This is a genomic window from Portibacter marinus (assembly GCF_021533195.1).
Classification (GTDB): domain Bacteria; phylum Bacteroidota; class Bacteroidia; order Chitinophagales; family Saprospiraceae; genus Portibacter; species Portibacter marinus.
Genome location: NZ_JAJNKB010000003.1, coordinates 1 through 230,686 on the forward strand (window position 1 = coordinate 1; position 230,686 = coordinate 230,686).

The window sequence follows — 230,686 nt, forward strand, 5'->3', positions numbered from 1 at the left end:
AAATATCAGAAGACTGTACTCCGGCAAAGTTCGCTAACCAAGCCTGGTAATCAGTATTGACTGCTGGATCACTACCCTGGCACTCTGCAGTACCATCTGCACCTTCATCATCAATGGTTGGTGGTGTAGTATCTGTTATGGTGAAGATTCTAAACACTGAATTGGTCAGTCCACACTCATCTGTAGAAATAAACTCTACTTGTATCTCATCCACACAATCACTGCTGTTCCATGGTCCTTCAATATAACTCAACGTTATCTCGCCGCATATGTCTGAAGACTGAACGCCTGCAAAGTTCGCTAACCATGCTTGGTAATCAGTATTTGCAGAAGGATCGCTGCCCTGACACTCTGCAGTACCATCTGCTCCTTCATCATCAATCGATGGTATCGTTGTATCTGTAATCGTGAAAGTTCTGAAAACTGAGTTGGTCAATCCACACTCATCTGTAGAAATAAACTCTACCTGGATCTCATCCACACAATCACTGCTGTTCCATGGTCCTTCAACATAACTAAGTGTTATCTCTCCACATATATCTGAAGGCTGCACGCCTGCAAAGTTGGCCAACCATGCCTGGTAATCTGTATTAACTGCTGGATCGCTGCCCTGGCACTCTGCAGTTCCATCAGCTCCTTCATTGTCAATGGTTGGTGGTGTTGTATCCGTTATGGTGAAGATTCTGAATACTGAATTGGTCAGTCCGCACTCATCTGTAGAAATAAACTCTACCTGAATCTCATCCACACAATCACTGCTGTTCCATGGTCCTTCAACATAACTCAACGTTATCTCGCCGCATATGTCTGAAGACTGTACTCCCGCAAAATTAGCTAACCAAGCCTGGTAATCTGTATTTGCAGATGGGTCACTACCCTGACACTCCGCCGTACCATCAGCTCCCGGATCATCAATCGATGGGATCGTTGTATCTGTTATCGTGAATGTTCTGAATACTGAATTGGTCAATCCACACTCATCTGTAGAAATAAACTCTACTTGTATCTCATCCACACAATCGCTGCTGTTCCATGGTCCTTCTATATAACTCAAGGTTATCTCGCCGCATATGTCTGAAGACTGAACGCCTGCAAAGTTAGCCAACCAAGCCTGGTAATCTGTATTGACTGCTGGATCGCTGCCCTGGCACTCTGCAGTTCCATCAGCTCCTTCATTGTCAATGGTTGGTGGTGTAGTATCTGTAATCGTGAAGATTCTGAAAACTGCATTGGTCAGTCCACACTCATCTGTAGAAATAAATTCAACCTGAATCTCATCCACACAATCACTACTATTCCATGGTCCTTCTATATAACTAAGTGTGATCGCTCCACATATATCTGAAGATTGTACTCCTGCAAAGTTAGCTAACCATGCCTGGTAATCTGTATTAACTGCTGGATCGCTGCCCTGGCACTCTGCAGTACCATCAGCTCCCGGATCATCAATCGATGGGATCGTTGTATCTGTAATCGTAAAAGTTCTGAATACTGAGTTAGTCAGTCCACACTCATCTGTAGAAATAAACTCTACCTGAATCTCATCCACACAATCGCTGCTGTTCCATGGTCCTTCAACATAACTAAGTGTTATCTCTCCACATATATCTGAAGACTGTACGCCTGCAAAGTTCGCCAACCATGCCTGGTAATCTGAATTTGCAGATGGGTCACTGCCCTGGCACTCTGCAGTTCCGTCAGCTCCCGGATCGTCAATCGATGGGATCGTTGTATCTGTAATCGTGAATGTTCTGAATACTGAATTGGTCAATCCACACTCATCTGTAGAAATAAACTCTACTTGTATCTCATCCACACAATCTTCAAGTCTCCAAATGCCTTCAATGTAACTAAGTGTTATCTCTCCACATATATCAGAAGACTGAACGCCTGCAAAGTTCGCTAACCAAGCCTGGTAATCTGTATTTGCAGAAGGATCACTGCCCTGGCACTCTGCAGTTCCATCTGCTCCTTCATTGTCAATGGTTGGTGGTGTAGTATCTGTTATGGTGAAGATTCTAAACACTGAATTGGTCAGTCCACACTCATCTGTAGAAATAAACTCTACCTGAATCTCATCCACACAATCACTGCTGTTCCATGGTCCTTCAACATAACTCAAGGTGATCGCTCCACATATATCTGAAGACTGTACTCCGGCAAAGTTGGCTAACCATGCCTGGTAATCTGTATTAACTGCTGGATCGCTGCCCTGGCACTCTGCCGTACCATCAGCTCCCGGATCGTCAATGGATGGGATCGTTGTATCTGTAATCGTGAATGTTCTGAATACTGAATTGGTCAGTCCGCACTCATCTGTAGAAATAAACTCTACCTGAATCTCATCCACACAATCACTGCTGTTCCATGGTCCTTCAACATAACTCAACGTTATCTCGCCGCATATGTCTGAAGACTGTACTCCCGCAAAATTAGCTAACCAAGCCTGGTAATCTGTATTTGCAGATGGGTCACTACCCTGACACTCTGCGGTTCCATCAGCACCTTCACTGTCAATGGTTGGTGGTGTTGTATCCGTTATGGTGAAGATTCTGAATACTGAATTGGTCAGTCCACACTCATCTGTAGAGATAAATTCTACCTGGATCTCATCCACACAATCGCTGCTGTTCCATGGTCCTTCAACATAACTCAAGCTGATCGCTCCACAAATATCAGAAGACTGTACTCCGGCAAAGTTCGCTAACCAAGCCTGGTAATCAGTATTGACTGCTGGATCACTACCCTGGCACTCTGCGGTACCATCTGCACCTTCATCATCAATGGTTGGTGGTGTTGTATCAGTTATGGTGAAGATTCTGAATACTGAATTGGTCAATCCACACTCATCTGTTGAGATAAACTCTACCTGGATCTCATCCACACAATCACTGCTGTTCCATGGTCCTTCAATATAACTAAGTGTTATCTCTCCACATATATCTGAAGACTGTACACCTGCAAAGTTCGCTAACCAAGCCTGGTAATCTGAATTCGCAGAAGGGTCACTACCCTGGCACTCTGCAGCACCATCCGCTCCCGGATCATCAATCGATGGGATCGTTGTATCTGTAATCGTAAATGTTCTGAATACTGAATTGGTCAATCCACACTCATCTGTAGAAATAAACTCTACTTGTATCTCATCCACACAATCACTGCTGTTCCATGGTCCTTCAATATAACTCAACGTTATCTCGCCGCATATATCAGAAGACTGAACGCCTGCAAAGTTAGCTAACCATGCCTGGTAATCAGTATTTGCAGATGGATCGTTGCCTTGACACTCTGCAGTTCCATCTGCTCCTTCATTGTCAATGGTTGGTGGTGTTGTATCCGTTATGGTGAAGATTCTGAATACTGAATTGGTCAATCCACACTCATCTGTAGAAATAAATTCTACCTGAATCTCATCTACACAATCACTGCTGTTCCATGATCCTTCAACATAACTCAACGTTATCTCGCCGCATATGTCTGAAGAATTAACGCCTGCAAAGTTGGCTAACCAAGCCTGGTAATCTGTATTGACTGCTGGATCGCTACCCTGGCACTCTGCAGTTCCATCAGCTCCTTCATTGTCAATGGTTGGTGGTGTTGTATCCGTTATGGTGAAGATTCTGAAAACTGAATTGGTCAGTCCACACTCATCTGTAGAAATAAACTCTACCTGGATCTCATCCACACAATCACTGCTGTTCCATGGTCCCTCAACATAACTAAGCGTTATCTCGCCGCATATGTCTGAAGACTGTACTCCCGCAAAGTTCGCCAACCAAGCCTGGTAATCTGTATTTGCTGAAGGATCACTTCCCTGACACTCTGCTGCGCTGTCTGCACCTGGATCATCAATCGATGGGATCGTTGTATCTGTAATCGTGAAAGTTCTGAATACTGAATTGGTCAATCCACACTCATCTGTAGAAATAAACTCTACCTGAATCTCATCCACACAATCACTGCTGTTCCATGGTCCCTCAACATAACTCAATGTGATCGCTCCACATATATCAGAAGACTGTACTCCCGCAAAGTTCGCCAACCATGCCTGGTAATCTGAATTTGCAGATGGGTCACTGCCCTGGCACTCTGCAGTTCCGTCAGCTCCCGGATCGTCAATCGATGGGATCGTTGTATCTGTAATCGTGAATGTTCTGAAAACTGAGTTGGTCAATCCACACTCATCTGTAGAAATAAACTCTACCTGAATCTCATCCACACAATCACTGCTGTTCCATGGTCCTTCAACATAACTCAACGTTATCTCGCCGCATATGTCTGAAGAATTAACGCCTGCAAAGTTGGCCAACCAAGCCTGGTAATCAGTATTGACTGCTGGATCACTTCCCTGACACTCTGCAGTACCATCCACTCCCGGATCATCAATCGATGGGATCGTTGTATCTGTTATCGTGAAAGTTCTGAACACTGAATTGGTCAATCCGCACTCATCTGTAGAAATAAACTCTACTTGTATCTCATCCACACAATCACTGCTGTTCCATGGTCCTTCAATATAACTCAACGTTATCTCGCCGCATATGTCTGAAGACTGAACGCCTGCAAAGTTCGCTAACCATGCCTGGTAATCAGTATTTGCAGAAGGATCGCTGCCCTGACACTCTGCAGTACCATCTGCTCCTTCATCATCAATCGATGGTATCGTTGTATCTGTAATCGTGAAAGTTCTGAAAACTGAGTTAGTCAGTCCACACTCATCTGTAGAAATAAACTCTACCTGGATCTCATCCACACAATCACTACTATTCCATGGTCCCTCCACATAACTAAGCGTTATCTCGCCGCATATGTCTGAAGACTGTACTCCTGCAAAATTAGCTAACCATGCCTGGTAATCTGTATTAACTGCTGGATCGCTGCCCTGACACTCTGCAGTACCATCTGCTCCTTCACTGTCAATGGTTGGTGGTGTAGTATCCGTTATGGTGAAAGTTCTGAATACTGAATTGGTCAATCCACACTCATCTGTAGAAATAAACTCGACCTGAATCTCATCCACACAATCACTGCTGTTCCATGGTCCCTCAACATAACTCAATGTGATCGCTCCACATATATCAGAAGACTGTACTCCCGCAAAGTTCGCCAACCATGCCTGGTAATCTGTATTAACTGCTGGATCGCTGCCCTGGCACTCTGCAGTTCCGTCAGCTCCCAAATCGTCAATCGATGGGATCGTTGTATCTGTAATGGTGAATGTTCTGAAAACTGAGTTGGTCAATCCACACTCATCTGTAGAAATAAACTCTACCTGAATCTCATCCACACAATCACTGCTGTTCCATGGTCCTTCAACATAACTCAACGTTATCTCGCCGCATATGTCTGAAGACTGAACGCCTGCAAAGTTGGCCAACCAAGCCTGGTAATCAGTATTGACTGCTGGATCACTACCCTGGCACTCTGCAGTACCATCCGCTCCCGGATCGTCAATCGATGGGATCGTTGTATCTGTTATCGTGAAAGTTCTGAACACTGAATTGGTCAATCCACACTCATCTGTAGAGATATATTCTACCTGAATCTCATCCACACAATCACTGCTATTCCATGGTCCTTCAATATAACTCAACGTTATCTCGCCGCATATGTCTGAAGACTGAACGCCTGCAAAGTTCGCCAACCAAGCCTGGTAATCTGTATTTGCTGAAGGATCACTTCCCTGACACTCTGCAGTTCCATCCGCTCCCGGATCATCAATCGCTGGGATCGTTGTATCTGTAATCGTAAATGTTCTATATACTGAATTGGTCAGTCCACACTCATCTGTAGAAATAAACTCTACCTGGATCTCATCCACACAATCACTGCTATTCCATGGTCCTTCAACATAACTAAGTGTGATCGCTCCACATATATCAGAAGACTGCACACCTGCAAAGTTCGCCAACCAAGCCTGGTAATCTGTATTTGCAGAAGGATCACTTCCCTGACACTCTGCAGTACCATCTGTTCCCGGATCGTCAATCGATGGGATCGTTGTATCTGTAATCGTAAATGTTCTGATTACCGTATTGGTCAATCCACACTCATCCGTGGCAATGATCTCTACTTGAATCTCATCCACACAATCGGTACTGTTCCAGGAACCCTCGTTCACAGACAGAATTACATCACCACAAACATCGGTGGCCACTGCACTGGCAAATTGAGAAAGCCATGTCTGATATGCTGTATTCAATGCAGGATCATCTCCCTGACATTCTGCACTTCCATCACTACCCGTGTTGTCAAATGAAGGTGGCCTTGTATCCGTAATCGTAAATGTTCTAAAGACTGAATTGGTCAATCCACACTCATCTGTAGAGATAAATTCTACTTGTATCTCATCCACACAATCACTACTATTCCATGGTCCTTCAATATAACTAAGTGTGATCTCTCCACATATATCTGAAGACTGTACACCTGCAAAGTTCGCTAACCAAGCCTGGTAATCAGTATTGACTGCTGGATCACTACCCTGACACTCTGCAGTACCATCCGCTCCCGGATCATCAATCGATGGGATCGTTGTATCTGTTATCGTGAAAGTTCTGAACACTGAATTGGTCAATCCACACTCATCTGTAGAGATAAACTCGACCTGGATCTCATCCACACAATCTTCAAGTCTCCAAATGCCTTCAATATAACTAAGTGTTATCTCTCCACATATATCTGAAGACTGTACTCCTGCAAAGTTGGCTAACCAAGCCTGGTAATCTGTATTTGCTGAAGGATCACTTCCCTGACACTCTGCAGTTCCATCCGCTCCCGGATCATCAATCGCTGGGATCGTTGTATCTGTAATCGTGAAAGTTCTGAATACTGAGTTAGTCAATCCACACTCATCTGTAGAGATAAATTCTACCTGGATCTCATCCACACAATCACTGCTATTCCATGGTCCTTCAACATAACTAAGTGTGATCGCTCCACATATATCAGAAGACTGCACACCTGCAAAGTTCGCCAACCAAGCCTGGTAATCTGTATTTGCAGAAGGATCACTTCCCTGACACTCTGCAGTACCATCTGTTCCCGGATCGTCAATCGATGGGATCGTTGTATCTGTAATCGTAAATGTTCTGATTACCGTATTGGTCAATCCACACTCATCCGTGGCAATGATCTCTACTTGAATCTCATCCACACAATCGGTACTGTTCCATGATCCCTCGTTCACAGACAGAATTACATCACCACAAACATCGGTGGCCACTGCACTGGCAAATTGAGAAAGCCATGTCTGATATGCTGTATTCAATGCAGGATCATCTCCCTGACATTCTGCACTTCCATCACTACCCGTGTTGTCAAATGAAGGTGGCCTTGTATCCGTAATCGTAAATGTTCTAAAGACTGAATTGGTCAATCCACACTCATCTGTAGAGATAAATTCTACTTGTATCTCATCCACACAATCACTACTATTCCATGGTCCTTCAATATAACTAAGTGTGATCTCTCCACATATATCTGAAGACTGTACACCTGCAAAGTTCGCTAACCAAGCCTGGTAATCTGAATTCGCAGAAGGGTCACTACCCTGGCACTCTGCAGCACCATCCGCTCCCGGATCATCAATCGATGGGATCGTTGTATCTGTAATCGTAAATGTTCTGAATACTGAATTGGTCAATCCACACTCATCTGTAGAGATAAATTCTACCTGGATCTCATCCACACAATCACTACTGTTCCATGGTCCTTCAACATAACTAAGTGTTATCTCTCCACATATATCTGAAGACTGTACTCCGGCAAAGTTGGCCAACCAAGCCTGATAATCTGTATTCAATGCAGGGTCGCTGCCCTGACATTCTGCTGCATCATCTGCTCCCGGATCATCAATCGATGGGATCGTTGTATCTGTAATGGTGAAAGTTCTGAAAACTGAGTTAGTTAGTCCACATTCGTCTGTAGAGATAAATTCTACCTGGATCTCATCCACACAATCACTGCTGTTCCATGGTCCTTCAACATAACTCAACGTTATCTCGCCGCATATGTCTGAAGACTGAACGCCTGCAAAGTTTGCTAACCAAGCCTGGTAATCAGTATTGACTTCTGGATCACTACCCTGGCACTCTGCCGTACCATCAGCTCCCGGATCATCAATCGATGGGATCGTTGTATCTGTAATCGTGAATGTTCTGATTACCGTATTGGTCAACCCACACTCATCCGTGGCAATGATCTCTACTTGAATCTCATCCACACAATCGGTACTGTTCCAAGATCCCTCGATTACGGACAGAATTACATCACCACAAACATCGGTGGCCACTGCACTGGCAAATTGAGAAAGCCATGTCTGATATGCTGTATTCAATGCAGGATCATCTCCCTGACATTCTGCACTTCCATCACTACCCGTGTTGTCAAATGAAGGTGGCCTTGTATCCGTAATCGTAAATGTTCTAAAGACTGAATTGGTCAATCCACACTCATCTGTAGAAATAAACTCTACTTGTATCTCATCCACACAATCACTGCTGTTCCACGGTCCCTCAACATAACTAAGTGTGATCGCTCCACATATATCTGAAGACTGAACACCGGCAAAGTTGGCTAACCATGCCTGATAATCTGTATTCAATTCAGGGTCACTGCCCTGACATTCTGCTGCATCATCTGCTCCCGGATCATCAATCGATGGGATCGTTGTATCTGTAATGGTGAATGTTCTGAAAACTGAGTTGGTCAATCCACACTCATCTGTAGAAATAAACTCTACTTGTATCTCATCCACACAATCACTGCTGTTCCATGGTCCTTCAACATAACTCAACGTGATCGCTCCACATATATCTGAAGACTGTACTCCGGCAAAGTTGGCCAACCAAGCCTGGTAATCTGTATTTGCAGAAGGATCACTTCCCTGACACTCTGCAGTACCATCTGTTCCCGGATCGTCAATCGATGGGATCGTTGTATCTGTAATCGTAAATGTTCTGATTACCGTATTGGTCAATCCACACTCATCCGTGGCAATGATCTCTACTTGAATCTCATCCACACAATCGGTACTGTTCCACGAGCCTTCATTGACCGATAAACTTACATTACCACATACATCGCTAACACTGACATCTGCAAATTGAGTTATCCAAGCCTGGTAGTCTGTATTTAAAGCCGGATCACTTCCCTGACATTCTGCACTTCCATCGCTGCCCGTATTATCAAAAGAAGGTGGTCTTGTATCCGTAATCGTAAATGTTCTGATTACCGTATTGGTCAACCCACACTCATCCGTGGCAATGATCTCTACTTGAATCTCATCCACACAATCGGTACTGTTCCATGATCCCTCGTTCACAGACAGAATTACATCACCACAAACATCGTTGGCCACTGCACTGGCAAATTGAGAAAGCCATGTCTGATATGCTGTATTCAATGCAGGATCATCTCCCTGACATTCTGCACTTCCATCACTACCCGTGTTGTCAAATGAAGGTGGCCTTGTATCCGTAATCGTAAATGTTCTAAAGACTGAGTTAGTTAGTCCACACTCATCAGTAGAAATAAACTCTACTTGTATCTCATCCACACAATCACTGCTGTTCCATGGTCCCTCAACATAACTAAGCGTTATCGCTCCGCATATATCTGAAGACTGTACTCCTGCAAAGTTAGCCAACCAAGCCTGATAATCTGTATTCAATGCAGGGTCGCTGCCCTGACATTCTGCTGCATCATCTGCTCCCGGATCATCAATCGATGGGATCGTTGTATCTGTAATGGTGAAAGTTCTGAAAACTGAATTAGTCAGTCCACACTCATCTGTAGAGATAAACTCTACTTGAATCTCATCTACGCAATCTTCTAGTCTCCAAATTCCTTCGACATAACTCAACGTTATCGCTCCACATATATCTGAAGACTGAACACCTGCAAAGTTCGCCAACCAAGCCTGGTAATCTGTATTTGCAGATGGGTCACTTCCCTGACACTCTGCAGCACCATCTGCTCCCGGATCGTCAATCGATGGGATCGTTGTATCTGTAATCGTAAATGTTCTGATTACCGTATTGGTCAATCCACACTCGTCTGTGGCAATGATCTCTACTTGAATCTCATCCACACAATCGGTACTGTTCCACGAGCCTTCATTGACCGATAAACTTACATTACCACATACATCGCTAACACTGACATCTGCAAATTGAGTTATCCAAGCCTGGTAGTCTGTATTTAAAGCCGGATCACTTCCCTGACATTCTGCACTTCCATCGCTACCTGTATTATCAAACGAAGGTGGCCTTGTGTCTGTTATTGTAAATGTTCTGATTACCGTATTGGTCAACCCACACTCATCCGTGGCAATGATCTCTACTTGAATCTGATCCACACAATCGGTGCTGTTCCAAGACCCCTCGATTACAGACAAACTTACATCCCCACAAACGTCGCTTACTTCTACGTCCGCAAATCGCAAAATCCAATCTTGATAGTCTGTATTATCAGCTGGGATCTCACCCTGACACTCTGAATTTTCATCATTTCCAGTATTTTCAAATTCCGGTGCTGTACTATCTACAATTGTCAATGTGGCTTGTCTTGTCGTAACTTGATCACATTCGTCGGTAATGAAGTAAGTTACTGTAATGGTAGAATTACAAAAATCAGAAAAATCAGAAAAATCATAATCACTGGTAACCGTCAATTCACCACAGAGGTCATTACTACAATTTTCCAATCTGGTAATATTAGTCTGGTTCCAGAAATCAGCAAATGTTTCATTGAAATCATCTTCACATTCAAAAACATCGTCCAAAGGATCGCAGGTGACTTCTGGTGCCGTGTTATCAACAACACTCAACGTAGCCTGCCTCGTGGTCACATTATCACAATCATCTAAGATGCTATAGGTCACAACCAAATCTCCTGTGAAGCCACAACCATCTGTCAGATTTAAATAATCATAATTACTTTCCACTCTTATATCACTGCATTCATCAGAACTACAATCGATTAGAGTCTGAATATTAATAGCATTCCAATTATCTGCATAAGCCTTATTTGCAACAGGGCCATCACATTCTAATGTCTCACTTACGGGATCACAATCGACAGTAGGTGCAGTATTGTCCGTTATTGTAATGTTTGCCACAGTTTGAATAAAATATCCGCAGTCATCCGTCGCTGTAAACGTAACGTCGACGCTTCCTGCACTCCCACAAATAATATCTAATCCACTATAATTATGTGACCAGGTAATTTCACTACAATCATCATCAGCCGTTGCACCTCCATTCATATTCAGCCATGATTGAATATCTGCATCCTGTGTAGAGTCGTTACAATCTAAATTCAAATCAAAAGGAGGGGTTGTAATTGACGGAACTGAAGTATCCTCAAATTCAATAGTCGCTACGAAAGAAGTGAAGTTTCCACAATCATCTGTAATGGTATAAGTCACTGAGATATTGAATTCATTTCCACAACCTACAGGAGTATCATCAAATACATAGTCATCAGTAATTACATAAGTGCCACAAAAGTCTATTAAACAGTTATTAAGTGTTTGTAGATTGTCAGCATGCCATTGGTCAGCAACATTTTCATTAATAGTCGATCCTTCACATTCAACTGTTTCACTAAATGAAGTCAGTGGACAAAAAGTGAGGCTAGGAGGTGTATTGTCTTCTACGGTAAAAGTAGCAGTTGTGCTTGAGCTGTTGCCACACTCATCCGTCACAAAGAAAGTGACTTCAACAGATCCAGTCTCTCCACATTCATCACTCAAAACAGGGTTCGCTGGAAAATAAGTCCAAACAAGGTCTGCTTCATCTGTACAATTATCAGTAGCAGCAGCTCCGGCATGGTTATCAAGCCAATCCTGCAATTGATTGTCAATCTCTTCAGCATCACATTCTAGAATTATATCATTGGCTTCAGGGTCAATAATAGGATTTGTGGTATCATTTATCAATATGGTCTGCTCACAAGTTGCCGTATTTCCGCATCCATCTGCAATTTCATACACTCTTGTTATGGTCTCCGGACAAGTTTGATTATCGGAATCTTCATCAATAAATGCAAAGCTACTGGGATCTACAGGACAATTGTCTGAGTATATCCCACCACCATTTAAAAAGTCATCCCATACAGTGTATTCAGGAACCTCTGAAATGTCACATTGGCCAGATAAAGTAGGTGGACAAGTCAATATTGGTGGGTCAGGATCAAAGGTTATTTCTATTTCAGTGTAATCCTCATCACAATCTACCACTACATCTGGATCCGTTACTGTCAGGCCAATGGTGTAAGTACCACAATCGTCATATCGATAATTCCCTACTTCAAAATTATCAGAACTTCCATCTCCAAAGTCCCACTCATATTCTAAATTCGAAGTGCCAGTGTTATCAGAAGATCCACTGGCAATAAACCAAACATTTAAATCACATTCATCAAATATGATTTCAATATCAGCCACTGGTTGGTACTGTTCAATCACATTGAAATTGTATGTAAAACTTCTTTCACAATCAAATATCATTCTATTGTCTAAAACATAAAGCGAATATTGACCCGGACCTGGTGCATCGAAAAAAGGTTGATTGCCAGTCCTGATAATGCTACCTGAGCCTAAAGGTCCATCATAGGCATCGTACCAAGTATAGCTAAAGGTTGGCTCCTGCGGATCAATCTCTGCAGTCACTCTTTCTGGAAAATCCCCTTCACATACTGTGACATCATCTAAATCCACAATGATCTGAGGGATTACTTGGATATTGACCGTGTCACAAACTAGTATGCCCGTGTTGCCACAGTTTTCATCGACGAATTCTCCACAAACTTGATATTCATAATCTTCAACCTGATCTAAATCACCTGGAGGTGTAAACGTAGGATTTAAACAATCCAATGTGGGAGTTCCACAGTCTAAATAATCTAAGTCACCGTAAATTTCAGTCCACACAATGTTCTCCAGGACCACTGTGCTGGTGACATTCAATTCATAATTACAGCTCACTTGATCATCCAGAAGTACTACTTGATCACCAAATGATTCTGCAGCGATCCCTTCTATCGTAACGCAGTAATCATTTTGACCTGGTTTACACACAGGAATATAGAATGGTCCCGCACCCGTAAGACACAATTCTCCTCCATCACCAATAAAATCATTCATGCTATACTGAGTGCCACCACACACATTGTTGGGATCATTGGTAAACTTTATATCACCGGACTGTGCATTAGCTCCCGATATGATGATTCTAATTCCAACGGTCTGAGGATGTGTTGTTACTTCTATGATACTACAACCTGCATTGTCATTAAGCTCATCTCCACAACATGGAACTTTCTGCTTTCCTAAAATTTCTTGAGAGACAAAGGCTTCTGGTCCAGAGGATAAGTCAAATTCATAGAACTCAACTGTATTGAGGGGACAGGGGTAGATATCTGTAGGTCCAACTTCAGGACAAGGCTGTGCCTTAAAATCGACGGGGATAACAAATAGTAGAACAAGGAATAGAGATAGCTTAACTGCAAACTTCCAATAACTTATCCGATACTTATTTTTTCTGCCAAAGTACTCAATTGTTCTTTGTAAAAATTTTCTCATTCACTAAGGTGTTCTCATTATGTAAAATGGAGTTCACCAGGAATTAATCAGTAGGTATAGATTAGATATACCAATAGAAAGACGATAATGTGCTTAGGTTCTAATACTTTCTAAGGGTTCCAGGCTCATTCCAGCATGGTTTATCGTCTTTATGACGCTTAACCACATATAGATAGAACCCATTATGAAAAGCTTCCCCCATCCCAGTTGATATTCGGGAGTCATTTTAGTTAAATTTAACACATTTATATATGTCTTTATTTTATAAGTGTTACATCTCCTTTGAGCACTCTTTCGCTTCCATCAACTAATGTTACAGTGGCATACCAAACGAAGACTGCAGGATCTACAGGAAATCCTTTAAAAGTGCCATCCCAACCAAACTCTTCCGCTCCTGGTGGGAAGTTTGCATTTTCATAGATTAATTCGCCCCATCGGTCAAATATTTTCAGATCATCAATAATATCTACTTGATTTCCTGAGTACAAGGTGAAAAAATCGTTCTTCCCATCATCGTTAGGAGAGAAAATATTGGGTGCATAAACCTTAGATCTGCGGTCCACAAAAATCCGAACATCTGCTACTTCTGTACAACCATCAATATCAGTAACAGTAGCTGTATACAAAGTCGTCTCAAAAGGCCATGCAAGCGGTGAAATACATTCAACACAACTAAGGTTTGCATCAACTGGTGACCAAACGATGGATTCGACTAATGATAAATCAATATTGATCTCAGCTTGAAGTTGAACAGTATCGCCTAAATCTATTCTTTGGTCTTCTCCTGCGTCAATTTGCAAATCACGTCCTTCAGTTATTTCGATGTCTCTGCTTAGACTACAACCATTAGAACCCATAATGGTAACTGTGTAATTACCAGCCCTAAGATTATCCCAAACTGACTCTTCAGTAAATGAACCATTGTTTAAGGAGTACTGAAATGGTCCTATACCGCCGACCACATTGGTTACTGCAATCAAACCTTCAGTGTCTCCAAAACATGGATTTATCTGATCCAAATCAAAATCAACAATCGGTACAATATCGTCATCTACTATGACACTGTCTAGGGAAGAACACCCGTTTCTCGTATTGATTATTTCTAAATAATAAACACCAGTCGCATTTACTGTAGGTGAACTTGTATTTGATCCTGATATGATATTGCCTTCCGCCGTTGTCCATGAATAACTAAATTCTGTTCCAGTAGAAGAATTTGCTCCATTAAGATTTACTTCTGTGGTTATACAGTCTATAGTAAAGTTTGATCCTGCATTAGCGGTAGGATCTTCTCTATCCATTGTCACTGTTACTGTATCCAAAGTACTACAGAAATTTACGGTATCCAGGACTTCAATAACATATTGACCCGCCTCTGATACTGAAACTGAATTTCCCCTTGCGTCACCTGTGATTATACCGCCCTGTAGTGCTGTCCAATTATATACAATGTTAGAATTAAACGTTGAGCCACTTGCATCTAAAACAACCTCTTCATTGTAACAATTCAGAATATCAGGATTGGCAATTGCAGCGATTGGATAATTGACCAAACCTTCTACCAATACCGTATCAGTATTAATACATTGATTTTCTACATCCTCAATGATCAAAATATAAGAGCCTGGAACGTCTGTTTCGAATAAGAAATTATTAGCCAATGACAATGGGTCTCCATCAGGACCAATCCACGTATACTGATAATCTCCTTCACTACTGTTCGTTGCATCGATGGTTACTTTGAGCTGCGCACAATTCAAAGTCTGATTCGGCCCAGCGTCTGCATTCGGGAAGCCCGGATCAATGGTTACCAAGACTGAATCGATCGTTCCACAACCACTAGCTCCATCCATCATTTCTAAGTAGTACCATCCCGGCTGATCTACTAATGGTGTCGCGGAGTTAGCACCAGATATAATATTTCCATCTTGTGTAATCCACTGGAATTGTGTTCCTACAGATTGCGTTCCATCTAATCGCCCTTCCTGCATATCACAATTCAGCTCAAAACCTTGACCGGCTTCTGCTATCGGAAGTGGATTAATAATTGCAGTGACTTCTGCCCCTTCGTCATTACATGGAGCGATGGAAGAAATGGAATATCTAAATCTATATGTTCCACTACTCAATTCAGAAGTTGAAAGTAGACCTACCGTTAGATCTAATGCAGTTCCTGGATTGCCTTCTAAAAGCTCCCATTGACCTCCTACATCTTCATCTGACAATAAATCATACAGATCGATCTGCATATCTGTGAATTCACATAATTCTACTGGAGGCTCTGCTGTTCCCGCTCTCAATTGATCCATAATTTCTACGAAAATAGTAGTGTCAGAAGTACAAAGGGGATCTACAACTTCCAAACTAAAAGTCAATCCATAAGTTCCAGGATCTGCACCCAGAATTTGAAGTATTGATCCATTAATCTGAGCCGCATTACTACCTTGTGGTGTTTCTGATATACTCCAACTACCTTCATCGGAATCATTCTCTAATGTAGAAAGGTCAAAATCCAGTTCAGTATTACAGAAAGGCCCAGCCTCACCTATATTAATCTCTGGACATGCACATTCCAGAACCGTTATGGTTAAGATGTAGGTATTGACCTCACATAGTCCTCCTGTATTGTCCAGTTTATACTCAAACTGATATTCACCTGGTTCTACACCGTGAAAATCCAGGATGTTATCGACGAAGCTGGCACCTGAATTAGAAAGGTCTGTCCAGGTTCCTGAAGAAGATCCAGAAATAATCATCGTATCCAGGTCTATTATCGATCCTTTAAAGTCAAGATTGCAGATCTCCGTAAATTCTACGATCTCAGCTGCTTCAGATTCAAATACATTCACAAAAGCCTCACCACTCGTTTCACCTGTGCAATGTGCGTCCATGACACTATTGATCGAAATGGTTACATCTTCTGTTACATCTATCATCAATGTAAATGTACTGGAGTTAATGTCCGTAAAGTCAAAACTCTGATCATTGACCTGCACCTGGAAAGACCAGGGTGCCACGCCTGTCAACTCAATGTCTATAGAAGTTTGCTCGCCCAAGCATAAATCGAAATTGCCACCAATTTGAGCCGTCGGAGTAGTATACCATACGACCGGTTGACCTATCGCCACTGCCAGGCATTCGTCCGTTAAATCTACAAAACCATCTCCCAAGTCATTACCCACGACAGCCGAAATATAATAGGTCTGACCGTAGTTCATTTGATTAGGATCAAAACTAAAGTTGGCATCAAGACTTTGAGACAAAATATTGATTAAAGCCGTATCTGAGCCCTCATGTAACACAAACATCAGTGCATCATTAAAATCAAATTGCTGTGTTGCATCGTTATACACCCCGGAACCTGTCAGGCTTTCTCCACATAATTCAATGATATCGCTATTCATCACTCCGACCTCCGTAATACATCCACAATCCTCTCCTGGCCCTGCAACCTCTATGATTTCGCATCCATTAATGTCAGTTACTTCAAATTGATATGCAGTACCAGACTGCAAAGTTTCGCTAGTGAATACATACGGCTCAATTCCAGAAGGATTATTGACCAGATTACCGTTAATCAAATAATTTGTAGGATCGCCACCCGATATCTCAAAGGAAACTTTATAGCCAGGCTCCAATGGATTGCATTGAGAAACTATATTTGTTACTCGTGGAGATCCATAAACTTCCACGATGGCATTTCCATCGCCAGGGCTTGCACAACCAGAAGCATTTGAAACATTTCCTATGGTATATTCTCCAGCCTCTGTAACGACTATTTCAAAGACGTCTTGATCCGTGTTAATAGATTCATACAACTCCCCATCCTTAAAAACATCAAGTATCCAGTTGTTTCCATTCGCAAAGTTTATGGTCAATGTCTGACTCTCACCAAGATCAGAGCAAATTCTACCTCCACCTGTCATTACCGCTTCAGGCACATCCTGACCTATTATTGTAAACTGTTGCTCATCACTACATGCCCCGATACCGTCATAGATATAAACCGTCGTTCCAGGTAATATCACATCTCCTACATTAAAGGTTCCTCCCGTTTGGTTAGGTCCTGCATAGTAAGATTCATTTCCAGACAGTTTATTTCCTGTGATATCGCCCAGGATATATTGATCACAGACGAATTGGTCACCTGGATTATCAATCGAAGGTGTCAATTCAATCACCACTTCAAAGGATTCTTCAACGGAACAATCACCAGCATCTATATAAACATACACTGTCATAGATTCACTAATGGCTTCTCCAGGGCTCATGGTTGATCCCGTACCCAACGGTCCGGTAAAGAATTGAGCATTATCAACTGCTGTTCCTGTAATTTCCGGGAGAACAAATTGGTCACAGGTGGAGACATCGCTTATTTCATCAATGGCAGGTGTCACACCAATGGTGATATTGAATGATTCTTCAGCAACACAAGCACCTTCATTCACATAAATGTACAAGGTCATAGATTCGTCAATCACTGTTCCTGGCTCGAAGGAATCACCCTGGCCCTCTGACTCAGTGTAGTATCTAGCTGAGGCTACTCCTGAACCCGAAATTTCTGGCAGCACATAACTATCACAAACTTCAATATCATCTACTGGATCAATAATTGGCGTCGAGAGAATTTCTATGCTCAATATTTCCTCATCTGAGCAAATACCAGAAGCGTCAAATAAGTACAGTATTATACTGTTTTCGATTATCTCACCAGGGAATAGTCTGGTTCCATTTCCACCAGGCTCCGTATAATAAGATTCATTGCCAGATAATCTCTCCCCTTCTATTTCAGGCAATTCAAAAACATCACATAATGAAACGTTAGAAATAGGCGTAATGTCTGGCGTTTCTAAAATAGAAACACTAAACATTTCTTCATCACCACAATCTCCCGCGCTGAGGTAAATATAAAGTGTTGTGGATTCATCGATTACTTCTCCTGCCTGGTATTGATTACCTGCACCACCAGGCTGAGTATAATAGGCCGCGCCTGATACACCAACTCCCTGAATTTCAGGTAATGTATAAGAATCACAAATTGTTAAGTCCTCAATAGGCGTAATATCGGGCGTTTCAACAACCTCTATTTCAAAACTTTCCTCATCGAAACAGATACCATCTTCATCATAGATATAGACCGTCATTGATGAGTTAATCACCTGGCCCTCGTTTAAAATAGTGCCATTTCCACCTGGTTCAGTATAGTAGGCCTCATTACCCGTTAGATTGGTTCCAGTAATCTCTGGCAATGTTAAGGCATCACACCCAGTCATTCCAGATACAGGATTAATGTCAGGTGTAGTCATTATTTCTACATCAAAACTCTCCTGATCACCACAGTCTCCTGCACTCAAGTACATGTATAGTGTGGTACTGGAAGTAATTGCATCACCTGCCATCAATTTGTCTCCCTGTCCATCTGGCATAGTGAAATAAGACGCACCGGATACACCTACACCTTGAATTTCAGGAAGAATAAACTCATCACAAATGACGACGTCATCATGCGGTTCAATGTCAGGTGTCTCAACAATTTCTATGACCAAAATCTCTTCGTCAAAACATTCACCGTTGTTATCGTATACATATATCGTGGTAGAAGAAGAAATTAAGTCTCCTTCAGCTAACACATCGCCATTACCACCAGATTCAGTAAAATACGATACATTATTGGAAAGAGCCGTACCTGTAATAGCTGGTAGTGGGACCTCATCACAACCTGAAATGTTGGATGGTGGGTCAATATCAGGCGTTTCGAGAATTGTTATATTAAAACGCTCTTCGATGCTACAATCTCCCGCATCAACGTACATATAGATCGTAATCGATTCTGAAATCTGTTCTCCTGCTGAATAAGAAGTGCCATTGCCTCCAGACTCCGTGTAGTACAACGCACTCCCGACCCCTACTCCTGTTATAGGCTCAAGGGTGTAGAAGTCACACTCAGTTCTGTCTGGCTGTGGATCTATTTCCGGCGTTTCGACTATTTCAATCGTAAAACTGACCTCCGTAGGGCAATCCAAAGCGATATCATAAGCATACAATGTAGTCGTTTCAGATATAAAATCACCTGGATCAAATGAATTTCCAGTTCCACCAGGACCATCATAATAAGCCTCATTTCCTGTTAAATTCGTTCCAGTTATAGTCGGTAATTCGAAAACATCGCAGTTTGTAAAATTAGATATTGGATCCAACTCAGGAACAGGTAAAATGGAAATATTGAACTGCTTTTCATCAAAACAGGATCCTGCCTGAGTATAAATAAACAGTTGGATATCTTCATTTATGATGTCTCCAGGATTGTAACGTGTACCTCCCTGATTGGTTTCAGTGAAATAAGCTGCATCTCCGCTGATCCCTATTCCAGTGATGTCCGGAAGAGAATACTCGTTACATGCATTTACATCATCCGGTTGATCAATTTCTGGAGTCTCAACGATGGAAACCACAAATTCATCCTCGCCTGAACAGCCATTGGCTATATCATAAGCATATAAGGTAATGTCATCGTTGATGATGTCACCAGGTAGGTATTGATCTCCTTCACCATTAGGTTGCGTGTAATATGCTTCGTCTCCTGATAAATTTGTCCCTCCTATTGGCGGGAGCGTATAAGCATCACAACTTGCAGCATCCGGTTCTGCAATGGGATTAGGCGTCTCGAAAATAGTAATTTCAAATTCAGTCTCGGCTACACAATTGGGTTCTGTACCCGACTCATCATAGATATACATGGTACCACTAAAGTCTATGATATCTCCTGGTTCATATTGAACTCCTGTTCCTTGTGGGCCAGTATAGTAAGCTTCATTTCCTGAGAGATCGTTACCGTCTATAGCCGGCAATATTAATTCTTCACAATTCTCTAGTGGACCTGGATTAAAGATTTCAGGGTTATCGAGAACACGTAAGGTTACTTCTGCAATATCTGAACAACCATTAAAGTCAGTTACGGTCACAAAGTAAGTATCCTCCTCTGAAATTGTAATGGTCTCTTCAGTGGTAGTAGGGGCACTCCACTCATAGGAATAAGGCATCACCCCTCCGGATGCTACTGCTGTAAGGATTACTTCTCCGTCTATGCATATTACCGGGTTTTGAGGACCAAGCACCACATTTAATGCATCATCAGTCTCAGCAACTACTATATCTCGGATTAACTCACAACCTATGTCATCAGTAATGGTGACAGTGTAGGTTCCCGCGAATAAATCGGTAAGTTCGGTTTGATCATCATTACCCGCATCAGACCAAGTCGTGCTATAAGGTTCTGTTCCACCTGATATGGTTAGGAATATTTCTCCAGTGTTCTCACCAGTACATAAAATTTCTGTTATTTCTTCTTCTGCCTCCAATGGTTCAGCTTCAACTGTTATCTCCTGGTCTACAGCAAACGAATTGTCTGAACAATCGACAACGCTATACGCTCTGGTGATGATCAATGGATCTCCTGCACAACCAGATCCACCATTATCCGTTTCACCTACAAAAGTTACCAATGGATTAGGATCGCAAAGATCTGCTTCTCCTAAAACTACTTCCACATTGACGTTTGGAATTTCCGATAAATAAGTCAGTGTCAAATCAATAATCTCATCAGCTACTGGTGGTGTTGTATCTTCAATAGTGATGGTAGCTTCGCATGTAGATTCCCTGCCGCATTCGTCCCTTGCTACAAAGGTAACTGTTGCACTTCCAATGCCCTCGCAAGGTCCATTAATTCCATCAAAATCGTCATCTAAAAATACCAATGAACAATCGTCTGAAGCAGAAACATCATCTAGCCAATTCACAATATCTGAAGTATTACCGTTACCATCACATTCCACAGTTAAATCGTCTGGGCAACTAATAGCAGGCGGTGTCTCATCCACCACAGTAATAATTTGAATACATTCGGCTGTTTCTCCACAGTTGTTGGTAGCTGTCCAGGTTCTGGTAATGATGGCATTTCCGGGACAAGTTTCATCTACTTCATCTTCATAAGTTACCGATTCAATACCACAATTATCAAATCCTTCTGCGAATCCAGTTACAGAGGGGTCTGTATCAGCGGGGCAATCTAATGTAACATCGTCAGGACAAACAATCGTAGTTTCACTATCGTCTATAATAGTAATACTTTGAATACATTCCGTTTCATTGCCACACACATCTGTGATGGTCCATATTCTTATGATTTCTCCGGCTCCATTACATGGATCTAATCCACTTAAGTCATCTTCATATTCTACCAATGGATCCTGATCACAATTATCTGTAACAACAGGTAGCCCAGTTATGGTGGGATCTGTATCAATGGAACAATCCTCATCTAATGCCAGGGTTATATCTGGAGGACATTCAACAATCGGATTAGTATTGTCTTGTACAACAATGGATTGAACGCAAGTAGTGACATTGCCACATACATCTGTGACTGTCCAGGTTCTGACGAAAGTGCCCGTTCCATTACATTCGGTCAATGGTGAGAAATCATCTTCGTATGAAATTTCCGGATTAGCATCACAATTGTCTAACACCGTAGGTTGTCCGGTAAAACTAGGGTCGATGTCAAAGCTACACTGACTGTCAAAGGTAACGGTCACTTCATCCGGACAGATGACTTCAGGTGCAGTTATATCTTGAATGATAAATAGTTGCTCACATGTAGAACTGTTACCACATGCATCTGTCACAGTCCAGGTCCGAATAATGGTACCCGTTCCATTACATCCATCCAAACCAGTTACATCATCTTCGAAGAAAATGGTCGGTGATACATCACAGTTATCTGTGATCGTCGGAACCCCTACTATTCCAGGATCAAGGTCTATTTCACACTGTGTATCATAGTTGATGGTAGTGATGTCTGGACATATTATCTCCGGAGCAATAACATCTATGACTGTAATATTTTGTATGCATATGGTTTCGTTTCCACAAGCATCAGTGATGGTCCAGGTCCTAACGATTAAACCTGTTGCATTACATTGATCTAAACCGCTGACATCATCTTCGTAAATGATTTCGGGATTCTGATCACAGTTATCCGTGACAGTAGGTGTTCCTAATACACCAGGATCCAAATCCAGATCACAATTGTTATCGTACTCCACAGTTACATCTGCTGGACATGTCACCTCTGGTTCCGTAATATCTATCACTGTGATGATTTGGTCACAAGTGGCCACATTTCCACATTCATCTTCAACTCGCCAGGTTCGTGTGAAAAATCCTGTCCCATTACATTCAGACAGATCATCAAGGTCATCTGAATATGTTACATCCAGGTCGCTACTACATGCATCGGTTACCACGGGTTCTCCCAAATCAGTTGGTGTAGATTCTAAACCACATGAATTATCAAAAGCAATGGTCACATCAGCCGGACAAATAATTTCAGGTTCAGTAATATCCTCCACTGTAATCACTTGAATACAAGTTGAAGTTAAATTACACTCGTCTGTTGCTGTCCAAGTTCTTGTGATCACATAAGAGCTTCCACATCCGGGAGCGACATCATCATCATAAGTAATCACCACCCCTCCACAATCATCGGTTCCCGTGGCTACTCCAGTGTTAGAGGGATCAGTATCTGCAGGACAATCTAATGTAATATCCTCTGGACATTCTATTTCAGGAGGTGTATTATCTACAATGGTCAGTGTTACTGTAAAACTTACAATAAATGCACAATTATCTTCAATAGTGTACGTCACATCAAGAGTTCCGCTAGATCCGCATGTATACTGCAGTTGACCATAATCGAAACTACTATTTACGGTAACCGTACCACAAGCATCTGAACTACAATCTATTAAAAGTGCTAAATTATCATCATTCCATTGGTTTGCCTGCGCTTGATTGTCCAGTGCACTACACTCAAGGGTGATGTCCTCCGGTGCACAAGTGACCACTGGGATTGAATTATCTACAAATGTAATGGTTGCTGTTCTCGTTGTTACATTTCCACAATCATCGGTAATTGCATATTCAACTGTCAAAGTCCCTGCATCACCACAACCAGGGATGTAGTTAGCCCAGTCATAGTCACTTGTCACTTCGAAACTTCCACAAGGATCAGAACTACATGTGATAAGGTCATTGATGTTTTGGGAATCCCAGGCTTCAGCCATTGATTCATTGTTGTCTAATCCATCGCATTCAATGGTAGGGCTTGTAGGATCACACGTTACAGTAGGTGCTGATCCATCGATTACAGTTACCGTTGCGATAGTGGTTGTAAAATTACCACAAGCATCAGTCACTGTGAAAATGACATCTCTTGTACCTGCACCTCCGCAATCTACTGTAAATGGCTCATAGTCATTTTCCCAGGTCATTTCATTACATTCATCAGTAGCTGTTGCACCTCCATTATTAGTGAGCCAGGCTTGAATAGCCGTTTCTTGAGTGCTTAGATCACATTCTAAAGTTAGGTCCTGAGCAGCCACAACAACCGGAGGTGTATCATCTATAACAGTGATTATCTGAACACATTGGGTAGTTTGTCCACATAAGTCTTCAGCTGTCCATGTTCTTTCTATTTCAAATGTATTTCCACAGCCAGGATTCACGACGTCGAGATAAGTTATCTCAACGGTTCCACAATCATCACTTCCTGTCGCTACTCCTGTATTAGAAGGTTCCGTATCTGCCGGGCATTGAAGGACAACATCGGGAGGACAAACGATTTCCGGAGCAAGATTGTCTTCAACTGTCAAAGTGGCCTCGCGTGTTACTACATTTCCACATACATCTGTGATCGTGTAGGTTACAGTAATACTTCCAGTTGCTCCACAGCCATCAGATAAGTTTGCAAAATCATAATCATTCTCGACAGTGACATCGCTACAGGCATCACTACTGCATGCAATTAATAATGCCATATTGTCTGCATTCCATGCATCCGCAGCTGCATTATTATCTACTGCATCACATTCTAAAACTATACTTTCTGGATCACAATCCACAATTGGAATAGAAGTGTCCTGGAAAGTGATGGTAGCTGTTCTTGTAGTAACATTTCCACATTCATCTTCAATGTAGAACTCAACATCGAAAGAAAGTGTCTGGCCACAAACAATCGTATAATTCCACGCATAGTTACTCGTTATTTCCAGACTTCCACAAGCATCAGAACTACAATTGGTAAGTAGGTCAATGTTATCCGCTACCCACTGATCGGCTATGGTCTCATTATCAATAGCATTACATTCAAATGTCTGGCTTATGGGATCGCAAGAAACAGTAGGAGCAATATCATCTATAACTGTTAATGTAGCACTTGTCGTACTGATATTCCCACAATCATCCTCCACTGTGAAGGTCACTAAAACAGTTCCAGTCGCTCCACAGTCATCTGAAATATCAGTATAATCATTATCCCAATTGAAACCGTTACAAGCATCGTTGGCTGTAGCCCCTCCATTATTATCTAACCAGTTTTGTATGACAGCATCCTGATTGTTTGCATCACATGGGATCAATAAATCCTGAGCCGGGGTAATGGTAGGCGGTGTGTCATCAATAACGGCAATAATTTGCACACATTCTGAAGTCAATCCACACTGGTCTTCTGCAGTCCAGGTTCTTTCGATTTCAAATGTATTGCCACAACCATTGGTTATTACATCCGTATAGGTAATTGAAACCGCACCACAATCATCTGTCCCTGTTGCCTCTCCAGTATTAGATGGGTCAATGTCTGCAGGACATTGCAATACTATATCAGGTGGACAAATGATTTCAGGCTCTAGATTGTCTTCAACGGTTAAGGTTGCTTGTCGAGTAACTGTGTTACCACAAACATCTTCAATGGTATATGTAACAGTAATTGAACCTGTTCCCCCACATCCATCTGACAAGTTACCAAAATCAAAATTGTTGGTCACTGTTACATCACTACAAGCGTCACTACTACATCCAATCAATAATGCCATATTATTATCATTCCACGCAGTAGCAGCAGAAAGATTATCCGTCGTACTACATTCCAGTACAATATCCTCCGGATCACAATCCACGATTGGATTAGATGTATCTTCAAAGGTGATTGTGGCCACCAGAGTAGTTATATTTCCACAGATGTCTTCAATATAGAATTCTACGTCAAAGGATAGCGTTTGACCACAAACAATGGTGTAATTCCATGCATAATTGCTGGAGACCTCCAGATCACCACATGGATCAGAACTACATCCCTCAAGTAAAGCAATATTATCTGCTACCCATTGATCGGCAATGGCTTCATTATCTAAATCCTCACATTCATAGGTCTGACTCACAGGTGTACAAGATACTACTGGAGCAGAATCATCGATAACAGTAACCGTAGCACTTGTCGTACTGAAATTTCCACAGGCATCCTCCACAGTAAAAACTACAGTAGCGGTACCAGTGGCAGCACAATCATCAGATATATCATCGAAATCATTGGTCCAGTCAAAGCTATTACAAGCATCACTGGCAGTCGCCCCACCATTATTGTCTAACCACGCTTGTATAATGGCATCCTGATTTGTTTCATTACACTGTATGATTAAATCTTCAGCAGGTGTGACTGCAGGAGGAGTATCATCGATAACTGCAATAATTTGTACACATTCTGTAGTAAGTCCACAAAGGTCCACTGCAGTCCATGTTCTTTCTATTTCAAATGTATTTCCGCATAGATCAGTTCTCACATCTTCGTATGAAATCGATACTGGGCCACAATCATCACTTCCAGTTGCAACACCCGTATTGGATGGATCAATGTCAGCGGGACATTGCAGAACAACATCAGCCGGGCAGATGATTTCAGGTTCCGTGTTATCTGTTATGGTAATGGTCGCTGTTCTTAAGATCTCATTTCCACAATCATCAGATATTGTATAATTGACCGTCAATTCACCAGTACCTCCACATTCGTCCGAAAGAGAATTGAATGAATAATCACTCTGTACAGATATGGTACCACATGCATCTGAACTACAAGCTTCCAGCAGTGCAATATTATCTGCATTCCATTGATCTGCAATTCCCTGATCTAAGGAAGCGTTACACTCCAGATCCAGGTCTTCCGCATCACAATCAACAATAGGAACACTTGTATCTTCAAATGAGATCGTTGCAGGTAATGTGGTTACATTTCCACAAACATCCCTTACATAAAACTCTACAGTAAAATTTAAAACCTCACCACAATTGATGTTATAATTCCATAGATAGTTACTCGTAACTTCGAGGTCTCCGCAAGGATCTGAACTACAGCTTTCTAACAAAGTGATATTATCAGCCACCCATTGATCTGCAATGCTCTCATTGTCTGTTAATTCACATTCATAAGTTTCACTTATTGGCGTGCATGATACATTTGGTGCTGAATCATCTATCACTGTGACCGTAGCACTGGTAGTATTGGTATTGCCGCAAGCGTCTTCGACTATAAAAGTCACCAGGGCAGTACCCGTTGCACCACATTCATCTGAAATTCCATTATAATCATGGTCCCAGAAAAAAGTATTACAAGCATCTGTAGCCGAGGCTCCTCCATTATTATCCAACCATGCTTGAATGACGGCATCCTGATCGTTTTCATTGCATGGTATAACCAAATCTTGTGCAGGCGTCAGCGCTGGTGGTGTATTATCAACGACTGTTATCAGTTGAACACAATCAGTGGTAAGTCCACATTCATCTTCAGCTGTCCATGTTCTTTCAATTTCATAGGTATTGCCACAATTCTGCGTGACCACATCTAAATAAGTAATCGTAACAGATCCACAATCATCAGTACCTGTTGCTGTACCGGTATCTGAAGGGTCTGTAGCGGCAGGACAATCCAGAATGACATCAGGAGGACAAACAATATCCGGAGCCGTATTATCGGTGATGGTAAGCGTTGCTGTCCTTGTTACCTCATTACCACAGTTATCACGAATGGTATAGTTAACAGTGATTTCCCCTGATACTCCACAATCATCCGAAAGACCTGTAAATACATAGTCGCTGGATACTGAGATGGTTCCACATTCATCGGAACTACATGCTTCTAATAGAGCAATGTTATCAGCATTCCATTGATTGGCTTCTGTTTCATTGATGGATCCATTACACTCTAGTGCAATATCTACCGGATCACAGTTTACTATCGGATTAGAAGTATCTTCGAAGGTAATCGTGGCGGGCAATGTTGTAACATTTCCACATTCATCTCTCACATAAAACTCGACTGTAAAATTTAAAACTTGACCACAATTGATGTTATAATTCCATATATAATTATTATCGAAGATCAATCCTCCACACGCATCTGAACTGCACCCTTGTAACAAGGCCATATTATCCGCCACCCACTGATCAGCTATTGATTCGTTATCTCCAGAGTTACATTCAAAGGTCTGGCTGACAGGTGTACAAGTAACTGTAGGTGCTGTAATATCAATAATGGTAATCGTTCCAGTTGATGTAACTGTATTTCCACAATCATCTATAATGGTATAGGTAACAGAAGCAGTTCCGGTTCCACCACAATCTTCAGTGAGACCCGTATAATCATTGGACCATGAAATGCCACTACATCCATCACTTGCAACAGTAAAACCGTTATTACCTAACCAATTCTGAATTTGAGCATCTCTATCAGAAAGATCGCATTCAATGGTTATGTCCTGGGCTTGTGTTGTAACTACGGGTGGGGTATTATCAACTACTGAAATTAGCTGCACGCATGATACGCTTAAACCACAATCATCGGTAGCTGTCCAAGTTCTTTCTATTTCATAGGTTCCACCACAACCATTAATGACCACATCATCATAAGTAATGTCTAAATCATCATCACAAAGATCCGTTGCTGTAGCAAATCCAGTTGCAGTAGGCATGGTATCTGCCGGACATTCAAGTGTCAAATCCGGTGGACAAGTAATTTCAGGATCAGTATTATCTTCTACTATAAATGAAGCCGTTGTGCTTGAACTGTTTCCACATTCATCCGTCACATAAAAAGTGACTTCTACTTCTCCTGTCACTCCGCAGCCACCATCAACCATTGGGTTCGCGGGATCATAAGTCCACACAAGATCTGCCTCATCGGTGCAGTTATCTGTCGCTTGAGCATAGCCTCTGACACTTAACCATAAATTTAGGATGCTATTGATATCGCCTCTCTCGCATTCAAATACTTCATCTTGAGCTTCCGGATCGATTACCGGAGGTATGGTATCTCTGATCTCTACCTGTTGAATACAAGTTGTGGCATTGCCACACATATCTTCAACGTAGTAAGTTCTCTCCCACATCATTGGACATGGCAGACCATCTGGGTCATTATTATCTGTTTCACCTAAAAATTGAAAACTGCTTTCATTGACGGTACAGTTGTCAAAAAAACCAGCGCCTGTAGCAGAGATAAATTCGTTCCAGTCCGCATAAATGGGAACATCATCAATGCTACACTGGCCTAAAACCACATCTGGACAAGTCAGAACAGGTTCTTCGTCATCAAAGTTAAAATCCAATTCGATTTCTGCCCAGTAACAATCGCCGGTAACATCCGGATCTTCTACATACAGATAAACTGTGTAAGCATCACATTGATCATAAGTGTGTGTGACAAGGTCAAGCCCTGATCCAAAATCTACTGCACCATCACCAAAGTCCCATGCATAGTCCAGATTATCAGCCAGATAATTATCCTGAGAGTTCATTCCGGAAAATGTTACCGTCAGATTACATTCATCAAAATCAATGATATCTATAACGGCTACAGGATCGAATTCTTCGATCACGTCAAAATTAAATGTAAATGTCCTCGTACAGTTGTACGCATCATCGTTAGTATCGAGAACATATACTGAATAGCGCCCTGCGGCTGGTACATCGTAATCCGGACTATTGGTCACAGCCAATAAATTTCCACCTCCCGCTGGTCCATCATATTCATCATACCAATAATATTCAAAGGTGGGTTCGTCTGGATCCACATCAGCATTGACTTCCCAGGGAAACTCCCCAGTACACACAATGACTTCCTCTAATTCTACAATGATCTGTGGAATAATTATAATATTTACAGTATCGCAAATCAGGATTCCCGTGGGACCACATTGTTCGCTATAAAATTCTCCACATACTTCGTAGATGTACTCATCATCGGTATTCAGGTTCCCCGGGGGAGTAAATACCGGACGCAAACAATCCAACCCCGGTCCAGGGCAATATAGCAACATGGTGTCATTGTCTTCACCCGTTAGAGATCTCCAGGTTATATTGTAAAGTGTGTCTGTAGAGTTGACATTCACTTCGTATTGACAGTTGACGACATCATCCAGTAAAACTACCTGATCTCCAAAACCGTCAGCTTTGTTGGCTTGAATATCCACACAATAGTCTGCCGTTCCTGGCTTACAAATGGTAATGAAAAATTCTCCCGAATTACCATCGACACAAAGACTGTCTCTATCAAAATCATTTAAACTTTCTACACCCCCACTACAAACATCATTTCTGTCAGAAGAAAATTTAATACTACCGGATGTACCCAGATTACCGTAAAATTCAAAACTTAGAGATGTAGTCTGTGGGTTGAGCAACACTTCTACTACATTACATTTAGCATTCGAATTTAATTCGTCACCACAGCAAGGACTTCCGGAAGAACCTTCAATCTGTTGTGCATCGGTTGCTGTAGCGCTTGATGAGAGATCAAACGTGTAGTGAGCAACGTCACCCAATGGACAAGTATGCAATCCATCTGGAGCTGGAGCAGGACAAGATTCTGCACTTTGACCCCAAGCAGATATACAAATTGTAAATAGTAAAAGACAGAGAAAAAATTCCCTGACTTTCTGTCTTCTGTTTTTAATGTAGAATTGCTCCAACTTCCTAACGATCTTTTGGTATTTAAAAAAATACACCTCATTGATAGCAAACGAAGGGATATAACTAGGGCCTATTGCCAGGGTGAATGCATAGTACAAGTATTATAATATCCAGGTCCAGTCTCTATCTATAAAAAGCGTTACTCAGATAATAAGAAACGTTAAAATGTAAGCCCCCCTACATATTTATGAGCGTTGAAACATATAGTTATTTCAGTAATGTGAATTGAAATACACATTCTATATCGAGATTGATATAATGATGATTAGAAAACGCACATTCAATGGTGCAATTATAAAATGAAAAATCGGGATCAAATGGGAGATGGCAAAATTCTTAAAGATCTGATTACCTAAGAATAGTAAGGCTTCCAGTCTGTAAGTAATCTTCTCCCTTGCAAGAATAATTCACCTTGTAGAGAAATACATTAGGATTCAATTTTTGATCTTGAAGGGTACCGTCCCACTGATCTGTCCTAACGTTCGTAGAAAACACTCGTTCTCCCCACCTATCAAAAATTTCGAAAGATCGAAGTTCTTCAATGATGAAAGCATTACTGATGCCAATTCTGTCATTAAGCCCGTCGTTATTGGGCGTAAACGCATTTGGAATTAATAAATTATCACACTCTACTGCATCAGAATCTATGACTGCTATGGAAATAGTATCTCGACCACGACAAATGCCGTAATTGTAATTAATTCCATACATGGTTGTCGACGAAGGAGAAATTATCGGCTCAAGCTCTAATGGTTCATTTACGCTGGTCGTCGGGAACCAGGTAAGGTCATCTGAACACGTTTTGGTTTGATTAATTTGAACTGAAGTTCCAGAGAAAATGGTGGTATCACTGGTAAGAATATGATCAAGCTTTCTGTAATCAGCGAAAATTTCACCGACTGTCAATGCTCTATCATAAATCTTAAACTCATCTATTTTACCCATGAAGGGAGTTTCTCCGAAAGATTGACAAGGACTTTTGGCAAATGCCATTGTTCCGCTGGAATCCAATCGAATTTGACCATTTGTAAAGTCATTATCAAAAAATTGACCATCCAGATATAAGGCATAATTCTCATTGTCGCGAACTACCACTACCTGATGCCAACATTGATCTGTATTGACTTTAGCGTCCATTTCTACAAACAAATCAAAATCTCTTGCCATCTGCACTCGTAGGGTGGATTCTTGAGCTAAATACTTGATCGTCAATGTACTATCCACGCGACATCGAGAAGAAACGGAGAAAATGTCAGTAATTCTACTGGCATCGTCAGGAATCATAAAATAAAAGCTAAGGGTAAAATCTTCCTGAAACAAATCTGTGTATGACGAATCAAATTCTAGGGCGCTATCGCTATCTTGTAAAGAGATGGATTCCCCTTCTACACCACAATCACAACCTACATCACCCAAAACTTCGGGGTCCACCAGATTACCCGAATTTATAGCCAGACAATCATCAAAGCTGATATAAACGGTTTGACCTGAAAGTAGGACACTTCCAAAAAATAAAAGGCAAAAAGCTATTCTTCTCATTATCCACCAAATAATCCTCCCAGTCCAGGAGGCAACATATCGCTTATCATCGATTGAGATTCAACTTCAGCTTTTTCACCCGCAAGTTCCAAAGCACGATTTACTGCGACTAAAACCAAATCTTCAAGTTCTTCAACATCTTCAAGAGTGATTTTATTTTGGTCGATTTTAATATTTAACACTTCTTTGTTGCCATTGGCCTTCACCGCCACTGCTCCATCACCTGCCTCGGCCTGCACTTCGATTTTTGCTAATTTCTCCTGAAGTGCTTTTTGCTTCTCTTCCATATTACCCATCAAATCTCCAAACATGACCTATAATTTTAATTTAAACATTGCTAGAATTGCTCTCAAAACATGTCCTTAGAGAGCGTGAAAATAAAATAAACATAAAAAATGACCAACATCACGCCTTCCCATCTGCTTAATTTTTTACTGATACAACCTACCGCAAACATAATGGTTATGGCCATCATAAAAGGCAAACTGAAATCATTTGTACTTTCTGGAATGACCAAATCACCTATTAAGCTTGGTATACCTACAACTGCATATGTGTTGAAAATGTTAGATCCTAATACATTACCTACTGCAATACCTGGTTTACCCTTTCTTGCAGCCGCTATGCTGACCACAACTTCAGGCAATGAAGTTCCCAAGGCCAAAACCGATAAAGCGATAAAATCTCGATTGACACCCAATTGAAGAGAAATTCTCTCTATGGCAAAAATTGTGTAATAAGCCCCGAAATAAACAACCACTCCGGATATCAACAATATGATTAAATCTTTGATTTGAAATTTGGGTTTCTCTACATCATCAACCCGTTGACCGAAAGAATTCAAAAGAAAAACAACCAGAGCAACAAGGAATAAAATAGATTCCATGACGGTCACCTGATTATCTGCCAAGACAAAATAAAGAAAGAACGCAGAAGCAAGTAGTAGTGGCATTTCAATATCCATAATATCAAAATCCATCACTATCTTTTTGGCGACAATGGCGGTAAGGCCGAGAACCAACAAAATATTCGTGATATTTGATCCTATTACGTTACCTATGACAATTTCTGAGGAGCCTGCAAAAACTGCGGCCATCGACGTTGCTAGTTCGGGTAAAGATGTTCCAAATGCGACAATTGTTACACCAATAATGAAAGGTGAAATACCAATAGACAAACCAATTCTCTCAGCTGCTTCCACAAAAAAGTCAGAAGCTTTTAGCAAAGCAGCCAGGCTAACGACGAAGATGAGAATATTGACTAATAAGTCCACAAGGCCATTTTAGTCGCGAAAATAGAGTAAATAATCGGAACAAATTATAGAAAGCGTTTTTTTAGGACACTGTGTATACAATATTAAAGTTATAGATGTAAATTTGCCGTCCGATGAAAAAACTATTTAAGAAGAAGGAAAAATCCACAGAAGTCAAAAAGGCGGAAGTAGAAGCAGAAATGGGATTTTTAGACCATCTCGAACAATTGAGGTGGCATATTCTCAGATCCTTTGCCGCCGTTTTCGTTATTGGCATTGCTGTTTTCATCGCTAAGGACTTTGTATTTGGTACCATTATTTTTGGGCCACTAAAAGAGAGTTTTCCTACATTTCAAATGTTTTGTACGCTGGCAGAGAGTATGTGTTTTGGTCCACCGAAAATGCAATTGGATACTATCAATATTGGAGAGCAGTTCATTATCCATATCAAGTCATCCATCATGATTGGCTTCATTTGCTCCTTTCCCTATGTCTTTTGGGAAATTTGGAGATTTGTGAAGCCAGGATTGTATGATAAGGAGAAAAAGTACACCAGAGGGGTGGTAGTCATTGCCTCACTACTATTCATTTCCGGAGTGCTTTTTGGATACTTCATTATATCACCATTTGCACTCAACTTCTTAGGTAACTATACCGTGGCAGAAAATGTAGAATCCGGAGGTACACTGGCATCATACATTACTTATATGTTTATGTTCACACTGCCTACAGGAATTATTTTCCAATTACCCATAGTGGTTTACTTCCTGTCTAAAATAGGGCTGGTCACACCAGAATTTATGAAAAAATACAGGAGACATGCCATAGTAGTCATTCTGATTCTGGCTGCTATCATAACACCACCGGATATCATAACACAGTTTTTGATTGGAATCCCAGTTTACTTTCTTTACGAAATCAGTATTATTATTTCTAAACGCGTACAACCCGATCCAGACTTTTGACCAGGGTTTCAAATAACATAACATTATTTTTAAAGCTTTTCATTCCCACTTTCTGGGTTGTTTTTTTCACGTCGTTTCTGTTCGCTATCTTTTTAATTGACCCTGATAGTATTCCCCTTTTAGGTTCGTGGCAATTCAGAACTGCTTACCTAATGATGTACTTCATATTCGGATTATTTCTTTATTTCACAGTATTCCAACTCTTACGGGTAGATATGGGTCCTGAGAGATACTTTGTAAGTAATTACTGGAAGACTTATGCTTACCATTATGATGACATAGAACGCATCGAGGAGAAGAACTATGGTCTTTTCAAATTAATAACCATACATCTTCGCGCAAAAGGAAAACTAGGACGACGCATAACATTCATTCCGAGCTATAAGAATTACGAACACTTCATTTCGGAACACCCTGATTTATTTGCCCACTTGACGTAAAAGGTAATCTAGTGCAATTACTTGGAACTCATTGTCACAACTGGACAGATAATTTCTTCTAATGAAATACCTCCGTGCTGAAAGGTGTCATTATAGAAATTATTAAAGTAATTATAGTTGTTGGGATACAAGAAGAATTTATCCGCCTTAGCAAAAATAAATCTTGAACTCACGTTTGGTTTTGGCAATCCAAATGCGTGAGGATCGACGGATTCCAGCACATCCTTTTTGTCATATTTTAGATTTCTCCCTACTTTATACCTTAAATTTGTAGTGGTTTCCCTATCTCCTACCACCTTAGACGGTTGACTAACCCTTATAGTGCCATGGTCGGTAGTGACGATCAACTTCACATCCTTATCCGCAATTTTTTGAAGCGCAGTCCACAAAGGAGAATTCTTGAACCAGGAAACCGTCAGGGACCGATACGCTTTTTCATCTCTGGCCAGTTCTTTAAGCACTTCCATCTCTGTTCTTGCGTGGGACAACATGTCTATGAAGTTGTAGACAATCACAGTCAAATCATTTTGAACATAATTCTGGATATTGTCATTCAGTACTTTGCCATAATAGGTGTTCGTGACTTTTATGTATTCAGATTTGACTTCCTTTCTCATCACCCTTTGAATCTGATCTTCCAGCAACTCTTTCTCTTTTAGGTTTTTGCCACCTTCTTCATTGTCGTTCAGCCACCAATCTGGATGCATGCGCTCAATTTCTAGCGGCATCAACCCTGAAAAAATGGCGTTGCGAGAGTACTGAGTGGAAGTAGGCAGAATGGAAAAGAAATAATCTTCTTCGTCTTTCTTAAACAAATCACTTAGAATAGGTTCTATCATTCTCCACTGATCATACCTAAGGTTGTCCAGTAAAAGCATGATGGTAGGTCTATTATCCTCCAATTGCGGAAAAATCTTTTTTCGCATTAAGGTATTGGACATCACCGGGCCATTGCCTTCTAGCCAATCTTCATAGTTTTTGACTACATATTTGGAAAACTCACTATTGGCTTCATTTTTCTGCATGGAAAGAATGTCCTGCATTTGATCTACCTCGGATTCATCCAACTTGAGTTCCCAGTTTATAATTTTCTTATAAGTATCAACCCAGCCTGGTACATCCAAACCACTATTGATATCCATCAGGATCTTGCGAAATTCCTGCTGATAATCTGAAGCCGTCTTTTCACTCACCAGCCTTTTGTTATCCACTATCTTTTTCAGCGTGAGTAAAATCTGGTTAGGATTTACAGGTTTGATCAGGTAGTCGTCTATTTGGGAGCCAATGGCCTCTTCCATCAAGTTTTCTGCTTCATTCTTAGTGATCATTACAACTGGTATGTTAGGAGAATCTGCTTTTATTTTAGTTAGGGTTTCCAGTCCGGTAATGCCTGGCATAGATTCATCCAGAAATATAACATCGATGTCATTATTGTCTTTGAGCTCATCCAGTGCATCATACCCATTCGAAACCGTCAAAACCTCATATCCCTTTTTCTCTAAAAAAAAGAGTTGTGGCTTAAGCATTTCTATCTCATCATCTGCCCAGAGTATCTTAATTTTCGACATCTATTTTATTTTACTTATTTGTTAATGGTCCAAAGTAGGCCAAGTTCGAAACGTTAAGAAATATCGATATATTATTTTTTTAAGTTTTATTAAATAAGTCCTGGTAATTTTGCCGAGAATTTAAAGTTGATGTCCATTTGAGTAAGAAGAAAATTTTTAATGACCCGATCTATGGCTTTATAAGTTTCCCTCATGAGATTTTATATGATCTTATCGATCATCCTTATTTTCAGCGATTGCGTCGTATTGCACAAATGGGCCTGTCTCACTTTGTTTATCCAGGAGCTTTACATACCAGGTTTCACCACGCTTTAGGCAGTTTGCACCTCATCACACAAGCCATCCAGGTTTTAAGAGAAAAAAACGTCATTGTTTCAGCGGAAGAATCTGAAGCAGTCAGTATTGCTATTTTACTTCATGACATTGGCCATGGTCCTTTCTCTCATGCATTAGAGGGCTTATTTGTCAATGTGTCACATGAACAGCTCTCATTGGCCTTTATGGAAACGCTGAATGAGGAATTTAATGGGCAATTAAGTCTCGCGATGGAAATTTTTAAAGGCAATTATCCCAGGAAATTTTTACATCAATTGGTCTCCAGTCAATTAGATATGGATAGAATGGATTATCTAACCAGAGACAGTTTCTTCACTGGAGTAGCTGAAGGTGTAATTTCGTACGACCGGATTATAAAGATGCTCAATGTTAGAAATGATGAACTGGTAGTAGAACAGAAGGGCATTTTTTCCATCGAAAAATTTCTGTTATCCAGAAAATTGATGTATTGGCAAGTATATCTACACAAGACCTCTATCATAAGCGAACAAATGTTACGAAGATTTGTACGGATGCTAAGAGATTACCTAAAAGTAAGTAATCATGCGTTTTACAATGACAATTTAAGTTACTTTTTAACAAAAAACGTTGATGTCTACAACTTGACAGCAAACCGCAACAACGTAATTAGCAAATATGCTGATCTAGACGACTTTGATATTTATGTTTTGATTAAAAAGTTTGTGAAAGTCGATAACTTTTCACTGAACTTCATCGCTAATGGCTTATTGAATAGAAAGTTATTCAAAATTGAGCTATCAGACCATGAATTTACTTCACACCATATTAAAAATGTTCGTGATAAAATTCAATCATATTATGATGTAGATGCTCATATTGCTGAGGAGCTGACTCTTGTTGGCACAGAAAGCAATCTAGCCTATCATAAAGGTAAAGATGAAATAAAAATTTTGACAAAAGAGGAGGAAGTTATTCCATATTCATTAGGTGAAAATAATTTAGTTCAGACGAAGAGCATCCGGAAACACTTTCTTTGTTATCCAAAAGAAGTCTATTAAAATCAAGGACTTACGCAATTAAAATTATGTTTAACACAAAATAGCTCAACCCTATTTTATTTCTAACTTTCTAAAATTCTTATTATACTATGAGAAAGACTAATTACATCATTACAACAATACTACTGCTTGCAGTGTATGTGGCAGGTGCTCAACCGGGTGCTGATATGCCACCAGCTGAACCAGGTAAGTGTTTTGCCAAGTGCTTGATAGCAGATCAGTATGAAACTGTGACTGAGCAAGTTCTTGTAAAAGAAGCCTCGCAAAGAGTAACAGTTGTGCCAGCGCAATACGAGACAGCAACAGAACAGGTTTTAAGAAAAGAAGCTGCTACACAATTGAATGCGCAGCCTGCTACATTCGAAACAGTTTCAGAGCAAGTTTTGGCCAAGGAGGCCGGCACGACTATTTCCATAAGTCCTGCAACATTCGAAAGTGTGAGCGAACAAGTACTTACCAAGGAGGCGGGAACTCAACTTTCTGTAACTCCTGCTCAATATGAAACGGTGACTGAGCAAGTGCTCGCTAAGGAAGGTACTGGATCTCTACGAGTGATCCCGGCTAAGTTCGAAACAGTGACTGAACAAGTCATGGTAAAAGAAGGATACACTACACTTAAAGTAATACCAGCTCAATTCGAAACAGTCACAGAACAAGTATTAAAGCAAGCCGGTTACAGCACCATTGAAATCACACCGGCTCAGTACGAGACCGTTACAGAACAAGTGTTAACTAAAGAAGCTTCTTCGCAGCTAAAGGTTGTTCCTGCAAAATACGAGACCGTTACAGAGCAAGTTTTGACCAAGGAGGGTTATACTGTACTTACGGCAACACCAGCTCAGTATGAGACGGTAACAGAACAAGTGTTGGTAAAAGATGCCTATCAGACATTAAAAGTAGTACCGGCAAAGTATGAGACGGTAACAGAACAAGTTTTGATTAAAGAGGCTTCAAGCAGGATTGAAAGGAAGCCTGCAAGATATGAAACAGTGACTGAACAAATAGAAGTTTCTCCTGCGGATACAAAATGGGTTAAGAAAAAAGCTGACCCTAGTTGTTTATCTGCAGATCCTGAAGATTGTTTAGTGTGGTGTTTGGTAGAAGTTCCTGCTCAATATAGAACAGTAAGCAAGCAAGTGAGACAGCCATGTGAAGATGGCTGGACTGATAACGGTGCTGACTGCATTAGGACTATTGAAGTACCTGCTCAATATGATACAAGATCTTATCAAAAGTTGGTTTCTCCTGCGACTACTGAAGTAGTAGAGGTACCTGCTGAATACCAAACCAGGTCTTACCAGAGATTAGTTACCCCTGCGTCTACAACTTCTGAGGAAGTTCCAGCAGAATACGGTACAAGATCTTATCAGAAGTTAGCATCACCTGCAACTACTGAAAGAGTAGAAATTCCTGCTCAATATGGTACAATCTCATATGAAAAACTGGTATCACCGGCAACAAGTACAAAGACGGAAGTGCCTGCTCAATATGAAACCAGATCTTACCAAAAGTTGGTGAAAGATGCGACCACTGAATCTGTTACTGTTCCAGCCGAATACACTACAAGAACAATCAGACAATTAGCCTCAGATGCTATGGTAGAAGAAGTTCCTTGTGGTAAAACCATGACTTTGGATAACGTAAATTTCCAAACTGGTTCAGCAGTGCTAACTCAAACATCATATGTTGAAATAGATAAATTGGTGGTTATGTTGGAAGAAGACGGTGACGTCACTGCAATGCTAGTAGGCCACACTGACAGCCAGGGCGGAACTGAGGCCAATAGAGTGCTTTCAGAAGCCAGAGCGAAAGCGGTATATGATGCCTTGATCGAAAGAGGAATAGATGAAGATAGATTGAGTTATGAAGGTAGAGGAGAATCTTCTCCAATCGCGAGCAATGACACGGCTGAAGGTAGAAGACAGAATAGAAGAACTGACTTCGTCACCTATGGTGGAAGTGAGGAAGTTACAGATTGTAACGAGTATAAAACCAGAACTTATCAGAAACTGGTTACCGACGCTACAGTCAACACGACAGAAGTTCCTGCTCAATATGAAACAAGAACTTATCAGAAACTGGTGAATGATGCCACAGCTAATACCACTGAAGTTCCTGCTGAGTATACTACAAGATCATATCAAAAATTAGCCAATCAAGCGGCTACCAATACTGATGAAATGGAAGCTCAATATGAAACCAGATCTTACCAAAGATTGGTATCCCCGGCTTCGACTCAAACTACTGAAATTCCTGCTGAATACAAGACAGTGTCTAGAAGACAGTTGGTAAAAAAAGGTGGATTCACAGAATGGAGAGAAATCGTTTGTGAAAGCGATATGACTTCTGATTTGGTCAGAAAAGTACAAAATGCTTTAATAGCAAGAGGTTATGATCTGGGGCCAGCTGGTGCTGATAATCAGATGGGACCATCTACTAAGGCTGCTTTGATTAAGTTTCAGAGAGAAAACAATTTACCAATAGGTAATCTTGATTATGAAACATTGGAAGCACTTGAAATAGAGCAATAAAATTTTTAAGTAAATAATAAGAAAGGTTGCCTCCGAAAGAGGTGACCTTTTTTTATGTATACAAGTCTTTTATTTCACTTATTTGATGATGTGACTTTTCTCTATATTTTACCATTTAGCTTGAACAGCTTGCGAAACTTTTCGTTTTTACCGAGCAAGTATTTCTGCTATCTCCTCAAACATTTATTACATTTGCGTTTTTCTAATATAAACCGACCACATGGCAGATAAAGTATTCGAACTGATTGGGCAGGAATTACAGCGACAAAGAGAAGGTGTCGAATTGATTGCTTCCGAAAATTTCACTTCTGCAAATGTTCTCAAAGCCATGGGAACATGCCTTACCAATAAATATGCAGAAGGATATCCCGGCAAAAGATATTATGGTGGATGTGAGGTAGTGGATGAGATAGAAAATCTTGCCATTGATCGTCTTAAAGAATTATTCGGGGCTGAGTATGCTAACGTCCAACCACATTCCGGTGCCCAGGCCAATGCGGCCATCTTTCTGGCTTGTTTAGAAGCAGGGGATAAAATTCTTGGTTTCGATCTTAGTCACGGAGGACATCTTTCTCATGGTTCGCCTGTTAATTTCTCTGGTAAAGTTTATCAGCCATTCTTTTACGGCGTAGAAAAAGACTCCGGTTTGATCAATATGGATAAAGTCGAAGCCACAGCAAAGAAAGAGAAGCCCAAACTAATCATCTGTGGAGCCTCAGCCTATGCTCGTGATTGGGATTACGAAAGATTTCGGGAAATTGCTGATGAAGTAGGCGCTCTGCTATTAGCAGACATTGCTCATCCAGCTGGTTTGATAGCAGGCCAACATTTAAACGATCCATTGCCATATTGCCACATCATAAGCTCCACTACTCACAAAACATTGAGGGGACCAAGGGGAGGTATTATTATGCTTGGTAATAATTTTGATAATCCGTGGGGCAGAACAACGAAAAAAGGAACGGTCATCAAGATGTCGTCCATTCTAAACAGCGGTGTATTTCCAGGTATGCAGGGCGGGCCTTTAGAGCATGTCATTGCAGCTAAAGCGGTGGCATTTAAGGAAGCTTTGGAGCCTTCCTTTAAAAAATATGGTCAACAAGTAATCAGTAATGCACAAGCCATGGCCAAAGCGTTTATAAAGAAAGGTTATAATCTTATCTCAGATGGCACAGACAATCATCTGATGCTCATAGACCTGAGGTCTAAAGAAGTTACTGGTAAAGCGGCTGAACAAGCTTTAGTGAAGGCAGATATTACCGTGAACAAAAACATGGTTCCTTTCGATGATAAAAGTCCCTTTGTAACGTCGGGAATTAGAATCGGAACTGCTGCCATAACCACTAGAGGCTTTAAGGAAGCTGATTGTGAGAAAACGGTGGAATGGATCGATCAAATCATTTCCGATATCAATAATGAAGAAGTTCAGCGGGAAGTTAAAAAAGAGATCAACCGATATATGGCTGATTTCCCCCTCTATTAGCATAAGATATTTGTCCTAAAAAAATGGACAAATGTCCAGAATTAACTTTTTTGGGCTAAAACTGTGCTGGGGTATTCAATTCTACTGAGAAACAAACCAGAAGCAGGAACACTTAGATCCATTTCAAGTCGCTCTTTTGCTTCCAGGGCTATCTTTACATCAGACAGTTCTATTTTGCCTAAGGCAACATTGACACAGCAGCCTACCATTAACCTTACCATTCCACGTAGAAATCGATCTGCAGTGACATGGAATGTCATGCTTATTTCATTGATTTCCCATTCACTTCGTACCAGTTGACAGAGCTTGGTTTTCACATCTGTATTGCTTTTGCAAAAGGTGTTAAAATCTCGATACATTAAAAACGAAGAAGCCGTCTGGTTTAAAAGGTCCAGATCAGCTTGAAATAGTTTGGGATGATGATAGGATAACTCGTAATTAAAGGGATTTTTGTACTTGTGGATGTGGTATTCATAGGATCTTTTTTCTGCATCAAAGCGCGCATGTGCATCAGATTTGACCTCTACCATTTTTAGAATAGAGATGGAATGGGGTAGCATCCTATTCAATTTAAAAGTCAGTGTATCAGTGTCTTCCACATCGCCATCAAAATGAAATACATAATCTGAAGCATGGACCCCGGCGTCGGTTCGCCCACATCCGACTATGGCCGTAGATTTACGCAGCACTTTTTCAAGCTGAGACTCAATTTCATCCTGAATTGTATTTGCATTGGGTTGTGATTGCCAACCCGAAAACTCAGTACCCTTATATTGAATCTTTACAAAAAATCGCTTCATCAGCAAAAAATAGGCATTTATGCCGCTTTAAGCTTATTTAACTTTGACTTAGAAACTTTAGATTCTGCATAGTCATGATTCACCACAAATTCAGTCACTTCTCCTTTTTGAGATGGTAACTCAAACATGGCGTCTGTCAGAATAGCTTCACAAATCGAGCGCAAGCCCCTTGCACCTAATTCAAATTCAAGTGCTTTATCTGCAATATACTCAAGTGCATTTTTAGTAAACTTCAGCTTGATCCCTTCCAGTTCGAACAACTTGGTATATTGTTTTATCAAGGCATTCTTGGGCTCTTGCATGATTCTGATCAAGGTTTCTTTGTCCAATGGTTTCAAGTAAGTTAATACGGGTAATCGCCCAATTAATTCAGGTATCAATCCGTAAGCTTTTAGATCACTATGGTTCACATATTCCAACAGTTCATGTTGGTCTATTCTTTCATTATCTGCATTATTAAAGCCGATTACCTGTGTATTCAATCTTCGCGCAATATGTCGCTCAATTTTACTGAAAGCTCCTCCACAAATAAATAGAATGTCCTTGGTGTTGACCTTTATCATCTTCTGTTCAGGATGCTTTCTTCCTCCTTGTGGTGGAACATTGACTTCCGTGCCCTCCAGCATTTTCAACATCGCTTGTTGAACACCCTCACCAGAAACATCTCTTGTAATTGAAGGGTTATCACTTTTTCTTGCAATCTTATCTATTTCATCAATATACACGATGCCTTTTTCAGCTGCTTCCACGTCAAAATCGCAATTTTGTAAGAGTCTGCTGAGCATAGATTCAACATCCTCACCAACATAGCCAGCTTCTGTAAAAACAGTTGCATCCACGATGGCAAAAGGCACATCTAAGAAGCGAGCTATGGTTTTGGCCAGTAGCGTCTTGCCAGTACCCGTCTGTCCCACAAATAAAATATTGGATTTTTCGACTTCCACATCGTCTACCACTTTTTGATTGAGTCGTTTATAATGATTATAAACTGCAACACTTAGATATCTTTTAGCTTCAGATTGCCCGATAATATAATGATCAAGATAATTCTTGATCTGTATCGGCGTAACATTTTCAGGGAGGTTGAAGGCTTGAGTAGATTTACTCTTTTTCTTGCCTCCACCTAATTCATCCTTGATCATTTCATGAGCCTGCTCAACACAAACTTCACAGATGTGACCCTCTAATCCAGCAATTAAGATTAAGGCATCACTTTTATCTCTTCCACAAAATGAACACTTATAATTATCTCCCTGAGCTTTCATTACTTTCTATTTTTAAGAATCCTTTTGTTGATCTTTTGATCTATCCAAAACCTCATCTACAAGACCATATTCTTTAGCCTCTTTTGCAGTCATCCAATTATCTCTGTCACTGTCTTTCTCTATATCTTCAAACGTTTTTCCTGAGTGTGATGCCAAAATATTGTAAAGCTCTTCTCTCAGGTCTTTGATCAGATTGTAAGAAATCTCCATATCAGAGAACTGCCCTTGCATACCTCCGGAAGGTTGATGTATCATCACCCTTGCATGAGGAAGACAAGTTCTTTTTCCTTTAGTTCCCGCTGTTAAAAGAACGGCACCCATAGAAGCTGCCAGTCCGGTGCAAATGGTTCCTACATCAGGGGAAACGTACTGCATGGTATCATATATACCCATTCCTGCTATCACTGATCCACCCGGGCTGTTAATAAACATCTGTATATCTCTCTTTGGGTCAGTAGATTCCAGAAACAACAACTGCGCTTGTATAACATTGGCCACATAATCATTGACAGGTACACCCATGAAAATAATTCTGTCCATCATCAAACGTGAGAAGACATCCATTCCCACAATGTTCATCTGTCGCTCTTCAATCACTTGTGGCGTAAAACCATGAATGTTAGGCACTGAAGTATTCATATATTTCTCTACATGCATGCCGCTCAAACCAAGATGCTTGGTAGCATACTTCAAAAATTCATTCTTATCATACATACTTTTTACTTTTAGTTGTCAATTATAACACCAAGATGCCAATATTGATCAAAAATAACCCTTTTTATGCAGCTTCCTCGTTTAATTTTTTGACAAGCTCTTTGAATTCCTCGAGAGATATAGGGTTTTCAACGATATTCATATCTTCTGAAATGGCTTCGAATAACTTTTCTGCTTTCTCTTCATCATATACCTGACGAAACTGCTCCTGATTCTTCATCATCGAATCTGCCATTTGATCCAGATCTATGCCTTGTGGGTTACCTCCAAAGTAGGCTGAAATTCTTCGCTTGAATCCTTCTCTTATATCTTCCGGTAAAACCTGAATGTCATATTTTTCTTCCAGTTTACTCTTGATTAAGTTCCATCGTAGATTTTGTGAAAAAGCTTCGAATTCATCCTCTATAATTTCATCCGTGGCCTTTTCATTGCTCATCTTGATCCATCGCTTAAGAAAATCTTCAGGAAGATCTATTTCATTAGCTTCCATAAGGTGATCCATGATGTTTTTGTACAGTAAATTCTTAGTCTGGGTTTTGTAGTGATTCTCTATGCTTTCTCTGATGTTCTTTCGAATTTCCTCTTCAGAGGTCTCAGCATTTTCCTTGCCGGTATATTTATCAAAAAACTCCTGATTCATTTCTGCTGGAGCTATTCTGGACACTTTGTCAATGGTGCCTTGAAACATATCGCCAATTTCCTTTTCTTCCTCTTCATCCAGATTAAGTAAATACTTATTTACATGCTTTTCATCTTTGTCCTTCTCAAAGTCTCTGATGTTAAATGTAAACTGATCACTCTTTTTAAGTTTCAGAATTTCTTCCTTCTTTTCATCTACAACATCTCTTACCAATACCTGAAAACCAGTCTCCCAACCTTTCTTTTTCACCTTTCCATCTTCTAACTCTACAGCACTTATGGTAATCAGATCGTTTTCTTCAATGTCTTCTTCAGGAAAAATCTCCGTACCATGCCTCTTACGTGCAAGGTCCAGTTCCTCTGTTACAATTTCTTCAGGCACTTCCACCACCTTTCTTTCCACACCATCTTCCATCCCCTGCACTTCAAATTGAGGAGCCAACCCCAAGTCGAAATGAAACTCATAGGTCGGCAACTCCTTTACGTTGAAATCAACTTCGGGAGAATCTTCAGAAGGAATAGGTTGACCTAATGTTTCCAGTTTCTCATCAGTGATAAAATTGTTGAGTGTCTCACTCAACATGTTGTTGATGGTTTCAGCCAGGATAGACTTCCCATACATTTTCTTTATAGTAGAAATCGGAGTCTTACCTTTGCGAAAACCCTTGAGTTGTGCCTTTCCCCGATATTTATTTAATTCCTTATTAAACTGGTCTTTATAATCAGCAGGCTCAATAGTGATATGAAGAGATGCATTCAGCGCATCAATTTCATTTTTTGTTACATTCATAATTTAGCAAAAATTAAGTGGCAAGATGATTGCCTAGAAAGTGTATTAAAAGAAGTGCGGGTGGAGGGAGTCGAACCCCCACGCCTCGCGGCACTAGATCCTAAGTCTAGCATGTCTACCAATTCCATCACACCCGCATATATTCAGGGCTTACACCCTTACTTTTTCAAAATTCTCAGCAACATTATTGCTAAGGGATTGCAAAGATAATATCTTTTTTAAAATTTCAATGCCTCTGGTATGGTTTTGAAAAAAATTCTCAATCGGTAAAGGAATTTCTCCCTGCTTATTACTGTTAATAACCTATATTCGGTCAAGATATTTAATCCATGGGCACAGCTGTAGCCATCAACGAAACAGAATACAAGCAAATCAGGAAAGCTTTTAATAAGCTTAGGAGGTCCGTCATGTCTTCACTCAACGATGAAGATAAAGTGCATCTTGACAAAGCTTATAAACTTGCCGTTTCTGCCCATGCAGATCAAAGAAGAAAGTCAGGTGAACCTTATGTTCTACACCCCATTGAGGTTGCCAGAATATGTGCAGAGGAAATTGGCCTCGGTCCCACAGCTGTTGTCAGCGCACTTTTACATGATGTGGTGGAGGATACCCCTGTAACCATTGAGGAAATCGAAGAAATGTTTGGCCCAAAGATCAGGACCATCGTGGATGGACTTACCAAATTGGATGGATTGTATAACGTCGAAAGTCCTCAGGCAGAAAACTTCAAGAAAGTCTTGAGTACCCTCGTCGAAGATGTTAGGGTCGTGTTGATCAAGATGGCTGACCGAATTCACAACCTTCGTACCATCGGATCGATGCCACACCACAAACAATTGAAGATCGCAGCTGAAACGAATTTTATATATGCCCCATTGGCACACAGATTGGGCCTATATAATGTCAAAACTGAATTTCAAGATCTTTGTCTTCGAATTACTGAGCCTGAACTATATGCTAACATTGAGAAGGAGCTAGTGGACTCCAAGCGGGAAAGGCAAAGATATATCAATGAATTTGTTAAGCCTCTTAAACCCAAGTTTGATCAAAAAGACTTTTCTTATAGGATCACCGGTAGAATTAAATCGATTTCTTCCATTGCCAATAAGATTAAAAACAAGAAAGTACCCTTAAAAGAGATTTATGACATTTTTGCTGTTAGGGTGATTGTAGACACGGAACAAGAAAAAGAGAAGAGTGCATGTTGGCAGATATATTCTGAAATTACTGACGTGTATCTGCCCATACCAGAGCGTCTCAAAGACTGGGTGACTACACCTAAGAGCAATGGCTATGAGTCACTGCATACCACTGTTATAGGGCCAAAAGGAAGATTTGTGGAAGTGCAGATCAGGTCAGAACGAATGGATGAAATAGCAGAGAGAGGGTTTGCAGCCCATTGGAAATACAAGGGAGTTAAGGATTCAAATTCTGTCTACGACCAATGGCTGGATGGTGTCCGACATTTACTCGATACGTCCGGACATACAGCTCTCGAATTCATTAACGATTTTAAGACCAATCTTTTTGCTGAGGAAATCTATGCTTTTACACCGAAAGGGGATATGAGAATTCTACCAAAGGGCGCAACGGCTTTAGATTTTGCTTTCGACATCCACACAGATATCGGTTACCACGCGACTGCCATCAAGGTAAACAATAAGTTGGTTCCCATGGGCTACCGTTTGTCGAATGGCGATCAGGTGTCTGTTACCACAAATAAGAACCAAAAGCCTAATGAAAACTGGCTAAAAATGGTTGTTACCGGTAAAGCCCGGTCAAAGATTAGGTCTTCCATGAAGGAAGAGCGCAGGAAGAGGGGTGAATTGGGTAAAGAGACACTGATGCGCAAGTTGAAAAACATGAAGGCTGATTTTGAATTGAATATAGACATGCTGGTGAAGCACTTTGGATACGTGAGCAGGCCGGATTTGTATTATGGGATTTTTAATGAAGAGATCAATCTTGCCGAGCTAAAATCATTTGATGTTCATGGTCAGAAACTTATACCAAAACAACAGGAAGAAGAGCCTGTTTCTGAACAACTGGAGAATGTTCCTAAAAAGAGACCAAGGAAGTTTGATGAACACAAGCAAAAGATTCTAATCAATGGAGAACCTGCAGACATGTACAAGTATTCTCTTTCTAGTTGCTGCAATCCGGTACAAGGTGATGATATATTTGCATTTCTAAGTGCTACCGGTGGAATGAAAATTCATCGAACCAATTGTCCTAATGCGACCCATTTGTTGGCAAATTATGGTTACAGGGTCATGAAAGCCGAATGGTCAGGGGGATCGACCAGTAACTTCGTTGTCGATCTGATTGTAACAGGTGTGGACTCAGGTCCTGGGGTGATTCAAAAGATTACGGAACAAATATCTTCTTTTCTCGGTTTAAATATAAGATCATTCTCCATGGAAGGAGCTGAAGGCTATTTTGAAGGAAAAGTTGGATTATTTGTAGCAAATACCAATCAACTCAATCAAGCGGTCAGATCATTAGAGCAACTTGAAGGTGTTTCAAGTGTTACACGATTAGATAAGTCACATAATTCATGAATGTTCAAGCAGCACATTTAGACGATATCATTAAAGAAGTCAAAACGATTTTTTCCAGGCATCTGGAATTGAACAAGCTTCGCAAAACTCCTGAGCGATATGCCATTTTGGAAGAAATCTACAGACGGACTGATCACTTTGATGCTGAAGCCTTATACATTCATATGAAGAATCAAAATTATCGGGTGAGCAGGGCTACTGTCTATAATACCTTAGAATTATTGGTTTCATGTGATCTGGTAACCAAACATCAATTCGGAAAGAATTTAGCACAGTATGAAAAATCATATGGCTTCAAGCAACATGATCATATCATTTGTGTAGACTGTGGAAAAGTTTTGGAATTTTGTGATCCACGCATTCAACAAATCAAATCCATGATGGGCGATCTTATGAATTTTCAAATCACTCATCACTCCCTTAATCTATACGGTAAGTGTGACGGTGCTTGCGATAAAAAAATTAAGCGGTAAGGATTTACATATTAAATTTTTCTAAATTAATTAGCGAGAACGATTTATATCCCGTCCTGTTTCCTATTTTTACGCTTTAAACTTTGTGGCAAATTTTTTTGCCTGAAGATAACCAACTGATAATTAAAGACATGGCGGTAGATGTTTTACTCGGACTGCAGTGGGGGGACGAGGGAAAAGGAAAAATAGTAGATTATTTAGCAGACAAATACGATTTGGTATGTAGGTTCCAGGGTGGACCAAATGCAGGACACACTATAGTAATAGGCCAAACAAAATACGTATTGCACACCATCCCTTCTGGAATATTCAGGTCTAATATTACGAATGTGATAGGAAATGGAGTGGTGATCGATCCGATCACCTTTAAAAAGGAACTGGCAAAACTCGATGCAGCAGAAGTAAAATATAAGAAAAATCTACTGGTAGCAAAGAAAGCGCATTTAATCGTTCCAACGCACCGGTGGTTAGATGTCGCTTCGGAAGCCGCCAAAGGCAAGGCTAAAATTGGTTCTACTTTGAAAGGCATCGGCCCTACTTATATGGATAAAACAGGTCGAAATGGATTAAGAGTCGGCGATCTTTTTGCGGCAGATTTTAGAGAAAAGTATGATGCACTTAAGGCAAAACACATGGGCCTATTGAAGGGCTATCCTGAGGTAGCATTTAACATCGAGGAGGAAGAGCAAGAGTGGTTTGACTCTATAGAAAAACTGAAAGAGATCCCTACCATTGATTGTGAATACTATGTCAATCAAGCCATCAAGGATGGTAAAAAAATACTGGCTGAAGGAGCTCAAGGTTCGATGCTCGATATTGACTTTGGCACCTATCCTTTCGTCACTTCCTCTAACACCATTACTGCAGGGGTCTGTACGGGCCTGGGAATCGCACCCCAGCAGATAGCAGAGGTCATCGGAATTGTGAAAGCTTATTGTACACGAGTAGGATCTGGACCATTTCCAACTGAACTGCATGATGATACAGGTGAAAAATTAAGAAAAATTGGTCATGAGTTTGGGGCCACTACTGGACGTCCCAGAAGATGTGGGTGGAATGATATCCCTCAGTTAAAGTATACGATCATGATCAATGGTGTCACGCAATTAGTCATTACAAAACTGGATGTGTTAGATGACTTTGAAAAAATATACGTCAGCGAAAGTTATACTATAGAAGGAGAATCTAATTATCAGCTACCCTATGATCTTAATGATTCTAACATAGAGCCTAATTATACAGAAATTCAAGGTTGGAACAGCTCACTTGATCAAGTAGAGTCATACGATCAACTGCCCAAGGTGGCAAAAGATTATATTGACAAATTAGAACAAATGCTAGATACTCCGATTTCAATGGTCTCAACAGGGCCAGAGCGTAGAAAATTACTGGTACGATAAAATTAGCTATGCAAACAAACTACACTTATTATCGTTTTATAAGGTAAACGGTAAAATATGAAGAAGCAAGCAGTATGGAACGGACAAGTGATAGCTGAAAGTGATGACTTGGTCAATATAGAGCGTAATTACTATTTTCCTATGTCATCATTGGATAAAAGTTTTGTTACAGAAAGTTCTACCACTACCCAATGCCCCTGGAAAGGAACTGCACACTATTATACACTGGAGGTAAATGGTGAAAAAAATAAAGATGCTGTTTGGTATTATCCCAATCCCAAAGAAGCTGCAAAAACTATAAAAGACCGTGTGGCATTTTGGAAGGGAGTCAAGATAGAAGATGTTTGAAGCGTCTATAAAAGAATTTCGCCTCTGGAATAAAGTTTGGCGCTTCCTGCAATCCCAACCCGCTCATTCATGTAAGTACAATATAATGTTCCTCCTCGCTTACTGATCTGCCTTGCAATCATATTGATTTTGCCTAGTTTTTCATGCCAGTAGGGAATGAGAATGGTATGCGCTGAACCGGTCACAGGATCTTCGTCGACTCCAACACCTGGTGCAAAAAATCTGGACACAAAATCATAGTTATCAGATGGTGCTGTCACTATAAAACCACGGCGATCTATGTCAGATAGCTTTGTGAAATCAGGTTTTAAATTTTTGAGTTTTTGTTCATTTTCAACCAAAATTAAGCAGTCGGTAAGACCATCCATGCATTCCAATACTTCAGTATCCAAGCATTTTTCTATCCATTTTTGGTCTAAATCAGAAGTCCTGAAGGTAGTGGAAGGAAAATTTAGTTCATATCGCTCATTTTTTCTTTCGACGGTTAATACTCCTCTTTTAAGAGTTTGAAAAACTACTTTATCTTCCACTTCCTTTAACTCCTCCATTAATACATAAGCACTTGCCAATGTCGCATGACCACACAGATCCACTTCAGTTAAGGGTGTAAACCATCTAATTAGATAATGATCCTGTTCTGGAACTACGAAGGCCGTTTCTGAAAGATTATGTTCCATGGCAATTTTTTGCATTAAATCTCTTTCGGGGAAGGATTCTACGGTACAAACTACTGCGGGATTACCTTCGAATAGCCGATCAGCGAATGCGTCAACTTGATATTTTTTAATTTTCATTACTTTAAATTAAGATTTAAAAATCCTTTATTTAAAGGCAGTTTAAGGAAATCTTAAAATTTTCTAAAAATTTTGTGAGGTTTTTTGGGGGTATGGATTTTAGTAGTCGTCTTGGGAGTACATAAATACTAAATACGACAGAATGGAAAACAACAGTATGATTGCAGATTTGAAGAATTTTCCGATTCTAAGTGACTGTACTGAAAAGGAATTGGATTGGTTAGCGAGTAAATCTACTGACAAAACCTTTTTCAAGGGAGAATCCATTTATAGAGAAGGTGATGAAGGATCACACGTTTATTTCGTATTGAGGGGAAGTGCTAAGTTGGGCATTACCTCTTCATGTGGTAAAATATTGATTAAAGATATCGTTCACGAAGGTGACCTTTTTGGAGAAAATATTTTTACGTCAGTGAGTAGCCGAAAGGAGTTTGCTGAGGTCATGAAAGGTAAAGTGTCGTTGCTGATGCTTCGCAAAGAAGATTTTCAGAAATTGTTGTTACACAATAAACAATTTGCAAACAAAGTTGTAAATTTAATTGTAACAAGATTAAATGCGCTTGAAAAGAGAATGGAGAATTTTATTTTCAAGAAAGCTAAAGCAAGAATTGTTGATTTTATAGTTTCCACTGGAAAAGCAAGAGGTATTAAGATTGGATTAGATGAGCTTCTGATAAACCATGGAATGTCTCACAAAGAAATTGCTTTTCTAACAGACACTTCAAGACAGACTGTAGCGCGAGTATTAGGAGAATTAAAGAAGGATAGCTTGATACATTTTTCATCAAGAAAGCCTAGCAAGATATTGATCAGAGATTTGGCAAGCCTTAACGCTTTCTAGAATCCTGAAATGAGTTTGGTTAGAATTCCATAGCAATTGAAAACCTAACACGCCATTTAGGTTTTCAATGCAAATGGAAGTTGACCAAAAAAAGAAAAATACTCTTCATAAGAGTTATTTGGTTTTAAGGTTTTAGGCACATTACTTATTGAAATTGACCGTTTTCCGATAATGATTGGAAAACGGTTTTTTGTTTATAGGTATTTATCAATGCCTTGAGACTTTAAGACCAATTGAGTAAATGTTTAGTGAGTTTTTAGATGGTAAAACGCGTGACACTTCTCAACTTATTCCTCCTCTAGTTCGAATCCTTGATTGATTCCTTTGTCAACTACACTTACTCCTTTTTTCATCCACAATGGCATAGGCTCATCTAATAAATAGTGTGCGAAAAACTGTTCCATTCTTTTGTTAAAATCCAAACGGTTATGCCACTTTAATGGCCAGTGTGGCTCACCATTGTAATTCAAAAACCATGCAGGTTTTCCTAATCTCCGCAAGGCCATGTAATACTCAATCCCCTGATACCAAGGCACAGCGCCGTCATTATCATTGTGAAGAATTAAAACTGGGGTATTCATCTGATCAACTTCGAATATGGGTGAGTTTCTAAGATATGCTTCAGGGTCTTCCCATAAAGTAGCACCTAATCTGCTTTGTGTTTTTTCATATTGAAACATGCGGCTCATTCCACTACCCCATCTGATTCCTCCATAGGCACTAACCATATTCACCACCGGCGCCCCACTTTCAGCACAGCGAAAAATATCGGTCTTATTGAGAATATGTGCGATCTGATATCCACCCCATGAATGCCCCTGAATTCCAATACGGTCTTTATCAATCCATGTGTTCTTACTCAGTGCTTCCACTCCACTAACTACTGCATTGTAAGCACTTTGACCAGGATCACCAATTTCGTACTTCACATCAGGGTTGAAAATGACATAACCTTTGTTAGCATAGTAGGAATAATTAATAGTCGATCTATGCGGCTCGGGAGCCCGATGTCTGTGCAAACCATCAGAACTTCTCTCATAAAAATTTACAATGACCGGATATTTCTTCGATGGGTCAAATCCTTCCGGCTTGACCAAAAGTCCTTCTAATTCATCTCCGTTATAGTCTTGCCACTTGAACAGTTCAATACTTCCCCACCTGTATTCACTTTGTTGCGGATTGGCATCGCTGATTTTTACAGTATTTTCAAGGGAAAGTTGAGAGATCAATAAATCCGGAAAAATCTCAAAACTTTCTTTTGTAAAGACCAGACGATCCGCATTTTTAGCCTTTAGAGGTCTCCTGTCATAAGACATATCTTCCATCACGATGACTGAAGGCTCGCCTCCCTCTAGGTTCAACCTGCCATATCCACTTTCCTTAGTTCGCTCGTTAAAGACATACATAAAGGCATTTTCATCTAATGCATCTTCCTCTCTATCCAGATCTATGACTCTCCATTCTATTTGATTTTGTCTTCCTTTTGTGAGGTTTACAGGATCTGACACCCCGCTAGGATCAAACTTCCATACATCATATCGATCATAAAGATACAGCCATTGATCTTCAGTAGACCAACCGGCCATTCCATAAGGTCCAGGTTGCATCGGTCGATCGTTCAACTCATCTGTAAACCCTGTCATTCCTTCTGTAAGATTAACTTCTTTTTCTGTTGCTACATTGTAGGATTTCCAAGCAAGCTCATCTCTATCAAACCAATATAGATATTTTCCTGTGGGAGAAAAACCAGGGTTGCCCGATAATCCGGATTTAAATAATTTGACCCCTTGCCCTACTTCCCCAATGTAGACATCTGACTTAGATCTTCCCATCCATGTCACTTCTTTTTCATAGGGCTCCCGGTCTGACAATAAATAAATTTTACCATCGCCTTTCTGAGATACTTGAAGACTTTTGCGACGACGATCCTCTAACGGTATTAATATTCCAGATTGTTCATCATATCGGACGTCATAAGTTTCTTTTCTAAGTCGATCTTCCTGTAATTCCTGCATGGTATATAACATGGGATCGGCAGTGGTCCATACCTCCACTTGAACCTGCTCTTCGTCCAATGCTAAAGAATCAGCGAGTACAGGCGAACTTCCAATACCGAAATAGAGCACTTCGCCATTATCCGAAAATCTGGGTTTTGTATTTTCGGTTACCTGATAGGAATCGGATCCTAATTTATCTTCCGATCCCATTGGGATTTTGTCTGTTCCATCAGACCAGTAGTGTAATTCATAGGGTCTTATTCTTGCTTTGGTGGTATCCCGATCTGAAATAAAGCTTACACGATCTCCGGATTTGTTGATGACCAGGTTTTTATATTTTCCATTTTCCTGAAGAATAGGTTTTAATGATTTGTCTGATACATTATACATGAAAACTCCGGCCACCACAGTGGTATCTTTTGTATTTCTACTGAATACCAAGTGTGGCTCTTCTTCGGCTATCTGATATTCAGTAACGTTCTCTAAAGTATCTACGTAATTAGTTTTTAAATCGTAGATAAAGAAGCTTTGTTCCATCTCCTTTTTCGCACTGGAATCTTTCTTCATTTTCGGGATTTCCGCCTGATATGCAATGATGCCTGACCAATTTTCGGGTATTTTGTAAGTGCCAATGTCAGGGATCAACGTTTCATTCATCGTTTCCAGATCAAGAACCACTAGCGTATCCTTAGGCAAATCTTTCTTTTCTACCTTTCGGCGTCTCTTGTATTCTATGGTATCGGTCGCAGCTTGTCTTGTGAATACTAAAAATCGACCATTGTCCGTAAAACTTGATCTGCCTACTCTAGTGAAGCTCCGTTGTTCTTTGGTGCTGGTATCATAAAGGTAAAGGACTTTATCGCCCCTTCCAGGAGTAAGATGATACTTGATCCATTGACCATCGTCTGTAGTAGATTCTGATTCAATTTCTTTCCATTCGATGTATGCAGACTGATCCATGACCTTCATCTGCCCATTGGCACACATCGTAAAACCTAGAATAATTAGTAGTGTAGAAAATAATTTCATGTTCTTTGATTGATTTTGACTTCTAAAAATAGAAAGATTACTTTTATATCTCATTAAAGTAGAGAGAATGATTAAGCTAGCACTGATAGCCCATAATGGGAAAAAGCCGGAAATGGTCAGTTTTGTGATGCATCATAAAGAAGAATTGAAGGACTTTAATTTGTTTGCTACAGGAACGACTGGAAGTCACATTGAAAAAACCGGCTTGCCAGTAATTAAATTACTCTCAGGTCCAAAGGGAGGCGATGCTCAGATAGCCGCTATGCTTGCTACCAATGAAATAGATATGGTTATATTTTTTCGCGACCCACTGGACAAGCATCCTCATGAACCAGATGTTCAAATGCTAATGAGACTAGCAGACGTACACAATATTCCTCTCGCTACGAACCCCGCAACAGCTAAACTGTTAATAAAGGGTGTAAACGCTGGTAAGTGACCACAGAAGAATTTAGAAACATATCGCCCACGCTCCCAAAAAATCCGGGTGTCTATCGCTTCTTAGATGAAGATAGAACCATTTTGTATGTGGGAAAAGCTAAAAATTTAAAGAAAAGGCTTACTTCATATTTTGGTGTGAAAAAGCATCAAGCTTTTAAAACAAAGACTATGGTCAAGCATGCTCACGATATTGAATTTACAATCGTGGAGAGTGAGCATGATGCTTTACTATTAGAAAATTCATTAATTAAGAAGCATCAACCACGTTATAATGTGCTTTTAAAGGATGCTAAATCATACACATACATCTGTATCAAGAAAGAGCGATTTCCCAGAATTTTTTTTACCAGAAAAGTGAGAAGGGATGGTTCTGTATATCTTGGTCCATATACTTCTAAGCACAGAACGAAGCAAATATTTGATCTTATTAAAAACTTGTTTCCTCTAAGAACTTGTAAGCTTAATCTTTCCAAGGAAAACATAGATGATGGTAAATTTAAAGTATGCCTCGAGTACCATATTAAGAACTGCAAAGGCCCATGCATAGGAGAAGAAAGCGAGGAGGAATACAATGAAAAAATTGAGCAAGTTAAAAACATCTTAAAAGGTAATTTTAAACCTGTAAAAGATTACATCAAAGCAGAAATGCACAAATTCGCTGAGCGCATGGAGTTTGAAAAAGCTCAGGAAATGAAAGAAAAGCTTACCCTGTTCGAAGACTATCAAGCGAAATCAACGGTTGTTTCTCAAACCATAAAGGATGTGGATGTATTTACCATCGATTCATACAAAGATTCTGCCTTTGTGAACTTCATTAAGATTGCCAATGGGGCGATCATTAATACCGATACTGTCGAATTAAAAAAGAATTTGGATGAAGAAGATGAGGATTTGCTGAGATATGCCATTGACCGATTTAGGGAAAAATACAACAGCATTACCAAAGAAATCATACTTGCTAAAAGAATAGAACTTATTGAAGATGACGTACAAGTCATTGTACCGCAAAGGGGTGAAAAAAAGCATTTGCTTGACTTATCTGCTAAGAATGTTAAGTATTTCATCATGAATCTGCGCAAAGAAGAGGCGACGAGGATGAAGAAGCAAACTTCCGCAGAAAGAATACTAACCACCCTTCGAGATGATCTGCAGATGGATGAAATCCCTTTTCACATTGAATGTTTCGATAACTCTAATATGCAAGGTTCTTTTCCCACCGCAAGTTGTGTTGTTTTTAAAAATGCAAAACCAAGTAAGAAAGACTATAGGCATTTCAATGTTAAAACTGTAGTAGGACCTGATGACTTTGCCTCGATGACAGAAATCGTTGGAAGAAGATATAAAAGGATGCTGGCAGAGGGAGATGAATTGCCTCAACTGATCATTATAGATGGAGGGAAGGGTCAATTGAGTGCGGCTGCTAAAAGTCTGCGTGAATTAGGAATTCTTGATCAGGTTACGGTTATTGGCATTGCGAAAAGATTGGAAGAAATTTTCTTTCACGACGATCCGGTTCCTATTTATATTAATAAAAAATCCGAATCGTTGAAATTAATCCAGCAAGCCAGAAACGAAGCCCATCGCTTTGCGATCACTTTCCATAGACAAAAAAGATCTCAGCATTTTACACAATCGGAATTACATACCATTCCCGGAGTAGGTGACAAAACAGCTACCAAATTACTTACTGAATACAAATCGGTAGAAAAGATCAAAAATCTGACCTTAGAAGAGTTGATCCAAAAAACAAATAAGCGCATTGGTACGATAATTTATGCCTACTTCAAAGAAAAAGTCGAAAAACAGCAGTAGGAGGTTAAACTTGATTTCGAACCATGTGTTTGCTTAATACGTAAGAGAAAAAATACAAAATTATGTCAGAGAATAAATATAGTGAAACGAAGCTTCAGGAGTTTAGCAGTATTATTAAAGATAGACTAGACGAGGTAACCAAGCAAGTAGAAACCTTAACCAACATAAGAAAAAGCAGACGGGAGGGAAAGCAGGATGACAATCCCGGTTTTGGTGAGATGAGCAAAAATGAACAGCAAGCTTCTAAAAATAAAGCATCTATGAGACGTTTGAAAACTCGACAAAAAGAGTTAAAAAGAGCACTTCTTAGAATCGAGAATGGAACTTACGGAATAGATGAAAGGACAGGGGAGTTAATCGATGAGAAAAGGCTTAAGGCACTACCAACTGCCACACGAGGCATTTAAGAATAAGTCCATAAAAAAAGAGGCTATTTCATTACTGAGATAGCCTCTTTTTTTACTCAATCATAACTATTTCTTTTCTAAAGATCCCAGTGAGGGATTAGCTGTAATCATATCTTTCATGATATTGAGTGTTTCATTCAAATAAATGTCTTTTTGCAAATCCTTGATCCAGACATCATTTCTGGCAATCCTTGAACTATCAGCTTCAATGAACTCAAGATCTATAGGCAAGTTAGAAGCATTCAATCCTATAATCTGATTACTCCACAAATCCTTAAACTTTTCTGCAGCTTGTTCTCTTGCATCTACTTCTTTGTTGAACTCTTCAAAATTAAGAGAGTAGATCTTATCATCTCTATTTTCTTTCAGTCGCTGTGCATTCTCAAGTACCAATTTAAATTGCTCGTCACTTTCGATTCTTTGCGCAGAATTTTTACTTAAGATTTCTTTGTTACTTACCGTCATCTTAGGCAACTCGTATTCTACCGGATCTATTTCCGTCCATTCCATTGCATAATCATATTGCTTCTCTCCTGTTTCTATATAATGGAAATTATCAGGTAGTATTACATCCGGTACCACTCCTTTCAATTGAGTCGAACCACCATTTACTCTAAAATACTTCTGCGTTGTCAATTTGACCTCACCCAATGGCTTCATATCACCATTCCCCCTCACTGCTCTGTCCAGATCATAAAATCTTTGCACTGTTCCTTTTCCAAATGTCGACTTGCTACCTACTATTAGTGCTCTATCATAATCCTGCATTGCAGCAGCTAGTATCTCAGAAGCCGAAGCAGAATAACCATTGACCATGACGATTAAATGACCGTCATACTTGGTTTCAGGATCTTCATCTTCAAGGACATAGGGTTCACGTCCTCTTGGCTTAACCTGTACAATCGGACCTTCATCAATAAAAAGGCCGGACATCTGGACCACATCTCTTAGTGAACCACCACCATTGTTTCGCAAGTCCAATATGATACCATCGACATTTTCTGCTTTAAGTTTTTCGATCTCTAAAGCAACATCTACAGCGGAACTTCGTCCATCCTTAGATTCGAAATCGGCATAAAACTTAGGCAGTCTGATGTAGCCATATTTATGTCCTTCATCTTCTCTTTCAATGATGACACTTTTTGCTTTCCCTTCTTCTATGATTACTATATCCCGTTCTATCTCTATGTCTACCATTGTACCATCCTTCTTTTTAACGGTCAGATAGACGATTGTACCTTTCTTTCCCCGAATATGTTGTACCACGTCATCAACTCTCATTCCAGTGATATCCAAAACTTCATCTTCACCCTTCTGTTGGACCGCTGTGATCAAGTCATCTACTTCTAATTCCTTACCTTTCCAAGCCGGGCCACCTACGATGATATCCACCACTTTGGTATAGTCTCCATCTCGCTGTAACCTTGCTCCGATACCTTCTAATCTTCCACCCATATTGATATTAAAATCCTGCTTTTCCTTAGGATTATAATAATCTGAATGTGGATCAAATACATGAGTGATCGTATTTAGATAAGCTTCAAATCTATCAGACCTTCTGATTTCACCCAGTCGATCAAACCAATCATCAAACATTTCTTTCGCATCTTTATACGCCTCCTTTTTCAGCTCTTCCTCTGTCTTTTTCTTCTCCGCTTTTTCGTTGGCTTCTAATTTATCTTCATATCGGACCAGAATTTCATACTTGATCATCTTTCTCCAGCCTTCTTTAAGCTCGTCCATATTTTTGGGAAAGGCCTTTTCTTCGTCGTCTAAGTTAATATCCTCGTCAATGGTAAAATCAAAATCCATCTTGATGGTCTCATCATAGACTTTTTTAGCTCGCTCTATTGCTTTATTGATTTTTTGTTCAGACAGATTAAAAAATTCAAAACTTCCCTCCTCATATTGGTCGTCAAGTAATTTTTCGTATTTCTGAAGTTCATCGACATCTGTTTGCAATAAAAATCTCTTACTATTATCCAATACCTCTAAATAGCTTTTAAAGGCATTTTCCGAGAAATCATTATTCATCTCCAAGGGCCGATAATGAACCTGCTCTAAAAAGTTAGAAACGGCATAAAAAATCAATTCTTCCTTCTCCTTTGGATCAGGTTCTGGAAAAAACGATCCCACTGCCAGTACTCCTGCTGCGACTAGTGCTAAAATAACGGCCTTCATATATTTATTTTTCTTTTTAATAATCTCAAGTTAAGGATTTTCACATTTAAAAACACTGTAAGTGCTCTTTGTGTTCTAACCTGATAATTCTTTAACGTATCAATAACTGTTCTAAAATCAAAAAATAAGCCCATTTATTGTAAAGGACACTAAATTTCCGGCTAGTCGGCCAATAGTCTCGACAGAATGTCTTCTATTTTTCGATTAGGGTTGTTTTCTTCCAACTTTTTGATGCCTGACCGAATCAAATCTAACTGAAGATTTCCGATTGATCCTTCATGACTGTGCTTCAATTGTTCAGGCTTTACAAAAGCTCCTTTTTCTATTTGTTCTCCTATTTTACGATAAGCTTCACGAAAAGGAACCCCTTGTTTGACCATCTCGTTTACAGCATCTACAGTGAGCAAGTAGTCATACTTTTCATCATTCAAGATGTCTTCATTGACTTTCAATTTTGGAAGTGCATAATCCATGATGGACAGTACTTCTTCCATTTTATTTATTGCTGGAAACAAATACTCTTTCAAAAGTTGAAAATCTCTATGATATCCTGTTGTTAAGTTAGAAATAATGGACATGATCTGCGAAGGTAGATTCATCAGGCTATTCGTATATGCCCTGATCAGCTCATATACATCTGGATTTTTCTTGTGTGGCATAATACTGGATCCAGTCGTCATTGTAGAGGGTAAGCTTAGAAAGCGGTAATTCTCATTCGAGTACAAGATCATGTCGTTGGCAAACTTATTGATACTCAAAGAGATGGTGGCCATGACCTGCGCCACCAAGAGCTCAGCTTTTCCTCGACCGTATTGAGCATTGATAGGATTGACATGCAATTCTTCAAATCCGAGCAATTGGGTGGTTCTGGTGCGATTAAGTGGAAACGAACTTCCATAACCAGCTGCTGAACCTAAAGGATTTTTATTGATCAATGGAAAAATAGCAGTACAATACTCTGCATCTTCCTTCAAGGATTCTGCTTGAGCCCCAAAGTACATTCCAAATGAAGATGTCATCGCTACCTGGGTATGAGTATAACCAGGCATCAGTACATTACTGTACTTGTCTGCGATATCTATAAATTTGGTCGCAAGCGCAGTGATCGAATCTATGAAGGCACCAAGTTTACTGCGATAATACATTTTAAGGTCTACCAGAACCTGATCATTTCTCGATCTGCCGCTATGAATACGTTGACCCCATTCTCCCAATAACAATTCTACTTGTGAATGAACATCTTCGACTCCCTCTTCTATAACAAATTCTCCATCATTTATCCTTTGATAAATGTTTTTGAGTCCTTCTTTAATTTTACTTAGCTCTCCTTGCTCTATCAGTCCTTGCTCCTGTAACATAGATACATGGGCTAAACTTCCGAGTACATCATATGAGGCCAGTTCGAGATCCAGCGTACGATCATTACCAATGGTAAACTGTTCAATCATTTTATCTACAGGGAGACCTTTGCTCCATAATTTATTTTCAGATTCCTTCATTCTTTATTTTTGTCATTTCATACGGATTTAAGGCCTTTAATAGGTTGACATATCCATCTATGCCTTGGTCTACTTCTTTAATGTAAATGTATTCGTCAGGAGTATGTGATCTTTCTGAAAAACCTGGACCCATCTTAATGGTAGGAAATTTAAGATTGGCTTGATCTGAAAGTGTAGGGGACCCAAAAAGTGTCAAACCCAGTTTTTGACCAGCTCTGACCAAAGGGTGATCCAGGCTTATACCTGATGGTCGATTGTTAAAGGAACGGGCTTTCAGGGAAGATTCGCAAATGTTTTGTACTTCTTTAAACGCTTCCTCCAGATCGTACAATTCATTGACCCTTAAATCAATGACAAATTTGCAGGAATCAGGAACCACATTATGCTGGACACCTGCATCTATCTGCGTTACCGTCATCACATTTGTACCTAAAGTTTCAGATACTCTATTGAATTGGTAGTCGCTGATCTTTTGGATGTCTTTCACTGCCTTATAAATCGCATTCTCACCTTCCTGCCGAGCTGCATGACCTGCCTCACCAATTGCCTCTCCATCGATCACCAGTAGACCCTTTTCTGCAATTGCCATTTCCATATTGGTAGGTTCACCTACTATTCCAAAATCCACTGGGCTTAATTCATGGTCTATCAATGATTTAATCCCATTTGGTCCAAAATTCTCTTCCTCTGCAGTTGCCGCCAAAATTAAATTGAAATCTTGCTTTTGTTCATGTAAGTAGATATAGGTGATCACAAGCGAAACCAAACTAGCACCGGCATCGTTGGCTCCCAATCCAAACAGCTTTCCATCCTTCTCAATGGCTCCAAAGGGATCATGTGTCCAACCATTGACCACCTTTATGGTATCATGATGAGAATTCAAAAGACACGTTGGCAATCCGGGATCCAGTGCTTCAATTCCGGCTATAATATTATTATTTTTCTTAATATGAGGAATGTTTTTCGCCTGCAAAAACTGTTGTAAAATTTCAGCAGTACCGTCTTCCTTTCCTGAATAAGAGGGTTCTCTGATCAATGTCTTCAAAAGTTGGATGGCTTCCTTTTTTAATTCGTCTAACTCCTGCATATCTCTGTTCCTTTATCCGGTCGCTCCATATTCGTGTATTGACCGATAATCACCTCTTTCACTCCAGATTTGCTGGCCTGAATGGCATTGTAAATTTTTGGCACCATGCCATCAGCTACTGTACCTTTATTTTTCATCTCTGCAAATCCTTCTGCGGTGATCCTATCGATCACAGAATCTTCATCTTCAATATTATGGAGCACACCTGTCAGTTCAAATGCATAGTATAATCTGACATCATAGGACTTAGAAAGGGCTTTAGCGATTTCAGAAGCAATGGTATCAGCATTGGTGTTTAGCATCTGACCTTTACCATCATGGGTGAGCGCACAGAAAACAGGGACAAATCCTGAGTGCAATAATTTTGTTAAAGCTACACCATTCACATTTTCAATATCGCCCACATAACCGTAGTCAATTTCTTTGACAGGCCTTTTCCAACTTAAAATTGTATTGCCATCTGCTCCAGAAAGTCCCAACGCATTGACACCCATGCTTTGGAGACCTGCTACAATCCTCTTGTTGACCAATCCACCATAAATCATAGTAGCGATTTCGATCATAGCTTCATCAGTTATTCGTCTTCCTTCCAGCATTTTAACTTCCACGTCCATCTTTTTGGCCAGGGCAGTAGCTTCGGCCCCACCCCCATGGATAAGTATTTTTGCTCCTGATACATTTTTGAAGCTAACGAGCGCATGATGTAGCTTTTGTGGATTAGACAATACTTTGCCACCTATTTTGATAACATTGATCACATCCATCATTCCATTAAAAGTTCTTTGATGACCGATTGTGCAGCATGCACTCTGTTCCCAGCCTCTTCATAAATCAATGATGTAGAGGCATCAAGCACCTCGTCTGTAGCTACAACATTTCGTCTAATAGGTAAACAGTGCATAAAGCCCGCGTCATTGGTCAATGCCATCTTTGCTTCGTCAATGATCCAGCTACGGTCATTGCTGAGTTTACCATATTGCACTGTGGACGACCATGATTTAGCATATATGAAGTCCGCACCTTTGAATGCCTTATGCTGATCATATTCAACTTCGGCATCACCTATTAGCTCTTGTGGTAGTTCGTGACCCTTTGGATGCGTAATGATGAATTCGTATGACATGGCAGTTGCTGCCTGGGCAAATGAAATGGGAACGGCCAGCGGAAGCGCTTTAACGTGAGGTGCCCAGGAAAGTACCACTTTGGGCTTATCACGTTTTTTATAAGACTCAATCGTAATGGCATCTGCAAGACCTTGCAATGGATGGTGCAGACAAGACTCCAGGTTAATAATGGGGACCGTGGCATACGCCATCAAGCCTTTTAATACCCGGTCTTTCAGGTCTTCCTCTTTGGACTGTAATCCCGGAAAAGCCCTGACAGCAATCATATCCCCATATTGGCTTAATACTTTAGAAGCCTCTTTAATGTGCTCCGCAGTATTTCCATCCATGATGGTTCCCAATTCGAATTCCATTTGATACCCATCTCCTGCATTCATGCTAATGACTTGCATGCCGAGATTTAATCCAGCCTTGTGTGTACTGATTCTGGTTCGTAAACTTGGACTAAAAAAAACGATGACCAGGGTTTTGCCTTCGCCCATGGAATGATCTTGCTCCTCCCCTTTCCGCATTCGGACTCCGCGTTCCACCAACGATTTAAAATTCGCAGTATCTTTGATATTGTAATAATGTTTCATGCCGTTTCCACGTTTTCCATAACTTTACTTAAACCTTCCAAAAAGTGCTCAATTTCTTTTTCTGTAGTATTTAGCGGTGGAAGAATTCTCATCGTATTCGGATCGCCGGAACTGCCACTAAAAATATGTTCTTCATATAGTAAATTCTTCCGTATAGAGGCAGTGGAGTGATTGAACTTTAAACCAATCATCAAACCCTTACCCAAAATTTCAAAGGTAGAGCCAAATGTTTGTTCCAAACGACTTCTAAAGAAAGAACCCAATTGATAAGATCGATCTATCAAGCGTTCATTTTGAATAACTTCCAATACGGCAATTCCAGCAGCACATGCCAAATGGTTGCCACCAAAAGTAGTTCCGAGCATTCCTTTTTTGGGTTGAAAAGTTCTTTCATCTATCAGCACCCCGGCGATAGGAAATCCATTTCCCATTCCTTTGGCCGTCGTGATGATATGTGGTCGAATGTCTGCATACTCCCAAGCAAAGAATCTTCCGCATCTGCCATAGCCTGCCTGAACCTCATCCATGATCAAAATAGCATCATAGATTCTACAAAGGTTATAGACTTCACGCAGATATTCCGGATCACAAGTCCTGCATCCTCCTATCCCTTGTACCGCTTCAATAATGACTGCACAAACACCTCCGGAAGCCAATTCTGATTGCATAGCTCTTACATCATTGATGGGCACGTACTCAATGTCATACCCTTGATTAATCGGTGCCTGGATATCAAAGTTATGTGTGGCCCTAACTGCTGCTGATGTTCTTCCATGAAAACCCTTTTCTAAGGCGATGATTCGCGTATTTCCAGTATGAAAAGAAGCTAATTTCAATGCATTTTCATTGGCCTCAGCCCCAGAATTGCAAAGAAAAAAGGCATAATCTTCCACTCTTGAAGTTTCTTCCAGTTTATCTGCCAGCTCCTTTTGAAGTGAGTTTTGGACAGCATTAGAATAAAATCCTATTCTATCCAACTGATCTTTAAGCCTTTTGACATAATGAGGGTGGGAATGACCGATGCTAATGACCGCATGGCCACCGTAAAAGTCGAGATATTCTGTACCTTTTGCATCATAAACATAAGAGCCTTTTCCACTGATCGGCTCGACATTGTATTGGCTATAGACATCAAATAAATTCATTAGTATGCGATTGATTTAAGTTCAAGCCCGATCTGTTCAGGAAGACCGAACATTAAATTCATATTTTGTATTGCTTGTCCACTTGCTCCCTTTACCAGATTATCGATCACACTGACCAAATGGACCATTCCGTCAATCACATTGACTGAGATTCTTACCATATTAGTACCTACCACTTGCTTGAGATCTACTGGTAGATCTGTCACACGGACAAAAGGATGCTCTTCAAAATATTTTTCATAAAGTTGGAGTACATCATCAGAAGACCATTCACTTTCGGTATAAATACTGGCCAAAATTCCTCTCGTAAAATTTCCTCTGATGGGAATGAAGTTAAGTCGTTGACTGAAACCCGGTTGAAGTTGAGTGAGCGATTGTCTGATTTCTGAGATATGTTGGTGTTTTAAAGCTTTATAAACTGAAACATTTCCAGTTCGCCAGGTAAAGTGTGTTGTTTCAGATAGGCCCTTGCCTGCTCCGGTAGACCCTGTAATACCTGTAATGTGTACATCATGAAGTAGTATTTTTTGGTGTGCCAATGGCAGTAGTGCCAGTTGAATAGCGGTTGCAAAACAACCAGGATTAGCAATGTTCTTAGCGGATTTTACTTTCTTTCGGTTCAATTCAGGAAGTCCGTAGATAAAATTCTCATGATTCGGTTCCAAACGGTAATCTCTGCTCAAATCAATGATTTTAACCTCTTGAGGAATATTAGAGGCGTTCACAAAGTCTCTAGCTGTCTCATGTGGAAGACATAAAAATACGACGTCTATTTCCCAGTCGCACTGATCCACAAAGACGTCATTAAGATGACCTTCAAGGTCCAGATGAACTGAGGAAACCGGTTTTGAAGCGTGGTTTCTGGAGAATATCCACGAAATCTGGACATGAGGATGATGAAGAAGAATTCTCAAAAGTTCTCCACCCGTGAAACCAGTTCCGCCTACGACTCCTACTCTATATTTGGTGGATCTGCTATCCATTCTCATTTGTTTTTATGATTGTAAATCTTATTGGCATTTCCCATCAACTTTATAAATCCTTTTGCGTCGTCAGCTGTCCAACCACCTTGTTCTTCTCCATACTTGCCAAATGGAACATCCATCAGATCATATGCTGATTCAATACCCTCTAGTTCAAAACGATATGGATGTAGTTCTAAAAATACTGTTCCACTCACTCTTTTCTGCGTCGATTCTAAAAAAGCTTCAATATTTCTCATCACCGGTTCTTGGAATTGACCTTCATGGACGAACATGCCATACCAGTCACCTAGCTGTTTTTTCCAATGTTGTTGCCATTTAGAGAGGGTGTGCTTTTCTAGCAATTGATGCGCTTTAATGATGATCAAGGGTGCTGCGGCTTCGAAAGCCACCCTTCCTTTTATTCCAATAATGGTATCACCTACATGAATGTCTCTGCCTATGGCATATTCAGACGCCATTTCTTCAAGCTTCTTAATCGCTTCCACAGGCTTTAATGGAACCCCATCCACCACAGATAATTCACCTTGATCAAAGCCTATCGATAGTTTTCTAGATTTCGATTCAGATAACTGGGATGGATAGGCTTCAGAAGGAATGGGATTTCTGGAAGTCAATGTTTCTTTGCCACCGACACTGGTTCCCCATAATCCCTTATTAATAGAATACGCTCCCTTTTGCTTAGACCATGCATATCCTATTTTGTTAAGGTACTCAATCTCATATTCCCGACTGAAACCATTATCGCGGATGGGGGTAATGATCTCGCAGTCTGGAGCCAGGCTGTTAAAAACCAGATCGAACCTGACCTGATCATTGCCTGCCCCGGTAGAACCATGAGCTATCGCATCAGCCTTGATGCTAGTCGCTTCCATAGCTACACGAATAGCCTGAAAAACCCTTTCGGAACTGACACTTAGTGGATAAGTATCGTTTCTCAAAACATTACCATAAATCAGATATCTGATACACTGATCATAAAACTGCTCTTCAATGTTAATGGCTTTAAAAGACTTTGCACCCAGTTCGAGTGCTCGTTCTTTCATTTCCTTTAATTCTTTTTCATCAAAACCTCCGGTGTTGACGGATACACAATGTACTTCACAACCGTGTTCTCTGGAAAGGTACGGAATACAAAAAGAGGTGTCTAATCCACCTGAGTAGGCTAATACTACTTTTTTCATTCTTTTTCTTTTATGATCATTTCAGATAGGTCATGCTCCATCTCGTTCTTTGAAGCCGCAAGCATTCCTGTACAAAGGCACATTTTACGATGATGCCTCATCAATATATCAAAATTTGAGCAGGACGAACAAGCATTCCAGAATTCATCATCAGTTGTCAACTCAGTAAGTGCTACAGGCTTATATCCCAGATCAGAATTAATCCTCATCACAATGGAACTGGTTGTTATCCCGAAAATTTTAGCAGCCGGGTATTTATCTCTGGCTAAATTAAAGGCAGCCTTTTTGATCTGCTTTGCCAAGCCTAGTCCCCTGTAATTCTGAACCACTATTAGTCCGCTGTTACTCACATATTGTTCTGAGCTAAAGATCTCGATATAGCAAAAGCCGGCTAATTTCTCACCATCCAATGCAATGACGGCATTGCCATTCTTCATCTTGGTTTCTAAATATTCGGGCTTTCGAGTCGCTATACCTGTACCACGCATTTGGGCAGATATTTGGTATTCTTCTGCCAATTGCTTTGCATACTTTAATTCATCTTCCGATGCAATTTTGATTAATATTCCCATTGCTAGATGGTCATCTGTTTGTTAAAAATAAAATGTGGCTAAAATTAGAATAGAAGCTGAGATACCGCGCTTTCTATTCTTTGCGGATAGAAAAAATATTAGACCCCTGAGGGTCTCCTAAAACGCCTTAAAGGAAAAAGCGATAGGTGATATGTTTGATAAATTTTCATTAAAGACTTAAAGGTATTATAAAAATTGCAATTAAATCAAATTTTGACCGAATAAAGTTCAAGTGGAATTTTTCAATACCTTTATGTGCAACATATTTATATGAAACCTGTTTCTTTTAAATTGTATGTCAGACTCTAAGGGAAATAAATTTGATTGGGAAATTCTGAAAAGGATTTTGAAGTTGGCAAGCCCGTATAAAGGTCTTTTTATTGGCGTAGCTATCCTGGCCGTCGCGATTGCTCCGATCTCCGCTGTCAGGCCTTACCTGATCAATGTGATTGTGGATGATTACATCTTCAATAATGACATTCCCGGATTAATCCGGATGTCACTGGTATTCGTTGGGGCCGTACTTCTTGCAGTTTTACTCCAGTATATTTTTATCTATTCTGTTAATCTTTTAGGCCAACAAGTGATCAGAGATCTACGGGTGAGGGTTTTCAAGCATATTTTAAGTTTGCGTTTGCGTTTTTTCGATCAGACCCCGATAGGAACGATCACTACAAGAACGATTAATGATGTGGAAGCAATTAACAACGTCTTTGCGCAGGGCGTAGTCACTATCGTAGCAGATATTTTAAGCATATTTGCAGTTCTCGGCTTGATGTTTTTCACGTCTGTAAAATTGACCCTGATTTGTTTGATCACCATGCCTTTGATGATGCTTGCCACTTATATATTCAAAGAAAAAGTCAAGGCCAGTTATCAAAGGGTGAGAACTCAAATTTCGAGGATGAATGCTTTCCTCAATGAGAGGATAACGGGTATGCGCATCGTCCAAATCTTTAATGCTGAGCAGCAGGAAAGGGAGAAATTTAAAACGATTAATCGTACTTATACTCAGGCGAATCTGGATGCAATATTATATTATGCTGTCTTTTATCCGGTCGTCGAAATCATCTCTGCACTTTCCCTGGCGCTATTAGTATGGTGGGGAGCAGGTGGTTACATTGAGGGATCCGTTACCTTTGGAGCATTGGTTGCGTTTCCCATGTATCTCAATATGCTTTTCCGTCCCATTAGGATGCTGGCAGACAAGTTTAATACTTTACAAATGGGTATGGTAGCCGCAGACCGGGTTTTTAAAGTGGTAGACAACGAAAGCAAAATTGAAAATCCAGGTAAGATTTATGTAGAAAAGCTGGAAGGAGATATCAAGTTTGAAAATGTATCATTCTCCTACGATGAAGAAAACTATGTGCTTCATGACATTAATTTCACGGTGAAAGAGGGAAGTACTCTGGCCATTGTGGGAAGCACGGGATCTGGCAAATCTACGATCATCAACATTCTTAACAGGTTTTATGAAATCCAAAAAGGAACCATTTCTATAAATGGCATTGATATAAGGGAATTTAATCTGGATAGTCTGCGCAGCCGCATAGCAATAGTTTTACAGGATGTTTTTCTGTTTAACGGTGATGTATTAGACAATATCAGTCTAAGAAATGAAGACATCAGCAGAGAGAAGGTGATTCAGGCTGCCAAATCGATTGGTGCAGATGCTTTTTTGGAAAATCTACCGAACGGATACGATTACAAAGTGATGGAGCGGGGTGCTAATCTAAGTATGGGGCAACGTCAATTGATTTCATTCGTTCGAGCGCTGGTTTTCGACCCTGATATTTTGATTCTGGACGAGGCGACCTCCAGCATCGATACTGAAACTGAAGCAATCATACAAAATGCAATTGAACAGCTTATCCAAAAGCGAACTTCCATCATCATTGCACATCGACTTAGCACGATAAGGAATGCAGATAATATTCTTGTTCTTGATAAAGGCAGAATTAAAGAGTTTGGATCTCACGAAGAATTAATGCAAATTGAAAATGGTCATTATCGAAACATGATCGAAATGCAGTTCGTGGAAATGAGTTAAATCCTCTCTAATTCTACAGTAAAATGTCGAAGTATAGGTGCCTGCCGAATGATTTTAAATCCACTCTTGTATTCCTTGGCTTTAGCGTAAATATGGGATAATGCCACCGCTATATAATCCATATGCTGGAGTGAATAGACCCTTCTAGGGATCGCTAAACGAAGTAATTCCATTTCCGGATATCTTTCTTTTCCTGTTTCAGGATCACGGTCTGCTAATAGGGTCCCAATTTCAACCCCTCTGATTCCAGCCTCAATATAAAGTTCTACAGCCAGGAGTTGAGCAGGATACTGACCTTGGGGAACATGAGGGAAAAATTTTAATGCATTGATGTAAATTGCGTGTCCCCCTACCGGTGTCTGAATGGGTATGCCCAGATTTTGGAGTTTGTCTCCCAGATATTTTACCTGAGAAACCCTGTCATGAAGGTAATGAATTTCACATGCCTCCCTCAAGCCCACTGCCAATGCACCCATGGCCCTCCCACTCATGCCTCCGTAAGTGACATAACCCTCATAAATGATGGTGAACTGACACAACTTTTCGAATAGCGCTTTATTATTCAAGGCAATAAAACCGCCAATATTAACCAGGCCGTCTTTCTTAGCACTCATCCAAACTACCTCGACATCCCGAAACATTTCCAGAACAATGCGCTTTATGCTCCAGTCCTTAAAATCTTCATCTCTGCGCTTAATAAAGTATGCGTTTTCAGCGTACCTGGCTATATCCATGTAAACCGGAATCTGATATTTTGCAGCAAGAGCCTTGGTTTGCTGAATATTTTTCAAAGAAACCGGTTGGCCGCCTACCGTATTGCACGTGACTGTGATGACTATAAAAGGAATTTTTTCTTTGCCGTATTCAACAAACACACTTTCAAGCTTTTCCAGGTCAATGTTGCCTTTGAATGGATGCTCCACATTGGTTTGAAATGCTTCCTTAATGGTACAATCCAATGCTATGGCTTTTCTAAATTCAATATGTCCTTTCGTCGTATCGAAGTGGGCATTCCCGGGAATCACATCACCTTCCTTCACTGTCGCAGAGAACAAAACATTTTCAGCAGCTCTACCTTGATGTGTAGGAGCAATAAGTTTGAATCCCATCAAATCTTCCACTGTCCGCTGGAGTTTGAAGTAGGATTCAGAACCGGCATATGATTCATCACCTATCATGATCTCAGACCACTGTTGTTCGCTCATTGCGCCGGTACCGGAATCTGTAATCAAGTCTATGGTTACCCAATCACTGTGCAGGTTGAACAGATTATATTTTGCCTGACTAATTCTTTGACTTCGTTCTTCTTTAGTATTGAAATAAACGGGTTCGACAGTTTTGGTTTTAAACGGCGGGATAGGAGGCAATTCCATGATTTTATGATTTGTAATATAAAATGAAGTGAACAAATTTTGGTGAACTTCGTGAAGTTCTATTCGGTTTTATCAATTTGCTTAGGGCAAATCTCTCATTCGATCAATATCAGGTAAATTGATCCCGTTCTTTGATCAAAATGTATTTGTTCATACATGCAAAAATAAGCAGATTTTATAAAAGTACTATTCAGTTACCTTTAAGATTGTCGATTTTTAATGCTTACATTTAAATCGTGAAAAATATATGGATCATCATATTGACTTTATTTGTTTTCAGGCTATCAGCCATTGAGCTCATTTTCACGGATGCTATTATCCAAGGATCCAAATCTACCATCGTACCTTTTAAATACTACCAAAGTCTGATTATCCTAAATGTTAAAATTCAGGATCAAGAAGGTTCATTCATTTTGGATACCGGTGCCAATGGTTTGGTTCTAAATAGCAAATACTTTGAAGCTGATAGGCTTTCTTCCAATTCTGCCTATGGATTGAATGGTGAAATATCAGAGGTAGGCCGATCAAAGGTAAGAGAGATGATGATCGATGAAATTATGTTCTCTAACATTTCAGCAGAAAACATTGACCTACGTGAAATTGAGGAAAAGAAAAAACTGAAAATTCTTGGGTTAATAGGTTATAATGTAATTAAGGATTATGAAGTGATGCTCAATTACAGAGAAAGATATGTAACTTTTTCAAAATTAGATAAGAGGGGGCATATCATAGAAATTCTGGACCACACACGAGAAAAACTCGATAGCTTTGACTTTGATATTGCGAATTTCATACCTGTCATTGAGGTATCGATTAATGGAAAGATGAAGCGGATGGGTATAGATACAGGAGCTGAGATCAATGTGATTGATAATCGAAGAAATAGAAACATACTTGAGAACTTTAAAGTGATTAATCGCATTAATATTGCTGGTGCAGACGGAAGAAGCAGGCAAGCTATAGCCGGTATACTTTTTAGAGTCAAATTGGGAAACGACTACAGATGTGCATCTATGGCAACGATGATGACCAATATGGATAGTCTGAATGAAATTTATGGTTCCACTTTAGATGGTATTTTCGGACACAGCTTTCTTGCGCCCTGGATTTTCAGTATTAACTATAAAAAGAAAAGAATTTATATACATCGCATTAAATATTCGAGGACTTGAAATGAAATCCATTGTCTCCATATTAGTATTACTATTTCTGAGTAAACTTGGTTTCGGTCAACAGGAAGCACCATCCTACTCCATTTCGAATGATAGCGTTATTTATGAGTTCAGCCCAGAACAGCTTGACTCGCTTTATAGCGTCCCCTACGACCTGGTACATGACTTCGATTCCATACAGCTTTCAGAATTCATTGCTTTGGGAACCAAAGAAACTTTGCTGGATAAAGGCTGGAAAATTAAACGAAGTGCTAATGGAAGATTGCAGATCAAAAAACATCTGGATGATTTTATGGCTGATTTCACCTTCCTTGATAAGTATCGGATATTACCCGACTATTGGAAACTTCCAAGATCGGTTTTGGATTCCTCTTTATATGAAAGAGATCCACTATTTGACAAGGACGAAGAGGGAAACACGACATTTTATATTGAGGGTCATGAAGATGCTGAGAAAGTTATACTAGCCGGATCCTTTAATGGTTGGAATGAGCAAGAATTGAAAATGAATAAAATCGAAAACGGTTGGGAGTTGACCTTGCAACTTCAGCCAGGGATATATGAGTACAAATTTATAGTTGATGAGGTATGGACTCATGACTTGAATAATTCCTTAAATCTAGAAAATGAGCATAAAACGCTTAATTCGATTCTACTCATTGGAGAAGATGTGACCTTTAGATTGCCAAATGAATCACAAGCGAAAGAAGTATATCTATCCGGAAGTTTTAACAACTGGGATGAAAAATCTCTGCCGATGCAAAAAATAGGTGATCGATGGCAGCTCGAATTGAAACTTCCTCCTGGTAAGCATTATTACAAATTCATTGTAGATGAGCAATGGACCATTGATCAGGAAAATGACCTGAGAGAGAAAGATGAATGGGGGCGCGAAAATTCTGTGTTGATTGTAAACTAAAAGAAGTCTTAAGGGTGAGGAAGAGCTCCCCACCCTTTAAAACTTTCTTAAAACACCTTTTAAACCCTTTTTCTTAGTTTTTCTTGTCTTGAGCCTATGGTATGCAGGCAAGGATTTTTAGTTTATCTGAAAGATAGTATTCAGGGTGAAAGCATTATTCACCCTGAAAGACTATTCTTTAAAAACACCTTTTAAACCTATTCTTAAATTTCTTTCTTAAGATTCTATCTTAAAATACTTTTATTTCAATTATGGTTTTCGATCGAGGTCGTGTTAAAGCTAAATGCACTTTTCATATGCATTATTTCAAAAGTAAAATGAACCACTAAATGTGAATGTAATGAGGAGATTGATCATCGTTATTTCTACCCTCATCCACTTTTACTACTTGAAAGTGTTTGCAAAATCCGAATCCTTCTCAGGTATTTCAGATTTTAACTAAATGTCTAAAGGTGTTAAATACTTGAAAGATTTTATGAAACCTTTCGAAAACTGGTGATCAAATACAGAACAAAAATGCTCTTTCGTTTTTCATAACTTGTGATAAATATATACATTACTTTTTCAATTTTGCAAATCATTTATTGACAAAAAAATGCACAACTAAAAATACACAATTTTCATGCCAAATCATAACTAATACATTATTAGTTATTTAAGAGTTTTTATCTTTAATTTTATTTAATAAATATTATTTTATTCACAATGCGCATTTGCAATATAGCTTACATTCTTTTTCATTGATCGACGTTTTAATGAACTTTGTCTAGTACTTGGAACAATGCCATTTATTTATTAGTTTGACACTTAAAGTATTATAATGGCATTCATTCCACAAAATAGAAGAAGAGCAGGTAATCCTTTCGGCAATTGGGTCGGCATTATCATGATGGTTGTCATTTTGATTGGACTCTTTGTTCTACTCAGAGGCATCTTTAAACTTCTTTATTTCCTGGCTCCCGTCATGTTGATCGTGACCTTAATTTTAGATTATAAAGTGGTTATAAATTACATCAAACAATTAGGAAGTTTATTCGCGAGAAATCCCCTTTACGGAGTAGGAGCAACAGCTCTCACCTTTTTCTTTTACCCAATCGTTTTCGCAATCTTACTTTTCCGTGCCTTTGCCGGAAGGCAAAGAAAAAGATTTATTGGTGAAAGTGAGGCAAGGACAGAAACGGATTTTGTGGAGTACGAGGAAATTGACGATGAGCCATTGGATCTCGATGAATTTGGTAAAGTCAAGGAAAAGCGATACGATGATTATTTTAAGGGGGACGAAAGTAGGTAATGACTGGAATCCTGTATTTTACATCTATTCTGATTGCTTTCATTTACATATTTATTATCACTCATTTATGGACTTCATGGCAAGAAATAGATGAATGGCACTTCTCGCCAAACTTTCTTCCAGATACGAAAGTCACTGTAATCGTTCCTTTCCGAAATGAGACTGAGCACTTAGGCCCGTGTCTTCATTCGATCCTACTGTCCAATTATCCAAAAAAGTATCTTGAGATCATTGCTGTGAATGACCACTCTACGGATGATTCCATAAGCAAAGTGCCCACTGATGTTCAATTGATTGATGCTGAAGGATTTGGTAAAAAAAGTGCCATTGCATCCGGTGTGAGGGCTTCCAATGGTCATCTTATCGTGACTACCGACGCTGACTGCACCGTAGGTCGAAATTGGTTAAAGGAAATCGTATCTTACTATGAATATACCAGCAAGAAATTTATAGCAGGCAGTGTGGCCTTAGAAGGCAAGAAAAATGTTTTAGAATACTTTCAAATCATGGACACATGCGGAACCATGGGTTTTCACGCTGCTGGCATTCATAATAAAACGTATTTTCTGGCCAATGGAGCCAATCTGATTTTTGAAAAGGACCTCTTTGACGATCTGAAACCTTACGAAAACAATCAGGATTTGGCTTCAGGTGACGATATATTTTTTATCAACTCAGTCGCCAAAGCGGATCCTGAAGTCATAGGTTTCTTGAAGTCCAAGGATTCAGTTGTCTCAACAACAACAGTCAAATCCTGGACAGACTTATGGAAACAGAGAAAACGTTGGGCTACAAAGACCCATCGGTTCTCTTATGGACTCTATAAGTGGATGACCGCCTGTATCTGGATTCTTTCGATATCTATCATTATCAATGCAATTCTAATCCCTTTCACAAATGGATTAAGCCTCTTCGTAATGTTAACTCAGCTATTGATTAAGGGCATCATGGACTATCTGTATCTCCAGAATATGTGTCATTATTTCGGGAAAGAAAAAACTCTGAAATACTTTATACCTGCATTCTTTATTCAGACTATATATATTGCCGTAGCTGGATTATTCACATTCACTAAAGGTAACTACGAATGGAAAGGTCGAATGGTCAAATGATTTCATTGATTTAAATGGTATTTAAAGATTATTAACAAATAATTTATGACCGGTCAAGCCTTATTTAATCGTGTGAGCGCTATTTTGTGAGATTATTGAAAACCATTCAGAACCTCAATCATTTTAATGCATAGCATTAGCAAGACCTTATGATAAAGAAATTCGCATATATATTTTTCCTTGGCTCTATTTTGTGCTTGATGGGTTGTGATCAGGAGGATGATGCAAGTCCCAGACCTGCCGCTTCCTCTGGACCCCGAGTGTTAAAAGCTGAGGCCATCCTTCCAAAGAAATCAAAGTTACAGGAGAAGGCAACATCGACTGGTTCCTTTATTGCTGAAGACCAGGTTGAGATTTCTTCTGAGGTTTCAGGCTATCTTCAGTCCATTTATTTTAATGAAGGTGATTACAAGCGAAAAGGAGAACAATTGGCTAAAATTAATGATTCCGAGCTCCAGGCCCGCAAGAAAAAGTTGCAGATAGATCTGGAATATGCACAGCAAGAGATTCAAAGGGCTAATAAATTATTGGAAATCCAGGCCATCAGCGCAGAAGAAGGTGATCGCCTTGCCAATCAGGCGAAGGTCATTCAAGCAGAAATTGATGTTTTAGATGCTCAAATTGCCAAAACATTAATCCTTGCACCCTTCTCAGGCCGCATTGGAGTTCAATTAAAAAGCGAAGGCGCCTACCTTTCACCAGGCGTAGGTATTGCAGAATTACATCGACTAAATCCCATCAAGTTGGAGTTTTTTGTGCCAGAAAAATTGGCAGGTACTGTGAAACAAGGTGATGAAATCCAATTTACCATACCCTCTAGTTCTGACACTTTCACAACCAAAATCTATTTGATTTCTCCAAGTATGGACGAAAATAATAGATCTCTGCGTATGAGGTCCAGGATTAATAATAACCAAGGCCAGTTTATGCCAGGTGGTTATGCCGACGTTTTTTATGACATACAAACAGAGGAAGGTTCACTGTTAATTCCAGCAGAGGCCATCATTCCTGTACTGGATGGCCAAAAAGTGATGAAAGTAGAGCGAGGGAAGGTCAAATCACAAAAAGTGGAGGTTGGAATGCGAACAGCAACCAATGTTCAGATACTGGGTGGAATTACAGAAAATGACACCATTCTTGTTACCGGAATATTAACAGCCACCGATGGTGCACCTGTAGAAGCAACCCTCACTGAAGTCAAGTCTTTATGAATTTATCCAGTTTAAATATAGAGCGACCAGTATTATCGTCAGTACTGTCGATAGTGGTGATTGTCTTTGGAATCATTGGCTTTAGCTACCTCGGCGTAAGGGAGTACCCTTCGGTAGATCCGCCTATCATTTCAGTTGTAGCAAACTATCCGGGGGCCAATGCTGATGTCATGGAATCTCAGGTTACAGAACCGCTGGAAGAAAGCATCAATGGTATTTCAGGAATCAGAACCATTTCTTCAGTGAGTGCTGACGGAAGATCCACCGTAACAGTAGAGTTTGAAATTGATGTGGACTTAGAAGCTGCTGCAAATGACGTCAGAGATCGGGTATCACGGGCCATAAGGTCTTTACCTCCAGATATAGAAACACCGATTGTCAACAAAGCCGATGCCGATGCTACTACTATTATGGCATTAACCATACAGTCGAACAACAGATCTTTGCTAGACTTGACAGATATGGCGGACAAAATGTTCAAAGAACGTTTACAAACTGTGCAGGGAATAGCGAATATCAGAATATGGGGTTCTAAAGTTTACTCCATGAGGTTGAGTCTAGACCCCAATAAAATGTCAGCCTTACAAATTGCCCCTAACGATGTCAGACGTGCGCTTCAGCGTGAGAATGTTGAATTGCCTACAGGTAAGATCGAAGGGTATCGGCAGGAACTTACCATTAGAACTTTCGGAAGGCTTGAATCGGAGGAAGATTTTAACAATCTTATTTTGGGCGAACAGGGTGGTCAGATCATTCGATTAAAGGACGTTGGTGAAGCCAAGATAGAAGCCCAGAATAAAAGAACATTACTAAGGGGAAAAGACATTATTCCAATGGTCGGCGTTGCGATTACGCCTCAGCCGGGTGCCAACTATATAGAAATCGCTGACGCAATTTACGAAAGGGTCGACCGTATTGCCCAGGAACTGCCCGATGACATACAAGTAGGATATGCCTTCGACAACACGGAACAGATAAGAGCGGCTATCGATGAGGTGCAAAACACTATATTCATTGCCTTTGCCCTGGTAGTATTGGTCATTTTTATCTTTTTAAGAGACTGGAGAACCACCATTATACCAGTGGTAGTTATGCCCATCTCATTAATTGGATCCTTTTTCATTTTATACATTATGGATTATTCCATCAATGTTCTGACCTTATTAGGCGTTGTGTTATCCACTGGACTGGTAGTAGATGATGCCATTGTAATGCTTGAAAACATCTATCAAAAAATTGAAAAAGGCATTGATCCCATCAAGGCGGCACATGAGGGTGCGAAGGAAATTTTCTTTGCGATATTAGCCACCTCGATTACACTAATCGCAGTGTTCATGCCAGTTATATTTCTTTCAGGATTATCTGGAAGATTATTTCGAGAATTCGGATTTGTAGTAGGAGGAGCAATTGTGATATCCACGTTTGTGTCGCTTACCTTGACACCCATGTTGGCCTCAAGAATGCTCAAAAAGAAGGAAAAGAGAAACTGGTTTTACGAATCTACCGAGCGCTTTTTTAACAGAATGACCTCCGGTTATCGAAAAAGTCTGGCTGGTTTTATAAAGTTAAAGTGGCTTTCCCCTATTATAATTATTGGCGCATTTATAGGCATTTATTTTCTCAGTCAAACCATTCCCTCAGAGTTAGCTCCTAAGGAAGATAAAGGTGCTTTTCGTGTCATTGCCTCTGCCCCGGAAGGGACCAGCTATGAACTGATGGATGAATATATGCTAGATCTGCTTGAGTTATTGGATACCATACCCGAAAGACAAGCTTATATCTCAGTAACTTCACCAGGATTTGGATCTTCTACTTCGGTCAACTCCGGATTTGTTTTCTTCAATTTGGTGCCACCTGATCAACGGGAAAGGTCTCAAACTGAAATAGTGAACAGCATCCGTCCTCATCTTGCTTCCAAAAATTTTGCGCGTGCTTTTGCCATTGAACCACAGACCATTGAGGTCACCAGATCTCTAGGTGGGTTGCCTGTGCAATATGTCATTCAAGCTCCGACGCTTGAGAAATTAAAGGAGGTCATTCCAGATTTTATTAGCAGAGCCGAAGATAATCCAGCTTTCGATGTGGTAGACATTAATCTGAAATTTACCAAACCTGAGTTAACAGTATCGGTCGACAGAGATAAAGCTCGCACCCTCGGCATATCCGTGCAAGATGTTGCTGAGACATTGCAACTTTTATTTGCTTCCCAACGATATGGATATTTTATCAAAGATGGCAAGCAATATGAGGTCATCGGCGAAGCAGCCAGGAATTACAGAGATGCTCCACTCGATCTATCCCAGGCAAGAGTGCGTTCAGACAATGGCCGACTGATCAAACTAACAGAAGTGATCAATATGGAAGAAACTTCCTCACCTCCACAGCTGTTTAGGTACAACCGATATGTATCCGCAACCATTAATGCCGGACTAAATGAAGGCTATACTGTAGGGATGGGCATCGAAGAAATGGATAAGATCGCTGATGAATTATTAGATGAAACCTACTCTACCTCTTTGGCTGGTAGCTCGAAAGAACTTCAGGAGAGTTCGAGTGGACTTCTTTTCGCGTTTGGTTTAGCTTTATTGTTGGTCTTTCTAACTTTGGCAGCACAGTTTGAGTCATATATTGATCCAATTATCATCATGGTGACCGTTCCATTGGCTGTATTAGGTGCCTTATTGACTTTGTACTTTTTCGGACAGACTTTAAATATCTTTTCACAAATCGGTATCATTGTCTTAGTCGGAATTGTGACTAAAAATGGAATCTTGATTGTAGAGTTTGCGAATCAAAAATTACAACAGTCCTCTTCGAAGGCTGAAGCTATACTGGATGCGTCAGCGTCACGCTTAAGACCTATTTTGATGACTTCTCTGGCTACTGTTTTAGGAACACTACCAATCGCATTGGCACTCGGGTCTGCTTCCACATCAAGGATCCCAATGGGACTGGCCATCATTGGTGGTTTATTATTTTCATTGTTGCTGACCCTTTACATCATTCCTGCGATCTACCTCTTGATCTCAAGGAAGAAACCTAAACTTAGTGAGCAATTATGAAAAGTAGATTACTCATTCTGAGCCTTTTTATGTCAATGGTTTTTGCTGGATTTCAAAGTAAGGCACAAAACCTCTTAAGTTTGAAAGAAGCGGTAAAAATTGGTCTGGAAGAAAATTTAGACATTGAAATTGCAGATATTCGTGAAGCACAGGCGCAGATTAATACCGGTAAAGGTGCTGCAGGAATGTTGCCATCTGTGACTGCTCAGGGAGATATTTCTTATAACGTCAGTAATACAAGGCAACAATTTCTGGATGGAAGAGCCAATGCCATTCCTTTAGGAACAGCTTTTCGTGCCAATGTTGGGGCAAGAATGGATTGGACTGTTTTTGATGGCATGGCCATGTATGTCAGAAGAGATTTGCTTGATGACGAATTGGAATTAGCTTCAATAGAGGTTAAGGAGCAGGCGCAAACATTAGGCGCCAATATTTCTGTAACCTATCAGGATCTTGTTCTCCAGGCAGAACTGATTGAGATTCTTGAAGAAAATGCCGCCTACCTGGAGGATTTAGTAGAACTATCAGAAGCTAAGCTGGAGATAGGATCAATTTCTAAATTGGAGGTGTTACAGGCACAAACAGATCTTAATGAGGTTGAAGGAGCAAGGCAGTTGGCAATGATGAATTATGAACTCTCGGTTGCAGAACTTAACAACAGCTTGAACCGAGAAGCCTCCAACTATTTTACTGTTGATACTAGCTTTTTAATCCCTGCCAATCCTCCTGATTATGATGTCTGGGTGGAGAAAGCTTTACGATCTAATTTCGGAATCAAACGAAGTCGCAAATCTCTACAAATGGCTCAAAGAAATATCGAATTGGCCGAAGCACAGATGAAGCCAAGGGTTAATCTAAATGCCGGTTTTGATATCGGATACCTTAATTCTACTTTCGGTTTTTTGGTTAGCAATCGATCCGTCGGTCCATTTGTAGGCGCCTCAGTATCATATAACATTTTTGATGGGTATAGAGTAAACCGAGAAATAGAACTGGCCAAACTTCAGACACAAATATCAGAATTGTCGATAGATAGATTAAGTCTTGGACTGAAGAATAACCTGTTTATTTTTTATCAGCGATTTCAATATCATGCTAAGCAAGTAGAAATCGAAGAGGGCAATCTTGAACTGGCTGATGAAAATTTCAGACTAGGTGAAGCCTTGTTTCGTAATGGTGGTATTTCTCAGTTTGATCTTAGGCAGATACGTATTCAAAAGTTGGCTATTGAGCGTAGACTAATTAGTGCTCGTTATCAAATGGCTGTTGCTTATATCAGGATGCTTGAACTTTCTGGTGAGCCCTGGTTATAGAGTCAGAAACCTTCATGTTTAAAACTAATCTGGCCACAAGGGACTATTCCATTCTCCAGTTCTGATAAACTCATTTTGTAATATATGCTGTTGCCCTTTAGAAACAGAGCTGCTCTCGGCGTTCCTGATGCCCGATAGGCAAGCGTTGCGATATAAAACATGTGCTCCTCTCCAGGATACAACCTCTTGAACATTTTCGTGGATTTATTAAAATTTGAATCCAAATAAGTCTTCAAATCCCTCAAACCATAATTGAATTCAGAAAGAAACTCCACGTGCAAGCTATCTTCAGGCAAAAACAATTTCAAGAAAGAATCATTATCCCGAAAAATGGCAAAGGAATCAGAAGGAAAGGACATGTCAATTTCCAGAATTTGATGGCCTTCGTTGACTACTCTGGTCCAAAATACAGCGAAAGCAAAGCTTCTGCCTTTCGAATCATCATACTGCGATCCATCAGGTGCAATGACTCCGCCTTTCGGAAGGCTATTCTGGATCATTAATTTCTGGCCTTCTGCAAAAGTGTACACACTGTCTGTATAGAGAAACCGGCCTAATTCGGAAATTGAAGACGATGTGGTATTTTTCTTCGCCTGAAAGGGAAAAGTCTCCAATTCTTTTCCACCGTCTGCATCACGGCTACCTCTAAATTGTTGACATGAACCTAGGCACAAAAGTAAGATTAACAGTATATGCAATAGTCTCATGAGAGGTATTGATTGAAATTACAAGTATTGAGCAGCGTAAATGAAAGTCAATTGCATTTTGATAGATACCAAAAAAATAGTCCGAACTTGCAAGCAAGTCCGGACTTTTCGACTAAGGTCTCAAAATAAGAAAACTACTTCTTCGGGCACATATTAGGATTATTTCGTATACAACTGATAACCATTAATCCAGAAATCGTGCCACTTATATTTTTTGATATTTTATCTTCTGTTCGCAACGAGGATAGAACGTCTCCTTTCGCTCAATTGTTTCCCAAATATATAATAAAACAGTAATATCTTACATATAAATATATTAAAAAATTAAATATTTATAGTCAACATTCATAGATGTAAACGCACTCATTGACAATAAGTTTCTTAAATATTAAAAAAAATTATGATGTGATAGATATTTCTATTCTTCCACCACTTCAAAATTCAATTGTCTTGCGTGTAAATCTGCTTCTAGCAATCTTACCTTCAATTCCTGCCCCATTTTCAACTCACGATTAGATCGGTTTCCCACTGCTTTCAACTTACTGTCTGCCAATTCAAAACTTTCATTGAAATCACTAAACAAGATAAGCCCTTCTGCCTTCGATTCTTTCAGCTGAACGAAAATTCCCTTATCAATCATACCAGATATGTTTGCGTCAAAAACCTGACCTTCTTTACCTTGCATGAACTCAACAGATTTGTATTTTATGCTTTCTCTTTCAGCAGTCATGGCTTTCCTTTCCTGTGCAGAAATATGGACCGCCTGTTCTTCCATTGATTGTTTGTTCCAACGTTTAGGTTCCTTTCCTAAATTGGCATACAAAACCCGATGCACCATGACATCAGCGTACCTCCTAATGGGACTGGTAAAATGGGCGTAGAAGTCAAAGCCTAAACCATAATGTCCAATATTATCAGTGGTATAAATGGCTTTTGCCATCGTTCTGATCGCCAGTGGTTCCAACATTTTCAAAAGCTCATTTTCCTCAGCTGCTTTTCCCAAACTATTATAAGAATCAATAATCTGCTGAGGTGTGTCAATTTTCATTGTAAAACCCAATTCCTTAGCAAACAGCGCAAAATCTTTCACTTTGTCGGGATCCGGTTCATCATGCACCCTGTATACAAAGGGTATTTCAACGCCTCCACTTTTCTTATCTATAAATATGGCTACTCCCTTATTGGCCAACAGCATAAAATCCTCTACTAACATGTGTGCCTCCTTTCTTTCCTTTACGAAGACTTCTATTGGCTTTCCATTTTCATCCAACTTGAATTTCACTTCATCCGACTCAAAAGAAATGGCTCCATTAGCAAATTTCTCCTTACGCAATTTCAGGGCGATTTTATTTAAGAGCAAGACTTCATCTGCAAAATCGCCTTTTCCGGTTTCAATGATTTCCTGAGCCTCTTCATAGGTAAACCTTCGATTTGAATGAATCAGCGTTTTTCCAAACCACTCATCGATCACTCTGTAATTTTTGTCAAAAGTAAACACCGCGGAGAAGGTAAACTTGTCCTCATTAGGCCTCAGTGAGCAAAGCTCATTAGATATGCGTTCAGGAAGCATAGGAGCAACCCGATCTACCAAATAGACGGAAGTAGATCTTTTAAAAGCCTCTTTATCCAACTCGGTTCCCTGCTTCACAAAGTGGGTTACATCAGCAATGTGGATTCCCACTTCAATATTACCATTATCCAATAATCTGACGGATAGCGCATCGTCAAAATCTTTTGCAGTATCAGGATCAATCGTGATGGTGGTTACTTTTCTAAAATCTTTTCGCTCTTCTACATCACTTTTTGTAATCTCACCATCCAGGGCTTCCGCTTCAGCTATCACTTCTTCCGGAAATGTAATATTAAATCCGTTATTGATTAAAATCGCATTCATTTCCACATCATTGGAATCAGCTTTACCCAAATTGGTTTCAACCTTACCTGTCAAAAACTGATCTTGTCCAGGCTTACCCCAGTCAGTAATCTTGGCAATGGCTTTATCACCATCATCGGCACCATTCAGATGCCTGAAAGGTATACGGATATCTATATTGTTGTAAAAATTATCTACCATCAATAATGCCTGGTTCTTCAAAATTCTTACCGTGCCCAGAAAATGGGTAGCAGACCGATCGATTACCTTGATGACCGTTCCTTCCGGTTTTCTTCTACCTTTGGGAGTCCATGAATTGATTAAAACTTTATCTCCATTCATCGCACCATTTAAATTCCTGGGAGAAACATAAATATCCTGCGCCTTTCCTTCCACCATAATATAGGCAGCACCGGATTTTGTCATGTCTACGATTCCTGACAGCTGTATATCTCCTTTTCTGGTTTTACCGCTTTTTTGCGAAAAGCCATTGTCGCTGCCGATTTTGTATTTATTTTCCTTGACTTTAATGAGTTGACCTTGGTTAGAAAGTTCATTCATCGTCATCGTAACAGAATCAATATGGTTCTTTATTTTAAGTGTTTTTACGACTTGTTTCGGAGTGAAATGGCTTTCGGGATCAGATGAAAGTGTCTTTAATATATAATTCTTAAGTTGTCGTCTCTTTAGCTTTTGGCCTTTAATTCTTTTTTTCTTAACCATTTATATTTTTGGTTTATTTGTTTATATCAATATTATGAGTGTAACAGTCCCCAGTAACCGAGGGATGATAGGTCATGTGTTTACAAGCATCTCATCAGCTTCTAGACTGAAAGTTGACCTGCACCTTATACCCCACTTATCGTTCACTATATCTAATAAAGTAATTCGAAATAGAAAGACATTGTTCAATATCGTGGATGAAGGAACACTTACTATTCGAACTCATTCTCATTCAATGAAAAAATAACATCTCCCGTAGGCAGAATTTCCATAGAAAAGGATTTTGAATCTTCGGGGTTGTAATCGGGATTCCGAACATCGTCTTCACCGCTTACAATATGTATGATCCAGTCCTGGTCTATACTCGCCACTGTTTTAATGACTGTATTTCCATTGGTGATGGTTCCGCCCAAGACTTTTCCTGTTATAAATTCACCCTTCTTGTCAAAAGTCACCAAGTGGAACTCATAATTTAAAAGCTGGGCTTTCCAATATACCACTGCATCGAAATTCTCTGTATCCGGAATCTGAAAACAAGGAACATATTCCGTGAATTCATCAGGTTCTGTCAAGTCATGTTTCATGATGTATTCCCTGACAAATGGCATAGGCAAGGGTTTATTTTCCTTGCTAAAAACCACTAGAGTCTCATCGGTCAAATTAATCGGAAGTTCAACTGGAGGAAAAAAGTCAAGAAACTGACTAAAGCTTGGTCTGTTTTTACTCATGTACGACGCAAAGGTATGGTTTTTTTTGATTTCAAATTAGAACTGTTCTAAATAAATTCTTTAGTTTGCTCATGAAAAACAAAATCGCACCTTAAAAATTACATTTGTACCGACTTTAATAAACAATAATGAACTGGATCGTAAATTTTTTGACCTCAAGTATAGGAAGAAAGCTCATCATGAGCCTTACTGGCTTGTTCTTGATTTTGTTCTTGGTAGTCCATTTGGCTGGAAACTTACAACTGCTGACCAATGATGGTGGAGAGGCATTCAACACCTATGCTTACTTTATGACGCACAACCCATTGATTAAATTTATTTCCTATGGAAATTATTTTTTCATTATCCTTCATGCGGTTATAGGCATACTGTTATATTTTAAAAATAGAAAAGCTAAGGGAAGCAGTTATGCCGTTTCAGGTAGTTCAGATGAGACCTCATGGTCATCCAAAAATATGGCTTTGTTAGGTACCCTGATCCTGGCTTTTATATTTATCCATATGGGTGACTTTTGGTTTAAAATGAAGTTCGGAAACATGCCTGATGTCATGTCGGCTTCTTTAGGTGTTCCTGTAAAAGACCTTTTCACAAGGGTGTCTACTGCCTTTGACAATCCCGTTTTAGTGATCATCTACCTTATTGGACAGGTGGTCTTAGCCTTTCACTTGTGGCATGGCTTTGCGTCAGCTTTTCAGACACTGGGCCTCAATCATCCGAAGTACACTCCTATTATTCAGGGAGTAGGAAAGATTATTGCCATACTAATACCTCTTGGTTTCGCATTGATCCCAACACTTCATTATTTGGATATTTATTTGTTTTAATCGACTAGAAAAGAAATTATGGAACTTAAGAATAATGTACCTGAAGGCCCCCTGGCCGAAAAGTGGACAAATTACAAGTCGACAATGAATCTGGTGGCTCCGAATAATAAGAGAAGAATAGAAATCATCGTAGTAGGGACTGGGTTAGCAGGAGCTTCAGCTGCAGCAACTCTTGGAGAATTAGGCTATAAAGTGAAAGCGTTTACTTTTCACGATAGTCCGAGAAGGGCACACAGTATCGCGGCCCAAGGTGGAATCAACGCAGCTAAAAACTATCAGAATGACGGAGATTCCGTTTATCGACTTTTTTACGACACCATAAAAGGAGGAGATTATAGATCTCGTGAAGCTAATGTTCACAGATTAGCTGAAGTGAGTCGAAATATCATTGATCAATGTGTGGCGCAAGGTGTTCCGTTTGCAAGGGAGTATGGTGGACTTTTGGCCAATAGGTCATTTGGTGGCGTCCAGGTATCCAGAACATTCTATGCAAGAGGACAGACTGGCCAACAATTATTATTAGGTGCTTATCAGGCGCTTTCAAGGCAGATTTCTCTAGGAAATGTCCAAATGTACAATCGGCACGAGATGCTTGATTTGGTTAAAATTGATGGTAAGGCCAGAGGAATCATTACCAGGAATTCCCTGAATGGTAAAATAGAAAGACATGCAGCTCACTGTGTAGTTATAGCAACCGGTGGATATGGAAATGTATTTTACCTATCCACCAATGCCATGCAATGCAATGTGACAGCTGCCTGGAGATCGGTTAGAAGAGGAGCCTTGATGGCCAATCCTTGTTTTACACAGATTCACCCCACATGCATCCCGGTTTCAGGAGAGTATCAATCCAAACTGACATTGATGTCAGAATCATTGAGAAATGACGGACGGGTATGGGTGCCCAAGAAAAAAGAAGATGTAGATGCGATAAGAGAGGGAAAGAAAACTGGAAATGATATTCCTGAAGAAGATCGCGACTACTATCTGGAGCGAAGATATCCAGCTTTCGGAAACCTGGTTCCTAGAGATGTGGCATCAAGGGCAGCGAAAACAGTGTGTGATCAGGGCTTTGGAGTGAATAAAACGGGACTGGCTGTTTATCTGGATTTCAGTTCAGCCATCGAAAGGTATGGAAAAACAGAGGCTCACTCTAAAGGACTTAAAAATGCTTCAGATGAAAAAATAAGAGAGTTGGGCAGGGGTGTTATTAGGGCTAAATATGGCAACCTGTTCCAAATGTATGAGAAAATTACGGGAGAAAATCCTTATGTGTTGCCCATGAAGATTTATCCAGCCATACATTATACGATGGGAGGCATATGGGTAGATTATAATCTGGAAACAAACGTCCCAGGACTTTTTGCTTTGGGTGAGTGTAATTTTTCAGACCATGGAGCAAACAGGCTTGGAGCTTCTGCACTTATGCAGGGCCTGGCTGATGGTTACTTCGTAATTCCGTATACAATTGGCCAATTTTTAAGTAAAGAAATTCGTACACCGGAAATCAGTGAATCAGAACAAGCTTTCATTGAGGCAGAAAAAGATACTCGAGATCGAATTCAAAAATTATTGACCATTAATGGTTCTCAGTCTGTGGAATCTTTCCACCGAAGATTGGGTAAAATTACTTGGGAGTATTGTGGCATGTCTAGAAATGCTGAAGGTCTGACCAAGGCAAGACAAATGATTCGCGAATTAAGAGAGGAATTCTGGAACGATGTTTTTGTTCCCGGCACAAATGAAGAATATAACCCAGAGTTAGAAAAAGCGCTTCGCGTTGCTGATTTCCTGGAAATGGGAGAAGTGATGATCTTGGATGCCTTAGACAGGAATGAATCTTGTGGTGGTCATTTCAGAGAGGAGTATCAAACTGAAGACGGAGAAGCGCTAAGAAGAGACGATGAGTATACTTATGCAGCAGCATGGTCATGGAACAATGGAAACCCTCAAGTTTTCAAAGAACCATTAGAGTTTGAAAATGTTGAATTGAAAACAAGAAGCTATAAGTAGTGGGAATATAGGTGCTTGTAAAATAAACTGCGTTATCGAGCATCAATAATAAAATAAATACCCTGGTGTGCAGGGACGAAAAAAATAATACAAATGCAACTGACACTAAAAGTCTGGAGACAAAAAGATAGCAAGGCGAAAGGTCAATTGGAGACCTACAAAGTTGAGGCAGATGAACACATGTCATTTTTAGAGATGCTGGATGTTCTTAATGAAGATCTCATCTCTCAAAAGAAAGAGCCTATTTCTTTTGCACATGATTGTAGAGAAGGAATCTGTGGCACTTGTAGTCTGGTCATTAACGGCAGACCACATGGTCCTCAGCAAGGTACGACTGTATGTCAACTTCACATGCGTTCTTACAAGGATGGAGATACTATAGTGGTTGAACCTTGGAGGTCGGCAGTGTTTCCTGTGGTTAAAGATCTTGTGACTGACCGTTCTGCATTTGATCGAATTATTCAGGCAGGAGGATTCATCTCGGTAAACACAGGACAAGCACAAGACGCGAATGCCATTCCTGTGGATAAAGAAGATGCACTGGAAGCCTTTGATGCGGCCACTTGTATAGGTTGTGGAGCCTGTGTAGCTGCCTGTCCGAACGGATCTGCTATGCTCTTTACAGCGGCTAAAGTGTCACACCTGGCGCTTCTACCACAGGGACAGGTAGAGCACAAAAAGAGAACAAAAGCAATGGTTGCCCAAATGGATAAAGAAGGTTTTGGCATGTGCTCTAATATTGGAGCATGCGAAGCCGAATGTCCTAAAGAAATTTCACTTGAAAATATAGCGCGGATGAACAGAAGTTATATTGGTGCCGTTTTTACCACTGATTAAATCATTAACAGAAATGTTGATCGTTAGAATCTCCCAGGGTGCGCTGCTAAAAGCTATCGATTAGCCATTAGGATCTATCAGAGCAACTATTCTTTGCCTTGACATACGCTACGATGTATCAGAAAGGCAACATTGACTTTAATTACAAAATCAATTATTAAGTTGCCTTATCGTGGATCCAGGTCTAATAATAATTAAGCTATTTACTCCTGTATTCGAATCCAACCATTGTCGAGCAGTCATTTCATTCGAACTAGCGTCCAATATACTTCCATTCCGAATGATAGCCTCTGTGTCAATATTATAATCACTGCCAATAAACTTCACCCAACTATGATCTAAAGTTAATTTTCCTAGATTTAGACTCACTCGGTTGTCAAAGGTAAATTCTTCAGTTACGTTGCTAAATTCCACTTCATTCGTTGTAGTACTTGCCAAAACGATAACCTGATTATTTTCGTACTGACTGTGCTCGTTGAAAATAAGTTTAGGTCTGTTGTGAGGATTAAAATTGGTAGGGCAACCTCCGGACACAGAGGACCAGTTACTTCGAGTTGCCCAATTGGTACTGGTAGAACCTATCCAATAAAGAGGCACACTTTGACTTGTGGGTAAGGGTGTGAAGATTATACCACTATTTCCAGCTATATTATTGCCCAATGGGGCGTGAGCTATTCCTTCCGTATTGGCATCTATATTCTCGATATTCAGGAAACCTTCCAAACATAAATTTCCACTTGATTTGATTAAAGTTCCCTTATCGTTACTATTAAGTGAATTCAGAACTGCTGGATTATCAGAAGGCGCCAGCGACTCAATACCTTGATTTACTTTAAGTTCAACACCACTACCCAATTCCAATTCAGTATTTTCCTTCATGAAAAGCAAATTATTCACTTCAAGATCCTGGTCAATTTTTACAAGTGCTGAGCCATTAAGTTCCAGGTTATTGAATGAATAGGAGTAGAGGCTCAGCGTAAAACTGTTAGAATTCTCCAATCTTAAATCATAAAAATCATAGTGCTTAAAGGATTTGAAATCTTGACAAATTAGACTGCTGGTTCCCGGTTCGATTATTTGCGCCACTCCGTTATTTATGGCTAATTCTAAAAGCCCTTGCACAGAGATTATGCTACTTCCGAAATAAAAATTGTTGCCATCGTTGTTTCCTACCCTCCAGGAGTTGGTTGTTATATCAAATCCATTGGTTCGAAAATCGGCACCCTCAAATAGCAAACTATTGCAATCTAGGTCTGCATCCAATTTATATTCAGTTCCTACACTTTCGAAACACAAATCAGGTAATGTAGCATTAGATTCTATTGAAAATGACCCAACTCCTTTCATTCTCAGCTTTCCTATACCTGAAAAAAGTGCAAACTTAGAAGATAATAAGCTTCCATTAATGTTCAGATCTTCATTCAAGGTCAGCGTAATCAAACCATTATTTTTGATCCATGTGAAATGCTTACATTTTGCATCATAGTTGGCAGGTATCATGATATTTCCTGCCGAGTTGTTATCAATTACTACATCATCTAATTCGCTAGGAAGACAATTTTCAATATCCATGTCATTGTCCCAGTTTTTCCAATCATCCCATAAAAAATTTCCACTGTAATTGCGCCAGTAAAAAGTATTCGAGGGCAGCTGATTCACTATGTTCCAACCGCTGGAACTACCTGTGAGAATGCCACCACTAAGATTATAACTGCCTTCAGGGCCTGCTTGAATGTTATTAAGCTTCATTCTTGATAAGGTTAAAGAAGCATTTGCAGCATGTAATTCTGCGATATCAGTATGGATGTTTTCTATGATCGGCATTTGGTTACAATCTCCTGTAGATGGCGCATTCACAGTTCCTAAGGCAATAGTATTATCTCTTCCATTTCCACCATTGATTTTTATAATAGAATTGATGCTATTAATAGTTAACGTCTGAATTTCCAGGCCTCCGCCAATTTTAGTTGCATTAATATCCTCTATTATGATTTGATTAAAACTACAGCCGGCACAATCTATATTATTGTCTTCTACCAGGAAGGTAGGTTCATAGTTTTCAAGTACAATTTTATCGTAAAGTGTAGGAACGGTTGTTTGACTAGGATTACCGATAAAAGTTTTAACATGAATGGTATGCAGGCCATTGACTTGCAGAGACCCATAAACAAATTTTGCAAAGTATTCCTGACAATAAATACTTGATCCACTGGTGTTGAATTCTTTAGGATATGGATCGGTAGACGATTGGTTATCCTGGAAAATTAAATCACCTTCTGTTCTCACATCGAATCCCTGTGTAAACCATTCTCCACCGTACATTCTTATTCTTGCTGTGGCATATAAGTCAGAATCCTGCACATACAAAGCATTTGGATGTCTAAATTCTACATGATTTAAATCTTGACCTAATGTGAAAATCCTATGGGTAATCTCTTCCCCATCAAATAAAATTTGGTTATTAAAAGCTCCTGGATTGACATAAACCATTAGGACATCCTCCTTAAACTCGAGGTTCTGATGAATGGTTAAGGTGGTACTACTGAAAGAACTACCTTCAAATCGAAATGTAAATGCTCCGGCAAATTGGTCTACCACAAAAGATCTAACGTTATAATCCTCACCTTCTTCAAATATAATATCAACCCCAGCAGCAAGACCAGAGTTTTTATCAAAGACCACATCAGTGAATGAATTTGGTACTCCCTCATTACCCGATCCACCAGAGGTTTGTGACCAATTGGCAGGATCTCCGAAATTCCCACCGCTTTTATTGACCCAATATAGTGTCTGACTAAAAACTGATAAAGGGATAAAGGTGAATACCAGTATAAGCAAATTTTTCATCATGAGTAGATTAGACCTTTAAGTTAACGGGGATGGATCTAAAATCTATCACCCAGGCGGGTGATTTGCTTTAACACTGTTCGAAGAAGGATCCATACACCATAAAAAAAGCTCGAACAACATTCGTCACTCGAGCTTTTATCAGCTATAAGAATGAAAATCATCCATTCTCTATAGCAGTATTTTAATGTTTTATCCTAATATCTGTAATATTCAGGCTTAAACGGGCCTTCCGGTTTAACACCAATGTAATCCGCCTGCTCTTTACTGAGTTCTTCCAATTCAACGCCGATTTTCTCTAAATGTAAGCGAGCTACTTTTTCGTCCAAGTGTTTGGGCAACATATAAACCTCATTGTTATAGTTTCCAGCATTCTCCCATAACTCTATCTGCGCAAGCACTTGATTGGTGAATGAGTTAGACATTACAAAAGAGGGGTGACCAGTAGCACATCCTAAATTCACTAGGCGTCCCTCAGCCAATAAAATGATATCGTTATCATCAATGGTATATTTATCTACCTGAGGTTTGATTTCCACTTTGGTATCCCCATAGTTTTTATTCAACCAAGCCATATCGATCTCATTATCAAAATGACCGATATTACAAACGATGGTCTTGTCCTTCATCATTCTAAAATGTCTTTCCGTTATGATATTGAAGTTGCCGGTAGCTGTAACTACGATATTTGCTTGAGGAATAGCATTCTCCATCTTTAAAACTGCGAAACCATCCATAGCGGCCTGAAGAGCACATATCGGATCGATCTCAGTGACAATCACCCTCGCACCTGCACCTCGGAGGGACGCAGCAGAACCTTTACCTACGTCTCCATATCCTGCAACAACTGCAACTTTTCCGGCCATCATTACATCTGTCGCTCTTCTAATAGCATCAACCAATGACTCTTTGCAGCCATATTTATTGTCAAATTTTGATTTAGTCACAGAATCATTAATGTTAATGGCTGGGAGAGGTAGCGTTCCTTTCAGTTGTCTTTCGTAAAGTCTGTGAACTCCCGTTGTGGTTTCTTCTGAAATTCCTTTAATACCTCCTACTAATTCTGGGTATCTATCCAAGACCATGTTTGTAAGATCTCCACCATCATCTAAAATCATGTTTAATGGCTTACCATCTTCAAAAGCAGTCAAGGTTTGTTCTATACACCAATCAAATTCTTCCTCAGTCATTCCTTTCCATGCAAAAACAGAAATTCCTGCAGCGGCTACTGCTGCCGCGGCTTGATCTTGAGTAGAAAATATATTACAACTTGACCAGGTTACCTCTGCACCTAATTCCACAAGCGTTTCAATTAATACCGCTGTCTGTATGGTCATATGTAGGCATCCTGCAATTCTGGCACCTCTCAGTGGCTTTGTTTGTCCAAACTCCTCTCTCAATGCCATAAGACCAGGCATTTCAGCTTCCGCCAATTCTATTTCTTTTCTTCCCCAATCGGCAAGATTGATATCTTTAACTTTGTAATTTAATTGTGTTGTTGTGCTCATCTTACATTTTTATTTTCAGCTCGCAAAAGTACGATATTATCTAGTGTTTTCCTAGTCCTACATTTTTACAAATAAACAAGACATTTGTTTACAAGGCCTCTAAATTGTTAAGTAGTAAACATTTTCCGTAACTAGTATGCGACAAAACACCATAAGCTTGCAATAAAACATGAGGGCAAAACGATGTTACTGTTTCTTCCTTATGTGCAACACTAAAACACAACGGTAGCCTACAACAAATCTATTAAACCAATAACTCTGACCGCACATCAGTGCAGTCTGAGCCATACGCTTATATGGGTACTTTGAGTATAGGAAAATGAAGAAACCTTTGGTTTTAAAATCCCGCCGGTATGTTCGAAAGGACATACCGGCTATTTCCTGCTTTATCTATATTCAAAAAAAAAGCCCCGATGGATGACCGGAGCTTTATCTTTTATTCTACACTAGACTTTAATCTCTGTTTAAAATAGACATCAGTCTCAATATTTCCACATAAAGCCACACCAGGGTGACCAATAATCCCATTCCGGCAAACCATTCCATATATCTCGGCATACCTGCTTCCTCTCCTTTTTCGAAAAAATCAAAATCTAACAGCAGATTCATTGCTGCAATACCTATGATAACCAAACTAATTCCTATACCAATCGGACCACTCGTGTGCAAAAACGGAAGATTAATCCCGAAAAATCCAAGTACCCACGATAAAACGTAGACCAGTAAGACTGCTCCAGTTGCCATAATAATTCCAGATCTTAATTTCTGCGTGACTTTAATGACTCCCGTGCGATACAAAATCAGCATGGTAATCAAAACACAAATAGTAGCGCTTACAGCCTGAATGATGATACCACCTGATTGTGCTGCATAAAGAGCAGATATTCCACCTACAAATAACCCTTCGAATCCAGCATAAAGTGGTGCTGCAATCGGCGATGTAGTAGGTTTAAAACTCGCAACCAACACTGTAATTAGACCTGCAATAGCGCCACCCCAAATAAACAAAGGGGAAGGATTAGCAAAGCTGTAGAATGCTGTGACAAGCAAGATTCCCGTCAACATTATAGTTTTGTTGACCGCTCCTGTTACTGTCATTCTCTCTACACCCGTGTAACTTACTGCCTGATCATTTCTATATAAGGTCTCTTCCTTCAGCATAGGGTTGTTCCCTCCAAAAATTCTTCTTCTTGACATTTATCTCATTGTTTTAAGTTAATTCAATCTAATCTTCGTCAAATGTATAACAAATAATTGACGATATAGAGTTCCGCAATTAGTCGATCAGGGGGAAAGATTGGTCTTATTGATTTTCATATTTTTCGATGGCCTCCCTTATTTTTTCCCTTCTATTTTCGGGACTTGGATGTGAACTCTGAAATTCAGGTACTCTTGCTCCTCCTGATGCCTTTTCTAAGATATCCATGACTCCAATAAGAGCCTCAGGGTCATAACCTGATTCAATCATTAACTTGACTCCCCATTCATCTGACTCAAGTTCCTGATCCCGACCATATTTCATACTGGTATATTGACCTACTACATTAGCTATCTGAGCCATTGTCGCATCCCCACCAGCACCAATCAAAATGCTCTGAATAATACCCTGAATGAAGCCTGATCTAGCCATTCTCTCTGCTCCATGTCTTTCAATGACATGTCCAATTTCGTGACCCATTATCCCCGCCAGTTGATCTTCATTTTCGAGCTGATTAAACAAAGCATAAGTAATAAAGGTTTGTCCGCCCGGCAAAGCGAATGCATTCACGGTGTTAGGATCGGCCAGCAAGTGAAATTCATAAGGATACTCTGATTCTTGTCCAGTGGGCGTATTCATCAGTCGCTGCCCTACCCTGTCCAGGTAATCCTGGGCCCTTTGATCTGCATATAATCCGCCGTACTGCTGTGCCATCTGTGGTGCAGCTTGAATACCTAGGGCTACTTCCTCTTCCAGAGTCCATTGAACACGCTGCGTTTCACCAGTCACGGGATTAACCTGGGTATTTGTAAAGTATTTAAAAGCTTGAAAAACGGCCATAGCCAGACCAATGAATAGCATGATTTTAAATCGGCTCGTTCCTGCACCTCTTCCTTTTCTGCTGTAAGGATCACCCGTTCCTCCGTAATATCTACCTTGTTGACTTCTTCTACGTAACATGATTTATAAATTTAACCGGTGATTAGGAATTTGACCAAGAGAAATAACATGTAAACGAATGCCAGTCTAATGGAGTAGTCAATGTCAGGGATAACTTTGACGATATAGCAATAGATCAAAACGGGAATACAGGCAATTGCAATTGCTGCCAAAGGTAATCCTAAAACCTGAGTAACATACATCAGCACAGACTCATGATCTCCCCATGGATAAATGACATAGGCAATAATCATCATAAAAACCACCATCACCCAACTGCTCCATTCTGTTCTAAAATCCATAACCAGAATTTATATGTATTATATTACTTTTATCTTGCAAATGTTCTGTCAAGATATTGAATATCATCTAAATCATGTAATGATTTTTCTGAAAGTCAGATTTATCCTGGGTTTCATAGTCTTTTTCGATTTGGGGATCTGATGTTTCCAAAACTTCTGTAAGGACCCTCTCATTATCAATAAACTTCCATTTTCAAGAATAATCCGCTCTTTTAATGGCTTACTTTTATGTTTCAACTGAAATACGCGTTCCTGTCCAATAGAAATAGACGCAATTTCCGGCTCTGGACCTAGTTCCTTTTCATCGTCACTGTGCCATCCATTACTATCCGATCCATCACGGTAAAGGTTTAAAAGGACAGAGTTAAATCCCTGATGACTGTATTTTTCAATGCGATTTTTAATAGTAAGTAGCTCCTTGGTCCACGGAATTGGATTTAAATCTATGTTACTATAGGAGTAGATGGCGCCTTCATCTCCGTACCACGCTTGTAATCTTGGAACATCGTATGTCTTGCCAAATATGGTAATGCGATCTTTACGCCAGGGTACTTCTTGAATAAAATGGTTTAAAAGCTTTGAAGCATCGTCTTTGTTTAAAAAAGCAGGAAAATATTGTATTTCTCCATCCTCAATTAGAATTTTTTTCTCTGTTAACATGATTCACCGGTTCATTTGATACCTACCTGACATTTAAAATATAACATTCTTGACAATTCTGACATTATTGACCTTTTGACATAGGGCATGTAAGTACAATAGCCATCTTGTTTATAGCTTTTGTAAATGAGAACACTATACAAAAGATTATTAACCATACGCTTATATCCTAGATTTATAAAGGTGCATCGACTTCATCGTCTTTGCACCTTTTCTCTTTGCTTTTAGGCAAATAAAAAAGGCATACTCTTTCGAATATGCCTCTTATTTTTCTTGAGTTATTTCAATTACATCGCATTGACCATTCTGGTCAACTTACCTTTCAGGTTCGATGCTTTATTGGCGTGCCAGTTTCCTGACTTTGCTAATTTGTCTATCATGCTTACGACTTTAGGGAGATACTTGGACGCTTCATTTTTGTCTTCCATTTCTCTCAATTTACGAATAGCAGTTCTAGTTGATTTCTTGTAATATCTATTACTGATTCTCTTTGCAGAGTCCTGTCTAATCCTTTTCTTAGCTGAGGCGTGATGAGCCATAAATCTTATCTTTTTTAAATTCGGAGTGCAAATTTACAATAATTTTATAAATATACAAGATAATCTGCTATAATTTATAGTAAATCATGTGATTGGCATTATCTTGGCAAAAATTTTTAAAAATCCAACAAATTAAGGTTCTGTACGTTAATTATGGAACTGAAAAATGCAGACTATGCCAGATTATTCATACGTTTTTAATGCCCATCCTACCTATATAGAAGACATGTACAACAAGTATAAGTCTGATCCTTATCAAGTTGATCAAGAATGGAGAACCTTTTTCGAAGGTTTTGAATTCGGATCAAATGGAAATGGTACGGTGGATCACGCTCTGAGTAATAGTAATGTGACAAAGGAGTTTGGCGTACTTTCTATCATACACGGCTATAGAAGTAGAGGGCATCTTTTATCTACTACTAATCCCATTAGAAGTAGAAGAGATAGAAGTCCGCATTTGTCTCTGAGCGATTATAATCTCGACGAATCTGATCTGGATGACGTATTTGTGGCTGGCGAAGAGATCGGAATGAAAAATGCTACGCTAAAGCAAATTTTGGATCAACTTTCGAAAGTTTATACCAGTGACTTAGGTATAGAATATGCCCACATTGAGAATCGTGAAAAGCGACTTTGGTTGAGACAAAAGATCGAAGGAAGAGATTTAAGTGAAGACTATGGTTTGGGACATGAAAAGCGGGAGCGCATACTTGAAAAGCTGAATGGGGCTACCATTTTTGAGAAATTCTTGCACACCAAATATGTTGGTCAAAAGCGTTTTTCACTAGAAGGTGGAGAAACAACCATACCAGCAATTGATGCCATTATCAATACAGGTGCTGCAGATAAAGTTCAGGAGGTGATCATCGGAATGGCGCATAGGGGAAGGTTAAATGTTTTGGCCAATATTATGGGTAAGACCTACGAAAGCATCTTTAGTGAGTTCGAAGGTACTGCCATTCCAGACCTAAGTTTTGGAGACGGTGATGTTAAATATCATTTAGGATTTTCTTCCATGGTGGACACGCCTTCTGGCAAGACCGTTCATTTAAAATTAACGCCCAATCCTTCTCATTTGGAGGCTGTAAATACGGTAGTCGAAGGCTTTGCCAGAGCTAAGGCTGACATACTTTATGAAAGTGACTATGATCAGATACTTCCTATTTTGATTCATGGTGATGCTGCACTTGCAGGACAAGGTGTGGTTTTTGAAACGGTGCAGATGAGCAAACTTAAAGGTTACTTTACAGGGGGTACCATTCACTTTGTGATCAACAATCAGATTGGCTTTACAACCGACTTTGATGATGCCAGATCATCAACTTATTCTACAGGAGTTGCCAGTATTGTTCAGGCTCCTGTTTTTCATGTCAATGGCGACAATCCTGACGCTGTGATTTATGCCGCAGAGTTAGCAACTGAATACCGTCAGTTATTTAATAATGACGTCTTCATCGACATGGTATGCTATAGAAAACATGGTCATAACGAGGGAGATGATCCTAAATTTACACAACCCCAGATGTATGAATTCATCAACGATCACAAAAGTCCGAGAGAAATCTACGCTGAAAAATTGATGCAATCCAATGAAGTAGACAAAGGAACCGCTGAAAAGCTGGAAGAAGAATTCTGGAATACCCTTCAGGACAGACTGGATCTTGTCAAAGAGAAAGATCTTCCATACACCTATCAGGAGCCAGAGCAAGCGTGGAGATCATTGACAAAGAAAACGGAGGCTAAAGATTATCTTCAATCTCCTAAAACAGGGATTACTAAGAAAAACGTAGATAAAATTCTGGACCATTTAATGTCCGTACCTGAAGATTTTACTCTGCTTAGTAAAATCAATCGTTTGCAAAAAGGTAAGCAAAAATTACTGGATGACAATAAATTAGATTGGGCATTGGCAGAATTATTGGCTTATGGTTCAATTCTGATAGAGGGTAAGAATGTCAGAATGAGTGGCCAGGATGTAAAGCGAGGTACTTTTTCCCACAGACACGCTATTTTCAACGATGCCAAGACTTACGAAGATTACAATCGATTGAGCGGTATTACTGAGGATCAGGGCAGATTTATGATTTACAATTCTTTGCTTTCCGAATTTGGAGTTTTAGGTTTTGAATACGGATATTCTTTAGCAACACCTGACGCTTTAGTACTTTGGGAAGCCCAGTTTGGTGATTTCGCCAATGGTGCTCAGACCATTTTTGATCAGTTCATCAGTGCGGGAGAGAGTAAGTGGCAAAGGATGAGCGGCATCGTCATGCTCTTGCCTCATGGGTATGAAGGTCAAGGACCTGAACATTCATCAGCAAGACTAGAGCGATATCTGGCAGCCTGTGCCGAATATAATTTGACGGTAGCCAACATAACCACTCCAGCCAACTTTTTTCATGCGCTGCGAAGACAGTTAGCCAGGCCTTTTCGAAAACCATTGGTTGTGATGTCTCCAAAATCGCTGTTAAGGCATCCACTTTGTGTTTCAGACAAATCTGAGTTTACTTCGAATCACAGATTTCAGGAGGTGATCACAGATCATGAAACCGTATCAAAAACCAAGAGGGTTGTATTATGTAGTGGCAAGGTTTACTACGACATTTTGGAGAAAAAGCAGGAAAACAAACGCGATGATGTCGTCTTGGTCAGACTTGAACAACTTTATCCATTTCCTGAGAATCAAATTAAGGAGATTTTTGAAAAATATAAGAAAGCTGACTTTTTGTGGGTTCAGGAAGAACCTAAGAACATGGGAGCCTGGTACTTTATTTTAAATCAATTAAGAGAGACCAATATTCAGGTCATCTCTAGAAAAGCAAGCGCTTCTCCCGCCACAGGGTTTAAGAAAGTGCATGATAAAGAGCAGGCAGAGTTGGTGGATAGAGCTTTGGGGTAATAGCAAATTGTGGTGTTATAGTACAAATTCCTTATATGGAATAGAGGTGTCTAAGCCTTTGCTCTTAAAGTATTGAGCAACTTCTTGGCTATCCATTTCAGAAGCTGCCAACACAAAGTCTCCCCCCCAGGCACCTAATGATTTTATAGCACCATTGAAGTCGGAAAAATGGGTGACTTTACATGCTTCCAGCTTCAAATTCTTAGCTACTAATTCTTCGGCTTCATTGATTAAGGATATGAAATCTTTCAATGAATTGCATTTCTGAAACGCACATGCTATGTCAGTAGAGTGCTTAACAAATGAGGATTTATTTTTGACTGTCTTAGTGTAGTATTTAATTCCTTCTTCAGAAGATTGCTTCCTACCTAAATACACAAAATAGAGTTGATCGGCGAAATTGGGTTCGAAATCGATTTCTTCCCAATTAATCGTGCCATCTTCCAATTGGTAGTAAATAGGACCATCCGCCCCAGCACAAGCGACATCATAACCTGAGCCGTTACTGTACTTAAAGTGAAGTAAAAGTGGATGAACATCAGCCCATTGAGCAACAAGGTAGGTCAATGAAGAACTCGAACCCAGGCCCCAGTTATTCGGAAATTCCAAACGAGTTTCCACCTTGAAACCATTCCATTTAGATAAAAATTCAGAATTGAGACGGACCGCATTTTTCAAAAGCTTTTTAAGCTTGAGGGCCATTTCTTCATCGGATGTTTTAATAGGAGAAAAATCAAAAAGGGATATCTGAGCTGAAAACCATTCTTGACCATTGGAATCCAAAGCTTTCCAGATAATATCTGATCCTTTATTCTGTTTAAAGGAGAGAGACTGTCCTTTCTGGGTCGGCAAAGCTATCGCTTTAGCGCCATCTAATACTGCATATTCACCAGTTAGCAGTACTTTACCGTGAGCGTAAAAGTTGCCTTTAATGTTCGTGGGTTTTCGTTAATCTACAAAACTTAACGAATGTAACAAATTAAAAAATTCTATATATTATTATTGTAGATATATTTTTAGAATTTAAGATTTGATGGAGAGCTTACAAATCAAACTTTGTCAAAACACAAAGGCAGTATTGCTTGCAAATAAAATTTGCAAGTCTCAAGGGTAGTACTTATAGCAAATATTCTCAAGTCCTGAGGGTGGTACTTTTCCAAATGAATTTTGCAATTCCCGAGGGCAGCGATTCTTGAAATAAAACCTGAGCGTTTCAAGCTCACAACCATCCAGGTCAATAAGAAATAACCTTAAACTGACTTTCCTATTCCGTCGCTACTAATCCTGACGAGCAAATACCCTTCTTAATAAATCCGTTGTCCTTGCACTAATGTTCTCTCGAATATTCAATTCCTCTCGTTCAATTCGGTCAAACAATGCCACCAGCGCTTTCTGTGTAATATACTGCTCCAGCCTTGGATTCATCTTTTGGACAAATGGTATCTTATTATAAGCATTCACTGCATCCTCCCAATAGTCCAGCGCATTGTATTTATTCAATGCATTTACAATGACCGGTTCAAATTCTCCCACCAAGGGATCATAAGTTTTTGCGTTCAGATACATGGTTGCAGCATTTCGATCTCCCATCAATATGCCCATGGCATCATTAATTGTCATGGTTCTAATCGCATTGACAAAAATTGGACTTGCCGTCTTCACCGCATCTTCAGCTGCATGATTAATCTTCTCGAGTACCACCTCTTCAACATTCTGAAATCCTGGTACTAATTCCAATTTTTCAACCAACTTTTGAGCCTCCTCGGGTAAGAATATCTTATAATCCGTTTTGTAAAAACCATCTGTACTACTAAGATATTGAACACCCTTATCTACGCCCTGATCTAAGGCCTGTTTCAAACCATTGGCTATTTCTTCCGACGTCAAGTCTCCAGAGGCAGCTTCTGCAGCATCCAATACACGCTGCAATGTAGCTTGATCACATGACCAAAAACCCACCATCATCAAACCCAATACGATTAACTTTCTCATAACCTATCTTTTTACCATAAACCAAAAACCATCCAAAATCATCGTTATGTAAATGTTAATTAGAATACTCAATAACAGATTTCTGGACTTTACCTCCAAGTTGAACGCCTATTTTATGCAGCTTTAGATCCACTTTTTCAATGATATCAAATTTCGTCTTCAACTTATTTACGATATTATAAGCCACAGTCTCAAGTAATTGTTTGGGCTCCCTCATCTCCTTCTTGCAAATCATGTAGATATTTTCATAATTGACCGTATCGTGAATATCCTCTGAGTCAACTAAGTCACTTTTGAGTTCCACATAGACATCCAACAAAAATTGGCTCCCCATTTTCCTTTCGGATTCATAATATCCATGAAATGCATGAAATTCCATACCTTCTAATCCTATTCTTGTCATAATTTAACAGATTTTACCAGCTTCCGCCGCCGCCGCCGCCGAAACCGCCGCCACTAAATCCTCCCCCACTACTGAATCCGCCGCCACTACTACTGAAAGCAGACCCACCGCTAGAAGTTTCTATTTTTGGAAAAGTGGTGAACGCTTTTGTCATTTCATTGGTCTCAAAACTTCGGCTAAAATCAATAAAGTTGGGAACAACCCACACACCCATATGATAAGCTTCATACCAGGAGGGTGCCCGTGTACTTATTTTTTCATACGTTTTGAGCCATTGTTTGTCGTAACCAAATGCAACTGCATAAGGCAGCATGTGACTAAAATAATTTGGATCCTGATTACTAAGCCTCTGTACTTCCTCGTCATCTCCTGCCTTCAGAAACTCAGCCAATCCTAAAAGGTGCTCGTGAATTTCCTGACCATATTCCGACAACGATGCTGTGAAGAATGAAAATCCAAAGCAAAATATTCCTATCACTATGATTCCTATTCCGAATATAAGATAAGGTGTAAAAATCGTTATCCATAAACCCGCAGCAGCCGCCAGACTACAGATGATAGGCCAGCGCCAGGACTTAAACCAGTAAACGTAATTGGGATCATAATATCCGGCATTTTCAATTTCTTTAGCCAATTGACCCTTAACTTGAAAATATACAGGACCGTATTTGTGCTGTGCTTCTGAAAAAGAAACCACACCACTTTGCTCAAAAATGGCATCAAAAAAGGTATGCTCATATTCAGGAAATTCCGGTGGTAAATCCTTCAACTTTACCAACTGCATATCCCCATCTTCCAGTCCCCGTACCTTGATGAATCCCTCCGTTGCCCAGTAGGGAATTAAAGAGATCACATCCCGTTTATGAACTTTGTGGTCAATGTACGCTCCCACATGTGCTGAAGTCAAACCTTTCGGTGGATAATACTTTGGCACGATCGGCTCATGGGACTTATTGGCATTTCTTCTTCTTTTCCACCACTCTCTAATGATGCCCAATAAAAAAATCGGGAAAGCAATGAACCACCATTTGTTCTTATCCTTATCGATCTCAAAACCACCTCCTGTGAAACGACTTGATTTTTCCTTGATCTCTTCATAGGTCGGAATATTGTCAAAGTAACCTAATGGCAACTTCAATGCTGCAGTAACGCCATCTTTTCGATTTAGTGGTCGAGTCAATTGGCCCTTTAGTGTGTTGCCTGAGTAATCATAAATGATGTCATTTGCCTCACTATCATATTCACCTACCCATAGACCAACATCTTCCGACCTTAATGGGATCGGTTCAGGTAAGATTACTTTGAAGAAAACATTCTGAATGGGTACCTCCCAACTGTTGCCAGTGAGGTTCCAATAAATCTCTGCATGTTCATCATACGCGATGACAGTTTGATCCACCGTATATTGAATCTCATAATGCTGAGGCCCAGTGAGATAAACCAATGCATCCCCAATTCTTATTCTTTTCTCATGTTGAACATCGGTTACGTGAAACTTATGCCCTGGCACCTCTATATTTTCGATAGGGGCGCTGTGATTAACTCCATCAAAATCATACCTCGTAGGTATCACCCTAAAAATCCCCCTACTCTCTTTTAGAAAATTGACATCAATCTTTTCTGTGATGTCCAGCACACCATCTCTGGTTACTCTGACTTCTACATTAAATGAGTCAATGACAAATGTCTGTGTTTTGGCCTGAAACAGACTAAGTAAAAACAGTGCAAAAAGACTGAAGAAGCGTCCCATATTAATTCTTAATGTTATTTATAGCAATCAATCCTTTAAAACTCAAAAACTAATCTTTAATTCCAAGAAATAAAAGAAATAGATGAAAATATCTAAATGTTCTACAAATCTTATTCAATATAATTTCGTTCTGCTTATACTTGCATACACAATTAAAAAGAACACATGGGACAAAATGACACCATCAGCGAAGATGTAAAGTTTTCTACTAAAACGGACCAATACGAAGGTCACGACTATTATAATCTGGATGATTTGTTATCTGAGGACCATTTATTGGCCAGAGATGCAGTGCGAGCATGGGTTAAGCAAGAGGTAAGTCCCATCATTGAACATTACTCTAACAAGGCTGAATGTCCGACCCAATTATTTAAAGGTCTTGCTGAAATAGGTGCTTATGGACCATCGATCCCCACTCAATACGGAGGAGGGGGAATGGATGAGATTGCCTATGGAGTCATTATGCAAGAGTTAGAAAGAGGCGATTCTGGGGTGAGGTCAATGGCCTCTGTACAGGGTTCATTGGTGATGTATCCCATTTACAGATTTGGATCAGAAGAACAGCGGATGAAATACTTGCCTAAGTTAGGAAGCGGTGAATTGATAGGTTGTTTTGGATTGACTGAACCGGATCATGGTTCTAATCCGAGTGGAATGGTCACTAACATCAAAGATGATGGTGATGCTTACATTCTGAACGGTGCAAAGATGTGGATCACTAACTCTCCTGTTGCAGACATCGCGGTGGTATGGGCCAAAGACGAGGAAGGAGTGGTTCGAGGACTGATCGTAGAAAAAGACATGGAAGGATTCACTGCGCCTGAAATACATGGTAAATGGTCTTTGAGAGCTTCAATTACAGGAGAATTGGTTTTTGAAGACGTAAGAGTCCCTAAATCAAATGTACTTCCGAATGTTACCGGCTTGAAAGGTCCCCTTTCCTGCCTATCCAAAGCCAGATTTGGAATTGCCTGGGGTGCTATCGGAGCAGCATTAGATTGTTATGACTCAGCTTTGCGCTATTCTCTGGAACGAGAACAATTTGGAAAACCCATCGGTGGATTTCAATTGACCCAAAAGAAATTGGCTGAGATGATCACTGAAATTACCAAGGCCCAATTGTTAGCCTGGAGACTAGGCACCTTAGCCAATGAAGGGAAGGCAACACCTGCTCAGATTTCCATGGCCAAAAGAAACAATGTCCATATGGCGCTGGAAATTGCAAGAGAAGCCCGACAGATACATGGAGGAATGGGCATTACAAATGAGTATCCAGTTATGCGTCATATGATGAATCTTGAGACCGTCTTAACATACGAAGGTACACACGATATTCATTTGCTGATAACAGGTATGGATGTGACCGGTCTCAACGCCTTTAAGTAATTTGGTTAATGAATTCTTAAAGACATTAACCAGGCAACTTTTTGGCAATTCTGACGCTTTTATATTAGTTAAGTGTTAAATTAGGCAACGCTAGAACAAGACCTTATGAATTTTTTTTCAGCTTTTTATATACTATTTTTTTTACTACTTGGGGTTTATGCCAATGGGCAGCAAGAAGTTATATATTTAAAGAATCCTTCATTTGAAGGAGTGCCACGAGCAGGCGCCACTTCTTACGAGGGCATTTCAGCAGCCGGTTGGATCGATTGTGGAGGTATACGTTTTCCTGATGAAACACCGCCTGATATTCATCCAGGCAATTTTTTCCGTGTAAAAAAAGCACCTCAGGATGGCAAAACATATATAGGTTTGGTTGCAAGAGATAATGAGTCCTGGGAATCTGTCAGCCAGTTGCTAAGCGAACCTATGAAGGCCAATCAATGCTACGAATTTGATCTGTACATGGCCAGATCCGACAACTATGTGAATAGAATGTTTGATATAGAGACTTTTAGCAGTGATGAAATAAAATCGCAGAGTGAAGCCCTTGTGCTTAGAGTCTACGGTGGTCTCAGACCATGCGAAAAAAAACAACTCTTGGCTGAATCAGAATTGGTCAGTAATACAGATTGGAAAAATTTCAAATTTAACTTTGAAGCCAATTCAAATTTATATTACATCACTTTCGAGGCTTTTTACAAAACGCCTGTTCTTTTACCATATAATGGGAATTTGCTGATCGATAATATTTCGCCTATCAGGCAAATTGCATGTCCAGGAGAAGAACCAATTATTGCTGAAACACCCCCACCGCCTCCTCCCCGAACAGAAGTTAAAACACAACCAAAGGCTGATCCTGTAGAACCAGAGATTGCCAAACAAGAAGTAACCGAAATTCCTACAAGGCCTGAAAAAAAAGAAAAGTTGATCACTCAGGAACTTAATAATAGGGTTGTTGCAGGACAAACAATCAAGATCAATAATCTGTATTTTGAAGCAGATACATCATCCATCAATGAGGAATCTTACGAGGCTTTGGAAGAACTTTTTGATTTCCTTCAAGAAAACCCAGGTGTCAGAATAGAGATAGGTGGTCATACCAATGGTATTCCTCTTCCTGAATATTGTGATAGACTTTCGACAGCGAGAGCCAAGGAGGTAGCAGAATATATCATTCGAAAAGGTGTAAAACCCAGTCGAGTTGAATATAAGGGTTATGGTAAAAGGAAACCGATCGCAACTAACAAAACTAAAGAAGGGAGAAGAAGAAATCAGCGGGTAGAGATTACCATCTTAAATGTAAATTAGGATTGAGAACTATAATCCAGGGAAATCTCTGATTAATTGCTTAGGCAAACTCTTTATACATTTGAGCTTGTTCTACATCTTTTCGATATTGAAGCCTAATGACTTTAAATCTTCCCAGTATCCAGGATAGGATTTGCTCACCACATCCGGTTCATTCACAATGACCGGAAAGAGCATGCCCAACGGAGCAAAAGCCATAGCCATGCGATGATCTTTGTAAGTATCAAAGTCAGGAGTGTCCTTTGGTTGAACAGCTTTTCCTTCCAACATATAATATTCCTTTCCTGACTTCTTCGCAAATCTTTCAGGCAACAAAGTAAAATAGACACCCACCTTTCCCAATTCATTCTGCAATGCGGCAATTCTGTCCGTTTCTTTAATTCTCAAGGTTTTCAAGCCCGTAAAAATACCAGGTTTACCCACACCGGCACATGCCACAGCTACACTTTGGGCAATATCGGGATCGTTAATAAAATCGTAGTCCAACATTTGTTTCTCATCCCCACCTGTTGTTATGTGAACCGAATTCTCATTAAATGATGATTTGAGTCCAAAAACTTCCATGATGTCTGCGATCGATCGGTCACCTTGTAGACTTTTATTGCTTAGACCTTTTAATTTTAAATCAGTATGCTCAGAGAAAGCAGCCATGATATAGTAGTAACTGGCAGCCGACCAATCTGCCTCGATCGTGATGTCCCTTGCCTGATATTTCTGAGGATCAACCTTGATGGTCTGATCCTCCCATTGATGGTGGACACCAAAGTACTCCATCATTTTTAAGGTCATCTCCAGGTAAGGTCTTGAGACCAGCTCTCCTACCAGTTCGATTTCAAGTCCTTGAGGCAAAGAAGGAGCTATCAATAAAAGGGACGTAATAAACTGACTGGACGTACCTGCTGACACAGACACTTTAGCAGCATATTTTGCTTTATCAAGGGTGCCGATCCGTAAGGGTGGATATCCTTCCTTCGCGACATAACTAATGTTTGCCCCCAATTTTTTAAGTGCATCTACAAGAGGACCTATGGGCCTTTGTTGCATCCGCTCACTCCCAGTGAGCACTTGTTCTCCTTCTCTCAGACATAAGTAGGCACATAAAAAGCGAAAGGTAGTGCCTGCGTGGTGGGCATTAAGAACATCATCCTTCGAAGCCAAAAGAGCTTTCATGCTTTCTACATCATCCGAAGTAGAACATGAATGAATGTCAAAATCCTCTTCACATAGTGCCTGAATGATTAATGCGCGATTGCTAAGACTTTTAGACCCATCTAGGGTAATTTCTCCTTCTAGCTTTCTATCATTTTTGGACACTAAATATTGCTTCATTTCGACTTAAAATTGAGGGGGCAAATATAAAAGAATATTCCTACTCCCCCATGGCCTATTAGAAAGCATAACCTGCAGCTACACCACCCCATGGCACAAAGCCAAAATCCTCAGTGATTGGGGTACTAATAAACTCAAAGATAGGAGTAATGATAGGAGTTATAGCAATCTTAACGAAAAGGCCGTTCTTCTTTTGATATCGATACCCTGCTCTAAATATGAGTGCCTCTGTGGTAACTTGATCATAGCTCCACATATAGCCTAGACCTAATTCCCCAGAATGTCTTTGACCCCAGACCATGTTTATTTGAGGGTTAATAGAGTAAGGCGCATAAAATCAAGGCCAAAAAAATCTTTAATCTGTGCTTACTGTGCTTCTCTCTTTGCTTTTCTTTCTGCCTTCATCTTTTCCTCTTCAGCATTTCTCTTTTCTGATTCCTCATCGTATGCCATGATGATCTTTTTCACCAGTCGATGACGGACCACATCATCTGCTGTCATAAAAATTTTCCCGATTCCTTCGATAGGAGAAAGGATGTCCAAAGCAGTAATCAAACCTGACTTTTGCCTTCTCGGTAAATCTACCTGAGACAAATCACCGGTAATGATACACTTGGCTGAAGGACCGAGCCTGGTTAAAAACATCTTGAGCTGCATGGTTGTCGTATTCTGAGCTTCATCAAGTATAATAAAGGCATTATCAAGGGTTCTACCTCTCATATAAGCTAATGGAGCTATCTCAATCGTTCTGTTCTGAGTAAAAAAGGCCAGCTTTTCAGCGGGAAGCAAATCGTCTAATGCATCATACAAAGGACGTAAGTATGGATCAATCTTTTCTTTCAGATCGCCTGGTAAAAATCCCAGACTCTCTCCTGCCTCGACTGCTGGTCGGGTCAGAATGATCTTCTTGACCAATTTGTTCTTAAGTGCTTTAACTGCCAGCGCCACTGCTGTGTAAGTTTTTCCAGTTCCGGCCGGACCTATCGCAAAAACTACATCATTTTTCTCGGAAAGCTCTACCAACCGCTTTTGATTTTTTGTCTTTGCTTTAATGGGTTTGCCATTCCTTCCATGAACGATGGTGGTATTGCTTCTGCCATTGCTCAGCTTATACTCTAAAGGATTATCTCCTCCCAGTAAATCCATTAATGTGTGCGTGGTCAGTTCCTTATCCTCCTTTATCAATTTCACCATAGTCTCCACCTTTGATTTAGCTTGTTGTGCCTTTTGACTATCGCCGGAAATTTTCAGATTGCTACCCCTGGAAGTTATTTTCAGTTCCGGGTAGGCATTCTTTAAAAGATTAAGTTTTGAATTTTTGTGACCGAATAGATCTAAGGGATCGACACCCTCAATGGTAAGAATAATTTCACTCAAATTGTTATCTCCTATTTTTTATGATTGGCAAACATATATCATCGCCAATAATTAAGTTTAATGCAATTCTTAACTGCAGTTAATTAACAACAAATAACGAAAAAGATTTCAATAAGGCAGACTTTTCTATAAAATTTCGCTGATAACATATTATGATTTTTCTTAATATTTATAATATCTTTGCCTAAATTGCATTTATGGCAGTCATTAGCATCATTTCAGATTTTGGCACAAAGGACCATTACGTTGCGGTGCTCAAGGCATGTTTGTATCGGAGAAGTCCTTCGGTGAACTTGGTGGACATCACTCATGAAATCAGTCCCTTTGATATTGTACAAGGTGCATTCATTCTTAAGAGTACATGGTGCCAATTTCCAAAAGGAACGGTACACATTGCTGCCATCAATCTCTTCTTTGCAGAACGAAATGAGTTTATAGCTTTTGAACGAGAGGGACATTTTTTCGTAGGTCCAAATAATGGCATCTTTACCCTCATCTTTGATGATCTATACGCAAGTGAGATCGTCCAGGTGCCTTATGATCCGGAAGAGAACTACCCGCTTCAAAATGCTTTGGCCAATGCTGCCTGCAAATTATCAGCTGATCAGGACCTGGATATGGTGGGCACTTCACTTTTGGAATTAGAAAAGAAAATATCAGTGGCTCCAGTGGTAAATGAGTCACAAATCCGAGGCACAGTGGTGCATATAGATGATTATGGAAATGTAATTGTCAATGTTGACAAGGAATTGTTCGAACGGGTGCAGAAAGACCGTGACTTTGGAATCTACTTTAAACCTAATGATCCCATCAGAGAAATCAGTGTAGAATACAGCGATGTACCCATAGGTGATGTGCTCTGTTTTTTCAATTCAGGAGGTTACCTGGAAGTTGCCATTAACAAAGGCAGTGCAGCCTCACTATTGGGTCTAAAAAAGGATGAAGCCATCCAAATCGACTTTTATGATTAAGAGAATCGTTAAATTGACATTTCGGGAAGAACATCGTCAAGATTTTAAGGAGATTTTTCAGGAGCATCGTCAGAAAATGTTAGAAAATGAGATCTGTTCGAGCTTAGAAGTGCTGGAAGATATCAAAGAAAAGGGTCTCTTTTTTACGATTTCTACTTGGGATTCTGAAGATGCGCTTCAGCAATATCGTTCCTCCTCCTACTTCGAGGACATTTGGGGGAAGGTCAAACCCTGGTTTAAAGCGAGAGCCGAAGCATGGAGTCTTAGGTAGAACAACGACTTACAATCAAAGCTCCATTTCTAAAAAAGTCATACCTTCGCTTGCCTACTAAAATTGAATCCATGTCTAGCGTTAATTGTGGCTCTTATCTGATTTATGTCAATGAAAAATGGAATGGTCTCGGAAGGCTTATCAATGGAGGAGCATATTCTAAAATTGGAGTATTGGTTGACGAGAATACCAAACTGCACTGTTTGCCTTATTTGCGTCATAAGCTAACCGGACTTAAATTTGACCTGTTTGAAATACCATCAGGAGAAAAAGAAAAGACATTACAGACCTGCCAGTTTATTTGGAACAATATGCTTCAAAATGGTTTCGACAGGCATTCTCTCATGATCAATCTTGGTGGAGGAGTCATCGGTGATATGGGCGGCTTTTGTGCCCGTACCTTTATGAGAGGTATGGACTTTATTCAAATTCCCACCACCCTGCTTTCACAAGTGGATGCTTCTGTAGGAGGGAAGCTGGGTGTTGATTTTCAAAACTATAAGAACTTGATTGGCGTTATTGATGATCCAGTGGCAGTTTGGATTGATGATCAATTTTTAGATACCTTGCCTGCCAGAGAATTACGAAGTGGGTTTGCTGAAATCATCAAACATGCCTTAATCAGTGATCGTTCCATGTGGGAAGACATACAAGAGATTGAGCAGCTGGAAAGTGTAAATTGGGGACCGATCATAGAACGTTCTGTCAAAATAAAGAGAGATGTGGTCATTCAGGACAAACGTGAAGGTGGTCTAAGAAAAATACTCAATTTTGGACATACGCTCGGTCACGCCATTGAAAGTGAAAACTTGCATTCAGATAAACCGTTGTTGCATGGTGAGGCCATCAGTGTTGGAATGATTACAGAGGCCTATATTTCCAAAGAAATGCTGGATCTTAGTGACTCGGATTACATTGACATCAAAAACTACATTCTTAAGATTTATCCACATTTTTCAAGTCAACTGGAGAAAGAAGCTGCTATTCTGGATAATTTGTTAAAAGACAAAAAAAATAGACGAGGAATGGTTCATTTTTCGTTACTAAATCAAATAGGTGACTGTATATATGATATAGTACCTGAAAAATCTACCATTATCAAATCTCTGGAAGACTACAGGAAGTCCTAGTGAACGGAGCACTTTGCCTTCACATCATTAATGCGAAGAGAATCAAGATCCAATCACTTTACAGCTTTTTGTAATATATTTACACTTAATTATCTTATAGTTAACGATCAATTAGATGTCTAAGGAAAAACCGAACAAGCCTTTTAGAGCCTATGTTTTTTGGATGTGGTTACTGGCCATTGCTGGACTTTTGGGCGTTGTGGCCTTATTTGTACTGGTCTCATACTCAGATCTTCCTGAAATAGATGAGCTTGAAAATCCAAAATTTGAATACTCAACATTGGTTTATACCAGTGACAATAAAGAATTAGGACGATATTTCAAATACAATCGAGATTGGGTTACTTACGACGAGCTTAACCCTCATATTGTCAATGCCTTGATTGCTACGGAAGATATTCGATTTTTCAATCACAATGGTATAGATCCGCGAGGCACATTAAGAGCAGTAGCCTACATGGGGAAAAACGGAGGAGGAAGTACCATTACACAACAATTAGCCAAACTGTTTTTTACCAATTATTCCAGAAATTTTGTGAAAAGAGTGTACCAAAAATTGCAGGAGTGGATTATCTCTCTGGAACTTGAAAAGCGGTACACGAAGGAAGAGATTTTAGCCATGTATCTGAACAAATTTGAGTTTATCTATGATTCATATGGTATCAGTGCTGCTGCCAATACTTACTTTGGTAAAGATCAAAGCGAATTAGACATCGATGAAGCCGCGGTGCTTGTAGGCATGCTGAACAATCCTGTTTATTACAATCCAAAAATCAATCCGGAGCGTGCTCAACGAAAGAAAACTTTCGTGCTACACAAAATGAAGAAGGCAGATTATATCAATGAAGAGAAATACAATGAGTTAAGATTAAAACCCATTGATCTGTCAAACTTTAAGAGACAGGAAGATTCTAAGGGACTGGCTCCTCACTTCAGAAGTGAATTGACGAAATGGTTAAAAAATACATTGAAGGACCCGAGGTATCAGAAACCGGGTGGCGGTAGTTACAATATATACCTGGATGGATTAAAGATTTATACTACGATAGATTCAAAGATGCAAACTTACGCCGAAGCAAGCGTCATGAATCATATGAAGAATCTACAGTCCAAGTATTTTCAACGGTGGAAAAATATGGATCCGTGGACTTATGATGCAGATGAGAATCAGAAGCGCATCAGAAGGGAGTCACTGAATGCGGTGGTACGAAATTCTGAGCGATATCAAAGGTTGAAGGATCGTTATATGTCGGAGGTTTATGCCAATGTTAACAAAGACTTTCCGGAAGCCAGGTTGTGGGATTCTGACATCATGAGGATGCTCAAGACTAGTCAGGATAAGAATCATCTTGCAGGGCTTATGGATCGAGAGGTCATTTCCCGAAAGCAACTGGTTCGTTATGAGAAGATTATGAAATCTAAACACTGGTCTAAATTAGTCAATCAATGGAATGCACTGCAAAAAAAAGCTAAAGGTGATTTCAATAGCAAGGTGGATATGAAGGTTTTTGCCTACAACGCAGTGGGGCAAAAGGATACGATCATGACGCCACTTGATTCCATAAAATATCATCAAATGCATATGCAGGCGGGAATGTTGGCGGTAGATCCAGAAAGCGGAGCGGTAAAAGCCTGGGTCGGAGGTACAGATCATAATTACTTTCAGTTTGACCATATCAATTCTAATCGTCAGGTTGGTTCTACATTTAAGCCTTTCATCTATACCACTGCATTGGTAGTTGGTGGTATGTCTCCATGTTACAAGGTGAAGGACATGCAATATAGTATTACGCCCAATGATTCAAGATTTGGTTTATTAAAGACCTGGGAGCCTTCTAATGCCAGTGGCGAATTCTCAGGAGAAAACCTGACTTTATATGAAGGCTTACGGCAATCCAAAAATTCTGTTTCAGTCTGGTTAATGAAAGAATTGGGTAATGTGGACGTCGTGCGTGAGTTGGCCGGTAATATTGGGGTCCCCATAGAGAAGATCCCAAGGGCTCCATCGATAAGTTTGGGTGCGGCAGAACTTTCACTGATGGATATGACTGGAGCGTACACTACTTTCGCCAACAATGGAGTATACTCTAAACCTATTTTTGTGACCAAAATAGAAGATAAAAACGGACGCATTATATATTCGGCAGTGCCGGAGGAGAGAACGGCCTTGCCGGAAAACTACAATTATGTGATGGTGGACATGTTAAAGTATGCTGCCAGATTTATTGCCGGCAATTTTGAATCGGAAGTAGGAGGCAAAACCGGAACAACAAACGACTACGTGGATGGATGGTTCATGGGCATAACACCGGATTTGGTTGTTGGAACGTGGGTAGGTGGTGACTTGCCCTGGATCAGATTTCGAACTTTGGCAGATGGGCAGGGGGGAGTCATGGCTCGGCCAGTGTTTGTCGATTTTTTAAAAAAATTAGAAGCGGATCCAACTGTTGATTATGACAAAACCAAGCGCTTCCCTATTCCTGAGGAGGACTTGGGAGTTGCGATAGATTGTGGTATTTATGATGAGATTGAACGTCAAGCTGCTGCACAGGATAATTTGAATCAGTTCGAAGAAGAGTTTGAGGAGGAGTTTTGATCTGAATCCTATGTTGAGTCAGATTTAAATTTGGAATACTGAAGAAGGTGGCATTAAAATACAGTGCAACCTAGACATGGGGAACGACTGGAGCGAAGCAAATTTTACAACGTGAAATTAAGGAGTGAACGCTTGGCAAATCCACGCGATGGGCAGCCGGGGTTCCTGCGAGTTAATCAAAAGGCTTAATGAAATTTCACTGCCCTTCACATAGCTGGTAAATGGCCAGCTTCCCCGACGAGGCACTTGAAAGTAGTTTGACTATTTCTGGATTTCAGTACTTAATCTAAGAATGGAAACTTATTAATGGAGTGCCCGAGGAGGGAGTCGAACCCTCACGCCCAAACGGACACATGGCCCTCAACCATGCCTGTCTACCAATTCCAGCACCCGGGCAGAATGCGGTGTGCAAATATAGTAAATCTAATCATTTAAATATTTGATGGGTCACTTAATTGATCAGCATCGAATGTTAAATCTTGAATGGTGATTTATATGCAACTCGAAAGATCTGACAATCAAATCAAAGAATCCGCAAAAGAATTTGATTCAAATTTGTAATTAGCATGAAAGTCAAATATCTTCAAGACATAATCCAGACCAATGAAAATAGCCAAAATCATCATTGCCTTCATACTTGCCCTGCTAATGTTTTTTGGTGCAAGTGGTCACATCATGAACCCTGAAATGTCTAATGATTTTATTCCAGACTTCTTACCAAAAGCAACCATACATGTATTAACAGCTATAGTTGAAATTTCCTTGGGTATCCTGACCCTAATACCCAAAACCAGATATTATGGTTTAATAGGAATACTATTACTCTTAATAGCATTCCTACCAATTCACGTTATAGATTATTTACAAACTTCTCCTGTTATTGGAAGTAAAAATGCAGCATTAGTCAGAATTCTAATGCAATTGGTATTTATTTTCTTAGCATGGTTTGCTAGTTTAGGAACTCGCAAAATCCGTTTACCAGGAAATAACGATTGAATTTGATAATAACTCCCCTTGCCACTAAAGCGACAAGTCCAAAAACACATGAGCATTGAACTGAAAAGCCGAAATGTATATCACCACTAAAGTGACAACTCCAAAAATGCATATCCCCTGAACCAATACTTGCTAAGTACATTCTAGTCCACAAACAATGCCGCGATGGACCGATATTCATGAGTGTTACGAATGGCCTTGGCAAACAATTGAGCACAACTCAAAACCTTAATCTTTGCTGTCTTTTTCTTCAACGGAAGGGTGTCACAAACAATCAACTGTTGCAACTGTGATTTCTCGATGTTCTCGTATGCCTTTCCTGATAGTACCGCATGTGTACAAAGCGCCTTTACACTTTTAGCACCCTTCGCCATCAAGACATCTGCTGCTTTACACAGGGTTCCTGCAGTATCCGCCATATCATCCACTAAAATTACATCCGATCCTTTAACATCTCCTATTACCGTCATAGAAGCAACCTCATTGGCACGTCTTCTTTCCTTGTCACAAATCACCAAGTCCTTTTCAAAGTATTTTGCAAATGTTCGAGCTCGTTTAACACCGCCTACGTCAGGAGATGCAAAAATCACATTGTCTAATCCCTGATTTTTCAAGTAGGGAATAAAAATTGCCTCTGACCTTAAGTGATCTACTGGAATATCGAAAAATCCCTGAATCTGATCGGCATGCAAATCCATCGTGATGACCCTATTCACACCTGCTGTTTCTAAAATATTGGCTATCATCTTGGCAGAAATAGGCACTCTGGGTTTGTCTTTACGATCCTGTCTGGCGTATCCAAAATAGGGAATGACCGCCGTAATATATCCTGCTGAAGCCCTTTTAGCTGAATCGATCAATAATAAAAGTTCCAACAAGTTGTCAGCAGGAGCAAAAGTCGATTGAATGAAAAATACCGAAGCACCCCTAACTGATTCCTCAATGATGGTCTGCATTTCGCCATCACTAAATTTATTGACCGTTAATTTTCCGAGCGGATAACCATAAAAGTCCGCAATGGGCTCTGCTATGTATTTAGAATTGGTCCCGGAAAATAATTTAACCTCTTTCATTGGATTCTTCGTATTATTATCACTTCAGGTCGGCAAATTTATAAATTATTACCTTAAATCGCGCAGACCGTCGAAAGATTGATAAATTTGAAAAGCTAAAACTACTGTTGTAATGAAAAAGTTATTACTAGCGGGCATTCTCGCTACCGCTCTAATTTCATGTACTACCAAATCAAAAGTACCATTAAATGACGAGGCTCCGGTAATGAGTCAGTCAACATCCACTACATCCACTTCGGGCCAGGCACCATCGATCCAGGAGAAAGCTAACCAATTGGCTCAGAAATATATCATTACCGATGGCCATGTTGATTTGCCATACCGCCTGAAAATTAAAAACTTCCGATTGGATCGAGAATATCTGGGCATTCCCATTGAAACTGATGAGGGAGATTTTGACTTCAAAAGAGCTAAGGAAGGAGGTCTTGATGCTCCATTTATGAGTATCTATATTCCCGCTTCTTACCAGGATGGAAGAGCAAAAAATCTGGCTGATACCCTCATCGATATGGTGACAGGGATAGCTAAAGAACTGCCACAAAACTTTGCCATTGCAAAGTCACCGAGTGATGTAAAGAAGGCGGTAAAGAAAGGCCTATTGGCTTTGCCCATGGGCATGGAGAATGGTGCACCTATAGAAGGAAACCTCGAAAACGTAGGTTATTTTAAAGATAGAGGAATCTCTTACATTACACTTACGCACTCTAAGGACAACCACATTTGTGATTCCAGCTACGATACTACTGGTACCTGGGGTGGCCTCAGTCCATTTGGTTATGAAGTGGTTGAAGAAATGAATAAAAAAGGGATTATGGTCGACATTTCACATGTATCGGATAACACCTTTTATCAGGTCATGAAAACAACAAAAGTTCCGGCTATTGCTTCGCATTCTTCATGTCGGAAATTTACTCCTGGATTCGAAAGAAATATGTCTGATGAAATGATTGCTGAACTGGGAAAAAATGGAGGAGTAATTATGATCAATTTTGGTTCTACTTTCTTAGATGGAAAAGTTGCTGACGAACGCAATGCCAGTAGAGAACGACTAAGTGCCCTTTTAGAAGAAAAGGGCTTAGAATACGGGGATGATGAAGCCCGGTCTGTCATTGAAGCCTATTATAAAGAGCATCCATTGGTGTTTTCTGACGTACAAATGGTAGCAGATCACATCGATAATGTTGTCAAAATTGCTGGAGTAGACCATGTCGGCTTTGGCTCCGATTATGATGGTGTTGGAGATTCTTTGCCAACAGGTCTAAAGGATGTTTCTGAGTATCCTAACCTGATTGCTGAATTACTGAGAAGAGGTTATTCAGAGGAGGATATTGAAAAAATGTGCAGTGGCAACTTATTCAGGGTGTGGCAAAAAGTAATCGATTACGCTGCCATGAATAATTGACGGGTTAGATTTCATTGAAATAAGTCAGCAACCACTTTACGAAAAGATCAGTTGCAGTTTAATAAGTTGCACTGTTCTTATCATATGGCTTTTTCATCCAAAAACTTTTCAGCTCTCTGAACAATTTCATAAACTTGCACCTTCATTGATTGTAATGATGAAACTTATTATAAACGGTGACTTTCAATCAAAAAAAACGAGATAAATGTCAGAAGTAGATATTGAATTATTGAACCAACAAATCCATCAGGCAAGTGCTTTTGTAGATGATATAAGAGAAGAAGCCTCTAAAGTCATTGTAGGTCAAATCAACATGGTCGATAGGCTTTTAATAGGACTATTGGCCAATGGACATGTATTACTGGAGGGCCTTCCGGGACTCGCTAAAACGCTATCCATTAAAACATTGGCCTCCGCCATCAATGCTTCATTCAGCAGAATCCAGTTCACTCCCGATCTTCTTCCGTCTGACATCATCGGAACCATGATTTACAATCCTGCGAAAAGTGAATTTACGGTGAGACAAGGTCCTATTTTTGCCAACTTTATCTTAGCGGATGAGATCAATAGGGCACCGGCGAAGGTTCAATCTGCACTTTTGGAAGCCATGCAGGAAAGACAAGTTACCATCGGTAAAGACACTTTTAATCTCGATGAACCATTTCTGGTTCTTGCCACTCAGAACCCCATTGACCAGGAAGGAACCTACCCGTTACCCGAAGCACAGGTAGATCGATTTATGCTCAAGGTCAAAGTAGGTTATCCAGACAAAGCTGAAGAAAAAGCAATAATTAGAAGGGTCATCAATGGCGAAACCACTCAAATGATTAATCCGGTAGTAGATCCAGCTAAAATTATCAAAGCCAGATCGTTGGTTAAGCAAGTGTACATGGACGAAAAGATCGAGAACTACATACTCGATATTGTGTTTGCGACCAGAAATCCTCAGCAGTATGGCTTAGATGACCTGGAAGGGCTAATCAATTATGGTGGGTCGCCTAGAGCATCGATTAATCTCGCAGTGGCATCGAAGGCCCTCGCTTTTCTAAACCGCAGAGGATATGTCATTCCTGAAGATGTCAGAGAGATTTGCCAGGATGTTATGAGACATCGAATTGGGCTGAGCTATGAGGCAGAAGCTGAAAATATAACTCAGGAAGATGTGATTGTCAAGGTACTTAATTCCGTAGAGGTCCCTTAATCCATGCGTGACGTCAAAGAAATATTAAAAAAAGTCAGAAAAATTGAGATTAAGACCAAGCGTCTTAGCAAGCATCTGTTTTCCGGTGAATACCATTCAGCTTTCAAAGGACGTGGAATGTCCTTTAGCGAGGTGCGCGCTTACAATTATGGAGATGACGTCAGAAATATTGACTGGAATGTAACGGCACGTACGAATGAAGCCCATGTTAAAGTATATGAAGAAGAACGCGAATTGACCGTGATGCTTCTCATCGACGTCAGTAAGTCTTCGTTCTTTGGCACCTCTGAGCAGTTCAAAAATGACTATATCACAGAATTAGCCGCAGTCATTTCATTTTCGGCCATTACCAACAATGATAAAGTAGGCGCCATACTGTTTACTGATCAGGTTGAAATGTATATTCCACCTAAAAAAGGAAGGCAACACATTTTGCGGATTATTCGTGAAATGATCTACTTTGAGCCCAAGAGCAATGGCACGGATTTGAAGGAGCCACTTCAGTATCTTAACAACATCATTAAAAAAAAGAGCATTGCTTTTATCATTTCTGACTTTATTACGGACGATTACGAGGAGAGCCTTCGTGTAGCTGCAAAAAAGCATGATATTATAGGCCTCCATGTTTTTGACAGATATGAGAAAACCTTACCAAATGTAGGACTCATAAGTGTCATAGATGCCGAGACGGGTCAAAAAAAGGTTTTGGATACTTCAAGCGAATCATTCAGAACAAAATACGAGCTGGAATTTCTGGATCGACAAGCCAGATTTCTTAAAAATTTCCAAAAGTTAGGTCTTAAGACAACAAGCATCAGTACTGACGACGATTACATAAAGGAGATGATTAAGCTTTTTAAGTCTTATTAATGCCAATGGTTTTAAGAAGTATATGCATATGGGGATTCATTTTATTCACTTTTACAGTGAGTGCACAGGAGGTGATGTTTATCACGTTTCTTCAGGACTCGGCAGCTATTGGTGAACAAGTAGATATGGTCATCACTCTGGAAGGAGACTCTGAATCCATTACGCAAATCAATCTGCAAGACCTGGAAGACATCCAGTTTTTTTCTGCAACTGCCACTCAGAAAGATTCCATTGCTCCGGAAGGTGCTGATATTAACATTACAGATTTAGGTCGATGGGAGGATTACAATGGTGATGGTATTATAAGAGGGGATGAACTAAAATGGGATGAAGTAGACCACGATGGTATTAAAACCTACAAGAATAGAATTCGAATGGCTTTCTTTGACGTCGGAATCTATGTATTTGATGGATTTAACTTTACTTACCAGAATCGTGATTATAAGACCAACAGAGTGTTGATGAAGGTCACTTTTAAAGATTACAATCTGACAGTAGTGGATTCAACGGGTCTTGCACCTATCAAGAATATTGAGCGGGAGCCTTTAAAGATTCAAGACTTTATTCCTTACCTTCTAATGGTACTTGTCCCTGCCCTTTTACTATACTTTGGCTATCAGTATTGGAAGAAAAGAAAAAATGGAGAAGAGGCACCTAAAATTGAACCCATTGTATATATACCTCCAGATGTAAAGGCATTAACTAGTTTGAAGGCGTTGAGACAACAAGAATTGTGGCAAAAAGGAGAGATTAAACAATACCAGTCGGAGTTGAGTCATATCATACGTGAGTATCTGGAAGGCAGGTATGATATTCACGCACTTGAAAGTACGACGAGCGATATTATTCGATCCATTAAGGACCGCTCTTTTACGGAAACCGATCAAGTAAAACTTCGAAGAATCCTACAGATTTCGGACCTAGTTAAGTTTGCTAAGGCCAAGCCCGAGGTGAATATACATGAGGAATTTATGTACGACGCCATTGAATTTGTTCAACGAACGAGGCGTTCGCCTAATGAAAATGGAGAGGAAGAATGATTGGATTATTGAGAAATATTAATTTTGAAAATCCAGAGTTTTTTTTATTGCTGGTTGCGATTCCTTTTTTGATTTGGTGGCAGATCAGCAAGGCTGAACAAACCAGCCTGACCATTTCCAGTATCTCCAGAATGGATACACCTTTTTCTCTTAGAGCAGCTATTGTTCCCTTTATTCCATGGTTTCGGATAGCAGCGTTATTTTTTATGATCATAGCTTTAGCCAGGCCACAATTGACCTTGAAAGAGGAAGAAGTAAAAGCCGAGGGAATAGACATCATGATGTCCATTGATCTTTCGACCAGCATGTTAACACGTGACTTCAATCCTGATCGGATCAGTGTTACGAAGGAAGTGGCTGCAGATTTTGTCGATAAGAGAGAATATGATCGGATAGGATTAACCGTATTTGCCGAGGAAAGCTTCACACAGTGTCCATTGACCACAGATCATAGAATTGTAAAGGATTTTCTTGCCAATTTACAGTGCGGTTTACTGGCAGATGGGACAGCGATCGGCATGGGCTTAGCCACTGCTGTTAATCGGATTAAGGACATTCCTTCGGCCAGTAAAGTGATCATATTATTGACGGATGGTGTGAATAATTCGGGTTATATCACGCCTTTGACCGCAGCAGAAATAGCCAAAGAATTTGGTATAAAGGTATATACCATAGGTGTTGGATCTAATAAAAATGCCATGGGTCCCACCAGCATCCGAAGGGATGGCACCATTATGTTTGGGATGACCCGAGGCAGGATAGATGAAGAGCTTTTGAAGGAAATTTCTGAAATGACCGGGGGCCAATATTTCAGGGCTGCGGATGAAGCTTCACTGGCTGAGATTTACGATCAAATAGATCGCCTGGAGAAGACTGAGATTGAAGTCAATGTTTTCAGACGATATAGTGAGGAGTTCCGATTCTTCTTTCTTATTGGTCTGGGGCTCATTTTACTTGAGGTAATTTTGCGATTCACCATTCTAAGAACGATACCATAGGCAGTGTTTAGATTTGAAGACATATCATATTTATATTTATTGATCGGCATTCCCGTATTGTTGCTTTTATTTTATGTATCGTATCAATGGCGGAATAGAAGATTGGACAAATTATTAAAAGCCGGTTTGCAACCGTCCATACTCGGTCACATTTCCAATATCCGCCGAAGAACAAAACAGTTGCTACTCTTGCTGGTCTTATTGTTTCTCGCCTTTGCCGGTGCCAATCCACAATGGGGGAATAAAAAGGCAAAGGTCATGGCGAAAAGTGCTGATATCTTCTTGTTATTAGACATTTCACAATCGATGATGGCGCAGGATATCTCACCCAATAGACTGGAACGCGCTAAACGATTTGCGGAAAACCTCGTCAATGGTCTTAGAGGCAACCGAATAGGCTTGGTATTATTCGCCGGGGAAGCCTATCTACAAATGCCTTTAACCAGCGACTACGCAGCAACTTCATTATTTCTTAGAACTGCAAATACAGATTTGGCCGGAACACAGGGAACAGTAATCGGAGAAGCCATTGAATTGGCAAATAAAGCATATGAGGAGGATAATAATCATCACAAAATGATGATTATTATTTCAGATGGAGAGGATCATGATGAGAATGCATTAGCTAAAGCTGAGGATGTGTATGATGAGGGCGTAGTGGTATACACAATAGGCGTCGGTACTCCGGAAGGCGATTTTATTCCTTATACTAATGCTAATGGAGCAAGCGATTTTAAGAGAGATGATTCTGGAAAATTAATTAAATCTCAGTTTAATGAGGAGCTTTTGGTCAATGTTGCAGATGAAGGAGGAGGGAAGTACTACCCTTTATTGGCAGGCCAACAGATTATTGATGATTTAGAGATAGAATTGGAGAAACTGGATAAAAGGGAAATAGAGCAGAAATCTTTCACTGATTACGCGAGCTATTTCCAATATTTCCTTTTTGCGGCAATTATTCTTTTAATCATTGAGTTTTTACTACCAGAAAGAAAAACAAAGGCTTGACATTGAGCGTATTAATTATAAATTTTGACCTATGAAATATCTTTTGATGGTTGTGATGTTAGGATACGGGGTTTCGAATGCCCAGACTGCTCATCAGTTATTGAGAGATGGGGACAAGGCCTATGTTGAGGGAGATTATTCGAAAGCGGAAGAGGAATACAGAAGAGCTTTGGAAGAAAAGAAAGCATATCAGGGTAACTATAATCTGGGGAACTCCATATACCAACAGGAGCGTTACGACGAAGCAATAGAAAAATACAAATCTGCTCTTAGTAACGCAAAGAGCGATGAACAGAAAAACCAGGCTTATTATAATCTTGGCAATGCTTATGCAAAGAAAGGTGAACTCAAAGAAGCCATCGATTCTTACAAAGAAGCATTAAAACTCAATCCTGATGACATAGAAACAAAGAATAATCTTCAACAAATGATTCTTCAGAAGATGCAGCAAGAGCAACAACAGCAACAACAGCAAAGCGACCAGGACAATCAAGAAGAAAATGAAGATCAGAAACAGGATCAGCAACAAGAGGGTCAAAGTGACAATGAAGAACAAACACAGCAGCAACAACCTGACGAACAGAACATTAATAATGAAGAGTCTTTGCAAGAACAGGAAGCTCCTGAAGATTTAAGTAAGGAAGACGCAGAAAAGCTATTGGAGATCATTGAAAATGAAGAGAAAAAAGTTCAGGAAAAAATGAGAAAACAAGGAGGTAATAAAAAGAAACCCAAAAAGGATTGGTGATAACAAATTTGTAATTGAGACTCGGCAAAACGTATAAAAGATGAGAACCATTATTACTATAATATTAATGACCATCGGATTCAGCCCACTCTGGTCGCAAGAAGGTGAAAACATTGACAAATACATTACCGCCATGGTAGCAAGCGATACCATATTAGAAGGCAATTCATTTGAATTCAAGATTGTCATTAGAAACCTGAAAGGTGATTTTACACCTCCAAGTTTTTCAGATTTTGACATTGTGGGTGGACCCAACCTGTCCACCAATATGCAGTTTATCAATGGTAACATGTTCAGAGAATCTACATATACCTATTATCTGAAAGCCCGTCAAGTTGGAGAACACTACATAGAAGAATCTTATCTGGAAATCGAAGGTGAGAACATTGAGACGGAGGCCATTCCTGTATACATCCTTGATAATCCAGAGCAAATTAAAAAAGAGTATAAAATCAACGGAGACACCAGGTCAGAACTGATTTTTCCTTATCCATTTGGTCGACCAGATTCAACCATTGACCTCAAAAAGAGAAGCAAAAGAAAACTAAAAAAGATATGAGAGGAACATTGTGGATTTTCCTTTGCTTCACCTTCTCATTGTTCGGCCAAAACCAGGAATTATTTTACGCAAATACATCCAGTCTTGAGGTGCTCCAGGGGATGAGCTTTCGCGTCGATTTTACGATGAATAATTTTAAAGGCAATAACTTTCGACCACCTAGTTTTAAGAATTTTAATGTCGTTTCAGGACCTAGTCAAACTTCCTCCTACTCAAACAATAACGGTAGGGTTTCTCAAAAATATATCTATAGTTATACCCTGGTGGCTCCTAGTGAGGGCACATTTGATATAGGGTCTGCTACGTGTACAAAAGATGGGCAAACACTCAAAACAGAACCTTTTAAAATAACGGTCAAAAAGCGAGATGCAAAAAGCAGCGAAGCACTCGGTCTTCCTTCACCAGAAGATATTTTTGTCAGGCTTGAATTGTCTAAGGATACGGCTTACCGAGGCGAAAAGGTAGAGTTATCCTATAAATTATATACCAGAAAAGAGGTAAGGTCTTATGACATTAATTCGGAATCTGAATATGCAGGCTTTTTTATGAAGCCTGCAAATATACGAACCAAGAGACCCGATCAAGAGACAGTGGATGGCAAGATTTACAGTACACAAATCCTTGTAAAACGATTGCTCTTTCCCCAGCAAACGGGACAGTTCGATTTTCAGGCTGCCAATATCACGCTGGGTCTTCCTGATCCCAATAGAAGAGGCTCTAATTTTTTCTTCAGCAATAATACCACACCATTCCCGGTCACAACCAACTCAGCTACTTTGTATGTAGAGGAATTACCGAAAAATGCTCCTGAAAGTTTTTCTGGAGCGGTAGGCAAGTTTAAAATGAATGCATCCGTAGACAAGAAAAAGTTGACTACTGATGATGCCATCACGCTTACTATGACTGTGATGGGAAATGGTGATGCCAAATATATTCTACCAGCTAGTCAAGAGCATCTTAAAAATTTTGAGGTTTATGAACCTTCGATCATTGAAAAAGGGGAAAGAGAAATGTTTGGAGAAATGCAAACGGTTAAAGAGTTTCAATATCTTCTTGTACCACTCAAGGCAGGTCGACAGAGTTTTCAGGCGCTATATACCTATTTTGACACAGAGGTCAATGATTATGTCACACTTGAGTCACAAGTATTTCCATTGATGGTGGAACAAGGAACCGCAAAAAAGGAAATCTTATTGGGAGATCGTGAAGACAGTGACAGAAACCTTTCAGGGATCATGCAGAATACGACTTTGAAGAAAAAATCAGAAGGATGGGTCGGTAGTCCCGTTCACCTTGCTTTTTTAGCCATAGCGCTGAGTGGAATAGCAGTGATTTTCTTGAAGAAGCGGCAAATGGACATTGAAGCCGGAATCGATCCGACTGTCAAGAAGAGAAGTAAAGCCAGATCCGTAGCGGAGAAAAGATTGAGTGCAGCTGAAAAACTAATGACCTCCAATGAACACAGAGCTTTTTATGAAGAGATATCCAGATCCCTTCTGGGTTTTATTGCTGACAAATTGAATGTGCCCAATAGTGAAATATCTAAGGCCAATGTAGAAAGTCGCTTACGTGATCAAGGTGTTGAAACAGAGAAGATTAAGCAAACTACTGAGATACTATCCAAATGTGAAATGGCTCTTTTTGCGGGAAAAACGGATGGTGACTTGAGAGAAGTATATACCAATACTAAAAACCTAATTGATCACCTGGCCGAAAAAATCTAGCTGGCTACTGCCACATTGGATTCCGTACTACTTTTTCTCTTCCCGAATAAACTGACATAGACGATCCATGCTAAAATGACAATGACGCAGGCCGCGATTAATGGATAGCTGATTCCTAAAGAAGCTAAGACACCTCCCACCAGGGCAGGAATCAACTGACCGAGGCTCTGCATGGATTGATTGATACCTAAAATTTCACCCTGTCTTTCAGGCCCCGCTTGTTCAGAAACTGCGGTAGTTAGATTCGGTGAGGTAATCCCAATTCCTATAGCAATAATCGGATTAATCAGATAGAAAAGCCAACTCTCTGAAGGCATCAATAAGAGTATAAGTCCAACGGCTACAATAGGCATAGAAATAAATAGTAATTTTCTAGGCTTATAGTGGTAAGAAAGCTTTCTGACAATTAGACCCTGAGTGATTGCCAGCCATATTCCTACCCATCCGTATAGTAAACCAATTTGTTTTTCAGACCAGCCAAATTCCTCTATGAGATAAACCGAAAAATATTGCGTGAAAAAGGTGAAGCCAACGCTAAATAGGAGGACTACCGTAAATATTCCTCTCAAATTGGGTATTCGAAAAGACTTCACGATATTCAAAACCCCTTCAAAAATCTTAATATCTTCTTGTTTTTTCTCCTTAAGAGTTTCCTTAAAAATGAACTGCACGAGTATAATATTGATCAATGTAAGTCCGGCAGTAAAAAGGAAGGGTACGGAGTGATTGAACCATGACACCACAGTATTATCACCCATGATTCCACCTATGGTAGGTCCCAATATGAAGCCAATTGCAAAAGCCAGGCCTACCAATCCAAAATTTCTGGTTCTGGCATCATCGGTACTGATATCTGAGATTGCAGACATCACGATGGAAATATTTCCCCCTGTGAACCCTGGCAGTAACCTTGCAAAAAAAAGTAATGGCAGGGATTTGATGACAATGGCCAGTGCAAAGAGAGAATAACCTATAAATGTCCCAATAAGGGCAATGGTCAGGACTGGCTTTCGACCATATTTATCGGATAGGGTACCTAATATAGGTGCCCCAATTAATTGCATCCCCGGGTAACAAGCCAGTAACAAACCATAATAAAGTGAAACAGCTGATTCCGACGTCCCAATTCCAAATGCAGCTCCGTCAGCATAAAAAACAGATGGCAGAACCGGAATGATGATACCTACTCCTAGTAAATCTATAAATACCGTAATGAAAATGGTAAATAGAAGGAGGTTATTTGATTTTTTCTCCAATATTCTTATTCAAATTTAAAGCCTCCATCATCTTGTGATAAATAGCAGTGTTTTCATAAATTCCTGCGAAAGCTTCAGATCCAGGTCCGTAAGCAAATACTGGAATCATGGTAGCCGTGTGATAATCAGAAGTGTAAGCAGCTGCAATGGAATCCATTTTTGATCCATAGTTAATGGCTAATCCTCCTGTTTCATGATCGGCTGTAAGAATAACAAGTGTATTTCCATCTTGTTCTGCAAAATCTAGAACATCTTTAATCACCTGATCATATTCCAATATCTCTTCTACCAAATAAGGAAAGCTATTAGCATGACCGGCCCAATCTATTTGGGAGCCTTCAATCATCAAGAAAAATCCTTTTTCATCCGATCTTTTACTAAGAAATTCGATGGCTTGATTAGAAGCATTAACTAAATAGTCTCTACCTGCCTGTTTGGAAAGTGGCTCTTTATCTGCAGTAAGAAATGCCATTCTTTTTGATAGTGAATCAATTTCAAAATCTGTAAAATTTTGTTCGAAGTAGTTGCCCATTTGATAACCGCTACTTTGAAGCTCTGCGTAAAGGTCTAAACTATCCATCGTTCTTCTGTCAAAATAGCTTTTACCTCCCCCTATCATCAGATCAACACCAGAATCGATCATATCCAGTGCAATTTCTTCATAATTCCTTCTCAATCGATTATGCGCTGCAAAAGAAGCGGGTGTAGCGTGGACAATGGACGAAGATGCGACTAAACCCGTCTTCAATCCCTGTTCTGCCGCACTTTCAAGAATGGTTTTACAGGGTATGGTATCGCTGGTTACTCCAATTGCGCCATTATAAGTTTTAACTCCACAAGAAAAAGCCGTTGCTCCTGCAGCAGAATCCGTCACAAGATTATCGTAGGCGTAATTTTTGTGTAATCCGACGACCGGAAAACGTTCGATATTAAGGTAATTGTCATTCATGTACAATCCTGCTGAAATTTGCGTGAGTCCCATACCATCTCCTATAAGCAGGATAATATTCTCAGGCTTCTTGGGAACCGTTTCAGAGTTGAAATTCCTGGTAGTAGTACAGGAGAGGACTAGTAGAATAGTGATCAATAAATACTTCATATGATTCATCGTATAAGTTCAGCAAAAATAGAATAGTTGCGTTGATATACGATGAATCGTATGTTATTTTATTATGACGCTATACACTAAAATGCATAACCTACGGATAAACCTGCTCTAAAGCCAATGAATGGAATAGGCGTGCTTAATCTGATCTGCTTACCACTGGTTGGTAATTGATCCAATTCTTCATCGCTGATTTCCAGCGGATTGTCCGGATTCTCCATATTGTATTCATCTATAATGAACTGCGCGACATCTCTGAGGTCTAGATCTTCTCGTGAGAAATCATACCTAAGCCCAAACCTATGCAGATCGCCACCAAGTCCAAGAAAGTGCCAATCCAATGAAAAGTGCTCGCCTATAATGAAATGATAACCCAGCTGTAGTCCTGCACCAGCCGTTGCAAGTCTTATATTCAATTCAGGATTCAAAGGGATTTGTTGACCCTGTGGATCCGTATACGTAAAGCTGGTGGTCGTGGAAGTACCATAACGGTGATACTTGAGATAAGGTGCCAGATAGAAGCCTTCTATGGTTCCTGCTTTTGAAGCGCCAAAATAGATTCTAAACTCAGGAATGATAGCAAATCCAGAGATTTTTGTATCTGTAAGACTCACGGTGTTAGAGCTTAGTTGAGATAGATTCAATTCCGAAGGAAACTTGTAACTACCGGTAATTTGAAAGGAAATTCTATCACCTAAGGCCTGTTCAAATCTTAAGTTGGGTGCGGTGACCAATAAACCTCCGAGGCCCAATTTTACAGCTGATTGTTGGGCTATTAATCCCGTACCAGAAATAATAAAGGCAATAAATAATAAACTAATTTTTTTCATTGTATAAATCTTTAATTGGTTTGATTCAATAATATTATAAACGTTTGCACCTTAGTGCAAGTGTGACGCCTAAGGTTAACATTTTGTTACGTGCCCATTAACACATTCTTAAGTATTTTAATTCCTAATCAAGGACCATATATCTGTTTCCTGGAACGGACCTAATGAAACCTTCCATCTCCAGATTCAATAATATAGCGGATACCTCAGAAGGAGCCATTGACATATAATTACAGATGCCATTCACATCATCTACTCCCATTCGAATGCCTTCTACCACCTTGAGCTCTTCCCGCTTTAGATTTGCAAATAAAGATCGCTGAACCGACGACGTCTCTTGCTTTTCCCATCGCATCATTTTTACCAATTCTTCTGCAGAATCCAGAAGAAACGCTTTGTGTTGTTTAATTAAGAGATTACAGCCTTGCGACGCCGGGTCGTCAATTCTCCCGGGAACGGCAAATACATCCTTATTGTAGTCATTGGCAAAGTTCGCTGTAATCATCGATCCGCCACTTTCTTTCGATTCTATCACAATTAAGGCATCTGAAATACCTGCAATAATTCTGTTCCGAGCCGGAAATCTATCCCGACCAGGCTTTGTATTGCGTACAAATTCAGTGAGAATACCCCCATTGGTCACCATGTTTTTGGCCGTAGATCGATGAGCTGACGGATAGATGGTGTCTAAACCATGTGCTACCACTCCTATGGTAGGTAGTCCGGCTTCCAGACTTGCCTTGTGCGCTACTATATCTACACCGTAGGCCAGACCACTGACTACAGTAATATCATATTCTCGTAAATCTTTGACCAATTTTTCACAAATCCATTTTCCTCTATCCGTGGGCTTTCGTGTGCCAATAATGCTCACATGCTTTCTGGAATTTAATGAGACCGAACCCTTGTAAAAGAGACAGACCGGTGCATCATCATATGGTTTCAGACGAGCAGGGTAGGCATCATCCATAAAATAAAGCAATTCAATTTTATTCTTCCTAATAAATTCTAGTTCACTTTTCGCAGAATTGATGAGTGAAGGGTCTGCTAAGGCTTGTGCTATGCCCTGAGAAATACCGGGAACATTGCGGATTTCTTTCTTACTTGCTTGAAAGACAGCCTCAGCGCTGCCGAAATGATGAATCAATTGTTTGGCGCGACGGCTGCCGACATGCTGGGTCATGGACAAGGCCACTTTGTAAATATCTTTTTCCTCCAGATTCATCAACGCATTCGATTGTAAAATTCCTGCGCTTTAGAGCTATTGCCTAACTGTTCATAGGTTTGCGCCATGGCCTCCAAAAGTCTCTGGTTATTAGGGTCCACATTTAATCCCCGTTGCAAATAATTCAATCCCTCATTGAACTTTAATTCCTGATCAATAAGAATGGTTTTACCTGTACGAAAATAAAAGTCTACGATTTCTTGTTCATACCCTCTTCCTTTTAGATAATCTAAAAACTCAAAAACATAAGCCACTCTGGGGTTGGTTCTTGCGATATTCGCAAATCCATCCAGCAGTTTGGCCAGATCACCGTCATCCTTATATTCTTCTGCAAGTACTCCTGCAAGCATTAAATTAGCATTATGGTAAGATGGATATAGTTCCTTTGCTCTCCTTACGTATTGACCAGCAAGCTCCAACGCTCTATCTTTCTCTGGTCCTTCCGGCATTTCTTTGTACTGATTAAACCATGCTGTTCCTGTAAAAACATTTGCTCTGGCACTGTTTTTAGAAACTTTAATGGCAGAGGCATTGAGAGATAATGGGCTTTTCCAGGCTGGTATTCTCGAGAAGGTCTTGTACCCATATGATAATGCAATTATTGCCAAAATTATACTACCGTAAAGTGGCTTGAATCCATTGATCCATCTGGGAAAGGCCTCGAGTAAAATCCAACCGATCGCAATACATGCTCCTATACTCGCCATGTAGACAAATCGCTCATTCATAAAAGTGCCTATGGGAAAGAAAAGATTAGATACGATGGATATGGTCATCAAATAAAACAAGATGGCATAAGACGGAATGCTTCGCTTTCTGATGCTTAATAAAGCGTATAGGCCCATAGCGCTATATAAGAGAAGTGATAATATGGGTAAAAAATCAGACCATTCCATTGTCGGAATATGAAAAGGATAGTAATCATGTGTAAGCGGATGAGGTACGAAGCAAAGTTTGAGGTAAATCAAAAGTGTGTAAAATACGGTGGCATACTTCTGTCCGACGGACATCTCGGCAAATGGATTGTTCATGATATCAGTGACTACGGTATCGCCTAATAAATAGCCAATGACTGAAACCCTTATCACCAAATAAAGCACAAAAACACCCAAAAGGGGTAAATTGGCTTTCAGTATCTTACCTGTTTTCCCTGTTTGAAAAAAGTAAATACTTAACGGTATAACGCCTAAAAAGGTGATGGTGGTTTCTTTAGATAATAGCCCCAGAAAAAAGCTTAAGCAAGCCATCACTATACTTACAACTTTCCCTTTTTCCACATACTTCATGGTATAATATAGGGTAGCCAGGGATCCTATCAGGGCCATGATTTCATCTCTACCCTTGACATTGGCCACCGCTTCTGTATGTAAGGGGTGAAGGGTCCACAGCAATGCCGCTCCAAAACCCAGTCCCAGGTACCACTTATCTTCAATTTCTTTGAAAAAGAAAAGATGTAAAATTCTAAACAGGAGTAAGCCTGTCAGTCCATAAAGCAAAGCGTTAATAAAATGGCTTACCTGTCTGCTATTTTTGCCTAAAATGCCCCTTTCTATTGCAAAGGTGACAATGGAGAGTGGTCGGTATCTCGCTCCAACCACCAGATCTTTTTGCGCTTGAAAATAACCCTGAAAGCTTTCTGTAGATAGGATGTCCCAAATTCCACCGAATCCCTTTTCGACGTAAACATTTTTAGTAACCACAATCTGATCGTCGAGAACGTATTCATAATTTAACGTCCTCAGGTATAATCCAAAACCTAATATAAAAATGATCGCGGCTCCGACTGCATTTCTCTTCCAAAAGCCAGTTTGAAAAACCTTCCTGGAGAAAGTATCGGCCTTACGGACCTTGGTTTTTTTCTTTCTCTGGTTCTGAGCTTTTACTTTCTTATTTTTAGCCATTTAGAAGATTTTGAGCAAAAATAAAAATCATTAGCTTTCAAGATAATAAATATGATGTATAATAATATATGTCAATGGCAAAGGCTTTAAAAATGAACTGTTGAATATTTTCTATCTTTGCTGAAGAACCAATTGATTTTTAATCAAATAGGCAAATAGGTAATGGTGTGACACCGCTGGATAAAATGAAACTATTAGGAAACTTGGTCTTAATCCTGCTTCTTTCTTTTTTGTTGAATCAAAATAAGGTTTCAGGTCAATTGAATGTTCGGATCGGTTATAATCTGGACTATGCGTCTTACAACGTACATAATCAAATAATAGAACAATTTAATAGTGAGCGGCCGTGGCTGAATGAGAAATTTAAGCCATTGCGTTTTTCTAATGCACTACAATTTGGAGCTCGAATAAGGAGATCCTTCGTGGGATGGGACCTTAATTTTGAAAGATCAAAAATTGAGCGATCCGCATCTGGCAATATGCCTGGAAGTGGTAATTTTTCTAAATCGATTGACTATGTCACTTACAGATTGGGCACAGGAATTGAATTTTATGGCAATGTGTTTGGACTGGGAGCAAACATCTATTTTGAAAGATTTAATATCTCCACATCAGTAGACAATGCCGAAATCACTGAAAATACTTTTAGAAACGATCGATTGGGCAGCAAGATCTACTTCATTGCAACATCAACAGGAACTGAAAGATTATCTATAAGTCTTCAACCCTATGTAGCTATTCCTTTTACTGCCTATGATCTAAATCCATTGGCTACCAGTTTGAATTTGACCAATTACGGAAGCGCTAGGCAACGGAATTTACACTTTGGTGTAAGTCTGGTTTTTTATAATGGTCCACAGAGATATTAGTGTGTTTTATTATAGTTTTCTTATCTTTATTTCCCTGAACCATATAGGACTGTCGTGATCCTGTAAGCCAATATATCCCTTTTTATACTTTCCGTAGTCTTCAGTATTTTTCCATTTTCCAGCTGCTTTCCTCTTGTTCCAATCCTCGGACCAGGGGACAAACTCGACTGTTTGTTGACCATTCAGGAAATATTGAACTTTATCAGTTGTAAAGATAATTCTCGAGCTATTCCACTCTCCAGCTGGGTGAAGAATTTTGGTTTCATCATCTGGAGCATACATGGCATAATCCGCTCCGGCTTTCTGCCAGTCTTCAAGCTTAGCCTTGTTCAGTTCCTCCCAGCCATCGTCATCAAGCAATTGATATTCAGGGCTCACTTCTGGAGGTCCCCCATAACCCTCTTTTAGATGATAGAAAATACCACTGTTACCACCTTTAGGAAGCTTCCATTCCAGATATAGCTCGAAATTGTCAAATTCCTCATCACCATAGATGAGATCTCCGCCGCCTTTTTTGTCCACTTCTAGTCTCTTTTCGGTATCGAAGGTCAAATGACCGTCCTCTATCATCCATTGACCAGAAAGTTTATCAGAATTGTAGTTTCTCCATCCGTCAAGGGTAGAACCGTCAAAGAGATAGATCCAATTATCTTTGCTTACTTGCTCATCCAATTCATCAGGATTTTGTAAGTCATTTTTCTTAGTTTGACCACAACTTAGAATTGTAAAAAGCAAGATCAAAAGAGGCAAATATTTCATATTTATAAATTATGGAGAGTAAAATACAAAATCGGAGGCATATGCATTTTAAAATCTAAAAAATGAATATTCATTTTTATTTTAAAATATTTCGATTTAGGGGTTACATTTCTCAATGCTCAGTACACCTAAGGACATACTCATTAGCGCTAGTTGAAAAGCTTTGTGCATGCAAATTATAACGCCTTAATACCAAATGGGGTACGGAATCAATTTCGGCCCCATTTTTAAATTGAAAAGTCTTAAAGTCTGTCTTCCAATATCAGGACAATTCAATGAGAAAGATTAATTTTGCTTTTTGATCTTTTTTAAAATGAATCTTCATGATCTTTTTCTTTGAGCGCTCACCGGAGAAATTATACTTGGTACAGACTGAAAAAAACCTTTCCTCAGAAGATCAGGACAAACTGCAATGGCTCTTTGGCAATGCTTCTATGCTGGATAAGCAAAAGCTGGAAGGATACTATGTTGGTCCCAGGGCCAATATGATTACGCCATGGTCAACCAATGCTGTAGAGATAACTCAAAACATGCTGATCAAGGGTATTGAGCGCATAGAGGAATTCCATAAAGTTTCGGAGAATTTTTCGGACTTCGATCCGATGTTATCGCAAAAATTTAAGGGTTTAGATCAAAATGTCTTTAAGGTCAATGTCAAGCCTGAACCTATCAAGCATATAGAAGACATTCAGGATTACAATGACAAAGAGGGTTTATCGCTAAGTGAAGAAGAAGTACAATATCTGGAAGACTTAAGTTCCAGATTAAATCGCAAATTGACCGATTCGGAAGTTTTCGGATTTTCACAAGTAAACAGTGAGCATTGCAGACATAAAATTTTCAATGGCACCTTCGTCATAGACGGCGAAGAGATGCCCAGTTCACTTTTCAAACTTATTAAAAAAACCAGTAGCGAGCATCCAAACTCCATTGTCTCTGCTTACAAGGACAATGTGGCCTTTATTGAAGGACCTGAAGTTCAGCAATTCGCACCAGCCGAGCCCAATAAGCCCTCCTATTATGAATTAAAGCCTTTTACTTCAGTGCTTTCGCTAAAAGCAGAAACCCATAACTTTCCAACGACAGTGGAACCGTTCAACGGAGCAGCAACCGGCTCAGGAGGTGAAATCAGAGATCGACTGGCTGGGGGAAAAGGTTCCATTCCCATGGCAGGGACAGCAGTATATATGACTGCTTATAGCAGATTAAATGAAGAACGTCCCTGGGAAAAAACAATGCCAGCCAGAAAATGGCTTTATCAGACACCACTGGATATACTGATCAAGGCCTCGAATGGGGCTTCTGATTTTGGTAATAAATTCGGTCAACCTCTTATCGCCGGTTCAGTGCTGACTTTTGAGCATGAGGAAGATGGCAGGGCTCAAGGATATGACAAGGTCATCATGCAAGCGGGAGGAATTGGGTATGGCAAGAAATCTCAGGCCATCAAAGGCAGACCTTCCGAAAAAGATCAAATTGTGATTCTGGGTGGTGATAATTATCGAATTGGTATGGGTGGCGCCGCCGTCTCTTCCGCTGATACCGGTGAATTCGAAAGTGGCATAGAATTGAATGCTGTCCAGCGATCCAATCCCGAAATGCAGAAAAGAGCAGCTAATACCATCAGAGCCTTGGTAGAGAGTGAGCACAACCCGATCGTCTCTATTCACGACCACGGTGCAGGCGGTCATTTGAACTGTTTGTCCGAACTGGTAGAAGAAACGGGAGGAGAGATTATCATTGAAAATTTACCGATTGGAGATGAGACTTTGTCTTATAAAGAAATTATTGGAAACGAGTCGCAGGAGCGAATGGGCCTGGTCATTTCAGAGAAGGATCTTGACTTTCTGAAGGAAGTCGCTGACCGTGAAAGGTCTCCCATGTATAATGTGGGTGATGTAACAGGTGATCACCGCTTCTCTTTTATCAGTAAAGAAACTGCTCAGAAGCCAATGGATCTGGAGCTTTCAGACATGTTTGGCAGTTCTCCAAAAACCATTATGGCAGATTCTCGTATAGAACGATGTTACGATGAAATAACCTATAATGAAAACAAAATACACCATTATCTGAGTCAGGTACTCAAGTTGGAAGCGGTGGCTTGCAAGGATTGGCTGACCAACAAGGTGGACCGATGCGTAGGTGGCAAAGTGGCCAAGCAGCAATGTGTGGGACCACTTCAACTTCCATTAAACAACGTCGGCGTGATGGCTTTGGACTTTGAGGGAAAAGAGGGCATCGCGACTTCTATCGGTCATGCTCCGATCCAAACGTTGATCGATCCGGAGCTAGGTCCGCAAACCGCTATTTTAGAAGCACTGTCTAATATCATCTGGGCACCACTCAAAGATGGCGTAAAGTCGATTTCACTCTCTGCTAACTGGATGTGGCCATGCAGGAATGAAGGGGAGGATGCCAGACTCTATGAAGCGGTGAAAGCCGTATCTGACTACGCTATTGACATTGGGATTAACATTCCTACTGGTAAAGATTCATTATCCATGGCCCAGAAATATCCGGATAAAACGGTTCTGGCCCCTGGGACTGTTATTATATCAGCTGCCGGGGAGTGCAGTGATATCAAGAATGTGATAGAACCACTACTTAAATTGCAGGGTGGCGACATATATTATGTTCCGCTGGCAGGTATGGACTTTGAATTGGGAGGAAGTTCTTTCGCGCAAACCATCAACAGGGTGGGAAGGAACGTGCCCCGAGTAGTCAGTGGTAAAAAATTAGCCATTATCTTTGATACCATCCAGAAAGCCATTAAAAATGGGATGGTGACTGCCGGTCATGATGTTTCTTCAGGCGGACTGATTACGACGTTATTAGAAATGTGTTTTGCGACCAATGGTGTAGGTGCCAATATCAATCTTTGGGATCTCGAGGCTGACGACCAGGTCCGTGCATTATTCTCTGAGCAACCGGCATTGATCATCCAGGCTGACTATAAAATAGAGACTTTACTCAATGATCAACAAGTGATGTTTTTTAAGATAGGCAAATGTGTAAAAAGTAATAATCTCACCATTAATAACCTCACCTTTGATATTGAGAAATACCGCGATGAATGGTATGAAACATCTTTTCTTCTTGATCAGCATCAGACTGCTGGAAATCTGGCAAAAGATCGGTTTCATAATTATAAATCCCAACCGCTTCAATTCCAATTTCCAAAAGGATTTGATGGCTCGATAGAACCACACCGCAACATTGACATAAAGCCAGTGGCAGCTATTCTTCGTGAAAAAGGAAGCAATTCAGAACGTGAGATGGCCAACGCATTATTTCAGGCAGGCTTTCAGGTACGCGATGTCCATATGACAGATTTGATTACCGGGAGAGAGACACTTGAAGATGTACAATTTCTGGGAGCCGTAGGAGGTTTTTCAAATAGCGATGTATTGGGCTCTGCAAAAGGTTGGGCGGGAGCTTTCCTTTACAATCCAAAAGCAAAAAAAGCGCTGGAAAACTTTTTTGCAAGAGAAGATACCTTAAGCATTGGAATTTGCAATGGGTGCCAATTGTTTCTGGAGCTAAATCTCGTTAATCCGGACCACAATAAACTGGCTAAAATGGATTACAATGACTCCCACAAACATGAAAGTGCTTTCACAAACGTAATCATTGAAAAGAACAATTCTATCATGCTCTCCTCATTAGAGGGCAGTCGGCTAGGGGTATGGATTTCACATGGAGAAGGAAAATTTAAGTTGCCAATGGCTGAAAAGGATTACGATATTGTGGCCAAATATGCCTATGATGCCTATCCGTCTAACCCGAATGGCAGTGCATTTAATACTGCGATGATCTGCAGCCCGGACGGAAGACATCTGGCAACAATGCCACATATTGAGCGTTCTTTTTATCCGTGGAACTGGGCTTACTACCCCGATGATCGTTCAGATGAGGTTTCTCCATGGGCCATAGCTTTCAAGAATGCGTACCTTTGGTTAACACGAAAATAAGGCCGTAAACTTTCAACTCTTAACTATAAACTATAAATTACGAATCAAATTAAGTACCTCGGAAAAATGGAAGAATTAGACCAACAGTTATTAGCGAAATTTATAGTGGAGGCATTAGCAGAAGATGTTGGAGACGGAGATCACACTTCACTGGCATGTATTCCATCGGGAAACAGGGATACGGCTGAGCTTATCGTTAAGGATGTAGGAGTCATTGCAGGTGTAGAAATTGCGAAGAGAATATTCCAGCATGTTGATCCGGAAAGCTCAGTGGAGGTCTTTATTGAAGACGGTACAGATGTAGACTTAAAAGACATAGTTTTCGAAGTAGAATGTAACTCCAGAGCATTATTGAAAGCCGAGCGACTGGTGCTCAATACTATGCAGCGAATGAGTGGAATTGCGACTTTGAGCAGTCGATTTGCAGTAGAGGTCGAAGATATGCCAGTGAAGATCTTGGATACCAGGAAGACTACTCCACTATTGAGATTTCTGGAAAAATATGCGGTTCGAATTGGAGGTTGTCACAATTACAGAGACGGACTTTACGATTGGATAATGATTAAAGATAATCATATTGATGCTTGTGGGAGTATTACATCTGCCATTGAACACGTGAATACCTATCTGAAAGAAAACGATTTGGATTTGGGAATCACTGTTGAAGTGCGAAACCTAGTCGAATTATATGAAGTATTAAAAGTCGGAAATATAACCAGGATTATGTTGGATAATTTCGAACTTCCCTTACTTGAAGAGGCGGTGAAGGTGATCGATGGAAGGTATGAAACGGAAGCTTCCGGTGGCGTTACTCTACAAACCGTCCGGAAAATCGCAGAAACAGGAGTCCATTACATCTCCTCAGGTGCACTTACTCATTCTGCCGGAAGTCTCGATTTATCTTTGAAAATCAAAAAGTAGTTTGATGCTAGTGACCTTGGAAATAACCGTACATCTGGTATATAAATAAGCCCACCCCTGCAATGACAAGATACCAGTTCGCAGCCTTATAAAAAGCATCGTAACTCTTTAACTTTTTCCATCTTGTAATGACAAATACAATGGGAATCAAAGCTAGAATTTGACCTAACTCCACACCTACATTGAAACTAATGATTTTAAGAAAAAACTGACCCTCACCCATATCGAATGACTGAAGTCTTGTGGACAGTCCAAATCCATGGATCAGTCCAAAAAGAAACACCATATTCAACAATTTGGGAGATTTAACTTTGAAAATCTTTTCAAATCCATCTAAATTCTCAAATCCTTTGTACAACACACTCAGTGCAATTACCGCGTCTATTAAATGCTCATTGGCTTTAATGCCAAAATAGGTCGCACTAATCAATGTTATACTGTGTCCAATGGTGAAAACTGTGATAAACTTGACAATATCCTTGAAATTGCTGAGGTAAAAGATAACACCTGCAAGGAACAATAAGTGATCATAGCCTGTGACCATGTGCTTGGCACCGACATATATATAGGACCATAAACCTCCATTGTAAAGCGTTTCCTGATCCTCAGAACTTACTCCATGCGCCATCAAAGCAATTGGCAAAAAAATAATGGCTATAGCGAAAAATATACTTGTTCTATTTCTGATTACTCCCCCTTTTTATAAAACCAAAAAAATAATATTCCAACAATGGCCAAACTTCCCAGCCAATAAGCATAGGATGGTATTCCAAAAGCCTGCTCTTCTTCATGACTATGGTCCGCGACCTCATGTGAGTGAGTCGTCTCGAATGTAAGCGTAGCCCAATTGGATTCATGGGTAAGCTCAGGGTCATCGACAGTTGTTAAGTGAATGGTACGAAGATACCAGATGCCGTCAGAGGTTAATTTAAATTGAACATTGCCATCACTGTCTGTTCTAAGCTGAGTGCCTTCACTATGACTATGAGTTTCAGCCTCTTCATGATCGTGTCCATTAGCTTGAGCATCATGTGTGTGACCATCATCATGACTATGTGCATGCCCCTCGTCATGAGTGTGCGTATGGTTATCTTCTTCTGCATGACTATGCCCTTGATCAGTATTGTGATCATGCTGACGCGCTTCATCACCTTCATGATTGTGAGTTTCCTCGTCTGAATGGACATGCTCAGTAGATTCCCCATCAGTACCAGCGTGTTGATGACCATGAGCAGAAAGCTCAGAATCAACATAAACCAGTTGATTACTAAGAGGCTTACCTTGCCAAAGCAGTTTCACACTTATAGAATCACCGGTATGCAGTTCGTATGGATTAGTAAGAGGAATGAATTCAATAGGATATCCTAAATTGGCGTTCCAGTCTACACTCTTTACATTTCCTACCTGATAAATGGCCTTTACATGTTTGGAATATTTCTCAACTGCATCATCTTCCATGGCGTCATTTTCCTTTCTCCAGGCTAGCATATCTTTTACGCCGTCATGTTCCAAATAGCTGTTGAAGTCTTCAGCTGCCAGTGCGATGTTCCTGGCTTTTGTAGATACTCCTACAACATAAGTCCCTTCCGAACCAGTCTGAAAGCTCAATAACGTCATACTGTCTCTTTCAGACCATTGTGTAGTATCCAGTCTGGTTCTTTCACCATTACCTACTATGCTCACATCTGTCATTCGGTTTCTGGCAATGACATTCTCGCTTTTTTGGAATGTACCATTGTATAGCTTTACCACCGCATTTGAATTCGGTTGTAGAAAATAGGTATCTAATTTCAGAAACATGTCGTGCGCTGAGAGCACCACGAAGGCAAAAATCAGTATTAGCAACTTCTTCATAAAAACTTTCTGTCAATTCTTAATACATAGAGCTATATCATATGCAGCTTTACTATGCTTTGAAATAAAAAGACTAAAGTATTAAATTGGATTTATATAAATGGGAAAGTTGATCGATTTCGTGTAAAATCGATACACAATGAGGTTTCGTTGATTCTCTTCCGCTGATAAATTGCACCTCATCTTGATTTGTATTATTGGGGCTTGCCTTAATTTGGATAAGTAGCCACAAGGAATACAATCAAAATGGTAAGAAAGACCATTGCGATCCAAAACCGCAAATCTTTATAAAATAGATTTTTATCTTTCTGTATCATCTTCTCTTCTAATCGTTTGTTAAAACTTCATTGACACTCCAGAAAAAAACAAAAACGATGCCATCAGAACTAATTATAATATGTGTATTTGATGTCTGGTTGCTGCTAAACAGGCGATTGTGAAACATAAAAATATTGGCACTTCATTAAGGCCCTAAGACGAGCAAGTTTTACATTAGCGATTTTTCTCACGTGAGAATAAAATTTATATAAAGCTTATGGTTTTTAGGTAGTAGATCTATTGGTCTTCTAAAATAGCTTTATTGATTTCCTTAATCAGGCCAGGACCGGCGTAAATCAATCCAGAATAAACCTGCACCAGTGAAGCACCGGCACGTATTTTCTCTAAAGCATCTTCCCCCGAATCGATGCCTCCTACTCCAATAATCGGTAATTTCCCATTCGTTTTTTTATGGATGTAGGAAATGATTTCTGTAGATCTGCGGCGAACAGGTGCTCCACTTAAACCACCGTTACCTATTTCATTTAATCGATCTTCAGGGGTTGCCAATCCAGATCGTTCTATGGTCGTATTGCTGGCAATCAGTCCATCAAGATCAACGGCTTTTGCAATCTCAGTGATGTCATCCAATTGTTCGTCGGTGAGATCCGGTGCAATTTTCAGGAGCAATGGCTTAGGCGTTAAATATTTTTTATTGAGCCCCTGTAAGGTGGAAAGCAAGTCTGTGAGGGGTTTCTTTTCTTGCAATTCTCTTAATCCAGGGGTATTGGGAGAGCTGACGTTGACCACGAAATAATCAACATGATCAAAAAGCGCCTCGAAGCATTTGACATAGTCTAGAGTAGCTTCTTCGTTAGGGGTCACTTTGTTTTTTCCAATATTGCCACCTATGATTACATCACCACCTTTGTATGCTTTAAGTCGAGAAACCAAAGCTTCTACCCCTTCGTTGTTAAATCCCATCCTATTGATCAAAGCCTGATCTTCGGGCAGCCTGAATAATCTGGGCTTTTCATTGCCTTCTTGCCCGACTGGCGTAACGGTTCCTATTTCGATGAATCCGAAACCCAGATGTGCCATTGATCTAAAGAACTTGCCATCTTTGTCAAATCCTGCCGCTAATCCCACCGGATTTTTGAACTTCAATCCAAAAACCTCTCGTTCCAAACGGCTGTCCTTTACTTGATATAAGGATTTGAAAATTTGACTTCCACCGGGAATACTTAGCGCAAAATTGAACAATCTGATGGTAAAATGATGGGCCTTCTCAGGATCCATCAAAAATAGAAAAGGCTTCAGCAAGAATTTATACACCTGTCTTAGTTTCTCGCAAAAGTAAGAAACCTAAGGGCTAGCTGGTCATTTCTTCCGCTAATTTTTCCATGTCCCTGATCAGCAACCTTTTTCTGTTAAAAGTTAAAAGATTCTTCGTCCTTAATTCATTTAAAACCGTGGTCACTGTTTGTCTGGAGGTCGCCGTAAGATTAGCAATTTCCTGGTGTGTGATAAATTTTCTGACCACTCTTTCAAATCCCACTCTTTCACCTTTCTTATTAGCCAGGTCAATCAAAAACTCAATGATCCGGGTTCTTGAATCCTTAAAAACCAGTGATTCCAATCGTTGCTCCATTTCCAGAACTCTGGAACCCATTATTTTCATCATAAACATGCTGAGAGAGGTGTGATCTTTCAGTAAAGAAGACATTTCATCAGTTGTAATAGCACAAACTTCTGTATCCTCCATGGCATAGGCAAAGTCTCGTCTGGTGCTTTCTCCTACCAGCGAAAGTTCACCAAAAACTTCACCCTTATTCAAAATGGCTTTGGTAATTTCCTTTCCTGCATCACTGTAATTTCCAATTTTAACTCTGCCTTCGTTTATAAAGTAGATCTTATCACTGCTTTGATCTGGTAGGTAAATGTATTCGCCTTTTTTGAAGATTTTCTTATCATGGTCGTCTAGTGCAGCTCCCAGTTTCTTAGGGCAAAATATGCCTGTAACGTCTATGTTTTCCAAATACCAAATCGAATTGTCCATACCTGCAGTTGTGTTGCTCCTTGTTCTTCTGTCTATTAACGTATCCATCTTCTTAATTGTTTGAATAAATGATTTAGGAATTGTCACGAAAACATTACATTTTCCGAAATGTCTTACGATCTGCTGTAAGCGAGACGATCAGATCTCCGGAAACCCCTAAATATGGATGGAAAAGAACATTTCGTTAATTTACAAAATATTTATTGGCATGTCATTCATTATCTAGTTTGAGGTCAAACTTTTTCACAAGATCAGCTACTAATGGATTCACTTCTACCAATTTTTCATATCTCTCTCTTGGTCCTAAATGTTTAGGTTTTTCTGCTACTGCGAAATCCGGAAACTGTGTGATATCGACTTCGATGTTTAATGGCAGGTCATTGACATTGAAATTCTTACGAATTTTTTCGATCAAAGGAATTTCCTGAAGCAAGGTTTCTTTAGCAATTTGAGAAGGAACTATGGCATGTACCGACTTGCCTTCGAATCTAACGATGGTATTTTTGAGGCTTGAAGCTGTTGCTTGGGATTCTACACTCGACACATATTCATTCCACAAGCGCTCCAGGTTTTCATCCGTCATCTCTTCGCCGGCATCAGCATTTCTGGCCTCTTCTTCCGCGACCTGCATCACCAGTTCTTCCAGCGAATTTATTTTAGGCAGTCTTTTGATGGAGGGTTTTTCTTTATGAAGGACGGTCACTGTTTTCTGAGTGATATCATCAGTTGGGTTTTCTGTACTGGGGGCCAAGGTGGCCGTATAGGACTGCTGAGCTGTCTGCTTATTAGCAGTTTTCAGTTCTTTGTAATCCTCAGTTTTGGTCTGTTTTTTTAGGTCAATGGCTCTGTTGATCTTCGCCATTTTGCAAAGGGCAATTTCTGTGTGCAAATTCTTGTTCTTTGCTTTTGCATAATTGATGTCGCATTGATTAGCAATGTTCATTGCGGTCAACAGAAAGTCTGCACTTAATAACTTCGACTGTGTAATATACTTGGACTTGAGTTGGTCACTGAGATCCAGAAGACTGACCGTTGATTGCTCTTTAGCGACCAACAGGTTCCTAAAGTGACCTGCCAATCCGTTAATGAAATGATCCGGATCAAAACCTCTTCTGATGATGTCTGAAAACTGGAGCAAAATGGAACCTATATCTTCGGCCATAAGTGCATCGACTAACCGGAAAAAGGTATCGTAGTCCAGAATATTCAGACTTTCTACTACCTGCTTATATGTGATGGCATCACCGGTACTTGCAATTCGATCAAAAATAGACAACGCATCACGCATTGCTCCGTCTGCCTTCTGAGCGATGATATGTAGGCCTTCCACTTCATAATCTTTGCCCTCAGCTTCAGCTATCATCTTAAGTTGCTCGACCATGTCCGATGTTTGGATCCGCTTAAAATCAAAAACCTGGCATCTGGAAAGAATGGTTGGAATGATCTTGTGTTTCTCCGTCGTTGCCAATATGAAAATGGCGTAGGGTGGAGGTTCTTCTAATGTTTTGAGGAATGCATTAAAGGCTGATGTCGATAGCATATGTACCTCATCAATGATGAAAATCTTGTATTGACCTTGTTGTGGTCGAAATCTAACCTGCTCGATCAGTGTCCTGATATTTTCCACGCTATTGTTGGAGGCCGCATCCAATTCTATGATATTAAAAGACGCATTTTCATTGAAGGCTTTGCAGGAGGGGCACTCATTGCAAGCGGTATGCGGATTAGGTTTGTTTTCACAATTTAAGACCTTTGCCATAATTCTGGCACAAGATGTTTTACCTACACCTCGTGGACCACAAAACAAGTAAGCATGTGCGATTTTATCTGCATCTAATGCTTTAGCGAGAGTAGAAGAAACATGGGATTGTCCCAGAACCTCTTCGAATTGTTGGGGTCTATATTTACGTGCAGAAACAATGTAACTCATGGGTGGCAAATATAGAGTTTAAAGTTAAAACATTAAAGTTTCTGGTAATACCTTATCACCGCATCAAACTCATTGCATCAATTGCCTTTCTAATTCTATAAAATCATTTTTGATCTGAGCATTAATTTGAAAAATGACCGCTTCGACCGCTTCAGCCCATGATTTTCGCTTAGCTTCCTGTTTTGAGTAGCCATACCATGGTGCTACCCATGTTTTTTGGCTGCTCATAGCATTATAAATTCTCAGCACTTTTTTATTCTCATCTAAAATGTCTAATGAAATATCGAGATCAACGACCATTTTAGCATAGGGTATGCCTAGCAGCTGAGGAATGCCATAACTTAAAGCACTTATGATAGAGACGGCAGACCATTGATTTCTTTTTTCAAGATGATTAATTCGAAGTCTTGCAAATCCTTTTGTTTCTGCGCTGACATCTGTGAGACTTTCACTAATGTATTTTCTAAAACTTCTTTCCAATAGACTTAGATCTCCATATTCAATAACGTAGAATGCATTGCTCTGGTCAAAATCTTCCGTGCGACCATCTATGACTTGCTGATTGATAATGGGTAAAAGTCGTGGAAGCTTTTGTTCAGTTTCAGCAACAGCAAATTCATCGAAAAATGAATATGTTTTACAACCACAGATAATTAAAAGTAAACAACTGTAAATAAAGTATTTCATAGATCATGTTATTGATTTCTCTTAAGAAAAGACATTCTAATAGTACTTCCATTATGTTCAGCTTTTTTTAAATAATTTTTAATTAAACTTTTCTCTTTTCTTAACAATTTGGTTGATATTCTTCTAAATCTTAAAGTCAGAACGTGATGCGCTCTATTGGCTTATTTTGAATTGTTTACATTTGAAAACCATTAAATAGTTGATATGAAAATTACATTGGCACAGCTCAACTTCCACATCGGGAACTTTGAGGGAAACGTGGAAAAGATGCTTAAAGAAATTAGAAAAGCGAAAAAACAAGGATCTGATATCATCTGCTTTCCTGAATTGGCTGTCACTGGATACCCTCCCCGCGACTTTCTGGAATTTGATGATTTTATAGATAAGTGTGAAATGGCCATCGATACACTCAGGCAGGAAAGTGATGGTATCGCTATTATAGTAGGTGCACCTTCACGCAATCCGGTCATCGAAGGCAAGGATTTATTTAATACGGCCTTTTTTCTTTATGATCAGGAAATAATGCACATGTATCACAAGGCTTTACTGCCTACATATGACATCTTCGATGAGTATCGATATTTTGAGCCTGAGGAGTCAGCGGATGTTTTTGAATTCAAAGGTTACCGAATTGCGCTGACCATATGTGAAGATATATGGAATATTGGCAATGAAAATCCGCTATACACCATTTGTCCAATGGACTTGATGATGCCAGATCATCCGGATTTGATGATCAATATTTCTGCCTCTCCCTTTAGTTATGACCATGCAGAGGAACGGATTCATGTTTTAAAGGCCAATGTAGAGAGATATGGTCTGCCTATTTTCTATGTCAATCAAATTGGTGCCCAAACGGAAGTGATTTTCGATGGTGGTTCTGCTGTCATGAGTCCCAATGGTCAGATTTATGAAGAATTCCCCTATTTCATGGAGCACGTAGAGACCTATGATTTTGATGATGTAATGGCATCAGGCAAAAACAATGTCCAGAAAAAAAATAAGATCCAGGAAATTCACGATGGAATCATTTTGGGCATTACAGATTATTTTGGTAAACTGGGATTTAAGCAGGCGATTCTGGGTCTATCCGGTGGCATAGATTCAGCAGTTACATGTGCGCTGGCAGTCAGAGCACTGGGAAAGGAAAATGTACGAGGAGTTTTGATGCCATCTGAGTTTAGTTCAGACCATTCTGTTAATGATGCCAGGGCATTAGCCGAAAATCTGGGTATCCGCTATGACGTTGTTCCTATCGAGCAGCCCTACCAGGAATTTTTAAAATTACTCAATCCATTATTCGAAGAAAAGCCATTTAATGTTGCGGAAGAAAATATCCAGGCAAGGTGCCGTGGTCTAATATTGATGGCCCTTTCCAATAAACATGGTAATATTTTACTCAACACCAGTAACAAGAGTGAAATGGCGGTCGGTTATGGTACACTTTATGGAGATTTGGCCGGAGGTCTATCAGTGCTGGGCGATGTCTATAAAACTGATGTTTATATGCTGGCAGAGTATATCAATCAGGAACAAATTTATATTCCTTTAAATACCATCAATAAACCACCATCCGCTGAGTTGAGACCGAATCAAAAAGATTCAGACAGTCTGCCTGAGTACGACATTCTTGATGAGATACTGAGTTTGTACATTGAACAACGTTTAGGCCCGAAGGAGATTACCGAAAGGGGGCATGACGAAGCGTTGGTCGCCAGGATTCTCCGTTTGGTTAATATTAATGAATTCAAAAGGTATCAAACTGCTCCAGCGCTCAGGGTTTCATCTAAAGCCTTTGGTATGGGGAGGAGAATGCCGATCGTAGGGAAGTATTTGGCGTAAATTAGTTGTTAGTTGTTTGCGAACTTTGGCGGCTAATCGCGTAAAGCTGACAAAGAATAGCAACATATCAATTCAATTTAAACCTCAGCGTCACCCCTCCCTGTGCATTGGTCAATGGGAAGGAAGTTGTAATGACAGGCACCGTTCGACTGTAATCAAAGAATAACCTTAATGCCAGGTTTTGATTGACATCATATTCTACCGATGGATTGATCCTTAACGTCTGAGAGCCTCTTGTTGCTTCTGGAGTCCCGTCAATGTTGAAGTTCCAGGCAATATCATCTCTCCATGAAAAATCGACATTGACCAACATCTCCTGCCCACGATTATCAGTAATCTTCCCTGAACCACCCAATTTTAAAATCCGGTCATCCTTTTTATCATTGCCTCTTGTTTTACCTCTGTCTCTATTGCCACCATTGCCAGTAAGGAAAGGTATGTTTACATTCTCAAACGTATATCCGAAACCAAAAACAATTTCTTCTGTATTCTGATGAACCAATTCTTTACCATTGAAATTCATTCCCAAATCTCTTGACTTTCTGTATTCAAAGTTCAAATTCATATCGGTCTTGGTCTTCACGTCGATCCCGATTAAAGGAGCAAATTGCTCGGTAATGGTCATTTGTGGAATTTCCAATCTTGAAAAATAGTTGCGCGATTGCTGCTCTACTTCCAGGTAGATGGCTGCCGGATCATCCCTCAACAATAAATTATTATAGATGGGATCGGAATTAAAGTCATTGACCCTCATAACCGACTTATAACCATGCTTGATGCTGAAACTTGAGAAAATATCCTTGAAAAAATCCAACTTAGAAAGTCCGTTGTAATTGATGTCCCAGTTAGGTGCAGGGATATAACTCAAAGCACTCACTGTTTTGACAAAATCAAGATCTACATCATTAGGATTTATCCCTGTATAAGTGGCAATAAATGCCGGGACCAATACCTGATCCGCCTGACTACCAAGGCCATATCTGAACTCCGGGTCATCTGGATGTGGATCCGACGCCTGCGGTACTCCTAACCTTATCGCTTCTTGTGCCTGTCTTTGTGAAATGGTTTGTCTACTATTTTCAAAAGCAGCAAATAATCCATTTAAATCTCTGTCAAAAAAGGTATTCAAAGAAAAGTAAGTCAGTTCGAACGAACCTACATCATTTAACGCAATCTGCTGATAATCAATATTTCCGTTCTCTCCCAAATTCTTGAACTCCTCAAAATGATTTCTCGTATAACGCTTTCTGAAATTGATGTCGACTTCAAAATCTTTGAAAGGCTCTAACTCTACCCTTGCTTCAAAATTCTGCTGCTGGGTCTGAGTCAACTGTCTGTTCAGAAATCGGCTCGTGCTAAACCACCCCTGATCAGCTCCTCTGTACAACCAATTGGATTGATTTTCCGGAGATATATTGGGCTGCCAACCTGCTACGAAATCCCAGCCAGGAGCGCTGAAACTCGGATTCATTCCTAACATACTGGTATGTGGGGTGAAGCCTGGAACAGTGGTTCCTAAATCTTCTTTGTACGTTAATTTCACATCTCTGAGTAGCAATAGCGGTCTGATCAGAATCTTCTCTGCCATACTCACATTACGCTCCTTTTTATTTTTATCGTCATCATTTCTGCCCCTGTCTCCTTCTTCTCTAGTGGTACTTCTTCCTCTCGACCTGCTACGAGAAGTTCTGGCACTGCTATTTCCTCCTTCAATTTTTTTCAAGTAACCTGACTTTTTATACAACTTCTCGAAGTCCATATTGAAAGTCAGTTGTCGATTTTGGTTGTTCTGAATGATGTTGCCCAAGGAATCCACATTCAGTGATGCAGCTTCCCAGTAATACTCTGCATTGTACTGGGCTTTGAGCGTCGTAAAATCCAAAATCGGAATATTTTTCAAAGGAACATTATAGTTTACATTGAGGAAATGTCTGTAAGACTTCGTTCGACCACCATTTCTGATGTTATTCAATGTATAATCATTGATTTGCCTCTGAGTCACCTCTTCTGGCCTTCCTCTAAATACACCTCTTTCATCGACTATTTCTGCATCGTCTGCCAGTCCTACCTGTCGCAACTCATCTACTACACCAAGATTATCGGCAGTAAAAGTTATTCCCAATGATTTGGTGAAATCCCAGGTCAGGCTGTAACGGCGATCCCAACTAAATCTTTTATCGTAAAAGCGATAGTCAAATTCTTCAGGTAATCGGTACTTCCGTTCATTCTGATACTTCTTAAGCTGAGTATTAAAGGTAAATGCATTCGGAAATAAATTGAAATTGATCTCCTTAATCACTTTCAGGTTCTTATTTTCTATACCCTTGAATGGTTCTATATATTTTACCTGTCGATTATAGGTGTAATCTATTCCAGCCCTTTGATCATCCGTTTGATCAAACTCTATAATCGGATCTTTCTTGTTGATCTGTGTGATGGCATAACTCGCACTAAAATTGGAGATATCCCAGGGCATCTGTTTTTTATCTCTTTCTGGATTGCGTTGCTTCCTTACATTGGTCAAATTTAAGGTCTTAATGGTGGTTTGATCCACTGCCAGATCCAAAATTTCAGCCCGGTCTTCCGGCTCAGCTAAAATCTTTTCTCGCACTGTCAAATCCAGGTCGTAAGGATCAAATTGTGGCGTGCTCATTGACCTTGCATATTGTGCGTAAAATGGTAGGCTAATTCTAAAGGAACTCGGCAAAAACTTACCCAACTCCAAATTGGTCGCTACATCATATTCCTGAATGCTTTCTTTTTGTCTGGCATCAAGTTTTTGGTCTAATGCTCCATATCCTATGGTACTAAAAGCTCCAGAAAGTGTCAAATTTCCTAAGTCAGCCATTTGTACATCCATTCTTGCCAGACCAGCCACACCTCCACGCTCATCGAGACCACTCATTCTCAATTCATTAACCCAGACAGAACCTTCTAATGGCGTATTGCTATCGGATGTATTTCTCAATCCTATTTGAATACCTTTGATATACCCTAAACTAGGATTCCCTTTGATATAGGCCTGTCTTTCAGGATCAGTAAGTTGCTGAGCCGGAAAAATTTCCTGAAAATCCGCATTCTCCATGTTCCGTCTTAACTTGATATCGGTGAACATGCTCAGGTCAATGTCCATCATGTTTTCTTTGAGCCAAATTTCCTGAGGGTCTGTCATCGCACCTTGTGCCTCGGGATCTGACATTTTAAGTGGGATGGTATATTCATAGTAGTTATCCGTAAAATCTTTCCCGATCCTAACAAAAAGTGTCAGGTCACCCTCCGGAATATCCTGAGGTGATTCAGCGTGAATAAACATTTGTAACCTTTTAAAAACCCTGAGATCGACCCTCGTCAATTTGATAATGCTGGCTTCGCAGGCTTTAGGCCCACCCGCATTGAACAAGTTTTTAAAATCTAAAACCATAGAACGTTCATCCTGTTGAATGCTGTTAATACTGGTTTGAATCCGCTCTCTAACTATTCCCGGAGGCAATACATAATTAAATGGTGTACGAGAACTGTTTTCCTCTATGCTCACTTTGTCAACAGAAAAATCGACCGGATTTTCGCCATCTCCACATGCAGGAACAAATCGTCTCCATTGATTTCTGATCAACTGGAAATTGGCCATCCTGAAAGTTTTCTGTGTACTAAAGCCTTTGAAATACATTCTGATGAACTGAATGGCCTGAAAACCCTGAATTCCACCAATTGGTGTACCATCACTAAGTGGAATTCTAAAGCGATGCCATCGATCTCCTTCTGCCAATTCTCTGGTTTCTGTGATGTATTGGGCTACCTCCTCATTGATTTCACCATTGCTATTGACCAATTTAAGTTCATACTCGTAGTAGCTTTCTCCCTGGTCGAGGGAACGGTTATTGTTTAAGTCTTCTGCATCGGGTTGTGGATTTCCACGTGTTATTCTGGTACCAGTCGGATTGGGCGCGTTACCTTCCGGACCATTGAATTGTTCATACTTTCTGATCAAATCTACATTATCCAATTCGTCGGCTCCGAAATACAAAAAATTATCATTTGAAGGATCCTCTACTACATTTGCTGATGGGTAGGTTCCTAAAACTTTTTCAATGTAATCTCTATAAAATTCACGCTCCTCATTGTCATTCAATCCATCAAAGCCGATGTCCTGTTGCTCTCTATTGTTTTGGTCAAAACCATTCACTCTTGGAGAATTCAAAGGCACCCTTCCCCACTCTGTATCTTCCGTAGGAATCCTCGTTGTAGCACCATCAACATTGACCGCATTTTCGAAAAACTGCAGGTTGTCTCTCAAAATATCCTCAGACACATTACCGAGATTGAATACGATAGAACCTTCTTCATCCAGCTCGTGATTATGCCTTGGACTATCGGTGTAGGGGTCCAACATCCAAAACTCAATAAATTCTACATTGGCCTGTTCGAAATTGGTATTATTCATGAATCGCATGATCCCTGCCCATCGTCGTTCGGGGTCATTTAACTTCATTCTTCTCTCATCGCTATCCCAATAAGAACCTGCCGAAATCTCCGACCCTTCTGGTGGATCAAAATTATAAGGTCCTCTTTGATCTGGATAGTAGTTTAAATCGAACGTGAGTAAATCCGGAAGTAAACCTGCTTGAATTTGTCGAAATGGAAATAGATCTGTTATTTGAATTTGTCTGGTATAAGGGTCGTTCCGATCCCCGAATTGCTGCCCCCTTTCCAGAATATACCAGTTAAGGAGCGCTCTATTGTAACCATATCTTAGATCATTGGTCAATTCAGCTTCAGGAAACATCATGGGTTTTCCGCCAGGTGTGCTCGCTAGCGACCATCGATTGACCTGAATGCCTAATGGAATGGCGCTAGAAGCACCCTCGAAGTCATCCAACATGATGATTCCGTCCTTATCTTCACCACCTCTAATTGCACGAGCATGACCCGGCTTTAGAGCTGCTACCTCAGCATTAAAACTGATGCTCGAAGGTGCCGCTGTAGAGTAAAATGGAAGCCCGTCCAATGCTCTGGTTACCCATGGAACCTCATTGTTATAATTGACATCCAGACCTAAAATTCTATTGTTGATCGGATCATCTCCGACATTGACTTTTTGGGTGTAGGGTCTTTCAAACAAGTGCATATAAGTCGCACCCAAGTTCAAATTCTTATTGAACGCATAGTCTGCTCGGGCTCCCAACATTCCTTTTTGATTCAGAGAGAACAAGGAATTATCTTCATACGAAACCCTGATCGGAACGCCTTGCTGTAGATAGGCATCGTTTATAATGCGAATAACCCCTATGCCGTAATTTATTTCATAGTCAATCCCCTCTCTTAACGTTTGTGATCCGGCTCTGACCGTGACAGAACCTTCCGGAATGTTCCAGGCACCCAATGAAATTTCTGAAGAAATGCTGGATTTATATTCACCCATCATGACAAATCGATTTCGCTCCAGTCGCTCCTGAGCTTGAAACTTGGTCTTATTGTATAATTCTGAATAGATAAATTCCTCAGCTACCATAGGATCGGGAATCAAATCCCTTAATGAGGATCCAAATGGCTCCAGCACCGGAAAAATGATGCTACCTGTTCTTGGGATGACGGTGACACCTTCTACATAATCAAAAATACCATCCGGTTGCGGATCTTGGTAAATATTAAGCCTGTCTAGTTGGAATACATTTAAAAGAGGCTTATTTCTTAATCCCTCCCGAGGAATATATCTTTTCAGAGAACCGTCAGAATTATCTTCATAAAAAATATCAAACTTGAAACTTTCTCTGTCAATCTGAGATGCGCCAATAGAATACACGTTCTTCATCATCAAATCCCAATTCGGCTCGTTTGTATTCTGAGTGGTATTTTTAAGAAGTCTGGCAAAAATGTTTTCAGGAGGTAATTCAAATTCTACATCATTGGCCATTTCACCAACCTGATATACTTCGCTTCCATTATAGGAATACGAATATTGATAAGAAACGGCTAAAACCTGGTTGGGACGAAGCCTGATATTCAAAGAAATAAAGCCCAGTTCAGGATGAAAAGTAAATTCAGAAGGTCTGAGTTGCCTTGCTTTAAGAATTTCAAAATCCTTGGTTTGTTCCAGTCCATACTTCCCGGTTAATGTCGTTGATGCTGTAATCTGGTGTCTGGCATCATCATCATTGACCACCTGTTCGTATAAATCATTGACCCTATTATCCGGAAGGATGTGTTCTCCTGTATAATCTGTATAGAGCGGACTTGGTGGTGCTATATTGACCGCATCAGGGTTGGTTAAATTATCCGGATCGCCTACGCCAAGATCTGCCAAAGCAATAATATTTCTAAGCCCATCGGTTTCATTTCTATCATTGGTTACCCAAACCTGAATTTTGGTTACTCTAAATGGAGTATTGATCTGAGGCAGGTTATCCAAAGAGGACTCATAGGTATTTCTATTAAAATTAGAAAGGAAAAAGTGTCGGTTCTGATCATAATCATCCGGACGAATTTCAAACTCCTGTTCCAGTCCACCCGATTGTATGGCCAATTCTTCCTGAGTAGAATTCTTCTGAGAGGCGATAGTTGTGAGTCTCAACTTACCCCATTGGGATTCCACTTTTATCCCAAAGAGGTTTTGCCCACCCTGGATCAAGGAAGATCTTAAAGGGAGACTTACATTTCCTGCCTCGACCTTTTTAATGATCTCGTCTTCACTCCACTGCTCACTGTCGTAAGCTAATTTCACTTTATCGTCAAAGTCAAAGGTCCTTTGCGTATTAAAATTGAAATTGAGGTTCATTTTATCCCCAATGTTTCCATCCACACCCATTTTGATATCCATCTTGAAATCAGGCCCCCACTGTGTCTGAACATTTTGGGGTAAGTTGGGATTTTGAAGTCTCTGATAATATCCAAGTAGGGTTAGATCAATATTACCTTTGGGTTTGATCGTTATTTGGTTGCCACCAAAAAGCCGATCGACCAGGTTTCGTTCTATGTTAACATTAGAGATGGGATCAATTTTACCGCTAGATCCTCTTGCGCCACTTTCGATTCCATTCATCCGATTGAAAAAATCAGTCTGCTGCTGCTGGGCTTTCCACTCCATATACTCATTGAAGGTCATGTAAGTAGGCATTCGGTAATACTCGTCGCCAATTTTCTCAGTGAGAATATAATTGCCGGTTTCCGGATCGTATTCAACTTCCTGCGTAATTAGGGAAGTGTTGAGATCAAAAGGATTATTAGAAGGATCAGTCAGAAAATCTCCCGTTCTGTCTTTAATTGGAACTGTATCTCGAACAATACTGTTTTTCTCTTGTTGTACTTTATCGAAGGGGCCAGGTATTTCAAAACCACCTGCGAAAACGTGAAAAATAGCAAGCACAAACACCACTAACATGGTTGTTTTCCTCATTACACTCTTGATTCCAGTAGATTTACAGATATTCAATTTCATTTAATACGTTACCATAACGCCAAAATTTCGATTTAGCGTGTGTTCGCTTCAATTATCTCAGTTGCTTTAATACTTCTTTTATCAATTGCTCCACATTTTGGTCAGAATCTGACCTTTTGATGACTTTCTCGAGTAATTTTTCAACACTTTTCTTGGGGAACCCTAAAGCAATTAATGCAGATAACGCTTCATTTTGGTTCGTATTGTGAGTTGGTCCCGAAGAAATCAATTGTTCGTCGACGGTTTTGATGACTTTATCCTTCAAATCCAGGATGATGCGCTTGGCTGTTTTCGGCCCGATTCCCTTGACTTTATTGAAGGTGACGACGTCTTCATGGACAATGGCTTTCTGCACATCTTCTGCTCTCATTCCGGATAAAACAATTCTTGCAGTATTGGGTCCGATTCCCGAAACAGAAATGAGAAGTTGAAAAATGTTCTTCTCTTCGTTAGACGAAAATCCATAGAGGGTCTGAACATCTTCTTTCACGTAAAAATGGGTGAAGAGTTGTACTTCGTTTAGATTTTCGATATCTGCGTAGGTATTGAGGGAAATGTGCAGGTGGTAGCCTACTCCATGATTCTCGAGGTAAACCTCAGTAGGTGTTTTATGGGTTATTTTTCCTTGGATATAGGCGTACATAGGCTCATTTGAATTTAAACATATTATGATTTATTGCAATATGTGTGCCAAGAAGGATACGTGATGGATGGAAGGCAGATCGAAGTGTAATTCTGTTTTGGGACTTGTCAATTTATTGGTATGATTCAAGCAAAGGACTAAATGTTTGCTTTCAGCTGGCAAATCAATTTACCAGAGGCAGGCCACTAGACTAACAAGGCCCGGGCCTACTAAACTTAACAGTCCCTATGGATTCATTTTTATGATCTTTGTGATCGCCATAATTCCTTATCTTCGCGCTACGAAATTTTATACCAACGTTATGAATGTACTCATCCTCGGAAACGGCGGACGCGAACACGCCTTTGCATGGAAAATCAGTCAAAGTCCAAAATGTAGCCAATTATTTATCGCACCGGGTAATGCCGGCACCAAACTACATGGTGAAAATGTACCAATCGATCCACTCCATTTTAATCAAGTCAAGGATTTTTGCTTAGAAAAAAAGATCAATATCGTCATCGTGGGACCTGAAGCCCCACTAGTGGCCGGTATCACAGATTATTTCAGAAATGAAAAAGAATTGCGAAATATCCATATCGTAGGTCCTGCACAGGAAGGCGCTACACTGGAAGGATCTAAAGCTTTTGCAAAAGAATTCATGGCGGAATTTAATGTGCCTACAGCTGCTTATGGTGAATTCACAGCCGAAACGAAGGATGAAGGTATCGAGTTTATCAAAAAACAAACACCCCCTATTGTATTGAAAGCGGATGGACTTGCAGGTGGTAAAGGTGTTTTGATTATTGATAACCATCAAGATGCCACCATTGCATTTGGGGAAATGCTTGACGGTCAGTTTGGGAAGGCCAGTTCTACGATTGTTATCGAAGATTTTCTGGACGGTATTGAGTTCTCAGTATTTGTGCTGACAGATGGTAAAGATTTCAAAGTCTTACCCATCGCTAAGGATTACAAACGCATCGGTGAAAGAGATACCGGCTTAAACACTGGCGGCATGGGTGCCGTTTCTCCAGTGCCATTTATCACAGATGCTTTTTACCAGAAAGTGATCAAAAAGGTGGTAGAACCAACAGTCAGGGGCTTGGAGGCCAGAGCCATGGATTATAAAGGTTTCGTGTTTATCGGAATGATTAAAGTAGGCGAAGAGCCCTTTGTTATTGAATACAACGTTAGGATGGGCGATCCTGAAACTGAAGTCGTGCTACCTCGAATCAAATCTGATCTACTCCAAACATTCATTGATCTGAGTGAAGGAAAGCTTAATAATGCCAACATTGACATCAAAGAAGAGGCCGCCTCTACCATTATGCTGGTCAGTGGCGGTTATCCCGAAAATTATGAAAAAGGAAAGACCATCACCGGTCACCTGGGAATAGAAGATAGTATTGTGTTTCATGCGGGAACAACAGAAAAGGAGGGTAAAACATTGACGAATGGAGGACGGGTGATGGCCATTACATCACTTGCAGAAAGCAAGGAAGAAGCTTTGGAAATTTCCAAAAGAAACGCTGAAAAAATAAAATTTGATGGAAAATATTTTAGGCGAGATATTGGTTTTGACTTGTAGATGAAATACAATGTCCATGAATTAAATTCCATCGTCAACGGTAATTTACTGAATGACCATTTATTTCCCTATGAAGTGAGTGATCTCTTTTTTGATACGCGCAGAGGAAATTATGGACCTGCTGCACTCTTTTTAGCCATCGATGGTCAAAATGCAGATGGCCACCAATACATCCAAAATGCTTATCAACATCTGGGTACACGGAATTTCCTGATTTCTAAAGCCATTAATATTGAAACCTATTCGGATGCCAATTTCATACTAGTGCCCAGTGTTGTCGAAGCACTTCAGTTGTTGGCTATTCACCATAGAAACCGATACCCATTGAAGACCATTGGCATTACAGGAAGCAATGGTAAAACCATCGTTAAAGAATGGATTCATCAGTTATGCGAATCGTCATTTAGTGTCATACGCAGTCCAGGAAGTTACAATTCGCAAATCGGTGTTCCGCTTTCAGTGCTCAAGACAGATCTCCATCATAATCTGGGATTGTTCGAAGCAGGCATTTCAGGAAGTGGAGAAATGGTTTATCTTGAAAAAATCATTCAACCGCAGATTGGTATTTTTACCAATATAGGTGAAGCACATAGCGCAGGATTTCAAGATCGATTAGAAAAAATTAAGGAAAAGCTAAAGTTATTTGAGAATTGTAGTAAGATTATTTATTGCCTCGATCATGAAGAAATACATCATGAATTAACAGATCATCAGGCAAACCTCATTACTTGGTCAACTTCCAGTTCAGAAGCCACTTATCAAGTTCGTTTCGAAGGTTCTGCCATTACTATCAATCAACACACTTACAAAATACCTTTCCAAGACCTCATTTCATTGACCAATGCCACCTTCGCGATTATCACTGCATTAGAGTTGGGTATCAAAAATCCTCCGACTGGTGAACTGAAAGCGTTAAAAATGCGGCTTGAGATGAAACAAGGAATCAATAATTGTTTTTTAATCAACGATTCCTATACCAGTGATCTTGACGCACTATCTTCTGCTTTACAAGTTTTGCAACAGCAGCAGAAAAGACATAAAAATACGCTCATTTTATCACAGATAGAAGAATCTAATTTGTCACCTGCAGTCATAAATTCAAGGCTGATTGAATTGATTAAGCGGCATCAGATCGACCGGTTAATAACGGTTGGGAACCAGCTTCAACACATTGAATTTAAAGGCGAAGCTAATCACTTTGAAAATACGGAGGAGTTGCTTCAAAATATGGACAACTTAAGTTTCAGCAACGAGAATATCCTGATCAAGGGAGCCAGAAGATTCAATCTGGAGCGTGTATTCAATAGACTCTCTATAAAAGTACATCAAACCATTCTCGAAATTGATTTGGAGGCGATGCGACACAACCTAATGGTCTATCGCTCTCTGTTAAAACCTGAAACCAAGTTAATGGTTGTTTTAAAAGCCTCAGGATATGGAAGCGGTAGTAAAGAATTGGGACGATTTCTAGCCTATCAGAGGGTAGATTATATCGCCGTGGCCTATGTAGATGAAGGTATTGAACTTCGCAAGGCAGGAATTGATACTCCTATTATGGTGATGAATCCGGAGGAATCCGGGTTTGAATCTATGGTCAAGTTTAAACTTGAGCCTGAAATTTACAGTCTAGAACAATTGCATAATTTTACGACATACGTTGACCAAAAGGCATTTCCCGTTCACCTGAAGATTGAAACAGGTATGCATAGATTGGGTTTTGCTGAGGCGGATCACGAAGCTCTAGTTCAATTCTTAAGAGCGCAAAATCTCCTTAAAGTGGCTACCATCTTTACTCATTTGGTAGGCAGCGACGACCCGGAATTAGATTTGTTTTCACATGAACAAGTGGAAAGATTTTCAGAAGCTTATAAGAATATTTGTAAAGCCATAGGCTATCAACCTGATCGTCACATTCTCAATTCAAGCGGAATATCACGCTTTCAGCTATATCAATTCGAAATGGTAAGATTGGGAATCGGTTTACACGGTTTAACTTCTGATCAAAATCTAGATAGAAGATTGCTTAAAGTACAAACCTTGAAGACTAAGATAGCACAAATAAAAGAAGTTGGGAAGGGCGAGTCTGTGGGATACAATAGGATGCATCGTGTAGCCACTCCCTTAAACATTGGGACTATCAATATCGGTTATGCCGATGGACTTCCCAGAAATGCAGGTAACGAAAATTATGCGGTTTTGGTCAATGATAAAGCTGCCAAGATATTAGGCAATGTCTGTATGGATATGTGTATGATCGATCTCACCAACATAGACTGCAAAATAGGAGATGAGGTTATTATCTTCGGGAAGGAATGGCCGATAGAAAATCTAGCAAAGGCATGTAGTACGATACCCTATGAAATTTTGACCAGAATATCCACAAGGGTTCATCGCATTTTTAGTAGGGAATAATAGATTTATATATTCAGTACTATTAAAATTTACAAAATTTAATATATTTACCTAGCCCCAAATTACAAATTGACTGACTGCAGTCAATCCCAGAATATACAGTTCTAATACGTTGTATATTTCTCTTGTTGTTTGAGGTGAGATTATTCATAAATAAACCTAAAACAATGAAATTACTACATGTCGTAGCAACTCCGCGCGGAGAAAAGAGTAACACCCTACCCATTTCAAAAGCTTTCATAAACGATCTTTCCAGCAAATTTTCGGACCTAGAAATCAAGGAAATCAATCCTTTTTTTGATGAGATTCCAAAGGTGGCAGAACACAGCGCTGAAGTGAAGTATGCGATTATGGCAGGACAAAATGGGATTCAAAAGGATAATGAACAATGGAAAAAAGTAGAAGCTTTAATTTCCGATTTCTTAGAAGCTGATTATTATTTACTCACCATTCCACTCTGGAATTTTACCATTCCTCATGCGCTGAAGGCATACATAGATGCCATTGTTCAACCTGGCTATCTATTCAGATACAATGAGCAAGGCGTTCCTATTGGTTTGGTGACCCAGAAAAAAATGGTTTGTATTTGTTCAACTGGTGGAGATTATTCACCTGGTTCTCCTATGAACGCTCTGAATTTTATAGAGCCTTATATTCGTGCTATTTTTGGATTCGTAGGCATTACAGACATCGAATTTATCACTGCAGGACCTATGAACTATACAGAAGAAGTAAAGCAAATGGTGACGCAAGGAGCTGTAGATGCTGCAGAAAAAATAGTGGCGCGAATCTGATAGTTTAATCTTTTTTTCAATATGACCTTCTTTTATCCTGCTACTTTCTTAGATAAGGACATGTTGAGGGTAAGAGAAGGTCAATTCTACATACCCATTCATGAAAATTGGATTCATAAGCTATTAAAGGTTGCCAATAATTTTTTCTGAAATTCCTGACCCTCTGTCACTTTATAACCAGCTTTCAAATTATCTATAGCATGCTCCAATTTCCCGGTTCCGGGAATAACACATGTCACTGCAGGATGAGCAATGATGTACTTTAAAAAAAATTGAGCCCAAGAATGGATCTCATGATCTTTACACCATTCCGGTAACAATTTATTTCTGGCCCAACTGAACAGCCCTCCTCCGCCGAATGGTCGATTGATGATGACTGCCGTTCCATGGTCTTTGGCAACTCCAAGTAAATGGTCTTCTGCATGGCGATCATTGATGGCGTAGTTAAACTGAACAAAATCTGGATTTTCTTTTCTAATAATTGTGGCAAGACTTTTATGGGAAGCATTTGTATAATGAGTAATACCCCAATATCTGATTTTACCTTCTTCCTTCCATTCTTTGAGCGTTTTCATATGAACCTCCCAATCTACGAGGTTATGAATCTGCATTAAGTCCATAGTCTTCCTTCTCATCAATTCAAAAGATCTTTTCATCTGATTGATGCCACTCTGTTTCCCAGTAGTCCAGACTTTCGTAGCGTAGAAAAACTCGTCGCTGAAACTGAGCTGATTTGTCAAATCTCCCACAACCTCTTCAGACTTTCCATACATCGGAGAGCTATCTATCACTGCACCACCCATTTCATTCATTTTCTTTAGCACAGATGTAAGCTCCTTTTTCTTGTCTTGATCTTGACCAACATCGAAGGTCTGCCATGTGCCTATTCCAAGTACAGGTAATAATTCACCTGATGAAGGTATGACACGCCTGGTCATTGAATATTCGATCGGATATTGAAATGGATTGAGCACTTTCGCTCCAGCCATCAGGGTAATGGCTTTTATGGCACTTCTTCTTTTCATAATTTTATTTCAGTTCTATTTACAAGGCATATCCTTGCTCGTTTAATTCTAACAATCGGATCATCAGGTCAGTTTGGTAGATTGATAGAAATTAGATCATGTCACCATTGGACTGTTTCTATTTCTTTGAATTGATTTGAGTATTTGAAATGCATTTCAAACATAGCTTAATATAGGCAATAATCCTTGATACTACTTACGTTTTACCCTATTGAGAATACTGCATTATTTTACTATTTTTGCAGCTTTATTTGGAAACCAATCAGGTTAGAAATGACAAGAGTGAGAAATTTATGGGCTGGCGTCCTATGTATACTAGGAGTAGCAGGGCTTTATGCGCAAAACAATGATGAAGTTTTGTTTACGGTAGAGGGTAAGCCAGTTACTGTTTCTGAGTTTAATTACATCTACAATAAGAATAACGGAGACGAGGCGGACTATAGCAGAGAAAGCGTAGAAGAATACCTCGATCTATATAAAAAATTCAAACTTAAAGTACAGAAAGCCAGGGACATGAAGCTGGATACCATTCCAGAACTGATCAATGAACTGGCAGGATATCGAAAGCAACTGGCAGATTCCTATTTAACAGATAAGGAAGTTTCCGAGGACCTGGTAAGAGAGGTTTACGATCGGCAGGCATATGATGTTAAAGTCAGACATATTGTTGTAAAAGTGCCTTCCAGAGCGACTGATGATCAGGTGGAAGAAGCGAGACAGAAAATTGAATCTATTGCTGAGCGTATTCATGGTGGGGAAAATTTTGCTGAAGTAGCTAAGGTAGCGAGCGAGGATGCCACTACCCGATTAAATGGCGGAGAACTCAATTACTTAACTGCGATGCTTCCCAATGGTTATTACGAGTTTGAGAATGCAATGTACCAGTTGGAGCCGGGTGAAGTTTCAGAACCTTTGAAGTCAAACGTAGGTTTTCATCTGGTACAAGTAATAGACAAAAGGCCGGCAAGAGGTCAAATGCACGCAGCTCATATTCTATTGAGAAAAAAGAAAAATGGCCAACCGGCCGAAGGTGTGAAAGAATTAGCAGATAGCCTTTATAATGTACTGCAAAAAGGTGGTGATTTTGCTCAATTGGCAAGGCAATACTCTGAAGACAGTAATTCTAAGGACAAAGGAGGTGATATCGGTGTATTTGGGATAAGTACCTATGAAAACAATTTTGAAGATGCAGCCTATGCATTGAAAAATGACGGCGATATCAGTGAACCGGTCGAAACCAGTATTGGATGGCATATCATCAAGCGCCTGGATAAACCCGAAAGGGAACCTTACGATCAGGTAAGAAGAAGAATCCAGGCAGACATCAAACAAGATGATCGTTATCAATTAGCTAAAGATCAAATGATAGAGGACATCAAAGAAATGGCCGGATTTACTGAGAATACAGAGCTGTTACAGCAGTTTATTGACAGCCTTGATGAGACTTTTTATTCTTACAAATGGCAGATCCCTCAAGGTGTCAGCGGAACATTATTTACACTTGGGGGTCAAGATTACTCCATGGGTATATTTGCAAATGAAGCCAGGAAGAATACAAGAAAGAGGTTGCGTTTCAGCAAGTCTGCACCTTTAGAAGCATCTGTGATGGAATTGTATAATGACTACGTTCGTGAACAGGCCATGGAATATGAAGAAGCTAACTTGGAACAAAAGTACCCTGAATTTGGTGCATTAATGAGGGAATACCGTGAAGGGATTTTGCTGTTTGAAGCCACTAAGATCAATGTCTGGGACAAGGCCTCTCAAGATACTGCAGGCCTTCGTGAATTCTATGAAGAAAACAAGGATGACTACATGTGGAAAGAAAGAGCAGACATGGAAACTTTGTTGGTCATCACTGAGGATAAAAAGTTGATCAAGAAAATCAGCAAGTATTTTAAAAAGCACTCGGGAGAAGAAGTTGTAGAGAAGTTTCACTCACAAGAGACACCAGTCACTTACAGATCTTCTACACATGAAAGAGGTGATCTGGATGTTGCAGGAATCAATTGGAAAGAGGGTGCCATTTCAGATGAACGATACGATAGCAAATCGAATACTGCAAAGCTGAGAAAGATAACTAAGATCTATCCAGCCACTCCGAAAACTTTAAAAGATGCTCGTGGATATATTATCGCTGATTATCAGGACAGTCTTGACAAAGAATGGATAGAAAGTTTGGAACGACAATACGAAATTAAGGTCAATGAAGAAGTGTTGGATAAATTGATCAGGGATTGAGATTAGGCATCATATATATCGTTTTACTAAGTGTTACAGCTTGTGGGGTCCAACAAGATCATGAGGATCCGGAGGATTCGATTCTTGCATCAGTATACGATCAGACACTGAGGTTATCGGATATTCAACCACTTCTTCAAACGGAGTCGTCACCTGAAGACAGCCTATTGTATGCGAACTCTATAGTAGAGCAATGGGCACGAGATGCCATTTTAATGCATGAGGCAGAGCGAAATATTCCTGCCGATCTTGACATTCAAAAAATGGTGAATGATTATAGATCCTCCTTGATTCTGATGACTTATAAACAACAACTGGTTGAACAGGAACTAGATACAACCATTACAGATGCCCAATTAGAGTCTTATTATGAAGAACACAAAAGTCAATATAATCTTGATGAGCCCATTTTGAAATGCTTCCTCTTTAAAATCAGTCAGGAAACCGAACGATTTGAAGAATTGGACAAGATGTGGAAAGAAAAAGAATATGAGAAGCTTGCCCTGGTGGATGAGTCTAATTTCGAACTTAAATTGCTGGACGATCAATGGTATACGTGGAAAGACATCAACGCCTTGATACCGAAAAATATGTGGTCATATGCAACACTCAAAAGTAAGGAAGCAAAAAGTAAAAGCTCAGGAGACTTTAAATATTTCATAAAAGTGACCGAATATGAAGACAAAAACAATTTAGCTCCGTTAAGCTATATTGAAGATCAGGCAAAAAAGGTTATTTTACATAAACGCCAAACTGAATTGCTTGACCAACTCATGGAGAATCTCTATGAGAAATATTCAAATAATAACAATGTCAAAATTAATATATAAATGAGGTATTTGTTAACACTTTTGGTCATTACGGCCTTTGCAATCAGTGGAAGTGCTCAATTACAAAGCAAGGTCATCGATAAGGTCGTTGCCAAAGTAGGAAGTGAGTACATTTTGCTCTCCGATGTTGAGAAACAATATGCCTATATCAAGCAGTCACAACCTTCAGCTGTACCGGAGTCTAAATGTGAAGTTTTAGAAAGCATCATTGCCCAGAAAATGATGGTTCACCAGGCAAAATTAGATAGCATCGCTGTGGGAGATGATGAAGTTGAAGCCCAATTGACATTCCGTATCGATAATATATTGGGCCAGATGGGTAATGATGAAGCCTTTTTCGAAGATTATTACGGTCAGTCGATCGAGGAAGTCAAGGAAGGTATGCGAGAAGAATTACGAAATCAATTGCTTTCAGAAAGAATGCAATCACAAATCATCAATAGCGTCAATATTCGTCCTGAAGAAGTAAAAGCTTTTTACGAATCTATACCCAAAGATTCACTTCCGCTTTTAAATGCAGAGGTTGAGTTAGCAGAAATCGTGATTAAGCCGGAAGCAAGTGACGCATCTAAAGATGAAGCTTATGAGCGTTTGTTGAAATACCGACAAATGATCGTCAACGATAGTGCTGATTTTGCAGAACTTGCGCTTAAATTTTCAGACGACCTGGGCTCAGGGTCTAAAGGTGGAGAACTGGGGTGGACCAAAAGAGGAAGTTTCGTTCCTGAGTTCGAAGCGGTTGCCTATAATTTGGCAGATAACGAAATCTCTGAAATTGTGAAATCAGAATTTGGTTATCACCTGATACAAGCTCTGGGCAGAAGAGGTAATCTCATTAAAACCAGACATATTTTGATCACCCCTGAGGTAACAGAAGCCGACCTGGAGAGAACTAAAATGTTCCTGGATAGCATCGGTAATTTGATCATGCAAGACTCTATCAGCTTCAGCGCAGCTGTGAAAAAGTATGGAAACGAGAAGGTTGAGTCCTATAATAATAACGGAAGGATGACGAACCCTCAGACCAATACTACATTTTACAGTACCAATGATCTGCCACCAGAAATATATTTTGCCATTGAAGATCTTGAAGTAGGAGATGTATCAGCACCCATTGAATATCAAGACAGAAAAGGAGATCCTATGTTTAGAATTGTTTTGCTTGAATCCAAGACGAAACCACACATTGCGAATCTTAAACAGGACTATTCGCGGTTGAGAGAATTTGCGATTGAAAGCAAAAAAAATGAATACTTCAATGAATGGATCATCTCTAAACTGAACAGTACATACATGGAAGTAGACAGCTCTTTCTCTGATTGTGGCAATATAAGTGGTTGGCTGGCTTCACAAGAACAATAGTATGAAGATTATTTCGTGGAATGTCAATGGTGTAAGAGCTGCAGTCAAAAAGGATTTAATTAGTGAAATAAAGTCATCTGGTGCAGACATTTATTGCCTTCAAGAAACCAAAGCACAAGATGATCAGGTAGAGAAGGCGCTTTCAGATCTGGATGAAATGGTTATCAATAGCCGTTCGGCAGTGAAAAAGGGTTATTCTGGTGTTGCTACTCTATCTAGAGAAGCTCCTCAAAATATATCTGTCGGAATTGGAATTGAGCAACACATTCAGGAAGGTAGGGTCATTACGACAGAGTTCGAACAATTCTCTCTTGTCAATGTCTATGTTCCCAATGCAGGTGCAGGGCTGAAAAGGTTGGATTATAGAGCAGAATGGGACAAAGATTTCGCATCCTACCTTAGTGATCAGAGAGAAAATAAGCCCGTAATCGTGACCGGCGATTTCAATGTAGCCCATCAACCCATTGACCTGGCCAGACCAAAATCAAACTATAATAAGACCTCCGGCTATACACAGGTAGAAATAGATGGAATGTCTGGTCTACTTGATGTGGGATTTATAGATTCCTTTAGATTTTTGCACCCTGATGAAGTAAAATATAGCTTTTGGAGTGTACGATTTGGCGCTCGTGCCAAGAATGTAGGTTGGAGATTAGACTACTTTTTGGTTGATGAGCGATTACGTGATCATATCGTAGCCGCAGATATTCAAACTGAAATCATGGGAAGCGATCACTGCCCAGTACTGTTGGAACTTTCGTTTTAAACCAACTCATCATGGATCATATGGTGAGCTATTTCTATTTAACAATGTAAATGGTGTCAATTTTCAATGGAGTAAGCCTCTATATAGGTTTATTATTGTCACATTAAGATCACCATGTACTCTTTTATCCTTACCATACAGTCATTGATTCCTACGAGCCACTCACCCACCAATGACTTTGATGCATCATTCCATTAAATTTAGAAATGGTAATTCTAAAATATTATGGAAATCTTTAAATTGAATTTTTTGGTATGCTGTGTTCTGCTGAGCTTGATTTCACAAGCTCAAATTGCTATCAGTTCAAATGGTAATCGACCAAACGTTTCAGCTATGCTTGATATTCAATCCACCGACAAAGGAGTTTTAATTCCGCGATTGAGTACATCTCAAAGACAAGCCATTTTCACACCTGCTAATGGACTGATGGTCTATGATATTACAACCAGTAGTTTTTGGTTTTCACAAAGTGGGCTTTGGAAGGAACTGAAGATAGAAAGTGTTCCAGAAACTGACATGCCGATTCCTATCCAATTTCAAGGGGGGATCGTAGAAGTCCACCCTACTGACAGTGGAATCGGTGTGAATTGGACCGATGCTCAACAGACATGCAACAATTTGATTGCATTCGGTTATGACGACTGGTTTTTACCTTCTAAACTGTTATTAGATGCGATGTACAAGCAATCCTACCTAATTAAAGGCTTGTCTCAAACGGAATCTGCCAAATATTGGAGCTCCACAGAAGCAGACGCGACCAGTGCCTACACACAAAGGTTAGATTACGGCGGACCTGATCCCGATAATAAAGACATGGCTGTTGATCACAACTGCCGATGTGTGCGCAAAAAATAGCCGATTTTTTAAATCTACAACATTGACATAAAATCACAATAAATGAAAATCGTACTAACTATATCCATCATGTTGTTAAGCCTATCTGTCATCGGTCAATCTTGGAGTGAAATTCAGGGAGACGATGCCGGATCTAACCTCAGCGGAGCCAATTTTAACTCCTACTTCGGGGACAGTACAGGTGCACTTGTGATCAACACAGATAACAACTCTTTTTTTGGATTTGCCGCAGGTAGAGGAAAACCTAACTCGACCATTTCCGGGGATGACATTGTAGCTATCGGATTCAAAGCAGGGTATAATATTCGATCAGCAAGAGAAAGTGTATTTATAGGATCACAAGCAGGATTAGTACAGGAGGCCAATGGTGATAATGTTTTCATAGGTTTCAAATCTGGTTTCAATAGTACTTTTAGTAGGCAGGGTGTCTTTCTGGGATCAGAGGCTGGATACCATACCATTAACGCTAACTTTAATACTTTTGTCGGATATCGTGCCGGATACGATAATACAGAGGGCTCATCCAACACCTTTATAGGTCATCATGCGGGAATTAATAATACTACTGGCAGCAGTAACACATTCATTGGAAAGGATGTAGGCTATTTCAACGAGGTAGGAAGTGGGAACTCTTTCATGGGTGGTAAATACTCGACGACCGTAGTCGATGAAGTTACCGCAGTTATAGGAACTAGATATGACATGACTTACACGGGATCATTTAAAGCAGGTTACAGCAATCTGGTTAGTGCCAATACTTTTTTAGGAAGTGGTGCAGGAGGTAATAATGACAATGGAATGGCCAACACTTTCGTAGGCTATGGGAGCGGAATTAGCAATGCTGACGGTCATGGAAATACTTTTGTAGGATATGGCGCCGGCTATCAAAATGATAGATTAAATGATAATTCAGGCGGTGATCGAAATACCTACATGGGCGCTATGGCCGGAGAGAGTAACAGACAGGGGTCAGATAATGTGGTAGTAGGTTGGAATGCAGACTTAAACGGATCTGGCAGTGCGACAACCAACAACGGCAACGTTATCATCGGTTCTGAGGCCAATTTATCTGCAGGAGATAGAAATAACAGGATCGTTCTGGGATATCAAGCCTCTTCCGGCATTGACAACTCTGTAGTGCTGGGAAATGCAGCTATCTTATCTATTACGGGTGCTGTTAATTTTACAGCCACTTCTGACGGGCGTTTCAAATCGGATATTAAGGAAGATGTTTCGGGACTTGAGTTTATTGAGAAACTGCGACCAGTGACCTATCATTATGACGCTCATAAATTGCACGAAAAAAGAGGATTTAACACCGATAAATTGTCGAGTGAGTTGGATCAAAAATCATCCATCAGATACACAGGATTTATCGCTCAGGAAGTGGAACAGGCAGCAGCTGATTGCGATTTTGAGTTTAGTGGTGTCGATAAGCCTGATTCTGAAGAAGGTGTTTACGGGCTTAGATATGCAGAATTTACGGTTCAGGCCATTAAAGCCATACAGGAATTATCTAAAAAAGTCAAAGAGCAGGAAGCAATCATTGCTCAGCAGCAAGTTTTGTTATCTCAATACCAGGAAGTGGTTTCAGCTATGGATGCAAGGATCTCGGAAGTGGAAAATCGTGTCAAACCACAATTGCCCTAAGCTGACGCAACATTTCCCATGCTAAAAAGAATTTTATAACTTAGGAATTTAAATTTCCCAATTATGAAGTTCGTCTTTACTTTTGTTTGCGCACTTGTGGTCAATTTAACTCTGGCCCAGTTACAAGCAGTCGATCTTGTCTGTGAATACAAGAAAAATCCTGTAGGTATAGATGTTAAAGAGCCGAGATTGAGCTGGAAAATCCAGTCCGATCAAGAAAATATCATACAATCAGCCTATGAAATTCGAATTGCAGATAATAAGGAGGCTCTAACACGTCCGGGTTCTAGTTTGGGGAAAGTGGAGTCTTCCGAGTCGGTCAATGTTGTCTGCAGCGCACCCGAATTAAATTCCCGAGATCGAAAATACTGGCAAGTCCGAGTTTGGGACAAAACCGACAATACATCAGAATGGAGTGAAGTGGCCTTTTTTGAGATGGGATTATTGCAACCTGAGGCGTGGACTGCAGATTGGATTAGCATGGAAGGCGAAGAAAAGATCGACGGTTCCAGACCATCCATTTATCTAAGAAAGGATTTCAATACCGATAGGAAGGTCAAAAGTGCTCGTTTATATGCAAGCGCTATGGGGCTGTATGAGTTGTATATCAATGGCGAAAAAGTAGGTGATCAATTGTTTACACCTGGTTGGACCAGTTACAATCACCATACCCAATATCAGGTATACGACGTCACCGATATGTTGAAAGGGACCAACACTATTGCCGGTGTTTTAGGCGATGGATGGTACAGAGGTTTCATTGGATGGCAAGATCAGAATGATTACTATGGTAAAAGAAGGGCTTTGCTAGCTCAACTTGAGATTATTTACGAAGATGATTCTATGGAGGTCATTAATTCCGATGGAACATGGAGTGTTTCCAATGGTCCAATATTGAAATCAGATATTTATAATGGTGAATGGTTTGATTTTGGTCATTCCATTGAAGGTTGGTCGAAACCAGATTTTCAAGAAGACTGGAATCATGCAGAAGTGATCGATTCATCGAAGGAACATCTGGTTGCCAGCAGTGGTGTTCCCGTTAAAGCCATAGAAGAACTGAAACCAGTTAACACATTTATCACCCCCAAAGGTGAAAAGGTTTTGGACATGGGTCAAAACATGGTAGGATGGGTCAAGATGAAAGTCAAGGGCAATGCAGGAGATACCATCCGACTGAAGTTTGCGGAAGTTCTAGATAGTGACGGAAATTTTTACACTGATAATTTGAGAGCGGCAGAAGCGACAGATATCATCATATTGTCCAGCGACGATGAGGTGGTCTATGAGCCGACTTTTACTTTTCATGGTTTCCGATATGTACAGGTGATAGGTTTTGAGGGCTCCCTTAATCCAAAGCACTTCACTGGTGTGGTCATCCATTCAGCGATGGAACCTGCTTTGGAATTTAGCTGCTCGGATAAAATGATTAATCAACTACAGCATAATATAAAATGGGGACAAAAAGGAAATTTCCTGGATGTACCTACCGATTGTCCACAAAGAGATGAGCGAATGGGATGGACGGGAGATGCCCAGGTTTTTGCGAAAACAGCTGCTTATAATTTTGATGTGGCAGCATTTTATACGAAGTGGATGAAAGACTTTGAAGCAGATCAAAAAGACAACGGTGTTATTCCACATGTCATTCCTGATGTGTTGAAGGGAAGAGGAGGAGCCACTGGATGGGCAGATGCAGTCATTATTATACCATGGACCAATTATGTAATATATGGTGACGAACGCATTTTAGAAAGCAGTTATGAAGAGATGAAGCAGTGGGTAGAATATATGAAATCAAGAGCAGGAGAAAACCATATCTGGAGTGGCGATCAACACTTCGGTGATTGGTTGGCCTTTGCGACTACCAGGTCAGATTATCCGGGAGCCACAACGGAAAAAGACCTGATCGCCACCGCTTATTATAGCTATAGTTCTGGCTTACTAGGGAAAATCGCGCATGTGCTGGGCAAAGAGCAGGATGCATTGTACTTTACTGATCTTTCGGATTCAGTCAAGGAAGCATTTAATCAAGAGTTTGTCACACCTAACGGCAGATTGGTTTCCCATACACAAACGGCTTACGCACTAGCATTGGCTTTTGACTTATTGCCTGAGGTCTTGGCTGAAAAGGCCGGCCGATATCTGGCTGAAGATGTCAGTAAATTTGGTCATCTAACGACTGGTTTTCTTGGTACGCCTTTACTTTGTCAGACACTATGCAACGTTGGTAGGGAAGATTTGGCATTCATGTTATTGAATAGGAAGGAATATCCTTCTTGGCTGTATCCTATTACTCAAGGTGCGACAACGATTTGGGAAAGATGGGATGGACAGAAGCCTGATGGTAGTTTTCAAAATGTGGGAATGAATAGTTTTAATCATTATGCCTACGGTGCTATAGGTGAGTGGCTATATGAGTATGTTGCCGGATTGAAATCTGATCCGAAACAACCCGGATTTAAGCATTTTTATTTGAGTCCACACCCTGGAGGTGGATTAACAGAAGTGCGTCTTGCATATCAATCTATTAGAGGTGAGATCAAATCACAATGGAAAATAGCAGATCAAACCATTCAATACAGTGTGCAAATTCCTGCCAATACATCGGCTACGATTCATATCCCTACTGAGACTAGCATAGAAACCATGTTATCTCATTCTTTGAAAGAAAATAGCGAGACGGTATATGAGGTTGGTTCTGGGAAATATAGTTTTACCTGGCGTATGGATGCCAATTAGAAAAAATAAAAGACCGGTCTACCCCCCAGTGAACCGGCCTTTTTATAATACTTGAATAAGTATTCACCTTAATTATCTGTACAGTAAGTGATAGTTCACATACCTTGCCAAACAGAACCACTATCCTACCAAATATTTTGTATTTTTTACATGCTAAATTCTTTACATATAAATTTCTTTTGTCTTTTGTTAACCTTTGTCATAAAAAATAACACTAAGAAGCAGCTCTTAGCTTTTTTTAGCTTAGCCCTTAGAGAGCTCAAAGCTCTCTAAGGGCTTAAAGGGATTAAAGGGCTTAAAGGGCTTAAAGGGCTAAATGGACTAAAAGAGATAATGAAGCGAAGGGTGTGAAAATATTGCCATTTTGACAACCGCAATGATCCATCTTCTCCTGTAAAGGTGCCATATTGACATAAAACCTTCGCTGGCACAGGCTTTGAACTAGAGAGGGTAAAAAAATCAAACAATTATGGAAAAAGGACATATATCGGTACAAACCGAGAATATCTTCCCAATTATAAAAAAATTCCTGTATTCGGATCAGGAAATATTCTTAAGAGAATTGGTGGCCAATGCGACAGATGCCACTTCAAAACTTAAGACCCTTAGTTCTAGAGGTGAAATAGATGGAGATTTAGGAGAACTTACCATTGACATTATTTTGGATAAAGATGCAAAAACCTTGACCATCAGGGATCGAGGAATTGGTATGTCAGAAGCTGAGGTTAAAAAGTATCTGAATCAAGTTGCCTTTTCATCGGCTGAGTCTTTCCTTAAAAAATACAAAGACGACGCATCGATAATCGGTCACTTTGGACTCGGTTTTTATTCTGCCTTCATGGTTGCAGATAAAGTAGAAGTAGTAACCAAATCGTATAAAAAATCAGTCAAACCAGTTCGTTGGGTATGTGATGGAAATCCTGAGTACGAAATCGAAAATACAAAGAAAGAATTCAGAGGTACGGATGTCATTTTACACATTAGCAAAGACAGCGAAGAATTTCTTGACAAGAATAGGATAGAAAACTTGCTCAAGAAATACTGCAAATTTTTACCATTTCCGATTCGTTTTGGTACTAGAACTGAAACAGAGTGGGAAGGTGAGGGTGAAGACCGAAAAAGCAAAGAGATTGAAGTTGAAAACATCATAAACGATGTCGCTCCGCTTTGGAAAAATTCTCCAACCAATATAGAAGATGAAGAGTACAAGAAGTTCTATAAAGTCTTGTATCCATATTCGGCTGACCCGCTTTTCTGGATTCATTTGAACATTGACTATCCTTTCAATCTCACTGGTATTCTCTATTTCCCGAAATTGAACAACTCACTGGAAGTACAAAAAAACAAGATACAATTGTACTCGAACCAGGTATATGTGACCGACGATGTAAAAGAGATAGTTCCTGAATTTTTGACATTATTACATGGCGTCATTGATTCTCCGGACATTCCTCTTAACGTTTCCAGATCGTACTTGCAATCCGATTCAAATGTGAAAAAGATCACTAGCTACATAACAAAAAAAGTAGCGGAGAAATTAAATTCGTTATTTAAGGATGACAGAAAAGAATTTGAAGCGAAGTGGAATGAGATCTCAGTATTTGTTAAGTATGGAATGATATCGGAAGAGAAATTCTATGATCGAGCGGAGAAATTTGCATTACTGAAAAATGTCAATGATGAGTACTTTACCTTCGAAGAATACAATGACAAAATCAAGGCTAATCAGACAGATAAGGATGGAAAGGTAATTCACTTATATACTAACAATAAAGATGAGCATTACAGCTATATCAACTCCGCTAAGGAAGCGGGATATGACGTCCTTGAATTTGATACCGTCATTGACAACCATTTCATTCAACAATTAGAGTATAAACTGAAAGATGTATCTTTCGTAAGAGTAGATGCTGATACCGTAGATAATTTAGTAAGAACGGATGAGGTCAAAGAGTCAGTTCTAAGTGACAAGGAGCAGGAAAAGGTCAAGGGCATATTTGAAAAGGTGGTCAATGAAAAAGGATCAACCATCGAGCTGAAGGCTTTGTCACCAAATGACCATCCTGTCGTGTTAACGAAACCTGAATTTATGAGAAGAATGAAGGAAATGCAACAATTGCAAGGCATGGGGATGGGTGATTTCCCAGACAGTTACAATGTAGTCGTAAATACCAACCATCCGTTGGTTGCTGAGAAATTGATCAAGATGAAAGGTGAAGACAAAAGAGAGCAATTTGCTGATTACTTGAGAAAATTGGCTATGTTGAATCAAAACATGTTGAAAGGTGAAGATCTAAGCAAATTTATTGAGAAGAGTTTGGAGTATGCTGGTTAACCTCAAGTGTAGATGGAGCTGAATATAGTGGTATACTATGACTGGTTAAGGATTTACTAGCTTATAAAATTAAAAAGCGAGTTTCAGCATTTGAGACTCGCTTTTCAATTCTATGTTTACTTTGGCTATTTTGATTGCAAAGAATGAAGCGGATTACCCTTCCACCAAAGTCCCAATCTCTTCCCCTCTTACGATTCCGGCCAGATTGGTCTCATCACCGATATTAAAAACCACAATGGGCAGGTCGTTTTCCTGGCAAATGGTAAACGCAGTCATGTCCATCACTTTGAGTCCCATCGAAATGACTTTGGCGAAACTAATGGTATTGAACATTGTCGCATCAGGATTTTTTTCAGGATCTGAGCTATAGATTCCGTCCACACGCGTTCCTTTGAGTATAACATCTGCGTTAATTTCATTGGCCCTCAATGCTGCAGCCGAATCTGTAGTAAAGTAGGGGCTACCAGTACCTGCCGAAAAAATCACTACCCTACCCTTCTCCAAATGTCTGATCGCTCTTCGTCGAATATAAGGTTCGGCAATTTCCTGCATTTCGATGGCTGATATTAATCTCGTGAAAATACCCTGCGCTTCCATAGCAGATTGCAATGCCATGCCATTGATACATGTGGCTAACATTCCCATGTAGTCACCTTGCACTCGCTCTATTCCAGATTCAGAAGCCTGCAAGCCACGAAAAATATTACCACCTCCGATCACTATGGCTGTCTCTACACCTAAGTCTACCAACTGTTTGATCTGTCTTGCGTAGTGATTTAACATTTTAGGAGATATGCCGAATTGCTGATCACCCATCAACGATTCACCACTTAGCTTTAGCAGAACTCTTTTGTACTTAAGACCCATTTTTATCTTTCCGTTGTGCGCGTAATATACAAGCAAAAAAAAAGAGCAAATGTAACATTCGCTCTTTTTTTCAATTTTTCTTATCCTAACTTGATATGCTTAAAGTCGGTTATGGTTAACCCACTATCTACAGAATCAAGGTATTGCTGGACAGACATCTTGCCATCTTTAACATATGTCTGATTCAACAATGTATTTTCTTTAAAGAATTTATTCAACTTACCCATCGCTATTCTTTCCAACATCTCTTCTGGCTTTCCTTCCTTCCTGGCGATTTCTTTTCCTATCTCTATTTCCTTTTCTACGACTGATGAATCAACTCCTTCTTCATCCAAAGCCAAAGGCTTCATAGCCGCTACTTGCATAGCAACATTCTTACCTGCTTCACTATACTCCTCTGAAGCTTTATTCAATCCAACTAAAACACCAGCTTTATTACCCATATGGATATAAGCCTCTACTTGTGGCGCTTCTAACTTTTCATAATCAGCCAATTCGACTTTCTCTCCGATCACACCAACTTGCTCCACGATTTTCTCCCCCACGGTTGTTCCATCATAAGGCAGCGCTAGTAATGCTTCTTTATCTTTAGGGAATTCCTTTAAAGCAAGTTCAGCAAATGAATCTGTCAGATTGATAAAATCTTCGTTCTTGGCAACAAAATCCGTTTCACAACTCAGCTTTACCACGATACCTTTAGAACCATCTTCACTTACTTTAGCAAGTACGACTCCTTCTTTAGCCTCTCTGTCTGCTCTTTTAGCTGAAAGCTTTTGACCTTTCTTTCTAAGTACTTCAATCGCTTTTTCAAAATCACCGTTGGCCTCAGTCAAAGCCTTCTTACAATCCATCATCCCTGCTCCTGTCTGATCTCTTAACGCCTTTACATCTGCAGCTTTTATACTCATTTTAAACTTTATTCTTTATTAAATAATATGATTATATCGACTTAAATACTGGTTTACTCCGCCGTGCTCTCAGCAAGCTCTTCTTTATTCTTTTCTCTCTCAGCGAGTCCTTCTTTGATTGCATCCACCGCAAACTTCGTAATCATAGAAATGGATTTAGAAGCGTCATCATTAGCAGGAATTGGAAAATCCAATTGTCCCGGATCCGAATTGGTGTCTACCATTCCGAAAGTCGTTAAACCCAACTTTTTAGCCTCTGCAATGGCAAGGTGCTCATGATGAATGTCCACAATAAATACCGCAGAAGGTAGTCTATTAAGATTGGCGATACCACCGAGCACTTTTTCCAATTTATTTCGCTCTCTGGTCAAAGTCAGCCTTTCTTTTTTCGTCACACTGGAAAGTGTGCCATCAGCTAACATTTTATCGATGTTATTCATCTTTTTTACCGATCTTCTGATAGTCGAAAAGTTGGTCATCATTCCTCCCAGCCATCTCTCAGTAACAAAAGGCATGTTGACACTTCTTGCCGCTTTAGAAACGATATCTCTGGCCTGCTTTTTCGTTGCAACGAACATAATCTTCTTACCAGATTTAGCAATCTGTCTCAAAGCAGCACCTGCAGTATCCATGCAGTCTAACGTCCTGTTAAGATCAATGATGTGAATTCCTTTTCTTTCCATGAAAATGTATTGCTTCATCTTAGGATTCCACTTACTTCTCATGTGCCCGAAATGAACGCCAGCGTCCAATAATTCTTTATATGATGGTTTGTCCATTTTAATCTACTTTTAAATATTGAATAAAAATTAACGTTTAGAGAACTGGAAGCTCTTACGTGCCTTTGGCTTACCGTATTTCTTACGTTCAACAACTCTCGCGTCTCTTGTCAAGAAGTTCTTCGCCTTTAGAGGGCTTCTGTAATCTTCGTCAATTTTTACAAGTGCTCTTGCAATTGCCATTCTAATGGCCTCAGCCTGACCTTTGAAGCCACCACCATTGACATTTACTCTAACATCATACTCTTTAGAGACATCCACTGTTGCTAATGGATCTTCTAATTTCATCTGGATGTTGGCGTTCGGAAAATAATCTTTGTAATCTTTTCCATTAACGCTGATGGCACCTTTACCCTTCATGAGATAAACTCGGGCAACTGATGCTTTTCTTCTGCCTATAGCATTAATCATTTCCATATGATATTATTTTAATTCTTGTGGTTTCTGCGCGCCATGCGGATGATCAGGCCCGGCGTAAACAAATAATTTTTTATACATCGCTCTTCCAAGTTTGGTTTTTGGAAGCATTCCTTTGATTGCTTTTTCTACGACAGCCGTAGGTTTTTTGGCCAACAAGTTTTTAGCGTTGATAGCCTTCTGCCCGCCAGGATATCCAGAATAACTTAGGTATTCTTTATCTTCCAACTTTGCTCCCGTAAGTCTAATTTTATCAGCATTTACAACGATCACATAATCACCAGTGTCGACATGCGGTGTGTAGCTAGGCTTATGCTTTCCTCTAAGAACTGCTGCTATCTTAGAACATACTCTACCCAGAACCTCACCTTCGACATCTATGACATGCCACTGTCTATCGACTTCTGTGTTCTTAGCAGACTTTGTTTTATAACTTAAAGTATCCACTTTTTCTAATTTAATTTTTATAAAATTATACCCTTAATTCGAAAGGGGCTGCAAATGTAATTTTCTTTTCTCGAAGTAGCAAGCTTTTAGTGTAAATTTTTACACCTAAGCTTTATAAGTCATTGAAAAACAGGTTGAAAATCGCATACTTTTTAAAAAGGGTGGTATTGGGGGGTCAATGATTGAATGGTTACCTATCACAGCTAGCATGCAAATATGGAAATAATAAATCATGTCATTAATAGACCCTATTCGGTATTTCATCATTGATAAGGCAAGTTCAATCATTTTTTTACCCCATAAGCGAACATCAGATTTTTCAATTTCGTTTTTAAGATGAGAAACTTCGACACTATATTTATTAAACTTAACACCGAATACTATGAAACTCAAATCGATTGAAAGGATTTCAAATATTTCTAAAGCGGCATTTACACGTGACTTCCTGAAACCTAGAATTCCGGTCATTATTGAAGATTTTAGTGCCAATTGGGAGGCCATATCTAAATGGAGTTATGAATGGCTGAAGGAATCTTATGGAGACCTGGAAGTTTCGCTTATAGACAAAAACTTTAGCCGCTCAGACAAATACTTTCAGGCCAAGGAAACCATGGATTTTGGCAATTATCTTGAATTATTGGAGGAAAATAAAAGTCTGGATCTCCGTCTTTTTCTATTTGATATTTTCAAAGAAGCTCCAGAGCTCAAGAATGACATTGACTTTCCTGACATTTGTAGCGGCTTTATTAAAAACTATAAGTTTTTATTCTTTGGTGGCAAAGGTTCAGTGACACACTTACATTATGACCTGGACTGCTCGCATGTTTTTCTGACCCAGTTTCACACCCGCAAGAAAGTCATTTTGTTCTCACCAGATGAAAGTGACAAATTATATCCTATCCCATTTACTAAAATGTGTAAATTTGATCCAGAGCACCCGGACTTTGAAAAGTTTCCATTGGCCGAGTATCTGGAGGGCTATGAAGCCATCTTAGGACATGGTGACACTGTATTTATGCCTTCTATGTGGTGGCACTATTTGCGTTACATCGATTCCGGGTTCAGTCTGGCTTTAAGAGCCAACGATTCCGCAATGACGATGATCAAGGGAGGTATTAACATAGTACAACACCAATTGATTGACCTCGGCCTTTCTAAAGTGCTCGGCGAAAATTGGCATAAATGGAAAGAAAGTAAAGCCAGAGAAAGGGCAGAAAAATTGGAAAAAGAATACCAGCTCACGCATTAAACTCTTTATTTCCTGTAATCGTTCCTGTTCATTCTTCCTGACACCTTCTATTCAAAGTGTTTGCATGAACTTAATTATATTGAGCATCAAAAAAAGAGATGTCCAGCAATGATAAATTGGTAATCGAAGAAAGATCCAGGAGTATTGGAAATTTTATGGTAGGAAGGCTTTTACCATTTCGAAAAAAGCGGCAAGTAGGACCATTTACGTTTGTAGATCATATGGGGCCTATAGATCTGGGCAACGATCGGTGGATTGATGTTGACCAGCATCCACACATAGGATTATGTACTTTTACCTATTTATTTGAAGGAGAGATAGAGCATAAAGATAGTACAGGAGCTGTACAAATCATCAGGTCAGGAGACGTGGGATTAATGACTTCAGGCAAAGGTGTTACCCATACGGAGAGAACACCAGCTGCATCGAGGAATAAGAAAAACCAAAGGCTACATGGCTACCAAATATGGATCGCACTACCCATTGACAAGGAAGAAATAGAGCCGAGATTTGATTTCATAAGATCTGAAAAGTTACCCACCTGGAAACATAATGATTTATCAATCAAATTATTAGCTGGAAAAGCATTTGGTCGCGAATCTTCTTTGCCAATCAGCTCAGATCTCTTTGTTTTACATATTGAGGCCGATGACGACAACTCTTTTGAGATCAATGGGGAGTTAAAAGGTGAAATTGGATTTCTGGTCAACAAGGGAAAAATTATAGAAGATGGAGAAGAGATTACTGAAGGACAATTAATGATCTCTAAAACAGAAGACACTTGTAGCGTGGCGCTAAATAAAGGAACTAGGCTGCTCGTATTCGGAGGTAAGGCTTTAGAGGAGCCCCGCTATTTATATTGGAATTTTGTTTCCTCTTCTAGAGAAAGGTTGGAAAGAGCAAAGGAAGATTGGAAAGCTCGACGTTTTCCAAAGGTGAAAGGTGATGACACCTATATTCCATTGCCCTCCTGAATCCGAACGATAGTAAATTATCAGCTGTAGTATTAAAAAAGGGTGAACAATCTTTGTCATTTGGTTGAGGTTTTTGATATTTGGCATGAATTAAAATCGGAATGTGGCGCAGCCCGGTAGCGCACACGTCTGGGGGGCGTGGGGTCGCTGGTTCGAATCCAGTCATTCCGACAAGCGCGAAGCCAATGCGACTTTCAAGCTACTTTCAAGTGGCAGAAAATGAAGCCGGGCTTTGCTCAAAGCATTTTTCTGCAGCTTGAAAGCTGAGGCGAAGGCCGAAGATTGGATTCGCATTTCCAGCGGATCCATTCTGGATCGCCCTCAAGCAATCCTTTTTGCTTGTGGGCTTAAGGGTTTTTGAAGAAGCTTTGCACGATTGGCTTGAAAAGTTAATATCCATTTCTCATTTCCCGTCTAACCGCTTCAGAATCTTCGCCTGTTTAACTTAAGTCAGCTAGATTTTTAAGGGAAAGCAATGATATGGTAAAATCGCTTTCGTTCAGAACTCCCCTTAATCCGGGCAGCCGTCAAGCGAGGCTTTAAAATTATTATTGGCCTCTGCGTGAAATCCTGGTGCCAATGTTACAAAATTTCCTGCGCTGTAAGTCACATCAGTACCTTGACCACCAGTGATGATACGATCAGAATATATGCCATAGCTCGCTGAGTGGAACTGTGTTCCTGTAGAATAAGAGGGACTCTGATCATTTGCGGACGTTAAAGTAAGGTTAACAGGACAAGAACCAACATGGGGTGTCCTCCACATACCTCGACCAAAGGTGCCTGCATATAAATATCCTTCATGCACTACCAAATCTTCTACTCTCGTTTTGGGTAGACCTGCTGAAAACCAAGCCCAATTGGTCATCGAATCATCTTTGTAAAATACACCAAAATCAGTCCCGATATAAATCCCATTGTTGGAACCCGGCAAATACTCAATGCAGTATACGGGAACATTAGGTAAGTTAGCCGTAACATTGACCCACGGATCTACACCCTGACCACCAGTGGTACTTTTATAAACCTTCATACCATCTCCGTAACCATAAAATCCTACCCATATCTCATTTACATCATTTGGATTGACTGCCATACTACTGATGTTGAGACTGCTCATAGGCAAACCATTATCGATATTGATAAAATTAGGTTTTGAAAGGTGAATATTTGTAACCAATTTCAATTCACGGAGATTAGAGATGTACATCCTATTTGGATTATTTCTACTCATTACCAAAGTTTCTATTTTCAAATCAGTCCGATTGAAACCTGGATCAAAAATAGTCCAATTTTGACCTTGATCGAAAGACCTTGCAATGTCAAACGCAGCACTGAAAATAGTATCATAGTTAGTAGGATGATGTGTAAACACACCTTTCCAAATATCGCCCAGTTGAGACGGTGGAGAAATATCTATCCAATTCCCCCCATTAACAGAACGATACCTTCTACTTTGGGTAGAAGCGTATCTGACATTTTCTGACGGGTCATAAAAGCATTCCAACCCATCACCACCTAAGGTACGGTAAGCACTTGGATCGCCAAGATGCCAATCGTGAGTACCGCAGTCCTGAGACCCCGCCATGTATTGATTATCCTTGATGGCAATATCGTAAATCTGGTTTATTGTCAAGCCATCTGTAATATTGACATAACTTACTCCGAAATCATCTGTGTAAGTGATTCCTCCGTCCGTACCTATAAAAAGCCGGTTTCCCACCCATTCAAACCAGTGAATATCCGGGTGAATCTTAGGAATGTTTTCATTTCCATCAGGGACAGCAATGCGAGTATAAGTAGACCCTGTATTATTTGACTTCCATAGATTTACAGCTCCCAGAAAAACAACATTAGGAGCACCCGGCTGAATCGTCATCTCTAGATTGTAATCACATTGTGTACTAACCATATCCGTATCCTCATCCCTCATGATGAAATTAGCTCCGTCATCCGTGGATAAAAACATCCTGTGATATCCCCAAAAGCCTGTACCTTTTGCATTTCTCCCAAACATAACATATATCCAATCCGGCGCATCCTCACTTACAGCTACTGCTACTCTGCTCCAATTAAGTGTATGTGGAACAGAACCAGTAACGTTAAGCGTTGACCAAGAATCCCCCCCATTGTAGGACCTGGCAAGCGTATTATTTGTTCCTGCATATAAGGTATCGGAAGAACCAGGTTTAAATTCAATGTCAAAAACGACCTTATTGCTATATTCCTGTGTTTCAGTATTCCAGCCATCAGTAGTCTTAAAAATACCAATACTTGTAGCTAAAAACATGACATCCGGATCACCTGGATCTGCAATCATTTTATAGGTATTTATAAGTTCATTTTCGGCAAAAGACATTCCAGTCGTTACCCAATCGTAACCCCCATTTGTACTTTTAAGTACACCCATGGAAGGCGTATCAAATCCGTCACCACCACCAGTGGCTATATAGATTACATTGGGATTGTCTGATCTTATGACAATGCTGCTTACTCCCAAATTATCCATTCCAGGATTTAAATTTAACCAATTACCTCCCAGATCATAAGTCACCCAAATCCCACCCACCGGTGTTCCTACAAAGATGACATTTGGATTAGTAGGATGAACAGCAATACAATTAATCCTGCCGTTATTCGGATAGTCCTTATTGGTGGTACCAGGCATAATGTTTTCCCAATCGCCATGAACATTCCTTGTCACACCTTGCGGAACAACAGTCAAAGGATTACGCGACAGAAACCGTTTTTTCTCCTTAAAATTACGAGCGACATAGTTGACAATTTTACCATCCTCACCCAGATGTGGTTGCATTTGATTTTTCCATCGCTGGTAAAATTTATTTGCCTTTCCACCTGCTTGACTTTCCTGATCGTTTTGTAAATCTTCAAACTTCTTTTCTATACTATGTAGCGCTCTGTCTTTATTGATGTCAATGTTAGAAAAGGGTACTTGACCATGAGAGATAAATTTCAAAAGACCGATGAAACCTATAACAAACATATATCTATTCCGTTTCATTTGCTATTCTTTTTGATCATTGAATCTTCTAGCTGCCTTATTCTCTTATTCTGTTCAATCAAGTAAAGCGTTAACTCTTCTATTTTTTCTAAAAGTAACCGGTTGGTTTCACCTACCTGAATACCACCTTCTGCATGAACTTCACTTGCACTAGGAATTCCAGGTAAGTGCTTATTTTGGTTGATGAATTGATCTACATCTTCTAAACTCATTAGTCCATATGATTCATCAAACACATAGTCGGGCCAATTGTCGCTCATCCTCACCATTAGTTCTTCGCCTATGATTTTACCATCCACAGAAAGTCTGTAACCACTTACACCGGCCAGATTTCCAATTCTTACTTCATTGGAAAAATAGCTATTTCCAACAGAGTATATGGACCAGCTATAAGCATTAGTGCTGGGCTGAGAAGTACTGGCTACAGTATATAAGGCGTATTTGTTTCCCTGGCCAGTGGCTGAAACCTGGCTATAAACACCATAGGCATCGGTATTTGCACTATTGGGATTGGCTAAAAATCTACCTCCATATATATTGCCATTGCTGGCAGAATTACCATAAGCAGAAGCATAAATGCCATAGCGAGGACCGGACCCGAGAGATGAGGATTCTATTCTTGCCCCATACTTAGAACTCGCACCACTATAGTTATTGTTGATATTTAACCCCCTACTCTCCTCCGTATTGATATCCAGTGTATAGGAGGGGTCGTTTGTGCCGATACCCACTCTTCCCTCTGTTCCTGTAACTGAAAGCACATCTTTATCTCCTCCTCCTAGAATTAATCGATTGTTAGTTCCTTTAGAATAAATACGACCGGTCCCAGCTCCAGCTCCGTCTACTGCAATTCCAAAGGCCATTCGGTTAGTGGCGGAACCTAACATCAGCACACCATCTGTACTTTGAAGATCCCACTCATTGCCATTAATATGCATTAGGACTTTAGGGTCAATGGTGTTTATTCCTATATGACCATTGCTTAAAACCGCTAGTCGCTCTCCCTTATTATAAAGCCTCCAACTCTCTGAAAGACCGTCATAATAGTGCCACATTCGACCTATGCTGTCCGTGGCATAGCCCAAAAAAGGTTTGCCTGTGGTTCCTAGGGTTTCAATATACATACCGCCGTATGAAGTGGAATTACTTCGGATTCCGAACACCTCAGCGCCAATTGGAAAGTTTCTTCCAAGTAATAGCTGACCGGATTGAGGTTTGAAAATGAGCCCGTTAGAATTGGAATTTTTCGTAAAATTTAATTCGTCTCTCAAAGGGTTGTAGTAGATTCCTGTTTTGAGATTTCCCCTTTGGAAAAACTCGATACCATTCAACAAAGTAGACTCCAGTCGAATATTGCCATTTTGCAGGTGAAGTAATTCCTCTGGGTTATTGGTACCTATTCCGACATTTTGCGCGCATATTGTGGAAGTTGTGAATAGGATGAAATACAATAAATAGTATGTTTTCATATCAGTTTTTATTTTTAAACTACTACGAAATGAGTGAAATCGAAAGATCTGATTCGCAGATGGGCAATTTGATTTTGTATTGAGTACAATTGAATCTTTAATTGGGACTGCCTCAATGATCATGGGTTGGCGAAATATAAACGCTGTGAGGGATCACCAGCTCATCAAGCATCCAACGCATGAAAAGCTGTACCGAAACTCTATTAAGCTTAGTAGATTTGGTCTATTTAAAAAGTAAAGACTGAATTAAATTTGTCCTCAAAAAAATTCATTTGTTGTAAACAAATATTGTTTTAAACTGTGTTTAATGTGAAAACATTTTTCACCAAAAATTTATATCATGTCAACAACAAAATGGGTCATTGACCCCACGCATTCAGAAATAGGCTTCAAAGTCAAGCATATGATGATCTCTACAGTTAAAGGCCACTTTGAGCAATTCGATGCAACTCTTGAAACAACTAATGAGAACTTTGTCAATGCAGATGTCGAAGTAAAAATTTCAACCGACTCTATACATACTAAGAACAAAGATCGAGATCAGCATTTGAAGTCAGATGATTTTTTCAATGCTGAGAAATTCCCTAACATCATTTTTAAATCAAAATCGTTTGATGGAAACCAAATGATAGGAGATCTCACTATTAGAGATGTCACTAAAGAAGTAAAACTTGATGTAGATTATAACGGCACCGCTGTTGACCCATATGGAAATACTAAAGCAGGATTTGAAATCACCGGAACCCTCAATAGAAAAGAGTTTGGACTACAGTGGAATGCTATTACAGAAGCGGGTAACATTGTGGTAGCAGATCAGATCAAAATGACCATAGATGCTCAATTCGTCAAACAGTAGATGATTAAAAGGCTAAATATTGATGGAATCAGGACCAAAAGCGATTCCATCAATATATTTTAATCTTATCCGAAAGTACTAGGTTCATCTACCACCATTCAAAAGTGTGAAAGAGATGGAATGATCGCTAAGATTTTTGCTGACTTTCAGCCGATTCAGGCGCCACAGCATCATTTCGAGCGATTATATTGAATCCTCCAGTTCAGCTGCCAGTTTTTACCATCGTCAGTAGATCGTTCCCAATCCCAGGTAAAGGAATCTTCTTGAATATCGTAAAACCTCATTCTATTGATAAACTGAGTTCCATCCGGCATGGTTCCTGGCTCTGCCAATTGAAATATTCTTTGATCTCCATCCATGATTCCAATCAAATTGATAAACCCTCCCTGGCTGTCTGCCCATGCCTGATGCCACTTTCCATCACGAGGATCAAATGTACTGATACTCATTCCCAGGTAACCATTGAAGTTCCCCTCAGTTGCTTTAAAATTTTCCTGGATTACCCGACCTTTCAATGTCTTTTCAATAACATTTTTGCCCTTTCCACCTTCCCAGGTCAGGTCCCATTCGCCAACCCAGAAGTCAAGTTTAGAAAGATCTTCCTCAGAAGGTTGATTATTGGCTTGCGAAAATGCCAGTCCTATTGTAGCCGTTATAATAATAGGTAACAAGAATAATCTTTTCATCCTTTAAAGTTTGCTTGAAATTAATACTACTTTCAGCTATTAGGGTTCAATTACACCTGAATCTCGTAAATATTAGTTAAATTTTATCGCCAATTGACATAGAGGAATGTCCATGGTTCAAATTTTTCATATTCTCATGTGTCAATATTATTTCATACTCGTTCTTTAAACATGTCTTGGGAACTCATTTTATTTTTAGCTGCCGCCATTCATGGAATCGTCCTATCCATCTTGTTTTTGACGGATACTCAAAATCACAAAAAATTCTTTCTTGGACTTTATTTACTTTGCTTTTCAATTACCATTTTACATTACACTAATTACTGGGCCCAGCTTTTTAGGCTACCTTCCTATATCCAATACTTCCTGATTCTACCCTCCTGGGCAATGCCATTGGCCTTTTATCATTTTATGTCTAAAGAATTCAACAAAAAGCAATTTTGGTACCACCTGATCATACCATCACTGTTCACGATTTATTGGGTCACCATGCAATTCGTTTCCCTCTCAGCAGCCCAGTATTTAAAAGCCGCGCATATCACTTCATTCTCACTAATCGCTATTTATCTGACCTACCTGGTTCTCATTCTTCGCCACAAAATGAAGTGGACCTCTGATTGGCTATTCACACTGGCTTTTGCATCATTTTTGGTCGGATTGGTGTCCTATAAAATAACAACCATGACCGGGACCTATACGCTGAGGTGGGATTACATTACCTGTGCAGCTTTTGTTATTTTGACGTATGCCATTACCTACTTTAGCGAGTTTACCTTTTTGAAAGAAAAAGTGCAACCCAAGTATTCTTCCAGTAGCTTGACCAAAGAGGAAGGAGAGTATCTGGTTAAAAAAATAAATAAGGTTTTGAACGAAAAGAGGTACTACGTGGAGCCCGATTTCAACCTATCCTCTTTTGCAAAAAAGCTCGGTGTCCCAAAATACAGAATTTCACAAGCCCTCAATGTTTATTCAAGTAAATCATTTTCTGAATTGGTCAATGAACTGAGAATCCAGGAAGCTAAAGAAAGGCTATTAGAAGAAAGTGCAACTTATCTAAAACTTGAGGCGATCGGTGAAGAAGTAGGGTTCAGGAATAAGGTGTCTTTTTATTCCAATTTCAAAAAGTACGAAGGCAAGTCTCCGGGTGAGTTCAGGGAACAATTCAATAAGCATTAAATTTTCAGTGTCCAATGTCAGTTATTAAAAAGACAACTTTACAAGCCTGCGAAAGATATAGGAATATAATCAATATCATTTTAGTAAAGTTTTTCATTTTCTTTCTTCTCATCAGCAGCTCAGTAATAAAAGTAGATTTATCAGCCCAACAAATACCTGATACAACCTTCGCCTTGAATTTCAGCGAAATGAGGTTTGCTAAAGAGTCTGGTCCAATTATTCATATTGACGAAACGCATAATAATTTTCATATTCTATCAATGAGGTTCGCTCCATTTGCCAAACTTGCCAGGCTAGATGGTTATCGTCCAAAGGAATTCACCACCAAGACCCAACTTGAAAATGTAGTAATACTGGTCATAGCAAATCCCATTCATGTTGATAATGTGGGCAACTGGAAGAGACCTATTCATTTCGCTTTTAGCGAAGAAGAAGTGAAAGAAATCAAAAAGTGGGTACACGAGGGTGGTCGGCTGTTATTGATTGCTGATCATATGCCCTTTTCCGGGGCTGCCCAAAATTTAGCACAAGAGTTTGGATTTGATTTCTGTGATGGCTTCACCAATGTTGCAAACCAGGTCAATGGGAATGATGTATTTTCAATAGAAAATGGTAAATTATTACATCATGATATAGTCAATGGAACCTTAGGCCATCCAATAAAGCATCTTACAACATTTACAGGTTCCGCATTTGCTAAACCTGAAAATGCAGAAGGAATATTAGCTTTTGAGGCTGTAGACACATGTTTACAACCTGATATAGCATGGAGGTTCGACAGCACCACCACCAAAGTAGCACTATATGAGTTTTATCAAGGAGCGACACTTAAGTTCGGTCAGGGTCGTATTGCCGTTTTTGGAGAGGCCGCTATGTTTACTGCCCAAAGCGTAAAACAGAGAGGAAAAGAGTTTAAAGTTGGTTTTAACGCCCCGCATGCTCATGATAACGTTAACTTTATAAGAAACGTACTCGCATGGTTGTCAGAAGGACTTCCTCATACAGTTCAGAAAAAAGCTGAAGAGCAATTACTCGACATGAATAGAGCAATGGAAGAGGTTTTTAATGCCGGACAATACAGCGAGGTAGCTGAAAAATTCTATGCCGAAGAAGCAAGGATGGTTGGAGCGAAAACAGAGGTAATCGGTCTGGAAAATATTATTCAATACTGGTCCAAATTTCAGGGGGAACTAAGCTGGGAAATAGAATCTATTGAAATCAGTAAACTGGCTGAAAATGTATATTTACAAAGAGGCATTTCCACTATTCAATATGTTGAAAAAGGTGTGCCACAGGAATCTAAATCCATTTTTTCACTCATCTGGAAAAATACAGAGTATGGGTGGAAGATAGTACTGGATCACTTTTCTCCACGATAAACCTATTCCATTTTCGTATAAACTTACCATCGATTCTCGTAAAATAGGTCTTAACTAATCATAGCAGACGTAAAAATTATTTAATACTTACACCTCTTCACCCTTCGCGAGCGCAATTCAAATACATATTTAAGAAATTGGTGAAAAACAATTGAATACGTATGAAATGCATCTACCTAACTTCCTGTGCTGTTATATTAATGATATGTTCATGCAGTAAAAATGAACCGGAAATGGAAATTCCTAAAGAAGACCCTTTTGAAGTCAAAGGGAATTATATCGGAAGTTGGGACGATAATATTTACACCAATTTTCCAATATCCGCAGAAATTAAAAGTACCGGCTCCGATAAATTTAGCGGTCCTTTTTATTATTCACAACTAGGGCCCTACATCCCATGCTGTATGGATTCAGGTGACAATGGTACCATCTCCTTTGAAATAAAAGGAGATTCCGTCATCCATTTCGTCTACAATCAAGACTTGCAATTTTACATGGGCGGTTGTCCCGGGACATATGAAGGCTCTGGACTATGGAATGAAAAATTGGGCATCCTCTCAATAGACTTCACCGGAGAGGATTGCGACGGCACACACACCGGAGGTAAGATTATTTTAAGAAATCAACGGTAGTGACCTGATTGCTTTTCGCTCATCTCTATACGAATACAGCTAAATTAAAAGTGGTCCCTGGGTCAAATGTTCACCCACTGTGTACAAAACTTATCGCGGTATAAATCTGATTTAAAGGTCAGTTGTTTTTTTCTGCATCCTTTTACTCAACACCAAAAATAACAAACCACATAGCAACCATGCAGGAAGTGTCACAAAGGACAGGAATACTCCGAATTGCAGACTGATAAAATAGAACAAACCAAAACTGATGAGCCAGGCCAGAAAAACTGCCATATTAAAGCTAATACCTGCCTTTTCAGCATAATTTTTTGAAATACCAGCCCTCTTAGCAAAAAAATGTTCAAATACTATTACTGCTCCAAATGGAGCTAAGATAAACCCATAAAGTGCCACAAAACCCAGCAGCTTCATGGCAAAGGCTGGAAATAATCCAGCGATGGTAGCTACTGTCCCAGCAATGATGGTCACCCAAAATGTAGATAGTTTCGGAACAATCGCTTGAAATGCCAAACCTGCCCTGTAAATTGTGGGATTTGCTGTTGTCCAGCCGGCCAACACTACTGCGATAATTCCAAAAATTCCGATGGCATTATTGGCCAAAGGACCCGGAGCTACTGGTGGTGCTTCACCATTGTTGATAAAGGATAGTGCTTCCGGTGATTTCAGATATACGGCGTAAAGAAGGGCCGCCGCAATCCATGCCATATAATGTCCCACATACATCCCTGCAGCAGTCATCCAACCTGAAGAAGCTTTTTTGGCAAATCTGAATACAGATAAATCTGACATGCCAATGTGCATAGCGGCATTGGCAAACCAGGACCAGATGACAACATGCCAGAAAGTATACTTGATCTGACCCGGAAATGGTTCTGATCCTTCTCCCCATATCGCCCAAAAGTCAGCAAAACTAGAAACATTTAATTGACGTAAAGCCACAATACCACATGCCAGGAAAGCCAATACTATAACCGGAGACATCCAATTCGCTGCCTTTGAAACCGTGTCATATCCTTTAGATGCAATTAATGAAATGACAGCACCCACGACTATTACAATGATGATCCATGTCGCACCATTGGGCATGGTGTCAGTTAGCTTAGGCATTTCCATATCGAATGGAATACCCACCGCTGTTGCTGATACCGTAATCATTGAACCTGCCAGGAAGCAAAATAGAATACCATTTGCGAGATTATACCCAGTGACCAGTTTCTTCCCACAAATCTTTTCGAGTTGATAATACAAGGTCAAACGGTTCTGAACAGCTATTTCGGCAGTCAAAAAGCGCCAGCTCAGCACTGCTAGCAAATTTCCAAGCAGCAATCCTATGATCAAATCAAAAGCACTAACACCCGCTGTTAGAAATAATGGTCCAATCATAAATTCTGTGCCAGCAGCATGTTCCCCGGCATACATGCCCAGAAAGCTTTTCCAACCTTTTAACTTGGATTGGGGAACGGGCCTCCGTTCAAATTCTCCTCCAGCGATATCTTCGATTACTTCTTCCTCTCGATTGGCTAAGCTCATAAGTCCGTTTCGTTTGTTTCAACTAATATAACTGGTCTTACAAGATATACTGTAATGTTCTATTCTGCAAAACGGCTTACACTAAAATCTATTGATGTTTTGCTTCCTTGAATCTGATGAGTTCCGGAACATTATCCGGCTTTCGAAAGCAATAAAGCATGACTACCATTCCCTGATCTTCCCGATAAAATGCAATGAGCTTGGCAAAGGGAAAGTTTGTAATTTCTTTTCTGGGTCGTATGTATGCTTCAGCTCCCCAATCAACATTTTTATCTTTTAGTTTCTGATCTCTCCATCCGATAACCAGAACATCCTGATCATCATCATTTGGCACGATGTTTCCAAGTAATCGATTAAACTCAAGATGAGGGAAAAAAGTAGGAAAAGGCTTAGACAAAGTATCTGAATGAAAAACCACCAGAACTTCCATCTCATTCGCCTTTACCTTTATTCGAGTATCATACTCGAAAAATTCATTGTCTCTGGGTTTCTGAAATTTCAATTCATTTTCTACCGGCATTAGAAAATCAAGTTCCATGGAGTCCAGATAAGGCTCTATCACCTCTAGTTCATCATCTCCTTGTGCATATGCAAATTGTAATAAAGGAAGGATAAAAAGTAGGCAAGTTATTTTTCGCACATTCAGAATCATATTAGCTCAAACGTTTTCAGTTATCAATTCATTACCCTTAATAACTCCAATTTTTCCCAATCCATTCATTTAAAAAACTTATTTTAACCGACTTAAATATATATATGAAACTTATACCTATAGTCCTTCTGCTATTTATTATCAATATTCCCCTCATGGGACAATCTGCTTTAGAAGAGACTGACAAAATATATGAAATGAAAGTAGACTCCGTTCTGAGACATGTGGTCATCTTTAAATGGAAATACAATACCACTCAGGATAAGATTAATGAAATTGAAAAAAGCTTTGCCGCCTTACCTTCAAAGATCAAAACCATCATAGATTTTGAATACGGCACCAATAATTCACCAGAAGGCCTCGATAAAGGATTTACCCATTGCTTTCTCGTTACATTTGCCAGCGAAAAAGGGAGAGAGATATATCTGCCACATCCCGATCATCAGGAATTCGTGAAACTGATTGGTGACCATGTCGAAGATGTGCTGGTGTTTGACTATTGGTCTAAATAAGTTATCTGATAATTGCTACATCCCCTTTGAGTAATTCAACCGTTCCATTTTCGAAAAGTACTTCTATCATATAAATATATATGCCTGCACTAACTATTTCACCTTGATATTTACCATCCCAATATTGGTTTAAATCTCCGAATTCAAAATTCCTGGATTCATGGATCATTTCTCCCCAGATATTAAAAACCCTGTATGATTGAATACTGGCGGGTGCATCATCGCTTTTGAAGACTTCGAATACATCATTGATTCCATCTTCATTAGGAGAAAATGCTGAAGGCATATAGAATTTTATGGTGCAGGATTGGTTAAAGTCCGGATCATTGGGTTCCAGGCAGACATTGCATTCATCTAGCACGGCGGTTCCATTAGGTACGCCGGCACAATCTAAGCAAGATTGATTGAACAGGGGATCATTTGGCAAGATACAAACTCCACAAGAATCGAGGATGGCACTTCCATTAGGCGTACCTGCACAATCTGCACAACTGGCATTAAATGCATCAGTATCTGGTACAGCGCATACTCCGCATGAATCTATCACGGCAGGACCATTAGGCGTCCCTGCACAGTCAGCACAAGACTGATTAAAATCAGGATCATCTGGCTGCAAACAGACTCCACAGCTATCGATGATAGCAGGTCCATTTACTTCTCCGGCACAGTCGAAACAACTTTGATTAAACTGAGGATCATCTGGCTGCAAACATACTCCACAGCTGTCCACTACAGCTGTACCATTCAACACTCCAGCGCAATCCACATCCTGAAGTTCCTGACAAAAGTTATCCCAGTCTTCCTGAATTTCATCGGTCCCAATAGGTGCATTGCTAACTTCGATGTTTTTCACCCAACCAGGTGACGCTTCATTAGGAACGGCAGTGTCATCTTGAAAAAAATCGATCAGGTTGTCTCCATCGTTCGGTAGATACAATGGATCCGAAGAGTCGTCATAACTCGCAAAAAACTCCCCATTGACATAAATATTCACTTCACCACTGCATGTTCTGGTGATTACAAATTGGTAAAGATCTATTGAATTGAAAAAATTATCCGCCCCTACGGTGCCATTGGGCCAAAACTCTAGTGTACCATTTGTAGGTCGGTCTGTCAATTTTATATATATGCCATTATCATCAGAGGGGGTGAAATTCAAAAGCCGCACCCATCCTTGTGACCCGTCCAGGTCCTTCACATGAAACGTAAATTTTATCGTATAACCGCAATCTATGAAATCATCATTAACAAATCTTAAACCCGCATTATCAAAAAAATGATACCCATCTACTTGAAAAGTTTGAGGACAAGTCGATGTCGGCACGGCAAATGGATTGAAAAAACCCGTTTCTCCGTCTGAATTTGCCAATGGCTGAAGTGGTACATGATTGCCTGAAAGCTCGTCGTAATTCCCGGTTAACAAATAGCGATAACTGGTTTGTGCATGAGCCACAGTGACAAGTAGGATCAAAGAAACAATCAGGGTAAACGCCCTAAATTGAAATTTCCCTTCTCTTGCTTCAAAAAATTGCATTGGCTTTATAGGTTAATTAGTATGAACGAAGTATTCTCATATAATTATGGAAACACATGCCTCTCCTATCCCCTACCAATACAATAAATAAGCCATTACAAAAGCAAGGGCCGTCTTAGACCACGATCCCAATCCAGAATGTATCATGCCTTAATCTAAAATGATCGCCGGTAGATTAAGTGATTTGTACATATCGTTATACTTCTGCATCTCAACTTCAGTAATCTGCTTACGTTCTTCCTCCAGTTCATCGAATTCCTTCATCAAATCAGCAAATCTAAGAGTTGCTCCATCAGTCAATGCAGGCATGGGTGAATCAATGTATGATTTCAGATTCATAAACTCAGCATTCAATTTGTTATTATAATTGATGACATCCTGAAAAGTCTTTTGATCTGGTTGAATCAATTGCTCTTCCCAGTTTTCAATGTGAGCCAAAATAGTGTCGCCCTGGACCAACAATTCTTTAGCTTCCTCATTTTCCTTCAGTAACTTTTTATAGGTCAATATTTGACTTTTGGCCGATCGGATTTTAGTAACCGAATTATGAATATCTCTGATGGTCTGGTCAATGGTTTGAAGGATATTCCTTTGAGTTATAAAGTCCTTGGAAGATGCTTCAATGTTTGGATTGGGCAGAACTTTCACCATCGCTTCTTCTTTTGTATCTCCCTTGACCAGTTCCAATTTGTAATCACCAGGCACCACCCTATAGCCATCGTAACTACCATAGACAAAAACATCTTCTACAGAAGAAATAGGGCTTGTCCTAAAATCCCACACAAATCTGTTGAAACCCTTTTTAGAAGGAATAGTCTCTGGTGCAGATGGTCCACCTTGCCAGGACTTAAATCCTTTCATTTTTTGATTAGAGATGGTTCTAATGAGGCTATCTGCCCAATAAATGTTTAAAGTCAGTTCAGAACTGTCCATGTTTTCAGGTAGAAAGTAATCAATCATTACACCCTGTGGTGGATTTTGCCCCAATCCTGGTTGAGGTTCAGAACTGCTTCCTCCAAAAAGCCGATAGGTATCCTGTGGTTTGATCAATGCTATTTGTGTAGTGTCAATGGCATGACTTTGAAGTGGAGCAACATCGTCTAAGATCCAGAAAGACCTTCCTGCAGTAGCTACTACAAGATCATTATTCTGTATGGTCAAGTCATTAATCGGTACAATAGGTAGGTTCAATTGCCATTTGTGCCAATTTTGACCGTCATCGGTGGAAATATACATCCCCGTTTCAGTTCCTGCATACAATAAACCTTCTTGATTTCTATCTTCGCGAACTACTCTCGCGAACCCATGTGCATCGTCCAGTCCATTGACGATCTTGGTCCAATTCTTACCATTGTCCTCAGTTTTGTATATATAAGAATTCAGGTCCATCATCTTATATCTCATCAAAACGATGTATGCAGTTTCCGGATCATGTGGAGATACTTCAATAGAATTGACAATACCTTCTGGCATATTTTTCGGTGTTACGTTGGTCCAATTGTCTCCACCATCGATTGTTATATGTACCAGCCCATCATCACTACCTGCCCACAAAACACCTTCCTGGTGGGGTGATTCAACCAGGTACATGATGGTATTGTAATTTTCTCCTCCTGCTGCCTCATTCGTAAATGGTCCTCCACCAGGGCCCTGTTGATCTTTATTGTTTCTTGTTAAATCAGGACTAACTCTTTTCCAGCTTTGACCCTCATCCTCTGTTTTAAATACCACATTTCCTGCATGATAAATGACAGATCGATCATGAGGCGACGAAATAATCGGCGCGTTCCAATTGAACCTATACTTAAAATCAATGGGTGCCTGCCCTAAACTCAATTCAGGATACTCTTTGATTTCTTTTTCCACCATAATGCTGGTCACATACTTTCCTATTATACCCTGGTAACATCCTCCATATACCAATTCTGGATTATCGGGATCGAAAGCAAGGTATGCACTTTCACATCCAGCTACAGAATGCCAGTCTTTCCAGTCTATTCCACCATCATTGGTTCTACTCTTTATGGAAATAGCAGAGTTATCTTGTTGACCCCCGTAAACATTGTAAGGAACCAGATTGTCTGTGATGACTCTGTAAAACTGGGAAGTGGGTTGATTTTGTTGTGTACTCCAAGATTTACCACCATTATTTGAAACATTCGCTCCGCCATCATTTGAATTAATCATCTTCATATGATCATGAGGATTGATCCAAAGATGATGGTTGTCTCCGTGTGGAGTCGACATCCTGGAGAAAGTCCTACCGCCATCTATAGATTTCATGGCTGGGGCATTGAGGACATAAACCCAGTTTTCATCTTGAGGATCTGCAAATATTTCCATATAGTACCAGGATCTTGTGACATTTATTCGGTCTTTATTGACTTGCTTCCAGGTTTTACCTGCATCATCAGATCGATAAACACCACTACTATCCTTTGCAGCTTCCAGTACAGCAAAAACACGATCCGAATTGGCTCTAGAAACACTAATTCCAGCCTTACCCATCATGACTGGCAACCCCTTATCCATTCTCTTCCAGGTTTCCCCACCGTCCGTGGACTTATATAAGCCGGAGTCCTTTCCACCGGACTGCATAGTCCAGGGCTTTCTCTCATGTTGCCACATAGCCGCATAAAGAATAAGGGGATTGTTCATATCCATAGAGAGCGAAGAAGCGCCGGTGATGTCATTCACATACAATACTTTCTTCCAGTTCTGTCCACCATCCACAGATTTGTAAACACCGCGCTCTTCTGTAGGACCATATTGAGCACCCTGAACAGTAACAAATACGATATCGGGATTATTAGGGTGGATAATGACATCAGAGATATGTCTTGACGCATCCAGACCAATGTGATTCCAGGTTTTACCTGCATCTGTGGATTTATAAACACCGTCGCCCATGGAAGTCATTACCCCTCTTGCTGCATGCTCACCCATACCTGCTATTACAATATTCGGATTGCTTTCAGAAACAGCGATGGCGCCGACGGTTCCTGTCTTTAAAAAACCATCTGAAACATTCATCCAGGTAATGCCATCATCTTCAGTTTTCCAAATACCTCCTCCTGTAGAACCCATGTAGTAAGTCATAGGCTGACCTACGACACCAGAAGACGTAACACTTCTGCCCCCTCTGAAGGGACCAATATTTCGCCATTTCAAGTCATTGAATTTCGGTAATTCTGATTTTTGATCTTTAGATTGATTGGTTTTCTTTTTTGAAGATTGTCCGTTAATAGAAAATGAAGCCAACACAATGGCTATGAGTGCAATGCAATATTTCATCTTAAAGTAATATTTCGTTTAGGATGAAAAGATAAAAGAATTTTTCAGACATACGGCATCTCTGAATTCCCTAATTGTACCTTCAAGAACATTTAAGATCAGTAAAACTATTCGGTGAGACGAAGCAGACCCTCCAAATCCAGTGATTTGGTAAACATTTCTATGCTACCATTGCTGGTTAACGGCCAATCTGTTTTGGGGCGATCCCAATACAATTCTACTCCATTTCCGTCCGGATCATCCAAATAAATTGCTTCGGAAACTCCATGGTCTGCCGCTCCGGTTAAAGGGTATGAAAACGTAAGCAAACGACGATAGATATGACTTAAATCATTTCTCGACGGATATAATATAGCGGTGTGGAATAACCCCGTCGTATTTCTAGGCGCAGAGGGTTGGCCTTTGGAATACCAGGTATTTAATCCTATGTGATGATGATAGCCTCCGGCAGATATAAAGGCTGCTTGGTCGCCTATTTTTTGCATCAATTTGAATCCAAGTAAATCACAATAAAAAGCAAGCGACCTGTTTAGATCAGATACTTTCAAATGAACATGACCAATTCTGGTTTGCCCTGGAACTTCATATTCACCATGTGCTTGATTCATTCTTTAATTTTTTCTTTGAATCGCCTTACCTATTCTGTAGCCGACCCACGCCATAGGAAGATACGCTAAGGATAAGTCCAAAACGATGAACCAGACAGGTGCAGGCAACATAGTAGAAGCCCAAATGCCACCTAGCAAGAATATGAAGCCAATCGTCAATGCGTATTTCAATTTACCTCCCGCAGCAATGAGGGTTGCAACAGTGGCACCTACCACAGTACCAATGGCATGGGCAAGAAATGGGAAGATGAAGAATAACGGATCCGCATCTGGCATTGCAGCTGCAAGAGCTTCCATGTCATTAGGATCTACTCCTTCTAATGGCATAACCATGTGTCCAAGTTGTATTAGTCCTATATTAACTACACTTCCGGAAATCCACCCGGTAATGATTGCTATAATATTTCTTAGTACGGGGCTCATTTTTCTGCTTTTTTGACTCTGCCTTTGTAATGATCATGCATTCCTTCACCATTGAGTATCTTATCAGCGGATTTCTCAATTCTGTCCTTTCTGGTTTGAGACTGCTTGGCGCCACTGAAGTATATAATGTATCCGCGTCGACGTCCCAGTGTTAGAGATTCAAAGGCATTCTTAAAAACAGGATCATTTTCCATTTTTTCAATCAATTCCTTTGGCATGGGCTCTGGCTCTTCTTTAAAGGCAACTTTAAGCCCTGTCTTTTCAATCTCGATGGCCTCAAAAATATATGCTTTAATGACATCAATGTTCTTTTGTATATCTTTTACGGTGGTAAACTTAAAAAGCCTGGCTGATTGTGAATTTGGCCCGGGTTTTACAAGGTATCCGCCTTCATCTTTTAACATTACACCCTTAAAAAAACTGATGCAACAATAATCTATGAAAGCACTCACTATTAAAACATTCACTCCGTCCACTGTGTAGCAGGGAACGCCCCACTTCACCTCTTCAGTCAATCCACAATCCAAGACGATGTCTCGCAATAATTTCAACTCATCTGTCCACTTTAACACTTTGCAATCCGGAGTACCGCCCAAAGCACATCGCATGCAGCCATCTGTTAAGTAATTGTCCACTGTATCTATCATGCAACCACTTTTTGTGCCCAGGAATCATTATTTTTAAGTAAGTTTCGCAAGGCATGTTTAATGATCCAATTGCACTCCTTACTGCAATAACCCTCTTTCCACTTATCAATGAGTTCTTTTCCTATATCAATGTTGTCTTTCAGTATATCATTTAGACAATTGGCGACAGATTTTTGGACATACTTAATCTTGTCATTGTGAAGATTGTCTAGTATGGGAAGTATTAATTTAGGACGTTGAATAAATACATCTAGTTTGCTCGCCCAGGGCAATCTCGGTCTTACGCCTTCACTGGCCAATCTTCTCACGTGGAAGTTTTCATCATCGGACCATAGCAACATTTGTGAAAGAGTCTGCTCTGTATATGTGCGTAGATAAGGCCTGATGGCGTACTCGCTTGTATTTCTCTTTGTAATTTCTTTAATTGCCTTCATCGAAACTTCAAAATAGTTGATACCGTACTTTTCCACGTATTTTGCTATAGGCATCACCCAGTAAAACTCCGTAAACATTCCAGTTTCATTAGGATTTTCGGGACCGAGAATAGACAGAAGTATTTCGACATTTTGTGGATAGGCACCTCCTAGTTTCGCATGAAACTCATCACAAATTAACTCTACCCTTTCTTTAAGTTCAAGGGATGCCACTGCCTGTGTCACATCAGATATGAAATTTTCTCTTGGAAAATCTTGACGAACGTTAGATATCTTATCGGCAAGACCCTCAGCCAATTCCTCATCAAACCAAAACTTAAGCTTTTTATAAGCCATGATTTTTCCTAAATGCTTATTCTACTTCCATTGAATAGGAGGTAATAGACTTCAATTGGGTCGAAGTGTGACTTTTGAATTCATAAAAATCAGCAAAAGCGTAGCGTTTTCCATCGGACATGGACAATACTCCATTTGCAGCGCCAGTTTTACCATGGCTCAATACTTTATCGACAACCATTTCTGAGACCTTATATTCTTTCATCTTAAGAATCTCCTTTTTGTACTTCTCTTTTCCTTCAATTGTCTTTTCTCCTACGATTTCCCAGATGATGTCATCGGTAACACAATCCACTAAGAATTCATCGTCACCCTCCCCAAATGCAATATTAAACTCTTTAATAAATGTCAACTTCGGTGAATTACCGCAATCTGCATTCAGTGTTAACTTTGCCATTTACTATCCAATCACTGTTTTTTGACCCTGATCCGAAGAAGAGAAAGGCTGATGATAATATCGTGTTCCTGTCGCCTTATACATAGCATTGGCCAGTGCACCCATGGCAGGAGGTAATCCCGGTTCACCTAAACCCGTTGGTGAAATTTCATTTTCCACAAAGAAAGTTTCTATTTCTGCCGGAGCCTGGTGATGACGTATTAATTGATAATTATTGAAGTTTTCCTCTTTAGGTGCTCCATCCTCAAAGGTCAGCTTACTATACATGGCATGCCCTATACCATCTACTACACCTCCTTCGATCATATTTTTGGCTGCATCTTTATTTATGACGATACCACAATCAACAGCACACCATACTTTTTGTACTTTCGGCTCGCCATTCACTACTTCGATATCCATCACTTCTGCAACATAAGTAGAGTGACAGAAATAGGCGGCAACACCTCTGTGAATTCCCGGCTTTTCAGTACCCCAACCTGATTTTTCTTTAACTAACTTTAATACACCAGCATATCTTTCTGCATCGTACTCATACTCTTCACCCACAGGGTTCTCTTTGGCACGCTCAAATAGTTCCAGCCTGAAATCAATAGGATCTTTACCTGCAGCTTCAGCTACTTCATCGAGAAATGATTGCTCCGCACCCGCTGTAAAATTAGATCTTGGCGCGCGCCAGGCTCCAGTAGTGACGTTTGTACTTGCATGAATTTTCTCTGCCGAATAGTTGTCTACTGCTCCGGCAGGGAAACGATTAGGGAAAACAGGTCCTTCTGGAAGTCCTGCTCCCTTCACTTCGAAAGCGATCAGATTGTTATTTTCATCAAGACCTGCCTTATAGATGGACTTATAAGTAGGCCTATAGGTGCCTTGTGTCATATCGTCTTCACGAGTGTAGACAAGTTTAACGGGAGCTCCGATTTTCTTAGATATGGCTGCGGCTTCTACTCCAAAATGAACATAAAGTCTTCTTCCAAAACCACCACCAATCCTTGTCATATTGACCGTAATGTTTTCTACAGGAATATCCAGTAATTTGGAAACGGTTTCTTCAAGTGATGCAGGAGTTTGTGTCGGTCCGATTAATTCTGCTTTATCAGCTGTTACATTGGCAAAGAAATTCATAGGCTCCAATGTGTTATGGGCTATGAATGGTGCAGTGTAGGTTCGTTCGATTACCTTGGCGGCATTCTTAAACGCAGCTTCTGTATCACCGTCTTTTCTACTTTCCTGAGCATCACCACTTGCAAGTGCTTCATCTAGTCTCTGATTATGCAATTCCGTACTCTCCAGCTCACTATCCTCCTCCCAATTTGCTTTTAGTGCTTTTTTAGCCTGGAATAAGGGCCAGGTAGAGTCACCCACAATGGCAATCAATTGGAGATAACCCTTTTCATCAAACCACTTACTATCATCTATAGCAGTATCGATAATGAAGGCATCTGTTACACCGGGCATTGCTTTTATCTCATCTATGTTAAAATCTTTAATTTTCATACCAAACGCAGGTGGGTGCTGGATCACCGCGTACTTCATACCATCCCGCTTAAAGTCCAAGCCGAAAAGGGGGCGGCCAGAAACGATATCTTTAGCAACCACATTTTTCTTACTGGTTCCGATCAGTTTATAATCCTTAGGCTCTTTTAGTTGAACCTCCTCAGGCACTTCGATCCCAACGGCCTTAGAAGCAATTTCACCATATCCAATGGAGCGATCTCCATTGATTTCACTGATCTTACCCTCAGAAGCATTAACTTCAGAAACATCGATCCCCCATTCCTTAGCTGCAGCTTCCATCAACATTTGACGGCCAGTAGCCCCGGCCATGCGCAATGCATCCCAACTGAGCCTGATCGATAAACTACCACCTGCAAACTGATTCTGGTAAAAGCCAGTGTTCAAAGGTGCTTGTTCAACAACTACGTGATCCCAGGGTACATCTAATTCTTCAGCTACTATCATAGGCATGGACGTCATCACATTCTGTCCAATTTCAGGGTTCGGGGAGTAAATGGTCACCATACCTGTATCTCCTATCTTGATGTATCCATTGATATCGTACCATTCACTGGGTATCGCAATCTCAGGCTCAGAAGCAGGAGCGCAACCACCTAACCAACTGAATCCAATTAGCATACCACCACCAGCTGCTCCGGTAACTTTTAGAAAAGATCTTCTATTGAATTTTGTTTTAATCACTGTCATTAGTATAGATTTAGGAGTTAGCAGCTGTTTTGATCGCTTTTTTAATTCGGGTGTAAGTTCCACACCTACATATGTTCCCACTCATCGCAGAGTCAATGTCCGCATCCGTCGGATTGGCATTATCATTCAATAATGCAGAAGCACTCATGATTTGCCCTGCCTGGCAGTAACCACATTGAGGCACATCATGTTCGAGCCAGGCTTTTTGAACCGGATGATCACCTTCCTCTGATAGTCCTTCGATGGTGGTGATTGATTTACCTTCTACCGAGGATACAGGTAAGATGCAGGAGCGCATGGCAGCTCCATCTAAATGAATCGTGCATGCTCCACACTGAGCTATTCCACAACCATATTTTGTACCCACTAAATCGAGGTGGTCTCGTAAAACCCATAAAATAGGGGTGGAGGGATCTACATCAACATCGTGTTTTTTCCCATTAATTTTTAAAGTGAATGAAGCCATTATTTTCAGAACTTTTGTAGGTCTATAAAAGATGATATGAATTTCTTTGGATCTCTTGATTTATCGAAACTCATCACACCATTAAAATTAATTAAATTATGACAAAAGATGCTATCTAATCAATAGATAATACATCAAAATAGATAGAAACGATTAAAAATTCTATAGAGTCTCCGTCACATTCGACTCTTGCGTTTCCGTTAGGCGCGTCCTTCAATCATCAAAGCACCTATTCCCGCTTCCCATAAAGCTTTATTGATATCCGGCAATTCCTTGTTAATGATCTCGTCAGCAGAAGCCTTGAGTTCTTTCCATTTGGTATTCAACTCTTCAACCCTGTCTTTTGATGGTTGGGTTACCCTGGGCAAATCACTCTCTGTTGAATTGATAGCATATAAATAGTTAGCTGTGAATTTATTGGGGAAGTTTTCGACATCATCATAAGCCTTAGATTTTCTTTGGACCATATCCTCATCCCATGATTTCATTCTTTTAATAATTTCCTTGACCTTATTTCGAAGTTCCTGATTTGACTCATTATCAGGTAATTTTTTTACAATTTGTTCCAAGGTCTTTCTTGACTCATCCATCCTGCTCACCATCAAGTGCATTTCGGTCAATTTCTGTTCCGCTTTTTTCATGAATTCATCATATTCTTTGTATTGCTCCATTGTCGTTGGATAAAGAGGGTTTGGAGTCAATGTTATCTCACTACTATCCTTCCATTCACCAGCCTGGACCGTTACTTTATATTGACCAGGAGACACCTTATGGCCTCTAAAAGAACCTTCAATGTAAACATCTTCCACGCCCGGCATGGTGCCATATCTTAAATCCCAAACATGTCTGTTCAACCCTTTCTCATTTCCTATGACCGGCTCTGCTGAGGGACCACCATCCCAAGATTTAAAATCTTCGTCCTTCTCAGAGTCCAGTACTCTTATTACCTCATTATTCATGTCTGTAATCGTCATTACTACTTTAACAGAATCAGCTAATTCAGGCAAATGATAATAAATAACCGCTCCCCCTGCTGGATTAACCCCCTCTAAAGGATCTGTTCCATCAATCTTTTCTCCTGAGCGATCCAATTCACTCCTTCCATCTGTCATGACCACAGGAGCTGGTTCATAAACATGAACATCCTCACTTTCAGGTTTCTCCTGACGCAGTAGTTCCACATCGTCTAATATCCAAAATGATCTCCCAGATGTAGCTACGATAAGGTCATCATGAGCCACTTTCAAATCCAGAATGGGTGTCTTAGGAAGATTAAGTTGCAAAGTTTCCCACTCCTTTCCGCCATTATAACTGACAAATACACCAGTCTCCGTGCCAGCAAATAAAAGTTCAGGGTCTTCTGTATCCTGTCTGATGACACGGGTATAAGATCCGTCTGGAATATTTCCGGTGATATTCGTCCATGACATACCGTAGTCTGTTGTTTTCCAAAGAGAAGGCTTCTTGTCGTCAAACTTATATCTGGTTGTGGCAATAAATGCAGTACCCGCACTATGTGGTGACAAATCAATGGCATTCACCAAAGATTCCTGAAGACCCTTAGGCGTTACATTGGTCCAGGTTTCTCCGCCATTTCTGGTCACCTGAACATAGCCATCATCCGTACCAGCCCAAATTTCACCTTTATTGTGTGGAGACTCCGCCAGATAAGCGATGGTTCCATAGTTCTCAGCTCCCACAGCTTCATTGGTATAAGGGCCGCCGCCATTGCCTTGTTTGCTATCATCATTTCGACTCAAATCGGGAGATACTTCCTCCCAGGTTTGTCCCTGATCTCTGGTTCTTAATACCAACTGAGCTGCATGATAAAATGTGCCTGGTTCATGCTTTGACCAAATGATGGGGGCATTCCAATTAAAACGGTATTTCATATCCCGGGCTTCACGACCCAAATACTGTATCGGTGCAGCCATAATGTTGGTACCCGCATTAGCCCGATTGTCATATATTTCAATGGTTCCAAGGTAGCTTCCCCCCATGACCAATCTTGGATCATCAGGATCAAAAGCTAAGAATGCGCTTTCTCCTCCAGCGGACGCATCCCAACTTCTGAAACCAATCGTCGATGACTCAAATTCGCGATGAGCTATAGAAACCGAAGAATTGTCTTGTTGTCCGCCGTATATTCTATACGGGAACTGATTATCTGTATTAATCCTGTAAAATTGGGCAGTCGGCATATTGGATTGGGTCGACCAGGTTTTACCTCCATTAAAGCTAATGGCAGCTCCACCATCATTTGAAATGCAAAGGTTCTTTGAATTGTCCGGATTGATCCATAAATCATGATAATCCCCATGGGTGCCTGTAATTCTGGTCCATGACTTGCCTCCATCAATGGATTTAAGCGCAGGTGCACTCAGGACATAAACCGTGTTTTCATCGTTTGGATCCGCAAAAACTTCAATGTAGTACCAGGCGCGCTGCGTCAATCGATTGTCTCCGGATACCATGGACCAAGATTCTCCAGCGTCTTCAGATACAAATAATCCCCCTTTATCCTGATTGCTGTCACTTTCTACCAGACAGTAAACTTTGGAGGGATTAGCAGCACTAACACTTATCGCCATTTTTCCTTTTTCTTCAGGTAAACCATCTTCAATTTTAAACCAGGTTTCTCCTGCGTCGGTGGACTTGTAAACTCCGCTGCCAGGTCCTCCACTTATCACTTTCCAGGGTAATCTTTGATGATGCCACATGGTTGCATATAAAATATTTGGATTAGTGGGATCCATAGCCAGTTCAGAACAACCAGTCAAGTCGTTGACATATAATACATTCTTCCACGTTTGACCACCATCCGTTGATTTATAAATACCTCTCTCTTCAGAACCACTGTGAAGTGCACCTTGAGCAGCAATGTATACGATGTCAGGATTGTCAGGATGTATCCTTACTCTGGCAATGTGCTGGGTTTTCTCTAATCCCAAATGCTTCCATGATTTACCTGCATCAGTAGATTTATAAACTCCATCTCCATGCGATGTCATAACACCTCTGGGTGCATGTTCACCCATCCCTACATATACAATATTGGGATCTGAATCCGCAACTGCCACAGCACCTACTGAACCTAGTTGAAAGTATCCATCTGAAACATTATGCCAGTGCATCCCTGCATCCTCCGTCTTCCATAATCCTCCTCCCGTCGTTCCCATGTAGTAGGTAAGCGGATCTCCTGGGACTCCACAACTACCTACACTTCGTCCTCCTCTAAATGGACCAATAGAACGATACTTAACTGGAGCATAATAACTTTCCGCAGAAGATTCGTTGTCTTTTGTTTCATTTTGGGCTTTTGAACAAAAAGGCCACAACAATAAAATCAAAAAAGAAAGCAATAGGTGTTTCAAAATTTGGCAAGAATATTTGCACGCACTCATATAGGTTGTTTTTTGTCAAATATAACAAATCAAATACTTTGACAGCATCCAACAATTCTGGAAATTTAATGTTATCTTAAGTAGTTGAATAAAAATAAATTACAATGAAAAAAATTATACTTTCTTCGTTCTTCGCTTTATGCTTCTTAATCGCTTATTCCACAGATATCAATTGGAAGGAGGGTTTCGTCACTGGTAATCCCGAAATTAAATCTATGAGCAGTATTGTGTTTGGTCCCGATCATATTTTGTTTATCGGCGACGCCATGTCAGCACAAGTGGTGGCTATAGACCTAACTGATCACGTTGCTGAGATGGCCGGAAGTTTTGAAGAAATTGAAAATGTAGATGAGCTTTTAGCTACCAAACTAGGTACAACTAAAGATCAATTTGAAATTACAGATATGGCTGTGCACTCTAAAAGCAAGCATATTTTTCTGACTGTACAGCACGGTAATGGTCAATCTATGCTCTTTAAAGTTAATGGTGGGATGCTTGATTGGATCGATCTGACTGATGTTAGTTTTTCTAAGATGAATATTGCAGAACCGGTCGCTGAAGATGCTATGGACAGGAGAGAGCGACCGTTGAGAAAGTGGGCTATTTCAGACATTGCTTACGACAATGGAAAAGTACTGCTTACAGGACTAAGCAATAAAGAATTTGGGTCAACTTTCAGGTCCATGGACTTTCCGTTCAAAGATGAACAGTCTTTCGGATCTCTGGAAATTTACCATGCAGCTCATGGGCAGTATGAAACCAATTCGCCAGTGAAAGCTTTTACCACTGTTCAACTTCAAGGTGAACCACATGTTATTGCCAGCTACACTTGTACTCCTCTTGTTATATTTCCAATGTCAGATCTAAAAACCGGAAATCACACTAAAGGGCGCACCATTGCTGAGTTGGGCAACTGGAATACACCTTTGGATATCATCGAATTAGAAAGTGAGGGAGAGCGGTATATTTTAATTGCCAATTCTTCCAGAGCGTTGATGAAAATAAGTGTTGCAGATATTGAAGCGTTTGATGAATCTCTAACCACCCCGGTTGAGGAACGATCTGCCACTGCTGGAGTAGACTTTATAGCATTGCCTTTTGTCAATGTTTTACAGTTAGATCGCTATGAGGACAATACTTTCGTGATGCTTCAAAGAACTTCCGAAGGTGATTTGGTGCTTAAACAAGGAGCAAGTCGTTGGTTGTAGGATTAAAAACACAACTATTCATTATCATAATGATTGGCCATTTGGCAATAAGTGGCCAACAGATTATAGATATTGCTGATGATGTAGTATCCTGTCAATGCGAGCCAAACCTGACCGATCTTTTTATCTATCAAGGTTCGAGCCCTTCAGATGGGCTTGAGGTTATTGGTAATTATAAACGAGATTCATCTACCATCACATTTAAGCCATTGATTCCTTTTATGAAAAATGGTTTCTATACAGCAGTTTGTGGTGAAGCCGTCAAAACATGGTCAGTTTCCTTTCCAGATGACTATATAATAGGCGAAGTCCAGGCGATTTATCCCTCAACTTCAGATATCCCTTCCAATATTTTGAAGTTCAATGTCCATTTTTCTAAACCAATGATGGAGATTGCTTACGAGTGGATTTCCATTATTGATGAAAAAGGTGAAGAGGTTGAACGCGCCATTCTCGATGAAATTCCTGAATTGTGGAATGAAGATCGAACTCAACTCAGCCTTTGGATTGAACCCGGAAGGACAAAGCGTGGGTTGGGACCGAATGAGAAGCTCGGGCCGGTTTTTCAGCCTGGCCAGAACTACATCTTAAGGGTATCAGGTGAAATTAGAGACCGGGAAGGGATAAAACTTGCTACAAATTATGACAAAGAATTTAAAGTCATAACAGCTGATAGGCAAAGCCCTGACTTTGAAAAATGGAGTGTAGAATCAACGAAGGTCAATGGTAAAGTTGGACTGAAAATCATTTTCGATGAAGTCATGGATGTTGCCTCTACACTCGACGCATTTTCCGTGCAAGGAATAAAAGGTTTTTGGTCCATTCAAGATGGTGAGAGAGCGATCTTATTTGAGCCGGAAGTGAGTTTAAGCCCTGGTCAATATAAAATTGAGGTCAATCCATTAATCGAAGATATTGCTGGCAATAATCTGGAACGCCCTTTTGACAGAGATCTCACTCAAAATCTTGAAACAAGAGGATCGTTTGTTCTCACTTTAGTAGTTCATTGAGATAAATAAATGAGGCTGACTATGAATAGAACTTTAAACGTTGGGCTTAACCAATCATCTTCTTACTACAGCTCCTTTTATGCTGAGAGACATTAACTTAGATCATTAATTTCTATTCTACCTTAATCACTTTTTGCAACTTGTTCCCTTTTTCAGTGGACACGATTAGAAAATAAATGCCTGCATCCAAGTCTGGGGTTGAGATGTGATATTGGTACAATCCGTTGACTTCGCTTGAAAAAACAGAGTGACCATTGACGTCAAGCAAATTGAATTCTTTTAATTTATTTACTGAAGTCACTTGGATCATTTCATTGAAAGGATTTGGTGAAACCAGTATCTCGGTATCAAAGACTTGATGGCTCACTGAAGAAGTTTCCGCCATTGATTGCCATCTTACTTCTCCCAATAACTCAGAATCATTGACTCTCAGACCCCATACTTGAAGGACTGGATCTGCAAATCCTTTAGCAAACCATTTATATTCTATTTCATTGCTGGTGGTCACAATTCGAACCGTGTCATAGTATGTAGTATCTGAGTTGAAGATCAGTGTCTTCATTTTTAATACTTCATTATATGAACCCGCAGGCGTTTTTAAACTTCCGTAGCCATCCACATGATTGATCCTTCTACGATTCCGACTGAAACTTACATCCAATCCAATCAAGCCTAGATCGAGTTCTAATCTGCTTGTTGAACTATCCTTTGAGTTGTATGTAAATGGAAACTGATATATGGTATCCGGGTTGATAAATTCAATCCCTATGGGAACCAAGGTACCATTGAAATCTACTGAAACCCCAAGCATGGTCTCTGAGTACTGTTCCTTTGATTGCAGAAAATGTCTTACAATATTCTCAGTTCTAAAACCTTCTATTCCGAGACTATCAGAGGCTTTCACAGCGATGTTGGTCACATCATTGAACCTCTCCTGGCAATTAAAAAAAATAAAATTAGCCAGGCAATAGGCTGATCTGTAACCGGATTCATTAGGATCTACAAAACGAACACTATCAAATCTTTGAGAGACCAAATCAGCGTAATCCCATTCGACATTCTCACCTGTAAGTTCAAAATCCGTTTCAGGATCAACAATGTTATTTACCTGAAACTCTATCAAATCACCAATCTGCACATGGAGTTCCGAAGTGTAAGTCAATTGACCAACCATAACATTGACATAAACCAGCGCAAGTAATGCAATTAAGTTTCTCATACTGTAATATTAGAAAAAACTCGAGATACCACAGATATACATACTCTACTTTTCTGATATTAGTTGTGATCACTACACTTGGTGTAACATTCGCAATCGAACATTCCTGTACCTTTTCGAGTATACTTTACGATCAAAGCTAAAAAATATGAAAGCAATAGATTTTAAATTTAAGAACGTCTTACCGCTATTCGTTCTCGCTGTTGGAGCACTATTTGCCTCCTGCGATAATGCAACAGATAACACAGAAAATGATATAATCGAAGACGTAAAAGTAGATAGAAAAGAAGAAAAGGCAATTATAAACTCCACCAACACGCTGGAGATATCAACTACTGATAGAGCTGTCTACAATGTAACAGATGTAGACAGACAGCCCATTTTTGGATTAGAGTGTCCAGTCAAAGAAGATCCTCTAGCATGCTCGAATGAAGAGATTCTAAAATTTGTAAAAGAAAATACGGAAGTGCCGAAGGGTGCCAGAAACCAGAAAGGATTCGAGCAGGTCATTGTAGTCATCGAGAAGGATGGAACACTTTCAGACATGAAGTATGTTTCTAGTAGTAAAGTGAAAAAATGCGAAGGCTGCCAGAAAGCAGCTGTAGATGTAGTTGGAAAAATGAAAAACTGGACTCCTGGAATAAAGGACGGTGAACCGGTTGCGGTTCAAATCACCATTCCAGTACGATTTGAAAGTTAATTCGGATTATTATATAATCAAGAAGGCTGTCTCGATTGAGACAGCCTTTTTTTTATTGAATAATCAAAATCAAATCGTCAGCAGCTGTATTTCCTGCCGCATCAGTAGCTTGAACATTCACTGAAATTTCAGCACCACTTGGCGCTTCAGTTGGAGTAAAAACATTAAATATCTCCGTGTGTCTATCAGGTGCTTCAAAAGTAGTTATGGCTGGTATGCCTGAATTCTCGCCACCGATCACTATTCGATCCAATGCGTCATTATCAGTTACCTCTACTTGAACAGAAATTTGTTCGCCAGCAGCAACCTGTGTATTGTTAGCAGGAGTTACAAACCTTATCTCTGGATTCTCTCTATCTCCACAGGAAATTAAGAATAGTCCACTCAATACTAGAATTGTCAAATACTTCATTTATTAAATTTTATGTTGCAAAGATTGTGGTCATCGATCATACTAACGAAGAATAATTCCACTTTGCTATAATAAATCGAGAAAACATACAAATTGTTTTGTAAGTCGATTTGTCAACCATCAAGATTATCGGTCACTATCCATTTGTAGATCCTTTACACGAAAATCTACATCCAGGGAAGGTTCGCACTCAATGGGTTCATATTCCAGCACTTCTATTTCTGTTCTTCTGTTTCTTTGATGCTGTTCCTCGGTACATTCTACTCCGTCGCTGCATTCATTAAGGAGCCTGGTTTCCCCATACCCTTTAGGAATGATTCGATCTGCAGAGATACCCTGAGAAACGAGGTATTCATAACACGATTCAGCTCTTCGTTGGCTAAGTTCCAGATTATATTCATTGCTAGCTCGGGAATCGGTATGACTTGACAATTCAATTTTTATAGACTTATTTCTTTTCATGATTTTAGCCAACTCGTCCAACTCATCTTTTCCTCTAGGTCGTAGATGGGATTCATCCAGATCGTAATACACATTCTCTAGTTCATAGACTGAACCAAGCTTTAGAGGAGTCAATGCAAGGTAGACATCAAAATATGCAATGGGTTTGTCTTCCCCACCCATGGCTATGAAGATATACTCATCCGCTCCAAAACTGCAAAGCACTTCATCACCTTCATTACATTCATAAATACTGATTCCTCCTTTTAGAAAGCCTTCTTTGCAAGTTCGTATTTCATATTCTACTTGAGGGTCTATTTCAAAAGTCACTTCCCCATCAGTGGTCGTCTTGGTCTCCAAAAGATCGTTAGAGACTGGATCAAATAGGTAAACATCTACGTCGTTCACCAGTGAATCGCCGCTGTCGATGTAGGTCTTTATGGTCAATGAATATTGTTCACTTCCCCTAATGACAGATGGTGTTCCCTCCTGTGCTTGCAATAGCATGCTACAGGTCACAAATATTAAACATAAAATTTGCTTCATCATTTTTATTTCTGTTACTACCTGCAAGTTCATATTGTTCATTAAATTCACAAGCGAACAATCGTTCTGGAATAGGATTAAATAATAAAATAACTAAACATGGAGTGGATTTTAAACATCATCATTACTGCGGCAGCTTTCTTTATCGGAGCCAAGTTACTTCCTGGTGTCACTATAAGCGACATTCTTCAGGCAGTGGTTGTCGCACTGGTCGTAGCTGTTCTTGACTTTACTTTGGGTAACTTTTTGAGAATTGTATCTCTTGGTTTGTTGACACTAAGTATTTTTAACTGGTTACTGAATGCCATCCTTATTCTGGTAGCCGATTGGTTTTTACCAAAATTCAAGGTTAAGAACTTTTGGTGGGCTTTGGGTCTGGCAGCTGTAGTATCACTTACAAGTGCTCTAATCGACAAAATATTTTGATACAGATTACTTTAATCTAAAGTGATAGGTCTTCCCGATGTCATCGCCTTTGATTTGAGAACCTATACTTTGACGCTTGCGGTCCGGACCCAAAGAATACACGACAAGAATCCTTGAATTAGAATCAGTACATTGATCTGTAATCCAATATCGGGAATTCCAGGGATCAATAAAAAAGGTAGCCCGTTCTTCTTCTAAGCCTTGTTGTGTTAGGCTGGCAAAATAGCCTGTATCAAATCTATCATAGATATCGTATAAATTGACAGCAGTATAGACTCGTCTGTGAAAACCACACTGCAAGCGCGGTAGTCCGTACTCTCCTGATACTAAAAACATGAAGTCCTTGTGTAGTTGTTCCACTTCAGTTTGTGCCGCATCGATATACTGTTGAGAATCGTTTTTTATAAACTGAGACAAAAGTACATTCCCAGCACCAAAAGCAATAACTATAATACTGCTTACTGTGTTAATGAGGTACGCCTGGTAGGGCTTAAACACTTTGGCATCTTGTTTCTTGAGTGTGCTCAATGCTGTAAAGAGAAAACACAGTCCCAACATAAATTCAACGATCTCTCCAGAATAGCGGATCGGATAAGTCAAATACAAAATATAGGTAGCAGCAAATGCTCCCAGTAAGTTGATATCAGGTAAAATGATATTCCACTTTGTGAACAACTTTTGCGCTGATGGTATGCTATTCAACAATGGTAAAAAAACTCCATAACCCAAAATAATAATCGAAAGAATAATCTTTCTGAAATTAGTGTCAATGATATTGTGAAAATTTAGCTCTTGCTGATAATTCTCTGCCAAAAAATAACTGGGTGGTCGGTAACCCAAAAGCCTTTGACCCCATGAAATTTCTTCCATTGCGAAAACAAGACAAAAAAGTGACAACCCGGCCAAAAACCAATAAGCTTTAAATCCAGAAGTAGTCCGATTGATTGTAGCGATGGCAAATAAAATACAGGCAAATATAAAAGACCAGAAAGTAGACCACTCTAACACTCCATCCTCTTGCAAAAGTCGAAAGTAGTACTCAAAATTGAATTCAAAAAGGTAAAAGGCAACCGGTATTACAGCGGATACCAGTAAAAAATTAATAATGAAAACTTTAAGATTAAATTGACTTGAAAACATATTACTTACCCACATCTCGAAAACTATTTCATGGCCTCCGATATTATAACAACAAACTTTTTAAACCGTTTGAAGTCTTTACATGTTTATCAAATTTATAGTGTTTGTCATGTCACTTATTTTGAATTCAATAAAACAAAAATAGCGCCATTGCCTTACGAATTGCATAAAATATACAGAGTCAGGCGCAAAACATACACCGTTACATTGTTAGCTGCGAGGCAATTGTCATAACTTTGTTAAGATCACTATTTTTATTTAGACTTTTTCTAGATAAGCTTGTTTTTTAGAAAATCCTGTCTTACTTTCGCGCTGTTGAAAAATTGAAATGAAGACCTCCAGGAGGTGTGAAAAAAGCTTATATGAAACAACATATCTATATATTTTTAGCTGTCATTTTTATTTTAATGGGTTGCGAAAAGGACCAGCAACCAAAAGAAGTTAAAATCGATGTTCCTACATTTTATACTTTTTCCAGGGACGGGCAATCTACTGTGTCATTCGAAGGTCAAACGACCCGTATTAAAATGGCAGAAGAATTGGTTTCGGCAATGGAAGATTTTACCCAAAGTGAGGAGCAACTGATCAATATGTTCAGAAATGTGAATACCCCATTTAGTGATCAGGACTTGAACAGCTCTTCGAAGAGTATTAAATCTAAGGTGGCCGCTTCGAAAGATTTTTTTGCAACCAGCACAGCTGCCTCCTCTATAGTAAAAGGACAATTTGAGACTTGGCTTTCTCTGCAAACACAAGAAATATTTCCGGCTTCCAATCGTGTAGCAGAAGTCGGCATAGCTGGTCAGATTGCAGATGGCAACAGTACAAGATACGTGAATGCTAAAGGTCTGGAATATAATCAGGCGTTTACCAAAGGTTTAATCGGAGCACTGATGACAGATCAAATGTTGAATAACTACTTGAGTGTTTCCGTACTTGATGAAGGTAATAACAGAGCTGAAAATGATGAGGGGATCATTGTAGAAAATAAGCCCTATACGAATATGGAACATAAGTGGGATGAAGCATATGGATATCTTTTCGGAGCCAGTGCAAGTGCCAGCGATCCACTTTCTACCTTAGGTGCTGATGATTCCTTCCTCAACAAGTATCTTTTCAGAGTAAACAACGATCCTGATTTTAGCAACATAGCACAAGATATTTATGACGCTTTTAAGAAAGGTCGGGCTGCTATTGTGGCAGGAGCATATGATGTGAGAGATGAGCAGGCAGAAATTATTCGCGAATTGGTTTCAACAGTGATAGGAGTTAGATCTGTTTACTATTTACAACAAGGTAAGAATGCCTTGTCAGACGAAAATTATGGCACTGCATTTCATGATCTTTCTGAAGGATATGGATTTATTTATAGTCTTCAATTTACTCGCGAGCCCAATACTTTTGAACCATATGTAGATCGGGATGAGGTATTACAGTTTCTGGAAAGACTAGATGAAGGAAATGGTTTTTGGGATGTAGATTCGGCTACCTTGGATGACATTTCGAGAAGTATCGCTGATCAATTCAATTTTACACTAGAACAAGCAGCACAATGATGTTAAATAGACTTCTTTCACTCATTTTTCTAATCACTCTTTTCACTGGATGTGAGCAATCCTTTATACCTGAAACAAAAGATAATTTTGATCGTGAATTGATGCTTGAAAACTGGGTTGATTTACACATCAAGCCAGGATATGCTCAATACCTTTCAGCTCTCAATGAATTGGCTATCAAGAATGTTGACTTTAAAACCGCACCCAGCACATCTACCCTGGATGCTTTGAGAAACACTTATCTCCAAGCCTATGAATCCTGGCAGATGGTGGCTCTTTTTGAAATTGGCGAAGCTGAAAAACTGGGTATGCGTGGATATACCAATACTTATCCTACCAATATCGAAAAGGTCAAGAGCAATATTGAGCAACAAAATATCAATCTCGCATTACCTTCCACTCGAGTAGCTCAAGGATTTCCAGCGTTAGACTACATGCTTTTTGACAAAATTAAGGCGGATGAGTTGGTTGAAAAACTTAGTGCAAACGATTGTAGTGCCTATCTGGACCTTTTGATATCAAGGTTGCAAAAATTGGCAACTCAAGTCAATGACAGCTGGAATGTGGAAGAACGATCTTCCTTTGTCCAAAATCCCGAATCAGTAGATCGGATGGTCAATGACTTTCTATTTTACTACGAAAAATATTTAAGAGCCGGTAAAGTAGGTATTCCGGCAGGAGTATTCAGTGGTGACCCACTTCCCATGAATGTCGAAGCACCGTATTCTTCCAAGTATTCTAAAAATTTATTGCTTACTGCGCTTAATGCTGCACAGGCATTTTTCAATGCTGATAATAGCCTCGCCGACTATCTTGAATTTATGGACAAAGGTGAGATTGCAATAGCCATAAACAATCATTGGGAGCAAGCTAAAAGATTGCTGAAGGATATCGACCCTAGTCTTAAAGATCAGATCAATGAGAATAATCTGCAACTATTAGAAGTCTATGATGAATTGCAAAAAGCCGTTGTTCTGCTAAAAGTAGATATGTTGCAGGCTTTAAGCATACAAGTAGACTATGTAGATGCTGACGGCGACTAATACAAAGCATGCTTCTCCTCTAGCTACATTCAGAATCTTTTTTGGATTGATGATGTTTGCCAGCATCATTCGATTTTGGGCAAATGGATGGATTGAGAAGTTATACCTTGAACCAAGCTTTCAGTTCAAATATTATGGTTTCGAATGGGTGTCAGTTCCAGCCCCTTCATTGACGTACGGCCTCTTCACCCTTTGCGCATTAAGTGCCTTATGCATTAGTTTAGGATTTAAGTACAGGTGGAGTATGGCTATTTTCTTCTTATCCTTTACCTATATAGAGTTAATGGATAAAACCACCTATCTCAATCATTATTATTTCATTTCAGTTCTCAGTCTGATGATGATATTTCTTCCCATGAACCGATACTTCTCATGGGACGCAAGAAATATGGCTTATAAATATGTTCCTGCATATAGCATCAATGCACTGAAAATCTTAATAGCCATCGTTTATATTTATGCTGGTTTGGCTAAGTTAAACAGTGATTGGATGCTGAAAGCCATGCCTTTGTCAATATGGCTACCCTCTAAATATAGTATACCTTTTCTTGGTGATTTTTTACATCAGAAGTGGGCACATTACTTCTTCAGTTGGGCCGGTGCCATCTACGACCTCTTCATTGTATTCTTTTTGCTTTATAAACCAACCAGAGTGTGGGCATATCTCACGGTCATCATCTTTCATATGCTGACTGGAGTGTTGTTTCCCATCGGAATGTTTCCATATGTTATGATTGTCAGTACTCTCATATTTTTTGATGCGCCAATGCATCAGAGAATACTAACCCTGATGGCTAAACTCTCCGGACTGGGAGTCCATCAGTTAAAATCAAATGAGACATGGCGTCCATCTCCCCAGGTCAAATATTTTCTATCCATTTACCTGATCATACAAATCCTTTTACCCTTAAGATTTCTGGCTTATCCAGGTAAGCTGTTCTGGACAGAGCAAGGCTATCGGTTTTCATGGCGAGTAATGCTCATGGAGAAAGCGGGGTATGCAGAATTTAAAGTGGTCGATGCCGCTACAGGTAAATCCTTCAAGGTGGATAATAGTGATTTTCTAACAGCTTTTCAAGAAAAGCAGATGGCGACTCAACCAGATTTTATTGTAGAGTACGCCCATTTTCTTGGTCAGCATTTCACTAAACAAGGACATGAAAACATTGAAATCTATGTGGAAAGCTATGTTGCTTTGAATGGTGAGAAAAGCAAACCATTTATCGATCCAAACGTCAATCTTTTAGAAATAAATGATTCCTTTGCACACCGAAATTGGGTTTTACCATTTAATGACTAGAATACTTCATATCGTTAGCTTTTTACTAGGTGTAGTTTATGCCAATGGGCAGTTAAACATCGAAGGAAACGTTAAAGATTCTGAAAGCGGACAGGTCATTATAAATGCGGATGTTTACTTGTTAGAGAAAGACATTCTTCAAAATGGATCCTTTAACTTCAAATCCATAGAACAAGGTACTTACACACTAATTGTCTTTGCCATTGGGTATAATTCCCGAGAAAAAATCATCACACTTACTCGTGATACTACCCTTTCTTTTGTTTTGGAAAAATTAAGTGACAAACTAACTGAAGTTGTTATCCAGGATCAAAGAGATCAACAATTTGCCTTACAAAGACTTAGAGCGGTAGAAGGCACTGCGATTTATGCAGGGAAAAAATCTGAAGTGGTCCGGATTGAAAAAATGATGGGAAATATAGCTGCAAACAACAGCAGACAGATTTATGCTCAGGTTGCCGGATTGAATATTTATGAAGGTAACGATGGTGGTCTTCAACTTGCAATTGGCGGCAGGGGCCTTGATCCAAACAGAACAGCGAATTTTAACACCAGACAAAATGGATATGATATCAGTGCCGATGTTTTGGGTTACCCGGAGAGTTACTATACCCCACCCGCTGAAGCACTCGATGAGATTCAAATTATCAGGGGTGCTGCATCTTTACAATATGGGACTCAATTTGGAGGATTGATTAATTTCAAAACTCACCTTTTGCCGACTCATCAGGATTATGAGATCAAATCTGCACAGACGATTGGTTCCTTTGGTTTTTTTAATTCTTTCAATCGTATAGGTTTTCGGAAAAATAAATGGACAATCCAAGGTTATTATAATTACAAAACTGGAAACGGATACCGAGAAAACTCTGACTTCAATGCTAATAACACATTTTTATCCACTAAATACGATTGGAATAGTAATACCTCACTAAAATTAGAGTATACCCATTTTTCGTACTTGGCTAAACAGGCAGGAGGACTAACAGACACTGAATTCGCTACAGATCCCAGACAAGGCAATCGCTCCAGAAACTGGTTTAAAGTAAACTGGAACTTATATCACGCTTACTTTAGACATAAATTCTCCTCAAAAAGTGAAATGACGATCAATTTGACAGCACTGGAGGCAGATCGGTTTTCACTAGGTTTTCGCGGAGATCCCACCGATCTTAATACCAATCCCGTCAATGCCTTGGATGAGCAGGATGAAAATGGAAACTATATTTTACCCAGAGATTTAATAAAAGGAAGGTTTAGAAACATTGGCCTTGAAGCGAGATACCTGACCCGGTATAAAATTAAAAATAAAAGAGCGGTATGGCTGATAGGAACAAAACTATACCGAGCTCGAAATCGAAGTCAGCAAGGCCCGGGTTCATTAGATACCGATCCTGAATTTGATTTTGAAAATGAGGATTTTCCAGATTACGCCAATCAGTCATCATTTCTGTTTCCAAATGAAAACGTGGCGCTTTTCAGCGAAAACATTTTTTATATCAATGATCGATTTTCACTAACGCCTGGATTAAGATTTGAGCATATTGTTACCGAGACAACCGGAGAATATACGAATGTAATCTATGACAATGCAGGAAACCCCATTTCTATAAGAAGATTCGATGACAATCGTTCTTTGCCCAGAAACTTTATGCTTTTCGGAATAGGAATGGGTTACAAACCTATGGAAAAATTTAGTTTGCATGCTAATGTTTCTCAAAATTACAGGTCTGTCACATTTAGTGATATTAGAACAATCAATCCGACATTTATTATCGATCCCAACATATCGGACGAAAGGGGGATAACTGGCGATTTAGGTTTCCGTGGTAAAGTGAAAAATATACTTTCCTACGATATGGGTGCTTTTGGAATTAAATACAATGATCGAATAGGAATTATACTTAATGAGCGAGCAAACAGAGTTAGAAAAAACATCGGAAACGCAGTGATTTATGGAGTTGAAACATTGATAGATATTAATCTTTTGGCCGGAAGGGAACAATCCAAATTAAGCGTATTCAGTAATCTGGCATTAACAGATAGCAGATATACCAGCAGCGATGAAAATAATGTAGTAGGTAAGAGAGTGGAATTTATACCCTTGATCAACTTTAAAGGTGGTGTCAATGCAGGCTATCAAAATTTGATGGCCAGTCTTCAATGGACTTATGTTTCTTCTCAATTTACAGATGTCCAGAATTCTTCTATTCCTTCAGGAGGTGATAGTAGAGAAGGGATTATCGGTCCTATTCCTGCCTATCAAATAATGGACATCAGCATGTCCTACAAATGGAATAATTTCAAAATGGATACCGGAATCAATAACGTTCTCAACACTCAATACTTTACTCGTCGTGCTACAGGATACCCTGGTCCGGGCATTATACCAAGTGACGGAAGAAGCCTTTATCTTACATTGACATTCCAGATAAGCAGTCCTGGCAGGTAGATATTTATCATTTGCTTTTCAAATTTGTCCACCGGCAGACGCCGCCTATATTTTGTAGACTTAGATCCATTTAATTACTTACTTTTACTTCGTGGATAAAAGCAACTCAACGGCCTTAATTTATTTTAGCAGATCAGTAAAGTGTGAAGCTGAATCCAAGTCTTGGAGTAATTTTTCCACGAGAGCTCAAAGAATTGCCATATCCAAGTTTCTATATCGAAAGACCCTCAGCGTACTTCGATCCTCTGAGCTCGACATCATTTTCTTCGATGAGCAAAAACAGGTGGGAAATAGCTTTGGCGAGAAACTGGTCAATGCATTCAGACATGCATTCGATCTCGGCTATCAATCCGCTTTTTCAGTAGGAAATGATTGTTTATCGCTTGAGCATATTGATTTTGGCCATATTAAATCAACACTCGAATCCGGTACAGCGATCTTGGGTCCCACTTTTCGTCAAGGTGCATATCTTATCGGTCTAAAAAGAGACCAATTAGATGATAAGAAGTTTCAATGCATAAGATGGCAAAGTGAATATACTGCTTCAGATCTGAAGACCTATTTTGAAGTCCAATCCATCGAGTTGGAAGTCCTGGAACAGAAAAGAGACATCAATCAATTAAAAGATTTCGCTTTAGTAGTGAAAGAGTTGAAAGACATCAGTTCTATTGCGATTATAAGGACTTTTCTTGCGTTTGTTAAAAACTCACTGCCTGTAAGTATTCACTTGATTGCAATCCCAATTGTGGTATATACTCCTTTTCTGAGAGGTCCACCATCACATTTTTGAAATACTACCAAGACTCCAATTTAATTCCTTTTTATTCATAAATATTCTTCTTCATCTGCTATGAAGTACGTTGTTTTTATTTTTGTTTTGCTGTACGCTTGCAGTCCTGCAAATCATGGTTCTGAATTAGACATATCAACCATCCCCTGGCAAGAAATTGAGCAGAAAGCGTCAGGCACTACTGTAAATTTTATGATGTGGCAAGGAAGCCCTTCCATCAATTCTTATATCAATAATTACGTCATTCCTGCTGTAAAGGAAAAGTATAATATTGATCTCAAGATTACAGGTGGCCAGGGTCCTGAAATTGTACAGCTCATCATGGGTGAAAAGCAAGCTAATGTAGGCAGTGGTCAGGTAGATATGGTTTGGATCAACGGTGAGACATTTTTTCAACTCAGACAGATAGACGGACTGTGGGGCCCATTCGTGACAAAGCTCCCCAATGCGCAATATGTCAATTTTGAAGATGAATTCATCGGCATAGATTTTCAGCAACCCGTAAATTACATGGAAGCACCGTGGAGTGTCAGTCAGTTTGCTTTATTTTATGATACCACAAGAATCCAGGATCCACCTTCAAACCTTGACGAACTTGAAAGCTATGTAAAATCTAAGCCCGGTACTTTTACGATCTCCAACGACTTTTCAGGAATGACCTTGCTAAAAAGCTTCCTTGCTGAATTAGGAGGTGGACCCGAAAGCTTGAATGGCCCATTTGATAAAATTAAGTACCAAGAACTATCCACCCAATTATGGTCGTACATTAACAAGAACAAAAAACATTTTTGGAAGAATGGTACTACATTTCCAAAGGAACACACGAAAATGGACCAAATGTACGCTAATGGTGAATTGCTAATAGATTACGGTTTTGGTGAAGGTGGAATTGAAGATAAAGTCATTCAAGGTTTGTTTCCAAAATCTACGCGAGGTTACGCATGGGACAATGGCACCATCAAGAATTCAAATTACCTGGGCATATCCTATAATTCTCAAAATAAACTTGGAGCGATGGTAGTCATTAATTTTTTGATGTCTCCAGAAGCTCAATTAAAGAAATCCGATCCTAATGAAATGGATTCTAATACCATTTTGGATGTGTCGAAGTTACCTGTCGAGTGGAGAACTAAATTTGAAGCGCAGGAACGAAGAAAGTACGGTCCGGAAATGGCCGACCTACAGGAAAAAGCCATTCAGGAGCCTGACCCACAATACATGATACGATTATTTGAAGACTTTCGAACTCAGGTCATTGAGCAATAAGAGCCACATTGGAATATTATTTTTCGTGCTGATCGGTATGGTGCCTTTTGCAGCAGCTTTCGGCTATTCGTTACTATATAGTTTTGGAATTATAGGTGTGGTAAATGATGGATTTACACTTGAGTTTTGGGCAGAAGTTTTTAGATCAGGTGCTTTTTTAGATGCCCTCATTTATAGTGTGACCATTGCTTTAATTTCGGTATTTATATCAGTGACAGCCGCCCTTTGGTTTACGTTGAAATTTCAGAAAAAGTTAAGGGGCAAAATCGTGTCTTTCATGATTTATTTACCCTTGGCCATTCCGGGAATTGTTGCCGCATTCTTCACTGTACAAATACTTTCCAAATCAGGTTTGTTTTCCAGATTCAGTTATTTACTCGGATTTACATCAGGGATCACAGACTTTCCTGATTTGATCAATGACCAGTATGCGATAGGAATTATCCTGGTTTTAATCAGTGTGGTCATGCCATTCTTCGTCCTGTTGTTTCTGAACGTGTATGACAATGAAAGACTTGATCAATTGACAGAACTGGCCAGATCCCTTGGTGCCAGTAATAGTCAAACAATTTGGAGAGTTAGCTTGCCTGTCATTCTAAGAAAAACCTGGACATTGATAGCCCTATATTTCATTTTCCTGTTAGGTGCATACGAGGTGCCATTGATTTTAGGACAAGAATCACCCCAAATGTTGTCCGTATTGATTGTCAGAGAACTAAAGCAATTTGATTTAACCAAGATTTCAGAGGGTTACGTAGTAGCTGTGATGTATACCATCCTGGTTAGTATTGCAACTATTCTTTTATTTTCAAAAAGATCTACTGAAAATGGGTAGATGGAAAAATGGCATATTGATTACTTACCTGGTTGCAATTGTATTTCCATTCATATTCCTGTTCCTGCTATCCATGTCTTCAGGTTGGAGATTTCCTGATTTACTCCCGGAATATTTTGGTTTTAAAAACTGGGGTAAAGTTGCCGGAACAGAAAGTGGCATTGCGCAAAGTTTCTTAATATCCTTAGTGATTTCATTGAGTGTGGCGGTAAGTTCGACATTGTGCGGATTTGTGATCAGTAGATATGTCAGTTATCATCCTAAAAAACGACTGTTAACCTTACTGACTTACTTCCCTTATATTCTGGCGCCGGTCGTGTTTGGAGCCTGTCTGAGCTACTATTTTCTAAAAATGGGCATTTTCGGCACTACCTTCGGAGTGGTTTTAGCCCAATTCATCATCGCATTTCCATACGCCTTGATTTTTTTCAGCAGTTTTTGGAATGAAAAGATAAAAAGTTACGAAGATCTCGTCGCCACACTTGGTGGAGGTTCCCTAACAACATTTAGAAAAGTACTATTACCTATGGCCAGGGGGCTCCTAATGGTTTGTTTTTTCCAAACCTTCTTGATTTCATGGTTTGAATACGGATTAACTTCAATTATAGGTGTGGGAAAGGTGCAAACCCTTACCATAAAGGTTTTCCTTTTTATCAAAGAATCTAATTTCTATTACGGCGCAATGAGCTGTTGCATGCTTATCATACCACCAGTTGTTATGATATATATAAATAAAAAATATGTGTTTAATAAATTGATTTGATGTTTCTGGAGGTACATGACATAGAAAAGAGTTATAACAAGGAAGCTATTGTTTCTGAATTGAATATCAATCTGGAAAAGCATAAAACCCTAAGTATACTAGGACGTTCAGGATGTGGCAAAACCACCATGCTTAAGATGATAGCCGGATTGACACCTATAGATCAAGGCGTTATTAAATTGGACGGCGTCCGAGTTGATGAGATCGAAGCCTCCAAAAGAAATATCGTGTATCTGTACCAGGAAGATTTGCTCTTTCCTCACTTGTCTGTATTTGAAAACATTGCCTTTGGATTAAGAATAAAGAAGATAAAGGATCATATCGTAGATGATAGGGTGATAGAGATGATTGAAAATCTAGAGTTGCAGGGTCATGGAAGCAAGATGCCTCATCAGATAAGCGGAGGCCAAAGACAACGGGTAGCATTCGGTCGTGCCATCATTACTAATCCTGCACTTCTACTTTTAGATGAGCCTTTTGGAAGCTTGGATGCAGGAACGAGAAAAAACATGCAAACCTTATTTCTACGGTTGGCGAAGACCTTTAACATTACATCCTTATTTGTGACTCATGATTTAAAAGAAGCCATTCTTATGGGAGACGAAATCGCTTATATGGATAAAGGAAAATTGAAAATTTACAAAGATCGCTCTTCATTTATCAATGACCCCGAAACCGGTGTGCTGGCGGAAACTGAGTTTTGGAAACAATTAAAAACAGAACAATTTTGAAAAAGAAAATATGGATCGATTCTGATCTTGCTGTAGGAAAAAAAAGGGTCTTGAGAAATCGAGACGGATATTCGGATGTGGATGATGGTTTTGCTATTCTCCAACTGATGAAAAGCAGTAAAGTACATATTCAAGGAATCAGCGCCGTTTTCGGTAATACCATCATAGAAAATGCAATAGAACTGTGTCATTATATGGTTGAAAATTTTGCTTCATATGAAATTCCTGTGTTTGAAGGAGCAGCTCAATCAATGGACCTGGAAAATCTGCAATCAAACGATGCTGTGGAAGGCTTGGCGAAAGCTTTGACACAAGATAAATTAACCATCATGGCCATAGGACCAGCAACCAATGTTGGAATACTCCTGCTCAAATACCCAGAGCTTGCGTCACAAATAGAAGAAGTTGTTTTGGTCGCCGGAAGAAGGACTCCCAAAGATTATTTTGTAATAGGCAACCCTGGCAGGCATGCCTGGGACCTTAATTTTGATCTCGACAACGCCGCTTTTCAGGTCATGTTTGAGCATGGAATGGACATCACCTTGTGCCCGTATGAAATCAGTAGTAAAGTTTGGATTGATCAAGATGATTTGAACAAACTTGGAAAAGGGGATGAGGGCTGCCAATGGCTTTCCCAAAGTTCACAAGCATGGCTGCAGCAATGGTTAGAATTAGGAGCACATGGCTTCAACCCATTCGATGTTTTAGCTAGCCATTACCTCATACAACCAGAGGATATTATTTCAGAAAATCTGCATGCAAGAATGGAAATACACCCCAATGATACCATTGGCAAAAACCAAAACACATCCTTTAAGCAGTATCTACTATGTGATCAGCAAAAAGGTTACCTGGTCAGATATTGTTATGACGTAGTTGAAAATTATCACGAAAAATTAATGAAATCACTTTTATGATCAAGCTAGAAAAAGACTTACAGGTTCTGACAACTTATTTACAGGCCCAAAAATGGCTTTTAGCAGGGGAGCACATCACTCATTTTCACGTGCCGGGTGATGGTAATATGAATTTTACCCTTAGAATTTGTACCCCCAGAAGAAGTTTCATCATTAAGCAGAGCAGAGGCTATGTGGAAAAATATCCTCAGGTAGCTGCTCCGACAGACCGGGTTCAAAGAGAAGCTGACTTCTATAAAGAGATCTCGGATCATCCGTATTTGACAAAGATGACCCCAAAAATCATGGGCGTCGATGGTATTAATAATATTATTGCCATGGAGGACCTGGGAGCTGGAAAGGACTATACTTTTTTCTACAAGAACAAGGCTGTGATTCCCGACACCGAGCTCCAGCAGATCATGAAATTTGCTGCAGTGCTCCATAATGAAAATAAAATTCAAAACGCTACTTCACCGATATCGAACCGCGCGATGCGAAAATTAAACCATGAACACATGTTCTTGTATCCATACCTGGAGGATAATGGGCTCAATCTGGATACGGTGCTACCGGGGTTGGCCGATCTAGCAAAAAAATACAAGGATGATACAGCTTTAAAAGCAAAGATCGAATCTCTTGGAAATCGTTATCTAGAGGATGGCGATACTTTATTACATGGAGACTATTTTCCAGGTAGTTGGCTAAAAACCGAAGAAGGTGTCAGAATTATCGACCCGGAATTTTGCTTCTACGGGTATCCAGAGTTTGAGATCGGAGTGACTACCGCTCACTTAATGCTTTGTGACCAACCCGTCCAAACCATCTTAAACGCACATAAATACTATAAAGAAGAGGCAGATTTAGACCTGGAACTGGTGAAACAATGTGCAGGAGCAGAAGTGCTGCGTAGAATTCTTGGGTTGGCCCAACTTCCTCTCTCTATCGATTTAGAAAAACGCGCTCAGCTTTTAGAAACTGCTCGCGAATATGTAATGAACAATAATAACTAAACAGCATGAGAATTAAACTTATACTGATACTTCAACTATGCCTTTCGGCATTGATGGCGCAAACCACAAGTTACACCTCGAAAGTTGTAGATTCCAACAATGATCCACTGATAGGAGCGACAATCAATGAATTGGGTACGCAGAACTATAGTGTGACCGATCTGGAAGGCCAATTTACCATTGAAACAGAGGCGGTAAATTTTGATCTCGAAATCTCTTATCTAGGATATGAACCAAAGAGAATTACCATCATGAATGGCCAGGTGCCTACAACCATAATGTTGGAACCTTCGGCAGGTCAATTAGAAGAGGTGGTCGTTACCGCGCTTGGTATCAAAAGAGAAAAACAGGCCTTGAGCGCAGGTGTGGAACAAATCGATGGAGGTGCTTTAAGAGTGGTGCCTCAAACCAACATGGTGAATGCCCTAGCTGGAAATGTAGCAGGCGTACAAATCACCAATGGTTCATCAGGTGTCGGTTCATCCTCCAGAATCATTATCCGAGGTGAGAATTCCATCAGTGGTCGCAATGAACCACTCTTTGTGGTAGATGGAGTACCGATTAGCAATCAGCTGATCACTTCTGACTTAACCAATGACGGTGCTCTTCAGGAGGTAGATTTTGGGAATGGTGCCTCTGAATTCAGTCCAGATGATATCGAATCAATTTCGATCCTTAAAGGTGCAGGTGCTGCAGCACTTTATGGGTCCAGGGCTGCCAATGGGGTAGTTTTAATCAGTACCAAGAGGGGCCAACCAAAGCGAGGGCTGGGTATAACTGTCAACAATTCATTCACCTTCGAGACATTACTCACCCTACCTGATTATCAAAATGTGTATGGAGGAGGATCAAATGGGGAATATTCCTTTATCAATGGAACCGGAGGAGGCATAAATGATGGCGGTCTTGCCAGCTATGGGCCGAAACTGGACGAGGGTATACTCATTCAGCAGTTTGACAGTCCTTCCACTGATCTGGATGGAAATGTCGTCAGAGGTGGAGATGTCCTGGCAAGAAGGAAACCTGATGGTTCATTTACTCCTATAACAGCCACTCCGTGGATTTCCCGACCAGATAATGTAAGGAATTTCTTCCAGACAGGTTACACGAATCAGAACAGCTTTGCCATAAGCAACGGTGGAGATAATTGGGGTCTGAGAGTAGCTTACAACAATTTGAGAAACACAGGTATACTACCTAATACGGATTTGAAAAGAGATGGTGTTTCTATTGCTGTCGATCAGGCCATGTCCAAACGACTTCGATTCGATGGATATTTGAATTATGTCAATACCAGGAGTGGGAACAGACCTAATCTTGGTTATGGATATGAAAATGTGGTGTACGGTTTCAATTGGACGGGTAGACAAACAGATATTGCGGCTATGAGAGATTATTGGCAAGCAGGTCAGGAAGGCTTGCAGCACTTTGATATCAATTATCTATGGCTTACAAATCCCTATATGACCCTATTTGAGAATACCAATTCATTTAATAAGAACAGGGTGTTTGGAAACGGCGCTTTGACCTATGATTTGACAGATCATCTAAGTGTAAGAGTTCGTTCTGGGTTGGACACCTATAATGACGACCGTGAATTTAAGCGAGCTGTCAGTACAAATAGAAATCCTTTTGGCTCTTACCGTGAAGATAAAGTGGCTTACCGCGAACTTAATACAGATGTTTTGGTGTCTTACGATGATCAATTGAATGATGCCATCAGATTCTCACTGGCCGGTGGAGCAAATCGATTTGATCAGAAGATTTCCTACGCTTTTTCAGAAGCTTCTCAACTTAGCATACCTGGCATTTATTCGCTGGCCAATTCTCGTAATCCGTTGAAAGGGACGTCTCAATATTTTACAAAAAGAATAAATTCTGTGTACGGTATTGGAAACATTAGTTATCAATCTTCCTTGTATTTTGACCTGACGGTTCGGAATGATTGGTCTTCTACACTGCCTGCTGACAATAATTCATTTGCATATTATTCAGCAGGAGTCAGTTACATCTTATCCAATATGTTTGAGCTTCCCGAATCATTATCCTTTGCTAAACTCAGGTTCAATGCATCCAGTGCAGGGAATGATACAGATCCTTATCAATTGAACAACACTTTTCAATTTAACCAAAATTATGGTTCATTTTTCAGAGTGACCAATGAAACCGTATTGAAGAACGCACAACTTAAACCTGAGAGATTGAATGCTCTTGAGGCTGGAGCAGAATTATGGTTTTTTGGTTCCAGATTGCAAACAGAACTGTCCTTATACCAAAACACCTCAATCAATCAAATCATCGGTCGACCAATCTCAAATTCTTCCGGATTCGGAAATATTATTGAAAATGGCGGCCGTGTGACAACCAGAGGATTGGAAGCAAGAATGAGTGGAAAAATCCTTCGATCAAAGGACTTCAATTGGAATGCTACGATTAACTTCTCCACTTTCAGGAGCATGGTTACCTCCTTACCTGAAGGTGTAGATCAGTTCGTCACCGGTTCTGCAAAGTTTTTCGGAGGTTCCGGGGGCTCAAATGCTGTGTTTTATATCGCGAAAGAAGGGGGAAGAGTGGGCGACATGTATGGAACAGGTTTCGTTGAGATTGACGGCAGAACACTCTACGGTGCCAATGGTCTTCCGGTACAAGATGGAAACCTTAGATTACTAGGCAATTACAATCCTGATTTCAGTATGGGATTCGGAAACGAATTGAGCTACAAAAATTTTATCGCCAGCATACTGGTTGACTGGAGACAGGGAGGGATCATTGCTTCCCGCACAAAAGCACTAGGAAGTACTTCAGGCGTGTTAAAGGAGACTTTGGTAGGACGTGAAGATGGCATTATAGGCGATGGAGTGGTAAATGTAGGAACTGCTGAGAATCCACAATATGTCGAAAATACTACTTCTGTTTCAGCTTCCAGGTTTTACAACAACTTCTTTGACAGAGGCAATGAAGCCAGTTCAGTTTATGACGCATCTTATGTGAAATTGCGGCAGGTTGGTCTGTACTACACATTTCGTGATGAGATCACTAACCGTATCGGTTTTCAAGGCTTAAAAGTGGGTATCATCGGTAATAATCTACTTCTTTTTACCGAAAATCCTCACGTTGATCCTGAACTCAACGGCGTTCAGGATAGAAACTTTACCTATGGTGTTGAAGATATGTCTTATCCATCCAGTCGAAGCTTTGGATTAAGTCTCAAAAGTGAATTCTAAAATGCAAGAAATGAAAAATTACATTTATATAATATTAGCAATCGGCCTGGTATTCAGTTCATGTACCAAGGATTTCGATGAAATCAATGAGAATCCCAATTCTTCTGAAAACATAGATCCACAGTTTCTCTTGGCCAATGTCATATCGGTACTAGGCAATGAAAATACCTATACTCAAGGATTCAGATTATCGAATTATCTGGCTCAGTTTGCGGCAAGTGTAGAATTCGAACGTATTGATCGATATGAGATGGGGACCAATGGCCAACATTGGGATCTTCTGTACGGCCTTCTGACTGACATTAATTCCATGCAAAGTGTAGAAGGGACGAACGAAGCCTATCAGGCCGTTGGTGACATTATGAAATCCTATATTTTTTCACAATTGACCGATTTATGGGGAGATGTTCCTTATTCTGAGGCTTTAATGGCTCGTGATGGTGTTACTCAACCAAAGTACGATACCCAGGAAGCAATTTATACTGACCCATCTACCGGAATTTTGGCGGTGTTGAAAAATGCAGTACAAACTTTGGAGAATACCAGTGCCTCTATAAAGGGAGATGTGATGTTCAATGGCAATCTGAATAAATGGATTCGCTTTGCCAATGCCTTGCAAGTCAGATACTACCTTCGCATTTCTGATCGTATCTCAGATTTTAGTGCCCTTCAGGGTTTATGGAAGGCAGGTCAACTCATGGAGTCAAATGCTGATAATGCAGTGCTTCCATATCTGGCAAATGCTCCCAATCAAAATCCAGTTTCGCAGTTTTCATTAGGCTTATATCAGGAACACAGAATGACAAAAACGGCGGAAAACATCCTTAAGTCATGGGATGATCCTAGAATTGGTGTGATTTATCGACCCACCGAAAAAAGTGCAAATGCAGGTCAGGCTGAATATTTAGGTATTCAAAATGGTCAGAGTAGGGAGACCATTAGTGCTAACAATATTGACTTGGGGGAAGTATCCTTATTTGGGGCTGTATATCGGGATGTGCCTAATGGAGTAGACATGCTTTTCATGCTTTATGCTGAGCAACAATTTGCATTAGCAGAGGCAGCACTGAAAGGATATATTGATGCTGAAGCAGAAGCGTTATACCAATCGGGAGTGACAGCTCATTTCAACTACCTGGGGCTTGAAGTGCCTGACGATTATTTTGATCAGGAAACAGTAGCTTTGGATGGCGACGGTGATCTGGAAAAGATCATGACTCAGAAATGGATTTCTTTAGTTTCCAATGGTCATGAGGCATGGTTCAATGTGAGAAGGACAGGATATCCGGACTTAAAACCTGGACCAGACAATTTGAATGAAGGAATGTATCCGGTGCGCTACTTGTATCCCGAATCTGAGCAAGCCACCAATGCTGAACATTATGAAGAAGCAGTTCAAAGACTGGGAGGAGATAATATCAATAATCCTGTTTGGTGGGATTAATTTGCGGCATACGGAGCCTAAATTCTCGCCTATTTGCTTAATTTTTGAACTTATGAGCATCACTGTCGAACAAATGACCTTTCGCTTTTAGTAATATTAGCAAATACTGTAAATGAAGCATTCCAGCGAATACGAATTGTTCGAACAATATAACCTTTCCGGTCATCTATTGAAAAATAGAATTGTCATGGCACCCATGACGAGATGCAGGGCTATAGGCAATATCCCAAACGAATTGATGGCGACCTACTACGGTCAAAGATCCGGTGCAGGTTTAATCATAACGGAAGGTACAGCACCTTCACCCAATGCTTTAGGATATGCCAGAATTCCCGGAATGTACAGTGATGAACAAGTGGAAGGTTGGAAA

The 230,686-nt window shown here is 39.9% G+C and carries 160 protein-coding genes and 3 tRNA genes (1 of these 163 cut by a window edge); 82 read left to right on the forward strand and 81 right to left on the reverse strand.

What is annotated here, in order from left to right:
- The 5 genes from L2567_RS07850 to L2567_RS07870 all read right to left on the reverse strand — a co-directional run.
- Positions 1-13,588 (reverse strand): PKD domain-containing protein (locus tag L2567_RS07850; RefSeq protein ID WP_235297203.1); only part of this gene is annotated, 13,588 nt, incomplete at its 3' end.
- Positions 13,589-13,845: 257 nt separating this feature from the next.
- Positions 13,846-30,438: a T9SS type B sorting domain-containing protein gene (locus tag L2567_RS07855; protein WP_235297204.1), complete on the reverse strand. Its 16,593-nt coding sequence runs from the start codon at positions 30,436-30,438 to the stop codon at positions 13,846-13,848.
- Between the two features lie 349 nt (positions 30,439-30,787).
- On the reverse strand, positions 30,788-31,978 hold the full coding sequence (locus L2567_RS07860; RefSeq protein ID WP_235297205.1) for a LamG-like jellyroll fold domain-containing protein: 1,191 nt from the start codon (positions 31,976-31,978) through the stop codon (positions 30,788-30,790).
- Complete coding sequence (locus tag L2567_RS07865; protein WP_235297206.1) at positions 31,978-32,289, reverse strand: YbaB/EbfC family nucleoid-associated protein; 312 nt, start codon at positions 32,287-32,289, stop codon at positions 31,978-31,980. Before L2567_RS07865 ends, L2567_RS07860 begins: the two co-directional genes overlap by 1 nt.
- Before the next feature lie 38 nt (positions 32,290-32,327).
- Entirely contained in the window at positions 32,328-33,251 is a 924-nt protein-coding gene (locus L2567_RS07870) for a calcium/sodium antiporter (protein WP_235297207.1), read from the reverse strand.
- 113 nt (positions 33,252-33,364) lie between these two features.
- On the opposite strand from L2567_RS07870, the gene tatC reads away from it, so the two are divergent.
- Positions 33,365-34,195 carry a twin-arginine translocase subunit TatC gene (gene tatC / locus L2567_RS07875; protein ID WP_235297208.1) on the forward strand — a complete coding sequence of 277 codons (831 nt, stop codon included), beginning with the start codon at positions 33,365-33,367 and terminating at the stop codon, positions 34,193-34,195.
- Between the two features lie 152 nt (positions 34,196-34,347).
- Positions 34,348-34,635 (forward strand): hypothetical protein, encoded by a 288-nt coding sequence (locus L2567_RS07880; RefSeq protein WP_235297209.1) that lies wholly within the window; start codon positions 34,348-34,350, stop codon positions 34,633-34,635.
- A gap of 17 nt (positions 34,636-34,652) precedes the next feature.
- Here the strand turns inward: L2567_RS07880 and porX are convergent, their stop codons facing one another.
- Positions 34,653-36,203 carry a T9SS response regulator signal transducer PorX gene (gene porX / locus L2567_RS07885; protein ID WP_235297210.1) on the reverse strand — a complete coding sequence of 517 codons (1,551 nt, stop codon included), beginning with the start codon at positions 36,201-36,203 and terminating at the stop codon, positions 34,653-34,655.
- A 137-nt stretch (positions 36,204-36,340) separates the two neighbouring features.
- Here porX and L2567_RS07890 point away from each other — a divergent pair, with 137 nt between their 5' ends.
- From L2567_RS07890 to L2567_RS07900, 3 genes are all read left to right on the forward strand, one after another.
- Positions 36,341-37,558: an HD domain-containing protein gene (locus L2567_RS07890; RefSeq protein WP_235297211.1), complete on the forward strand. Its 1,218-nt coding sequence runs from the start codon at positions 36,341-36,343 to the stop codon at positions 37,556-37,558.
- Positions 37,559-37,647: 89 nt separating this feature from the next.
- Positions 37,648-40,089, forward strand: coding sequence for an OmpA family protein (locus L2567_RS07895; RefSeq protein WP_235297212.1), 2,442 nt, complete (start codon positions 37,648-37,650; stop codon positions 40,087-40,089).
- Between the two features lie 220 nt (positions 40,090-40,309).
- Positions 40,310-41,572 carry a serine hydroxymethyltransferase gene (locus tag L2567_RS07900; protein WP_235297213.1) on the forward strand — a complete coding sequence of 421 codons (1,263 nt, stop codon included), beginning with the start codon at positions 40,310-40,312 and terminating at the stop codon, positions 41,570-41,572.
- A 41-nt stretch (positions 41,573-41,613) separates the two neighbouring features.
- Here L2567_RS07900 and truA read toward each other — a convergent pair whose 3' ends face one another.
- The 5 genes from truA to L2567_RS07925 form a co-directional block, all read right to left on the reverse strand.
- Positions 41,614-42,372: a tRNA pseudouridine(38-40) synthase TruA gene (gene truA, locus L2567_RS07905; RefSeq protein ID WP_235297214.1), complete on the reverse strand. Its 759-nt coding sequence runs from the start codon at positions 42,370-42,372 to the stop codon at positions 41,614-41,616.
- Between the two features lie 17 nt (positions 42,373-42,389).
- A complete protein-coding gene (gene clpX / locus L2567_RS07910) occupies positions 42,390-43,637 on the reverse strand; it encodes an ATP-dependent Clp protease ATP-binding subunit ClpX (protein WP_235297215.1) in 1,248 nt (415 codons plus the stop codon).
- A gap of 12 nt (positions 43,638-43,649) precedes the next feature.
- Entirely contained in the window at positions 43,650-44,351 is a 702-nt protein-coding gene (locus L2567_RS07915) for a ClpP family protease (RefSeq protein ID WP_262913146.1), read from the reverse strand.
- A gap of 64 nt (positions 44,352-44,415) precedes the next feature.
- A complete protein-coding gene (gene tig / locus L2567_RS07920) occupies positions 44,416-45,780 on the reverse strand; it encodes a trigger factor (protein ID WP_235297216.1) in 1,365 nt (454 codons plus the stop codon).
- A gap of 55 nt (positions 45,781-45,835) precedes the next feature.
- A tRNA-Leu gene (locus L2567_RS07925) sits at positions 45,836-45,917 on the reverse strand.
- A gap of 192 nt (positions 45,918-46,109) precedes the next feature.
- Between L2567_RS07925 and L2567_RS07930 the strand changes: the two genes are divergently transcribed.
- From L2567_RS07930 to L2567_RS07945, 4 genes are all read left to right on the forward strand, one after another.
- Positions 46,110-48,341, forward strand: a complete 2,232-nt coding sequence (locus L2567_RS07930) for a RelA/SpoT family protein (protein ID WP_235297217.1) — start codon at positions 46,110-46,112, stop codon at positions 48,339-48,341.
- The gene (locus L2567_RS07935; protein WP_235297218.1) at positions 48,338-48,814 is read left to right on the forward strand and encodes a Fur family transcriptional regulator; all 477 of its coding nucleotides are present in this window, start codon (positions 48,338-48,340) and stop codon (positions 48,812-48,814) included. The genes L2567_RS07930 and L2567_RS07935 overlap by 4 nt, the downstream gene beginning before the upstream one ends.
- A gap of 131 nt (positions 48,815-48,945) precedes the next feature.
- On the forward strand, positions 48,946-50,214 hold the full coding sequence (locus L2567_RS07940; RefSeq protein WP_235297219.1) for an adenylosuccinate synthase: 1,269 nt from the start codon (positions 48,946-48,948) through the stop codon (positions 50,212-50,214).
- A 57-nt stretch (positions 50,215-50,271) separates the two neighbouring features.
- Positions 50,272-50,562, forward strand: a complete 291-nt coding sequence (locus L2567_RS07945) for a DUF427 domain-containing protein (RefSeq protein WP_235297220.1) — start codon at positions 50,272-50,274, stop codon at positions 50,560-50,562.
- A gap of 5 nt (positions 50,563-50,567) precedes the next feature.
- Here L2567_RS07945 and L2567_RS07950 read toward each other — a convergent pair whose 3' ends face one another.
- Positions 50,568-51,356, reverse strand: coding sequence for a PhzF family phenazine biosynthesis protein (locus tag L2567_RS07950; protein WP_235297221.1), 789 nt, complete (start codon positions 51,354-51,356; stop codon positions 50,568-50,570).
- 142 nt (positions 51,357-51,498) lie between these two features.
- On the opposite strand from L2567_RS07950, the gene L2567_RS07955 reads away from it, so the two are divergent.
- Positions 51,499-52,197 (forward strand): Crp/Fnr family transcriptional regulator, encoded by a 699-nt coding sequence (locus tag L2567_RS07955; RefSeq protein ID WP_235297222.1) that lies wholly within the window; start codon positions 51,499-51,501, stop codon positions 52,195-52,197.
- A 287-nt stretch (positions 52,198-52,484) separates the two neighbouring features.
- On the opposite strand, the gene L2567_RS07960 is transcribed toward L2567_RS07955, so the two are convergent.
- Positions 52,485-55,223 (reverse strand): alpha/beta hydrolase family protein, encoded by a 2,739-nt coding sequence (locus tag L2567_RS07960; protein WP_235297223.1) that lies wholly within the window; start codon positions 55,221-55,223, stop codon positions 52,485-52,487.
- Positions 55,224-55,293: 70 nt separating this feature from the next.
- Here L2567_RS07960 and L2567_RS07965 point away from each other — a divergent pair, with 70 nt between their 5' ends.
- The 3 genes from L2567_RS07965 to L2567_RS07975 all read left to right on the forward strand — a co-directional run bounded on the left by L2567_RS07965 (position 55,294) and on the right by L2567_RS07975 (position 57,883).
- Positions 55,294-55,662 (forward strand): methylglyoxal synthase, encoded by a 369-nt coding sequence (locus L2567_RS07965; RefSeq protein WP_406626677.1) that lies wholly within the window; start codon positions 55,294-55,296, stop codon positions 55,660-55,662.
- The gene (gene uvrC / locus L2567_RS07970) at positions 55,659-57,476 is read left to right on the forward strand and encodes an excinuclease ABC subunit UvrC (protein WP_235297225.1); all 1,818 of its coding nucleotides are present in this window, start codon (positions 55,659-55,661) and stop codon (positions 57,474-57,476) included. Before L2567_RS07965 ends, uvrC begins: the two co-directional genes overlap by 4 nt.
- A gap of 62 nt (positions 57,477-57,538) precedes the next feature.
- Complete coding sequence (locus L2567_RS07975) at positions 57,539-57,883, forward strand: TraR/DksA family transcriptional regulator (protein ID WP_235297226.1); 345 nt, start codon at positions 57,539-57,541, stop codon at positions 57,881-57,883.
- Positions 57,884-57,949: 66 nt separating this feature from the next.
- Here L2567_RS07975 and L2567_RS07980 read toward each other — a convergent pair whose 3' ends face one another.
- From L2567_RS07980 to L2567_RS08020, 9 genes are all read right to left on the reverse strand, one after another.
- Positions 57,950-60,064, reverse strand: a complete 2,115-nt coding sequence (locus L2567_RS07980; RefSeq protein WP_235297227.1) for a carboxy terminal-processing peptidase — start codon at positions 60,062-60,064, stop codon at positions 57,950-57,952.
- A 161-nt stretch (positions 60,065-60,225) separates the two neighbouring features.
- Positions 60,226-61,563, reverse strand: coding sequence for an argininosuccinate lyase (gene argH, locus L2567_RS07985; RefSeq protein WP_235297228.1), 1,338 nt, complete (start codon positions 61,561-61,563; stop codon positions 60,226-60,228).
- Positions 61,550-62,650 (reverse strand): M20/M25/M40 family metallo-hydrolase, encoded by a 1,101-nt coding sequence (locus L2567_RS07990; protein ID WP_235297229.1) that lies wholly within the window; start codon positions 62,648-62,650, stop codon positions 61,550-61,552. Before L2567_RS07990 ends, argH begins: the two co-directional genes overlap by 14 nt.
- Positions 62,638-63,417, reverse strand: a complete 780-nt coding sequence (gene argB / locus L2567_RS07995) for an acetylglutamate kinase (RefSeq protein WP_235297230.1) — start codon at positions 63,415-63,417, stop codon at positions 62,638-62,640. The genes L2567_RS07990 and argB overlap by 13 nt, the downstream gene beginning before the upstream one ends.
- Positions 63,414-64,352 carry an N-acetylornithine carbamoyltransferase gene (locus tag L2567_RS08000; protein WP_235297231.1) on the reverse strand — a complete coding sequence of 313 codons (939 nt, stop codon included), beginning with the start codon at positions 64,350-64,352 and terminating at the stop codon, positions 63,414-63,416. Before L2567_RS08000 ends, argB begins: the two co-directional genes overlap by 4 nt.
- Positions 64,349-65,497, reverse strand: coding sequence for an aspartate aminotransferase family protein (locus L2567_RS08005; protein ID WP_235297232.1), 1,149 nt, complete (start codon positions 65,495-65,497; stop codon positions 64,349-64,351). The genes L2567_RS08000 and L2567_RS08005 overlap by 4 nt, the downstream gene beginning before the upstream one ends.
- Positions 65,497-66,480: an N-acetyl-gamma-glutamyl-phosphate reductase gene (gene argC / locus L2567_RS08010; protein WP_235297233.1), complete on the reverse strand. Its 984-nt coding sequence runs from the start codon at positions 66,478-66,480 to the stop codon at positions 65,497-65,499. The genes L2567_RS08005 and argC overlap by 1 nt, the downstream gene beginning before the upstream one ends.
- 2 nt (positions 66,481-66,482) lie before the next feature.
- Positions 66,483-67,664, reverse strand: coding sequence for an argininosuccinate synthase (locus L2567_RS08015; protein WP_235297234.1), 1,182 nt, complete (start codon positions 67,662-67,664; stop codon positions 66,483-66,485).
- A complete protein-coding gene (locus L2567_RS08020) occupies positions 67,661-68,236 on the reverse strand; it encodes a GNAT family N-acetyltransferase (RefSeq protein WP_235297235.1) in 576 nt (191 codons plus the stop codon). The genes L2567_RS08015 and L2567_RS08020 overlap by 4 nt, the downstream gene beginning before the upstream one ends.
- Positions 68,237-68,531: 295 nt before the next feature.
- On the opposite strand from L2567_RS08020, the gene L2567_RS08025 reads away from it, so the two are divergent.
- Entirely contained in the window at positions 68,532-70,289 is a 1,758-nt protein-coding gene (locus L2567_RS08025; protein ID WP_235297236.1) for an ABC transporter ATP-binding protein, read from the forward strand.
- Here L2567_RS08025 and L2567_RS08030 read toward each other — a convergent pair.
- A complete protein-coding gene (locus L2567_RS08030; protein WP_235297237.1) occupies positions 70,286-71,662 on the reverse strand; it encodes a tryptophanase in 1,377 nt (458 codons plus the stop codon). The genes L2567_RS08025 and L2567_RS08030 overlap by 4 nt on opposite strands.
- A gap of 236 nt (positions 71,663-71,898) precedes the next feature.
- Here L2567_RS08030 and L2567_RS08035 point away from each other — a divergent pair, with 236 nt between their 5' ends.
- From L2567_RS08035 to L2567_RS08065, 7 genes are all read left to right on the forward strand, one after another.
- The gene (locus L2567_RS08035; protein WP_235297238.1) at positions 71,899-72,834 is read left to right on the forward strand and encodes an aspartyl protease family protein; all 936 of its coding nucleotides are present in this window, start codon (positions 71,899-71,901) and stop codon (positions 72,832-72,834) included.
- A 1-nt stretch (position 72,835) separates the two neighbouring features.
- Positions 72,836-73,753 carry a glycogen-binding domain-containing protein gene (locus tag L2567_RS08040; RefSeq protein ID WP_235297239.1) on the forward strand — a complete coding sequence of 306 codons (918 nt, stop codon included), beginning with the start codon at positions 72,836-72,838 and terminating at the stop codon, positions 73,751-73,753.
- An 820-nt stretch (positions 73,754-74,573) separates the two neighbouring features.
- The gene (locus L2567_RS08045; protein ID WP_235297240.1) at positions 74,574-75,044 is read left to right on the forward strand and encodes a hypothetical protein; all 471 of its coding nucleotides are present in this window, start codon (positions 74,574-74,576) and stop codon (positions 75,042-75,044) included.
- Positions 75,044-76,156: a glycosyltransferase gene (locus tag L2567_RS08050; protein ID WP_235297241.1), complete on the forward strand. Its 1,113-nt coding sequence runs from the start codon at positions 75,044-75,046 to the stop codon at positions 76,154-76,156. Before L2567_RS08045 ends, L2567_RS08050 begins: the two co-directional genes overlap by 1 nt.
- Positions 76,157-76,305: 149 nt before the next feature.
- Positions 76,306-77,367: an efflux RND transporter periplasmic adaptor subunit gene (locus tag L2567_RS08055; RefSeq protein ID WP_235297242.1), complete on the forward strand. Its 1,062-nt coding sequence runs from the start codon at positions 76,306-76,308 to the stop codon at positions 77,365-77,367.
- Complete coding sequence (locus L2567_RS08060) at positions 77,364-80,429, forward strand: efflux RND transporter permease subunit (protein ID WP_235297243.1); 3,066 nt, start codon at positions 77,364-77,366, stop codon at positions 80,427-80,429. The genes L2567_RS08055 and L2567_RS08060 overlap by 4 nt, the downstream gene beginning before the upstream one ends.
- Positions 80,426-81,742 (forward strand): TolC family protein, encoded by a 1,317-nt coding sequence (locus tag L2567_RS08065; RefSeq protein WP_235297244.1) that lies wholly within the window; start codon positions 80,426-80,428, stop codon positions 81,740-81,742. Before L2567_RS08060 ends, L2567_RS08065 begins: the two co-directional genes overlap by 4 nt.
- Positions 81,743-81,744: 2 nt before the next feature.
- Here L2567_RS08065 and L2567_RS08070 read toward each other — a convergent pair whose 3' ends face one another.
- From L2567_RS08070 to L2567_RS08080, 3 genes are all read right to left on the reverse strand, one after another.
- On the reverse strand, positions 81,745-82,449 hold the full coding sequence (locus tag L2567_RS08070; RefSeq protein ID WP_235297245.1) for a hypothetical protein: 705 nt from the start codon (positions 82,447-82,449) through the stop codon (positions 81,745-81,747).
- A 418-nt stretch (positions 82,450-82,867) separates the two neighbouring features.
- Positions 82,868-85,045: a ribonuclease R gene (gene rnr / locus L2567_RS08075; protein WP_235297246.1), complete on the reverse strand. Its 2,178-nt coding sequence runs from the start codon at positions 85,043-85,045 to the stop codon at positions 82,868-82,870.
- A 212-nt stretch (positions 85,046-85,257) separates the two neighbouring features.
- Positions 85,258-85,773 (reverse strand): hypothetical protein, encoded by a 516-nt coding sequence (locus L2567_RS08080; protein WP_235297247.1) that lies wholly within the window; start codon positions 85,771-85,773, stop codon positions 85,258-85,260.
- A gap of 128 nt (positions 85,774-85,901) precedes the next feature.
- Here L2567_RS08080 and L2567_RS08085 point away from each other — a divergent pair, with 128 nt between their 5' ends.
- The 3 genes from L2567_RS08085 to L2567_RS08095 all read left to right on the forward strand — a co-directional run bounded on the left by L2567_RS08085 (position 85,902) and on the right by L2567_RS08095 (position 89,447).
- Positions 85,902-86,597, forward strand: a complete 696-nt coding sequence (locus L2567_RS08085) for a succinate dehydrogenase cytochrome b subunit (protein WP_235297248.1) — start codon at positions 85,902-85,904, stop codon at positions 86,595-86,597.
- A gap of 18 nt (positions 86,598-86,615) precedes the next feature.
- Complete coding sequence (locus L2567_RS08090) at positions 86,616-88,610, forward strand: fumarate reductase/succinate dehydrogenase flavoprotein subunit (protein ID WP_235297249.1); 1,995 nt, start codon at positions 86,616-86,618, stop codon at positions 88,608-88,610.
- Between the two features lie 93 nt (positions 88,611-88,703).
- A complete protein-coding gene (locus tag L2567_RS08095) occupies positions 88,704-89,447 on the forward strand; it encodes a succinate dehydrogenase/fumarate reductase iron-sulfur subunit (RefSeq protein ID WP_235297250.1) in 744 nt (247 codons plus the stop codon).
- Positions 89,448-89,597: 150 nt separating this feature from the next.
- Here the strand turns inward: L2567_RS08095 and L2567_RS08100 are convergent, their stop codons facing one another.
- The 7 genes from L2567_RS08100 to rpsT form a co-directional block, all read right to left on the reverse strand.
- Positions 89,598-92,294: a hypothetical protein gene (locus L2567_RS08100; RefSeq protein WP_235297251.1), complete on the reverse strand. Its 2,697-nt coding sequence runs from the start codon at positions 92,292-92,294 to the stop codon at positions 89,598-89,600.
- Between the two features lie 197 nt (positions 92,295-92,491).
- Entirely contained in the window at positions 92,492-93,802 is a 1,311-nt protein-coding gene (gene ahcY / locus L2567_RS08105; RefSeq protein ID WP_235297252.1) for an adenosylhomocysteinase, read from the reverse strand.
- A gap of 453 nt (positions 93,803-94,255) precedes the next feature.
- The gene (locus L2567_RS08110) at positions 94,256-94,999 is read right to left on the reverse strand and encodes a Bax inhibitor-1/YccA family protein (RefSeq protein ID WP_235297253.1); all 744 of its coding nucleotides are present in this window, start codon (positions 94,997-94,999) and stop codon (positions 94,256-94,258) included.
- 106 nt (positions 95,000-95,105) lie between these two features.
- Positions 95,106-95,960 (reverse strand): M48 family metallopeptidase, encoded by an 855-nt coding sequence (locus tag L2567_RS08115; protein WP_235297254.1) that lies wholly within the window; start codon positions 95,958-95,960, stop codon positions 95,106-95,108.
- An 11-nt stretch (positions 95,961-95,971) separates the two neighbouring features.
- Positions 95,972-96,241 carry a hypothetical protein gene (locus tag L2567_RS08120; RefSeq protein ID WP_235297255.1) on the reverse strand — a complete coding sequence of 90 codons (270 nt, stop codon included), beginning with the start codon at positions 96,239-96,241 and terminating at the stop codon, positions 95,972-95,974.
- Positions 96,242-96,313: 72 nt separating this feature from the next.
- A complete protein-coding gene (locus L2567_RS08125) occupies positions 96,314-96,901 on the reverse strand; it encodes an alpha-ketoglutarate-dependent dioxygenase AlkB family protein (protein ID WP_235297256.1) in 588 nt (195 codons plus the stop codon).
- Positions 96,902-97,188: 287 nt separating this feature from the next.
- Entirely contained in the window at positions 97,189-97,440 is a 252-nt protein-coding gene (gene rpsT / locus L2567_RS08130) for a 30S ribosomal protein S20 (protein WP_235297257.1), read from the reverse strand.
- A 175-nt stretch (positions 97,441-97,615) separates the two neighbouring features.
- On the opposite strand from rpsT, the gene L2567_RS08135 reads away from it, so the two are divergent.
- Positions 97,616-100,339, forward strand: coding sequence for a 2-oxoglutarate dehydrogenase E1 component (locus L2567_RS08135; protein WP_235297258.1), 2,724 nt, complete (start codon positions 97,616-97,618; stop codon positions 100,337-100,339).
- A 15-nt stretch (positions 100,340-100,354) separates the two neighbouring features.
- Here the strand turns inward: L2567_RS08135 and L2567_RS08140 are convergent, their stop codons facing one another.
- The 4 genes from L2567_RS08140 to L2567_RS08155 form a co-directional block, all read right to left on the reverse strand.
- On the reverse strand, positions 100,355-101,272 hold the full coding sequence (locus L2567_RS08140; protein WP_319942130.1) for a GYDIA family GHMP kinase: 918 nt from the start codon (positions 101,270-101,272) through the stop codon (positions 100,355-100,357).
- A 345-nt stretch (positions 101,273-101,617) separates the two neighbouring features.
- Positions 101,618-102,331, reverse strand: coding sequence for a DUF4197 domain-containing protein (locus L2567_RS08145; RefSeq protein WP_235297260.1), 714 nt, complete (start codon positions 102,329-102,331; stop codon positions 101,618-101,620).
- 55 nt (positions 102,332-102,386) lie between these two features.
- Positions 102,387-102,734, reverse strand: coding sequence for a dihydroneopterin aldolase (gene folB / locus L2567_RS08150; protein ID WP_235297261.1), 348 nt, complete (start codon positions 102,732-102,734; stop codon positions 102,387-102,389).
- Between the two features lie 13 nt (positions 102,735-102,747).
- Positions 102,748-104,484 (reverse strand): DUF2207 domain-containing protein, encoded by a 1,737-nt coding sequence (locus tag L2567_RS08155; RefSeq protein ID WP_235297262.1) that lies wholly within the window; start codon positions 104,482-104,484, stop codon positions 102,748-102,750.
- Positions 104,485-104,649: 165 nt separating this feature from the next.
- On the opposite strand from L2567_RS08155, the gene L2567_RS08160 reads away from it, so the two are divergent.
- Together L2567_RS08160 and L2567_RS08165 are read left to right on the forward strand one after the other, a co-directional pair.
- Entirely contained in the window at positions 104,650-105,870 is a 1,221-nt protein-coding gene (locus L2567_RS08160) for an acyl-CoA dehydrogenase family protein (protein ID WP_235297263.1), read from the forward strand.
- A gap of 105 nt (positions 105,871-105,975) precedes the next feature.
- On the forward strand, positions 105,976-107,178 hold the full coding sequence (locus tag L2567_RS08165; protein ID WP_235297264.1) for an OmpA family protein: 1,203 nt from the start codon (positions 105,976-105,978) through the stop codon (positions 107,176-107,178).
- Positions 107,179-107,250: 72 nt separating this feature from the next.
- Here L2567_RS08165 and L2567_RS08170 read toward each other — a convergent pair whose 3' ends face one another.
- The 3 genes from L2567_RS08170 to L2567_RS08180 form a co-directional block, all read right to left on the reverse strand.
- Positions 107,251-108,507, reverse strand: a complete 1,257-nt coding sequence (locus L2567_RS08170) for a 3-phosphoshikimate 1-carboxyvinyltransferase (protein WP_235297265.1) — start codon at positions 108,505-108,507, stop codon at positions 107,251-107,253.
- 58 nt (positions 108,508-108,565) lie between these two features.
- Positions 108,566-108,808: a hypothetical protein gene (locus L2567_RS08175; RefSeq protein ID WP_235297266.1), complete on the reverse strand. Its 243-nt coding sequence runs from the start codon at positions 108,806-108,808 to the stop codon at positions 108,566-108,568.
- Between the two features lie 65 nt (positions 108,809-108,873).
- Complete coding sequence (locus tag L2567_RS08180) at positions 108,874-109,884, reverse strand: PhoH family protein (protein WP_235297267.1); 1,011 nt, start codon at positions 109,882-109,884, stop codon at positions 108,874-108,876.
- Positions 109,885-110,081: 197 nt separating this feature from the next.
- On the opposite strand from L2567_RS08180, the gene L2567_RS08185 reads away from it, so the two are divergent.
- From L2567_RS08185 to L2567_RS08200, 4 genes are all read left to right on the forward strand, one after another.
- Positions 110,082-110,855: an SAM hydrolase/SAM-dependent halogenase family protein gene (locus L2567_RS08185; protein WP_235297268.1), complete on the forward strand. Its 774-nt coding sequence runs from the start codon at positions 110,082-110,084 to the stop codon at positions 110,853-110,855.
- Positions 110,848-111,126, forward strand: coding sequence for a putative quinol monooxygenase (locus L2567_RS08190; RefSeq protein ID WP_235297269.1), 279 nt, complete (start codon positions 110,848-110,850; stop codon positions 111,124-111,126). The genes L2567_RS08185 and L2567_RS08190 overlap by 8 nt, the downstream gene beginning before the upstream one ends.
- A gap of 71 nt (positions 111,127-111,197) precedes the next feature.
- On the forward strand, positions 111,198-112,256 hold the full coding sequence (gene aroB / locus L2567_RS08195; RefSeq protein ID WP_235297270.1) for a 3-dehydroquinate synthase: 1,059 nt from the start codon (positions 111,198-111,200) through the stop codon (positions 112,254-112,256).
- A 115-nt stretch (positions 112,257-112,371) separates the two neighbouring features.
- The gene (locus tag L2567_RS08200; RefSeq protein WP_235297271.1) at positions 112,372-114,852 is read left to right on the forward strand and encodes a transglycosylase domain-containing protein; all 2,481 of its coding nucleotides are present in this window, start codon (positions 112,372-112,374) and stop codon (positions 114,850-114,852) included.
- Between the two features lie 312 nt (positions 114,853-115,164).
- Here the strand turns inward: L2567_RS08200 and L2567_RS08205 are convergent.
- Positions 115,165-115,248 (reverse strand) — tRNA-Leu (locus L2567_RS08205).
- Between the two features lie 207 nt (positions 115,249-115,455).
- On the opposite strand from L2567_RS08205, the gene L2567_RS08210 reads away from it, so the two are divergent.
- The gene (locus tag L2567_RS08210; RefSeq protein WP_235297272.1) at positions 115,456-115,848 is read left to right on the forward strand and encodes a hypothetical protein; all 393 of its coding nucleotides are present in this window, start codon (positions 115,456-115,458) and stop codon (positions 115,846-115,848) included.
- Between the two features lie 143 nt (positions 115,849-115,991).
- Here L2567_RS08210 and L2567_RS08215 read toward each other — a convergent pair whose 3' ends face one another.
- Positions 115,992-116,921, reverse strand: coding sequence for a ribose-phosphate pyrophosphokinase (locus L2567_RS08215; protein ID WP_235297273.1), 930 nt, complete (start codon positions 116,919-116,921; stop codon positions 115,992-115,994).
- A 112-nt stretch (positions 116,922-117,033) separates the two neighbouring features.
- Here L2567_RS08215 and L2567_RS08220 point away from each other — a divergent pair, with 112 nt between their 5' ends.
- The 9 genes from L2567_RS08220 (at position 117,034) to L2567_RS08260 (ending at position 126,471) form a co-directional block, all read left to right on the forward strand.
- Complete coding sequence (locus L2567_RS08220; RefSeq protein WP_235297274.1) at positions 117,034-118,323, forward strand: dipeptidase; 1,290 nt, start codon at positions 117,034-117,036, stop codon at positions 118,321-118,323.
- A 205-nt stretch (positions 118,324-118,528) separates the two neighbouring features.
- The gene (locus tag L2567_RS08225; protein WP_235297275.1) at positions 118,529-119,524 is read left to right on the forward strand and encodes an AAA family ATPase; all 996 of its coding nucleotides are present in this window, start codon (positions 118,529-118,531) and stop codon (positions 119,522-119,524) included.
- 3 nt (positions 119,525-119,527) lie between these two features.
- On the forward strand, positions 119,528-120,394 hold the full coding sequence (locus L2567_RS08230; protein ID WP_235297276.1) for a DUF58 domain-containing protein: 867 nt from the start codon (positions 119,528-119,530) through the stop codon (positions 120,392-120,394).
- A 5-nt stretch (positions 120,395-120,399) separates the two neighbouring features.
- Positions 120,400-121,434 carry a hypothetical protein gene (locus L2567_RS08235; protein WP_235297277.1) on the forward strand — a complete coding sequence of 345 codons (1,035 nt, stop codon included), beginning with the start codon at positions 120,400-120,402 and terminating at the stop codon, positions 121,432-121,434.
- On the forward strand, positions 121,431-122,432 hold the full coding sequence (locus tag L2567_RS08240; RefSeq protein ID WP_235297278.1) for a vWA domain-containing protein: 1,002 nt from the start codon (positions 121,431-121,433) through the stop codon (positions 122,430-122,432). Before L2567_RS08235 ends, L2567_RS08240 begins: the two co-directional genes overlap by 4 nt.
- A 102-nt stretch (positions 122,433-122,534) precedes the next feature.
- Positions 122,535-123,440, forward strand: a complete 906-nt coding sequence (locus tag L2567_RS08245) for a VWA domain-containing protein (protein ID WP_235297279.1) — start codon at positions 122,535-122,537, stop codon at positions 123,438-123,440.
- 31 nt (positions 123,441-123,471) lie between these two features.
- Positions 123,472-124,188, forward strand: coding sequence for a tetratricopeptide repeat protein (locus L2567_RS08250; RefSeq protein WP_235297280.1), 717 nt, complete (start codon positions 123,472-123,474; stop codon positions 124,186-124,188).
- A 40-nt stretch (positions 124,189-124,228) separates the two neighbouring features.
- Positions 124,229-124,747: a BatD family protein gene (locus tag L2567_RS08255; protein ID WP_235297281.1), complete on the forward strand. Its 519-nt coding sequence runs from the start codon at positions 124,229-124,231 to the stop codon at positions 124,745-124,747.
- A complete protein-coding gene (locus L2567_RS08260; protein WP_235297282.1) occupies positions 124,744-126,471 on the forward strand; it encodes a BatD family protein in 1,728 nt (575 codons plus the stop codon). Before L2567_RS08255 ends, L2567_RS08260 begins: the two co-directional genes overlap by 4 nt.
- Here L2567_RS08260 and L2567_RS08265 read toward each other — a convergent pair.
- From L2567_RS08265 to L2567_RS08285, 5 genes are all read right to left on the reverse strand, one after another.
- Positions 126,468-127,727: an MFS transporter gene (locus L2567_RS08265; RefSeq protein WP_235297283.1), complete on the reverse strand. Its 1,260-nt coding sequence runs from the start codon at positions 127,725-127,727 to the stop codon at positions 126,468-126,470. The two genes, L2567_RS08260 and L2567_RS08265, sit on opposite strands and share 4 nt — an antisense overlap.
- A complete protein-coding gene (locus L2567_RS08270; protein WP_235297284.1) occupies positions 127,708-128,826 on the reverse strand; it encodes an alkaline phosphatase in 1,119 nt (372 codons plus the stop codon). The genes L2567_RS08265 and L2567_RS08270 overlap by 20 nt, the downstream gene beginning before the upstream one ends.
- Before the next feature lie 86 nt (positions 128,827-128,912).
- Positions 128,913-129,662: a DUF3575 domain-containing protein gene (locus L2567_RS08275; protein ID WP_235297285.1), complete on the reverse strand. Its 750-nt coding sequence runs from the start codon at positions 129,660-129,662 to the stop codon at positions 128,913-128,915.
- Positions 129,663-129,786: 124 nt separating this feature from the next.
- A complete protein-coding gene (gene dprA / locus L2567_RS08280; RefSeq protein ID WP_235297286.1) occupies positions 129,787-130,887 on the reverse strand; it encodes a DNA-processing protein DprA in 1,101 nt (366 codons plus the stop codon).
- On the reverse strand, positions 130,887-132,788 hold the full coding sequence (locus tag L2567_RS08285) for a tetratricopeptide repeat protein (protein WP_235297287.1): 1,902 nt from the start codon (positions 132,786-132,788) through the stop codon (positions 130,887-130,889). The genes dprA and L2567_RS08285 overlap by 1 nt, the downstream gene beginning before the upstream one ends.
- Positions 132,789-132,973: 185 nt before the next feature.
- Here L2567_RS08285 and L2567_RS08290 point away from each other — a divergent pair, with 185 nt between their 5' ends.
- Positions 132,974-133,657 carry a hypothetical protein gene (locus L2567_RS08290; protein WP_235297288.1) on the forward strand — a complete coding sequence of 228 codons (684 nt, stop codon included), beginning with the start codon at positions 132,974-132,976 and terminating at the stop codon, positions 133,655-133,657.
- 9 nt (positions 133,658-133,666) lie between these two features.
- On the opposite strand, the gene L2567_RS08295 is transcribed toward L2567_RS08290, so the two are convergent.
- Entirely contained in the window at positions 133,667-134,416 is a 750-nt protein-coding gene (locus L2567_RS08295; RefSeq protein WP_235297289.1) for a 3-keto-disaccharide hydrolase, read from the reverse strand.
- A gap of 323 nt (positions 134,417-134,739) precedes the next feature.
- On the opposite strand from L2567_RS08295, the gene purL reads away from it, so the two are divergent.
- Together purL and nadC are read left to right on the forward strand one after the other, a co-directional pair.
- Entirely contained in the window at positions 134,740-138,387 is a 3,648-nt protein-coding gene (gene purL / locus L2567_RS08300; RefSeq protein ID WP_235297290.1) for a phosphoribosylformylglycinamidine synthase, read from the forward strand.
- 66 nt (positions 138,388-138,453) lie between these two features.
- A complete protein-coding gene (gene nadC / locus L2567_RS08305) occupies positions 138,454-139,308 on the forward strand; it encodes a carboxylating nicotinate-nucleotide diphosphorylase (RefSeq protein ID WP_235297291.1) in 855 nt (284 codons plus the stop codon).
- A 7-nt stretch (positions 139,309-139,315) separates the two neighbouring features.
- Here nadC and L2567_RS08310 read toward each other — a convergent pair whose 3' ends face one another.
- From L2567_RS08310 to L2567_RS08335, 6 genes are all read right to left on the reverse strand, one after another.
- Positions 139,316-139,936, reverse strand: a complete 621-nt coding sequence (locus L2567_RS08310; protein ID WP_235297292.1) for a HupE/UreJ family protein — start codon at positions 139,934-139,936, stop codon at positions 139,316-139,318.
- A gap of 59 nt (positions 139,937-139,995) precedes the next feature.
- Positions 139,996-141,162, reverse strand: a complete 1,167-nt coding sequence (locus L2567_RS08315) for a DUF4198 domain-containing protein (RefSeq protein ID WP_235297293.1) — start codon at positions 141,160-141,162, stop codon at positions 139,996-139,998.
- A 555-nt stretch (positions 141,163-141,717) separates the two neighbouring features.
- Positions 141,718-142,755, reverse strand: coding sequence for a quinone-dependent dihydroorotate dehydrogenase (locus L2567_RS08320; RefSeq protein WP_235297294.1), 1,038 nt, complete (start codon positions 142,753-142,755; stop codon positions 141,718-141,720).
- Between the two features lie 37 nt (positions 142,756-142,792).
- On the reverse strand, positions 142,793-143,527 hold the full coding sequence (locus tag L2567_RS08325; RefSeq protein WP_235297295.1) for a Crp/Fnr family transcriptional regulator: 735 nt from the start codon (positions 143,525-143,527) through the stop codon (positions 142,793-142,795).
- A gap of 163 nt (positions 143,528-143,690) precedes the next feature.
- On the reverse strand, positions 143,691-145,409 hold the full coding sequence (gene dnaX, locus L2567_RS08330) for a DNA polymerase III subunit gamma/tau (protein WP_235297296.1): 1,719 nt from the start codon (positions 145,407-145,409) through the stop codon (positions 143,691-143,693).
- Positions 145,410-145,478: 69 nt separating this feature from the next.
- On the reverse strand, positions 145,479-146,096 hold the full coding sequence (locus L2567_RS08335) for a hypothetical protein (RefSeq protein WP_235297297.1): 618 nt from the start codon (positions 146,094-146,096) through the stop codon (positions 145,479-145,481).
- Between the two features lie 204 nt (positions 146,097-146,300).
- On the opposite strand from L2567_RS08335, the gene L2567_RS08340 reads away from it, so the two are divergent.
- A complete protein-coding gene (locus L2567_RS08340; protein ID WP_235297298.1) occupies positions 146,301-147,938 on the forward strand; it encodes an NAD+ synthase in 1,638 nt (545 codons plus the stop codon).
- Positions 147,939-148,005: 67 nt separating this feature from the next.
- On the opposite strand, the gene sov is transcribed toward L2567_RS08340, so the two are convergent.
- Both sov and ruvA read right to left on the reverse strand, forming a co-directional pair.
- Positions 148,006-155,328 carry a T9SS outer membrane translocon Sov/SprA gene (gene sov / locus L2567_RS08345; RefSeq protein ID WP_235297299.1) on the reverse strand — a complete coding sequence of 2,441 codons (7,323 nt, stop codon included), beginning with the start codon at positions 155,326-155,328 and terminating at the stop codon, positions 148,006-148,008.
- A 94-nt stretch (positions 155,329-155,422) separates the two neighbouring features.
- Positions 155,423-156,013 carry a Holliday junction branch migration protein RuvA gene (gene ruvA, locus L2567_RS08350; protein WP_235297300.1) on the reverse strand — a complete coding sequence of 197 codons (591 nt, stop codon included), beginning with the start codon at positions 156,011-156,013 and terminating at the stop codon, positions 155,423-155,425.
- Positions 156,014-156,314: 301 nt separating this feature from the next.
- Here ruvA and purD point away from each other — a divergent pair, with 301 nt between their 5' ends.
- From purD to L2567_RS08365, 3 genes are all read left to right on the forward strand, one after another.
- Complete coding sequence (gene purD, locus L2567_RS08355) at positions 156,315-157,583, forward strand: phosphoribosylamine--glycine ligase (protein ID WP_235297301.1); 1,269 nt, start codon at positions 156,315-156,317, stop codon at positions 157,581-157,583.
- Complete coding sequence (locus L2567_RS08360) at positions 157,584-159,995, forward strand: bifunctional UDP-N-acetylmuramoyl-tripeptide:D-alanyl-D-alanine ligase/alanine racemase (RefSeq protein WP_235297302.1); 2,412 nt, start codon at positions 157,584-157,586, stop codon at positions 159,993-159,995.
- A 167-nt stretch (positions 159,996-160,162) separates the two neighbouring features.
- Positions 160,163-160,789, forward strand: a complete 627-nt coding sequence (locus L2567_RS08365; protein WP_235297303.1) for an FMN-dependent NADH-azoreductase — start codon at positions 160,163-160,165, stop codon at positions 160,787-160,789.
- A 113-nt stretch (positions 160,790-160,902) separates the two neighbouring features.
- Here the strand turns inward: L2567_RS08365 and L2567_RS08370 are convergent, their stop codons facing one another.
- Positions 160,903-161,814, reverse strand: a complete 912-nt coding sequence (locus L2567_RS08370) for an aldo/keto reductase (RefSeq protein ID WP_235297304.1) — start codon at positions 161,812-161,814, stop codon at positions 160,903-160,905.
- A gap of 273 nt (positions 161,815-162,087) precedes the next feature.
- Here L2567_RS08370 and L2567_RS08375 point away from each other — a divergent pair, with 273 nt between their 5' ends.
- The 8 genes from L2567_RS08375 (at position 162,088) to htpG (ending at position 174,595) form a co-directional block, all read left to right on the forward strand.
- Positions 162,088-164,055, forward strand: coding sequence for a peptidylprolyl isomerase (locus L2567_RS08375; RefSeq protein WP_235297305.1), 1,968 nt, complete (start codon positions 162,088-162,090; stop codon positions 164,053-164,055).
- On the forward strand, positions 164,052-164,885 hold the full coding sequence (locus tag L2567_RS08380) for a peptidylprolyl isomerase (RefSeq protein WP_235297306.1): 834 nt from the start codon (positions 164,052-164,054) through the stop codon (positions 164,883-164,885). Before L2567_RS08375 ends, L2567_RS08380 begins: the two co-directional genes overlap by 4 nt.
- Positions 164,886-166,247: a peptidylprolyl isomerase gene (locus L2567_RS08385; RefSeq protein ID WP_235297307.1), complete on the forward strand. Its 1,362-nt coding sequence runs from the start codon at positions 164,886-164,888 to the stop codon at positions 166,245-166,247.
- 1 nt (position 166,248) lies between these two features.
- The gene (locus L2567_RS08390) at positions 166,249-167,013 is read left to right on the forward strand and encodes an exodeoxyribonuclease III (protein WP_235297308.1); all 765 of its coding nucleotides are present in this window, start codon (positions 166,249-166,251) and stop codon (positions 167,011-167,013) included.
- 225 nt (positions 167,014-167,238) lie between these two features.
- Positions 167,239-167,868 carry an Lcl domain-containing protein gene (locus L2567_RS08395; protein ID WP_235297309.1) on the forward strand — a complete coding sequence of 210 codons (630 nt, stop codon included), beginning with the start codon at positions 167,239-167,241 and terminating at the stop codon, positions 167,866-167,868.
- 42 nt (positions 167,869-167,910) lie between these two features.
- Positions 167,911-169,518, forward strand: coding sequence for a tail fiber domain-containing protein (locus L2567_RS08400; RefSeq protein WP_235297310.1), 1,608 nt, complete (start codon positions 167,911-167,913; stop codon positions 169,516-169,518).
- A 63-nt stretch (positions 169,519-169,581) separates the two neighbouring features.
- Positions 169,582-172,260, forward strand: a complete 2,679-nt coding sequence (locus L2567_RS08405) for an alpha-L-rhamnosidase (protein ID WP_235297311.1) — start codon at positions 169,582-169,584, stop codon at positions 172,258-172,260.
- A gap of 469 nt (positions 172,261-172,729) precedes the next feature.
- Positions 172,730-174,595, forward strand: coding sequence for a molecular chaperone HtpG (gene htpG, locus L2567_RS08410; protein ID WP_235297312.1), 1,866 nt, complete (start codon positions 172,730-172,732; stop codon positions 174,593-174,595).
- Positions 174,596-174,748: 153 nt separating this feature from the next.
- Here the strand turns inward: htpG and pyrH are convergent, their stop codons facing one another.
- The 5 genes from pyrH to rplM form a co-directional block, all read right to left on the reverse strand.
- Positions 174,749-175,462, reverse strand: a complete 714-nt coding sequence (gene pyrH / locus L2567_RS08415) for a UMP kinase (protein ID WP_235297313.1) — start codon at positions 175,460-175,462, stop codon at positions 174,749-174,751.
- 80 nt (positions 175,463-175,542) lie between these two features.
- Entirely contained in the window at positions 175,543-176,370 is an 828-nt protein-coding gene (gene tsf / locus L2567_RS08420) for a translation elongation factor Ts (RefSeq protein ID WP_235297314.1), read from the reverse strand.
- Positions 176,371-176,423: 53 nt separating this feature from the next.
- Entirely contained in the window at positions 176,424-177,149 is a 726-nt protein-coding gene (gene rpsB / locus L2567_RS08425; protein ID WP_235297315.1) for a 30S ribosomal protein S2, read from the reverse strand.
- Between the two features lie 30 nt (positions 177,150-177,179).
- Entirely contained in the window at positions 177,180-177,566 is a 387-nt protein-coding gene (gene rpsI / locus L2567_RS08430; protein WP_235297316.1) for a 30S ribosomal protein S9, read from the reverse strand.
- Between the two features lie 6 nt (positions 177,567-177,572).
- Positions 177,573-178,013 (reverse strand): 50S ribosomal protein L13, encoded by a 441-nt coding sequence (gene rplM / locus L2567_RS08435; protein WP_235297317.1) that lies wholly within the window; start codon positions 178,011-178,013, stop codon positions 177,573-177,575.
- A 382-nt stretch (positions 178,014-178,395) separates the two neighbouring features.
- Between rplM and L2567_RS08440 the strand changes: the two genes are divergently transcribed.
- The 3 genes from L2567_RS08440 (at position 178,396) to L2567_RS08450 (ending at position 180,407) form a co-directional block, all read left to right on the forward strand.
- Positions 178,396-179,262 carry a cupin-like domain-containing protein gene (locus L2567_RS08440; RefSeq protein WP_235297318.1) on the forward strand — a complete coding sequence of 289 codons (867 nt, stop codon included), beginning with the start codon at positions 178,396-178,398 and terminating at the stop codon, positions 179,260-179,262.
- Between the two features lie 98 nt (positions 179,263-179,360).
- Complete coding sequence (locus L2567_RS08445; RefSeq protein WP_235297319.1) at positions 179,361-180,236, forward strand: pirin family protein; 876 nt, start codon at positions 179,361-179,363, stop codon at positions 180,234-180,236.
- A 97-nt stretch (positions 180,237-180,333) separates the two neighbouring features.
- Positions 180,334-180,407 (forward strand) — tRNA-Pro (locus L2567_RS08450).
- A 340-nt stretch (positions 180,408-180,747) separates the two neighbouring features.
- Here the strand turns inward: L2567_RS08450 and L2567_RS08455 are convergent.
- Entirely contained in the window at positions 180,748-183,258 is a 2,511-nt protein-coding gene (locus L2567_RS08455; RefSeq protein ID WP_235297320.1) for a 3-coathanger stack domain-containing protein, read from the reverse strand.
- The gene (locus tag L2567_RS08460) at positions 183,255-184,727 is read right to left on the reverse strand and encodes a hypothetical protein (RefSeq protein WP_235297321.1); all 1,473 of its coding nucleotides are present in this window, start codon (positions 184,725-184,727) and stop codon (positions 183,255-183,257) included. Before L2567_RS08460 ends, L2567_RS08455 begins: the two co-directional genes overlap by 4 nt.
- A 340-nt stretch (positions 184,728-185,067) precedes the next feature.
- Between L2567_RS08460 and L2567_RS08465 the strand changes: the two genes are divergently transcribed.
- Entirely contained in the window at positions 185,068-185,583 is a 516-nt protein-coding gene (locus L2567_RS08465) for a YceI family protein (protein WP_235297322.1), read from the forward strand.
- Positions 185,584-185,753: 170 nt separating this feature from the next.
- On the opposite strand, the gene L2567_RS08470 is transcribed toward L2567_RS08465, so the two are convergent.
- Positions 185,754-186,269: a DUF1579 domain-containing protein gene (locus L2567_RS08470; RefSeq protein WP_235297323.1), complete on the reverse strand. Its 516-nt coding sequence runs from the start codon at positions 186,267-186,269 to the stop codon at positions 185,754-185,756.
- A 171-nt stretch (positions 186,270-186,440) separates the two neighbouring features.
- Here L2567_RS08470 and L2567_RS08475 point away from each other — a divergent pair, with 171 nt between their 5' ends.
- The 3 genes from L2567_RS08475 (at position 186,441) to L2567_RS08485 (ending at position 189,456) form a co-directional block, all read left to right on the forward strand.
- On the forward strand, positions 186,441-187,445 hold the full coding sequence (locus L2567_RS08475) for a helix-turn-helix domain-containing protein (RefSeq protein WP_235297324.1): 1,005 nt from the start codon (positions 186,441-186,443) through the stop codon (positions 187,443-187,445).
- Positions 187,446-187,633: 188 nt separating this feature from the next.
- The gene (locus L2567_RS08480; RefSeq protein ID WP_235297325.1) at positions 187,634-188,824 is read left to right on the forward strand and encodes a YybH family protein; all 1,191 of its coding nucleotides are present in this window, start codon (positions 187,634-187,636) and stop codon (positions 188,822-188,824) included.
- A 233-nt stretch (positions 188,825-189,057) separates the two neighbouring features.
- The gene (locus tag L2567_RS08485) at positions 189,058-189,456 is read left to right on the forward strand and encodes a hypothetical protein (protein ID WP_235297326.1); all 399 of its coding nucleotides are present in this window, start codon (positions 189,058-189,060) and stop codon (positions 189,454-189,456) included.
- 111 nt (positions 189,457-189,567) lie between these two features.
- Here L2567_RS08485 and L2567_RS08490 read toward each other — a convergent pair whose 3' ends face one another.
- Both L2567_RS08490 and L2567_RS08495 read right to left on the reverse strand, forming a co-directional pair.
- Entirely contained in the window at positions 189,568-190,989 is a 1,422-nt protein-coding gene (locus L2567_RS08490; RefSeq protein WP_235297327.1) for a purine-cytosine permease family protein, read from the reverse strand.
- Positions 190,990-191,077: 88 nt separating this feature from the next.
- Positions 191,078-191,641, reverse strand: coding sequence for a hypothetical protein (locus L2567_RS08495; protein WP_235297328.1), 564 nt, complete (start codon positions 191,639-191,641; stop codon positions 191,078-191,080).
- Positions 191,642-191,745: 104 nt separating this feature from the next.
- On the opposite strand from L2567_RS08495, the gene L2567_RS08500 reads away from it, so the two are divergent.
- Entirely contained in the window at positions 191,746-192,153 is a 408-nt protein-coding gene (locus L2567_RS08500; protein WP_235297329.1) for a Dabb family protein, read from the forward strand.
- A gap of 1 nt (position 192,154) precedes the next feature.
- On the opposite strand, the gene L2567_RS08505 is transcribed toward L2567_RS08500, so the two are convergent.
- From L2567_RS08505 to L2567_RS08550, 10 genes are all read right to left on the reverse strand, one after another.
- On the reverse strand, positions 192,155-193,687 hold the full coding sequence (locus L2567_RS08505; protein ID WP_235297330.1) for a T9SS type B sorting domain-containing protein: 1,533 nt from the start codon (positions 193,685-193,687) through the stop codon (positions 192,155-192,157).
- Positions 193,688-193,837: 150 nt separating this feature from the next.
- Positions 193,838-196,981: a WD40/YVTN/BNR-like repeat-containing protein gene (locus tag L2567_RS08510; RefSeq protein ID WP_235297331.1), complete on the reverse strand. Its 3,144-nt coding sequence runs from the start codon at positions 196,979-196,981 to the stop codon at positions 193,838-193,840.
- Between the two features lie 107 nt (positions 196,982-197,088).
- Positions 197,089-197,589 carry a VOC family protein gene (locus tag L2567_RS08515; protein ID WP_235297332.1) on the reverse strand — a complete coding sequence of 167 codons (501 nt, stop codon included), beginning with the start codon at positions 197,587-197,589 and terminating at the stop codon, positions 197,089-197,091.
- Between the two features lie 3 nt (positions 197,590-197,592).
- On the reverse strand, positions 197,593-198,012 hold the full coding sequence (locus L2567_RS08520; RefSeq protein WP_235297333.1) for a hypothetical protein: 420 nt from the start codon (positions 198,010-198,012) through the stop codon (positions 197,593-197,595).
- Positions 198,009-198,659 (reverse strand): YdeI/OmpD-associated family protein, encoded by a 651-nt coding sequence (locus tag L2567_RS08525; protein ID WP_235297334.1) that lies wholly within the window; start codon positions 198,657-198,659, stop codon positions 198,009-198,011. The genes L2567_RS08520 and L2567_RS08525 overlap by 4 nt, the downstream gene beginning before the upstream one ends.
- Positions 198,656-199,432 (reverse strand): DNA alkylation repair protein, encoded by a 777-nt coding sequence (locus L2567_RS08530; RefSeq protein WP_406626678.1) that lies wholly within the window; start codon positions 199,430-199,432, stop codon positions 198,656-198,658. Before L2567_RS08530 ends, L2567_RS08525 begins: the two co-directional genes overlap by 4 nt.
- 13 nt (positions 199,433-199,445) lie before the next feature.
- Positions 199,446-199,826, reverse strand: coding sequence for a nuclear transport factor 2 family protein (locus tag L2567_RS08535; RefSeq protein WP_235297336.1), 381 nt, complete (start codon positions 199,824-199,826; stop codon positions 199,446-199,448).
- A 3-nt stretch (positions 199,827-199,829) separates the two neighbouring features.
- Entirely contained in the window at positions 199,830-202,031 is a 2,202-nt protein-coding gene (locus L2567_RS08540) for a molybdopterin cofactor-binding domain-containing protein (RefSeq protein WP_235297337.1), read from the reverse strand.
- Between the two features lie 10 nt (positions 202,032-202,041).
- Complete coding sequence (locus L2567_RS08545) at positions 202,042-202,497, reverse strand: (2Fe-2S)-binding protein (protein WP_235297338.1); 456 nt, start codon at positions 202,495-202,497, stop codon at positions 202,042-202,044.
- 200 nt (positions 202,498-202,697) lie between these two features.
- On the reverse strand, positions 202,698-205,871 hold the full coding sequence (locus L2567_RS08550; RefSeq protein ID WP_235297339.1) for a WD40/YVTN/BNR-like repeat-containing protein: 3,174 nt from the start codon (positions 205,869-205,871) through the stop codon (positions 202,698-202,700).
- Positions 205,872-206,005: 134 nt separating this feature from the next.
- Here L2567_RS08550 and L2567_RS08555 point away from each other — a divergent pair, with 134 nt between their 5' ends.
- Together L2567_RS08555 and L2567_RS08560 are read left to right on the forward strand one after the other, a co-directional pair.
- Positions 206,006-207,109, forward strand: coding sequence for a hypothetical protein (locus tag L2567_RS08555; RefSeq protein ID WP_235297340.1), 1,104 nt, complete (start codon positions 206,006-206,008; stop codon positions 207,107-207,109).
- 29 nt (positions 207,110-207,138) lie between these two features.
- Positions 207,139-208,119 carry an Ig-like domain-containing protein gene (locus tag L2567_RS08560; protein ID WP_235297341.1) on the forward strand — a complete coding sequence of 327 codons (981 nt, stop codon included), beginning with the start codon at positions 207,139-207,141 and terminating at the stop codon, positions 208,117-208,119.
- Between the two features lie 112 nt (positions 208,120-208,231).
- Here L2567_RS08560 and L2567_RS08565 read toward each other — a convergent pair whose 3' ends face one another.
- Positions 208,232-209,338 carry a T9SS type A sorting domain-containing protein gene (locus L2567_RS08565; protein ID WP_235297342.1) on the reverse strand — a complete coding sequence of 369 codons (1,107 nt, stop codon included), beginning with the start codon at positions 209,336-209,338 and terminating at the stop codon, positions 208,232-208,234.
- A gap of 148 nt (positions 209,339-209,486) precedes the next feature.
- On the opposite strand from L2567_RS08565, the gene L2567_RS08570 reads away from it, so the two are divergent.
- Positions 209,487-210,038, forward strand: a complete 552-nt coding sequence (locus tag L2567_RS08570) for an energy transducer TonB (protein ID WP_235297343.1) — start codon at positions 209,487-209,489, stop codon at positions 210,036-210,038.
- Between the two features lie 52 nt (positions 210,039-210,090).
- Here L2567_RS08570 and L2567_RS08575 read toward each other — a convergent pair whose 3' ends face one another.
- Positions 210,091-210,450 (reverse strand): Ig-like domain-containing protein, encoded by a 360-nt coding sequence (locus tag L2567_RS08575; RefSeq protein WP_235297344.1) that lies wholly within the window; start codon positions 210,448-210,450, stop codon positions 210,091-210,093.
- 126 nt (positions 210,451-210,576) lie between these two features.
- Positions 210,577-211,437, reverse strand: a complete 861-nt coding sequence (locus L2567_RS08580; protein ID WP_235297345.1) for an OmpA family protein — start codon at positions 211,435-211,437, stop codon at positions 210,577-210,579.
- Between the two features lie 99 nt (positions 211,438-211,536).
- On the opposite strand from L2567_RS08580, the gene L2567_RS08585 reads away from it, so the two are divergent.
- A complete protein-coding gene (locus L2567_RS08585; protein ID WP_235297346.1) occupies positions 211,537-211,863 on the forward strand; it encodes a phage holin family protein in 327 nt (108 codons plus the stop codon).
- A gap of 6 nt (positions 211,864-211,869) precedes the next feature.
- Here the strand turns inward: L2567_RS08585 and L2567_RS08590 are convergent, their stop codons facing one another.
- Positions 211,870-213,018, reverse strand: a complete 1,149-nt coding sequence (locus L2567_RS08590) for a hypothetical protein (protein WP_235297347.1) — start codon at positions 213,016-213,018, stop codon at positions 211,870-211,872.
- A 347-nt stretch (positions 213,019-213,365) separates the two neighbouring features.
- Here L2567_RS08590 and L2567_RS08595 point away from each other — a divergent pair, with 347 nt between their 5' ends.
- From L2567_RS08595 to L2567_RS08660, 14 genes are all read left to right on the forward strand, one after another.
- Entirely contained in the window at positions 213,366-214,559 is a 1,194-nt protein-coding gene (locus tag L2567_RS08595; protein WP_235297348.1) for a DUF4856 domain-containing protein, read from the forward strand.
- On the forward strand, positions 214,559-215,602 hold the full coding sequence (locus tag L2567_RS08600; RefSeq protein ID WP_235297349.1) for an imelysin family protein: 1,044 nt from the start codon (positions 214,559-214,561) through the stop codon (positions 215,600-215,602). Before L2567_RS08595 ends, L2567_RS08600 begins: the two co-directional genes overlap by 1 nt.
- Entirely contained in the window at positions 215,586-216,902 is a 1,317-nt protein-coding gene (locus tag L2567_RS08605; RefSeq protein WP_235297350.1) for an HTTM domain-containing protein, read from the forward strand. Before L2567_RS08600 ends, L2567_RS08605 begins: the two co-directional genes overlap by 17 nt.
- The gene (locus L2567_RS08610; protein WP_235297351.1) at positions 216,895-219,354 is read left to right on the forward strand and encodes a TonB-dependent receptor; all 2,460 of its coding nucleotides are present in this window, start codon (positions 216,895-216,897) and stop codon (positions 219,352-219,354) included. Before L2567_RS08605 ends, L2567_RS08610 begins: the two co-directional genes overlap by 8 nt.
- Positions 219,355-219,445: 91 nt before the next feature.
- The gene (locus L2567_RS08615) at positions 219,446-220,144 is read left to right on the forward strand and encodes a DUF2064 domain-containing protein (protein ID WP_235297352.1); all 699 of its coding nucleotides are present in this window, start codon (positions 219,446-219,448) and stop codon (positions 220,142-220,144) included.
- Between the two features lie 60 nt (positions 220,145-220,204).
- On the forward strand, positions 220,205-221,410 hold the full coding sequence (locus L2567_RS08620; protein ID WP_235297353.1) for an ABC transporter substrate-binding protein: 1,206 nt from the start codon (positions 220,205-220,207) through the stop codon (positions 221,408-221,410).
- Positions 221,400-222,245 carry an ABC transporter permease gene (locus L2567_RS08625; protein ID WP_235297354.1) on the forward strand — a complete coding sequence of 282 codons (846 nt, stop codon included), beginning with the start codon at positions 221,400-221,402 and terminating at the stop codon, positions 222,243-222,245. The genes L2567_RS08620 and L2567_RS08625 overlap by 11 nt, the downstream gene beginning before the upstream one ends.
- Positions 222,238-223,008, forward strand: a complete 771-nt coding sequence (locus L2567_RS08630) for an ABC transporter permease (RefSeq protein WP_235297355.1) — start codon at positions 222,238-222,240, stop codon at positions 223,006-223,008. Before L2567_RS08625 ends, L2567_RS08630 begins: the two co-directional genes overlap by 8 nt.
- Positions 223,008-223,739: an ABC transporter ATP-binding protein gene (locus L2567_RS08635; RefSeq protein ID WP_235297356.1), complete on the forward strand. Its 732-nt coding sequence runs from the start codon at positions 223,008-223,010 to the stop codon at positions 223,737-223,739. The genes L2567_RS08630 and L2567_RS08635 overlap by 1 nt, the downstream gene beginning before the upstream one ends.
- Positions 223,736-224,656 carry a nucleoside hydrolase gene (locus L2567_RS08640; protein WP_235297357.1) on the forward strand — a complete coding sequence of 307 codons (921 nt, stop codon included), beginning with the start codon at positions 223,736-223,738 and terminating at the stop codon, positions 224,654-224,656. The genes L2567_RS08635 and L2567_RS08640 overlap by 4 nt, the downstream gene beginning before the upstream one ends.
- Complete coding sequence (locus tag L2567_RS08645) at positions 224,653-225,648, forward strand: phosphotransferase (RefSeq protein ID WP_235297358.1); 996 nt, start codon at positions 224,653-224,655, stop codon at positions 225,646-225,648. The genes L2567_RS08640 and L2567_RS08645 overlap by 4 nt, the downstream gene beginning before the upstream one ends.
- A gap of 5 nt (positions 225,649-225,653) precedes the next feature.
- Positions 225,654-228,872: a SusC/RagA family TonB-linked outer membrane protein gene (locus L2567_RS08650; protein WP_235297359.1), complete on the forward strand. Its 3,219-nt coding sequence runs from the start codon at positions 225,654-225,656 to the stop codon at positions 228,870-228,872.
- 10 nt (positions 228,873-228,882) lie between these two features.
- Positions 228,883-230,316: a SusD/RagB family nutrient-binding outer membrane lipoprotein gene (locus L2567_RS08655; RefSeq protein ID WP_235297360.1), complete on the forward strand. Its 1,434-nt coding sequence runs from the start codon at positions 228,883-228,885 to the stop codon at positions 230,314-230,316.
- Between the two features lie 112 nt (positions 230,317-230,428).
- Positions 230,429-230,686: the 5' end (the start) of an alkene reductase gene (locus tag L2567_RS08660; RefSeq protein WP_235297361.1), read on the forward strand. It continues 852 nt past the right edge of the window; 258 of the gene's 1,110 nt are visible here — the first part of the coding sequence; the start codon lies at positions 230,429-230,431; its stop codon lies beyond the right edge, outside the window.

Coding starts and splice junctions, on each gene's coding strand:
- L2567_RS07860 (WP_235297205.1), bottom strand. CDS start 31,978: ATGAGAAGAATAGCTTTTTGCCTTTTATTTTTTGGAAGTGTCCTACTT.
- L2567_RS07865 (WP_235297206.1), bottom strand. CDS start 32,289: ATGTTTGGAGATTTGATGGGTAATATGGAAGAGAAGCAAAAAGCACTT.
- tatC (WP_235297208.1), top strand. CDS start 33,365: ATGAAAAAACTATTTAAGAAGAAGGAAAAATCCACAGAAGTCAAAAAG.
- L2567_RS07880 (WP_235297209.1), top strand. CDS start 34,348: ATGATGTACTTCATATTCGGATTATTTCTTTATTTCACAGTATTCCAA.
- porX (WP_235297210.1), bottom strand. CDS start 36,203: ATGTCGAAAATTAAGATACTCTGGGCAGATGATGAGATAGAAATGCTT.
- L2567_RS07895 (WP_235297212.1), top strand. CDS start 37,648: ATGAGAAAGACTAATTACATCATTACAACAATACTACTGCTTGCAGTG.
- L2567_RS07900 (WP_235297213.1), top strand. CDS start 40,310: ATGGCAGATAAAGTATTCGAACTGATTGGGCAGGAATTACAGCGACAA.
- truA (WP_235297214.1), bottom strand. CDS start 42,372: ATGAAGCGATTTTTTGTAAAGATTCAATATAAGGGTACTGAGTTTTCG.
- clpX (WP_235297215.1), bottom strand. CDS start 43,637: ATGAAAGCTCAGGGAGATAATTATAAGTGTTCATTTTGTGGAAGAGAT.
- L2567_RS07915 (WP_262913146.1), bottom strand. CDS start 44,351: ATGTATGATAAGAATGAATTTTTGAAGTATGCTACCAAGCATCTTGGT.
- tig (WP_235297216.1), bottom strand. CDS start 45,780: ATGAATGTAACAAAAAATGAAATTGATGCGCTGAATGCATCTCTTCAT.
- L2567_RS07930 (WP_235297217.1), top strand. CDS start 46,110: ATGGGCACAGCTGTAGCCATCAACGAAACAGAATACAAGCAAATCAGG.
- L2567_RS07935 (WP_235297218.1), top strand. CDS start 48,338: ATGAATGTTCAAGCAGCACATTTAGACGATATCATTAAAGAAGTCAAA.
- L2567_RS07940 (WP_235297219.1), top strand. CDS start 48,946: ATGGCGGTAGATGTTTTACTCGGACTGCAGTGGGGGGACGAGGGAAAA.
- L2567_RS07945 (WP_235297220.1), top strand. CDS start 50,272: ATGAAGAAGCAAGCAGTATGGAACGGACAAGTGATAGCTGAAAGTGAT.
- L2567_RS07950 (WP_235297221.1), bottom strand. CDS start 51,356: ATGAAAATTAAAAAATATCAAGTTGACGCATTCGCTGATCGGCTATTC.
- L2567_RS07955 (WP_235297222.1), top strand. CDS start 51,499: ATGGAAAACAACAGTATGATTGCAGATTTGAAGAATTTTCCGATTCTA.
- L2567_RS07960 (WP_235297223.1), bottom strand. CDS start 55,223: ATGAAATTATTTTCTACACTACTAATTATTCTAGGTTTTACGATGTGT.
- L2567_RS07975 (WP_235297226.1), top strand. CDS start 57,539: ATGTCAGAGAATAAATATAGTGAAACGAAGCTTCAGGAGTTTAGCAGT.
- L2567_RS07980 (WP_235297227.1), bottom strand. CDS start 60,064: ATGAAGGCCGTTATTTTAGCACTAGTCGCAGCAGGAGTACTGGCAGTG.
- argH (WP_235297228.1), bottom strand. CDS start 61,563: ATGAAGGAATCTGAAAATAAATTATGGAGCAAAGGTCTCCCTGTAGAT.
- L2567_RS07990 (WP_235297229.1), bottom strand. CDS start 62,650: ATGCAGGAGTTAGACGAATTAAAAAAGGAAGCCATCCAACTTTTGAAG.
- argB (WP_235297230.1), bottom strand. CDS start 63,417: ATGATGGATGTGATCAATGTTATCAAAATAGGTGGCAAAGTATTGTCT.
- L2567_RS08000 (WP_235297231.1), bottom strand. CDS start 64,352: ATGAAACATTATTACAATATCAAAGATACTGCGAATTTTAAATCGTTG.
- L2567_RS08005 (WP_235297232.1), bottom strand. CDS start 65,497: ATGAATTTATTTGATGTCTATAGCCAATACAATGTCGAGCCGATCAGT.
- argC (WP_235297233.1), bottom strand. CDS start 66,480: ATGGATAGCAGATCCACCAAATATAGAGTAGGAGTCGTAGGCGGAACT.
- L2567_RS08015 (WP_235297234.1), bottom strand. CDS start 67,664: ATGAAAAAAGTAGTATTAGCCTACTCAGGTGGATTAGACACCTCTTTT.
- L2567_RS08020 (WP_235297235.1), bottom strand. CDS start 68,236: ATGGGAATATTAATCAAAATTGCATCGGAAGATGAATTAAAGTATGCA.
- L2567_RS08025 (WP_235297236.1), top strand. CDS start 68,532: ATGTCAGACTCTAAGGGAAATAAATTTGATTGGGAAATTCTGAAAAGG.
- L2567_RS08030 (WP_235297237.1), bottom strand. CDS start 71,662: ATGGAATTGCCTCCTATCCCGCCGTTTAAAACCAAAACTGTCGAACCC.
- L2567_RS08040 (WP_235297239.1), top strand. CDS start 72,836: ATGAAATCCATTGTCTCCATATTAGTATTACTATTTCTGAGTAAACTT.
- L2567_RS08045 (WP_235297240.1), top strand. CDS start 74,574: ATGGCATTCATTCCACAAAATAGAAGAAGAGCAGGTAATCCTTTCGGC.
- L2567_RS08050 (WP_235297241.1), top strand. CDS start 75,044: ATGACTGGAATCCTGTATTTTACATCTATTCTGATTGCTTTCATTTAC.
- L2567_RS08055 (WP_235297242.1), top strand. CDS start 76,306: ATGATAAAGAAATTCGCATATATATTTTTCCTTGGCTCTATTTTGTGC.
- L2567_RS08060 (WP_235297243.1), top strand. CDS start 77,364: ATGAATTTATCCAGTTTAAATATAGAGCGACCAGTATTATCGTCAGTA.
- L2567_RS08065 (WP_235297244.1), top strand. CDS start 80,426: ATGAAAAGTAGATTACTCATTCTGAGCCTTTTTATGTCAATGGTTTTT.
- L2567_RS08070 (WP_235297245.1), bottom strand. CDS start 82,449: ATGAGACTATTGCATATACTGTTAATCTTACTTTTGTGCCTAGGTTCA.
- rnr (WP_235297246.1), bottom strand. CDS start 85,045: ATGGTTAAGAAAAAAAGAATTAAAGGCCAAAAGCTAAAGAGACGACAA.
- L2567_RS08080 (WP_235297247.1), bottom strand. CDS start 85,773: ATGAGTAAAAACAGACCAAGCTTTAGTCAGTTTCTTGACTTTTTTCCT.
- L2567_RS08085 (WP_235297248.1), top strand. CDS start 85,902: ATGAACTGGATCGTAAATTTTTTGACCTCAAGTATAGGAAGAAAGCTC.
- L2567_RS08090 (WP_235297249.1), top strand. CDS start 86,616: ATGGAACTTAAGAATAATGTACCTGAAGGCCCCCTGGCCGAAAAGTGG.
- L2567_RS08095 (WP_235297250.1), top strand. CDS start 88,704: ATGCAACTGACACTAAAAGTCTGGAGACAAAAAGATAGCAAGGCGAAA.
- L2567_RS08100 (WP_235297251.1), bottom strand. CDS start 92,294: ATGAAAAATTTGCTTATACTGGTATTCACCTTTATCCCTTTATCAGTT.
- ahcY (WP_235297252.1), bottom strand. CDS start 93,802: ATGAGCACAACAACACAATTAAATTACAAAGTTAAAGATATCAATCTT.
- L2567_RS08110 (WP_235297253.1), bottom strand. CDS start 94,999: ATGTCAAGAAGAAGAATTTTTGGAGGGAACAACCCTATGCTGAAGGAA.
- L2567_RS08115 (WP_235297254.1), bottom strand. CDS start 95,960: ATGTTACGTAGAAGAAGTCAACAAGGTAGATATTACGGAGGAACGGGT.
- L2567_RS08120 (WP_235297255.1), bottom strand. CDS start 96,241: ATGGATTTTAGAACAGAATGGAGCAGTTGGGTGATGGTGGTTTTTATG.
- L2567_RS08125 (WP_235297256.1), bottom strand. CDS start 96,901: ATGTTAACAGAGAAAAAAATTCTAATTGAGGATGGAGAAATACAATAT.
- rpsT (WP_235297257.1), bottom strand. CDS start 97,440: ATGGCTCATCACGCCTCAGCTAAGAAAAGGATTAGACAGGACTCTGCA.
- L2567_RS08135 (WP_235297258.1), top strand. CDS start 97,616: ATGCCAGATTATTCATACGTTTTTAATGCCCATCCTACCTATATAGAA.
- L2567_RS08145 (WP_235297260.1), bottom strand. CDS start 102,331: ATGAGAAAGTTAATCGTATTGGGTTTGATGATGGTGGGTTTTTGGTCA.
- folB (WP_235297261.1), bottom strand. CDS start 102,734: ATGACAAGAATAGGATTAGAAGGTATGGAATTTCATGCATTTCATGGA.
- L2567_RS08155 (WP_235297262.1), bottom strand. CDS start 104,484: ATGGGACGCTTCTTCAGTCTTTTTGCACTGTTTTTACTTAGTCTGTTT.
- L2567_RS08160 (WP_235297263.1), top strand. CDS start 104,650: ATGGGACAAAATGACACCATCAGCGAAGATGTAAAGTTTTCTACTAAA.
- L2567_RS08165 (WP_235297264.1), top strand. CDS start 105,976: ATGAATTTTTTTTCAGCTTTTTATATACTATTTTTTTTACTACTTGGG.
- L2567_RS08170 (WP_235297265.1), bottom strand. CDS start 108,507: ATGAAGCAATATTTAGTGTCCAAAAATGATAGAAAGCTAGAAGGAGAA.
- L2567_RS08175 (WP_235297266.1), bottom strand. CDS start 108,808: ATGGTCTGGGGTCAAAGACATTCTGGGGAATTAGGTCTAGGCTATATG.
- L2567_RS08185 (WP_235297268.1), top strand. CDS start 110,082: ATGGCAGTCATTAGCATCATTTCAGATTTTGGCACAAAGGACCATTAC.
- L2567_RS08190 (WP_235297269.1), top strand. CDS start 110,848: ATGATTAAGAGAATCGTTAAATTGACATTTCGGGAAGAACATCGTCAA.
- aroB (WP_235297270.1), top strand. CDS start 111,198: ATGTCTAGCGTTAATTGTGGCTCTTATCTGATTTATGTCAATGAAAAA.
- L2567_RS08200 (WP_235297271.1), top strand. CDS start 112,372: ATGTCTAAGGAAAAACCGAACAAGCCTTTTAGAGCCTATGTTTTTTGG.
- L2567_RS08210 (WP_235297272.1), top strand. CDS start 115,456: ATGAAAATAGCCAAAATCATCATTGCCTTCATACTTGCCCTGCTAATG.
- L2567_RS08215 (WP_235297273.1), bottom strand. CDS start 116,921: ATGAAAGAGGTTAAATTATTTTCCGGGACCAATTCTAAATACATAGCA.
- L2567_RS08220 (WP_235297274.1), top strand. CDS start 117,034: ATGAAAAAGTTATTACTAGCGGGCATTCTCGCTACCGCTCTAATTTCA.
- L2567_RS08225 (WP_235297275.1), top strand. CDS start 118,529: ATGTCAGAAGTAGATATTGAATTATTGAACCAACAAATCCATCAGGCA.
- L2567_RS08230 (WP_235297276.1), top strand. CDS start 119,528: ATGCGTGACGTCAAAGAAATATTAAAAAAAGTCAGAAAAATTGAGATT.
- L2567_RS08235 (WP_235297277.1), top strand. CDS start 120,400: ATGGTTTTAAGAAGTATATGCATATGGGGATTCATTTTATTCACTTTT.
- L2567_RS08240 (WP_235297278.1), top strand. CDS start 121,431: ATGATTGGATTATTGAGAAATATTAATTTTGAAAATCCAGAGTTTTTT.
- L2567_RS08250 (WP_235297280.1), top strand. CDS start 123,472: ATGAAATATCTTTTGATGGTTGTGATGTTAGGATACGGGGTTTCGAAT.
- L2567_RS08255 (WP_235297281.1), top strand. CDS start 124,229: ATGAGAACCATTATTACTATAATATTAATGACCATCGGATTCAGCCCA.
- L2567_RS08260 (WP_235297282.1), top strand. CDS start 124,744: ATGAGAGGAACATTGTGGATTTTCCTTTGCTTCACCTTCTCATTGTTC.
- L2567_RS08270 (WP_235297284.1), bottom strand. CDS start 128,826: ATGAAGTATTTATTGATCACTATTCTACTAGTCCTCTCCTGTACTACT.
- L2567_RS08275 (WP_235297285.1), bottom strand. CDS start 129,662: ATGAAAAAAATTAGTTTATTATTTATTGCCTTTATTATTTCTGGTACG.
- dprA (WP_235297286.1), bottom strand. CDS start 130,887: ATGAATCTGGAGGAAAAAGATATTTACAAAGTGGCCTTGTCCATGACC.
- L2567_RS08285 (WP_235297287.1), bottom strand. CDS start 132,788: ATGGCTAAAAATAAGAAAGTAAAAGCTCAGAACCAGAGAAAGAAAAAA.
- L2567_RS08290 (WP_235297288.1), top strand. CDS start 132,974: ATGAAACTATTAGGAAACTTGGTCTTAATCCTGCTTCTTTCTTTTTTG.
- L2567_RS08295 (WP_235297289.1), bottom strand. CDS start 134,416: ATGAAATATTTGCCTCTTTTGATCTTGCTTTTTACAATTCTAAGTTGT.
- purL (WP_235297290.1), top strand. CDS start 134,740: ATGATCTTTTTCTTTGAGCGCTCACCGGAGAAATTATACTTGGTACAG.
- nadC (WP_235297291.1), top strand. CDS start 138,454: ATGGAAGAATTAGACCAACAGTTATTAGCGAAATTTATAGTGGAGGCA.
- L2567_RS08310 (WP_235297292.1), bottom strand. CDS start 139,936: ATGGCGCATGGAGTAAGTTCTGAGGATCAGGAAACGCTTTACAATGGA.
- L2567_RS08315 (WP_235297293.1), bottom strand. CDS start 141,162: ATGAAGAAGTTGCTAATACTGATTTTTGCCTTCGTGGTGCTCTCAGCG.
- L2567_RS08325 (WP_235297295.1), bottom strand. CDS start 143,527: ATGGATACGTTAATAGACAGAAGAACAAGGAGCAACACAACTGCAGGT.
- dnaX (WP_235297296.1), bottom strand. CDS start 145,409: ATGAGTTACATTGTTTCTGCACGTAAATATAGACCCCAACAATTCGAA.
- L2567_RS08335 (WP_235297297.1), bottom strand. CDS start 146,096: ATGAAATACTTTATTTACAGTTGTTTACTTTTAATTATCTGTGGTTGT.
- L2567_RS08340 (WP_235297298.1), top strand. CDS start 146,301: ATGAAAATTACATTGGCACAGCTCAACTTCCACATCGGGAACTTTGAG.
- sov (WP_235297299.1), bottom strand. CDS start 155,328: ATGAGGAAAACAACCATGTTAGTGGTGTTTGTGCTTGCTATTTTTCAC.
- ruvA (WP_235297300.1), bottom strand. CDS start 156,013: ATGTACGCCTATATCCAAGGAAAAATAACCCATAAAACACCTACTGAG.
- purD (WP_235297301.1), top strand. CDS start 156,315: ATGAATGTACTCATCCTCGGAAACGGCGGACGCGAACACGCCTTTGCA.
- L2567_RS08360 (WP_235297302.1), top strand. CDS start 157,584: ATGAAATACAATGTCCATGAATTAAATTCCATCGTCAACGGTAATTTA.
- L2567_RS08365 (WP_235297303.1), top strand. CDS start 160,163: ATGAAATTACTACATGTCGTAGCAACTCCGCGCGGAGAAAAGAGTAAC.
- L2567_RS08370 (WP_235297304.1), bottom strand. CDS start 161,814: ATGAAAAGAAGAAGTGCCATAAAAGCCATTACCCTGATGGCTGGAGCG.
- L2567_RS08375 (WP_235297305.1), top strand. CDS start 162,088: ATGACAAGAGTGAGAAATTTATGGGCTGGCGTCCTATGTATACTAGGA.
- L2567_RS08385 (WP_235297307.1), top strand. CDS start 164,886: ATGAGGTATTTGTTAACACTTTTGGTCATTACGGCCTTTGCAATCAGT.
- L2567_RS08390 (WP_235297308.1), top strand. CDS start 166,249: ATGAAGATTATTTCGTGGAATGTCAATGGTGTAAGAGCTGCAGTCAAA.
- L2567_RS08395 (WP_235297309.1), top strand. CDS start 167,239: ATGGAAATCTTTAAATTGAATTTTTTGGTATGCTGTGTTCTGCTGAGC.
- L2567_RS08400 (WP_235297310.1), top strand. CDS start 167,911: ATGAAAATCGTACTAACTATATCCATCATGTTGTTAAGCCTATCTGTC.
- L2567_RS08405 (WP_235297311.1), top strand. CDS start 169,582: ATGAAGTTCGTCTTTACTTTTGTTTGCGCACTTGTGGTCAATTTAACT.
- htpG (WP_235297312.1), top strand. CDS start 172,730: ATGGAAAAAGGACATATATCGGTACAAACCGAGAATATCTTCCCAATT.
- pyrH (WP_235297313.1), bottom strand. CDS start 175,462: ATGGGTCTTAAGTACAAAAGAGTTCTGCTAAAGCTAAGTGGTGAATCG.
- tsf (WP_235297314.1), bottom strand. CDS start 176,370: ATGAGTATAAAAGCTGCAGATGTAAAGGCGTTAAGAGATCAGACAGGA.
- rpsB (WP_235297315.1), bottom strand. CDS start 177,149: ATGGACAAACCATCATATAAAGAATTATTGGACGCTGGCGTTCATTTC.
- rpsI (WP_235297316.1), bottom strand. CDS start 177,566: ATGGAAATGATTAATGCTATAGGCAGAAGAAAAGCATCAGTTGCCCGA.
- L2567_RS08440 (WP_235297318.1), top strand. CDS start 178,396: ATGAAACTCAAATCGATTGAAAGGATTTCAAATATTTCTAAAGCGGCA.
- L2567_RS08445 (WP_235297319.1), top strand. CDS start 179,361: ATGTCCAGCAATGATAAATTGGTAATCGAAGAAAGATCCAGGAGTATT.
- L2567_RS08455 (WP_235297320.1), bottom strand. CDS start 183,258: ATGAAACGGAATAGATATATGTTTGTTATAGGTTTCATCGGTCTTTTG.
- L2567_RS08460 (WP_235297321.1), bottom strand. CDS start 184,727: ATGAAAACATACTATTTATTGTATTTCATCCTATTCACAACTTCCACA.
- L2567_RS08465 (WP_235297322.1), top strand. CDS start 185,068: ATGTCAACAACAAAATGGGTCATTGACCCCACGCATTCAGAAATAGGC.
- L2567_RS08470 (WP_235297323.1), bottom strand. CDS start 186,269: ATGAAAAGATTATTCTTGTTACCTATTATTATAACGGCTACAATAGGA.
- L2567_RS08475 (WP_235297324.1), top strand. CDS start 186,441: ATGTCTTGGGAACTCATTTTATTTTTAGCTGCCGCCATTCATGGAATC.
- L2567_RS08480 (WP_235297325.1), top strand. CDS start 187,634: ATGAGGTTTGCTAAAGAGTCTGGTCCAATTATTCATATTGACGAAACG.
- L2567_RS08485 (WP_235297326.1), top strand. CDS start 189,058: ATGGAAATTCCTAAAGAAGACCCTTTTGAAGTCAAAGGGAATTATATC.
- L2567_RS08490 (WP_235297327.1), bottom strand. CDS start 190,989: ATGAGCTTAGCCAATCGAGAGGAAGAAGTAATCGAAGATATCGCTGGA.
- L2567_RS08495 (WP_235297328.1), bottom strand. CDS start 191,641: ATGATTCTGAATGTGCGAAAAATAACTTGCCTACTTTTTATCCTTCCT.
- L2567_RS08500 (WP_235297329.1), top strand. CDS start 191,746: ATGAAACTTATACCTATAGTCCTTCTGCTATTTATTATCAATATTCCC.
- L2567_RS08505 (WP_235297330.1), bottom strand. CDS start 193,687: ATGCAATTTTTTGAAGCAAGAGAAGGGAAATTTCAATTTAGGGCGTTT.
- L2567_RS08510 (WP_235297331.1), bottom strand. CDS start 196,981: ATGAAATATTGCATTGCACTCATAGCCATTGTGTTGGCTTCATTTTCT.
- L2567_RS08515 (WP_235297332.1), bottom strand. CDS start 197,589: ATGAATCAAGCACATGGTGAATATGAAGTTCCAGGGCAAACCAGAATT.
- L2567_RS08520 (WP_235297333.1), bottom strand. CDS start 198,012: ATGAGCCCCGTACTAAGAAATATTATAGCAATCATTACCGGGTGGATT.
- L2567_RS08525 (WP_235297334.1), bottom strand. CDS start 198,659: ATGATAGATACAGTGGACAATTACTTAACAGATGGCTGCATGCGATGT.
- L2567_RS08535 (WP_235297336.1), bottom strand. CDS start 199,826: ATGGCAAAGTTAACACTGAATGCAGATTGCGGTAATTCACCGAAGTTG.
- L2567_RS08540 (WP_235297337.1), bottom strand. CDS start 202,031: ATGACAGTGATTAAAACAAAATTCAATAGAAGATCTTTTCTAAAAGTT.
- L2567_RS08545 (WP_235297338.1), bottom strand. CDS start 202,497: ATGGCTTCATTCACTTTAAAAATTAATGGGAAAAAACACGATGTTGAT.
- L2567_RS08555 (WP_235297340.1), top strand. CDS start 206,006: ATGAAAAAAATTATACTTTCTTCGTTCTTCGCTTTATGCTTCTTAATC.
- L2567_RS08560 (WP_235297341.1), top strand. CDS start 207,139: ATGATTGGCCATTTGGCAATAAGTGGCCAACAGATTATAGATATTGCT.
- L2567_RS08565 (WP_235297342.1), bottom strand. CDS start 209,338: ATGAGAAACTTAATTGCATTACTTGCGCTGGTTTATGTCAATGTTATG.
- L2567_RS08570 (WP_235297343.1), top strand. CDS start 209,487: ATGAAAGCAATAGATTTTAAATTTAAGAACGTCTTACCGCTATTCGTT.
- L2567_RS08575 (WP_235297344.1), bottom strand. CDS start 210,450: ATGAAGTATTTGACAATTCTAGTATTGAGTGGACTATTCTTAATTTCC.
- L2567_RS08580 (WP_235297345.1), bottom strand. CDS start 211,437: ATGAAGCAAATTTTATGTTTAATATTTGTGACCTGTAGCATGCTATTG.
- L2567_RS08585 (WP_235297346.1), top strand. CDS start 211,537: ATGGAGTGGATTTTAAACATCATCATTACTGCGGCAGCTTTCTTTATC.
- L2567_RS08590 (WP_235297347.1), bottom strand. CDS start 213,018: ATGTGGGTAAGTAATATGTTTTCAAGTCAATTTAATCTTAAAGTTTTC.
- L2567_RS08595 (WP_235297348.1), top strand. CDS start 213,366: ATGAAACAACATATCTATATATTTTTAGCTGTCATTTTTATTTTAATG.
- L2567_RS08600 (WP_235297349.1), top strand. CDS start 214,559: ATGTTAAATAGACTTCTTTCACTCATTTTTCTAATCACTCTTTTCACT.
- L2567_RS08605 (WP_235297350.1), top strand. CDS start 215,586: ATGCTGACGGCGACTAATACAAAGCATGCTTCTCCTCTAGCTACATTC.
- L2567_RS08610 (WP_235297351.1), top strand. CDS start 216,895: ATGACTAGAATACTTCATATCGTTAGCTTTTTACTAGGTGTAGTTTAT.
- L2567_RS08620 (WP_235297353.1), top strand. CDS start 220,205: ATGAAGTACGTTGTTTTTATTTTTGTTTTGCTGTACGCTTGCAGTCCT.
- L2567_RS08630 (WP_235297355.1), top strand. CDS start 222,238: ATGGGTAGATGGAAAAATGGCATATTGATTACTTACCTGGTTGCAATT.
- L2567_RS08635 (WP_235297356.1), top strand. CDS start 223,008: ATGTTTCTGGAGGTACATGACATAGAAAAGAGTTATAACAAGGAAGCT.
- L2567_RS08645 (WP_235297358.1), top strand. CDS start 224,653: ATGATCAAGCTAGAAAAAGACTTACAGGTTCTGACAACTTATTTACAG.
- L2567_RS08650 (WP_235297359.1), top strand. CDS start 225,654: ATGAGAATTAAACTTATACTGATACTTCAACTATGCCTTTCGGCATTG.
- L2567_RS08655 (WP_235297360.1), top strand. CDS start 228,883: ATGAAAAATTACATTTATATAATATTAGCAATCGGCCTGGTATTCAGT.